We start from the raw sequence: 225,739 nt of genomic DNA on the forward strand, positions 1-225,739 counted from the left end.
CGGCGCCTCCTCCACCCAGAAGGAATCACAGACACACCTGCTAAGCCAAACTTATGGGTCCAGAGCCTAAGCCAAACTTATGGGTCCGGAGCCTAGGCTACCGGCCACCTGCGCCTGTCACCTTCCCAGATCTGGCCTTTCGGCTGCCCATGGCCGCTGGCATGCAGTAGCCTTCCAATTGGCTCGGTTCAAAATACCGGTTAGGTTAGCTTCGTGTTCCCGAACACAAAATCAGCAAAAATTTAGTAGGCTAGCATTTTGATTCCTCGATTACATTTATATAAACCTTTTGACATACTAAATTAGAATTTATGATATTAAATGGCGTGAATTGCCATCTTCCGCAATTTTTTGCCGCGAAGCTCGCCCCGGAACGGGGGAGTCGTCGCCGGTTCTCCCACAGCAACTTGTAATGACTCTTCTTGCGTTTCTTGGGTGCCAATGCCGCGGACGCTTTCAGTCGTCCTGCATGTCCCAGTCGAAGGAGCGCTTCACCGCCCGGCCCCAGGCGGCGGTGATGCGCTGGCGCTGCGTCGCATCCATGTTGGGTTCCCAGCGTCGGTCGACGCGCCAGTTACGCCGGAGATCGTCAGTGCTCTTCCAGTAGCCGGTCGCGAGGCCGGCCGCGTAGGCGGCTCCGAGGGCAGTGGTCTCCGTCACCTTCGGCTGCACGACAGGCACGTCGAGGATATCGGCCTGGAATTGCATGAGGGTCACGTTGGCGACCATGCCGCCATCCGAGCGTAGTTCGCGCACCGGAATGCCGGAATCCTTCTCCATTGCCTCCAGCACCTCGTGGGTCTGAAACGCTGTGGCTTCCAGGCAAGCGCGGGCGATGTGACCGCGATTGGCATAGCGGGTGAGGCCGATGATCAGGCCGCGGGCGCCCTCGTTCCAGTGCGGCGCGTAGAGCCCCGAAAAGGCGGGTACGAAGTAGACGCCGCCATTGTCCTCCACCGTGGTGGCGAGGCGCTCGACCTCGGCGCTGTCCTGGATCATGTGCAGGTTGTCGCGCAGCCACTGTACCAGCGCGCCCGTGATCGCGATGGACCCTTCCAACGCGTAGACCGCCGGCCTGCCATCGAGCTTGTAGCCCAGCGTCGTCACCAGGCCGCAGGTTGAGGGCACCGGCGTCTCGCCGGTGTTCATCAACGCGAAGCAACCCGTGCCGTAGGTGTTCTTCGCCTCGCCGGGCTGAAAGCAGGTCTGGCCGAACAGGGCGGCTTGCTGATCTCCGAGGATTCCGGCGATCGGCACCCCGGCGAAGGGTACGCGGGTCTCGGCGTACACCTGGGACGACGGGACGATCTCCGGCAGCATTGCGCGGGGGATCCCGAACGTGGCGAGCATGCCGTTGTCCCAGGCCAGGGTCACCAGGGACATGAGCTGGGTGCGACTGGCATTGGTCACATCGGTGACGTGGAGGCCGCCATCCGGGCCGCCGGTGAGATTCCAGACGAGCCAGGTATCGATGTTGCCGAAGAGAACGTCGCCGGCTTCCGCCTTCTCACGCGCGCCGTCGACGTGGTCGAGGAGCCAGCGCAGCTTCAAGCCCGAGAAGTAGCTCGCCAATGGAAGGCCGGTGAGTGCCCGGAACCGATCGCGGCCACCGTCGCGCGCGAACTCGGTCACCAGGCGGTCGTTCCGCGTGTCCTGCCAGACCAGCGCATTGTGAAGCGGGACACCCGTGCGGCGATCCCAGATCAGCGTGGTCTCACGCTGGTTCGTGATGCCGATCGAGATCAGGTCCTTCGGGGTCAAGCCGGCGCTTTGAAGGGCATCCTGCATGACGGCCTGCGTGTTGCGCCAGATCTCCATCGGATCGTGCTCGACGTGACCGGGCCGCGGATAGACCTGTGCATGTTCCCGCTGCTTGCAGGAAACGATGTGTCCTGCGCGATCGAAGACGATGAAGCGGCTGCTGGTGGTACCTTGGTCGATGGCGCCAACATACTGAGACATGGCTGTCGTCCTCCCTTGGACGGTTCGTCGAAGATGCCCGGGCCGGTCATCACGCCAGGTTCGGTGCAGAGGAATTCCCTGGCGTCACGCGGCTTCGGCCTTCGGCGCGACGGAGGGGGCGCGGCGGACAGCGCCTTCCGGGGTCGTGCGCAGGACGAGCTTCGAGCGCCGCCAGAGGACGTCCTCAGCGGTCCGCGCCCATTCGGCGCGATCGAGACAGTCGACCTCGGCCGCCGTCAAGCCGCCGTTGAAGGCTTCGCCGAGACCCGCGAGAGCGCTGGAGCCACCAACGAGGGCGCGTGCTTCGGTCCCAGAGGCCTGCGCCAGGCGCCGCACGGTCTCGGCCGGGAGGAACGGAGCCTGACGGAGGAACTGCCCTGGGAAGGCCCCGAGCTCTGCCTCTGGGACCGCGTCGCCGGGTCGGACCGCATGGCCGGTCCAGGCCTTCCTCAGACCCGGGAAGTGATGCATGATGTTCTCGATCGCGTGCTCGGCAAGGCGACTGTAGGTCCTGATTTTGCCGCCGAAAACCGAGAACGCCGGGGCCTGACCGCCGGCATCATCAAAGCCGGGCACACAGTCTCGGGTGAAGGCCGAGGCGTGAGCTATCGCATCGTCGTAGAGCGGGCGCACGCCGGAGGAGCCCCAGACCATGTCCAGCAACCTGCTCGACCGCGTCATCGTCGGCACCTGCGTGCCCCAGGCGGGTTTCGTCGGCTGCAACGACGGCGAGGGCCGGCGCATCACCGGCACCGTGAGCTACCGCTGGTAAGGCGTTCCCGGGCGTAGGCCGTGCGGGCCCGATCGGAGACGCGTACGGTCGAGCGGTGCGTTGGAGCGTGTGGGGACAATGCGCTGTGGCGACCCCGGTTGGGCTCGAACCAACGACCTGCCGCTTAGAAGGCGGCTGCTCTATCCAGCTGAGCTACGGAGTCGGGGGTGCCAAGGCCCGTAAAAGGCATGGGTCCCGCCCGGGGTCAAGCCTTTCGGTCCTGGTGGCGAGGCCCCGGTATTCGGCGCCCGAGGCGGGTCGCCGCGCGGCGTGCGACGACGGGCCGGGCCGGCCGTTCCAACGCTCTGCGCGCAGGACCGCTTCAAAAAAGTCCCTCCGGCCCTGTGGGATGCCGAACCATCGTCGCCGACCTGACGCAGGCAGGGGGGATGAAGGCGGCAGCGTTCTCCGTCGAGGCGTTCGGGGCGGAGATCGCCACTGCGATGTCCGTCGACGACCAGGGCCGAACGATGCACGTGCATTTCTACCGCAACGGGGCGTCTCCGATTTTAAGCGACGCGTTTCCCGAGCACGGCCATGTGCTGCAGCCGCCGCAGGCCTTTGCCCTGATGCCGATGGTGGACGACCTCGACGCGCGCGACGCCCAGGCCGTCGCGGCCGGCGCGACCACCGTCATGCCACCGGCCGACATGTTCTGGGGCGATCGCTACGACCATCTGCACGACCCCTGCGGCGTGCTCTGGACGATCAACCAGCAGAGGCGCTGACCGACCCTCCCCCGCAAACTCTGGGCGCGGATGGCTGCCATGACCGACAAGACCGGACGCGACCTCGTCCACAACCGCCTCATTCCCACTTCGGCCGCCCTCATGCGGGCGGCGACAGAGAGGGATTAAAACCGGGGTCGCCGCAAAAACGACGGATTTCTCGCAGGCCGTGGAACCACTGTCCCATGCTTACGCTTGTATAGCAAAGGTTACGGCATAGGTAAGGGATCCAACATGAAGACCTTGGCGACCGCCCTCACAGGCATACTCGGTGTCTGCGTTCTCTCCGCGAGCCCTGTTCTGGCGGCTCCCTATGATCCGTTCGGCACGAATTCCGGCGAGGATTACTACTCGTCCGATCCGGCCTACGGCTACGGCCGCACGACCGATGATCCGTACGGCTACCCGGCCACCGCCGGACAGGGCTACCAGGCCGCGCCCCAGGCGCAGGTCGCCCCGATCCCGCGCGAGATCGTGGCCTTCGAGGGAAACTATAAGCCGGGTACGATCGTGGTCTCCACGGCCGAGCGGCGCCTCTACTTCGTGATGCCGAATGGCGAAGCTCTTCGCTACGGCGTCGGCGTCGGTCGCCCGGGCTTTACCTGGTCCGGCGTGAAGACGGTGACCGCGAAGAAGGAGTGGCCGTCGTGGACGCCCCCCGCCGCGATGATCGCCCGTCGTCCCGACCTGCCGCGCTACATGGCCGGCGGCGTGGAGAACCCGCTCGGTGCCCGCGCCATGTACATCGGCAGCACCGAATACCGCATCCACGGCTCCAACGAGCCGGATACGATCGGTCAGGCCGTCTCGTCGGGCTGCATCCGGATGACCAACGAGGACGTCACCGATCTCTACGAGCGGGTGAAGGTCGGCGCCAAGGTCGTCGTCCTGAACTGAAACCTCCCGACGGGATCATTAATTGGAAAGCCGCGCCATCCGGGAGGATGACGCGGCTTTCTGCGTTCGGCGCGTCGGTTTTTCGAACGCTCAGGAGACTTCGAACGCTCAGGGGGCCACGCGCCCGACCGCGGTCTGCGGCGGGCTGAACGGTGCGATCGGCATGTTGCAGAAGCAGCGCGCACCGAGCGGCCGCGGACCCGGGAGCGGGCAGGAATAGGGCTGGAAGCCGGTCAGGCCCGACTGGACCGCGTCGCAGTTCAAGCCGACCTCGCGGCGGGGCAGCAGGCGGCGCTCCTCATAGGCCCGGCGCGGCGGCGGCCGATCGTAGCCGTCATCGTAATACTGTGCGCTGGCACTCTGTGCCGCGAACTGCCCGACGAGAACCGTGAGGATCAGACTGCCTCGGGAGATACGTCGCATGGTCTTACGCCCTCGTTGACCGCGCCGCTCCGGGACACCCGGGCACGGCGCGGCGTCAGGGTTAGGAGACACGCCCGTGGTGGGCAAGTCTCGTTCTCGACACAGGGCCTCGCGGCCGGTTTCGGCCGGTACGCGCGGCCTTGAACGCAAACAGCCCGCTCGGCCGGGGGCGAAGCGGGCTGCGAGGCGTGGAGCCGCGAGGGCTCCGCGGACAGGCGATCAGGAGTTGGTTGCGTTCCGCATGGCCTGCTCGGCATCGCTGCCGGCCTTGCGAGCGGCCTCGGAGCCCTGCTCCATGGCCTTGCGGGCATGCTCGGCGCCTTCCTGCATGGCGCCCTTGGCCTTTTCGGCGCTCTGCTGGATCGCCGACTGGGCGAGACCACCGAACTCCTTGGCCTGGGCCTGGATCGCCGCGAACTGGCTGCGCACGAACTCGGCCTGATGCTGCATGGCTTCCTGCAGGTCGCGCGAGCGGACAAGCTTCTGGGCGAGGTCGAAGGCCGCCGTCACGTTCTGCTCGGCGAACTCGAAGCCGCGGGCGGACACGTCGTGCGCATTGGTGCGTGCCATCTCGGCGGAACCCTGCACGGTGTCTGCGGTGCGGCGGGCTGCGCTGATGAAGGTGTCGAAGGCCTTGCGGGCCTGATCGACGCTCTTCTCGGCGAAATCGCGCATCTCGGCGGGAACCTCGTAATTCGGGGTGCTGCTCATTATCCTCTCCTCGTTCTGAATTGTTGATGGCTTGTTGTGCGCTGCACAATAGCACAGCCCCAGCCCTATGCCACCCTGCTCGGGAGCATTAAGGTTGACAACAGGTAAACGTGCGGCGGCCCCTCTCGTGGCTTATGGAGAGGCGGTGACGCGGTAAAAAGGACGTCACGTTCCAAGATTCGTCACGCGAAACAGGTGCGGATGTTCGAGAGTGGAGCCTCAGGGCCGGGTTGGAAGGACGATGGGGCGATCCAGGCGGCTCTGGGTCGATGCGCGGATGATTCGCGCCTCGGCGCCCGCATGAGCGATCCCGGAACGGCGATTCTGCTCCTTGATGCGGACGGGACGCGGATTCTGCACGCCTCGCCTCGGGCCGAGAGCCTCCGAGACGGCATTGGCGGAGCGGACGGCCGCGTCGACGCGGCACTGCGGCTCGGCGAGCAGATCGGGCGCGCCCCCCTGCGGACGAATCAGCCGCTGCTGATGCGGTTGCATCTCGACGCCCGTCGCCTTGCACCGCCGGTGTTGTTCAGCGTGATGCGCGTCGCCCTCACCGAGTCGCATGATGCCGTCGTGCTCGTCGCAAACACGCCGCTGCCGATTCGGCTGCCCCCTCGTCGCCCGCGCAGCGAACACGACGCATCGGCGGTCGATAGCGACCCGAGCGTTGCGCCGGACGCGCCGGACGACGTGAACGCGCCGGTCGCGCAAGACGCGGTCGCGCAAGAACCGGTCTCGCACGAGTCGGTCGTCGAGACGGAAGTGCCGATCGTCGCCCGGCAGCGCTTCACCTGGGAGAGCGACGCGACGGGGACGATCCTCCAGGTTTCGTCGGCAGCCGGGCCGGCCCTGCGCCGACGCCTCGAGGGGCGGAGCTGGCAGGCCTTGGCTGACGCGGACGTCCTGCGCGATGCCGGCGGCCTGCTCGCCGCCCTCGACCTGGGGCGGACCTTTCGGGCGATCCCGCTGACGCTGCTCGCGGCGGATGGCGGCCTCTGCGACCTCGACGTGTCCGGCGCGCCGAAGAATCGGGCCGGTTCGGGCTTTCGCGGCTTCGGGCAGATCCGGTCGATCATGGCTCCCGTGGCGACCTCCTCGGTACCCGAGATCGAACCGGCGCCCGCATCGCCGACACCTGCGGAGGTGGCCGCTCCCCATCCGCACGCGGCCTCGCACGCTGAAGCCGAGGTAACTGCCGATGCTCCGGTCGAGGCCGTGGCGGGTGCGCCGGACGAGGCCGCTGTCGAGTCTGCTGTCGAATCCTCCGATCCGCATCTCTCGAGCCACGAGCACGCCGCGTTCCGCGAGATCGCGCGCGCCCTCGGTGCCCGGTTCGCGGGCGACGAGCGTTCGGACAAGGAAGCCGAGCCCAGCTTACCCTGCGCGGTGATGCCGTTTCCGGTCCCGTTCGTGCGGTCGTCCGAGGAGCCATTGCCCGATGGTGCCATGGTGGCGACCCTGGAGCGCATTCCCGCCGGCGTGCTGGTCTACCGCGACGACACCGTGCTGTTCGCCAACCAGCCCCTCCTGCGCCTCGTCGGGTACGCGACGCGGGAGGAGCTGACGGCGGCCGGTGGGATCGTCCACCTGTTCGGTGGCCTCGATCCGCAGGACCGTCCGGCGGGTGAGGCACCCCTGGTCCTCGCGACCCGCGGCGGCGGGCGGGTCAGCGTCCTGATCGAGCAATCCGCCCTGGAATGGGCTGGTCGACCCGCACAGCTTCTGCTCGCCCGCGACGCCGAGCCGAGCGAGGATGCCCGCGCCGCAAAGGCGACGGCGATCGCCCAGGATTTCGCCGCCCGCCACAGCCTCGATGCCCGCGCGGTGCTCGATGCGCTGGAGGACGGCATCGTGCTGCTCGATCATCAGGCCCGCATCCTCTCCCTGAACCGACGCACCGCCGAGACCTTCGGGCTCGAGCCCCGCGAGGTGGTGGGCGCGAGTTTCCTCGGCCTGTTCGCCTCCGAGCATGCCGTCGACCTGCTGGCACGCCTGCACGCCGAGCCGGGCGCTCCGGTGCGGGACGAGATGCCGGTGGCCGCACGCGGCACGGGTCGTCGCCTTCGGGTGAAGCTGCTGCCGCTCTCCGGCGACGCGGAGGAGCGCGTCTGCGCGGTGATCCGCGACACGCCCGCAATGCCTGACCGGGTCGGGGCCGACCTGCGTCATGCGGCCGACCTCAGTACCGCGCCGGCGGAGCGGGACACGATTTCGCAGCAGGCCGAGCTCCTGACCCAGGTCGGTCAGGCGATCCAGGCGCCGCTGAAGGCGATGCTCGATTCGCTCGACGGTCTCATCGACCGGACCGGTCATTCGACGGGGTCGCAGCACGACCGGGCGTCCCTCCAGGGCGTGCACGATTCGGGCACGCGCCTGCTCGATCTCGTCACGGATCTGCTGGACCTGGCGCGGATTGAATCCGGGAAGGTCGACCGGGTCATCGCGGACATGTCCCTGAACGACGTGGTCTCGCGCTGCGTCGCCCTCCTTCACCCCGAGGCCGTCCGGCGGCGCATCGTCCTGCGCACGAGCTTCTCCACCGACCTGCCGGTTCTCTCGGCCGACGAGCGCTTCGTGCGGCAGGCGACCCTGAACGTCATCGCGAACGCCATCGCGCTGACGGAGGCCGGCGGACAGGTCATCGTCTCGACCTCGCTCGCCGACCGCGGGGAGATCGCCCTGCGCATCCGCGACACCGGGGTCGGGATGTCGGCGGCCGAGATGGAGGGGGCCCTGCATCCCTTCCGGTCGGGCCTCCCGGTCGAACCCTCCCGCGGAACCGGCCTGGGGCTGCCGCTGACCAAGGCCCTCACCGAGGCCAACCACGGGCGCTTCCACATCTCGAGCCGGAAGGACGAGGGCACCCTGGTGGAGATGCTGTTCCCCGTGCCCGGGGCGACGAAGCGGGCCTGAGAGCGGGCCGGTGTCGCTGCAACCGGCCTACGCAGCGTGCGTTGGATCCAGAGCGGAGGGGAGCCCTCCCCTGCCATGGAGACAATGATGCGTGCGTTGACGTTGATCGCCGTCCTGGGGATCGGTTTGCCGGGGGTTGCCCTGGCCCAGCAGAGTGGCACCGAGCCGAATATGGGATCGGCCGGTCAGTTCCGGAACATCACTTCGACCGGCGTGACCAAGCCGCCGGGCCGCGGGGCCGCACCGGACGAGGACCGCACGTCCGACGCCACCCGCAAGCAGCGCGCCATCGATAAAAAGGTCGAGACCGGCATCTGCATTGGCTGCAACTGACATTCGTTCCAACAAAACCACGGTCCTGTCCCGCACTTAGCCATGAGGGTGCTTGCGGGGAATATGTCGTTGAGCCTATGACGGTATTTGGAAGACCCGGCTGCGTGAACAGTCGCGATACGATCGGGCACCGATAGGGACAACGCGATGGACGAGAAGGTGGTCGAAGTGCGTTCGACGTGGAGCGAAGGCGCCCACGTCGACAACGCTCAGTACCTAGCCATGTATCAGGCCTCCGTCGCCGATCCAGAGACGTTCTGGAGCGAGCACGGCAAGCGCATCGACTGGATGACGCCTTTCACACGGGTGAAGAACACCAGCTTCCAGCCTGGGCAGATCTCGATCAAGTGGTTCGAGGACGGGCAAACGAACGTCGCCTACAACTGCATCGACCGCCATCTCGCGTCGCGGGGCGATCAGGTCGCGATCATCTGGGAAGGCGACGACCCGAGCGAATCCAAGCACATCACCTACCGTCAGCTTCATTCCGAAGTCGGCAAGATGGCCAATGTGCTGCGCAACCGCGGCGTGTCGAAGGGGGACCGGGTCACCATCTACCTGCCGATGATCCCCGAGGCGGCCTACGCGATGCTCGCCTGCGCCCGCCTCGGCGCGATCCACTCCATAGTCTTCGGCGGGTTCTCACCGGATTCCCTGGCCGGCCGCATCGAGGGCTGCGCCTCCAAGATGGTCATCACGGCCGACGAGGGGCTGCGCGGCGGCCGCAAGGTGCCGCTGAAGGCCAATGTCGACGCGGCGATCGCCCGCCTGCCCAAGGACAGCGTCGACCACGTCGTCGTGGTGCGCCGCACCGGGTCGTCGATCGCGATGGAAGCCGGCCGCGACGTCTATTACGACGAGGCCGCCGCCCAGGTGACCGATGAGTGCCCGGCCGAGCCGGTGGAGGCCGAGCACCCGCTCTTCATCCTCTACACCTCCGGCTCGACGGGCCAGCCGAAGGGCGTGGTCCACACCACCGGCGGCTATCTCGTCTACGCGTCGATGACGCATCAGTACGTCTTCGATTACCGCGAGGGCGAGGTCTACTGGTGCACCGCCGATGTCGGCTGGGTCACGGGTCACTCCTACATCGTCTACGGGCCCCTCGCGAACGGCGCGACGACCCTGATGTTCGAGGGCATTCCAACCTACCCGTCGAATTCCCGCTTCTGGGACGTGGTCGACAAGCACAAGGTCAACATCTTCTACACCGCGCCCACCGCGATCCGCTCGCTGATGGGTGGCGGCGAGGGCCCGGTGAAGAAGACCTCCCGCGCCTCCCTGCGCGTCCTCGGTTCGGTCGGCGAGCCGATCAACCCGGAGGCTTGGGACTGGTACTACAAGGTCGTGGGCGATTCCCGCTGCCCCATCGTCGACACCTGGTGGCAGACCGAGACCGGCGGCATCCTGATCACCCCGCTCCCGGGCGCCACCAAGCTGAAGCCCGGCTCGGCGACGCGGCCGTTCTTCGGCGTCCAGCCCATCGTGGTCGATGCCGAGGGCAAGACCCTGGACGGTCCCTGCGAGGGCAACCTCTGCATCAAGGATTCCTGGCCGGGCCAGATGCGCACCGTCTACGGCGATCACGAGCGCTTCGAGCAGACCTACTTCTCGACCTACCCGGGCAACTACTTCACCGGTGACGGCTGCCGCCGCGACGCGGACGGCTATTACTGGATCACCGGCCGGGTCGACGACGTCATCAACGTCTCGGGTCACCGGATGGGCACGGCTGAGGTGGAATCCTCCCTCGTCGCCCACCCGAAGGTCTCGGAGGCCGCGGTCGTCGGGTATCCCCACAACGTCAAGGGCCAGGGCATCTACGCCTACGTCACCCTGATGGAGGGCGAGGAGGGCTCGGACGAACTGCGCAAGGAGCTCGTGACCTGGGTCCGCAAGGATATCGGGCCGATCGCCTCGCCGGATCTGATCCAGTTCGCACCGGGCCTGCCCAAGACCCGCTCGGGCAAGATCATGCGCCGCATCCTGCGCAAGATCGCCGAGGACGAGTTCTCTTCGCTGGGTGACACCTCGACCCTCGCCGAGCCGGCGGTGGTCGACGACCTGATCGAGAATCGCCAGAACCGGACGCACTGAGCGAGTCCGGCGCTCCGATCGCGCGGAGGGGGTGACCCCCACTCCGCGCGGACCCCTGCCCCCTACAATCCAAACGCCTTCAATCCTGAAGCCGCCCTGGCAAGAGGCGGATCCCTGGGAGAAAACCGTCATGGCCGACCTGGAGACTGCGCGCATTGCGCAGAGCCCGCATTTCAAGGAACTCGTCCACGAGCGCACGCGCTTCGGCTGGACGCTCACCATCATCATGCTGCTGATTTATTTCGGCTTCATCGGGCTGATCGCCTTCGACAAGGCGCTGCTGGCCGTGAAGATCGGCGGGGGCACCGCCTCTCTCGGTCTCGTCCTCGGCGTCACCGTGATCGTGCTCGCCTTCATCCTCACCGGCATCTACGTCCAGCGCGCCAACGGCCGCTTCGACGAGCTGACCGCCGCCCTCAAGCGAGACGTCGGCCGATGATCCGCCTCAAGCATCCCCTCGTCCTCGGCACAGCCCTGGCGGCCCTCGCCGTAACGGCCGCCTACGCCGCCGGTCCTGACCTCGGCGCGGTCAAGCAATCGGCGACGAACTGGCCGGCCATCGGCATGTTCGCGTTCTTCGTGCTGTTCACCCTCGGCATCACCTACAAGGCCGCCAAGGGCACCAAGTCGGCCGCGGACTTCTACGCGGCCGGCGGCGGTATCTCGGCGGGCACCAACTCGCTGGCCATCGCGGGCGACTACATGTCCGCCGCCTCGTTCCTCGGCATCTCGGGCCTCGTCTACACCTCCGGCTTCGACGGCCTGATCTACTCCACCGGCTTCCTCGTCGGCTGGCCGATCGTGCTGTTCCTCATCGCGGAGCGCCTGCGCAACCTCGGCAAGTTCACCTTCGCCGATGTCGCCTCGTTCCGCCTCGACCAGACCTCGATCCGCATCATCTCGGCCACCGGCACGCTGGTGGTGGTGGCGTTCTACCTGATCGCCCAGATGGTCGGCGCCGGAAAGCTGATCCAGCTCCTGTTCGGCCTGCCCTATCTCTACGCCGTCATCATCGTCGGCGTGCTGATGATCGTCTACGTGGCCTTCGGCGGCATGAAGGCGACCACCTGGGTGCAGGTGATCAAGGCCTGCCTGCTGCTCGGCGGTGCGACCTTCATGGCCGGCGCCGTCCTGTACAAGTACGGCTTCAACCCCGAGGCCCTCTTCGCCGCCGCCGTCGCCACTCACCCCAAGGGTGACGCGATCATGGCGCCGGGCGGCCTCGTCAACAATCCGGTCGAGGCGATCTCGCTCGGCGTCGGCCTGATGTTCGGAACGGCTGGCCTGCCGCATATTCTGATGCGCTTCTTCACGGTGTCAGACGCCCAGGCGGCCCGCAAGTCGGTGTTCTACGCCACCGGCCTGATCGGCTACTTCTACATCCTGACCTTCATCATCGGCTTCGGCGGCATCGCCCTGCTGATGTCCGACCCGGCCTACTTCTCCCTCGATGCGGCCGGCGCCTTCGACAAGCTCAAGGGCATGATCGGCGGCACCAACATGGTGGCGGTGAACCTCGCCAACGCGGTGGGCGGCCCGTACTTCCTGGGCTTCATCTCGGCCGTGGCTTTCGCGACCATCCTGGCAGTGGTGGCGGGCCTGACCCTCGCGGGTGCCTCCGCTGTGAGCCACGACCTCTACGCCCAGGTGATCGCCCGCGGGCGCACCAACGAGGCCGCCGAGGTCCGGCTCTCCAAGATCGCCGCCGTCGTCATCGGCATCGTGGCGATCTATCTCGGCTACGTCTTCGAGAACCAGAACGTCGCCTTCATGGTTGGTCTCGCCTTCTCGGTCGCGGCGAGCTGCAACTTCCCGGTCCTGACCATGTCGATCCTGTGGAAGGGCACCACCACCTGGGGCGCCCTCATCGGCGGCCTCGTCGGCCTCGTCGCGGCGGTCGGCATGGTGGTTCTGTCGAAGGCCGTCTGGGTCACCACCTTCGGGAACCCGGTGGCGATCTTCCCCTACGACAATCCGGCCCTGTTCTCGATGCCGCTGGCCTTCCTGACGATCATCGTCGTCTCGAAGCTCGACAACACCAAGCGGGCCCAGCGCGAGCGCGCACTCTTCGATGCGCAATTCGTTCGCTCGGAGACCGGGATCGGCGCCGATGGAGCCCACGCACACTGAGCCACTGACCCCATCAGTGTTGGCGAGATGAGAGGGCGCGACACAAGTCGCGCCCTTTCACGTTGCGACCCTGAATTCTAATCCCTCCCAAATGCAAAAAAATTTCGGGAAGACTTGAAAAATATCCGAATTCAGGACTGTGCGGCAGTGTTTGGGACTTGGGCGAAAACGTGGCGTGGCCTAGCATCCGGCCACGGGTCCCAGGCATAGGCTCGCGCAATCGATGCGCCTGAACAGTCCGGGCAGGCTGAGCGGCAAGGCTTGGCGACCTGCAGGGTCAAACACGTCACGGGTGGACTACGCCTGGGCAGAACAAGACTTGGAGAAACGTCCCATGGTTGCGTCCAGCGCAATTCCCATCAGCGATTCGGCCACACGGCCGATGAGCGCCGGCGAGAAGAAAGTCATTCTCGCCTCGTCCCTCGGCACCGTCTTCGAGTGGTACGATTTCTACCTTTATGGATCGCTCGCGACGATCATCGGGGCGCAGTTCTTCTCGGCGTATCCGGAAGCCACGCGCAACATCTTCGCCCTGCTCGCCTTCGCGGCCGGGTTCCTCGTCCGCCCCTTCGGCGCCCTGGTGTTCGGCCGGCTCGGCGACATGGTGGGGCGCAAGCACACCTTCCTCATCACCATCCTGATCATGGGCATCTCGACCTTCTGCGTGGGCTTGCTGCCCTCCTACGATACCCTGAACGGCTACGGCATCGGCTGGGTCGCTCCGGTGACGCTGCTGGCGCTGCGCATGCTCCAGGGCCTCGCTCTGGGGGGCGAGTACGGCGGCGCGGCCGTCTACGTGGCCGAGCATGCCCCACGAGGTCGCCGCGGCTTCTACACCGCCTTCATTCAGACGACCGCCACCCTCGGACTGCTGCTCTCGCTGATCATCATCCTGTCGACGCAGGGCTACGTGAACGGTGCCTACGCGCCGACGGTCACGACGGCCGCTGACGGCACCCAGACCACCCTGACGGCCTTCCAGGCCTGGGGCTGGCGCATCCCGTTCCTCGTCTCCTGCGTGCTGCTGCTCATCTCCGTCTGGATTCGCCTGCAGATGAACGAGAGCCCGGCCTTCAAGAAGATGAAGGAGGAAGGCACCCACTCCAAGGCGCCGCTCTCGGAGGCTTTCGGCCAGTGGCGCAATGCCAAGTGGGCGCTCCTCGCCCTGCTCGGCCTCACCGCCGGCCAGGCGGTGGTCTGGTACGCCGGGCAGTTCTACGCCCTGTTCTTCCTCCAGAGCATCCTCAAGGTCGACCAGTTCACCGCCAACGTGCTGATCGCCTGGTCGCTGCTGCTCGCCACCGGCGGCTTCCTGTTCTTCGGCGCGCTCTCCGACAAGATCGGGCGCAAGCCGGTGATCCTCGGCGGCTGCCTGATCGCGGCGCTGACCTACTTCCCGCTGTTCGAGCAACTCACCGCCAACGCGAACCCGGCGCTCTACCAGGCGCAGTCCACGGTGCCGGTGGTGGTCAAGACCAACCCGGACGATTGCTCGTTCCAGTTCAATCCGGTCGGTACGGCCAAGTTCACCAAGGAATGCGACGTCGCCAAGGCGCTGCTCGCCCGCTCCGCCGTGAACTACACCACCGAGCCGGTCGCCGCCGGCGCACCGACTATCGTGACCATCGCCGGCAAGGACTTCCCCGTCGCCGACCCGGCCTTCGCCAAGGCGGTGCCGGCGGCGCTCACCGCGGCGGGCTACCCGGCGCCGGCCGGCAATGCCAGCATCGTCAAGGCCGCCAATCCGATCGACATCTTCACGGGCCAGAAGCTCGTGGTCATCGGCATCCTGACGATCCTCGTCCTCTACGTGACGATGGTCTACGGCCCGATCGCGGCGGCCCTGGTGGAGCTGTTCCCGACCCGCATCCGCTACACCTCGATGTCGCTGCCCTATCACATCGGCAACGGCTGGTTCGGCGGCCTGCTGCCGGCGACCTCCTTCGCCATCGTCGCCCAGACCGGCAACATCTACAACGGCCTGTGGTACCCGATCGCGATCGCGGCGATGACCTTCGTCATCGGTCTCCTCTTCATCCCGGAGACCAAGGATCGCGATATCTTCACCTACGACGAGAACCCGGTCCGCTGAGGCCTGGCTCTCCCCCGAGGGGCCCCGCCGCGAGGCGGGGCCCTTTCTCGTATCAGCGGGCCTGGGGCTCCGGCGTGGTCAGGAAGTCGGTGACCAGCAGGGCGTGGTCCGCGATGCTCTGACGGGCATAGGCCATGGCGAAGTCGGCGACCGCCTCGTCGAAGGCGGAACCCTTGCCGAGATAGCCGGCGATCATCGCCGCGTCGCCCGAGCGGGCATGGGCACGGGCGAGGGTCGTGCCGCAGAGCCTGGCGTAGGGCTTGGCGCCGCTCTCGGCCAGGATCTCCGACACCGCCGACAGCTTCCGGTTCTTGAGCTGGCGCACGTAGTAGCAGCGGCCGCTCGCGTCGGAGAACGCGGTGCCGAGGAAGAGGTCGCTGGCCGCCTGCATGATGCGCTGGCCGTCGATGACCCGCTGGCCTTCGGAGGCGATGCTGAAGGGGCTGAGCGCGAGCTGGCCGATCACCGACGGACGGGCCTCCTTGATCTGCAGGAACAGCGGGGCGCCGTCCGCGTCGGTGTAGATCCCGACGGCGCAGACCAGTCCCACCGAGCCGATGCCGACGACCTTGAAAGCGACGTCGCGCTGGGCGTAGCGCGAGAGCAGGGTCCAGCGGTCGGCGCTGAGGCTGTGCGGATAGGCGAGCAGCGCCGCCGCCGCGTCGCGCACCGCCTCGGTGAGGCCGCCCGGCCCCTGGTGGAAGATGGTCGGTGCCTTGTCGGCGATGCGCCAGTCCGCGGGGTCGGTCTCGTGCGGGACTACCGCGAGGGTCGGCACGTCGCCGCGGCTGAGGCCGTCGGCATGCTCGGTCCGGGCCTCGGACAGGAGACGCCGGCAGAGGTCCCCGTCACCGAGGCGCCCGACCTCGTGATCGAGGTCGATCCGGCTGTGCCAGATCGCCAGGGGGGAGAGAGCGGCGAGCTCCCGCATATGCTCGCGATAGGCCCGGACGCCGGCCCGCGCCGCGCGGCGCGCCTTGTCCGCGCCCCGCGGCAGGGCGGCCAGGGCGATGCTGGCGGCGAGTCGCTTCACGTCGACGGTGAAGTCGACGTTCCACAGGGTCTCGTCGAAGTCGTTGATGTCGAACAGCGTCTGCCCCTCGGGACTGCGGTAGACGCCGAAATTGCCGATGTGGCAGTCGCCGCAGGCCTGAACCGGGATGCCCGGCACCGGTACGCCTTCCAGGTCGGCCGCCATCACGGCGGCGGCTCCCCGCAGGAAGGCGAACGGGTCGGCCCGCATCCGCTCCCGGCGCAGGGGCACGAGTTCGGCGAGTCGGCCGGCATCCCCCGCCTGCAGGACCGCGAGGGGATCGCGCTGCGGCGTCGGCCGCCACTCGGCGTGGGATTCCCGCGAGACCTGTTCGCGCAGGCGCTTACCCGCCGCGCGGCGCTCCTCGCGGCGGCTGGAATGTTGTGTGTGGGTCATGGGGTCGGGCCTCGTGGACTCGGAAAGCGCGGCCGTTCCCAGCCGCCCGGGGGAGGCGTCAGTGCCGGAAATGGCGGTGGCCGGTGAACACCATGGCGAGACCGGCCTCGTCGGCCGCCTTGATCACGTCGGCATCGCGCATGGAGCCGCCGGGCTGGATCACCGCCGTGGCGCCGGCCTCCGCCGCCGCGATCAGTCCGTCGGCGAAGGGGAAGAAGGCGTCGGAGGCGACCACCGAGCCCTTGGCGAGGCTCTCGGCTGCGCCGAGGCGCTTGGCGCCCTCGGCCGCCTTCCAGGCGGCGATGCGCGAGGAATCCACCCGCGACATCTGACCGGCCCCGATGCCGACCGTGGCGCCGTCGCGCACATACACGATGGCGTTCGACTTGACGTGCTTGGCGACCCGGTAAGCGAAGCGCAGGTCGGCGTATTCTCGCTCCGACGGTGCGCGCTGGGTGACCACCGTCAGCGGCATGTCGTCGACCACCGCCGCGTCCCGGGCCTGGACTAGGAGGCCGCCTGCGAGGGTCTTCACGGTCTCGCCGGCCCCGCGCGGGTCGGGCAGGCCGTCGGCGAGGAGGAGACGCAGGTTCTTCTTGCTCGCGACAATCGCGATCGCCTCCGCGGTGGCCTCCGGCGCGATGATCACCTCGGTGAAGATCTCGACGATCCGGCGCGCGGCCTCGGCATCCAGGGGACGGTTTAGGGCGACGATGCCACCGAAGGCCGAGGTCGGATCGCAGCTCAGGGCGCGCTCGTAGGCTTCGCGGAGACTCGCGCCCTCGGCCACGCCGCAGGGATTGGCGTGCTTGATGATCGCCACCGCCGCCGAGCGCGCCGGGTCGAACTCGGCCACGCACTCGTAGGCCGCGTCGGTGTCGTTGAGGTTGTTGTAGGACAGCTCCTTGCCCTGGAGCTGGCGCACGGTGGCGACGCCCGGGCGCGGCAGGCCGGGAGACCGGTAGAACGCCGCGCTCTGGTGGGGATTCTCGCCGTAGCGCAGGGGCTGGGCGAGGCTGCCGCCGAAGGCCCGGTAGGCCGGCGTTGCCGGACTCTCGATCTGGCCGGCGAGCCAGTTGGCGATGGCGGCGTCGTAGGTCGCCGTGCGCGCATAGGCTTTCTGGGCAAGGCGGCGCCGGGTGCGCTCATGCAGGCTGCCGGCATTCGCCTCTAGTTCGGCGAGGAGATCGGCGTAGTCCGCGACATCCACCACGACCGCGACGTCGGCGTGGTTCTTCGAGGCAGCGCGAATCATCGCCGGGCCGCCGATGTCGATGTTCTCGACGCAATCGTCGTAGGAGGCGCCCTTCGCCACCGTCGCCTCGAACGGGTAGAGGTTGACCACCAGCAGATCGATGGCGCGGATCCCGTGCGCCGCCAGGGCGGCCTGATGCTCGGGGTTGTCGCGCACCGCGAGCAGGCCCCCGTGAACGCCGGGATGCAGGGTCTTCACCCGACCGTCCATCATCTCGGGAAAGCCCGTCAGCTCGGCGACCTCGGTCACCGGAAGTCCGGCCGCGCTCAGGGCCTTGTGGGTGCCGCCCGTGGAGACGAGCTCGATGCCGAGGCGATCGAGGGCGGTGGCGAACGCGACGAGGCCTTCCTTGTCCGACACGGAGAGGAGTGCGCGGGTGACCCGCACCTGGTCATGCGACATGGCGTTGCGTCCGGAGGCAAGCGACGAGAAACTGCGCGGCGCGTACCACGAAATTGTGCGCTGCGGCCAGTCGTCCCCTCAGCCTTGCCGCGCCGGAGCCCGGGCGAAGCCCCAGCGGATGCGGGTGTCCTCGGCGACCGACAGGTAGAGCACGATCTGGTCGGTGCGGCGGGCGCCGGTGATTCCGGCGAAGTAGACGCTCTCCTCCAGGGCCACGGGCACGCCCTCGGCCCCGAAATGCCAGATCTCGCCGATCGGCGAAGTCAGTTCGAGACGGCCGTCGTCGAGGCCGCGCGCCGCGATCGCCGGATGGAGGTGGAAGCGCACCGCCACTTCCTGCGGCCGGTGCCGTGCCTTGCCGCGCTTGGCGTCCGGCGGGCGGACGAAGGCATCCTCGCCCTCAAGGAGGTTGCCGTTGCGCGTCAGGCGCCAGCGCCGTTCATGGACGAGGCCGAGATCACCCAGATAGCCGTCGTGACGCGCCGCCAGGATAGTGGCGCCCTCCTCGGTGGTCCGCTCCGCCTTCACGTCGCGAGGGCCGCGCAGGATCACGGGTCCGATCCGGTGCGAGAGCCAGGTCACGGCCCAGCGCTCGTACCAGGCCCCGCCGCCGACGAGGAAGCGGCAGGACGAGGTGTCGCCGACCGTCGCGGTGGAATGGGCGGCGGTGCTGCGGGCTAGGCGGCGCAGCTCGGGGCCACTCGCCGGCAGGCCACAATTGACGACGATGCGCTGCGGGCCGCTCGACATCTCGAAGGACAGGCACCCGGCCCCCGCGTTGATGGAATCGGGCAGGGGCGGCGGCGCGCCGACATCGGCGACGACGAGGACCCGTCCGCCCTCCAGGCGCTCGTAGCCGGAATTCGGTGCATGCATCATCGGCTGCGCCAGGGCGCCGTCGTAGACCAGCAGGGTGGCGAGGTGGTCCGCCGCCGTGGCGCCCATGCCGTTGAAATGGCTCAGCGACGCGTCGGGATGCCGGAGCAGGCGCAGGAGCGGCAGCATGCGGTCGATGGCGTGCAGGAGTGCTTCCGGCGGGTCGATGCTGCGCGACAGGAAGCTCTGGCGCAACGGCAGCAGGTCGAGGAGGAGTTCCATGGCGAAGCGCGGATCGCGGCTGCGATGGCCGCCGTCGCGCAGGATCTGTCGTTCGAGCTCCCGCACCAGGATGCGGGACGAGCGGCGCAGGATCGGCTGGATGCCGTCGCAGCACAGGCCGGCGTAGCAGAGCGCCACCGCCGCCAACAGGCGGCTCTGCGGGGAGATGCTCCGGCGCAGGTCGCTCTCGAGGTCGCGGGCCGTCTTGCCGAGAGCCTTCAGGAAGGCCTGGTAGAAGGCGTGGTCGGCGCCCTCCAGGACGAGGGGCGACTGGCACAGGAAGGAGATCAGCCGGCGAGCGGCGACCGGCGTCGGGCGGGCGAGGGCCGCGTCGCCCCGGCCGGCGATGAAATCGGCCACGAACGCGCGGGCGTTGGCGCGAGCGAGGGCCGTATCGGCCGCGCGCAGGTGGCGAAGCCAGCCGAAGCCATAGAGGATGTCGGCCCATTCCGGAGAGGGTGGGGCATAGTCGAAGGGCGAGCGGCCGCTGACCGACAGGGATCGCCCGGCGAAGACGAACAGGCCGGCATAGATGTCGTCGGCGAAGGTCGCGTCGCTGGTCCGCAGGTCATGCGGCGCGATGACCAGGGCCGTGACGCGGGCGCGGGCAAGAATATCCGGTCGGCCGCTCACCCGGGCATAGGTGTCGCGCACCGAGCGCGCGACTTCGCGTCCGATCAACCGATAGAAGCGCCAGCGATCAGTCCCCCAACGCACGCACTCTCCTCTTCCGGGGGCACGGCCGCAGGCCGGCGTCGCACCGCGACCTGTCCATAATGTAACTAGGCCGTGGCCCTTAACCTGCGGTTAACCTCAAGTCACCCGCCCCATCGGTGGCAGAGAGCCTCACTCCACCGGGCCGGAGGCGACTTGCCGAACCGGCCGGGCGCTGCGGGCATCGGCGGCCTTCAGGGCCTTCCAGCTGTTCGGCTGCGCCACGAAGGCCCGCAGAGCCGCCGTGTTGGCCGCCGCTTCTTCGGGCGACAGATCCTGGCGGGAGACGGCTTCCGCTTCGGCGAACTTGCCCTGCAGGCCGAGCACGAGGGCGAGGTTCTGGCGCACCCGGGCATCGGCGCGGGGCTGCTCCGAGGCCCGCCGCAGGGTCGCCTCGGCCTGCGCCAGCTGGCGGCCGAGGGCGTAGGAGAGCCCGAGGTTCGACAGGATGACGGGATCGTCCGGCTGGATCTTCAGCGCCGCCTCGTAGAAGCCCTGCGCTCGGGTATGGTCGTTGAGCTGGTCCGCCACCGCGCCCTGGGCCGACAGGACACGCCAGTCGGGACGCGCCGGGGTGTGGGCGTTCTGGAGAACGTCGGCCGCCTCCTGGAACCGGCCGACCTCGGACAGGCTCTTGCCGTAGGCCGCCAGAACGGTGTTGTTCTTCGGGTTGCGCAGGGCTGCCTGCTGCAGGACCGCGACGGCCTGGCTCTTCTGGTCCGTGGCGCGCAGGGCCTGGGCGTAGCGAAGGGCCAGGGACAGGTCGTTCGAGTCGGCGGCGTACTTCTCGCCCAGGGCCTCGACCTCCCGCCGGGTGATGATCGCGGGGTTCTGGGAGCGGCCGAAGCCCGGAAGGGAGATCCCCCCGATGGAGCCGGTCGTTTCCGGGGATCGGGACTGGCAGCCGGCGGCAAGCGCCGCCACCAGCGCTGCCGCCAGGACGGGCATCGGGCGCACCCGAGAGAACTTGACCAGCGGCCCGACCATGACGCGCTCCACGACGGCCCGCAGGGGCCCAGAATTTGCTCAGGCGAACGCTTCGCGCTCCCGATGCCCAGGTGATAGAGCGTTAACCCTAACCCGCCGTTAATCTCCCGGCCCTGCCCTCGCGAGTTCCATGACCCAGACCCTGTCCCGCCTCGTCGCCGATCCCGGCGACGCGATCCCGATCCTCAGCGTCACCCCGGAGACCTGGCCCCGGGTCGAGGCGTCGCTGCCGGGCCCGCAGGCGGCCTATGCCCGGGCGACGGAGTTCGCGCCGAAGGCCGGGCGGATCGCCCTTCTCCCGGCGGCCGACGGTCGTCTGGGCCGGATCCTGTTCGGCCTGGGCGATGGCAGTGATCCGCTGATCGCCGGCAAGCTTCCCGGCGCCCTTCCGCCCGGCACCTACCGCTTCGTTGCCGCCGACGGGTTCGATGACGGCGCCGCCGCCCTCGCGTGGCTCCTCGGAAGCTATCGTTTCGCGCGGTATCGCGAGGCCGGCGCCGAGCGCCCGGCCCTGGTCGTGCCGGAGGGGGCCGACGGGCCAGCCATCGCCCGCATCGCCGAGGCCGTGGCGCGGGGCCGCGACCTCGTGAACACGCCGGCCAACGATCTCGGTCCTGCGGAGATCGAGGCCGCGGTGCGCGCGGTTGCCGAGCGCCACGGCGCCACCGTCTCGGTCGTGACGGGGGACGATCTCGCCGCGGGGTTTCCCCTCGTCCACACGGTCGGTGCGGCCTCGCCGCGGGCCGCGCGCCTCATCGACCTGTCCTGGGGACCGACGGACGCACCGCGGGTGACCCTTGTCGGCAAGGGCGTCGCCTTCGACACGGGCGGGCTCGACATCAAGCCGTCCAGCGGCATGCTTCTGATGAAGAAGGACATGGGCGGTGCCGCCGCTGCCCTGGCGGTCGCCGACATGGTGATGGGCTCGGGCCTGAACCTGCGGCTGCGCCTGATCGTGCCGGCCGTGGAGAATGCCATCTCGGGCAGCGCCTTCCGGCCGGGCGACGTGATCCGCAGCCGGGCCGGGCTGACCGTCGAGATCGGCAACACCGATGCGGAGGGGCGGCTGATCCTCGCCGATGCCCTCGCGCTGGCGGAGGCCGACCGGCCGGATCTGCTCCTCGACTTCGCCACCCTGACGGGGGCAGCCCGCGTCGCGCTGGGTCCCGACCTTCCGGCCTTCTTCACCGAGGACGAGGCGCTGGCCGCGGCGGTGTCCGAGGCGGGGATCGCCGTCGCCGATCCGGTCTGGCGCCTGCCCCTGCACAAGCCCTACGCGAGCCTGCTCGAGTCGAAGGTCGCCGACCTGAACAACGTCTCGGGCGGTCCCTTCGCCGGGGCGATCACGGCGGCCCTCTTCCTGCGGCGGTTCGCGCCCGGCACGCGGGCGCACGTCCATTTCGACCTCTACGGCTGGAACCCGTCCACCAAGCCCGGCCGGCCGGAGGGGGGCGAGGTGCAGACCGCCCGCCTCGTCCATGCCCTCCTCGCGCAGCGCTATCCGAAAGCCTGATCGCGGCCGCGTCCGCTGCCCGTCACGTCGCGCGTCGGCGTGCGGGTTCGCTCAGGCGCCGCGCTTCAAGCGCCGAGCATCGCCTTCTCGGATTCGTAGGCGGCCCGTACGGGCGCTTCGCCGTAGATCCGCTCCAGCCGCCGCACGGTGAAGTGCGCCCGGGCGGTGGACTGGAAGTGGTCCATGAAGGCGGCGTTGACCGCGGCGCCACCGACGGCGCCGAGAATCGGCACGGCCTGCGCCGCCACCTTCTGGGAGACCACGAGGCCGAAGCGGGCCGCGATCTGCGTCGAAAAGCGGATCAACGCCGGGGCGGCCTCGTCGAGGAGCGCCCGATTGCCGGCGTAGCGCGCCGCCTCGACCATCGTCTTGGCGAGGGCCGCGCGTACGGCGAAGTAGCCGCTCTCGGTCAGGGCGCTGCCGGCCGCTTCGCGCCCACCCAGGGCAAAGACCTGGACGCAGGCCAGGGCATTCTCCGGATCGCTCAGATCCTCGCCCTCCTCCCGGGCGATCTGCGCGATCGAGCGCAGCATCAGGGTGGTGGAGACCGGCAGTTCGATCGCCAGGGTCGCCAAGCCGAAGGCGCCCCCGAGGGCACCGGAGACGGCGGCCATCGCCTTGTGGCCGAAGGCGCTGGAGGGCAGGTACTTCGCTAGGCGCGTCGCCGTGCGCACCGTCGCGGACTCCGCCTCGGCCGGACCGGCGAGCAGCGGGTCGGCCGGAACCGGGATCGCGCGTCCCTCCGGCAGCGTCGCCAGGGCCACCTTGAGCGAGGCGCGCATGGCGCTCTCCGTCGCCTGAGACACCGCGTCGGTGACCGGCGCGGGCAAGGCCCGACCGATCATATCCAAGGGTGCGCCGGCCACGGCCGAGAGCCGCGCCGCGAGCCCAGGCTTCTCCAGGGCTTCGACGGCGCGCCGCAGCGCTGCGCGATCGGTCTCGCTGAGGCCGGGAAGGCCCGGGCTCACGGCCGGGGTGTTGCTGATGTCGTCGACGAGTTTGATGTTGCTCACGTCTGCAATCTCATCCGTGTGCCGGGTGGGGTTTCGCGGGCCGGCCTGCGCCAGGGTGGTCCTGGCCGGTGGAAGCAAGGCCGGGGCCCCGCGGATGGTTCCCGCCGATCTCGTCGCCCGCGGCCGCTTCGGGGCGGACCGGGTCCGTTGCGGTCGCTTCGGCGGCGGACGCCGTTCGGTCACCCGCCCGGCCGACCAGCAGGCAGAGGACCACCACCGGGATGCCGACCGCCGCCGTGAAGGCGAAGAAGATCGGATAGCCGTAGGCCGACACGACGAAGCCGGAGGTTCCGGCCACGAGCTTGCCCGGGAGCGCGTAGAGTGAGGAGAAGAGCGCGTACTGCGTCGCCGCGAAGCCCGGCGCGGTCAGGCTCGACATGTAGGCGATCAGCGCCATCCCGGCGAAGGAGCCGCAGAAGTTGTCGATCGAGATCGCCGCCGTGAGACGCCAGACCTCCGGTCCGCCGAAGGAGAGCCACGAGAAGGCGAGGTTCGAGGCCGCGCCCAGGAAGGCGCCCACCACCAGGGTAGGGAACAGGCCGAACCGCGTCATGGCCCAGCCGCCCACGAAGGCGCCCGCGATGCCCACCCAGATGCCGTAGAGCTTCGAGACGGCGCCGATCTCCACAAGGGTGAACCCCACCTCTCGGTAGAGCGGGCTCGCCATCACGCCGGAGATGAAGTCCGGCAAGCGATAGAGGGCGACGAGGAGCAGGATCGCCCAGAGACCGGCACCCAGCCGGGTGTGCAGCTCGGTCAGGGGCTCGAGCACTGCGCCCCGGAAGGTCCAGGTCCGCGCCGGGGCAGCCGGCGTCGCTTCGGTGATCGCGCGGTCATAGGCCGGGGCGAGCAGTGCCGCCACCATGCCGACGCCCATCAGGGCCGCCATCGACAGGTAGGCGACGCTCCAGCCATAGGCGCTGGCGACGAAGAGGGCTCCGGCGCCGGCCGACATCAGGGCGAGGCGGTAGCCGAGGTTCGAGGTGGCGGCCATCACCCCCTGCAGGTCCGTGCCGGCCGCGTCGATCCGCCAGCCGTCGATCACCACGTCCTGCGTCGCCGCGCAGAATGCCACGAGGAAGGCGCCGAGGCCGAGGAGCGCCAGGCTGGTGCCGGGATCGGCGAAGGCCATGAGAGTCAGTGACAGGGCGACCGCGCACTGGGTCGCGATCATCCAGGCCCGGCGGCGGCCCAGCGCCCGGCTGAGCACCGGCACATCGAACCTGTCGATGATCGGGGCCCAGAAGAACTTCAGGCTGTAGGGGAGCGCCAGGTAGCTGAAGAGCCCGATCGATTTGACGTCGACGTCCGAGTAGGCGAGGCGCGTCGAGAAGGTGCCGAGCACGAGCAGCAGCGGCAAACCCGACGAGAATCCCAGCGCAAGCATCAGCAGGATGCGGGGATCCTCGACGATGTCCCGCAGTCGGAGGCGGCGGCTCGGGATCTCCAGGGCGTCGCTTTGGGCCATGGCATGGAACTCCTGGGGGCCGAAAGGCTTGATGCCCGCGAACCATAGCAGGCCTCGTCGCCGGCCCGACACGGGGCTGTCGCCGGGCCCGCGTGCCGTGGTGCATCGCTTACCATCGGCAGCATGCCTTCCGAAATCTTAACGCGAGGTCTCGCATCTTCCTGTTAGCGGCCCGACCGCCCTCAAGTGGTTCCACGATCCAGGAGTTGACGGCGGGGTATCCCGGCAGTTCAAGTCTGTGTTCGCGCCCGAGTGGACAGGCGACGGGCCAACGTCCAGACCAACAGTTCGGGTGTCTCGTCTTGGCTGAAGCCGATCATGACGCATAGGGAAACGCCGGCCACCAGGGCACGCGGCCTCGGGATCAACGCAGGCGCATTCGTGGCGGCGTTCATCGCGAGTCCGACGCCCATGGTCCTGACCGACCCGCGCCAGCGCGACAACCCGATCGTCTGGGCGAACGATGCCTTCCTGAGCCTCACCGGCTACGCCTGGGAGGAGGTCTCCGGTCGGAACTGCCGCATGCTTCAGGGGCCCGAGACCGATGCGCGCGCCGTGCGCCGGCTGCGCGACGCGGTGAGCGCCGGGCGCCCGATCGAGATCGAGTTGGTCAATTACCGGAAGGACGGAACCTCGTTCTGGAACGGCATGACCGTGGCCCCCGTGCACGACGAGACGGGGCAGATCGTGCATTTCTATTCGGCCCAGGCCGACATGACCGGTAAGTACCGGAACGAAGTCGCGATGAGGGATGCGCACGACGAGCTCGAGAGGCGGGTCGGGGAGCAGACCGCCGACCTTCGCGCCGCCCTTGAGCAGAAGACCGCGCTCCTCCACGAGGTCGACCATCGGGTCAAGAACAACCTCCAGGTCATCTCTTCGCTGATGCTGCTGAAGGCCCGGCGCACCCCGCGCGGCGAGGCCCGGGATGCCCTGCAGGGGATGGCGGAGCGCATCGGCGCCCTCTCGACCGTGCACCGGATGCTCTACTCCACCGGCGACGTCACACGATTCGACCTGCGCGAGTTCGCCGAGGACTTCGTCTCGGAGCTGGTGGCGGGGCTCGACACGGACCGCACGGCCGTCAGTGCGGAGATCGACTCGATCGCCGTCTCGGCCGCGATGGCCGCACCCCTGGCGCTGATGATGCACGAACTGGCGACCAACGCCGTCCGGCACGCGTTCCCGGACAGCCGGCCGGGGCGGATCACGATCACCGCGCAGCGCAGCGAGGACGGCCTGCGCATGCTGATCGAGGATGACGGCGTCGGCTTGGCCGGCGGCACGCCGAACCCTGCGGGATTCGGTCGCTCCCTGGTGGAGATGGTGGTGCGCCAGCTGCGCGGCGTGATCGCCTGGAGCGACGTCGCACCGGGCACCCGCGTCGAGATCGTCGTTCCCCTGGACGCGATCTCGCTTCAGAGTGCCATTACGGATCGGGCGCCGGGCCCGGAATGGGCATCCCCATGACCGAGACGCCCCTGCGGATTCTCGTGGTCGAGGATGAGGTCCTCATCGCCCTCGAGCTGGAATGCCTGCTGGATGACCTCGGCCACATCACGGTGGGCGTTGCCGGCAGTTCAGCGGAAGCGATCGCCCTGGGGCGGGCGACCTCCCCCGACGTGGCCTTCGTGGACATCCACCTGATCGACGGCCCCACCGGCGTCGAGGTCGCCCGCGCCCTCAGCGCCGATCCTCACACCACCGTCGTGTTCATGACGGCGAACGCCAAGCGCATTCCCGATGATTTCGCCGGCGCGGTCGGAGTCATCGCGAAACCCTACTCCGAGCGCGTGGTCGCCGGTGCGCTGCGCTACGTCGCGGACCGGCGTGCGGGCCTTGCGGCCACGGTCGAGGGCCTTGACGGGTTCCGCCTGGCATCCGCCACCGAGAGCGCCGAGCGGCATCTTCCCGTGCGGTGAGATCTTCCCGTGCCTTGAGATCCGCGGCGCAGTCTTCGCCGCGTTAGCGGTTCGCAGGTCCGGCGCCGGCGGTGGCCAGGGCGCGACGGTTCTCGGCTTGGCTGCTGACTTCGCCGTAGAATTTCGTCGCATCGCCGAGCTGGATCGAGGGCTGGCAATTCGGCGTGCAGGAGTAGGATTCGCGTTCGAGGCCGCGCTGGACCGTGATCACGGCCGCCTGCGGCGCCTGCACGCTGATCGTGGATTCCGCCAGCATCTGCCCGGCGGCATCGAGGGCGATCAGGTTGGTGCTGCCGAAGCTCTTCCCGGTGAGGATCAGGACGCCGTTTCGCTGAAGGGCGACGTCGGCGATCATCGGATTTCCAACGATGACGGTCGAGGTCTTCTCCGGCAGGCGCATGACCTTGGCGTTGTCGACGGTGACCGCCACGATGGTGGGCGGCGCGTCCGGGGCCTGAGCACGCACCGGCCCGCAACCGAAGATGGCATACCCTGACAGGAGAAGCGCCGTCAGGATCCTAAGAGGGATGTGGGGCGGAAGGGTTGGGGAGTGCATCGGACGCTCACTGGACCGCACGGCGCGACGCAGATCATGATTGATCTCGGTGCATCGGGACGCACCCACCGGCCGAAGCTCGGCATCCAAGAGACATCAGTAGGGTAAACAAACCGACAACCTCGTTGTCCCCACCGAGGATACAACGCTGCCATGTAGTCGCTGAGTGAATGCAGTTTGACTGAAGTAGGCCTAGCTGTTCGCGGGAAGTCATCAAGCGGGGCGGTGAACCCGGTTGTCGATGGCGGAATGTTGCGTTTACCAAAAGCTCACCAAACCCCGACGCGATTTCCTCCGGCTGGGTTTCGGCGAACGATTTAACCCAATGGCAAGGGCACCTGGGCACACTGAACCTGTCGCCGATTGAGACGCCTACAGCGTGAACGGCACATTCACTTCCAGGGGAATTTTGCCATGACCACCATGTTCAAGCGTTTCGTGGCCGACGAGTCCGGCGCCACCGCGATCGAGTACGGCCTGATCGCTTCGCTCATCGCCGTCGCCGTCGTCACCGTCCTGGGCACGGTCGGAACGAACCTGAAAGCGACCCTGACCACCGTGGCGAACAACCTGAAGAGCTCGTAATCACGGTCCGCGCAGCCGGAAAGGTCTCGCGGCTCCGGCCCCGGTGGCCGCGCGGCGCGCTGTCGATCTTCCGATTTTGCCGGTTTCGAGGAGTATTGCGGATTGTCCGCGATGCTCCTCGCTCCGTTTTGGATCCAGAAAAACGTTTGCGCGCGAGGTCTCGAACCCCTCTCGGGTCTCGCGGCACGGACTTTTAATCCGGGTCCGGGATGGTGTGGAGAGACCGGGCCGCCCAAGGGCCTCGCACTTCCCAGAGACACAGGCCCGCACGGGGCAGGACCGAAAGCGACATGGCCAGCGTCAGTCTCCTCGTCGTGTTCCCATTCCTGATGGCCTACGCCGCCGTCAGGGACCTCCTGACGATGCTCATTCCCAACACCATCTCGGTCGCCCTGGTCGTCGGCTTCGCGGTCTTCGCCGTCGCCACCGGACTCGGCTGGGACGACCTCGCCGGCCATCTCGGTGCTGGCGCGGCGACCCTGGTCGTCACCTTCACGCTCTTTGCCTTCGGCGTCATCGGCGGCGGCGATGCGAAGCTCGCGGCCGCGACGGCGCTGTGGATCGGCTTCGACCAACTGGCCGGCTACCTCATCGTCGCCTCTCTTGCCGGCGGCGTGCTGACCCTGCTGCTCCTCGCCCTGCGCCAGCAGCCGCTCCCGTCTTCCCTCGCCCGCCTCCCCTTCGTGCTTCATCTGCACGACGCGAAGACCGGCGTCCCCTACGGCATCGCCCTGGCGCTCTCGGCGCTCCTGGTACTGCCCGACACGGCGATCTGGCTCCGATTGGTCGCAGTCTGATCGGCGCTGCTTATCGGTTCGGCACTGCCTCGGACCGATTACACCTTGTTAACCGTAATTTGAGGAATGCCTGGGCACTCTGGACCGACACGGCGATGTGCCGTCGCAGGTTCGAGTTCGGCGATGAAACCAGCCAGACTGGCCGTCCTTGCCATAGCCCTCGTGGCAGGTGGTGGCGCGGCGTTGTTGATCAGTGGGGAGGACAAGCCGGTCGTGCAGCCGGCTGCCATCGTCCCGCCCCCCGTCGTGCCGATGACGGACGTGCTCGTCGCCGCCGCCGAATTGCCGATGGGCCAGAACATCCAGGCCCCGGACCTGCGCTGGCAGCCCTGGCCGAACGACGCCGTCACCACCGGCTACATCACCCGCACCAATTCGCCCCGCGGCATGGAGGAGATCGTCGGGTCGATCGCCCGGTCGAGCTTCCTCGCCGGTGAACCGATCCGGCCGCAGAAGCTCGCCCGCTCCGACGGCGGCTTCATGGCCGCGATCCTGCCCGCAGGCATGCGGGCCATCGCCGTCACGATCGATGCGATCGGTAGCAACACCGCGGGCGGCTTCATCCTCCCCAACGACCACGTGGACGTGATCCGGACCTATCGCGACGAGGAATCCTCGCGCGGGAGCGCGGAGGTGCAGGTCTCCGAGACGTTGCTCCAGGACGTGCGCGTCCTGGCGATCGGACAGATCCTCCAGGAGAAGAACGGCAACAGTGTCGCCACGGGCCAGACGGCGACGTTGGCCCTGACGCCGGCGCAGGCCGAAACCGTCACGCTGGCCCAGAAAGTCGGCCAGCTCTCGCTCTCGCTGAGGAGCCTGATGGATAGCGGGCGCGCGGCCGAGTCCCTTCTCGAGAACCGTCCGGAGACGGCCCTGACCGTGGTGCGGTTCGGCGTCGCGAAGCAGCAATCGCGACGCTGAGGGACGCACACGCACCATGACTGAGGATATGTCGATGACCCCCTCCCCCCGGCTGGCGGCGCGCCGCACCCCGCTGCTGGCCTGCCTTCTCGCGGGCCTCCTGCCCGGTGCGATGGTCGGTCCGAGCTACGGTCAGCCCTCCGGTGGACTGACGGCGGCCCCGATCCTCGCGGTCGGGACCAACGAAACGGCGACCTCGCGCCGGGTCGATCTCACCATGGGACGCTCCCTGGTGATCGATCTGCCGCGCGACGCCAAGGAGGTCTTCGTCGCCAATCCGAAGGTCGCCAACGCGGTCGTCCGCTCGACCCGGAAGGTGTTCATCATCGGTATGGAGAACGGGGCCACCTCGATCTTCATCATGGATGCCGAGGGCCGGCAGATCACCGCCCTCGACGTCACGGTGGCGCGCGACCTCAACGTGCTGCGCCAGACCCTCAACCAGAGCATCACGGGTGGGCGCTTCGACGTGCGCGCCGCCGGGGACTCGGTCGTGCTGACCGGGACCGTTAATTCGGCGTCCGAGGCGGCCCAGGCCCTCGACATCGCCAATGCCTTCGTGGGGATCTCGGGTTCCGGCCCGGCGGCGCGCGGCGCCGTCATCAACAACCTGACGATCCGCGGCAAGGATCAGGTCATGCTGCGCGTCACCGTGGTGGAGGTGTCGCGCACGGTCCTGAAGCAGTTCGGCGTCAATCTCAGCGGCGGCTGGTCCGGGCTGAACCTCGTGAACACGGCGCCGCTCGCCCTGAACGGCGGCTCGTTCCCGACCGGCAACCTCCTGTCCGGAACGATCAACGGACCGGGCGGAGCGAACCTCACGGCGACGCTGCGGGCGTTCGAGCAGGCGGGCGTCTCCCGCGTCCTGGCCGAGCCGACCCTCACGGCGATCTCAGGCGAGTCCGCCACCTTCACGGCCGGTGGGCAGATCCCGGTTCCGTCGAACCTGAGCTGTACCTCGGTCGGCACCAGCACGATCCAGACCTGCGTTCCGAGCGTGAGCTACAAGGATTACGGTGTCAGCCTCAACTTCACGCCCGTGGTTCTGGCGGAGAACAAGATCTCGGTGCGCGTGGGCACGCAGGTCACCGAGATCGACCAGCAGAACGCCCTGAACCTGAACTTCACCGGCACCACCACGGCCGTGCCGGGCTTCACCGTCCGCAAGTCGGAGACCACGATCGAACTCGCCTCGGGCGCGACGATGATGACCGCCGGTCTGATCCAGCAGCGCAACAAGGCGGCGATCACCGGTCTGCCGGGGCTGATCAACCTGCCGATCATCGGCGCACTCTTCCGGTCGCGCGATTACCAGCGGCAGGAAACCGAACTGATGATCATGGTCACGCCCTACATCGCCAAGCCGATGGAGCCGCGCCAAGTCTCCCGCCCGGACGACGGTTTCGTCGATGCGCAGGATGCGCAGGCCATCCTGCTCGGGCGCTTCAACCGCCTCTACGGCGTCGCCGGCGCCAGTCCCCTGGGCACCACCTATCGCGGCCGCGTCGGCTTCATCACCGATTAGTTCGGCGCACTCCCCACCGATCCAGACGCTCCGGCCCCGGCATCAGCAGGACCCTCCCCCGATGTCCACCTCTTCCCTCCGCAGCCCGCTGGCCCTCGTGGCCGTGGCCGGCGTCGCCGCCCTCCTCGGGGCTTGTCGCGCCGATCCCGTCGTGACCACCGGCTCGCTCTATCCGGCCGATTACCGCGCGCGGCATCCCCTGGCTCTTGCCGAGGGCGTGCGCACCCTCGACGTGTTCGTCACCGGCACGGGTCATATCGATCCGCGCCAGGCCGCCGACGTCGACGCGTTCCTCTTGGAATACCGGCGCTATGGACGCGGGACTCTGGCCCTCGACGTTCCTGCCGGCGGCACGCCCGTCACGGCCGCCGCCGTGGAGCGCACGGCCGCGGCCCTGCGTCGGATGAGCCTGGACGGCGGCGTTTCCGATCGTCAGGTCGTGTTCGCCCGCTATGCAGTGGCCAATCCCAACCTCGCGGCGCCCCTCCGCCTCAGCTTCCAGCGCATGGAAGCCAAGGTCGGGAGCCAGTGCGGAACCTGGCCGCAGGATCTCGGCGTCGGTGATCCCGGCTTCAGCGGTCGCAACGAGGCGTACTGGAACTTCGGCTGCGCGACGCAGTCGAACGTCGCCGCCCAGATCGCGGATCCCGTCGATCTCGTCCGGGCCCGCCCGGAGGGTCGGATCGATACGATCCGGCGCACGAACGACATCGGCAAGATCCGCGACGGCAAGGATCCGTCAATCGAATGGCGTCAGGATGGGAAGACCTCGATCAAGGCGCAGGTCTCTCAATAACCGCGCTCAGCGGGCGCTCCGCCTCGCCCGCGACCTGACCCGTCTTCGCTCCCGCATCGGCGGCAACCTGAACCGGAATTTCCTTCATGACGGATCTGAACGAGACGTCCGAGCGCATCATCGCTCCCGTACCGCGGATCACGATTCAGGCGTTCTGCGAGACGCAGGAAAGTGCGGCGCTGATCGAATCGGCCGGCTCGGACCGACGCCTGCAGAAGGCGCACATCAAGGTTCAGATGGGCGGCGGCGCCGCGGCGGTCGAAGCGTATCGGCATGCCCCGACGCCGAACGTCATCGTCATCGAGACCCAGGGCGCGAAGTCGCGCCCGCTGGAATGCCTCGATTCGCTGGCCGAGGTCTGCGACGAGGGAACGAAGGTCGTGGTCATCGGGCACGTCAACGACGTCGCACTCTACCGGCAGTTCATCCAGCGCGGCGTCAGCGAGTACCTGATGGCGCCGGTGCGTCCCATCGATCTCATCCAGGCGATCTCGGACCTGTTCACGGCACCGGGTGCCAAGCCGGTCGGCCGCACCGTCGCCGTCGTGGGCGCGAAGGGCGGTGTCGGCGTCTCAACCCTCGCGCACAACCTGGCCTGGACGATCGGTCGCGAGCAGGACACCGCGACGGTCATCGCCGACCTCGATATCGCCTTCGGGACCGCGAGCCTGAACTTCAACCAGGATCCGCCCCAGGGCATCGCGGAAGCCGTGTTCGCGCCGGATCGCCTGGATTCGAACCTTCTCGACCGGCTCCTGTCGAAGTGCAGCGACAACCTTTCGCTGCTCGCGGCCCCCGCCACCCTGGACCGCACCACCGATCTTGCCGAGCCGGCCTTCGACCACCTGCTCGACTTGTTGCGGGCCGCGGTGCCGTGCGTCGTCCTCGACGTGCCGCATCAGTGGACCGCCTGGTCGCGCCGGCTGATGATCAGCGCCGACGAGATCCTGATCGTCGCAAGCCCCGAGCTTGCCGCCCTGCGCAACACCAAGAACCTGCTGGCGCTCCTGCAGCAGCACCGCCCGAATGACCGCAAACCCCGGATCATCCTCAACGGTGTCGGTGTGCCCAAGCGTCCCGAGATCGCCGCGGCCGAGTTCGCGAAATCGCTCGACACCACGATCACCGCCTCGATTCCCTTCGACGCCGCGCTGTTCGGGACCGCCGCCAATAACGGGCAGATGATCGGCGAGGTGCAGGCCAACGCGAAGGCGGCCGAGATCTACTCGTCGCTCGCCGCCTCGATCACCGGCCGCGCCGAACTGCGCCGTGCGCGCCCGAACCTGTTCGAGCCCCTGCTCTCCAAGCTCGCCCGTCGCAAGGCGTCGTGATGCCCCGGCCTGCTCATCGTGACCTGACCGCCAGGAGGCTGCACCATGTTCGGTAGACGATCCGGCAGCGCGGCGGTGCTGGCGCCGCGTCCGGCGGCCGTGGTCGACAAACCGCAAGTCTCGCTCCCGGTCCACGACGATTCCGCCCTGCGTCCCCGCGCGGAGGCACCCCGCCGGCCCGAACCCGTGCCCATCATGGAGTCGGTGAAGTCGGAGGATTACTTCCGCACCAAGAGCATGATCTTCGGGGCGTTGATCGAGGCGATCGATCTGTCCCAGCTCTCCCGTCTTGATGCGGAGTCGGCGCGCGAGGAAATCCGCGACATCGTCTCGGAGATCATCGGGCTCAAGAACATCGTCCTGTCGATTGCCGAGCAGGAAGAGCTGCTTGACGACATCTGCAACGACGTGCTCGGCTACGGCCCGCTCGAACCGCTGCTGGCCCGCGACGACATCGCCGACATCATGGTCAATGGCGCCAGCCGGGCCTTCATCGAGGTCGGTGGCAAGATCCAGCTGACCAACGTCCGCTTCCGCGACAACCAGCAATTGATGAACATCTGCCAGCGGATCGTGAGTCAGGTCGGCCGGCGCGTCGACGAAGCCTCGCCGATCTGTGACGCCCGTCTGCCGGACGGGTCGCGCGTCAACATCATCGCGCCCCCGCTGGCCATCGATGGGCCGGTGCTGACGATTCGTAAGTTCAAGAAGGACAAGCTGACCCTCGACCAGCTCGTGAGCTTCGGCGCGATCTCGCCGGAAGGTGCCCGCATCCTCCAGATCATCGGCCGCGTCCGCTGCAACGTCGTCATCTCGGGCGGCACCGGATCCGGCAAGACCACGCTGCTGAACTGCCTGACCCGCTACATCGACGCCGACGAGCGCATCATCACTTGTGAGGATGCGGCGGAGTTGCAGCTGCAGCAGGCGCACGTGGTACGTCTCGAAACCCGGCCTCCCAACATGGAGGGCTCCGGGCAGGTCACCATGCGCGACCTCGTCAAGAACTGCCTGCGCATGCGGCCCGAGCGGATCATCGTCGGCGAGGTCCGCGGCCCGGAGGCGTTCGATCTCCTGCAGGCCATGAACACCGGTCACGACGGCTCGATGGGTACGTTACACGCGAACTCCCCGCGCGAAGCCCTGGCGCGTATCGAATCGATGATCACCATGGGCGGCTTCAGCCTGCCGTCGCGGACGCTGCGCGAGATGATCTGCGGCTCCATCGACATCATCGTGCAGGCCACCCGCCTGCGCGACGGTTCGCGCCGGATCACTCACATCACCGAAGTGATGGGCCTTGAGGGTGACGTCATCATCACCCAGGATCTCTTCCTGTACGACGTGCTCGGCGAGGACGCGAACGGCAAGCTCATCGGGCGCCATCGCTCCACGGGGATCGGCCGTCCCCGCTTCTGGGAGCGCGCCCGCTACTACGGCGAGGACGAAGCGCTGGCCGCGGCCCTCGATGCGGCCAGCGCCGGCGGGAGCGGGCTGTGAACGCCGGCGGTCTGGCCCTCGCCTCCGGTCTCCTCGCGCTCACGGCCGGGGGGCTCGCCTACGTCTTCGTCTTTCCCTACCTCTCCGGCGAGAAGCGCTCCGCCGAGCGGCGCAGGACCGTTAGCGTCGTGGCAACGCCCGGAAACCGGGTCGCGACGGTCAATCGCCGCGAGCAGGTCGCGAAGAGCCTCAAGGAAGTCGAGGCCAAGCGCGAAGGCACCAAGGTCACGCTGGAGCTGAAGCTGGCCCGCGCCGGCCTGTCCTGGTCGCGCAATCAGTATTTCACTGTCTCCGCGGTGATGGCGGTGGTGTTCGGTCTGGTGATCCTGATCGCGACCGGAAATCCCCTCGCGGGTCTTGGCGCCGTCTTCGCCGGCGGCTTCGGCATGCCCCTCTGGCTCATCACCTATCTGCGCAAGCGGCGGATCAAGGCCTTCATCAACGAACTGCCGACGGCGATCGACATCATCACCCGCGGCGTGCGCGCCGGTATCCCGGTGGGCGACTGCTTCCGGATCATCTCGCGGGAAGCCGAGGAGCCGATCCGCAGCGAATTCCGTCAGGTGGTCGAATCGCAGACCCTTGGCTTGTCCCTCGGCGACGCCCTGATGAAGATGCACGAGCGCGTTCCCGTATCGGACGTCAACTTCTTCGCCATCGTGATCAGCATCCAGGCAAAATCCGGCGGCAATCTGTCGGAGGCCCTCGCGAATCTGTCTCGGGTGCTGCGGGAGCGCAAGAAGATGGCCGGGAAGATCCAGGCGATGAGCATGGAGGCGAAGGCCTCCGGCGGCATCATCGCGGCGCTTCCCTTCATCGTCGCTCTCCTGACCTACCTGTCGAGCCCGGACTACATCTCTCTGCTCTGGCGGACGGATATTGGTAAGCTCGCCCTGGTCGGCTCGGCGATCTGGATGTCGCTCGGAGTCTTCACGATGAAGAAGATGATCAGCTTCGACGTCTGACACTTCGATGCCCACCAAGTCCTGAATTCGAATCCTCGTCCGGTCGGATCGCACGGAGACACCGCATGCTGGATCTCATCGCCGCCAAGGTCACCGAGCCGCGCTTCCTGGGCACGGCCCTCGCCGCCATCGCGGCGGCTGCGACCGCCTTTGCGCTGCTCCAGCCGATGCTGGAGCCCGACCGCCTCGGCAAGCGGATCAAGCTGATCGGTGAGGAGCGGGAGGAGATCCGCCGGCGGGAGCGTGAGCGCATGAGCTCCAAGGCGACTCTTCGGGTCGCTCCCAAGGCCTACATGAGACGGGTGGTGGAGCAGTTCAATCTCAGCCGTTGGCTCGGGACGGAGACCGCCCGCAAGCAGCTGATGATGGCGGGCTATCGGTCGCCCGGGGCCGAGACGGGCTTCCTGTTCTTCCGCATGGTGACGCCCATCGTGCTCGCGTTGGTGGCGATCTTCTACCTCTTCGTTCTCGGTGTCCTCGACCAGCCGTTTGCCATCCGCACGATGATCGTGATCGGGGTGCTGCTGTTCGGCATCAAAGCCCCGGAATTGTACCTGCACAATCGCGCAAACAAGCGGCAGACCGAGATTCGGGCCGCCTGGCCGGACGCCCTCGACCTGACGCTGATCTGCGTCGAATCCGGCATGTCGGTCGAGCACGCGTTCCGGCGCGTCAGCACCGAGGTGGTCGGGCAGTCCATCGTGCTTGCCGAGGAACTCGCGGTCCTGACCGCCGAGCTGTCTTATCTACCGGACCGGCGACTCGCCTTCGAGAACCTCGCCAACCGTATCGGTCTCGATCAGATCAAGGCGGTGACGACGGCGCTGATCCAGGCCGAGCGCTACGGAACGCCCGTGGGCCAAGCCCTGCGCGTGCTGTCGCAGGAGAGCCGGGACATGCGGATGAACGAGGCCGAGAAGAAGGCTGCCGCCCTCCCGCCGAAGCTGACGGTGCCGATGATCCTGTTCTTCCTGCCGGTGCTGTTCGTCGTCATCCTGACCCCGGCGATGATCCAGATTTTTCGCTAGGACCGGGCCATCAAATTCGCGTGGCCGGTGACCCGCGCGCGAAGCGCCGACCCCGGCGCCGATCCGAGGCGGGGATGTTCAGCGCATCCGTTTCCTGCCATGCGACGGGCATGCCCCTGACCCTGTCACCGGACTTCGCATGAACGTCCTCACCTACGCGATCGGCGACATCCACGGGTGCGCCGATGCGTTGCTCCGGCTGCTGGAGCAGATCAACCTGCACCGGGCCGGGAGACCGGCTCGCATCGTCTGCCTGGGCGACTACGTGGATCGTGGTCCCGAGAGCGCCCGGGTGATCGAGATCCTCAGGCATCTTCAGCGCGATGCCCCCAGTGCCCTCACCTGCCTCATGGGGAACCACGAGCAGATGATGCTGGAGGCCTATCGCGACGCGCACGGGGCCTCCACGTGGCTGAGCAACGGCGGCCGCCAGACCCTCCGCGCCTTCGGCATCACCGCCCCGGAGGCGTTTCCGCGGGACGTGCTGACCTGGCTCTCGTCCCTGCCCACCGTCCACGAGGACGCCTTGCGCTACTTCGTTCATGCGGGCTTTCGCCCCGGGCGCACCGGGGTCGATCCCGACATGTGGAACCACCTCTGGATCCGAGAGCCGTTTCTCGGCATGGCCTTCGACTTCGGGAAGCACGTGGTGCACGGACACACGCCGCAGCTGGAGGGGGTACCCGACCGGCAGCCCTACCGCACCAATCTGGACACGGGATGCGTCTACGGCAGAAGCCTCACCGCCGGCGTCTTCGATGAGACGCGCGGGCCGCCGATCGACTTTCTGCAGGTCGATCGTGACAGGTAGGTCAACGCCTGTTCAATGCTGATGAGGCTGGCACAGAGATCTGCATAAATTCTTGTGCGCTGGCGCGAGCCTGAGCGACGTTTATCTGGATCCAATTTCTCTCAAACGCGTGGAGGTCGTCCGGTGGACGAGCCTCGCTCACCGATTTCTTTGAGCCGACGCGTGTTCATCTGCGAAAGATATTGCCGATCACGGCTGTCAGCCTCTAGCATCCTGAAGATCGGAGCCGATCAACGAGCGCCGAAGTCAGGGAGTCGAAGCGATGTCGTGGTGCCAAGCCCCGTTCGCCCCGCGTGATCGCCATTGGCTGTCCCGTCCTGCCCTCGCCCGGCCCTGCGACCTTATCCGCGGAATGACGACGTGGACGCGGTAACCCGTCGCGCCTGGCTCGCTGGTACGGCCGCGACGAGTTTCGCCGCCACGACCGGGGCCTGGGCGGAGCCGGACCCGAGCGGCCCCTTCGACCTCCTCATACGGGGCGGTGAGGTGATCGATCCGAGCCAGTCCCTGCGCGGGAAGCGCGACGTCGGCATTCGTCATGGACGGATCGCTGCCCTCGCGGCGGGTCTGCCGATGGATCGGGCCAAGCAGACGATCGACGCATCCGGTAAACTCGTGCTGCCAGGCCTCGTCGACCTGCACGCCCATACCTTTCCCTACGGCTCGGCGATCGGCATCCCGGCCGATGAAACGGTGCCGTTCTCAGGGGTGACGACGGTGGTCTCCGCTGGCGATGCCGGCGCGAACACCATCGCGGCGCTGCGCCGGCACATTGCCGCGCAGACCCGGACGCGGATGTTCGCCTTCGTGCACATCGCCAATCACGGATTGTCCGCTTTCCCGGTCGCGGAACTCTACAACATCGACCATGCCCAGGTGGAAGCCTGCGCGCTCGCCATCGCGGAGAATCCGGACTTCGTCCTTGGGGCGAAGGTCCGGATGTCCGAGAACGTCATCTTCAAGCATGGCGCCGAGCCCCTGCGCCGGGCGATCCAGGCCTGCGAATTGTCAGGACGCCCCGCCAGGGTGATGGTGCATATCGGTGGCGTCGAGACCGCCGACCTGATGAGCCGCATTCTCGATCTGCTTCGGCCGGGCGACATCCTCACGCACTGCTACTCGGGCGCGCCGAACATGGCCGGGCAGTTCACGAATATCGTTCAGGACGGCAGGCTTCTGCCGGCGGCCCTTGCCGCCAAGCAGCGTGGCGTCGTCTTCGACATCGGCCATGGCGGCGGCTCCTTCGATTTCACCGTGGCGGAAGCGGCCATCGCGCAAGGAGCCCCGCCCGATACGATTTCGTCGGATTTGCACGTCGTCTCCGGCAACACGCCGGGCATGCCGTTCCTGCCCCTGGTGATGAGCAAGTTCCTGCCCCTGGGCTTCAGCCTGGAGCAGGTCATCGCGATGGCGACCGCGGCCCCCGCCCGCATCATCGACCGGGACGCCAAGCTCGGAACCCTGCAGGTGGGTGCGCCCGGCGACGTCTCGGTGATGGAATGGGTCGAGCGGCCACTCTCCCTGGTCGACACCCGCAACAACCGCCGCAACGGGACGGGCTTCCTCTCGCCCGTCCAGACGGTGAACAATGGCGTCCCGTTCGGCCGCCCGTATCAGCTCCCCTTCTCCGTCCGGTGAGGTCGTGATGATCGCAGCCTCCGACGCCGCGCTCCCTGCGGCCTGTGCCTGCTGCCTACCGCGGCGCGGCTTCATGCGGGCGGTGGCGGCCCTCGGGGCTGCAGCGGCGACGGGAACGCCGCCGGCCTCGGCGCAGACCGCGGGGCGTATGCCCTATCGCGGCCCGGTGATCGATTGCCACGGCCACTACACCACCGAGCCGCCGGCCATGCTGGCATGGCGCAAGCGCCAGATCGATGCCATCAACGATCCTGCGCAGTCACCCTCGGTTTTCGCGCTGACGGTCAGCGACGACGAGGTCCGCGCGAGCGTTGCCGAGCGCCAGATCAAACTCCAGACGGAGCGCGGCATTTCCCTCGCGTTATTCTCGCCGCGTGCGGGAGGCATGGGGCACCACATCGGCAATGCCCGGACCAGTCTCGACTGGTCGATCGTCTCCAACGACATGATCCACCGCGTCGTCACCCTGATGCCGCGCAACTTTGTCGGTGTCTGCCAGCTGCCGCAGACACCGGGCGTCTCGCCGCAGAACTGCACGGCGGAACTCGAGCGCTGCGTGACCCAGCTGGGATTCGTCGGTTGCAACGTGAACCCCGATCCGTCCGGTGGCCACTGGAGCGATCCGCCCCTCTCGGATCGCTTCTGGTATCCACTCTGGGAAAAGATGGTCGAGCTCGACGTTCCCGGCATGGTGCACGTGAGCGCGTCGGCCAACCGCAACTTCCATGCGACCGGCGCGCATTACATGAACGGCGATACCACGGCCTTCATGCAGTTCGTCACCTCGGACCTGTTCAAGGATTTCCCAACCCTGCGCCTCGTCATTCCGCACGGGGGTGGTGCGGTTCCGTATCACTGGGGGCGCTATCGTGGGCTGGCGCAGGACCTGAAGCGTCCGCCACTCACGGAACTGCTGCGCAACGTCTATTTCGACACCTGCGTCTATCATCAACCCGGAATCGACCTTCTGCTAAAGGTCGTGCCCCCGGACAACATTCTCTTCGCGTCGGAGATGGTCGGCGCGGTGAACGGGATCGATCCCGAGACCGGCCACGCCTTCGACGACACCAAGCGCTACGTCGAGGCGGCCGCGCTCTCCGACACGGACCGCGCGAAGGTCTATGCCGGCAACGCCCTGCGGGTCTATCCGCGCCTCGCGGCCAAGCTCGACTTGGCGCCTTCGGCGCCCTGAAGGCTCAGATCCTCATACCATCCTTATAAGATCGCGCCGAGCGCTCCCTCGAACCCTAACGCGGTTCCCGTCCATGATCCGGGCGAGCGTGATCGGTCGCAACGACCCCAGCCGATCCGCCGCACAGGATCGGACGCAGAATGCTGGACATCGCCTTCCTCGCCGCAGGGCTCGCCTTTTTCGGCCTAGCAGCCGGATACGCGCTGCTGTGCGAACGCCTCTGAGCGCGCCGCCAGGAGCATCCCCCGCCATGACCCTCGACCTCACCTTCGGCGCCCTCGTGACCCTCGGGCTGCTCGGCTACCTCACCTACGCCCTCGTGCGCCCTGAGCGGTTCTGACGCGCTCTCCGGACGGATTTCCAAGGACCCCCTCCATGACCATCAACGGATGGATTCAGGTCGCGCTGTTCTGCGCGACCGTGCTGGCGCTCGTCAGGCCGCTCGGCGGGTACATGACCCGCGTCTTCAAGGGCGAGCGCACGCTGCTCTCGCCCATGCTCGGGCCCATCGAGACCGGGCTCTATCGCCTCGCCGGCATCGATACCCGGAGCGAACAGAGCTGGCTCGGCTACGGGCTCGCCATGCTGACGTTCCACGCCCTCGGCTTCGCGGCGCTCTACGGCCTTCTGCGTCTGCAGGATGTCCTGCCTCTGAACCCGGCCGGGCAAGCCGCAGTGGCGCCGGATCTCGCCTTCAACACCGCGGCGAGCTTCGTGACGAATACCAATTGGCAGAACTACGGCGGCGAGAGCACCCTCTCCTACCTGTCGCAGATGCTCGGCCTCACGCACCAGAATTTCCTCTCGGCGGCCACCGGCATCGCCCTCGCCCTCGCCCTCGTTCGGGGCTTCTCGCGGGCCTCGGCCCGGACGGTAGGCTCGTTCTGGGTCGATCTGACCCGCTGCACGCTCTACGTGCTGCTGCCGATCTGCGTGCTCTACACCCTGGTTCTGGTCTCGCAGGGCATCCCGCAGACCCTGGGCGCCTCCATCCAGGCCACGACCCTCGAAGGCACCACCCAGACGATCGCGGTCGGACCCGTGGCGAGCCAAGTCGCCATCAAGATGCTCGGTACCAACGGCGGCGGGTTCTTCAACGCCAACGCGGCCCATCCCTTCGAAAATCCGACCGCTCTGTCCAACTTCTTCCAGATGGTTTCGATCTTCGTCCTCGGCGCGGCGATGACCAACGTCTTCGGCCGAATGGTCGGCGACGAGCGGCAGGGCTGGGCCATCCTCGGCGCCATGGGCGTGCTGTTTCTCGCCGGCGTCCTCGTCACCTATGCCAGCGAGGCCGCGGGCAGCTCCGTTCTGAATGGGATGGGGTTCACGGGCGGCAACATGGAGGGCAAGGAGCTTCGCTTCGGCATCGTCGCCTCGGCGTTGTTCGCGGTGGTGACCACTGCCGCCTCCTGCGGCGCGGTCAACGCGATGCACGACAGCTTTACCGCTCTCGGCGGCCTGATCCCGATGATCAACATGCAGCTCGGCGAGATCATCGTCGGCGGCGTCGGGGCGGGTCTCTACGGCATGCTGGTCTTCGTCATCGTGGCGATCTTCGTCGCCGGACTCATGGTCGGCCGGACGCCTGAGTATCTTGGCAAGAAGATCGAGTCGCGGGAGGTGAAGATGGCCATGCTTGCCATCTTGTGCCTGCCGCTGATGATGCTGGGCTTCACCGCCCTCGCCACCGTGGTGGCCGCCGGTCTCGCCGGTCCCGCCAATGCCGGGCCGCACGGGTTTTCGGAGATCCTCTACGCCTTCACCTCAGCCGCAGCCAACAACGGCTCAGCCTTCGGCGGCCTCAGCGGCAACACACCCTTCTACAACACGACGCTGGCGATCGGCATGCTGGTGGGACGGTTCTTCGTCATCATCCCCGCGCTGGCGATCGCGGGCGCCCTCGCGGCCAAGAAGACCGTGCCGGCGTCCGCCGGGACGCTGCCGACCCATGGCGTGCTGTTCATCGGCATGCTGGTCGGCGTGATCCTGATCGTTGGCGGCCTGACCTTCTTCCCGTCCCTCGCCCTCGGCCCGATCGTCGAGCACCTCGCGGGCACGGCAGGCCAGACCTTCGCCACGGGCGGCTGAACGATGCGACCCGCCTTTCCACCGCGCCGTGGCCGGCGGCACCACCTGCACGGACTCCGAGCGGGCGCCCGCCCGCCTCGCCCGCTGTCCGGGACCCCGCCGGCCCGACTCTCGGACCTGATCCTGGCGGTGCTGGGGGTCACCCTCCTGGGTGCCCTCGCCCTGGTGCTCGCCGCCGAGTTCGCGAGCCGCGCTCTCGCGCCCTGACCAACCTCATGGACCCGGCGCACCGCGCCCGGCCTTCCCGCGACCTTCCGTGGAACTTCGCATCATGTCTCGCCCCACCACGTCCCTCTTCAGCGCCGCCCTCGTCGGCCCGGCCCTCATCGGTTCGATCCGCAAGCTCGATCCCCGGTTCATGATTCGCAATCCCGTCATGTTCGTGGTGGAGGTCGTCGCCGTCCTCACCACCGTGCTGTTCGCCCGTGATCTCGCGACCGGCGCGTCGGGACTCGGCTTCTCCGGTCAGATCATCCTGTGGCTGTGGTTCACGCTGATCTTCGCCAACTTCGCAGAGGCCCTCGCCGAGGGCCGCGGCAAGGCGCAGGCCGACAGCCTGCGCCGAACCCGCACCGAGATGACCGCCAGGCGGCTGACCGGTTCGGGTGACACCTGGGACTCGGTTCCCGGTACCTCCCTGAAGGTCGGCGACGTCGTCCTGGTGGAGGCCGGCGAACTGATCCCCTCCGACGGCGAGGTCATCGCGGGCGTCGCCTCCGTCAACGAGGCGGCCATCACCGGAGAGTCCGCGCCGGTGATCCGGGAGTCGGGCGGGGACCGGTCGGCGGTGACGGGCGGAACCCAGGTCCTGTCCGATGTGATCCGCGTGCGCATCACGGCGGCGGCCGGCTCGACCTTCGTCGACCGCATGATCGCCCTGGTCGAGGGGGCCTCCCGGCAGAAGACTCCGAACGAGATCGCCCTCAACATCCTGCTCGCCGGCCTGACCCTCGTCTTCGTCTTCGCGGTCGCGAGCATCCCGAGCTTTGCGAGCTACGCCGGCGGCGCGATCCCCCTCGTCGTACTGGTCGCCCTGTTCGTCACCCTCATCCCGACCACCATCGGCGCGCTCCTCTCGGCGATCGGCATCGCCGGCATGGATCGTCTCGTGCGCTTCAACGTGCTCGCGATGTCGGGGCGCGCGGTCGAGGCGGCGGGCGACGTCGACACCCTCCTCCTCGACAAGACCGGAACCATCACCCTCGGCAACCGTCAGGCGACCGAATTCCGGCCGGTCGGCGGGGTCGACGAGCAGGATCTCGCGGATGCGGCGCAACTCGCCTCCCTCGTCGACGAGACGCCCGAGGGCCGCTCGATCGTGGTGCTGGCCAAGGATCGCTACGGTATCCGGGCCCGCGACATGGCCAGCCTGAACGCCACCTTCGTGCCCTTCACGGCGCAGTCGCGAATGTCGGGGGTCGACCTCGATGGACGGTCCATTCGCAAGGGCGCGGTCGAGGCGGTGATCGCTTCCCTTGGTGGCCAGCCGATCGCGTCCCGCGCCACGAATGCGGCGCTCGCCTATCGACCGGCCGAGGATTTGCAGGCGGTGACGGAGATCAGGGCCATTGCCGAGACGATCGCGAAGGCCGGCGGTACGCCCTTGGCGGTGGCCCGCGATGGGCAACTCCTCGGCGTCGTGTCCCTCAAGGACATCGTCAAGGGCGGCATCCGCGAGCGCTTCGTCGAACTCCGCCGCATGGGCATCCGCACAGTGATGATCACCGGCGACAACCCCATGACGGCGGCCGCCATCGCGGCCGAGGCTGGCGTCGACGATTTCCTGGCGCAGGCCACGCCCGAGGACAAGCTCGCCCTGATCCGCCGGGAGCAGGCGGAGGGCAAGCTCGTGGCCATGTGCGGTGACGGCACCAACGACGCGCCCGCCCTGGCGCAGGCCGACGTCGGCGTCGCCATGAACACCGGAACGGTGGCGGCCCGCGAGGCCGGCAACATGGTCGACCTCGACTCCGATCCGACCAAGCTCATCGAGATCGTCGGCATCGGCAAGCAGTTGCTCATGACCCGCGGGGCCCTGACCACGTTCTCCATTGCCAATGATGTGGCCAAGTACTTTGCCATCATCCCGGCGATGTTCCTGACGCTCTACCCGCAGCTTCAGGCCCTGAACGTCATGAATCTCGCCTCGCCCCAGAGCGCGATCCTGTCGGCGATCATCTTCAATGCCCTGATTATCGTGACGCTGATCCCGCTCGCCCTGCGGGGCGTCTCATACCGGGCGGTGGGGGCCGCGGCACTCCTGCGGCGCAACCTTCTGATCTACGGCCTCGGCGGCATCCTGGTGCCCTTCGTCGGCATCAAGGCGATCGACCTCGCCGTGAACGCCCTGCACCTCGCCTGAACCCCCTCCCCGGTCCAAACAAGAGTTGCCTCCAATGCTCGCGTCCCTGCGTCCCGCCCTCGTCCTCTTCGTCGCGCTGACGGCCATCACCGGCCTTGCCTATCCGCTGGCCATGACCGGCCTCGCCGCCGCGATCTTTCCCGCCAAGGCCGCCGGCAGTCTGGTCCGCCGCGACGGCACGATCGTCGGCTCCAGCCTGGTCGGCCAGTCCTTCGCCAGCCCGGGCTACTTCCACGGGCGCCCCTCGGCGACGGTGGCCGCCGATCCCGCCGATGCCTCAAAAACCGTGCCGGCGCCCTACAACGCCTCCAACTCGGCCGGTTCCAATCTCGGACCGACCAGCGCCGCTCTCGCGGAGCGGGTAAAGGGCGATCTCGACGCCCTGAGGGCCGAGAACCCCGGCGCGATGGTGCCGGTCGACCTCGTCACCGCCAGCGGATCCGGGCTTGATCCCGACTTGTCGCCCGAGGCCGCCCTGTTCCAGGTGCCGCGCGTAGCCCGTGCGCGGGGCGTCAGCGCGGACCGGGTACGCGATCTCGTCGCCGCACAGGTCGAAGGTCGGACTTTCGGGCTTCTTGGTGAGCCGCGCGTGAATGTCTTGGCGCTGAACCTCGCTTTGGACGCGCGCCTCCGGCAATAATCTGCTGCGAAGGACATCGGTCATGAAGGACTATCGATGAGCGAGGACGGCCGCGAGCGTCAGCGCCCCTCGCCAGACGCGTTGCTCGACCGCGCGCGCCGGGACGAGGCGGGACGGGGCCGTCTCAAGGTCTTCCTCGGTGCCGCGCCCGGTGTCGGCAAGACCTACGAGATGCTCACGATCGGTCGGGCTCGGCTCAAGGCCGGCACCGACGTGGTGATCGGCGTCGTGGAAAGCCACGGCCGCAGCGAGACCGAGGCCCTGGTCGAGGGCTTCGAGGTCGTTCCGCGCCGCCGGGTTCCCTACCATGACAGCGTCATCGAAGAGATGGACCTGGACGCCCTGCTGGCACGGCGCCCGGCCCTGGCGCTGGTCGACGAACTCGCTCACACCAATGCGCCGGGCTCGCGCCATCCCAAGCGCTACCAGGATGTCGAGGAGCTGCTCGCTGCCGGCATCGACGTGCACGCTACCCTCAACATCCAGCACGTCGAGAGCCTGAACGATGTGGTCGCGCAGATCACCCGCATCCGGGTGCGCGAGACGGTGCCGGACGGCATCCTCGATCGGGCCGACGATATCGAGGTCGTGGACCTCAGCCCCGACGACCTGATCGAGCGCCTGAAGGCCGGCAAGGTCTATGTGCCCGCCAATGCGGAGCGCGCCCTGCGCCACTACTTCTCCCGCGGCAACCTGACGGCCCTGCGCGAACTCGCCCTGCGGCGCACAGCCGATCGGGTCGACGACGAACTCCTCAGCCACATGCAGGCCCATGCCATCGCGGGGCCCTGGAGCGCCGGCGAGCGGGTGATGGTCTGCGTGAGCGAGGATCCGCGCTCGGCCGGCCTCGTCCGCTCGGCCAAGCGCCTGGCCGACCGCCTGCATGCGCCGTGGACCGCCGTGACGGTGGAGGGCACGCGCAGCCTGGGGCTCAGCGAAGCGGACCGCGATCGCATTGCCGACGCGCTGCGCCTCGCCGACCGGCTCGGTGGCGACGCCGTGACCCTGCCGGGCAGCCGGCGCGTGGCGGACGACCTCCTGGCGTATGCCCGCGGCGCCAACGTCAACCATATCGTCGTCGGCAAGGCGACGCGGTCCTGGCTGTTCGAGCTGTTCAACGGTTCGGTGGTCCACGACCTCGTGCGCCGGAGCGGCGCCATCACCATCCACGTCGTGCCCGGCGAAACGCTGCCGTTGCCGGCCTCTCCCAAGACCGTCGCGACGGCCCCGGGCCGCCCCGCCGTCGATGGTGCCGGCTACGGCTTCGCCGCCCTCGCCATCCTCGCGGGCCTCGGCTTAGCCCTCGGACTCCAGCCCTATCTCGGGATCGAGAACGCGGATCTGTTCCTGTTGACCGCGGTGGTGGCGGTTGCGGCACGCTTCGGCCTGGGGCCGGCACTGTCCGCCGTGGTCGCCGCCTCGCTGGCCTACAATTTCTTCTTCCTGCCGCCAGTCTACACGCTGACCATCGCCGACCCGACCAACGTCGCCGCGTTCCTGCTGTTCACCCTGGTAGCCGTGCTGGTCTCGAACCTCGCCGCCCGGGCTCGGGCCGTGGCCGTGGTCAGCCAGCGCCGGGCGAGGGCGACGGAGCGTCTCTACGGCTTCAGCCGCAAGCTCTCCGCCTGCGGTACCCTCGACGACGTCCTGTGGGCGACCTCGGCGCAGATCGCCGCGATGCTGCGCGTACGGGTCGTCCTGCTGCTGCCCGAGGGCGACGTGGTGGCGGTCCGGGCCGGATATCCTCCGGAAGACCGCCTGGACGCGGCGGATCTGGCCGCGGCCCAGTGGGCCTTCGCGAACGATCGGCCGGCGGGACGCGGCGCCGACACGCTTCCCGGCGCGCGTCGTATTTTCATACCGACGCGAACAGGTCGCGGCCCCATCGGGGTGATCGGCCTCGACGCGGACGGCACCGGACCGATCCTCACCCCCGAGGATCGACGGCTGTTCGATGCCCTCGCCGACATGGGGGCCCTCGCCATCGAACGGGTCCGGCTCGTGGAGGATCTGGCGCGCGCGGAACGCGATGCCGAGACCGACCGGTTGCGCCAGGCCCTGCTGACGTCGATCTCCCATGACCTGCGGACACCCCTGTCCGCGGTCCTCGGAGCCGCCACGACCCTGCGCGACCTCGAGGCCGACCTGGGCCGGGAGGCGAAGGGTGACCTCCTGGCGACGATCATCGCCGAATCCGAGCGGCTGAACCGCTTCATCGTCAACCTCCTCGACATGACCCGGCTCGAGGCCGGCGCGGTCGCGGCGAACCTGACGGCGCAGGACGTGGCGGAGATCGTCGACACCGCCCTGCGGCGCCTGGGCGCGATCCTGGCCGAGCACCGGGTCGTGCTGGCGCTCGCGCCGGACCTTCCGGCCCTGCGCCTCGACCCGGTCCTGTTCGAGCAGGTCCTCGTCAACCTCCTCGACAATGCCGCCAAGTACGCCCCGGCCGGCTCGACCGTCACGGTGACGGCGCAGGTTGTCTCGGGTCAGGCCGGCGGACCGTCCCAGGTCCGCCTCCAGGTGATCGACGCGGGTGACGGCCTGCCGGAGGCGGAGCGCGAGCGGGTGTTCGACAAATTCTATCGCGTCCGGAAGGGCGACTCCGTGCGGGCCGGGACCGGGCTGGGCCTCGCCATCGCCCGCGGCTTCGTCGAGGCGATGGGCGGGACGCTCACCGCGGGCAACCGGCAGGACCGCAGTGGCGCCGTCTTCACCCTCCTGTTGCCGGTGCCCGCCGCGAGCGGCACCGCTTCGGACCTCGCTGCATGAGCTTCACCGCATGAGCTTCACCGCATGAGCTTCACCGCATGAGCCTCGCCATCCTCGTGGTCGATGACGAGCCCCCCATCCGCAAGCTCCTGCGCATGGGGTTGGCGACCCAGGGCTACACGATCTTCGAGGCGCCGAACGCGCGCGCCGCCCTCGAGATCCTGAACCGCGAGACGATCGACCTGATCATCCTCGACCTCGGCCTGCCGGACATGCGCGGGCACGACCTCCTGCGTCGCATCCGGGACGATCATCGCGACCTGCCGGTGGTGGTCCTGTCGAGTCGCGACGACGAGCCGGGCAAGGTCGAGGCCCTCGACCTCGGGGCGGACGACTACGTCACCAAGCCGTTCGGCATGGGCGAGCTCCTGGCGCGTCTGCGTACGGCCCTGCGTCACCAGTTGGCGGTTCAAGGCGAGCGCCCCCTGTTCGAGGTCGACGGTCTCAGCGTGGATCTCGTGCGCCGCATCGTCCGCGTCCGCGGCGCGGAGGTGAAGCTCACGCCACGGGAATACGACTTCCTCCGGGTCCTGGTGCAGCATGCCGGCAAGGCCTTGACCCACGCCCAGCTCATGAACGCCGTCTCGACCTCGTCCGACCCGCAATATCTCCGGGTCTACATGCGCCAGCTCCGTCAGAAGCTCGAGGCCGATCCCGAGCGCCCCCGCATCCTCCTCACCGAGACCGGGGTGGGCTACCGCCTGCGCGCGCCGGACGACGGGGGCGGCCCGATCCGATGACGTTCGACGATCCGATGCCTCTCGACGATCTGACCACCCTCAACGCTCTCCTGCCGGCGGAGCGGGCCGTCTGCGGCCTGCGCGTGGCCGGCAAGGCGGCGCTTCTCGAAGACCTGGCGCGCCGGGCGGCTCGCGGGCTCGGGCGGGAGACGGCGCCGATCCGCGCAGCCCTGGCAGCGCGCGAGAGCCTCGGATCCACCGGGATCGGGTACGGCATCGCCCTGCCCCATGCCCGTCTCGACGGCCTGGAACGACCCTACGGGCTGCTGGCCCGCCTGCGCGATCCCCTCGACTTCGACGCCATCGATGAGCGTCCCGTGGATCTCGTCGCGCTCCTGCTCCTACCGGTCGACCCGCGTGACGCCTCGGTGACGGCGCTGGCCTGCATCGCCCGGCGGCTGCGCGATCCGGGCGTGGCCTCGGCCCTGCGGGCCGCCCGCGACGCACCGGGCCTGCACGCTGCCCTGTGCGGGAACGGGTTCGGGGCCGGCGGCTGAGGCCCGGCTCCGAACGCCGTTCGCTCCCCTTAGATCCGAAGTTCGATGCGATCCGCCGCGATCCTCACGCTGTCCGGCCGATGCGCCGTCGCCTCGACGGCGTAGTGCAGGGCCGCCTGGCAGGTGCGGAAGAGGCCGCCGGCCCGGCCATGGACCTCGAGGGCCACCCAGCAGCCCCGCCCGTCCCGGCCGATGACGAAGCGTGATGTGTCCGGGCCGGAGATCGGGCTGTCGGGCGTGACCGGTAGGGGACGGGACATGGAGGGCTCGGGGGTTCGCGCGATCCAGGTGTCGGACCGCCCGATGAATCTGCGCCGCGGCGCGTGAGGGTTCGAGCGGCAAGGCGGCGCCGTTTCATGAGGGTCGCATCAGGATCGCATGCGCGCGCTTCGCCGCCTCGCAAGGATCGCGTGCGATCCCCTGGCCACCTCGCAAGGATCGCGTGCGATCCCCTGGCCACCTCGCAAGGATCGCGTGCGATCCCTTGGCCACCTTCGAAACATCGCGCGCGATCCCCTTTGCCACCTCGCAAGGATCGCGCGCGATCCCCTGGGCAGCCGGCAGGGACCCCGGACTCCGATAACCTATGTGGTTTGCAGGCCGCGCCGGCTTTCGCACCATGCGGGGGCGGGACAGGGCTTCGGATGTGCCGCCGGCCCCGCGGCGACAGGATTCCCGACCCATGCATCGACTTTGCCGCGCGAACCGTCCTCCCGCTCTGGTGGGCGGCGCGCCGAACGCGGCTTCGTGAAGGGCGCCTCGCAGCACGCATCCGAACTGACCTGGCGCGGGCTGCTGCTCGGCGCGCTGATCACCGTCGTGTTCATGACGGCGAACCTCTACATGGGCCTGAAGACCGGGGTGACGTTCTCCACCTCGATCCCGGCGGCGATGCTGTCGATGGGCGTTCTGCGGTTGGTCGGCGGCAGCAACATCTACGAGAACAACATCGTCCAGACCCAGGCCTCGGCGGCCGGAACGCTCTGCAACGTCATCCTGGTCCTGCCGGGCCTCGTGCTCATCGGTCACTGGGCGGATTTTCCGTACTGGCAGACCACCGGACTGTGCCTGATCGGCGGGCTCCTCGGCATCGCCTATTCGATTCCGCTGCGTCGCGCCCTGGTGATGGGGGCGGGCCTGCCCTACCCGGAAGGCACGGCAGCGGCCGAGGTGCTCCGGGCGGGCGACACCTCCGGCGATGAGAGCCAGCGCGGTGGCCTGCGCCCGCTCATCGGTGCGGCTGCCCTGGCCGGCCTCGTTGGGCTCTCCACCACCGGCTTCCGGGTATTGGCGGATGGCATGCACACGACCCTGGCGGCGGGCTCGGCCCTGTTTCGCCTCGGCACCGGCTTTTCCCTCGCCCTCGTCGGCGTCGGCTACCTGGTCGGGATCGGTGCCTGCCTCGCCCTCCTCACCGGCGTCGCCATCGCCTGGGGCATCGCCGTGCCGGTGCTCACCGCGATGGGTTCGGCGGCCGCCCGGGCCGGGGACGGTGCCGCGCAGGCCGTCTGGTCGGAGAAGGTCCGGCTGGTCGGCGCCGGCATCATCGCGGTGGGTGCGCTCTGGACCGTGGCCCAGCTGAGCCGCCAGATCGCCGGCAGCCTGCGCTCCGCCCTCGCCAGTGCGCGCAAGGGCGGCACCGGGGCGGACATTCCGCGCCAGGAACGGGATCTTCCCATCACCTGGGTCGCCGCCGGAACGCTGCTCCTCGCCCTGCTCCTCGCCGGCCTGTTCTGGATCTTCGCCGCGGGCGCCGAGCTCGGTCGCCTGCACGGCGTCGTGGTGGTGGTTGCCACGCTGTTCGCGGTGCTGTTCGGCTTCCTGATGGCGGCCGCCTGCGGCTACCTCGCGGGTCTCCTCGGTTCGTCGAGCAGCCCGATCTCCGGCATCGGGATCCTCACCACCCTCGTGACCGCGGTGATGATCCCGTTGCTGATCGGCCGCGAGGCGGGGCCGGAGGGCGACCGCTTCGTCATCGGGCTGGCACTGCTCCTCGCCGCCGTCGTGGTCACGACCGCCTCGATCGCCAACGACAACTTGCAGGACCTGAAGACCGGTCAGCTCGTCGATGCCACGCCCTGGCGGCAGCAGGTGGCGCTGATCGCCGGCGTCACCGTGGGCGCCCTCGTGATCGCGCCGCTGCTGTCCCTGCTCTACCAGGCCTACGGATTCGCCGGTGCCCTGCCCCGGCCCGACATGGAGGCGGGCAACGCCCTCCCGGCCCCGCAGGCCGCGCTGATGACCCAGATCGCCAGCGGCATCATCCACGGCGCGTTGCCCTGGACGATGGTGGCGATCGGCGCCGGACTCGGCGTCGCGTTCGTGGCCCTGGAGGCGATCCTGCGACGGCGGGACCTGTCCTTCCCGGCCCTGACGGTGGGCATCGGCATCTACCTGCCCCTCGAGGTCGTCGTGACGATCGCCATCGGCGGCGTCATCGGTTGGCTCGCCCGGCGCCGCCTGCGCGCACGGCCCGCCAGGGATGGCGAGACCCTGGCGCGGCGACGGGGGGTCCTGATCGCCTCAGGCTTTCTCGTGGGCGAGAGCATCGTCGGCGTGCTGCTGGCGGCGGCCGATACGCTCGCCGGGCGGGGCTCGTCGCTCGTTCTGGTCGGGCCGGGTTTCGCGCCCGTGGCGACGGGCCTCGGGGCGGTCGTCTTCACCGCGATCGCGCTCGGCTTCCTCCGCCTCGTGTCCCGTGCACCGCCGGCCTGACACTGTCACGCCCGCTCCGTCTCATCGGTTGTCTGCGCCCGAGCGGTGTCCGATGCCCTCCTGCAACCGGGGGGGCGCCGTCTCCCCGCCCCCACTTCCCCCCTCCTTCGACGGCGTGTTTGGGCTGTGTCGTTGTCGGCGCCGGGCCGAGCGGCGGCATCGACTCGGGTCGCAGCGATTGGTGGCCGGAGCACGCCCGGCGCGCGGGGGCTTGACCCGGTACGCGAGCGACTGATCACCCGGACGCCCCGGGGGCTCACCCCGTCGACGAACAGGTGGTGCCGGCTTCGTGCTTCGCGCGGGATCCCGCTTTCCTGTCCTGCAGGGTTGCCGTGCCGACGCTCCGCCTCGCGCCGCTGGAGCGGTGTCGGGCATCGTCAGATTCTGTGTTTGGCCGACGCCGGTGCCTTGGCGGTTCCTGGCCGTCGGTTGATCCGCGCGATCGCGTCCGTGTTTTGATGCGATGAACGTCTCAGCTTGGCGTGGCCGTCCCGTGGACCTTGACCCGGCGTCGCCGGCGCGGGAAGGCAGCCCGACGGACCCGGATGAAGGATTGCCGCGATGGCCACGCCCCGCGACCTGAAGGTGCAGATGGCGGGTGAGACCCGTGCCCGCGAACGGGCTCAGGCCCTGGCTGCGACCCAGGCGGCGCGCGCGCAGCGAGCCGAGACCGCGGCGCGGGCCGCCGAGGCCGACCGCGACGCGTGGAAGGCTCGGGCGCTGGCCGCCGAGGCGGAACTGGAACAGGTGAAGCGACGCTGAGCCCGGCCGTTCTCGGCTTCCCCTGAGGTCAGTAACTCGCAGAAGCGGCGTGCCTCGGTGCTGCTATGTCGCGGCCGTAGCACCCAGAGATGTCGCAGGCTGCACCGGAACATGACCCGGCACGGAGACCTTCTCGTGACGACAGCGAACCCCTTCGCTACCGATCAGGAGAGAAGAAACGTGGCTATTGAGACTCGTGAAATCTATGTGACGGCTCTGAAGAACACGCATGCACTCGAGATGCAGGCGCTTCAGATCATGGAGCGGCAGGTCGAGCGCCTGCAGCGCTACCCCGAGATGGAAGCGGCCCTGCGCCGTCACATCGAGGAGACGCACGGGCAGAGGACCCGCCTGGAGGAAGCCCTGCACAGCCTCTCGGAGAGCCCCTCGACCCTCAAGGAAGGTGTGCTCGGCTTCGTCGGAAACATGATGGCGCTCGGGCATACGCCCGCCCAGGACGAGATTCTAAAGAACGCCTACGCCAACCACGCTTTCGAGAACTTCGAGATCGCGGCCTACGAGTCGCTTCTCGCCATCGCGGAGGCGGCCGGTCAGCAGACGGCGCTCACGGGATTCCAGCAATCCCTGCGCGAGGAAGAGGCGATGGCGCGCAAGGTGCGTGAACTCGTGCGTCCGACCACCCTGCGCTACGTCGAACTGACCACCGCCGGCGACAAGGCCGATCGCTGATCCGGATCTGCCGGGTCGCTCGTCTGAGCGTACCGATCGCCCGGCACGGTCGCTGATCTGGTGGCGCGGGGCGCGTCCGGAGGAGGACATCCGCGTCATCCCGTCGATGATTCGGTCGATTGTCGGCTCTCGCGATACGGGAAACGCCGCGATCCCACACCCTCGAAAGTGCCTACGGTATCTGGATACCGTAGGCACGAAACGGTTCAAAGGATTGCGTTTTCTGGCGTCCGCGCAGCGCCGAACTGTGCCTTTCCGGCTTGACGAAACACACCCGTCGGCCTAATGGAGCCGGCAACGCCGTCGCGTCCTGCACGCGGCGGCGCATCGTTTTGTCCAGACACCATACGGAACGCCACGGGATGAAGACCTTTTCTCTGAAGCCCGCCGACGTCGACAAGAAGTGGATCATCGTCGATGCGGAGGGCCTGGTCGTCGGCCGGCTCGCCTCCATCGTCGCCATGCGCCTGCGCGGCAAGCACAAGGCCGCGTACACGCCCCACGTCGATTGCGGCGACAACGTCATCGTCATCAACGCCGAGAAGGTGAAGTTCACCGGCCGCAAGCGCGAGCAGAAGGTGTACTACCACCACACCGGCTACCCGGGCGGCATCAAGGAGCGCACGGCCAAGTTCATCCTCGACGGTCGCTTCCCCGAGCGCGTCGTGGAGAAGGCCGTGGAGCGCATGCTCCCGCGCGGCCCGCTCTTCCGCCAGATCATGGGCAATCTCCGGGTCTACAAGGGCTCCGAGCATCCCCACACCGCCCAGCAGCCGCAGGCGCTCGACGTCGGCAGCCTCAACCGCAAGAACGTGAGCGCTTGATCATGGCGACCCTTCAGTCCCTCTCCGACCTGAACCGCGCGAACGTGGAGTCGCCGGAGAACGCCGCCCCGGTCCACGTGCAGAAGCTCGACGCCCAGGGTCGCGCCTATGCCACCGGCAAGCGCAAGGACGCGGTGGCCCGCGTCTGGATCAAGCCGGGCACCGGCAAGGTCGTCGTCAACGGTCGCGCCGTCGAGACGTACTTCGCCCGCCCGGTCCTGCGCATGATCCTGCGCCAGCCCCTGCAGATCGCAAACCGCGTCGACCAGTACGACATCACCGTCACGGTGCATGGCGGTGGTCTCTCGGGTCAGGCGGGCGCCGTGCGCCACGGCCTGTCGAAGGCGCTGACCTACTACGAGCCGGAGCTGCGTTCGCCGCTGAAGCGTGAGGGCTTCCTCACCCGCGACAGCCGCGTCGTCGAGCGCAAGAAGTACGGCCGCAAGAAGGCCCGCCGCAGCTTCCAGTTCTCGAAGCGCTGAGCGCCTCCTTCGATCTATGTCTGGACAGGGCGGCTTCGGCCGCCCTTTCCTTTTTCGGCTGCAGAGAGACGAGTTCCCATGGCGAAGCCCTTCCGACGCGTCACCGAACCCGACGCTTCCGCAGTGACTCTCTGTCTCGCGCAAGCGGACGGCGCGACGACGGGGGAAGTGAAGCTCGCCGATGGTCGCCTCTTCAGCACCACCGGCGCGCTTCCCATCGCCCAGGCCTTCGGCATCGCGGTCCATCTCGCCAACGAGAGCGACCGCGAGATCGTGGTGATCGACCCGCAGGACCTGTGGAAGCCCTCCTGGGGTATGCTGACCGCCTGACCGGTCAGGCGTGAAGGGCGCGCTCGAGTTCGCCCTTCGACATCTTGGAGCGTCCCGGGATGTCTTTCGCGCGCGCCGCCTTCAGCAGGTCGGCCTTCGTCGTCCCGGAGCCGGATTTGCGCGCGGCGGCGGTCTTCTTCGCGACGTCGGCGGGCTGCTTCGAGAACTGCTTGCCCTTGGCCGAATCGGAGCGCTTCTTCTTCGTCGAACGATCGTATTCGGATTTTGACACCGACTCGCGGGCCTTCTTGGGCAGGTAACGCTCACCGGTCTCGCCGCTCTTCTTGCCGGACTTGGTGTCCCACTCTTCCTCGGTCCACTGCTTCAGGTGGTTGTCGTCCGTCTTCTTGCCCTCGTAGCCGCCGCCGGCATCCTTGTAGGCCTTGGTCGCCGCCTGGGCCTTGCGTGCCGACCACTGCCCCGGTTTGCCGCCCTTGTCGGAGGCCGTGACTTCCTTCTTCACCTTCTCCCAGAGCTTGGGATCAGTCTTCTCCGCGCTGGCTGACATCCGCTGTTCCTCATTTGCGGGTCTGTGCTGCAGGTCTGTGTTGCAGCTCTCTTCGGGCCATAACCGGCCAGTCAACGGCGCCGTTCCAGGCGAGCGGAAACGATACACAGGCTTGATCGAGCGTCATCAGGCCTTATTCGTGCATCGCGAAGACATTGACTTGAGGAAGCGTCCCGGCCACGTGGCGCGCACGGGTCGATGCGGGATGCGTCTTCGTCGATCCGCCGAAAAGGATGTCAGGTGTCCATGAGCGAGAACGGTGCCGGGCGGAAGCCCACGGTCTTCATCGACGGCGAGGCAGGGACCACCGGTCTCGGGATCCGCGAGCGCCTCGAGCGCGACGGTCGCGTCGCCCTGAAGAGCATTCCGCATGAGAGCCGCAAGGATATCGCAGTCAAGCGCGAGCTCCTGCAGGCGGTCGACCTCGTCGTACTGTGCCTTCCCGATGCCGCCGCCAAGGAGACCGTGGCCCTCGCCGACACCTTGCCGGGCGGCGGCCCCCGCATCCTCGACGCCAGCACGGCCCACCGGGTCGATCCGTCCTGGGTCTACGGCTTTGCTGAACTCGCACCGGCCCAGGCGCAGGCAATCCGGGAGGCCCGGCGCGTGGCCAATCCCGGCTGCTACCCGACCGGCGCCATCGCCCTGCTCCGCCCCCTGGTGGAGGCCGGTCTGATTCCGTCGGACTACCCGATCAGCATCAACGCGGTCAGCGGCTACAGTGGTGGCGGCAAGTCTATGATCGAGACTTACGAGGCAGGCCAGGGGGAGCCCTTCCTGCTGTACGGTCTCGGTCTCGGCCACAAGCACCTGCCCGAGACCCAGACTTATTCCGCCCTGACGCGTCGCCCGATCTTCATCCCGTCGGTCGGAAACTTCCGGCAGGGCATGCTGGTGAGCGTGCCGCTCCACCTCGATACCTTGCCGGGCTCACCGACCGTCGCGGATCTCGAGAACGTTCTGCGTGCCTATTACGAGGGACAGGATCTCGTCCGAGTGATCCCCGCCGCTGAAGAGGAGCGGATCGAGCCGGAAGCCCTCAACGACACCGACCGGCTCGAATTACGGGTCTTTGGCAAAGACGCGTCTCGTCAAGCGGTCCTCGTCGCGCGCCTCGACAATCTTGGGAAGGGCGCATCGGGGGCTGCCGTACAAAATATCACCCTGATGCTTGGGCTCGACTGATCACCCGCGCCTGCGCCCCCGCCCTGTTCGGTGGGGGTGCTCTCCGATATGGGACGGTCCGTCGAGGGGGCCCTGCCCAACACGTGATGCGTGCGTGTGTCGACACCGCGATCGAGCACTGACAGACGTCCCTGCACTGAGCGGCGCGACGCTGTACCGAAGCCTTGATCGACGAAACGTCTCACAAATCATAGCTCGGTTCTCCTCCCATCGCGATCGCAGAGGCGTTCGCAAAGATGAGCTATGGGCAAACCAGAAAATGGCGACCCAGCTTCCTCGCCAATGACCTCCGGTCAGAGCGCTCGTGCCGCCTTCCCCAAGCATTTCTCACTGATGCTGTACGAACTCTCGTCCATTCATTGCGAACACCATAAAATTGTTCTATCGAACGCAATGTTATGTCCGATGATCGGCCCGAATCTAGTCGGAGGCGATCGAGGCAGCATTTGATGCTCATGAAGAGGCGCGACGTTCCTTCGGTCCGTTTGGGTGAAGCCTCCGATGGCGGTCGCGCCAGGCATGACGGTCGATTGGAAGAGCGGATTTGGTTCAGGGCTGATCTCGCTGCGCTAACGAGGTGGTTTTTCCAGCATCGTTCTCTGAATCACCCATAAATTTCCACACCTGCACGATCGGTGACGGTCTTGTTGGGCAACTGGAACGCGACTGTTTCAAACTCTGCAGGCGATACGCGAAAAATTGATAAGTGATCCACACAGACAGGATGAAAAATCGCTGATCCTGTGATGTATCATCTTGCTTGCAAAAAGATCTCAGCCTACGCTTCAAGACAACATCGGCACTTATGCAGATTGGCCACCAAACATGACCGAAACAGACAACGACGCAGCTCGACTCATCACCCTGGCCGCCGACATCGTCTCGGCCTACGTTAGCAACAATCATGTACAGAGCGCGGAGCTTCCTAAGCTGCTCAGTGATGTGCATGAGGCGATCCGTGGCGTCACTGCCAGCGGCACGCCGGCGGCCGAGGCCGGGCCGCCCAAGGCGACGCCCCAGGAGATCCGCCGCTCGATCACGCCGGACTATCTGATCAGCTTCGAGGACGGAAAGCAGTACAAGACGCTGCGCCGCCACCTGACCCTGCGTGGCCTGACGCCGGAGCAGTATCGCGCCAAGTGGGGCCTGGCGCCCGACTATCCGATGACCTCGGCAAGCTACTCGGAGCAGCGTTCCGAGTTGGCGCGCGCCCTCGGCCTTGGTCAGCAGCGCCGGAAGGGCGTGGCCAAGACCGCACCGGAGGAGACCGTGTCCGCTGCGCCGCCCGAGGAGGCGGCCACCGAGGCTCCGCAGGCAGAGAAGAAGCGTCGCGGCCCGCGCAAGAAGGCCGACGCCTAAGTTTCTACCAGGTCTGCACGTATCCAGGTGCGTGCAGGCCACTTTCAAGATTGCTTTCGATGCAGGGTGTACGTCGTTCGGGGTGACACCCGTTCGGCAACACTTGCGTCGACGCTTACGTTGTCAGCCGTTCCGATGCGGGTGTGTCTTGAGTGAGTGATCGCTCGTCCACCCATCTCAGGCATGGTGCTGCAGCCGCATTGCCGCGGCACGGGTCTGTCTGGTTTCCAGAAGCTGATCATTGGCACTTGGTCGGTTGGCGTGTGCTGCGCCGTCATCGGCCCGCTGCAGCTTTGCTGTGGCGTCATGCAGGAAGCACTCCGCTCCGCCCCGACAAAACCACCGACAATCCTGCTGTCACGCCGCTTCTGCGCGCTCACCCGCGTGCGCCTTCGTCTATCGTCCGCAGGGCTCATCCGCATGGGTCGCGGAGCGCTGAGGGCGCCGTAGTCTCGCGATGGCGAGGTACGCGTTCTGTCCTTCAGCCATCTCGTTCGCCTGGAGTCGGGTTCTGAACGGGCGCTCTCCCGGTTTCGTTTCGCGGGTCGGGCGGAGAGTCCACCGGTGTCCTGCTCGCGCCGGTGTGGGGCTCAGCGTGGCGGTTTAGCTCCCCCAACGCTGCTCGGGTCTTGTCGTCGTCGATCGGCCTTCGGTCCGAGCGCTGCCTGCGCACCGAGCCTGGGTCTTCTCGATCTGAGCGGGAGACCGCGCACGATCCGCGTTTCGTTCGGACGCCTCGGGCGGGCGCCTGACGGTCGCTCACGCGAGCGGCAAATCCACCGGGGCCTTCTCGGAAAGGCGGCACTCGGACGTCACTGCGGCTTGCTGGGTGTCCGGCGGTCCGCTCCCGGATCCACGGATATCCGTCGACCGTGCGCGGCGGCCGCCTGAGCCACCCGATCCTTAGGACAGGGGGGTCGCCAGAACCTTGTCGATGCGGCGCCCGTCCATATCGACCACCTCGAAACGCCAGCCGTGGGATTCGAAGTGGTCGCCCGTCCCGGGGATTCGTCCGAGGCGGAAGATCACGAAGCCGGCCAGCGTCGTGAAATCATCTGAATCGGGGTGTTCGGCGAAGGCGAGTCGATCGAAGGCCTGGGAGGCCGGCATCATGCCATCGATGAGGAGCGATCCATCCTCTCGCTCAATGACGCTCGGTTCGTCGCCGACCTCGGGGATGTTTCCAGCGATCGCTTCCAGGAGATCGGTCTGGGTCACGATTCCCTCGAGGCTGCCGTACTCGTCGACCACCACCGCCATCCGCACGGGCTTGGCCTGGAAGGTCTCCAACACGGCGAGGATCGACATGCTCTCGTGCACGACGATCGGCGGCTGGGTCACGGCCAGGACGTTGACCGGTTTGCCGTCAAGCAACTGGTTGAGCAGGTCCTGCTTGCGGACGACGCCGACGATCTCGTCGACTTCGCTGCGGCTCACCACCAGCTGAGCGTGATCGCATTCGCGCACGGATTTCAGGATCGCCTCCGGCTCCTCGTCGGCATCGACCCACTCGACTTCGTGGCGCGGGGTCATGATGTCCCGCACGCGACGCTCGCCGATGGAGAAGATGCGTTGTACCGCCTCCTGTTGCGCCTCCCGGATCAGACCCGCTTCCTGGCTCGCCTGGACGAGGAGATTCAGCTCGGCGGTGGAGTGCAGTGAGCCCTCGCCGTGGCCCGTCTGCAGGCCGAACATCCGGACGACGCCGTTTCCGAGGCCGTTGAGGAAGAGGATCGCCGGGCGGAACACGAAGAGGAAGACGCCCAGGGGCCGGACCACCGCGAGGGACGTTCGTTCACTGCGCTGAAGCGCGAGGCTCTTCGGGGCGAGCTCGCCCAGGACGATGTGCATCGCCGTAATGATGACGAACGAGATGACGACCGCGATGGTGTGGGCTGCCGTGGTCCCGACGGGATCCGGCAGGAAGCTGAGCGCCGGCACGATGATGTGCGCGAGGGCCGGTTCACCGACCCAACCGAGGGCCAGGGATGAGATCGTGATGCCGAGCTGCGTCGCGGCCAGATAGGCGTCGAGCTGATCCGTTGCGCGCTGGAGAGATCGGGCATTGGTCCGTCGCTCGGAAACCAGTTCGGCGACCCGGCTCTTGCGCACGGAGACGAGGGCAAATTCGGCCGCCACGAAGAACCCATTGGCGAGCACGAGGGCAAAAACGGCGAGGAGGCCCAGGCCGGTCACCCATACATCGTCGGAAATCGTCGTCTCCCCTGGTCAGCGCCGGATCTCTACCAGCAACGCGCGTACCGGGCCACACTGAACCCGTCTTGGAAATCGTGCGGCCAGCCGACGGATGTGAGCCGACGGCCGTGCCTGCCAGTCACATCGGGAGACCTTCGTTTTTCGAGGAACAAAGCTGAGAACTTACGGTTCTCGGGTCGAATAGGCTCTCGATCTGACCACCGGGACATAATCTCAGCCGTCGACACCAACAACCTATGTTATTCAGCCTAATTAACGCAAGTTAATGCTTGAATTCCTAGATTGGAGCCAGGTAGCTTAGTGACGGAAACCATTCTGATTACCGGCGGAGCCGGATTCATCGGTCGCCATCTTGCGCAAACACTCCTGCACAGGGGTTACCGTGTACGGGTGCTCGACAGTCTGATCGAGCAGGTACACGGAGCCGGTGCGAAGCCGGATCAGCTGCCCCGCGACGTCGAGGTGATCATCGGCGATGTCCGCGATGCCAAGGCGGTTGCCATGGCCGTGAAGGGCGTCGATCGCGTCGTCCACCTCGCTGCCGAGGTGGGGGTCGGCCAGAGCATGTATGCGGTCGAGCGCTACGTCTCGGTCAACGATTGCGGGACGGCCGTGCTCTTCGAGGCGCTGATCAACCACCCGGTGAAACGGGTTGTCGTCGCGTCCTCCATGAGCGTCTACGGCGAAGGCCTCTATCGAACCGCCGACGGCGACCTCGTCGAGAACGCCGAGCGGCGTCCTCGCCGCGCCGACGAGCCCTGGGATCCCCTTGATACCACAGGGCGAGCCCTGGAACCGGTTCCCACGCCGGAAACCAAGCTTCCGTCGCTCGCCTCGGTCTACGCGCTGACGAAGTACATGCAGGAGCGACTGACCCTCACGCTCGCGCCCGCCTACGGGATGGAGGGGGTGGCTCTGCGGCTGTGGAACGTCTACGGGCCTGGGCAGGCGCTCTCGAATCCCTATACGGGCGTCTTGGCGATCTTCGCGGCACGAATCCACAACGGGCAGCCGCCGTTGATCTTCGAGGACGGCGAGCAGCGTCGCGACTTCGTGCACGTGGAGGACGTCGCCCGCGCCTTCGTGCTGGCCCTCGAACATCCCGCCGCGGCCGGCCGGGTCTACAATGTCGGCAGCGGAGCCGACCGCTCGGTGCGTGAGGTCGCCCGGCTTCTCGCCGAGGCCATGGGGCGGTCGGATATCGCGCCGGAGGTTTCCGGCAGGGCGCGCGCAGGCGATATCCGGCACTGCATCGCCGACATCACGCGCATCGAACGCGAACTCGGCTACCGGCCTCAGCGCGACTTCTCCGAAGGATTGGCGGAACTCGCCGGCTGGGTCGCCCAGCAGCAAGCGGTCGATCGCGTGGCGGAGGCGCGGCGTGAACTCGAAGCGCGAGGTCTCGTGGCGTGACGAACCGTCCCGTACTCATCACCGGCGGTGCCGGGTTCGTTGGTGCCAACCTCGCCGATGCTCTGGCTCGGGACGGGCAACACGTCATCGTCTACGACGCCCTAGTCCGGCCCGGCGTCGCCCGGAACCTCGCTTGGCTGGAAGGCCGCCATCCCGATCGGATCACCACGGTTGTGGCCGACATCCGTGATACCGGGAGCCTCGACCTGGCGGTCGCGGAGGCGGGCGCGGTGTTCCATTTCGCCGCCCAGGTGGCTGTCACCACCAGCCTCGAGGCGCCCCGGACGGATTCGGAGATCAACCTCGTCGGAACGATCAACCTTCTCGAGGCGGTGCGGGCGCAGGGCCGGCCCATCCCTCTTCTCTTTGCCTCGACCAACAAGGTCTACGGCGACTTGCCCGACATCGCCCTGGACCGTGCGGGGGACGCCTACCGCCCCGCCGACGCGACCCTTCGCGAACGGGGCATCGGTGAGGACCGGCCGCTCGACTTTCACACGCCCTATGGCTGCTCCAAGGGAGCGGCGGACCAGTACGTCCTCGACTACGCCCGAAGCTTCGGCATGCCGACGGCGGTGTTCCGCATGAGCTGCATCTACGGGCCGCGGCAGATGGGAACCGAGGATCAGGGCTGGGTCGCCCATTTCCTCATCCGGGCCCTCGAGGGCCAGCCGATCACGCTCTACGGCGACGGAGCTCAGGTCCGCGACATCCTCCACGTGCGCGACGCGGTGGCAGCCTATCGCGCCGCGCTGGCCCGCATGGATACGATCCGCGGTCGCGCCTTCAATCTCGGGGGCGGACCAGACAATGCCGTCAGCCTGCTCCAGGTCCTCGACCACATTGCCACGCTGACCGGCCGCCCCGTCGAACGCGTCTTTCGCGCGTGGCGACCGGGTGATCAGCGCTACTATGTCTCCGATACCCGGGTGGCGGGCGCCGCCCTCGGCCTCAGCCCCGCCACGGACTGGCGCCAGGGTGTAGCGAACCTCGCCACCTGGCTCGCCAGTGAGCGAGGGCTGACGTTGGGAGCCGCCCCCTGGGCCGGCGCGGCGGAATGAGAGTCGCCCTCGTCAACCCGCCCTGGGACTACCGCAACAGCATCTATTTCGGGTGCCGCTCCCCGCACCTTCCACTAGAACTCGCCTTCAGCGCGGCACTTCTTGAAGCGGCCGGCCACGCGACGCTGATCGTCGACGCGCATCTCGACGCCATGAGTATGGCTCAGGCGGCCGAGACGGTCGCCGCCTTCGCACCCAGTATGACGGTCGTGGCGACGGCGCCGACCTACCTGTTCTGGCGCTGCGCCCCGCCGGAGCTGCGCATCCCGCGCGGGTTTCTCGACGCCCTCGCGGGGCGTGGCGGCCGCACCGTCGCGGTCGGCCCGCACGGCTCGACGACACCCGGCCCGACCCTCGACAAGCTCGCCTGCGACGTGGTCGTGCGCGGCGAGTGCGAGGAGATCGTGGCGCGCCTCGCCGAGAGCGACGACCTGAAGGCCGTGCCGGCCCTCGCCTTCCGGCGGGACGGGGCTCTCGTCGTCACCGGCCCGCCCCATGCCAGCCGGTTCACCGATCTGCCTGCCCTGCGCTGGCCGGAGCGGTGGATCGCGCGACACTCACACCACCATCATCGCTTCGATGCCGCCCCCGACGGACCCGGAGCCGAGGTCGAAGCCTCGCGCGGCTGTCCGTACCATTGCAGCTTCTGCGCGAAGATCGACTTCCGCGATGCCTACCGCCGCCGCGACCTCGGAATCGTCCTCGACGAGATCGACGGGCTGATCGCCCAGGGGGCCACCTACCTGTACTTCATCGACGAGATCTTCCTGCCGCAGAAGCCTCTCCTCGAAGCGCTGGTGACCCGGGACGTCCGTTTCGGAGTTCAGACCCGCATCGACCTGTGGAAGCCCGAGATGCTCGATCTCCTCGGCGCCGCGGGCTGCGTCTCCATCGAAGCCGGTATCGAGAGCTTGACGGAAGCCGGGCGGGCTGCCCTCGACAAGAAATGCCGTGCGTCCACCGACGATCTCGCCGAGCGTCTCGTCTATGCGCGGCGGAGCGTGCCCTTCGTCCAAGCCAACCTTATCGCCATGGCGGGTGACGACCCCGCACTGGTCGCCGAATGGCGCGACCGCCTGCGTCGGAAAGGGGTCTGGGCCAACGATCCGGTCCCACTCTACCCATACCCCAGTTCACCGGATTATCGCCGCCTTTGGGGTGAGCCGGACGATCAGGCCTGGGAACGCGCCCATGCCCATTACCTCGGACAATTCGAGCGCCTCAGCGACATCCAGGAAGAGGTTCCGCTACCACTCCGGGAACTGGAGGCCGCATGCGGCTGCCGGTGAAGACCCATCCGCATGTTTTAATGACGGCCGATGCGCTCGGTGGGGTGTGGCAGTACAGCCTCGATCTCGCGCAGGGCTTGGTGCGACGCGGGCTGACCGTGACCATCGCCGTGCTCGGGCCGGCGCCGAGCCCCGCGCAGATCGCCGCCGCCGAGAGCGCCAGCGGCGCCCGCATCCAAGCCACCGACCTGGCCCTCGAATGGCTGGCGAAGGACCCGGCGGAGGTGCGGGCCGCCGCGGAGGCCCTGGTACGCCTCGCCGCGAGCCTGAAGGCCGACATCATCCATCTCCACTCCCCGGCCTTCGCCTCCGCGCATTTTCCGGTGCCCGTCGTGGCCGTCTGCCATTCCTGCGTCGGCACATGGTGGGACGCGGTCGAGACCGGTCCGTTGCCGCGAGACCTTGTCTGGCGTCGCGATTGCGTGGCCGAGGGCTGCACCCACGTCGATACCCTGCTGGCGCCGACGGAGGCGTTCGCCGTAGCGACACAGCGGGTCTACGGCTTGGCCGAGCCGCCCCGGGTGGTGCGCAACGGGCGTCGGACCCCGGCGGCGCCGACACAGACGACGTCGCCGGCATCCTACGTCTTTACCGCCGGGCGCCTCTGGGACCGGGCCAAGAACGCAGCGACCCTCGATCAGGTCGGTGCACGCATCGACTGGCCCTTGCGGGCGGCGGGTCCGCTTGAGGGCCCGGCGGGAGAGCGAGTGCTGGCGCCGCATCTCGACTGCCTCGGGCGCCTCGACGATGCGGGGGTCGCCGCCCAACTCGGCGCGCGCCCGGTCTTCCTCTCGCTGGCCCGCTACGAGCCCTTTGGCCTCGCCGTGCTGGAAGCAGCCAGCGCCGGCTGCGCCCTCGTTCTCTCCGACCTCGCGAGCTTTCGCGAACTCTGGGAGGGCGTGGCGCTCTTCGTCGATCCCTCCGATGCTGCGGGCGCCGCGGCGGCGATCCGTCAATTGGCCGACGATCCCGCCGAGCGGGGCCGCCGAGGCCGGGCGGCGCGGACCCGTGCCGAGCTCTACGGCGTCGACGCGATGACCGACGGCGTCCTCGCGGTCTTTCGCGCATGCTGGACCGACACGCCTGTCCGCGCCCTGGCCGGGGCGGCCGCATGAGGATCGCCTATTTCACCCACTCCCTGGCCTCGTGCTGGAACCACGGCAACGCGCATTTCCTGCGTGGCGTCCTCCGCGAGATGATCGCCCTCGGCCACACCGTCGAGGCCTACGAGCCGGAGGGGACCTGGAGCCTGGAGAATCTGCTTCGTGACCATGGACCTGCGGGCCTGGATCGCTTTCGCGAGGCCTATCCGGACCTGACTTCGGAGCCTTACAGCGCGATCGATGCCGTGGTCGAGCGTACCGCGGACGCGGACGTCGTCATCTTACACGAATGGAATGACCCCGCCCTCGCCGCGGCCCTCGGTGCGAGACGGAAGGCCGGCGCGCGCTACACGTTGCTGTTTCATGACACGCATCACCGGGCCGTCAGCGCGCCGGACGAGATGCGTCGCTTCGATCTCTCCGGCTTCGACGGCATCCTGGCGTTCGGCGAGACCCTGGCGGCGGTTTACCGCGATTGGGGCTGGGGTCGGCGCGCCTTCGTCTGGCACGAAGCCGCCGACACCCGCCTGTTCCGTCCGCCTGCCACCGAAGGCGTTCGCACGGGACTGATCTGGATCGGCAATTGGGGCGACGACGAGCGCAGCGAGGAGCTGGAGACATACCTGTTCGCGCCCGCGCGCGCCTCAGGGCTCGATCTCGACATCTTCGGCGTCCGCTATCCCGAGGCGGCGATCCGAACCCTGGCGCGCTACGGTGCGCGTTATCGAGGCTGGGCGCCGAACGCCGCTGCACCCACCCTGTTCGCGCAGCATCTCGCCACCGTCCACGTGCCGCGCCGGTTCTACGTCCGCCACCTGCCCGGCATCCCGACGATCCGGGTGTTCGAGGCGCTGGCCTGTGGCATCCCACTGGCCTCTGCGCCGTGGGAGGATGCGGAGGGACTTTTCCGGCCAGGGATCGACTACCTCATCGCCCGCGACGGAGCCGAGATGGAGCGTCACCTGCGGGCGCTGCGGGAGGACGATGCCCTGCGCACAAACCTGCGTACGCAGGGGCTTGCGACCATCGCGGCCCGTCACACCTGCGCGCACCGGGCGAACGAACTGCTCGGCATCGTCGCAGCCCTTCGGACCCCCGAACGCCGCACCGAATCCCTGGAGAGATCCGCATGAAGATCGCCTTCTACGGCTCCAGCCTGCTGTCCTCCTATTGGAACGGGGCGGCGACCTACTATCGCGGCCTCCTCAGCGATCTGGCCGCCCGCGGGCACCAGGTGACCTTCTACGAGCCGGACGCCTTCGACCGGCAGCAGCATCGTGACATCGACCCACCCGCTTATGCCGAGGTGAAGGTCTATCCGGCCACCGTGGAGGCCATGCGCGCCGTCGTGGCCGAGGCCGCCGGAGCCGACGTCGTCGTCAAGGCGAGCGGCGTCGGCGTATTCGACGACGAACTCCTCGACGGCGTCCTGGCTGCGGCGCGCCCGGAGGCGATCCGCATCTTCTGGGACGTCGATGCGCCCGCGACCCTGGCGGAGATGCGCGCGGATCCACAGCACGGCCTGCACCGGGCGATGCCGGCTCTCGACCTCGTTCTCACCTACGGTGGCGGCCCCCCGGTGATCACCGCCTACGAGGGGTTCGGCGCCCGCCGCTGCATCCCGATCTACAATGCCCTCGATCCGGCGACGCATCACCCGGTGCCGCCGGAACCGCGCTTCGCCGCCGACCTCGCCTTCCTGGGCAACCGCCTGCCGGACCGTGAGGCACGCGTGGAGGCGTTCTTCCTCGATGCCGCGGCGCGCCTGCCGGAGCGTCGGTTCCTCATCGGCGGCAGCGGCTGGGAGAGCCGGAGCCTGCCAGGCAACGTACACCATCTCGGGCACGTCTATACGCGCGAGCACAACGCCTTCAACACCTCGCCGCTGGCGGTGCTGAACATCGCGCGCGACAGCATGGCGGCCGTTGGGTTCTCGCCGGCGACGCGCGTGTTCGAGGCGGCGGGGGCCGGAGCCTGCCTCATCACGGATGCCTGGGAGGGGATCGAACTGTTCCTTGCGCCCAATGCGGAGGTGCTGGTCGCCCGGGACGGCCGCGAGGTCGCCGAGCACCTCGCGAGTTTGACGCCGGAGCGGGCCCGGCGGATCGGCGAGGCGGCACGCGCGCGCATCACCTCCGACCACACCTATGCCCGCCGAGGGGCCGAGGTCGATTTGATCCTGAAGGAGGAGGCCGCTCGCAAGGGGACCCTTGCCCCGGTCCGGAGCGTCGCATGAACCGCCCCCTACGCCTCGTCGTACTCGGCCTCAGCCTGTCCTCGTCCTGGGGCAATGGGCACGCCACCACCTATCGGGCCCTGCTCAAGGCCTTCGCTGCCCGTGGCCACGACGTCCTGTTCCTCGAGCGCGATGTGCCCTGGTACGCGGAGCATCGGGATCTGCCGGAGCCCGGCTTCTGCCGCTTCGCGCTCTATCCCGATCTCGCGGCCCTCGACGCTTGGCGCGGAGAGATCGCAGGAGCCGACGCCGTCATCGTCGGGTCCTACGTGCCCGACGGCATCGCGGTGGGAGATCGCGTGCTGGCTTGGGCCGAGGGCCGCGCCGTCTTCTACGACATCGATACGCCCGTCACCCTGGCGCGCCTCGAAGCGGAGGATTGCGCCTACCTGGCACGGCGGCAGATCGCGGACTACGGCCTCTACCTGTCCTTCACGGGTGGTCCGACCCTGCGCCTACTGGAGGAGGCCTACGGCTCGCCGGCGGCCCGCGCCCTCTACTGCTCCGTCGACCCGCAGGCCTACCCGCCGCTGGAGCGCGCCCCGGCCTACGACCTCTCGTATCTCGGCACCTACAGTCCCGACCGACAGCCGACCTTGGAGCGCCTGCTGCTGGAGCCGGCGCGGCGCGCGCCCGAGCTGCGCTTCTGCGTCGCCGGCCCACAATACCCAGACACCATCGCTTGGCCGGCTAACGTCAGCCGGATCGCCCATTGTCCACCGGACCAGCATCCAGAATTCTATGCGGCGAGCCGCTACACCCTGAACGTCACCCGTGCCGACATGATCCGCGCCGGCTACAGTCCGAGCGTGCGCCTGTTCGAGGCCGCCTGCGTCGGCACGCCGATCATCAGCGACAGCTGGGATGGCCTCGCGACGATCCTGACGCCGGGCTCCGAGATCATCACCGCCGAGGCGCCCGACGAGGTTCTGTCGATCCTGCGACGGCAGCCGGAGGTGTCGCGCCGGCGCATCGGCGCGGCTGCGCGCGCGCGGGTGCTGGACCGGCACAGCGCCGCGCACCGCGCGCTGGAGTTGGAGGAGATCCTGCGTGCCGCCATCGCCATGCAAGGCGCGGCGGGTGAGCTGCATCCCTTGGCGGAGGCTCGCGCATGAGCACAGGCCCGATCCGCGTCGGCCTCGTCGGGGTCGGCAACTGCGCCTCCTCCCTCGTGCAAGGTCTGGATTACTACCGCGACGCCGACCCCTCGGAGACGGTGCCGGGGCTGATGAACGTGTCGCTGGGCGGCTACCACGTCCGCGACATCGCGGTGGTCTCGGCCTTCGACGTGAACGCCGAGAAAGTCGGGCGCGACCTCGCCGACGCGATTGCGGCCCCGCCCAACAACACCATCCGCTTCGCTGAGGTGCCCCGCACCGGCATCACCGTGCAGCGGGGGCCGACCCTCGACGGTCTCGGGCGCTACCTGAGCGCCGAGATCCGCGAGGCGGACGGCCCGGCGGTCGACGTGGCGGCGGAACTGGAGCGTACGCAAACGCAGGTCCTGGTCTCATACCTGCCGGTGGGATCCCAGGCGGCCACCGAGCACTATGCCCGCTGCGCCCTCGAAGCCGGCTGCGCTTTCGTCAATTGCATCCCGGTCTTCATCGCCTCCGATCCCGCCTGGCGGGCACGGTTCGAGCAGCGCGGCCTTCCGCTCCTCGGCGACGACATCAAGAGCCAAGTCGGTGCCACCATCGTGCACCGGATGCTGGCCAACCTCATGCGCGAGCGCGGGGTGCGCCTCGATCGAACCTACCAGCTGAATTTCGGCGGCAACGCCGATTTCAAGAACATGCTCGAGCGTGAGCGCCTGGAATCGAAGAAGATTTCCAAGACCCGCGCGGTGACGAGCCAGCTCGACGTACCCCTCGATCCCGACGACATCCATGTGGGCCCGAGCGACCACGTTCCCTGGCTGACCGACCGGAAATGGGCGCAGATCCGCCTGGAGGGCACGGCCTTCGGTGGGGTTCCCCTGTCGATGGAGCTCAAGCTGGAGGTGTGGGATTCGCCGAATTCCGCCGGCATCGTCATCGATGCGGTACGCTGCGCCCGCCTCGCCCTCGACCGTGGGATCGGCGGCGCGCTGGTCGGGCCTTCGAGCTACTTCATGAAGGCGCCGCCCCAGCAGTTCACCGACGCGGAGGCGCGGACGCGCACGCGGGCCTTCATCACCGGCGAGCCCGAAGCCTCGGCCGTGGGCGCCCCGTGACCCGGGTCATCCTGGTCCGCCACGGCAGCCACGACCGGCTGAACCGCATCCTGTGCGGGCGCATGCCCGGGGTCAGCCTCGGTGCGCAGGGTCGTAACGAGGCGGATCGGCTCGCCGAAGCCCTGCGGGGCCGTGGCGCCGGCGCGCTATTGTCGAGCCCCCGGGCGCGGACGCGGGAGACCGCCGCGCCGATCGCCGCGGCGCTCGGGCTGGCAGTGAGCGAGGAGCCGGGCCTCGACGAGCTCGACTTCGGTGACTGGACCGGGCGGGCCCTGCCCGACCTCGCCGGCGACCCGGCCTGGCGGGCCTGGAATACGCACCGGGCGGACCATCGCCCCCCCGGGGGCGAAAGCATGGGCGAGGCGCAGGCCCGCGCCCTGGCGACCCTCCTGGCGCGACCGGAGGAGTGCCTGATCGCGGTGAGCCACGGCGATGTCATCCGGGCCGTCCTCCTCGGCATCCTGGGCCTCTCCGTCTCCGCCTACGATCGCCTCGTGGTCGAGCCGGCCTCGATCAGCGTCGTCGAGTTCTGGCCGGGAGGCGGCCGGGTCTGCAGCGTCAACGGCACGGCTCACCTGCGATGAAGGGTTCGCCATGATGAGACCCGAGGAACACCCGCGCGGCGGGGCGGATGCCCTGCGCCGCGAGATCGAGGCGCTCGGTCCCTGGTTCCACAACATGAACCTCGACGGCGTCTGGACCGCGCCGGAGCACTTTCTCGGCGACTACCCGGCCGTGAAGTGGCGGGGTTTCGCCGACGCGATTCCGGCCGACCTGACGGGTCGGAGCGTCCTCGACATCGGCTGCAACGGCGGATTCTACGCCATCGAGATGAAGCGCCGGGGCGCCGCACGGGTGCTCGGCCTCGATTCCGATGAGCGCTATCTCGCCCAGGCGCGCTTCGCCGCGCAGGTGACGGGGCAGGACATCGCGTTCGTGCAGGGCTCCGTCTACGATGTCGGGTCGCTCGGCGAGCGCTTCGACATCGTGCTGTTCATGGGCGTGCTCTACCACCTGCGCCATCCGCTGCTGGCGCTGGACCTCATTCGCGAGACGGTGGCGGGGGACCTGCTGGTCTTCCAGTCGATGCAGCGCGGGGCGTCCACGGTCGCCCCGGTGGCGGAGGACTACGATTTCTTCGCCACGGCGCCCTTCGCCGAGCCGGGCTACCCGAAGCTGCACTTCATCGAGCACCGGTATTCCGGCGACCCGACCAACTGGTGGGTGCCCAACCGCGCCTGCACCGAGGCGATGCTGCGAGCCAGCGGCTTCGCCATCGTCGGCCACCCCGAGGAGGAGGTCTATCTCTGCCGCTGTGCCGAGAAGCCCGAGCCCGGGGCTGTCTATCCGGCGCCGCCGCGCGCCCAGGAGATGCCCGCGTGATCGAAGCCGTGATGCTCTGGAACGAGCCCAACAACAAATCCCACTGGGACCCGGAGCTCGACCCCGATTGGCACCGCTTCGCCGCGATGGTGACGGCCGCGGGCCGCGCCATCCGGGCGGAGAACCCGACCCTGCCGCGGGTGCTCGGCGGCATCTCGCCGATCGACCCCGGTTTCATCCAGCGCATGGAGCGGGCGGGCGCCCTCGACGCCGTCGACGCGGTGGCGGTGCACGGCTTTCCCCTCGATTGGAACCTCTGGCAGATCCACGAATGGCCGGCCAAGATCGCGGAGATCCGCGCGGTCACGAACCTGCCGGTCTGGGTCTCGGAGGTCGGCATCTCGACCTTCGGCGCCGAGGAGGTGCAACTCTGGGGCGTCGACCGGACGGCGGAGCTCCTGATCGGACAGGCGCCGCGCATCCACTGGTACAGCCTCTACGACCTGCCCCGGGAATGGGAGGCGACCACCCGGCACCGGGAGGCGGAGGGCTCCTCCTACTACCGCCACTTCCACATGGGGCTGCTGAACCAGGACGGCACGCCCAAGCGCGCCCTGGAGGCGTTCGCGCGGCATACGCCGGCCCTGGGCCTGTGCCAGTGGTTCCACTACGAGGACCATCGCCTGGAGGAGGCGGTGGCCTGGATGAAGCGCCTGGGCGTCACCTACCTGCGCACCGGCCTGTCCTGGGCCGACAGCTTCCGGCCCAACGCGCTGGACTGGTTCGACCGGCAGATGCGGGCGCTGGAGGAGTTCGACGTCACCGTGACGTTCTGCTTCACGCCGGAGCATCGCGGGCTGTCTCCGCACCACACCAGCCCGCCGATCGATCCTGCGGAATACGCGGCCTTCTGCGCCGCGATGGTGCGCCGCTACGCCCCCGGCGGGAGCCTCCCCGGCGCGTGATCGTCTTCGGCAAGCGGGACCGCCCGACGGACCCGCGCGATCTCCTGGGCGACGTCGCCGCCCGGTTGCGGGCGGCCGCGGCGGGCCGGGACCGGACCCGGCACGAGGCGCTGGTGGCGGCCCTGATCGCGGCCGGCATGCTGCTGCAAGGCCTTGCGGATGCGGCGTTTTCCGAAGCCGGCGCCGATGCCTCGGCGCCGGACCAGGACGCCGCGACGGCGCTGATGCTCGCCCTGGCGGAGGCGGTCGATGCCTCCTGGGTGAGCGGGTTTCGCGGGCCGGTGCCGGATGGCGAGCCGGCAATGTCCACCCTCGCCGCCCTGGCGCTGCCGGCGCGGATCACCGCGCGCTGGTGCGAGGGCTTCGCGTTTTACGCAACCTACCCGGAGACTTACGCGATGGCGGCCCGGCGCTCAGGCCTCGGGCCCGAGACCCTGGTGATCGGCATCCGCAGCATCGGCGCGCCCCTGGCCGCGGTGGTGGCAGCGGGGTTGGGGAGCCGGCGCATCATCACCGTCCGGCCGGTGGGGCACCCGTTCGGGCGGGAACTCGCCCTGTCGGAGGCCCTGGCGGCCGAGATCCGGGCGTGGACGGGGCCGGTGGCGGTGGTGGACGAGGGGCCGGGCCTGTCGGGGAGTTCGTTCGGGGCGGTGCTGGACGCGCTGGATCGGCTCGGGGTGGCGGAGGAGCGCATCACCCTGTTCCCGAGCCATGACGGGGCGCCGGGGGCGCAGGCGGGAGCGGCGCAGAGGCGGCGCTGGGACCGGATGCGGCGGGACATCGTGAGCGCCGACGCGGTGATCGGCGCACCGGAGCAGGGGCTCGCGGCCTGGGTCTCGGAGGGGGCCGGGGCGGCGCTGGAGGAGGTCTCCGGCGGCGCGTGGCGCCGGCACCTCTATGCCGACACGGCGGACTGGCCGCCGGTGAACGCCTGGCAGGAGCGGCGCAAGTTCCTGTGGCGGCAGGACAATCGCACCTGGTATCTGAAATTCGCCGGGCTCGGGGCCCCCGCCGAGGCCAAGCTGGCGCGGGCCCGGACGCTGTCGGCGGCGGGGTTCATCCCCGCGGTGGTGGGCCTGCGGCACGGCTTCCTGGTGGAGCGCTGGCACGGGGCGGCGATGCCCCTGCAGGCGGCGGACGGGTCGGCCTGGCTCGAGCGGATCGGGGACTATCTCGGGTACCGGGCCCGCACCCTTCCGGCAGGGGCTGAGGATGGGGCGGATCTTCCGGCCCTGATGGCGATGGCCCGGCACAACGTGCTGACCGCATTGGGAAAACCCGCGGCGGCCACCCTCGACCGCTGGACCCCGGGGCGGCTCGCCGCCCTGGAGCGGAGCGTCCGCCGGGTCGAGACCGACAACCGGATGCAGCCCTGGAAATGGCTGGCTTTGCCCGATGGGCGGCTCCTCAAGGCCGATGCCCTCGACCATGCGGCGGGGCACGACCTCGTGGGCTGCCAGGACATCGCCTGGGATGTGGTCGGCGCCGCGGAGGAGTTCGGACTGTCCGAGAACGCCCGTGTATACCTCGCGGGTCGTGTCGAGGTCGCGGGGGATCGGGCCATCGACCCCGAGCTCATCGCCTGCCTCACCCCGTGCTACCTCGCGTTCCAGGTCGGGGCCCTGACCCTGGCCCTCGGGGCCACCGGGGACCCGGCCGAGACCGCCCGGTTGCGGCGCCGGCTCGACGCCATGACCGAGCGCCTGTGCCGGGTCCTGGCGCAGCCGTGAGGCGGCGCGTGTCGCCGGATGGGGGCTCCGGCGAAATCCGGCCCGACGCGACGGGCGCCCGCTCCGGCCGGGACGGGGGAGCCGCGCTGCCCGCGAAGGTCCGTGCGCCGAGCCGGCAACGAAGTCATGCGCCGGGCGGAATCGCGTAGGTGCCGGTGGCGTGGCAGACCAGGGGCTCGCCGTCCGGGCCGGTGATGTGGACTTCGCCGACGGCGAGGCGCCGGCCGAGCTTGAGCAGGCGGGCGCTGCCGAGGAGCCCGTGGGGGCCCGGTTTGCGCAGGAAGTTGAAGCTGAGGCTGGTGGTGACGGCGAGCGCCACCGGGCCGAGGCTGGCGAGGATCGCCGCGTAGAGGGCGTAGTCGGCCAACGCCATCATGGAAGGGCCGGAGACCGTGCCGCCGGGGCGCAGGTGGCGCTCGTGGTGGTCCATCCGCATCCGGGCGAGGCCGGGGCCGACCTCGACGAGGTGGTAGGTCCGGCCCCCGGCATCCATCTGCGGGAAGGCCGTTTCGAGGAAAGCCACGGTCTCTTGCAGGGAGAGCGTCTGCGGCAGGGTCTCGGACATGGACGGACACTCCGGTTCACCGGGCCGCCACCGCCCCGATGCGGCGGGACGACCGCGCGACGACTTGCGGACACTCAGCGCATCTTGGCCGGAAATCTGATCGACGACCCGCGAAGCCTTGCAGCACGCCGCCGCTTGCCCGACAAGATCCAGGATGCGCCAGTCCCACGATGCCTACGACCCCGCCCTGATCCGCCGGGTCCTCACCGAGACCCGGACCATCGCGCTGGTGGGCGCCTCACCCAATCCGGCCCGGGCGAGCCACCACGTCATGGCCTTCCTGCTGGCGCGCGGCTACCGCGTGATCCCGGTCAATCCCGGGCTCGCCGGACAGACGCTCCAGGGCCAGCCCGTCTATGCCCGCCTCGCCGACCTGCCCGAGCCCGTCGACATGGTCGAGATCTTTCGCAGTTCCGACGCGGCCGGTGGGGTGGTGGACGAGGCCCTCGCCCTCCCCCAGCCGCCGCGCTTCATCTGGATGCAGATCGGGGTGCGGGATGATGCAGCGGCGGAACGGGCTGAGGATCAGGGATGCGTGGTGGTGATGGATCGGTGTCCGAAGATTGAGATTTTTCGGTAGCCCCAGCTCTGAAAGATTTACAAGTCTAAATCATCATGAACGGAGCGCGAATTTCCGGAAATTTTTGGACCGTCTTCTTTCATTCTATCTGACATCGGAACAACTTTATTTGTACCAGACATATGCTCCCATTCTATTGAGTGATCCTCTTCTTCTTGTTCTTTGGCAGTCTTTTTATCTGTTATAATTTCGATGGACACTTCAATAGAGTCTCGCGCTTCTTTGATTAAAGCAATAGTATCTTCATCAAGATTTATAAACTGGTCAAGTACATTTAGACTCTGAGTGATTATTTCAAAATGACTATCGGGGTCTTCAATTAGATCTGCTTCTTCTTCAATTGATGTGATGCGATTTGCCAACTCAGTGATAGCCTGAGATCGAATTTGCACCCCTAAAGAAAATAATCGTTGTGGAGGAATTAGCCCCAATATGCTTGCATCTTCTGTGAATGAAAGATCAAAATCGTCTATTGCGGAGTTTTCAAGTTGTTCCGCGATTTGATCTCTCACAGCATCGGGCAATAAACCGAGCGTATGGGCTTTTCCGCACACGATTGTTTTTGCATCTAGAATTGCCTTATAGAAGCTCCATGAACTACGCTCTAAAATGCTTGGATTAAGTTGAAGAGTTTTTGAGACAAGATCCATGCTTGATCGAGATGCTAAAAAATTAAAAAGATGACGATTACTGCTTAAGTCATCTTCAGTTTCGATCAAACGCTTTGCTAGTACGTCATTTAAATGTGATGGGATTGTTGGGGCATCAGCGAACCCGTAGATTCCCTCGCATACAAAGCTTGATAGGATGGTTTTTACTGGAGCGCCGTGTAGTAGCGCTTCCATCATGAACGATTGCCCTTTCAATATCTCTGTCAAAGCATCTGAAATAGTTGGATGCGAAAAAACCCATTTTTGCTTAGATTCGTGTTTTGCTTCGGTTATAAATGACCCTTTTAATTCTTTAAAGCGTTCCATGACCTTTGGAAGAGGTACAGCAAGCAGTTTTGCAACGGCCTTGCTTGCATCGCTATCAGATTGGTCGAACGAAAAACTTCCTTGATGAACATAGATCATTATCAAACCTGCCCGGAGCGTGTCGTCCAAGGCGTTTATTGTATCAATGAGATGTCCACGAGGTTCTTGCATGAAACGCATAAGCTCATGCTCGGTCGTTCCAAGACTTTTCGTGAAATTCGGATCGCCGAGACGTTCCGCAATACCAGGAAGAAATTCGGTTACATTTGTAAGAGCGTGAAGATACGGTTTGACCGATCTTTTCCAGGTTTGAGTTTGATTGCCAAAGTTGATATGGTTGTAGAGAATTTGCTGCTTCTCGCTTGTCGATAAATCTCCAACATCAACAACTGCGGAGCGATCTGAAAATACTGGAAGGTTTTTTTGGCCTAATTTACTTTTTGCAGCTTCATAAATGTGACGACGAGAGGTAAAAACGAATCTATTTCCTTGCAAAATTGCGGCTACGACTTTGCTGAAAGTGGATGTCCAATCCTGTACAAACTCATCTCTCAGAACATTTGAGCCGAACGCGTCATCAATCCAAAAGAATCGTTTCTTGTCATGCGGATTCCAACTGGTTTCAAAATCACGTGGGCTCGTTAAATAGTAGATGCCGTGATCACTGCCACCAGTGGCAATAGTAGAAAGTATTGCGCCAATAGTTGATTTTCCAGACGATGGATTGCCGACCAGCAAGACAATGCCATTTTTCGTAAGTGATTGGACTGCAGAGCGATTAGATTTCGTTGGAACGTATAGTTTCAACTTTGGTACCCATGTTTCAATTAGGGCTCGCGTCTGATCGAAAAGCCTTTTGTCAAGTATGGTGCTTAAATCTCCAAGTCCATAAACTTGGGGTACTAGCGCTCTAAGCTTTGAGTTATAGCGAATTGCTCTAACAATGAATTCTTTTCCAAAAACTCTTGGCTTGATCACTCCGGCTTTTCGTAATTTATCACGAAGCGCTGCCGCTACCGGAGCATCGACGCTCATGCTAGTCAAAATTATATAATTGTCAGCCTGTTGTTTAGAGACAAGCTCTTTGACTGTTATTAGTTCTTTAGTTAGGTCGCCAACTTTGAGCCGTCGATGTTGATCGGAGGAATGTTTGCACTGTATAGTCGCGTCTTTAGGTCCAGACGGTGTAGCCGCGATAAAAACAGCATCTTGACCACCGTCTTGAGCTTCCCTGTAAATTTGGACAGGTTGTTTGAATACTTCATCGCAAATCTGCGAGCAAAGATCTTGAAACGCCCTCCAACCGATACTATAAAGTGCTAGATCCGCCCAGGGTCCGGTTGCCTGGGGTTCATTGATCTGCCGCTTTCTGATTGGCAAAGGAATGTCTCTACATCTTCTAATTGCTCAGCTTAAAGTTGGTAGATGAAATATTTCAGCTTTTCAATTGGTCATCTGCGGTCTCCGCCATCAGCGCCACAGCCACAAAGCTGATCCCCGCCGCCACGGCCAGGTACAGCCCCACCCAACCCACACCACCCCATTCCGACAGCCGCTGCGCCAGGTACGGCGCGGCGGAGGCGCCCAGGATGCCGGCGAGGTTGTAGGTCACGCTGGCGCCGGTGTAGCGCACGCGGGTCGGGAAGAGTTCGGGCAGCAGCGCCCCCATGGGGCCGAAGAGCCAGCCCATGGCGAACAGGCCGAGGCACAGGAAGCCGAGGACGAGGCCGCCCTGGCCGCTGCCGAGCATCGGGCCCATCAGCAGGCCGAGGCTGGCGGTGAAGACGAGGCCGGAGAGCAGGACGGGGCGGCGTCCGAAGCGGTCGGCGGCCCAGCCCGAGAGCGGGATGCCGAGGCCCATGAACAGCACGGCCACGCACTCGAAGAGCAGGAAGGTCGGCCGGGTGAAGCCGAGCGTCGAGACGCCGTAGCTCAGGGCGAAGACGGTGGAGAGGTAGAACACCGCGTAGCAGGCCACCATCGCGAAGGTGCCGAGCAGGGTCGCACGGAGGTACTTGGTGAAGATCACCGCCAGCGGCACCTTCTCGGGGGCGGCCTTCGCCAGGGCGGCCTTGAAGACCGGGGTCTCGGTGAGCTTGAGGCGGACATAGAGCCCGACGCCCACGAGCACGGCCGAGGCCAGGAACGGGATGCGCCAGCCCCAGGCCTGGAAGTCGGCGGGGCTCAGGGCCAGGGCGAGGCCGAGGAAGCCCAGATTGGCGGTGATGAAGCCCACGGGGGCGCCGAGCTGCGGGAAGATGCCGTAGAGGGCGCGCCGGCCCGGCGGCGCGTTCTCCACCGCCAGCAGGGCCGCCCCGCCCCACTCGCCGCCGAAGCCGACGCCCTGGCCGAAGCGCAGGACGCACAAGGCCAGCGGCGCCCACCAGCCCGCGGTGGCGTAGGAGGGCAGGCAGCCGATCAGCACCGTCGACAGGCCCATGATCATCAGCGAGGCCACGAGGGTCGCCTTGCGCCCGACCCGGTCGCCGAAATGGCCGAAGAAGGCCGCGCCCAGGGGCCGGGCGATGAAGGCGATGGAGAAGGTGGCGAAGGCGGCCAGCGTCTGCACCGCCGGATCGCCGGGCGGGAAGAAGATCGGCCCGATCACCAGGGCGGCCGCGGTGGCGTAGACGTAGAAGTCGTAGAACTCGATCGCGGTGCCGACGAAGCTGGCGATGAGAATTCGCGCCGCCGGCACGGTTTCGGGCGCCGCGGTCGGGCTGGCGAGGGTCGGGCGGGTCGCGGTCTGGCTCATGGCGTGGGGCCATAGCTCAGCTTCGACCGGCAGGATAGCGCCGAATGCTGGGGATCGGGCGCGGAACACTTGCCTTCCGGGGGGCGAGCGGGCCCGGACGGGTCCGCCCGCCGGATCGGCGCTCAGGCGTGCAGCTCGCTCAGGGGCGCGTGGACCGTGAAGGCCTGGCCCTCGTCGACCCAGTTCGCCCCGGCCTGGCCGCCGCGGATCGCGGCGATCTCGCCCGGGTCCGCCGTGAAGGTGTGGGCGCCCGAGCCGGTGTTGTAGAAGCGCTCGACGGTCTCGGCCCCGGTGCCGGCCACGGCCGGGTCGGCATAGGCCTGGAAGGCGACGCCCTCCAGGTGGAAGCTCGGCGCGCTGGCGAGGAGCTGGTCCCGCTCCGTGGTGCTCGCCGTGTAGAAGTGCGTGCCGTTCTGCGTGTCGTAGAAGCGGAACACGTCCACCGTGCCGAGGCCGTCGGCGGGCGTCTCCCAGGCAACCCCCTCGTAGCGGTAGCCCGAGGCGCCGAGGAGGAGCTGGTCGCGCTCGGCCGCGCTGTTGGTGAAGAAGTGGTCCTGGCTGGTGGCGTTGTAGAACCGGTAGGTCTCGCTGAGGTCGGCGACGGATTGCTCCACCGCCGCCAGCGGCAGGAAGATGCCGTTGGCCACCGGCAGGGCGATCTTGTAGCCGTCGCTGCCGTCGACCTCGTTGCCGGTGCCGGCGCCCTCCCCGGCCGCCACGGCGAGGCCGTGGATCTGGAACTCGCGCCCGGCGAGGCGCTGCTCCAGGTTCTCGAAGATCGCCGCCTGGTTCGGGTCGGCGAGGTTGAACTGGTAGTCCTGGTGGAAGCGCAGGTTGCCGTTGGCGTCGGCGCTGGGGAAGTCGGTGGAGATCTCCACGTCGGTCACCGCCCCGGAGACGGTGCCGCTGAGGAGCGCGGGCGCCACCACCGGCGCGCCCTCCGGGTCCTCCACGAAGCCGTCGCGGTCGGCATCGAGGGTGATGTTGGGCAGGAGCGACGGCGCGTCGTTGTCGAAGCCGTGGATGTGCTGCGGGTGGATCTGGCCCGGGGTCAGGCCGCTGGCGATGACGTCGAGGCTGACGCGGCCGGCCGCCCTGTCGAGGTGGAGGATCGCCTCGCCGCTGACCCCCGAATTGTTCGACGGCACCAGCTGGGCGACCACCGTCCCGGTGGCCTCCGCCAGGGCGTTGATCGCCGGGTTCTCCGGGGCGAGCGGCCCGGTGCCGGTGGGCGCGAGGGTGTAGGGGGCGAGCAGGGAGAGCAGGTTCTGCTCGTCGATCAGGGCGGCGCTTATGGCAGAGCTTGTGTTGTTCTGAGTATTCGTTGCCATGGGCTTTCCTCCATGCGGGAGGAGGCACTAGATTTGCCCACCCCGTGGCCCGCATTAACCTATGGCTATTTTTGCGTGGTTTCTATTACGGCGCGATGTTTTGTACCTTTTTCCGAGGCGGTTATTAAAACAGATCAATGCATAACTGTATTCGTTCTGCGGCAAAGCTTTTGCATTGCAGCACGAAGACGGTGTGAAAGTGGACGCTTCCGCGGCCGGGGCGCGGCGTCGCGCCGGCCCGTCGCGCCTTGACCCTCCGGCACGTCCGGCATAAAGAACCATCGTTCGTTTCAGCGGATGCTGTCCTCTTCCGCCGCCGTCCGGCGGGGCGTAGAGGACGGGCACGAGACCACAGGCGTGTGCGGGCCGGCGGGCCCGGGAGGTTTTTCTCGATGACCGATCGTCTGCCCGGCTTCAACACGCGGGCCATCCATGCCGGCGCGGTGCCCGACCCGACCACGGGCGCCCGCGCCACGCCGATCTACCAGACCGCCTCGTTCGTGTTCGACGATGCCGAGCACGCCGCCTCGCTGTTCGGGCTCGAGGCCTTCGGCAACATCTACTCGCGCATCACCAACCCCACCAACGCGGTGCTGGAGGAGCGGGTCGCGGCCCTGGAGGGCGGCACCGCCGCCGTGGCGGTGGCCTCGGGCCACGCTGCCGAGTTCCTGGTGATGCACGCCCTGATGCAGCCGGGCGACGAGTTCATCGCGGCCGACCGGCTCTACGGCGGCTCGATCAACCAGTTCAACCACTCCTACAAGAACTTCGGCTGGAACGTGGTCTGGGCCCAGACCGACGACCCGTCCTCGTTCGAGCGGGCGATCACGCCGCGCACCAAGGCGATCTTCTGCGAGTCGATCGCCAATCCGGGCGGGGTCATCACCGACATCGCGGCGCTCGCCGAGATCGCCAAGCGCCACAACCTGCCGCTCATCGTCGACAACACGATGGCCAGCCCCTACCTGATCCGCCCCTTCGAGCACGGGGCCGACATCGTCGTGCACTCGGCGACGAAGTTCCTCGGCGGCCACGGCAACTCCATCGGCGGCCTCGTGGTCGACGGCGGCACCTTCCCGTGGGCGGGCGACGCGCGCTTCCCGATGCTGTCGGCGCCCAGGCCCGAATATGCCGGCAAGGTGCTGGCCGAGACCTTCGGCAACTTCGCCTTCGCCATCGCCGTGCGGGTGCTGGGCCTGCGCGACCTCGGGCCGGCGCTGGCGCCCTTCAACGCCTTCCTGCTCCTGTCGGGCATCGAGACCCTGCCGCTGCGGATGCAGCGCCACTGCGACAACGCCCTGGCGGTGGCGACCTTCCTGCAGAGCCACCCGTCGGTGGCCTGGGTAAGCTATCCGGGGCTGGAGACCGACAGGTATCATCAGCTCGCCCGGCGCTACACGCCGCACGGCGCCGGCGCGGTGTTCACCCTCGGGCTGAAGGGCGGCTACGCGGCGGGCGTCAAGCTGGTCTCGAACCTGACCCTGTTCTCGCACCTGGCGAATATCGGCGACACCCGCTCGCTCATCATCCACCCGGCCTCGACCACCCACCGCCAGCTCACCGATCCGCAGCGGATCGCCGCCGGCGCCGGGCCCGAGGTGGTGCGCCTCTCGGTCGGCCTGGAGGATCCACAGGATCTGATCGCCGACCTCGACGCCGCGCTCAACGCCTGAGCGGGGCCGTGTTAACCTTCCCTTTACCACGTTGGGCCGAGGCTCGGGTCGCGATCACCGGAGGTGGCGATGTCGGCCTTGGCTTCGATGGACTGGGCGTACGTGGAACAGATCAGCGACGGACTGGCGTTCCTGGCCATCCTGGCGGCCCTGGTCGGGCTCGCGGTGGCCTTCGCCCCCGGGATGCCGGAGCGGCGCCTGGCCGCCCCGGTGAAACGGACGCGCGACACCGGCCGTTATTGACGACACCGTCGGCGGGGCATAGGCCCCCGTCTCACCCCTGTCGCGAGATCGTCCGGCCGCCGATGACGCAGAACCCGCCAGAGAGGCAAGATTCCCCGGAGCCGCAGGCGTCGACAGACCTGCCCGTCGTGCTCCTCGTCGAAGATGACGGCCTGCTTCTGATGGAAGCCGCCGACACCCTCGTGGATGCCGGGTTCGAGGTGCTGGAGGCGAGCCACGCCGACAACGCCCTCTCGGTGCTGGAGAGCCGCGGCGACGTCGACGTGCTGATGACCGACGTGGACATGCCACGCGGCTCCATGGACGGCTTCGCCCTCGCCCGCCTCGTGGCGCATCGCTGGCCCGGCATCCCGGTCCTCGTCGTCTCCGGCATGGGCACGCCCGGCCCGCACGACATGCCCGACGGGGCGCGCTTCATCCCGAAGCCCTACGAGCCCTCGACCCTGGTCCGGACCCTGCGCGCCTTCGCCCGCCGCGCCGCCTGACCACTCCCCCGACCTTCACAGACGGGAGGCCCCGATGGCCACCGAGACCCAGACCCATCGCTTCGCGACCCAGGCGATCCATGCCGGCGCCGCCCCCGACCCCGCCACCGGCGCCCGGGCCCAGCCGATCTACTTCACCAACGGCTTCGTCTTCGAGGACACCCAGCAGGCGGCGGACATCTTCGCCATGCGCCGCACCGGGTTCTCCTACTCGCGCGGCTCCAACCCGACGGTGGCCGCCCTCGAGCGCCGCGTCGCCGCCCTGGAAGGCGCCAAGGCCGCCGTGGCGGTGGCCTCGGGCCAGTCGGCCGTGCTCATGGTGCTGATGACCCTGATGAAGAGCGGCGAGGCCTACGTCGCCTCCTCGCGGCTCTTCGGCGGCTCGCTCGGCCTGATGAACCGCCTTGACGGGCGCTACGACCTCAAGCCGCAATTCACCAAGGGCCTGACCCCGGCCGATTTCGAGGCCGAGATCACCCCGGAGACCCGGGCGATCATCTGCGAATCCATCGTCAATCCCTGCGCCACCGTGATGGACCTGGCCGGGATTGCCGAGGTCGCGCGCCGCCACGGGCTGCCGCTTGTCGTCGACAACACCCTCGCCTCCCCGGCCCTGATCCGGCCGATCGAGCACGGGGCCGACATCGTCATCCACTCGACCTCGAAGTTCCTCGGCGGCTCCGGCCAGACCATCGGCGGCGTGATCTGCGATGCGGGCCGCTTCGACTGGGCCGCGATCCCCGGTCGCTACAACCTGATGAGCGAGCCCTGGGCCGACTATGACGGCCTCGTGCTCACCGAGCGCTTCCCGGACTTCGCCTTCGCCTCGGCCTGCCGCGTCTTCGGCATGCGCGAGCTCGGCCCTGGCCTGTCGCCGATGAACGCCTTCCTGACGCTCACCGGCATCGAGACCCTGCCGCTGCGCATGGAGCGGCACTGTTCGAACGCGCGCGCCGTCGCGGCCTTCCTGAAGGACCACCCGGCGGTGGCCTGGGTCAGCTACCCCGCCCTTCCGGGCCAGGAGGGCGAAGCCATGGCCGCCCGCTACGTGCCGCAGGGTCCGGGCTCGATCTTCACGGTCGCGCTCAAGGGCGGCGAGGCGGCGGCGGTCCAGTTCATCATGGGGCTGAAGCTGATCTCGCACCTGGTGAACATCGGCGAGATCAAGTCCCTGGCGATTCACCCGGCCACCACGACCCACCGCCAGCTCGCCCCCGCCGACAAGGCGGCGGCCAAGGTCGGCCCCGAGACGGTGCGCCTCTCGATCGGCCTGGAGAGCGTCGAGGATCTCATCGCCGACGTCGAGCAGGCCCTGGCACCACTCGGCTGAGGCCCGCCCCTCCCCTCCGGAGGGCCTTGCGCCTCAGGACACGTCGACGCCGATGATGCCGCCCTCCATCGGGGCAGACGCGGATGCCGCACCGGCGCGGGGCGTCCACCACGGCGAAGTCGGTCATCGACCAGACCAGCGCGTGCGCGGCGCGCAGGGGGCGGCCGTCGATCGCCTGTTCGCGGCCCTGGCGAAACGGGTCGCTGACCGGCGCCGCGGCTCGGCCAGGCGTGCCTGCTGCGGCTGCGAGCGGTCCCGCTCCCGCGTCCCGGCACAGGAATCGGCCGCCGGCCGAGCCCTGGCGGTGTCACGGACGACGGACGAGGGCGGCGGTTTTGGCGCTGGAGCCGGGTCTCAGGCCGCGGCGGAGAGCGCCTGCGGGGCCGCCGCCTCGATCCGGTTGCGGCCGAGACCCTTGGCCCGGTACAAGGCCGCATCGGCGCTGGCCAGCATCGCGCTCAGGTCGCTGCGGTCCGGCGCCGCGAGACCGATGCTGACCGTCGCGGGAATGCCGGGGCCCTCGGCCCGCCCGGCCGCCGCGGTGAAGCGGCTGGCGATCAGGGCGCCGCGGCTCAGCGCCTGGTGCCGGTCGCAGTCGGGCAGCAGCGCCGCGAATTCCTCGCCGCCCAGGCGGACCAGCAGCGCGTCGGGGCCCGCGCCCGCACGGGCGGTCTCGGCGAACAGCTTCAGGATCTCGTCCCCTGCCGGATGGCCGTGGCGGTCGTTGATCGCCTTGAAGTGGTCGAGGTCGAAGGCGAGGAGCGCGACGGGGCGGCCCTGCCGCTCCCGCAGGATCCGACTCCCCTGGTCGAAGAAGGCGTGGCGGTTCGCCAGGCCCGTGAGCTGGTCCGTGTGCGACAGGCGCAGGAGGTGCTGCTTCTCCTCCTCGCGCACGAGGGCGAGGAACGACATTGGCATCGCCACCGAATACAGCACGGCCTCGAACATCGTCGCCTTGGCCACGATGGCGAGCATCTCCGGCCCGGACCACTGGACCACGAGCGGCACGACGAAGGCGCGCCCGAGATAGAACGCGGCGTGGAAGGCCAGGATCGAGACCGCCACCGGCCGGGATCGCAAGCCCCGAGCCGTGCGGCTGCGCAGGAGAAGCCACGCGGTCAGGCCGGAGGCCAGCGCGATCGGCAGGGCCGAGACGTGGTTCCAGAAGGCGGTGGGAAAGTGCGCTCCGGCCACCGCCCACAGGACCGCGAGGGCGGCCAGGGCGATGAGGGAGGCGCGGAGGTATCGCCGACCGTCGAGGCTCGCCGCCGCGTTGAGGACCAGGAGGTAGCCCGACATCATCAGGAGGTTGGTCGCTCCCATGCCGACGGCGACGGGCACGTGCCGGCGGTTCATGGCGACGACGCAGCCCAGGACGAAGGCCACGAGCCCGGCGGCCAGGATCGCGAGGCCGCGCGCGCGCGCCGGGTGGGCCTGCCGTTCCCAGAGCAGGAGGGACGTCGACACCAGTAGCGTCCCGACCGTCAGGTACCAGAGGGTTTGGAGATCGATCTGCATCGCTTCGCCTGTCTGGGGCCAAGCTTAACGGCTGCGATCTGTCAGGTCCCTTATGGTTCCATGCCGATTGTCGACATGGTTCGCGCAAGGTTAAGCGCCGCCCGGCGCGCCGGGGCCCCTTGGCCGTGTCGGCGGCGCCCGGGCACCGTCAGGAGGGCGCGGATTCCCGCAGCCCGATGCCGATCACGCCGCCATCCAGGCGGGAGAACCGGATCCCGGCCTTGCGCAGGGTCTCGACCGCCTTCTGCCGGGACTGCTGGGCCGTGGCGTCGAGCTGTTCCTCCATGCGCTTCACCGTCGACAGGGACAGGCCGGACGCCTGGGCGAGATCGGACATGGACCAGTCCAGCAGGGCGCGGGCGGCGCGCAGGTGGCGCCCGTCGATCGGCGGGTCGAGGCCCTCGTCGAACGGCATGCCGGGCGCCGGCGTGGTCGCCTCCAGCGGCGGGGTGAATCCGGCCCAATCCGGCTCTGCAAGGCTCGAATCCAACGACGCGGTGAACTGACGTGCGGTCTCGCCGAACTGGTTCTGCGCGCCCCCCTCCCCGAACAGGACCCGGCTGCGGCGCTGGTCGGCCAGGCGCGCCTGCCGCAGGCTCTCGTGGTCCGTCACGTCCAGGACGACGCCGGCGGCCCCGCGCGGGTGCCCGTCCGGGTCGAAGTAGATCTCGTTTCGCACCGACAACACCCGCATCGCGCCGTCGGGCCGGCGAAACCGCACCGTCTGGCTGCCGAGGGAGGTGCCCTGCATCAGGTCGGTGCCGCTCTCCAGCTTCCCCCGATCCTCCGGCAGGACGAGCCCGACCAGCAGATCGTAGCTCGGCCGCGTGGTCCGGGGATCGACGCCGAGGAGATGGTACAGGCCCGACGACCAGACGTGCTGGTTCTCGGCGAAATGCCACCCCCAGGTGCCCGTCAGACCGTGGCTCTCGATGAGGTTTAAAAACTGGGCTGGAGAGAACTTGAGATTGTCGACGTGCAGATCCTCATGGCCCGCTAAAACTTTCAAATGATAATGTCATCAATCGAGCGGGTCCGCAAATCAGATGAGGCACGAATACATGCAACCACAAGTGAACGAATTTGGCTCTTCCTGATCTCAAACAGCCTTTCTACTTCTGTAATCTCCGTTGTCGCCTCACAAGCACCCTTATCGCGGGACGATTTTTAGTCACTGCGACTGGCATCGGCACGGAAAACCGCGGGCTCGCGTGCATTCGGGTGCGAACGCGCGACGCGTTTCGAGTGTCCGCGGCCTCGAGGCGGGCGGAGAGGCCCGTGAAGTCTCGACCCCCGGCCGCGACGTCTGGACGATGCATCGCCAAGTCCGCCCGCTCCAGGGCGACGGGCGTCGCGGTCGTATTCGATTGTGCAGGAACCTGCCGCCGCGCAGGCGCTGCCCGTGGCAGGCGCGCGCGGGCGCGCAAACCGTCCGTGGGGCGATGGCCCGACTCAGGCCGTCTGCAGGGCGGGCTCCGCATCCGCATCCCCGAGCAGGTCCGGACGGTTGCGCAGGAACCAGGCGACGCGGCTCGCCGGCATCGGCTTTCCGTAGAGATAGCCCTGGGCGTTGGTGCAGCCCCCGTCCCGGAGGAAGGCGGCCTGCTCCGCCGTCTCGACGCCCTCGGCGGTCACGTCGAGGGCGAGGCTGCGGCCGAGCTGCAGCACGGCGGTGACGATGGCGGCGTCGTTGGCGTCGCGCTCCAGGTCGCGGATGAAGCTGCGGTCGATCTTGATCTCGTCCACCGGGAACTGCTTCAGGTGGGTGAGCGAGGCGTAGCCGGTGCCGAAATCGTCCAGGGCGACCCGGATGCCGGAGCCGTGCAGCGCGGCCAGCACGTCGCTGACCCTGTCGCCGTGGCTGCCAAGGAGGACGGTCTCCGTCACCTCGACGCCGATCCGGCTGCGCGCCAGGCCGGCCTCGTCGACGTCGTCCAGGAAGGTCCCGGCCAGGTCGCCCTGGGCGAACTGCGCCGAGGAGAGATTGAGGCAGACGCGGCCGGGATCGAGCCCGAGGCTGGTCCAATGCAGGAGGTCGGCGATGATCCGCCGTCGCAGGACGTCGCCCACCGCGACGCCGATCTCCGGATCGTCGAAGATGGCCGAGAAGGCACCGGGCGCGAGCAGGCCTCGGGTGGGGTGCTGCCAGCGCGCCAGGGCCTCGAACCCGATCACAGCCCCCGAGACCAGGTTGATCTTCGGCTGGTAGTGCGGCTCGAGCCCGCCGCCGCCGTCGAGGGCCGCGCGCATCTCGCGCGTCATCGCCACCCGCTCCTCGATATCCGCCCGCAGGGCCGGCACGAACAGGGTCGCGCGGTTCCGCCCGGAGGCCTTGGCGGCGTAGAGGGCGAGGTCCGCGTTGGTGAACAGGTCGGCCGAGTTCCCGGCATGGTCGGGATAGAGGGCGAGGCCGAGGCTCGCCCGCGGCGCCACGATCCGCCCGCTGATCGGCATCGGCGGGTGCAGCACGTCGAGGATGCGCCGGGCGAGGTCGTGGATGCGGGAGTGCCCCGCCGCATCGCGACCGGGACAGATCACCACGAACTCGTCGCCCCCGAGGCGGGCCACCAGGTCGGTCGGCTCGATCACGCCGCAGAGGCGCAGGGCGACCTCCTTCAGCAGGGCGTCCCCGGAATCGTGCCCGAGGGTGTCGTTGATCTCCTTGAAGGCATCGAGGTCGAGCAGGATCAGGCCGACCTGCGTGGCCTGGCTCTCCGCCTTCGACAGGGCGGTTTCCAAGGTGGCCTGGAACAGCGCGCGGTTGGGCAGGCCCGTGAGCACGTCGTGATGGGCGGCCGAGCGGATCTGGGCCTCGGCGGCCTTGCGGCTGGTGATGTCCACCAGGCTGGAGACGTGGCAGGCGGTGCCGTCGATCTGAACGCTCTCGATCGAGAGGAGCACGTCCCGGCGCTCGCCCGACAGGACGACGATGCTCGTCTCCCAGTCGCGGATCGCCTGGCGCCGCTCCAGCACCGCCTGCATCCGGCGGCGGTCGGCGGCGCCGATGAAGTTCCGGTTCTGGTAGTTCGCCAGGGTATCGCCGGGGGCGAGGCCGAAGAACCGGACGCCGGCATCGTTGGTGCTGACGATCTGCCCGTTGGCGGCCAGGGAGACGACGATCGGCACCGGCACGGCCCGGAACATCGTCTCGAACAGCTCGCGACTCTCGGCGAGCTCCAGGCTCGCCCGGCGCTCCACGTCGGCCGCCGACCATTCGAGGCGGCGCAGGCGGTTCGTCCGGGCGATGTAGAGCAGGACCGTCAGGTGGCCGAGGGCGAGTTCGCTCGCGAGGCCGAGGCTGACCTCGCCGGGGGACCGCAGGGCAAGGATGCCCGCCACGAGGATCAGGGCCGAACCGGTACCGGTGAGCGCCGTCCGGACGAAGCTGAGGGGCACGACGAGCATGAACACGGTCGGCACCAACAGGGCCGCCAGGACCGGGATTTCGGGGCGCGCGGCGCAGAGGGCGCCGAGGCCCACGCCGACGACGACCTGCCACGGCAGGAGCCATCGCTGCAGCGACGCGAAGGCCTTGACCGACCGCAGGGCCACGAGACCGCCGAGCGTCGCCGCGAGGATGGCGAGGTGCGCGACCAGCAGCGTCCGGATCGCGCCGAGGGTCTCGATCAGGCTGAGGTCGTTGACGAGAAGCAGGAGGTCGATCGCGAGGCAGGCGCAGAGGACGGCCCGGGTGTGGCGCAGCGTTCGCGGCAGCCGCTCCGTCCGGAATGCCGCCTCGTGGGCACGGGTGGCGAATTCGCCTGCAGGCGTGATGAGCCGATCGGTCGTCATGGCGAACGACCGTGACACGCAATTCTCGCGCAGGGGTTAAGACCGCCTGTGCTTGGCTCTATTTCACCGGGCGTGGCCGACCGGCCGTCAGGGCTCGCAGCGCGCCGCGCATGGTGCGCACGTCCTGCTCGGTCATGGCCATGCGATGAAGCATGTCGCGCATGTTGCGGGCGATGATGTCCCGCTTCTCCGGCGGATAGAAGTTGGCGGCGGCGAGATTGTCCTCCAGCGTCGCGAACAGCGAGGCCATCGCCTCCCGGGTCGCCGGCGGCGACAGCATCTCGCCGGTGAAGGGCAGCACCGAGAGACCGGCCGCCCGGCGCCACTCGTAGCTCATGAGCAGCACCCCCTGGGCGAGGTTCAGGGAGGAGAAGCGGGCATCCACCGGAAAGGTCACGATGGCGTCCGCACGGGAAACCTCGTCGTTGTCGAGGCCGGAGCGCTCCCGCCCGAACAGGATGCCGACCCGCTGGCCGTCCCGGCCCACGACGTCGCGCATGGCTTCGTCGGGCGCGAAGACCCGCTTCATCTGCCCCCGCTCGCGCGCCGTCGTCGCCAGCACGTAGTGCAGGTCGGCGATCGCCTCGCCGAGGGTGGCGTAGACCACCGCGCCGTCGAGGATATGGGTGGCGCCCGAGGCCGCCTCGCGCACGCCCTTCTTCGGCCAGCCGTTCTTCGGCGCCACCAGGCGGAGCTCCGACAGCCCGAAATTCGCCATGGCGCGGGCGGTCATGCCGATGTTCTCGGCCAGCTGCGGCTGGACCAGGATGATCACGGGCCCGGCCGGGGATCGGGTCGGGTCCATCGGGTCTGCCGGGGTGGGATCGGACGAAAGCGGGCTCATCGGCGCCCTCTTGCATGACCGGGGCGCCTCCGCAAAGGGGGCGTCCCGTCGGGCCGATGCCCCGCCCCCCGGAACGGCCCGCATGCGCCGCGTGCGCACGCCCGACGTCCTCGCCCCCCCGCCCGATCAGGCGGGGCGCCCCGCGAGAGATCCGGTCGCGACAGCCGCCCCGACAGCCCGATCGGAGGCCGGAGCGCTGTCGTCGATGTCTTCCGCGGCGACCGGAGCCCCCGGACTGATCGGCTCGGATGGTGTCGCGCCGAACTTCGAGGCTGTGCGGTCGTGCCGATCCGCCGGAGCCGGGGTTCGGACCGATCAGATCTTTCCGTCGAGACCCATCTGGTAATATTTGTGGATGATCTTGTCCTGGTTCTCCAGGAGCCAGTCGATCGAGGGCTCGTTGGTCATGGCCTTGCGGATCGCCTCGGTCATGCCCCGGCGCTGGATGTCGAACAGCGCCTTGTGGTCGACGGTCTCGGCCTCGATCACGCCCGGGCTGAGCCAGACCGAGCAGATGATGCCGAGGTCGTTGGCCTTCTCCTTCGGGATGTAGCCGGCACGCACCGCGTCGAGCACGCCGTTGGCGATGGCGAACTGCACCGTGCCCATCAGGATCGAGGTGTACTTGCTCTCGGTGACGCTCACTTTCGAGACGCAGAGCGTCACCGGGCGCACCATGATGTCGGTGTTGAGCAGCGCGAAGACGCGGCTGTGGCCGACGACCTGATCACCCGTGAGGGTGGCGAGGGCCGTACCGACCGGACCGTCGAGTTCGCCGATGATGACCTCGGGCTCGGAGGCCGTATTCGGCGGTCCGCCGGCGACCAGGGCCTCGCCGGCGCGAAGGATGATGCGTTCACTCATGGGACTCTCGGGACTCTCTCGCGACGGCGAAGGACGGGACGGCGAAGGCATGGGCCGCGTGGCGGGCAGAATCCGTGTGTCGGCGCCAATGTCCAGCCCCGTGGCCGCATGAGGCCCCGCCCTGCCCCCTGGATCGGAATCCTCCCATCCCGGTCGGTCGAGGCCGGCGGCCGGGACACAGGGCAGCGGGGATGCGGGCGCGCTTCGTGGAATGCAGTAATCCGGCTTTAAGGCTTGGCGTGCATCGCTGGGTGATACGGGATCTCGGCACCGACTGTTCGAAACGACATCAGAGGAACCTTCCCGTCGGACCGTGATGGCAAGGCCAAGCGACCCGCGTCATCAGAACTCGATCGGTTTCGGCACGCCCATGTCCTGCCCCACGTCCTGCGGCGCCCAGAAAACCGGCTGTCTCAGCCGCTTTCGCCGATCTTCGGGCGGGGCGACGGCAGTCGAGTTCGCCCTCGTCATGCCGCTCTTCATTCTGGTGTTCATCGAAATTCTTCAGGGCGGCCTGTACGTCTTCTGCTACGCGGCCCTGGAGAAGGCGACCGCCGATTCCAGCCGGACGATCATGATCGGCGCGCTGACCGATACGGCCTCCACCGCCAACGGATTCCGCAGCGCCGTGGTCTGCCGGAACCTGATCGCGGGCCTGTCCTGCGGCAACATCGTCACCAGCCTGCAGACCACCACCCTGGCCGGGTCGGGCGGCGGCTACTCGGTCTTCGTCAGCCCGGACGAGAAGAGCCTCGTGCCGGTGCCGATGGACAACGCGCAGACGGCGTACTGCACCGGCGCCCCCGGCACCTACGGCTACATCCAGGTCTTCTACGCCGTGCCGGTGTTCAGCCCAGTCTGGATCGCCCTGAAGCTGAACACGACCTGGAACGGGACCTCGGTCGTATTCGCGCGGGCCGCGGTGGCGTTCCGGAACGAGCCGTTCACCACCGCCAGCGTCTCGACCGGGTGCTGACGCCGCCATGACCTGCCAGACCCTCACGCGCTTCGGACGGGATCGACGCGGCATCGCCATCGTCGAGTTCGCGCTGATCCTGCCGCTGCTGATCACGCTCTCGGCGGTGACCTTCGATCTCGTTCGTTACGTCATCTACATGCGCAAGATCGAGCTTGCGGCCAGCACCCTGGCGGATCTCGTGGCGCGCAACGACACCGGCAAGATCACCCAGACCGACATCCTCGCGATCTCCCGCTCCCAGCTGGTCATGTTCCCGGAGGCCATGCAGGCCGCCAGGGACGCCAACGTCTCGGTCTGGACCCTGCTGAAATGGTCGCTGTCGGGGATCCAGTTCACCCCCACCGTCGCCACCTGCACCGCCAACTGCACCTATGCGCCGAAGGTGACCTGGACCTCGGGCCAGAAGCGATCCTGCTCGACGCCGCCGGTCGCCGCGCCCAACACGGCGGGACCGAGCCCCACGACCTTGCCTAGCGACACCTTCGGCCCGGGCTTCCTCGTCGTGGCCGACGTGGTCTTCAGCTACAAGCCCCTCATCCTGCAATCCGTCGTCGGCACGATCGACATCGCGAAGTCCTTCTACTTCGCGCCGCGCTACGTCACGACCATCACCTTCGATTCGAGCGGCGGGATCACCTCCGCCAATGCCTGCCCCTGATCCCCGAGGCATGTCCCATGCGCGCCGACCCCACGCACCGTATCCCTCCGGCCGGGCGCCTGCTGCGGCGCCTGCGCGATGAGCGCGGCGGCAACGTGCTCATGGTCTTCGCCCTGGCGCTGATCCCGCTGATCGGCCTGACCGGGCTCGGCGTCGATTACGTCCGCGGCATCAACTATCGCACCCACTTCGACCGCGCATCCGACGCGGCCACGATCACCGCGATCGCGACCGCCCGCGACTACATCTCCACCAATCCCAAGAACGAGGCGGACCCCACCGCCTCCGCCCTGGCGCTGGCCAGGACCCGCGGGTTGGCCGCCTTCCGGGTCAATGCCGGGCCGATGCTGAACAGCCTGCCCCTGACGCCGAACCTGACGGTGACCCGGACCGGCAACGTGGTGTCGGCGTCCGCCAGCTATGCCTCGAGCTATGAGTCGCCCTTCAGCCGGGCCATGGGCAACCTGACCTCGATCGCGGTGTCGGGCGTCTCGACCTCGAGCCTGACCCTCGGCAATTACACGGATTTCTACCTCCTCCTCGATACCTCGGGTTCGATGGGCTTCCCGACCTCGAGCACGGCGCAGGTGCAGTTCGCCAGGCTGAACCCTGACATGGCCGACGCGAAGGGCAACAACTGCGCCTTCGCCTGCCACTTCACCGGCTCGAAGGGCTTCAACATCGCCAAGAGCAACAACATCGAGCTGCGCATCGCCACGGTGAGCAACGCGGTCCAGCAGCTGATCGCCAAGGCCCAGACCAACCAGACCCTGGTCAATCAGTACCGGATCGGCCTGTACCCGTTCGTGAGCTACCTCGAGACGGCGGCCGACATCACCACCAACCTGGGTTCACTCTCCTCGGTGAACCTGGAGAACTACATGGATATCGGCGACTCGACGGTTCCGCGCGGCAGCGGCGGGACCCACTACGAGAACGTGTTCGCGACCATCAACACCAAGATCAAGGTCGTCGGCGACGGCTCCAGCGCCGCCAAGGCGGTGCCGTTCGTGTTCTTCATCACCGATGGGGTCGGCAACAACCAGTACTGGGACAACAAGAGTGGCTGGACCGGATCGCAGGCCAAGCTGCTCGATCCCTCCCTGTGCAAGACCCTCAAGGACAAGGGCGTCACCGTCTCGGTGCTCTATATCCCCTACGTGCCCCTCGCGACCCCGTTCAACAGCAATGTCGGCTACGAGAACGTCGTGGTGAACGGGCTCATCCCCAGCGTGCCCGGGACGCTGCAGAACTGCGCCTCGTCGGGCTACTTCCGGACCGCGAGTTCGGCCAGCGAGATCCAGGAGGCGCTGAACGCCATGTTCGATCAGGCGACCCGGAAGGCGCGCCTCGTGGCCGGTCCCTGACAGGCCAAACCATTTGTCATGCCCCCGGGGGGAGCCGCCAGCTTCCGCCCCGGGACCACCCGGGCTAAGGACGGCGCCAGACCGGCATCCGGCTTGCGTTCCGCAGGCGTGCGACGTCGGTGAACGCCCCGGTCCAGGAAGGTGTGCTGCAGATGGATAAGATCAAGGTTGCGAACCCGGTCGTCGAGCTCGACGGCGACGAGATGACCCGGATCATCTGGAGCGAGATCAAGAACAAGCTGATCCACCCCTACCTCGATCTGAACCTGGAATATTACGACCTCGGCGTCGAGCACCGCGACGCCACCAACGATCAGGTCACCGTCCAGGCCGCCGAGGCGATCAAGCGCCACGGCGTCGGCGTGAAATGCGCCACCATCACCCCGGATGAGGCCCGGGTGAAGGAGTTCAACCTGAAGGACATGTGGAAGTCGCCCAACGGCACCATCCGCAACATCCTCGGCGGCGTCATCTTCCGCGAGCCGATCATCTGCCAAAACGTGCCCCGCCTCGTGCCGGGCTGGACCCAGCCGATCGTCGTCGGCCGCCACGCCTACGGCGACCAGTACAAGGCCACCGACTTCAAGGTGCCGGGCAAGGGCCGCCTGACGATCAAGTTCGAGGGCGAGGACGGCACCGTCATCGAGCGGGAGGTCTTCAAGTTCCCGAGCGCCGGCGTCGCCCAGGCGATGTACAACCTCGACGACTCGATCCGCGACTTCGCCCGCGCCTCGATGAACTACGGCCTGAACCGCAAGTACCCGGTCTATCTCTCGACCAAGAACACCATCCTCAAGGCCTATGACGGCCGCTTCAAGGATCTGTTCGAGGAGGTCTTCCAGAACGAGTTCAAGGCGAAGTTCGACGCGGCCGGCATCACCTACGAGCACCGCCTGATCGACGACATGGTGGCCTCGGCCCTCAAGTGGTCGGGCGGCTACGTCTGGGCCTGCAAGAACTACGACGGCGACGTGCAGTCCGACACCGTGGCGCAGGGCTTCGGCTCCCTCGGCCTCATGACCTCCGTGCTGCTCACCCCCGACGGCCGGACCGTCGAGGCCGAGGCGGCCCACGGCACGGTGACCCGCCACTACCGCGAGCACCAGAAGGGCAAGGAGACCTCCACCAACTCCATCGCGTCGATCTTCGCCTGGAGCCGTGGCCTCGCCCACCGCGCCAAGCTCGACGACAACGCGGCGCTCGCCAAGTTCGCCACGACGCTGGAGACCGTCTGCGTCGACACCGTCGAGGCCGGCTTCATGACCAAGGACCTCGCCCTGCTCGTCGGCCCCAACCAGCGCTGGCTGTCGACCACGGGCTTCCTCGACAAGGTCGACCAGCACCTCAAGACCGCGATGGCCTAATACGGCTCACCGAAGCCCTAGGGTTCGAGGGAGCCCGGGCGTGCACGGTCTTCGAAGGGCGCGGGATCGAGCGTTCCAGGGTCCTTTGGCGGCCGCACCCGCCCACGCTTCGATCGGGTCGGCACCGGTGGCCAGCTCTCGCTTGTCGGAGCGGCTGCCCGCACGCGTCATCCGGTGAAGACCGACGCAGAGCACCGCGTCATCCCGGGGCCGCAGCGCGGAGCCCGGGATGACGGAGCGGTGGCCTCGGTGAATGACCCAGCGGACTGACACCGGAGATCGCTCGGATCGGGCGGTCGTCGGCAGCTCGTCCGCCGCGACCTGGCGAACCGTCACGATGCGGGCCGCGCCGCCTCGGCGTTGCGCTTGCGGGTGGCGGCGGCCTTCTTGGCGGAGGCCGAGCGCTCTTCCGGCGTCCGGGCAGCCGAGGCTTTCCCCCCGACCCGTCCGCCGCGATGCGACGCCGGATGGCTGCTGGCCTTGCCGCGCCCGGAGCCGCCGGGCTTCTTGCCGCCGCCATCGTCCTTGTTGACGGTCGCCCAGGCCCGCGCCTCGGCCTCCTTCTCGGGCACGCCACGCCCCTCGTAGGATTCGGCGATGTGCTCCGCCTTGCGGATCTGCTTGTCGGTGTATTTCGACTTGTCGCCCTGGCTCATCGCGAACCCTCTCCGCTGGACGGCCCGGGCGAGGCATCAGCCGAGCGCGGCGGGCCCGTCGAGAATCGCCCGAACCCGGCGGACCAGGTCCGTCCGGCGGTAGGGCTTGTTCAGCAGATCGAACTCCGAACCCCCGGCATCGGTTCGCTCCAGGCTCGCCTCGGCGTAGCCCGTGGTGAGCAGGACCTTGAGCTCCGGCCGCCGGCGCGTGGCTTCGCGCCCCAACGCGATGCCGTTCATCCCGCCGGGCATGATCAGGTCGGTGAACAGGAGGTCGATGGGGTTCCCGCTCTCGAGCACCTCGAGGGCCTCGCGCCCGTTCTGCGCCATCAGGGTGCTGTAGCCGAAATCCCGCAGGATGGTGCGGGCGAGCTCGGCCACGTCCTCCCGGTCATCGACGATGAGGATCGTCTCGGTGCCGGACCCCTCCTGGGGTCCGACCGTGGACGGCGCCGCTTCGAGCACCGCGGTCTCGGTGGCCGGGAAGGACAGGCGCACCACGGTCCCCTCCCCCAGCATCGATTCGATGCGGGCGGCGCCGCCCGACTGCTTGGCGAAGCCGTAGACCATCGACAGGCCGAGGCCGGTGCCCTTGCCCTCCTCCTTGGTGGTGAAGAACGGGTCCATGACCCGGGCGAGGACGTGGGCCGGGATGCCGCTGCCGGTATCGGTCACGCTGATGGTGACGTAGCGGCCGGGTGCCAGGGGACCGGCCACCTCGCCGGTGATGACGTGGTTCTCGGTCTTGACCGTGAGGCGGCCGCCCTCCGGCATCGCGTCGCGGGCGTTGATGAAGACGTTGAGCAGGGCGACCTCGGCCTGGTTCGGGTCGACCCGGCAGTTCCACAGGTCCGGGCTGAGGTCGAACCCGAGGCTCACCGTCTCGCCCAGCGTCCGGCCGGCCATGTCGGCCATGCCCTGGACCAGGGCATTCAGGTTCACGGAGCGGCCCTCGAGGCGCTGCTTGCGGGCGAAGGCGAGGAGCTGCTGCGTCAGGGTGGTGGCGCGCTCGGCGGCGGTGCGGATGTTGTCGGTGGCCCGGCGCAGGCGGTTGCGGTCGGCCGACGGATCGTCGAGGCCGGCGCCCAGGATGTCGACGTAGCCGACGATGACCTGGAGCAGGTTGTTGAAGTCGTGGGCGATGCCGCCGGTGAGCTGGCCCAGCGCCTCCATCTTCTGGGCCTGGCCCAGGGCCTCCTCGGCGTCCCGCCGGCGGGAGACGTCGAGCTGCGAGGCGAAGAAGTACACCAGCGTTCCGCCCGCGTCGTAGATCGGCGAGACGAACAGCGCGTTCCAGAACGGGGTGCCGTCCTTGCGGTAGTTGACGATCTCGGTGGCGACGTTCTCGCGGGCCGCGATCGCCCGGGCGAGCTCACGCACCGCGCCGCGATCGGTGTCCGGCCCCTGCAGGAAGCGGCAGTTGCGGTCCAGCACCTCGTCGCGGCCGTAGCCGGTCATCTCCAGGAAGGCGTCGTTGGTGAAGATGATCGGATTGTCGGGCAGGCGCGGGTCGCTGACCACCATCGGCATGCGCGAGGCCGCCACCGCGTTGAAGAAGAAGGCCGCTTCCGGCGAGATCGGGGTTTCGGCCGAGGATCGGATCGGGTCCTGCGCGAGCGCCCCGTTCGGCGGCATCTTGGGCGTGTCGATCATCGTCGCGCAATCACATCGGCGGGGCTTCGCAGGCGAAACCTGACAGGCCGCCCCTAACACGGGTCAAACACCCGGCGCCATCATCGTTCCCTGTACCCATCCCCGCATCCGCGGCGCACCATGACGATTTGGCGAGGTGCGCCGCGCGCTGGGATGCGCGCGGCGACACGGGGGGTCAGCGCTGCTCGGTCTCGAAGCGGACGCTGTTGACGTTGGCCCGCTCGAAGGCCTGCATTACGTGCTGGTAGGAGCGCTCCATCTCGGTGGCCTCGACGCCGTCGATCTCCTCGGGCTTCAGCACGAACATTAGCATCGAGCGTCCGGTGACCTCGTAGGTCGCGCCGATCGGCTTGCTCACCACGTCCTGGCTGTCGGGCAGGTTCGTGTCGAGGAGCCGGGTCCAGCCGACGCCGCCCACCGATTCCGGCAGGGTGAACGACACGAGGTCGTGATAGGCGTTGTAGAGCAGCAGCAGGGTGGCGTCGCCGCCGCGCTGGTGGATACCCGAGGCCTGGGCCCGTCCGTCGAGAAGCACCGCGAGGGAGCGGGCGTCACCCTGCGTCCAGTTCTCTGGCGACATCTCGGTGCCGTCCGGCTTCAGCCACGTCACGTCCTTGATGCCGAACTCCTCGTCGTAGGCGCCCGTCAGGAAGCGGCCGCGGGTGAGGATCGGCAGCGCCTCGCGCAGCAGGGTCAGGCGCTGCGTGAACTCGGCGAGATCCCGCTCCTCCGGACCGACGGCCTCCCAGTCGAGCCAGGAGATCTCGTTGTCCTGGCAATAGGCGTTGTTGTTGCCGTTCTGGGTCCGGGCGAACTCGTCGCCCGCCAGCAGCATCGGGGTGCCGCGGGAGAGGAACAGCGTCGCCAGCATGTTGCGCATCTGGCGCAGCCGCACCGCGCGGATCTCCGGATCGTCCGTCGGCCCCTCGGCGCCGTAGTTGTTCGAGAGGTTGTGCGAATGGCCGTCGCGGTTGTCCTCGCCGTTCGCGATGTTGTGCTTCTCGTTGTACGACACGGTGTCGTTCAGCGTGAAGCCGTCATGGGCGGTGAGGAAGTTCACCGAAGCCCAGGGCTTGCGCCCGCGCTTGTTGAACTTGTCGGCCGAGCCGGTGAGCCGGGCCGCGAGATCCGGCAGCATGCCCTCGTCGCCGCGCCAGTAGCCGCGCACGTCGTCGCGGAAGCGGTCGTTCCACTCGGCCCAGCCGGGCGGGAAGCCGCCGACCTGGTAGCCGCCCGGACCGCAATCCCACGGCTCGGCGATCAGCTTGACGCTGTTCAGCACCGGGTCCTGCCGGCAGGTGTCGAGGAAGCCGCCGCCCTCGTCGAAGCCGTGCGGCTCGCGGCCCAGGATGGTGGCGAGGTCGAAGCGGAAGCCGTCGACCCGCATCTCGGTGGCCCAGTAGCGCAGGGAGTCGGTCACCAGCTGCAGCACGCGCGGGTGCGACAGGTTGAAGGTGTTCCCCGTGCCGGTGTCGTTGATGTAGTAGCGCGGCTCCTTGGGCATCAGCCGGTAGTACGAGGCGTTGTCGACGCCCTTGAACGAGAGGGTCGGGCCCTTCTCGTTGCCCTCGGCGGTGTGGTTGTAGACCACGTCGAGGATGACCTCGAGGCCGGCGCCGTGCATGCGCGCTACCATCTCCTTGAACTCGGAGAAGGCGAAGTCCGGCACGGCCGAGTAGCGCCGCGCGGGGGTGAAGAACGAGATGGTGTTGTAGCCCCAGTAGTTCACCAGCCCCTTCTCCTGCAGGTAGTCGTCCTGCACGAAGGCGTGGACCGGCAGGAGCTCCACCGAGGTGACGCCGAGGCTCTTGATGTAGTCGAGCACCGCCGGTGTGCCGAGGCCCGCATAGGTGCCGCGCAGCTTCTCCGGCACGGCCGGATGCAGCTTGGTGAAACCCTTCACGTGGGTCTCGTAGAAGATGGTCTTCTCCCACGGCACGTGCGGCTTGCGGTCCCGACCCCAGGTGAAGGCCGGGTCGATGACGCGGGAGCGGCGGGTGAAGGGCGCGGAATCGCGCTCGTCGTAGGTCAGGTCGTCGCCGCTCTCCATCTGGTAGCCGAACAGGGCCGGGTTCCAGGTGATGGAGCCGACCAGGCCCTTGGCGTAGGGGTCGATCAGCAGCTTGTTGGGGTTGAAGCGGTGGCCCGCCTTCGGCTCGTAGGGGCCGTGGACGCGGTAGCCGTAGATGGTGCCGGGGCGCGCGTCGGGCAGGTAGCCGTGCCAGATCTCGTCGGTGTACTCGGGCAGCTCGATTCGCTCGATCTCGTTCACGCCGTCATCGTCGAACAGGCAGAGCTCGACCTTGGTGGCGTGGGCCGAGAACAGGGCGAAGTTCACGCCCAGGCCGTCCCAGTTCGCGCCGAGGGGATAGGGCGAGCCTTCCTTGATGCGCGAACGTTTGGCGCGGCCCTGCGGGGTCGAGCGGTCCGCGGGATTCGTCGTGTCGGCCATGTTCGCTCCGGGCGGTATCGATGGGTGCGTCGAGACAGGGCGATGCGCGTCGCCCCGTCTTGGAAACCTGGACAGGAACGCTCACGCTTCGCCGGAAGGTCCGCCACGGGGCAAATCTTTTTGCATCGCACGGCGCAACGCCGCGCAACCGCTTCCACGCCGCGTGCGCTTGCGGCAGAACCGGTGTGGCAAGCGTGCGAATGACGGGCGGCGGGGGCCGCCCGGGGCGAGGAGAGCGGCGCATGATGGATCAGCCCAACGGCCTGCAGGGAATCGCCGATCGCTACCGGGTCAGCCTCGATGCCGTGCGCCATCTCGCCCAGGCGCTCGAGTCCGGCCATGGCCGGATGGCGCAGTTCAACCATCCCGAGCTCGGCGGCTTCGGCCAATGGTCCGGCGCCGGCATGACCATGATCGGCGACATGTTCAACGCCGACCTGAAGGCCCGGGTGGACGCCCTCTGCACCACCCTGGCCGCGGCGCTGCCGGCCGGGGCCTGGTCGGAGGTGCCGCGCGGCGCCGGGGCGCCCTGGCCCCTGGAATGGGGTGCGCCGGCCACCGCCGGATCGCAGAACGGGATGCGCTACGCCTACTTTCCGGGCCAGAGGCGCCTGGTGGTCGAATCCGAGGGGCGGGCCGCGATCTACGATACCGGCGACCACACGATCAGCGGCGTCTCCCAGCAGCAGGGCAGCGCGACCGGCCTGCGCTTCTCGGGCCCCGGCGGGCCCGTCGACCTCGCCAGCCTGAAGCGCCTCGACGAGGCCGAGCGCGGCGAGGCCCGCCCCTTCGCGCCCGAACCGTTCGAGGCCGGTCCTCCGCAGGGCGAGGCGTCGCCGCAGGGCAGCGCCGCGCCGGTGGCCGGCAGCGACGTCCTGTCGACGATCGAGCGCCTGTCGGAGATGCGCCGCAAGGGCATCCTCACCGAGGGCGAGTTCACCGCCAAGAAGGCCGAGCTGCTCGCACGCCTCTGATCGCCCGATTCTGACTCACCCCGGTTCCGAACCACCCCGGTTCCGAACGACGCGGGGTGGATCGCCCGGGGGACGCGCGCGTTGGCCCCGGGCCGACGCCGCGCACGGGACGCGGATCGCGGCTGAGCTCCCGCAAGGCTGATGGCCCGACCCCGCGACCTCCTCGACGTCTCGACGATCTACCACGAGCCCGCCGTGCCGGATTACCCGCGCGGTCAGGCGATCCTCGACCGCTTCCCGCAGGCCGAGCGCATCGTCGTGCCCTCGCACTGGAACATCCCCAGCCTGCACGGCAATGCCGGCTCGGTGGAGGATTGGGTTCGGATCAAGCGCTCGACCCTGGTGCTCGGGGTGAAGAAGGGTCTTGCCATGCGGCCCAACGGGCGCAGCGCCCACTTCATCGCGCCCTCGACCTCGAACGGCTGCGCCATGGCCTGCGCCTACTGCTACGTGCCCCGGCGCAAGGGCTTCGCCAACCCGATCTCGCTCTTCGTCAACGTCGAGGCCGTGGCCGCCGCCATCGCCCGCCACGCCGCCCGCCAGGGCCCGCTGCCCGAGCCCGATACGATCGATCCCGCCCTCTGGGTCTACGACCTCGGCGAGAACGGCGACCTCTCGGTGGACGCCATGGTGAGCGACACGGTGCGGGACCTCGTGGCGCTGTTCCGGGACATCCCCAACGCCAAGGCGTCCTTCGCCACCAAGGCGGTGAACCGCGATCTCCTCGCCTACGATCCCCAGGGCAAGACCCGGATCCGCTTCTCGCTCATGCCCGAGCGCATCGCCCGCATCGTCGACGTCCGGACGGCCCCGATTCCCGAGCGCATCGCCGCCATCGACGACTTCGTCGCCGCCGGCTACGAGGTCCACGTCAACTTCTCGCCGGTGATCCTCTACGAGGGCTGGGAGGCCGACTGGACGGCCCTGTTCGCCGCCATCGACGATGCGATCGGACCGGCGGCCCGGGCGCAGCTCAAGGCGGAGATCATCCTGCTGACCCACAACGCCGACCTGCACGCGGTCAATCTCGGCTGGCACCCCAAGGCCGAGGACCTGCTCTGGCGGCCGGACATCCAGGAGGCGAAGGTCTCGGAGGGCGGCGGCGCCAACCTGCGCTACCGCACCGGCTGGAAGGGGAAGTGGCTCGCCCGCTTCAAGGCGCTGCTCGCCGAGCGCATGCCGTACTGCACGGTGCGGTACGCGTTCTGAACCGGCCCGCGCCCGGCCTTCGTCGGGCGCCGGTCCGACCGGTCAGGCTGCCCCCGTCTCAGCCCCAGACCATCTCGCCCGTGGCGACCTTGGCGCCGATGTCGAGGGCGATGTCCATGCCGAGGCCCGGGAAGCGCGCCTGCATCGTCGCCTTCAGCGCGGCGGCATCCCCGCCCGCCGCGAGGGCCTCCTCGAAGGCAAACAGGTAATCGCGGGTGAAAGCGAGGGCCGAGCCGTCGGTGGCGGCCTTCACGGCGAGATGGCCCGGCACGACGACGGAGGGCCTGCGCATGGCGAGCCGGCCGAGTTCGGCGATCCAGGCCGCGCGGGCGTCCGGGCTCGGCGTATCGGCGGTCCAGACGTGAACGCCGGAGAAGACGAGCACCCCGCCGAACATCGCGTCCAGCGCCGGGACGTAGAGGGTGCGGCGGTTGGGCAGGCCCGCCGCGGTCAGGATCTCGACCGTCTCGCCGTCGACCGCCAGCGCGGCGCCGTCGAAGGCCGTGGGCATGACCACGTCGGCCCGCGTCCGGGGACCCTCGCCTCCCGGCCGCGGAGCCCAGGCGGCGATCTTCGCGTCGACCGAGCGGGCGATGGCCGACACGGTCTCGGACGCGGCGAGCACCCGGGCCTCCGGGAAGGCCTCGCAGAGGGGCTTCAGGCTGAAATAATAGTCGGGATCCGACTGGCTCACATAGATCGTCGTCAATCGCTTGCCCGTTGCGGCGATCGCCGCCGCGACGTCCCGGCCGTCGGCGAAGGTGAAGCCGCCGTCGATCAGGATCGCTTCGGTCGGCCCTTCGAGCAGCACCGGAGCGCGGAAGAAGCCGTTCGGGCCGGCCGGAAAATGCGTCAAGGCCAGCCCGGGCGCGGGCATCCCGACCGGCGGCAGCGCGCTGGTCGCGTCGAGGCTGATCTGCGTCATGGTGTTTCCCCCGATCCGGCCCGAAGCTCGGCCGCAAGTCTGTCCCGGTCGCCGAAGAGGATGCCGCCCGGCAGGCGTCGGGCGCCCCGCTCGTCCGCGAGGACGAGGGTGGGGACGCCCCGGGCACCGAACCGGGCCATCATCCGGGTCGCGTCCTCGATCCGAGCGCGGTTCGCCGCCCGCAGCGCCGCGTCGGGCTCCGCCAGCGGGGCGGCGGCCTCCGCGAAGCCCGCGCGGGCGAGCACATCCGCCACGACGGCGCGATCCGCGGTGTCCCGGCCCTCGACGTAGCGGGCGTGCTGGAGCGCGCTCAGGCCTTCGACCTCCCGGCCGGCCTGGGTCGATCCGATGGCGACGAGGCCGAGGGTGGCCGCGGCCGAATCGAAGGCGACGCCGGGCGTCCCGAAGATTAGGGCGTGATAGGCGTCGCTGAACGGTTGCCCGGTCTGCAGCCTGATGCGCTGGTCGTTCTGCCAGACATATTCCGCGAAGGCGGCGTCCATCGGCTGCCCGCCATCGCCCGCGAACAGGCCCGTGGGCGCGAGCTGCAGGCTGACCGTCTCCGACCGGGCGATCCAGGCCAGCGCCGGGGCGGCGCCGTAGCACCAGCCGCACAGGGGATCGAACAGATAGGTCAGCTGCATGGGCCAGGACCTGACGCGTGCATGCGTAAGCGCCGGAAGAACTGAATTAGCGGCGCTAATTCAGACGAGCGCAGCTTTAGCGACCGACTTTGCGCAAGACGAGTCCAATTTTGGAATGGGAGCCCCGCCCCGAACGCGGCAGCCGGCATCGGCCGCGCGCTGCGGGCTCACGCGGCCCGGGGTACCGACGCACCCGCCTTCGACGAGGATGAGCAGGCCCCCCAAGGCGCGCATGGCGAGGATGCGCGGCGCTGACGCGCTGGCATGACAGATGGCAGGGTGTCCGAGCTCGCCCGCATCTCATGTGTGGACGCGGCCACGATTCGACGCTGGATCCACCGTGGTGCGCTAAAGGTGCCGCCGATCGGCCGCGGGCGGAATCGCGCTTACACGCCCTGGCAGGCCATCCACGTGGCCATCATCGCTGACATGAGCCGCATGGGCCTGCCGATCACCGGCAAAGGGGCCGACCTGTCCCTGGCGCTTCTCGGCTACGTGCGCAACCGCGTCGCGCGTGACGGGGACGTGAGCGAGATGGGGCCGGTCTCGCTTACCATCGTGCCGGACGCAGATGACTGGGGCATCCGGCCGGACGAATGGATGCTGACCGGAGAGTCGTGCATCACGATCGGTGTCGGTTTGATCGTCGGAAGAGTGGCGGAGCGATTCGAGCCGGCGTAAGCTCTTCATCGAGACCACAGACTATCGGGCGCGCTCTTCGGGGCGCGCCTATTTTCGTTTTTACCCTATGTCAGGGCGATAGACTGACCTGGGAGCAGATCGCTGAACCGGAGCGCTTGATCCTTGTGGAAGTTTAAGGTGCACTGCAAATTTCACTCTGCTAGTGTTTTCAGAGGATGTTTCCTTGTCCTTCGGCGCTTCAATTGAGCCGACCCGGATTGATCCCGCTCCATCCTTTTCCGACACAGTTACTGCAACATCGAAATCAACAACGGTAAACATACCCGCTCTACCGCCGTTGTGCAGATTAGATCCTACTGGACTCCCAAAGGTCTCAGCAGCAACGTTTCCGCCGAGATCCACGGTTTGTGCACCACTTACCCCCTTCAAAATTTCGGAAAAAGTGTTCTGGATAAATTCGCTAAGTTCCATAGTGTCTCCTCAGAGCATTGACGTCAACGCAGGTATAAATGGGGAAACAATGGTCATATAAGCAGCGGCTTGCTGGATAAAATTTTGGTATTCCTGCTTGAACTCTGATTTTCCGCGTGCTGACTCCATATTTCCGACGCAGTTTTGCAGGTTTTCTATAGCTTGGGTGTCGATACCGGAGTTTTGTATGGCGATCTTGAGGTCACGAAATACTGTATCATCTCCGATTTTGTTGACCGAATTGTCTGTAGATTGAAAATTTACGCGGGCATTTGGTCCGCTAACATTGAAGATGTAGTTTCCTCCCATTCCCTTGGGAAAAGCACCCTTGCGTTTGTACTTAACCGAATAATGGGCTGGGATGGAGTGGAACTTTTGATTGAAAACAGGGTCGATGACTTCGAAAGCCTCTTCAGTACCATTCGGTATCAACCGTCTGATTTCATCACCGGCAAAAATGTGTGTTTGTACATCTGCGATTGTTATCGCTTTGGGTGTCACAATTGCTTTGGTAGAACTTCTGACTGTTCCATCCGGCGCCACAATATCTATTTCGGACTGCGGAAAGCTGTCGAAATTCATTTCACGGCCTTTCTGGGTTAGTTCGACGTCGTAGAAGCAGGGTTCGCCGCAGGTTCCAGTGGTGAGTTCTCGGAAGCGTATGAGCCCTTCTCGCTGAGTCCACAGCACTACCTCGCTCCACTGGTCCCACAGATCGGCGACGCCCTTCCCGTCATCCTCTTCAGGGAAGCCAAAATCCGCAGGATTGAGCGAAAGAGGTTTCGGCCAACGCTCGGCCAAACGACTGATCAGCTGCGAGCTAATTTTTTCGAAAGTCTCGCGCTCTGTCACCGCGGCCGACGCACCCAGGCGTTTTCACAACTCGGCCTCATGCATAATCATTTAGTGACTCAACCCCTAACAGGGGCCGAGGCTAGGGCCAGACTAGGCCCTGCTCTAAAACCGAAATGAAAACAACAGTTTAGAGGCAAAACTGGCGGAGGGAGCGGGATTCGAACCCGCGATACCGTTTCCGGTATACACACTTTCCAGGCGTGCGCCTTCAACCACTCGGCCACCCCTCCGGTCCCGTCGCCGCGTCTCGCAGCCGCCGGGGCGGCCGGGCTTCGCGATTGCGCCGGGAGGCGTCGTGTACAAGCGGCCTGGGCCGGGTGCAAGCCTCAGAACGGCAAAGCTGGCGATTCGCATGAGATTTCGGCACGGGGCCCACCCGCGCCGCCGCGGACGCGGGCCGTCGTTCTCAGATTCGCCGCTTTTGCAGCCGATGCGCGAGGGGTTCGCCTTCGGGCCCCGGGAGCTGTTCTCCGCCGTGATCCGCTTCGACAACGTGACCAAGGTCTACCGGACGGACGGGCATCGCCGGACGATCCTCGAGCGCGTCTCCTTCACGCTGAAGCCGGGCACCAGCTACGGCATCCTGGGGATCAACGGCGCCGGCAAGTCGACCTCCCTGCGCCTCCTGGCCGGCACCGAGATGCCCACGAAGGGCCGCGTGGTCCGCACCACGCGCGTGTCCTGGCCCCTGGGCTTCGCCGGAGGCTTCCACCCGGCCATGACGGGGCGCGACAACATCATCTTCGTGGCGCGCATCTACGGCGAGGATCCGCGCAAGGTGCTGGAATTCGTAGAGGATTTCTCCGAGCTCGGCAGCTACCTCGACGTCCCGATCCGGACCTACTCGTCCGGCATGGGCTCGCGCCTGGCCTTCGGCATGAGCATGGCCATCCCGTTCGACTGCTACCTCATCGACGAGGTCACGGCGGTGGGCGATGCCCGCTTTCAGAAGCGCTGCGAGGAGGCCTTCGCAGCGCGCCGGGAGAATGCCGACGTAATCATGGTCTCCCACGGCATGGACACCCTGCGCACCTGGTGCCAGCAGGGCATCGTCATCATCAACGGGCGGGCGATCGTCTACGAGAGCATCGACGACGCCATCGAGGTTTATCGCCGCCTGAACGCGTGAGATGCGCCGGCCTGGCGGCGGCCACGGTTTTGCCGCGGCGGCGGTGCAAAGGGTCTGATGGGGCGGCCTGGTGGCCGGACGACATGGAATACCGGGGCGCATGAGCATCGAAATCCGCAACCCGCAGGGACAGCCGCTGACCACGGCCGATCGCTCGAATGCGGTCGCCGAATCCCTCAAGCAGATCGCCCGCGTCTCGCGCTTCGCCGACCGCAATAAGGGCATCCGCTCCTACCAGAGCCACGTGAAGACGGATCCGCTGATCCCGGTCCTGTTCGTGGTCTGCTTCCTGCTCCCGACCCTGGCGGCCGTCGCCTATTACGGCCTGATCGCCTCGGACCGCTTCGTGATCGAGTCGCGCTTCGCCTTGCGGCCGGCCCTCGGCAACGTCGACAAGGCCTCGCCCGACCAGGTCGGCACCAATTCGGGCTCGCCGCTGAAGCAGATGGTGGCGCAGGACAGCCTGATCGCGACCAACTACATCCTCAGCCGGCCGATGATCGAGGCCATCGAGAAGACCTATCCCCTGCGGGAGATGTTCTCCCGGCCCGGGATCGACTTTTTCTCACGCTTCAATCCCGAGAAGCCGATCGAGAAGCTGGTCAAGTACTGGCATGACCGGGTCCATACCAAGATCGAGTCCGGATCGGGCATCATCCTCCTGACGGTGAACGCCTTCGACCCGCAGGATGCCCTCAACCTCTCGAACGCGATCCTGGCCGAGAGCGAGCGCATGGTGAACGCGCTGAGCGGCCGGGCCCGTGAGGATGCCGTGCTGGAGAGCCAGCGCGAGCTCAAGCGGGCCGAGGAGCGGATGCTGAAGATCCGCACCGAGGTGGCGGCCCTGCGCAACCGCGACGGCGTCCTCGATGCGCAGAAGACCAACGAGAGCAACCTGAAGGTGCTCTCCGAGCTGCGGACGGCCCGCATCAACCTGGCGGTCCAGCTCATCCAGGGCCAGCGCGATCTCTCGCCGGAGACCCGCCGGATCCAGGACATGAAGGCCCAGATCAAGGACCTCGACGACAACATCGCCCGGATCGAGCGGCAATCCGCCAGCGAGGACCCGGAGCAGCGCCGCATCCTCGCGAACGCGCTCACCCGGTTCGAGGCCTACGACGCCGACCGGGCGGACGCGGAGAAGTACTTCACCAAGGTGCTGGCCGCGAACGAGCGCGCGCGCATCATCGCGGAGCGCCAGATCGAGTTCTTCAGCATGATCGTGGAGCCGGTGAAGCCCGAATCTTCCCAGGAGCCCCGTCGGCTCCTGATGATCAGTCTCATCGCCGGCGGCGCCGGACTGGCGTTCGCGCTCGCGGTGGTCACCCGCAAATACTTCGCCTGAGGCGGTTTGGCCGCCCGCGGCGGCGGCGGGCGGCCCGGTGTTAACCCTTCGCTAACCCTGCACTCGGCAAAACTTGCCGGGCCCCCGCACCTCGGGGGCATTGAGGGTGACGATGAGCGAGACGGCTGCCGCCGCGCCGGCTCCGGCGGGGGGTTCCGGGGGGAGCCTCGCACAGTTCGCGAGCTTCGCGATCCCGAACCGGGCGAACCTGAACGCGCTGTCCAAGCGCACGGACCTGTTCTTCGCCACCGCCGTGATGGGCATCCTCACGGTGCTCATCTTCCCGCTGCCGGCCTTCCTGCTCGACCTGCTGCTCGCGGTCTCGATCATCATCTCGGTGCTGATCATGATGACCGGGCTGTTCATCGACAATCCGCTCGAGTTCACGGTCTTCCCGACCCTGCTCCTGGTGGCGACGCTGCTGCGCCTCGCCCTGAACCTCGCCTCCACGCGCCTGATCCTCGGCCACGGCCACGAGGGCACGGCGGCCGCCGGCCACGTCATCGAGGCCTTCGGCAACTTCGTGATGGGCGGCAACTTCGTCATCGGGATCATCGTGTTCGCGATCCTGATCATCGTGAACTTCGTCGTCATCACCAAGGGTTCGGGCCGCATCGCCGAGGTCGCCGCCCGCTTCACCCTCGACGCGATGCCGGGCAAGCAGATGGCCATCGACGCCGACCTCTCGGCGGGGCTCATCGACGAGAAGGTGGCGAAGTCCCGCCGCGCCGCCCTGGAGGAGGAATCCTCGTTCTTCGGCGCCATGGACGGTGCCTCCAAGTTCGTCCGCGGCGACGCGATCGCGGCGCTGCTGATCACCTTCATCAACGTGATCGGCGGCATCATCATCGGCGTCGCCCAGCAGGGCATGCCGTTCCTGGGGGCGGCGAAGTCCTACACCCTGCTGACCATCGGCGACGGCCTCGCCTCGCAGGTCCCCGCCCTCATCGTCTCGACGGCGGCCGGCATCCTGGTCTCGAAGGCGGGCGTGAAGGGCTCGGCCGACAAGGCGCTGGGCAAGCAGCTCGCGAACTACCCCAAGGCGCTCGGCATGTCCTCGGGCGTCATGGTGCTGATCGCCCTCCTGCCCGGCATGCCGATGCTGCCGTTCCTCGCCCTGGCCGGGGCCTCCGGCTACGCCGCTTGGCACTTCGCCAAGGTCGCCCGCGAGGCGCCGCCGCTGGATGCCGACGGTGCGCCGATGGATGCCTCCGCGGTGGCCGCCGCCGCGGCCGCCAAGGAGGAGACGGTCACCGACCTGCTGAAGCTCGACGACCTCAAGCTTGAGATGGGCTACGCCCTGCTCGCCCTGGTCAACGGCCCCGAGGGACAGGACCGTCTCACGGACCAGATCAAGGCCCTGCGCCGCCAGCTCGCCGCGGAACTCGGCTTCGTCATGCCGTCGGTCCGGATCCTCGACAACGTCCAGCTCGACGCGAACGCCTACGTGGTCCGCGTCAAGGAGATCGAGGCCGGTACGGGCCAGATCTTCCCCGGCCAGTTCATGGCCATGGACCCGATGGGCGGACAGGTGCAGCTGCCCGGCCAGCACATGCTGGAACCGACCTTCGGCCTGCCCGCCACCTGGATCGACGCCTCCCTGCGCGACCAGGCCCAGCTCAAGGGCTACACCGTGGTGGACGCCGCCACGGTGGTCTCCACCCACCTCACCGAGATCATCAAGGCGCACGTCTCCGAGCTCCTGAACCATGTCGAGGTCCAGAAGCTCCTGCGCGAGGTCTCGAAGGACCATGCCGACCTCCTCAAGGAGGTGATGCCGAGCCAGATCGGCACCACGGGCATCCAGCGCGTGCTGCAGTTCCTGCTGGCCGAGCGGGTCTCGATCCGCGACCTCGGGGCGATCATCGAGGGCATCGCCGAGGTCGCCGGCCACGTGAAGAACCCGCGGGATATCGTCGAGCACGTCCGCGCCCGCCTCGGCCGCCAGATCTGTGCCCAGTACCAGGGGCCGGATGGCATGCTGCCGATCATCACCCTGTCGCCGGCCTGGGAGCAGGCCTTCCTCGAGTCGATCGCCGGCGAGCGCGACGAGCGCTACCTGGCGATGCAGCCCTCGAAGCTCTCCGAATTCGTCAACACCGTGCGCGACCGCTTCGAGACGGCCGCCCGCATGGGCGAGATGCCCGTGCTGGTGACCTCGGTCCAGGCCCGGCCGTTCGTGCGCTCGATCATCGAGCGCTTCCGGCGCGAGACGCCGGTGATGAGCCAGGCGGAGATCCATCCCCGCGCCCGGCTTCGCACCGTCGGTTCGGTCTGAGAGGCGATCCGGCGCTCGAGAGAAAGGCCGGTCCCGCGAACGAACCGCAGGGCCGCGGGCCGGCCCGGCAAGCTCGCGGGCACGCGCGGCCGCGCTCTTGTTCATGGCCAAGCTCATAACCAAGCCGTGGACGCGGCGCTCGTCGCCCCTGTCGGCCGAAGGAATCGGGGAAGCGATCGGGATCGCGTTGCGCTCGGGCCGTTTTCAACCGCGCCGGGCCCGACGTGCGATCTGCACGGAAGCCGAGGATTTCGCCTCGGGTCCCCTCATGGGACGCCGGCCGCTCCGAACCGGTGACGCGGCTCCGATCCTCCCCGGAGAACGGCTCAGACCGGCTTCTTCTCCATGCGGCGCTCGAGGGCATGGGCGTCGAGGCCGGGCGCGGTCAACGGCGCCTCCGGGGAGGCCGGGTCATGGGGCTTGTCCCGCAGGGCTGAGGCGAGGCGGTTGCGCTCGTAGAGGAGCACGACCACCACCGAGATCAGGAACGGGAGCCAGAAATAGAACAGCCGGAAGACCAGCAGCGCGGCAATCACCGACGGCCGGGCGATGTCGGGCATCGCCACCACGAAGACCAGCTCGAACACCCCGAGGCCGCCGGGGGCATTCGACACCAGGGCCGCCGAGAACGAGGCGAGGAAGACCGCGAGCACGACGAGGAAGCCGGGGTTCCCGGCCTCGGGCAGGGCGAAGTAGATGATGCCGGCGGCGCCCAGCAACTCGAGCGGGGCCGCGATGAGCTGGCGGCCCATGATGCGCGGGCGGGGATATTCGAGCTTGAACTTGCGGATCGTCAGCGGCTTCAGGTGCAGCAGCGAGCCGGCCACGTAGAGGGCGACGAAGGCCAGGAGACCGGCGCCGAGGATGCGGGCGGTGGCGGGGTCCGTCAGGACCGCCGGCAGGTAGCCGTTGAGTCGCGTCAGCGTGTCGGGCAGGACGGTGAGCACGAAGCCGCCGAGCAGGATCGTGCCGAGGCCGAAGGTGAACGAGCAGAGGGCGACCAGGACCGCGACCTGGGCCGCGGAGAGGCCCTTGGCGGTGTAGGCCCGGTAGCGCACCACGGCGCCGGAGAACACCGAGGCGCCGATGTTGTGGGAGAGCGCGTAGGTGGTGAAGGAGCAGACCGAGACGAAGAACAGCGAGATGTGGTTCACGCCGAGGTGCAGCAGGGCGATCCGGTCGTACCAGGCCAGGGCCGCGTAGGCGACGAGGGTCGAGAGGCCGGCGAGCAGGAAACGGTGCACCGGGATCGCGGCGAAGCTGCCCTTGATCTCCGCCATGGAGATGCCGGCCAGCTCCTTGTAGAGCAGGTAACCCGAACCGATCACGGCGGCGAGGCCGATGATCGGCCAGATAAAATCGCTGATCTTCTTCATGGTGGTTCGGCGCGCCCCTGTTCGGGCCCTCCCTGCACGACGATGCGCTGCATCGCAAGCAAGGTTCCGCGCGGCCCCGGCAGGGACGGCTCTTCCCACGGGATCATGACGGTTTCGTGCCGGTCGCCGCGGGGGCGCCGGCACGTTCCCCGGGTCAGGCGCGGATGCGCGAGAGGCCGATTCCGTCCATGGCGGCCTGGTCGCGGGCCGCTTCGGCGACGCGCTCGGCGGTGCGCTCGCGGTCGTCGAGGATCTCGATCTTCTTCAGGTCCTCGAAGGCTTCGCCGAGCTCGGCCTTGGCCTCGGCGAGCTGCCCCTCGAGGGCGGCGGCCGACTGGCGCATGTTGTCCCGGCGGGTGGCGGCGGCCCGGGCATAGGTCGGGTAGGCGAAGTGGGCCGGATCGGTGATGCCGGCGCGGCTCTCCTCATGGGCGACCTCGCGGTCGAGCTCCAACGCCATGCGGGTGAAGTCCGCCTTCATCATCTCGATCTGCGTCACGCGGCGACGCTTCTCGTCGACCTGGAAGCGTCGCAGCCGGATCAACGTGTCACGGGATTTCATGGGCGGGTTCACTCCACGCAACGCACGGCTCGCCGGTGCGCGACTGGCCGCGCCCCGGGCCCGGCATCGGGAGAGGAAGCCGGGGCGTCCCCTCAGGGAGCGCCGACGATCTCTGCCAGGCGACGGTAACCCTCGCCGATCGAAGTTGCTTCTTCCTTACCCTGACCCAGAAAAGCCTCCATTTCGGGCATCAGCGCGATCGCCTCGTCCACTTCCGGCGAGGCGCCGGCCCGGTAGGCGCCCAGACGGATGAGCTCCTCCATGTCGGCGTAGGTGGAGAGCAGGCGCCGGGCCCGCCGCACCGTCGGCAGGTGCGCGGGGTCGCAGGCGCGGGGCATGGTGCGGGAGACCGAGCGCAGGACGTTGATCGCCGGGTAGCGCCCGCGCTCGGCGATGCCGCGCTCCATCACGATGTGTCCGTCGAGGATGCCCCGGACCGCGTCGGCCACGGGCTCGTTGTGGTCGTCGCCCTCGACGAGGACGGTGAACAGGCCGGAGATCGCCCCCTGCCCCGTCCCGGGCCCCGCCCGCTCGAGGAGCCGCGGCAATTCGCTGAAGACGGTGGGGGTGTAGCCCTTGGCGGTGGGCGGCTCGCCGGCCGCGAGGCCGATGTCGCGCTGGGCCATGGCGAAGCGGGTGATCGAATCGATCATGCACAGGACCTGCGCGCCCTGGTCGCGAAAATACTCCGCCATCGCCAGGGTGACGTAGGCGGCATTGCGGCGCATCAGGGCGGGCTCGTCGGAGGTGGCCACCACCACCACCGACCGGGCGAGGCCAGCGGCGCCGAGGTCGTCCTGGAGGAACTCCTGCACCTCGCGTCCGCGCTCGCCCACGAGGCCGATGACCGCCACGTCGGCGGCGGTGTAGCGGGCGAGCATCGACAGCAGAACCGACTTGCCAACGCCGGAGCCGGCGAAGATGCCCATGCGCTGGCCGGCGCACATCGTCAGGAAGGTGTTGATGCAGCGGATGCCGAGGTCGAGGGGGGGGCCGACCCGCTGCCGGGCATGGGCCGGGGGCGGATCGGCCCGCAGGGGATAGATCGCCGGCCCGGGGGGCAGCGGCCCCAGGCCGTCGATGGGCCGGCCGAGGGCATCGATCGTCCGGCCGAGCCAGGCCGCGGAGGGACGCACCGCGCCCGCGGCCTCGTCCCGCACCAGGGCCGGACAGCCGCGCCGCACCCCCTCGAGGGAGCCGAAGGGCATGGCCAGGGCGCGGTCGCCCTGGAAGCCGATGATCTCGCAGGGCACGGCGCCGAGGCCGTTCTCGACCGCGATGTCGAGCCGTCCGCCGAGGCGCATGGCCGCCACCGGACCCGCCACCTCGATCAGCAGGCCGCGAATCGCCACGACCCGTCCGTAGGTCTCCAGGACCTGGATTCCCGCGAGGGCACTGCGCGCGTCAGCCAGGCGCAAGCGTCCGACGCTAGGACTGCGATCGGTCATCGATGCGTCTCTCAACCATTCGTTTACCTCCCTCCTTAACACTGTGTGCATCGGGGTTGTAGCGCGCCGCCGGTTCGGTCCGGGTCGTAAAAAATTTCCGTCCGGTCGATGACATTCCGGTGTCGTTGTTCGGAAGAGACAGCGCGCAACAAGTCCAAGCGGGCAAGGCACTTAGGGAACCCTGAGAAAGTTTCGCATTGCGCCTGGAGGCGGTCGAACGAGAACAGACCGTCAACGGTTCGAAGCGTGGCCGGACCGGAGATCCAATTGGGTGCTTGCGTCCGTGAAACAGGGTTTGTTAACGATTAACGAATAGCGTTTCACGTCATTGACGAATGAGCGTTCGCCACGGGCCGGTGGCGAGCGGACGGCGGGGGCTTGCCCATACGCTGCACACGGCCGGCTGGGCTGGGGACCGACGATGCGGGTACTTCTGATCGAGGACGACAGCGCGACCGCGCAGAGCATCGAACTGATGCTCAAGTCCGAGAGCTTCAACACCTACACCACCGATCTCGGTGAGGAGGGGATCGATCTCGGCAAACTCTACGACTACGACATCATCCTGCTCGACCTGAACCTGCCCGACATGTCGGGCTACGAGGTGCTGCGGAATCTCCGCGTCGCCAAGGTGAAGACCCCGATCCTGATCCTGTCCGGCATGGCCGGCATCGAGGACAAGGTGAAGGGTCTCGGCTTCGGCGCCGACGACTACCTCACCAAGCCCTTCCACAAGGACGAGCTCGTCGCCCGCATCCACGCGATCGTCCGCCGCTCGAAGGGTCACGCCCAGTCGGTGATCACCACCGGCGACCTGATCGTGAACCTCGACCAGAAGACGGTCGAGGTCTCCGGCAGCCGCGTGCACCTGACCGGCAAGGAGTACCAGATGCTGGAACTCCTCTCGCTGCGGAAGGGCACGACACTGACCAAGGAGATGTTCCTGAACCATCTCTACGGCGGCATGGACGAGCCCGAGCTGAAGATCATCGACGTCTTCATCTGCAAGCTGCGCAAGAAGCTCGCCAACGCCTCCTCGGGCAAGAACTACATCGAGACCGTCTGGGGCCGCGGCTACGTGCTGCGCGAGCCCAACGAGGGCGAAGAGCGGATCGCCGTCTGAACCTCCGGTCGGACGACGAAACGGCCCCGCGCGAGCGGGGCCTTTTTTGTTTGTGCGGGATACCGCGGTCCTGTGATCCCGGCGCCCCCTCCCCCGCGCGGCGTCGACCGCCCAAAGACAAGGGCGCGGACTTTCGCCCGCGCCACGCGCCGTCATCGAGATCCGCGGAGGCCGGTCAGAGGCCGACCACCCGGCGCATCGCCGGGGCGACGGCTGCTGCCGGCGCGATCGCCACGGCGGCCGGGGTGAGCACCGGCAGCGGCCGGGCTTGCGGTGCGAGGGCTGCGCCGGCCTGGTTGTACAGGCCCCGGTGCTTGGTGTTCGGCACGAGTTTCTCGGTCAGGCCGATCACCGTCTCGGCGGCCCCCAGGAGCAGCGCGCCGTCGGCCGCCAGGCTGTTGCTGAGGCGGGCCAGCACGTCGCCCTTGGTCGGCGCATCGAAATAGATCAGCACGTTGCGGCAGTAGATGATGTCGAACGTGCCCAGCGAATCGAACGGCTGCAGCAGGTTGAGCGGGCGGTAATCCACCATCTGCCGCAGGCTGGCGGAGATGCGCCACTGCTCGCCGACCTGCTCGAAGTGCTTGATCAGCGACTGCACGGGCAAGCCGCGCTGGACCTCAAAGTGGCTGTAGAGCCCCGCCTTGGCCTTTTCCAGCACCTCGGTCGACAGGTCGGTGCCGATGATGTCGACGGTCCAGCCGGAGAGTCGCGGGGCGGCGTCCTGCAGCATCATCGCCAGGGAATAGGGTTCCTGGCCGGTGGAGGCGGCAGCGCACCAGATCCGCAGGCGGCGCTGCGCCGCCCGGCGGGCCATGGCTTCCGGGAGCAGCACGTCGCGGAATAGGTCGAACGGCGTGCGGTCGCGGAAGAAGAAGGTCTCGTTGGTGGTCATCGCCTCGACCACCGCCCGCTCCATGGCGAGGTCGCGGCCGCCCTTCAGGGCCGTCACCAGCGCCCCGAGATCGGCGAGGTTGAAGCGCCGGCAGATCGGTCCGAGGCGGCTCTCCACCAGGTACCGCTTCTCGCCGCTGAGCGCGAGACCGGAGCGGGTCTTCAGGTAGGCGCGCAGGAAATCGAATTCGACGTCGGTCATGCGCCCTGCCCCGTCAGAAGATTGCGCAACGCCGGTCCGATCTCGCCGAGGGGCAGGATCGCCTGGGCGAGTCCCGCCTTCGCGATGCTGCCGGGCATGCCCCAGACGGTGCTGGTGGCCTCGTCCTGGGCGAGTACCGCCGCCCCGGCCTCCGTGAGCGCCCGGGCCCCGCCGGTTCCGTCCGAGCCCATGCCGGTGAGGACGACGGCCAGGGCTGCGGCACCGAAGATCGCGGCGGCATCCTGGAACAGCACGTCGACGGCGGGACGGCAGAAATTCACCACCGGTCCGTCATGCAGGCGGATGGTCACGTCCTGGCGGCTTCCGCCGAGGCCCATGTGGCGCCCACCCGGCGCCACGTAGATCCGGCCGGGCTGCAGGCGCTCGTCGGCCTTGCCCTCGGCGGCCGGCAGGCCGGTGCGGACGCCGAGATGCTCGGCGAAGACCGCGGTGAAGACCGGCGGCATGTGCTGCACGATGAGGACCGGAAACTGCCGCAGCGTGGCGCTGCCGATCTTCTCCAGGACCTCGCCCACGGCGCGGGGGCCGCCGGTAGAGGCGCCGATGAGCAGGACGCGGGGCGCGACGCCGGTGCGGGCCTTCGGCCGCAGCACCAGGGGCGCGGTTGGGCGCAGGGCCGAGACCGGCGCGGGCGCCGGCATTCCGGGCGAGACGGGGATCGGGGCGCCGGAGGCGCCGCGCTTGCGGGCGCGGGCGGAGCCGAAGATGCGCACCCGCTCGATCAGGTCGGTCCGGAAGGCGTCCGAGGTGGTCACGCCCCGGTTGCTCTCGGGCTTGGGGATGTAGTCGACGGCCCCGAGGGCTAGGCAGCGCAGGGAGATGTCGGCGTTGCGGGTGGTCAGGGTCGACATCATGATGACCTGGACGCCGGGGCTCTTGGCGAGCAGCAGCGGCAGGGCCTGGGTGCCGTCGAGTTCCGGCATGTCGATGTCGAGGAGGATGACGTCGGGGTCGTGGCGCGACATCGCCTCAAGGGCGATCCGGCCGTTGGCCGCCGTGGCGACGACCTCGTAACCGGCCTCGCCGATCCAGCGGGCGACCAGCCCGCGCACCACCGCCGAATCGTCTGCGATCAGGACCCGGACCCGCTGCCCCGCGAGCGGCGGCGGCGCGGCATGGGTCGACGCGAAGGTCGGTGCGGTGGCGGCCATCATGGGTTTCACGCTGTGAGCGACGCGGAGGAACGGTCGGGGGAGGAACTGGCCCCGGACGGGGCGGTGATGCCCGGTCCAGGTCCGCGTCAGGCCGCGTCGGCTTCGGTGGCGAAGCCGACTTGCGCGAGCTTCGCCGTGACGATGTCGCGGTCGAAGGGTTTCATGATGTACTCGTCGGCGCCCGCATGGAGGGCGCGGGCGATGGCGCCGACGTCGTTCTCCGTGGTGCAGAACAGGACCTTGGGCTTCTCGCCGCCCGGGGACTTCCGCAGGGCGCGCAGGAAGTCGTAGCCGTCCATGGTCGGCATGTTCCAGTCCAGCAGGATCGCGTCCGGCATGGTCTTGCCGCAGGCGCTGAGGGCCTTCTCGCCGTCCTCGGCCTCGCCGACCTCGAAGTTCATGGTCTCGAAGATGCGGCGCGCCACCTTTCGGATGACGGCGGAGTCGTCGACGATGAGGCAGGTTTTCATCGGACCCTTCTCCTTGCGATGGGGCTCAGGCCGCGCCGGCGGTGCGGGCGTTCGTCCCGAAGGCGAGGAGCGCATCGACGTCGAGGATGACGAGGAGGCGGCCGTCGAGGCGATGGACACCGAGGGTGAGGTCGCGCCAGCGGGCATCGAGGTTGATCGGCACCGGCTCGTGGGTCTCGGTCCCGAGCTTGAGCACCTCGCCGACGCCGTCGACGATGAGGGCGAAGGTCTCGCCACCCTGTTCCAGGCCGATCGCCATCTGGGCGCTGTCCCCGGTGCGGGGCGCCATGCTGAGGCGGCGGCGCAGGCACAGGGCGGTGACGACGCGACCGCGCAGGTTGAGCAGCCCGACGATCTCCGGCGGGGCGAGCGGCACCGGCGTCACGCCGGCGGGGATGAAGACATCGTGGACCCGGTCGATGGCGAGACCGAACATGGTCTCACCGACGAACACGGTGACGAAGTCGTGGGTGCCGACGGTTTCCGCGGCGTTGGTGTTGGCGGCCTGCATCATGGGCGTGGACTCCGAAGGGGGCGGGCCGGTCAGGCGGCGACGGCGAGGCTGGCGACGTCGAGCTCGGCCAGGGCCGAGATCAGGCCGCTGCGGTCGAACTTCGCCACGAGGTCGGCGATCCCGAGCGTCCGCGCCCGCTCGATGGCCTCGGCCCCGATGGTGCCGGAGAGGCCGATGACGGGAAGCCCGGCGACGCGGCCTTCCACCTTGCGCATGGCGCCCACGAGGTCGAAGCCGTTGCGGCCGGGCATCTCGAGGTCGCACACCACCACGTCGATCCGGCCGTTGGAGAGCAGGGTCGCCACCGCCTCATCGGCGCTGGCCGCGGTGATCACGCTGTAGCCGGCGGCCTTCAGGACCGGGCTCAGCATCTCGCGGAAGAAGGCCGAGTCGTCGACCAGGAGGAGCGTCGAGCTGCGCTTGACCGTCTTCTTGGGGCCCCGCGCCCAGTCGTCGTAGGCGAGCGGCAGGAAGTGGGCGATGTTGATGATCTCGGTGGCGCGGCCACGCAGGACGGCGGAGCCGATGAGGTCCGAACGGTCGGCGGAGATCTCGACGTCGAGGCGCTCCTCGACGATGTCGACGATCTCGTCGACCACGAGGCCCATGGCGCGCTCGCCGTCGGAGAACACCACCAGGGCCTGGGTGCCGGAAGTGCGGATCTTGATCGACGGATCGGCGGGGACCAGCGGCATCAGGCGGCCGCGGTACTGGATCAGCGGACGGCCGCCGACCCACTCGACCTTGGCCGATTCGATCTCCTCCAGGCGGGTGACCAGGGAGAGTGGCACCGCCTTGTAGCTGCCGGCACCGCCCTTGAAGACGAGGAGCGTCGCCTTGGCGTCAGCCGCCTCGACCTCCTCGACCTCGGCCTCGACCGGGATGGCGCCGGACTGCGAGCCCTGGCTGACCTGCTGGGCGATGCCGTTCGGATCGACGATCAGCACCACGGCGCCGTCGCCCAGGATGGTGTTGCCGGCGAAGAGCGGCAGGTGGCGCAGCTTGGAGGACATCGGTTTCACGACGATCTCCTCCGTGTGGAAGACCTCGTCGACGAGGATGCCGAAGCGCTGGCGGCCGACCTGGGCGACCACCACGAAGCCGGAATCGACGGCATCGGCGGCCTGGTCCTGGCCGAGCACGCCCGTGAGGGTGACGATCGGCAGGAGGCGCTCGCGCAGGCGCAGCACCGGGGAGCCGTTGATGCGCTCCACCTTCTGCGCCGTCGCCTTGTCGACCCGCACCAGTTCGAGCACCGCCACCTGCGGCACCGCGAAGCGCTGCTCGCCGGCCTTGACGATGAGGGCGGCGATGATCGCCAGGGTGAGCGGGATCTTGATGGTGAAGGTGGTGCCGCGGCCGAGCTGCGTGTTGATGTCGATGACACCGCCGATGAGCTCGATGTTGGTCTTGACCACGTCCATGCCGACGCCGCGGCCGGAGACCGAGGTGATGGCGGCGGCGGTCGAGAAGCCCGGATGGAAGATGAACTTCGCCACCTGGGCGTCGGTCATCCGCTCGACCTCGGCCTGGCTCGCGATCTTGCGCTCGACGGCCTTGCGGCGGATGGCGGCCAGATCGAGGCCCTTGCCGTCATCGGCGATCTCGATCGTGATCGTGCCGCCCTCGTGGTAGGCGGAGAGGCGGATCGTGCCGCGCAGCGGCTTGCCGGAGGCCTTGCGGTCGGCGGCCGACTCGATGCCGTGATCGGCCGAGTTGCGCACCATGTGGGTGAGCGGGTCCTTGATGACCTCGAGGACCTGGCGGTCGAGCTCGGTCTCGGCGCCGCTCATCACGAGCTCGATCTGCTTGCCGAGTTCCGACGACAGGTCGCGCACCACGCGCGGCAGCTTCTGCCAGGCGTTGCCGATGGGCTGCATGCGCGTCTTCATGACGCCTTCCTGCAGCTCGGCCGTCACGTGGCTGAGGCGCTGGAGCGGAACCTTGTAGGTCGAGTCGTCGTGCCGGCGGGCGATCTCGAGGAGCTGGTTGCGGGTCAGCACCAGCTCGGACACCATCGTCATCAGGTGTTCGAGGGTGTCGACGTTGACGCGAATGGTCTGGACCTTCGCGATGCCGCCCTCGCCCTCGGGGGCGGCAGGCGCATCGGCGGATTTCGCGGGTGCCTCGTGGGCCTTCACGGGCATCGGGGCGGGCGCCTCGCGCACCGGCTCGGGTGCCGCGGCGGCGACCGGCTCCGACGCGGGAGCGGGAGCGACGTCGAACGGATCGGGACCCTCGGCTTCCATGAAGGCGCGCTCGAGATCCTCAAGGGTGACTTCGCCGGGCTTCAGTTCGCGCACGACCGGATCGGGCAGCTTGATGTCCGCGACGGGCGCGGGGGCGGGGGCGATCGGGGCGGAGGCCATCTCCTCCAGGGCGCCGATGAGATCATCGTCGCTGCCGGCCGGCTCGGAGCCGGTGGCCTCGAGGTCGCCCAGGATCGCCTTGAGGCGGTCCAGGGTGACGAGGATGAGGCTGACCGCGGGGCCGGTGACCGGCATGCCGTCGCGGAACTGACCCATCAGGGTCTCAGCGGCGTGCGCCAGGGCTTCCAGGCGCGGAAGGCCGAGGAACCCGCAGGTGCCCTTGATGGTGTGGACGAGGCGGAAGATGTTCCGCAGGATCGTCTGATTGTTCGGATCCTGTTCGAACCGGACGAGCTCGGCATCGACCGTGTCGAGGTGCTCGGCACTCTCGGTCAGGAACTCACGCAACAAGTCGTCCATGACGGGTACTCAGTCCATACGCGCACTACAGTCTGTGCAGGACGGACTTTGCCCCCTCACCGGTTAGGGAAGGGTTTCACCGCGGACGATAAAGCGGGAGATCGCGACAATATTCGTCGATCTCCCGTCGATGAGCCGAAACGTGGCTCGGTTCAGGCCAGCGCCGTCTCCGGCGGCTCCGAATCCGACGGACGATCGGCCTCCGGCTCCGCGGGCGCCTGGGCCGGCGCCTCCGGGATCGCGGCGGCCGTCGGGGTCGCCGTGATGGTGACGGTGTCGCCCTCGATCGCGAAGCGCACGTCCATCGCCGCCGCGCGGGCGACGAGGCCGGCATAGAACGGCAGGATGCCGTGCGCGTCCACGGTGCCGTTCTCGGGCGTCCCGGCGATCATATCTTCCACGTGGGCCGGGATGCGGGCGTGCGAGCCCTTGCTCTTGAGCACGAGGCTCGGCGCCTCGCCGTCGCCCTGCACCACCACGTCGATGAGACCGCCGCGCGGGATCGCGCTCTGGGCGATCATCACGAGGTTGAGCAGGAGCTTGACCTTGTTCTTCGGGTAGAGCGCCTGCGGTGCGCTCCAGGCGAGCTGCGTCTTGTCGTCGACGAACATCCCGCGCGACACCTTCTCGGCGTCGGCGAGGTCGATGGACGCACCCGCCGAGCCGGCGGCGCCGAAGGCGATGCGGGCGAATTGCAGGCGGGCCGAGGCCTGGCGCGCGCTCTTGGCGATCAGCTCCAGGGCGAATTCGCGCATGGAGGTGTCGCTCTCATCCTCCAGGACCTCCAGTCCGTTCACGATGGCGCCGACGGGGCTGATCACGTCGTGGCAGACCCGTGAGCACAGGAGGGCGGACAGATCGAGGGCGTCGAGATTGAGGGGGGTCATGGTGCGCTCCGCGCAGGCGTTTCGGGGCCGCGTCCGGTCGTGAACGGCACCGATAGACGGCGCCGGAAGCTTTGAAAAGCACCCGGGCCGTTCGCGATCCGGGTCGACAAGGGCCGGTGGCGCGGGCATCATAGTGCCCATCATGTCGATCGATGCGCCGACGCGCGACCGTATTGCGGCTACCTTGATGGAAATTGCCTGCCGGGCGGGCGAGATCCTGAAGCGGCATCACGGGGGCGACTGTCCGCACGTGCTCAAGCCCGACGGCTCGCCGGCAAGTCAGGCGGATGCCGAATCCGAGGACTTCATCCTGGCGGAACTGGCCCGATACTGGCCGGGCATTCCCGTGATCGCCGAGGAATCGTCCTACGACCAGCCGCCGGCGCCACTCTTCTTCCTGGTCGATCCCCTCGACGGTACCCGGGACTTCCTTGCCGGCAACGCGGAATACAGCGTCAATATCGGCCTGATCGCGGGTGACCGCCCGATCGCAGCGGCCCTGGCCGCCCCCGGCCTCAACCGGGTCTGGGGTGCGGGCGGGCAGGCTTACGAGGCGGAGATCCGGGACGGACATCTCGGCGAGCGCCTGCCGATCGCGGTGCGCCCGAGGCCGGACCAGGGGCTGGTGGCCCTGCGCAGCAACCGGCACGGCGACACCGAGACCGAGGCCTGTCTCGGCGCGCTCCGGGTCGGAGCGACCCGCTCGGCGGCCTCGGCCCTGAAGTTTTGCCTCATCGCCGCCGGCGAGGCCGACATCTACGTGCGCTGCGGCCCGACCATGGAATGGGATACGGCCGCCGGCGACCACATCCTCACCGTGGCGGGCGGCTGCGTCGTGGCGCCCGCCGGCCGGCCGATGACCTACGGCCATTACACCCGGAACTACCGCAACGGCCCCTTCGCCGCCCTCGGTGACGCGAGCTATGCGGCCAACCTCGTCCTGCCCGAGCGCAGTCCCTCCACGCGCCCCGCCGAGCGGCACGCGCCGCAGGACGAGCGCCGGATCTGACCGCCGGGCGCGGTCAGTCGGGGAAATTCCGCTCGATCTGATCCTTCAGCGTCGGCCAAATCAGTTCCGCCTCCGCGGCGAGGTGCGGCTCGGCGACGAGGCGCAGCCGGTGCGCGTCGCTGCGGCAGAGGTAGAGCCGGTCCGTCCCGTCCGGGCCCGGCAGGCGGGCATAGACCAGGGGATCGCTGTCTACGAGGCGGCCCGCGAGGACGCCGACCGGATCGAAGCCGCCGAGGCGGGGCGCGTAGGCGGCCGGGTCTTCGCGAAAGGCTTCCCGGTTCGCGGCGCGCGCGAAGCGCCACGTCCGCCTGTCCCAGAGGAACTCGTAGGCCGGTCGGCCCGCCTCGGGACCGTCGAGGAAGTAGCTGACGGCGTCGAACCCCGCGAGGGCGATCCGGCCCCCGGGCAGCCGCGGCAGGGTCGCGGCGCCCGCGCAGGTGGCGTGCAGCCCGCCGGCCGCGGCGACGCGAAGCAGGTGACGGCGCGTTAACCACATGTTGCTTTGTTTCGCATCATGATCGCCGCGTATCGAGACGCACCGGCCCCGGCCGGAACGGTCTCTAGGATGACAGCCCGGTCCATAGCGCGGTCTCGGTTAGCAAGATGATAGCGCCCTCGGGTGGGTGTCGGCAGACAGGAGGGACGAGGCATGACGTCGAACCATCGGGCCCTCCGCGCCCGTCCATTGCATGAGCCCGCGACCCGGCGCAGCGTCGTCGGCGCGTTGGCAGGCGCCCTCCTCCTCGGCGTCTCGTCCCGCGCCCTCGCGGTGAGCGACGGGGCGCCCGGCAAGTTCCGTCCCGAGGAGCTGGTCGACAACGGCCACCGCTTCTTCGGCTCGATGTCCCGCGGCCTCGCCCAGCTGGTGGAGGAAGCGACCCGGCGCTGGGGTGAGCCCAACGGCTACATTCTCGGCCAGGAAGCGTCCGGCGCCATCGTGGGCGGCGTTCGCTACGGCGAGGGGACGCTCTACACCCGCAATGCCGGGCAGCGCCGGGTCTATTGGCAGGGCCCCTCCATCGGCTTCGACGTCGGCGGCGACGGCGACCGCACGATGATGCTGGTCTACAACCTGCCCGCCGTGTCGGGCCTCTATCGCCGCTTCGGCGGCGTCGACGGTTCGGCCTACCTGGTCGGCGGCTTCGGGATGACGGCGGTGACCGCCGACGACATCGTCGTGGTACCGATCCGTACCGGGGTCGGCGCGCGCCTCGGCATCAATATCGGCTATCTCAAGTTCACGGCGAAGCCGACCTGGAATCCCTTCTGATTCGCGAGGCGGCCGGGGTGTGTCCCCGGGCGTCTTGCCCATCCCGGGGGGACATGGGCTAAACAAGCCGACGAGGGTCGACGGCCAGGTCCGTCGTCATTGTCGTCCACGGCGTGTTGAGCGAGCGTTTCCGCGTGATCGAAACCGTGATGATCTTCGCGCTCGGCTTCCTGGCCGCGAGCCTGTGCGCCCTGTTGCTTCTGCCGGCCGTGAACGCCCGGGCCGCCCGCTTGTCGGAGCGCCGCATCGCGGCCCGCCTGCCCCTCTCGATCTCGGAAGTCGCCGCCGAGAAGGATTACCTGCGCGCGCAGTTCGCCGTGGCCCAGCGGCGTCTGGAGCGGAAGGTCGAGGCGGTTCAGGCCCATCGCCACGCCGATCTCTCCGCCATCGGCACCCGGACCATGGAGGCCGCCGCCCTCACGCGCACGATCGAGGCGCGCGACGCCACGCTGAGCGAGCGCGAAGCGGTCCTGGCCGCGACCCGCGCCACCCTCAGCGACGTGGAGCGCGACCTGGAAGCGGCCCGACAGGACACCGCGCTGGGCCTCGCCACGCTGCAGGTGCTCGAGCAGGCGCATCAGGAGGTGCTCGACGACCTGATCGCGGCCCGGTCCGCCCCTGCCCCGGCGGATGCCGCCAGCCTTCCCGCCGCGCCCCATTCCGAGGTCCCCGACCTGACCGCGACCCTGGTCGCCGAGCGCGAGACCCTGCGGGCCAGCCTCACGGCGGCCGAGGACGCCCTGGCCGAGGTGATGGCGCGCCGCGAGGGCGAGGCCGCCGATCTGCGCCGCCGGATCTCCGATGTGGCCGACAGCCTGATGCAGCGCGACCGGCTTCCGCCCGCCGCGGCATTCACGATTCCGGCCCGCTCCAATTGAACGCGGTGCGGGGGTCGAACCCGGCGCGTCATGTGCGCCGGAAAACGCCGCGGACGTTGCACGGACGGGAAAACGCGGCGTAGAAAGCGGCCTGACCACGCGGCGACCATCCGCGCGCCATGTTTCGACCATCTCGGCGCTTCATCGGATCGCCCATTCCCCTGTTTCTTGAGACGGACCGCGCCCCCTATGGCCCTTAAGCTCACGTCGCTTGCCTTCCTCCTCGCTGCCACGGCCTCGATCGCCCCGGCGATCGCCCAGCCGGCGGCCCAGCCGCAAGGGGCCGCGACCGCCCCTCAGACGAAGCGCGGGAACGAGACCCTGAAGAAGTACTGCACCGGCGACTACCTGACCTATTGCGGCAATCTCGCCACCGATGATCCGGCCCTCGACAAGTGCTTCCAGACCAACTGGACCAAGCTCTCGGAGAACTGCCGTCGCGCCATCGACGTCTACCAGAAGACGGACGGCAAGAAGAAGGGCTGAGGCCCAACCCGACGCCGCGCGGGACAGCGTAGCCGTTTCGCTCGCATCGCCGAGCCGCAACGGCTATGCTGCCCGCCATCGCGTTCCGGATCGCAAGCGTTGATGTTCTTCCCTGCCCGCCCCCTGTCGACGATCGCCGCGATCGGCCTGATCGCGCTGTCCGCTTCGGCCTGTGGCCGGCGTGGCGCCCTCGAGCCGCCGCCCGGCACGGCCGCGGCGCGCTCGGTGGCGCGCCCCGGTCTGCCCGGCGTCGCGAGTCCGCGTGCGCTGCCCCAGAGCGTCGGCCTCGGCGGCGGCGCGGCGACCCCTGAGCCGGACGCGGTCCGGGCCGGGGACGAACTCGACACCCTGGCGGTGCCGGGCTCGGGTGCCGAGGCGCCGGTGAAGACCACCCGCGGCGCCAAGCGCGGCTACGTCGTGCCCAAGGAGCCTTTCCTGCTCGATCCGCTGCTATAGAAGCGGGTCATCACAGCCCTCTCCCCGGCCTCGTGCAGGAAGGTGCGCCCGCCCGGACGCGCCGCGCGCAGGCCCGAAATCCCCGGGCGGGATGCCCGCAGGCAGACCGATGCATCACTTCCACTATCGCGACGGTCGTCTCCGGGCCGAGGATGTCGACCTGACCGCGCTCGCCGAGACGGTGGGAACGCCGTTCTACTGCTACGCGACCGCCACGCTGGAACGCCACTACGAGGTCTTTGCCAAGGCTTTCGGCGAGGACGACGCCCTCGTGTGCTTTGCCATGAAGGCGAACTCGAACCAAGCGGTGCTGGCGACCCTGGCCCGCCTCGGCGCCGGCATGGATATCGTCTCCGAGGGTGAGTTGCGCCGGGCGCTAGCGGCGGGCGTCGATCCGCAGCGCATCGTCTTCTCGGGCGTCGGCAAGACGCAGGCGGAGATGGCGGCGGCCCTGAAGGCCGGCATCTTCTGCTTCAACGTCGAGAGCGAGCCGGAGCTGGCCCAACTCTCCGCCGTAGCGACCAGCCTCGGGCTGACGGCGCCGATCTCCATCCGGGTCAATCCGGACGTCGATGCCGGCACGCACGCCAAGATCTCGACCGGCAAGTCCGAGAACAAGTTCGGGATCCCGATCGGCCGGGCCCGGGCCGTCTACGCCCAGGCGGCAACGCTGCCGGGCCTCGCGATCTCCGGCGTCGACATGCATATCGGCAGCCAGATCACCGATCTGGCCCCCTTCGACCACGCCGCCGGCCTCCTAGCCGGGTTGGCCCGCGAGCTCATGGCGGAGGGGCATCCGCTCCACCACATCGATTTCGGCGGGGGCCTCGGCATCCCCTACCGCGACGACAACGCGCCGCCGCCGGAGCCGGCGGCCCTGTCGGCGATCCTGCGCCCGCACTTCGCGCCGCTCGGCCTGCGTCCGGTCTTCGAGATCGGCCGGATGATCGCCGGCAACGCCGGCATCCTGGTGACCCGCGTGATCTACGTGAAGCGCACCGAGGGCCGGACCTTCGTCATCGTCGATGCGGCGATGAACGACCTGATCCGCCCGACCCTGTACGACGCCTACCATGGCCTGCGGCCCGTGAAGGAACCCACGACCGAGACGCCGCGCCTCGTCGCCGACGTGGTTGGACCGGTCTGCGAGAGCGGCGACTACATCGCGCTCGCCCGGGAGATGCCGGAGGTCGCCCCGGGCGACCTCATCGCGGTGATGAGCGCCGGCGCCTACGGCGCTGTCCAGGCGGGGACCTACAATTCCCGCCTCCTCGTGCCGGAGGTGCTGGTGCGCGGCGGCGAGGCCGCCATCGTACGTCCGCGCCAGAGCTACGAGGACCTGATCGCCCTCGACCGGATGCCCGACTGGCTCAGCCCGCAGGGCTGACCCTCAGGCGGCGAGTTCGCCCTCGATGCGCGCGACCGCCTCGCCCGGAACGTCCAGGGCCTCGGCGAGACGCTTGAGGAACTCGCGCTCCTGCAGCGTGTCCGCCAGGACGGAGAGCCGCACCGCGGAGTAGATCCGCGTCGCCTGCTCGGGCGTGTTCACCGCATCCGTGATGGTGTCGAGATCGACCGGATCGGCGATCTCCGCCTCCAGCCAGGCCGCGCCGTCCTTGGCGAGGCCGGAGGCCTGAACCGCAGCGTCGAGACGTTGGCGCTCGTCCTTGTCGATCATCCCGTCGGCCAGGGTCGCGGCCACCATGGCGCGCAGCATGAGCCTGGCTTCGTCCTCGTTCACGACGGGCGCGGTGGGCGCCGGGGCGCTCTCGGGCGTGATGGGCCCGCGCAGGGCCCGGGCGGCGAGGCCCGCCACCAGGGCGAGGCCGCCGAGGGCTGCACCGGCGGCGAGCGGGCCGCGGCGCGTGCGCACGAGGGCATCGACGAGGGGCTTCACATCGACCATGGCGGACTTCCTTCCAACGCGCTGAACGTGAGGCTGCAACACGCGAGGGACGCGGCGGGTTCAGATCATGGACCGGACGTCGCCGGACCGGAGAGGGATTCGGGCCTGGGATGATTTGACCCCGTCGCCTGGCGCCCCCACCATGCTAGCCTTGCGGGGAGGCGCGACGCCGATGCGACGCGCGAGGAGCCAGACACGATGGGCGAGGCCGACCCGGCGACCTCCACGAGCAACGGGCCAGAGCGGGGCACCGGCGGTGCTGTGCTGAGCCGGCGGCTCGACCGACTGGTCGCCCGCTCGCAGGCGGCCGGCCTCTGGGAGCGCGCCTGGCCGATCCTGTGGCGCGGCCTCGGGCTGATCCTGGCGTTCCTCGCCCTGTCCTGGCTTGGGCTCTGGCTCGACCTGCCGCCGCTCGGCCGCGTCGCCGGCCTCCTGCTCTTCGCCTTGGCGCTGGTCGCCGCGCTCCTGCCGCTGGCCCGCCTGCGGCGCGACACCCGGCGCGAGGCCCTGGCGCGGATCGATCGCGCGGCCGCCGCCAAGGGCGGGACGCTGTCCCACAATCCCGCCTCCTCCATCGAGGATACCCTCGCGGTCGGCACCGCCGACCCTGCGACGCGGGCGCTCTGGGCGCTGCATCAGGCCCGCGCGGCCGAGGCCGTGGCCGGGCTGAAGCCCCCGCCGCCCCGGCCCGCCATGGCGCGGCGCGATCCCTTCGCGCTGCGGGCCGGGCTGATCGTCGCGGCCGTGGCCAGCCTGTTCGTGGCCGGCGCGGAATGGCGTTCCCGCATCCTCGGCGCCTTCGACTGGCAGGCGCCGCCCCCGCCCGGCCCGACCTTCCGCGTCGACGGCTGGATCGATCCGCCCCTCTACACCCGGCTGCCGCCCCTGGTCGTCACGATGAACGGCGAGCAGCAGCGCCTGCGCGCGCCCGTCAACGCAACCCTGATCGTTCGGATCGCCGGCCAGGGCGACGCCGTCCTGACGCCGAATGCCGGCTTGAAAGCCCTGCCCGGCAAGCCGCCCCATGCGGACCTGCGCGAGGACCGGTTCCAGCTGACCGGCGGCGTCGCCGACCTGACCGTGACGGCGGGTGGCACGACGCAGCATCTCCTGGTCGAGACCATCCCCGACACGGCGCCCGAGGTGGAGCGTATCGACGCCCTCGAGGTGAATGCCCGCGGGACCTTCAACCTGACCTACCGCGCCAAGGACGATTACGGCATCGCGTCGGCCGAGGGTGTGGTGGAGCCCCTGGCCCATGCCCGCGCGCTGGTGCCGCCCCCGCGGATCTCCCTGGCCCTGCCGGCGGATGCCACCGGCGAGCACGACACCAAGACCCTGGTCGACCTCACCGACAATCCGTGGTCCGGCGCCCGGGTGCGCCTGACCCTGGTGGTGAAGGACGACGCCGGGCAGGAGGGACGTACCGCCACCGCCGAGGTGACGCTGCCGGCGCGGGTCTTCACCCAGCCGCTGGCGCGCGCGCTGGCCGAGGAACGCCGGCGCCTGATCACCGCGCCCGACGACAGCCGCGGCCGGGTCCAGACCGCCCTCGACGCGCTCCTCATCGCGCCCGACACCTTCACGCCGCAGGCCAGCATCTTCCTCGGGCTCAAGGCCGCCTCGCGGCGCCTGAAGGCCGCGCGGAGCGACGCGGCGCTGATGGAGGTCGCCGACCTCCTCTGGGAGATGGCCCTGAAGATCGAGGACGGCGACCTCTCGGATGCCGAGAAGAGCCTTCGCTCCGCCCAGGACAACCTCAAGCAGGCCATCGAGCGCAATGCGCCGGACGAGGAGATCAAGAAGCTGACGGAGGACCTGAAACAGGCCCTCGACAAGTTCATGAAGGGCATGGCCGAGCGCCAGCGCAAGGACGGGAAGCCCCAGGCCGAGAAGAGCCCGCCGAACGCGAACGCCAAGACGGTGACGCCGGACGACCTCAACAAGATGCTGAACGACATGGCCGAGGCCATGAAGCGCGGTGACACGGCCGAGGCCCAGCGCCTCCTCGACCAGCTCCGCGAGATCCTCGAGAATCTCCAGACCGCGGAGCCCGGCGGCAAGTCCGATCCCAACAGTCGCGAGATGAGCAAGCAGGCCGATGAGCTCGACAAGCTCTCCCGCGAGCAGCAGGACCTGCGCGACGAGACCTTCAAGGACGGGCAGGACAAGCGCGGCCAGCAGGGCCAGGGTCCGCGCGGCCAGCGCCCGCAGCGCGGTCAGCCCGGCCAGCAGGGCGAAGGCCAGAGAGGCCAGCCGGGACAAGGGCAGCAGGGCAAGGGTGAGCAGGGTCAGAAGGGCGAGGGCCAGAAGGGCGGCGCCGGCCAGCGCCAGCAGGCCCTCCGCGAGCGCCTGGAGAACCTGCAGCGCGGCATGAAGGACCTCGGCATGCAGGGCGAGGAAGGCCTGTCGGACGCCGAGGAGGCGATGCGCGAGGCCGAGGGGGCCCTCGGCCAGGGCAAGGACGGCGAGGCGGTCGACGCCCAGGGTCGGGCCCTGGACGGCCTCAAGCGGGGCGCCGAAGGCATGCAGAAGCAGATGCAGGAAATGGCCGAGGGCGAGGGTGAGGGCGAAGGAAAAGGCGAGGGCGAGGGAGGCGAGAAGCCGAGCCAGCAGGGCCAGGCCGGCAACCGCGACGACGATCCCCTGGGCCGCCCGACCAAGGGCCGCGACATGACCAACGGCAATGCCCGGGTGCCGACGGCCGACGAATCCGCCGTGCAGCGCACCCGACGCATCATGGAGGAGCTGCGGCGCAAGCTCGGCGACCCGAGCCGCCCGCGCGAGGAGCTCGACTACTTCGAGCGCCTCCTGCGCCGCAACTGACGCACCGACCTGCCCCCCTGGGCTCCTCCACCGGAGGAGCCCATATGAGGGGTGACGATTTCCGACCCGACAGCCACGAGACCTGACGCCGTGATCTCCTCCAACTCTCTCGTGCTCCTCGCCTGCGTCGCGGTGGCGGTGGTCCTGTTCCTGGGCCTGTTCAACATGATGCGCGGGGGCAGCGCCAACCTCTCGCAGAAGCTCATGCGCCTGCGCGTGCTGCTGCAGTTCGTGGCGATCATCTTCATCATGGGCGTGGTCTGGTGGCGCTCGGCCTGATCCCGGGTCGATGGGCGCCGCTGCGTTCCTGAGGTCGGTCCTCGACCGGCGCATCGCCGCGATGCTGGGGCTCGGCTTCAGCTCCGGGATTCCCTTCCTCCTCGTCTACGTCACGCAATCGGCGTGGCTGTCGGAGGCCAAGGTGCCGATCGGCATCCTTGGACTGATGAGCGAGCTGACCCTCGCGTATAAATTCAAGTTTCTCTGGGCCCCCTTCCTCGACCGCTACGACGCGCCCCTGATCAGCCGCCTGGTCGGCCGGCGCCGGGGCTGGATCATCGTTTCGCAGCTCGGTGTGATGCTGGCGCTCGCCGGCGTCGCCTTCGGCGATCCCGGGCACTGGCTCGCCTGGACCATCGCGTTCTCCCTCGCGCTCGGATTCGCCGGGGCGACCCAGGACGTGGTCATCGACGGCTGGCGCATCACCGTGGCGCCGGCGGAGCGCCAGGCGCTGATGTCGTCCTGGGCCGAGATCGGCTGGCGCATCGGGACGCTCGTGGCCGGCGCCGGCGCGCTCTACCTCGCCGATGCCTATGGCTGGCGGGCGGCCTACCTCTGCATGGTGGTCGCGATGGCGCCGGGGGTGATCGCCGCCCTCCTCGCGCCGGAGCCGGATTCAGACCGGACCGCGTCCCACGACCATCCCGGCTTCGTCGAGACCATCGTGGCACCGATCCGGGACCTGGTCCGCCGCCTCGGGCCCCTGGCGATCCCGATCCTTCTGCTGGTGGCCGGCTTCCGCATGCCCGGCTACGTCGCCAGCGCCATGGCGATGCCGCTGTTCAAGAGCCTGCACTACTCGAACACCGACATCGCCACGGTGACGAAGCTGTTCGGCTTCGGCGTCGCCCTCGCGGGCACCGTCCTGGCCGGTTACGTGGTCCCGCGGATCGGCATGATGGCGAGCCTGCTCGCCGGCACGGTGTTCGGTTCGGCCTCGCATCTCAGCCTCGCCTACCTGGCGCTGCACGGCGGAGACGGCGGAAACGCCTTCTGGACCTTCGCCATCGCGGTGAGCATCGACAGCTTCGCCTACGCGATCGCCTCGATCGTGCTGATCACCTTCATGTCCACCCTCGTGGCCACCGAGCACGCGGCGAGCCAGTACGCCCTCCTGACCTCCCTCTGCGCCCTCCCCGGCAGCCTGCTGGCGGGGGCGTCCGGATTCGTGATCGAGTCGACCGGCTTCGCCTGGTTCTTCGTGGCGACCTCGCTCATCGGCGTGCCGGTCGCGCTCCTGGCTTGGTATGTCTGGCATCGGCAGGGCGACACCGGTGCGACGGCGCCCGCGCCGGCAGCCTGAGCAGCGCCAACGGGGCAGGTGCGGCCGGCGAGTGTGGCCAGGAGGTCTCACCGCACAGCTATCGCTGTCGCGAGGCCTCCGACGCCTGCCGATGCCGCGAGCGGCCTGCTAGACATGCCCGGTCAAACCGGAACCATCTCGATGCAGTCCACCTCGCTTCGCCTTGCTGCCGCCGCCGTCGTGCTCGCCACGGCCATGCCGGTCCAGGCCGCCGACTTCCCGTCCGCGCCGCCGGCCGCCTATGTCAGCCCGGTGAAGCCCCTGAGCATCGTCTCGGAGGTCCGCATCGGCGGCGCCGTGCAGGATCCCGGCAGCGCCGAGCACAACACCAGCAACATCAACGGCGAAATTCTCTTCTCCAAGCCGCTGGTGAGCGTCGATCCCTTCTGGCAGGCCTTCGTGCCCCGGGCCACCGTCGGCGGCAGCTACAACTTTGGGGGCCGCACCAGCTACGCCTATATCGGCGCGACCTGGACCGTGGACCTCTTCCCGCAGACCCTGAACAACATCGTCTTCCTCGAGGGCTTCTTCGGCGCCGGCGCCCATAACGGCTACACCGGGCCGAAGCCGACGGCGCCGGCCGGGTTCAACACGCTGGGCTGCAATCCGCTGTTCCGCGAGGCGGCCGCCCTCGGCTTCCGGCTCACCGAGCACTGGAGCGTCATGGCCACCGTCGAGCACATGTCGAATGCGGGCCTCTGCGCGAACAACCGCGGCCTGACCAATTTCGGCGGCAAGCTCGGCTACACCTTCTGAGTTCGCTGCGCTCGCCTTTCGTGTGAGCTTCGAGGGCCGGTTCCGCCGATGCGGGGCCGGCCCTTCGCGTTCCGATTCCGCGACTCCCAGCGGCGGCAAACTGCGCTAGGTTCCCGCTCCTGCCGGCGTTTCTTGCCGGCCCCGCTCAGGATCGGACGCCATCGTGGTTACCCTCAACCGCATCTACACCCGCACCGGCGACAAGGGATCGACCGCCCTGGCGAGCGGCGAACGGCGCTCCAAGGCGGATCTGCGGATCGAGACCTACGGCACCGTCGACGAGACCAATGCGTGCATCGGGCTCGTGCGGCTGCATGCGGACTCGCGCCTCGACGCGATGCTGGGCGCGATTCAGAACGACCTGTTCGACCTCGGCGCCGACCTCGCGACCCCGGAAAGCGCCGAGCCGCCGAAATACGAGCCGCTGCGGATCGTGGCCGCCCAGGTGCAGCGGGTCGAGCGCGACATCGACGCGCTGAACGCCCACCTCTCGCCCTTGAAGTCCTTCGTGCTGCCCGGGGGCTCGCCGGCCTCGGCCGCCCTCCACCTCGCCCGCACGATCTGCCGGCGGGCCGAGCGGCTGGCGGTGGCCCTGGCCGCCACCGAGGGCGAGATCGTCTCGCCCGAGGCACTCCAATACCTCAACCGGCTGTCCGATTTCCTGTTCGTGGCGAGCCGGACCGCCAATGCGAACGGCGCCGACGACGTGCTCTGGGTACCGGGTCAAAACCGCTGAGGCGCAGGCATTCGGAATACCACCGGGCTGCGAACCCGAACCCACGCGGCCGGTCGTCGGTCTGCGAAGACCCCCGCCCGGACAGGCGGCTGCGGGGCGCGTTGACAAGGCGGAAATGAGGCCGTTACGGTCCGCCGCCTCAATGACCAGGGTTCTGGACCTCCGGGTGTCCCGGAGTTCCTTTGCGCGCCGCGCCGGCCTGGTCGAAAAATATTATCCGCGCGGAGGATTGTGAACGCCATGAAGGTTCTGGTGCCCGTCAAGCGGGTCGTCGACTACAACGTCAAGATCCGGGTCAAGGCCGACGGTTCGGGCGTGGACCTCGCCAACGTCAAGATGTCGATGAATCCCTTCGACGAGATTGCCGTCGAAGAAGCGATTCGCCTGAAGGAGAAGGGCAAGGTCAGCGAGATCGTCGCCGTCTCCATCGGTCCGCAGCAGGCGCAGGAGACCCTTCGCACCGCCCTCGCCATGGGCGCCGACCGGGCGATCCTGGTGAAGACCGACGGCGTGGTCGAGCCGCTGGCGGTGGCCAAGATCCTGAAGGCCCTGGTCGAGAAGGAGGCCCCCGGCCTCGTCATCCTCGGCAAGCAGGCCATCGACGACGATTCGAATCAGACCGGCCAGATGCTGGCGGCCCTGCTCGACTGGCCCCAGGGCACCTTCGCCTTCAAGCTGGAGTTCGGCGAAGGCTCGATCGACGTCACGCGCGAGATCGACGGCGGCCTCCAGACCGTGAGCCTGACCCTGCCGGCCATCGTCACCACGGACCTGCGTCTCAACGAGCCGCGCTACGCCTCGCTGCCCAACATCATGAAGGCCAAGAAGAAGCCTCTCGAGGAGCTGGCCCCCGATGCGCTCGGCGTCGACGTGACCCCGCGGGTCACCGTGCTCAAGACCGTCGAGCCCGCCGGGCGCAAGGCCGGCATCAAGGTCGGATCCCCGGCCGAACTCGTGCAGAAGCTGAAGGGCGAGGCCGGGGTCCTCTGAGACGCCGCCCAGCCGATGGCTTCAAGAGCCCGCCGCGTCGACGCGGCGGGTGAGACGGGGTCCGGGACCCTCCTGCTGATCGATTTCGAGGTTCGCACACCATGGCCACCCTACTCCTCATCGAGCACGACAACGGCGCGGTCCGCGACGCGAGCCTGAAGGCGCTGACGGCCGCCGTCGCCCTGGGCGGATCCGTGCACGCCCTCGTGGCAGGTGCCGGCAGCCGCCCCGCCGCCGAGGCCGCGGCCAAGCTCGACGGCGTCGAGAAGGTACTGCTGGCCGAGGACGCGGCCTACGATCACCTCCTCGCCGAGCCGACTGCCGCGCTCGTCGTCTCCCTGGCAGAGCCCTACGACAACCTCGTCGCAGCGGCCTCCACCACCGGCAAGAACGTGCTGCCGCGGGTGGCCGCCCTCCTCGACGTCGCTCAGATCTCCGACATCATCAGCGTGGTCTCGCCCGACACCTTCGAGCGCCCGATCTACGCCGGCAACGCGATCCAAACCGTGCAGGCGGGTGCGGGCAAGAAGGTGATCACCGTCCGCATGGCGGCCTTCAAGCCCGCCGGCGAGGGTGGCGCGGCCGCGGCGATCGAGTCGGTGCAGACGGCTGCCTCTTCGGGCAAATCGAGCTTCAAGGGCGAGGAGATCGCCAAGTCCGACCGTCCCGAGCTGGCCGCCGCCAAGATCATCGTCTCCGGCGGCCGGTCGCTCGGCTCCTCGGACAAGTTCAAGGAGCTGATCGAGCCCCTGGCCGATACGCTCGGCGCTGCCGTGGGCGCCTCACGCGCCGCCGTCGATGCGGGCTATGCCCCCAATGACTGGCAGGTCGGCCAGACCGGCAAGGTCGTGGCACCGGACCTCTACGTCGCCGTCGGCATCTCGGGCGCGATCCAGCATCTCGCCGGCATGAAGGACTCGAAGGTCATCGTCGCCATCAACAAGGACGAGGACGCGCCGATCTTCCAGGTGGCGGATTACGGCCTCGTGGGCGATCTGTTCCAGATCGTTCCCGAGCTGCAGTCCGAGATCGCCAAAGCGAAGGGCTGAGACCGAGCGGTCACGGACGGCCGGTGCGCGAGGCGCGGATCGGCCGACCGGGACGGATGGCCTCCCAGCGTGGAAATGCTCTAGGACGCTGCGACCGCGAAACGTTATAAGCGAGGCGGGCGCCCCCGGCGGCCGGGCGGGGCCCGGATCGTCACGGCGGGACGCTCCAGGGGTGCGAGTGCAGACGATGGGCATCGATATCAGGACGGTCGGCATCATCGGCGCCGGGCAGATGGGCAGCGGCATCGCACATGTCTGCGCGATGGCGGGGCTCGACGTCCGCCTGAACGACCGCGACCCAACCCGCATTCACAACGGCCTCGCCACCGTCGACGGCAATCTCGCGCGGCAGGTGGCCAAGGGCACCATCGCGGACGATCAGCGCCGCAGCGCAGTGTCCCGGATCGTGGCGGCGGAGAGCTTCGACGACCTCGCGCCCTGCGATCTCGTCATCGAGGCGGCCACCGAGGACGAATCGACCAAGCGCCAGATCTTCAGCACGCTGTGCGCCTCGCTGAAGCCCGACGCGCTGATCGCCACCAACACCTCGTCGATCTCGATCACGCGCCTCGCCGCCTCGACGGACCGACCGGAGCGCTTCATCGGCATCCACTTCATGAATCCCGTGCCGGTGATGCAGCTCGTCGAGCTCATCCGCGGCATCGCCACGGAAGATCCGACCTACGAATCGGCCAAGGCCTTCATCGCCAAGCTCGGCAAGACATCGACGATGTCGGAGGATTTTCCGGCCTTCATCGTCAACCGTATCCTGTTGCCGATGATCAACGAGGCGATCTACACGCTCTATGAGGGCGTCGGTTCGGTGGAGTCGATCGATACGGCGATGCGTCTCGGCGCGAACCACCCCATGGGTCCGCTGCAGCTCGCCGACTTCATCGGCCTCGATACCTGCCTGTCGGTGATGCAGGTGCTCTACGAGGGGCTGGCCGATTCGAAGTACCGGCCCTGTCCGCTGCTCGTGAAATACGTCGAGGCCGGCTGGCTCGGACGCAAGTCCAAGCGCGGGTTCTACGATTATCGCGGCGAGACGCCCGTGCCGACCCGCTGAAGCGGACCGGCACGGGCAATTCGCTGTTACTGCTTGTTGCCGTTCGCGGCCGGCTGGGCCGGGCTCGGATAAGCCGGGTTCGCGGCCGGCACCGAACCGGTGTTCGACGACGAGGTGGCGTTGGACGACCCCTTCACGGAGCCCGTCACCTCCTGGCGGGAGGCGTCCTGGCTCTGGCTGGCATAGTCTTTGGGCGAATTCGCGCCCTGCCAGGTCATCAGGCCGGTGATGGCGATCGCGAGCAGCACGAGGCTGGCCACGAGCACGTAGAGCACCGGCTTGCCGCGATTGCCCTGCCGGGCTTCCTGACCGTGTAGTTTCTCTGCCATGCGATCCTCGCTTGAACGGTCCTGAAGACCGATGTTTCGACCCGAGCACCGATTCCCATGAATTCGGCTCGTGCTTCCTGCTCGGGTCTGAAACGCGAGGGTCGAGAGCGGAGTTCCCGCAGAGGTTCGGCCTAGCGGCCGGTGACCAGCATGATCTTGCCGAGATGGGCGCTCGATTCCATCAATTCGTGCGCCTGACGGGCCTCTTCCAGCGGGAAGGTGGCGTGGATGATCGGGCGGATCGTCCCGGCCTCCAGCAGCGGCCAGACATCCCGGGCCAGGCCTTCGGCGATCGCCGCCTTCTCGGCCTTCGGACGCGCCCGAAGCGTCGCGCCGGTAAAGGTGAGGCGCTTCATCATGATCGGGGTCATGCTGAAGGCATCGACCTTGTAGCCCTGCATGAAGGCGATCTGCACGAGGCGCCCCTCGATCGCCAGGGCCGAAAGGTTCTTGGCGAGGTAAGGCGCCCCGACCATGTCGAGGATGACGTCGACGCCGTTGCCGTCGGTGAGCCGCTTCACCTCCTCGGCGAAGTCGGCTTCGCGGTAGTTGATTGCCGCCTCGGCGCCGAGGTCGCGGCAGAAGGCGCACTTCTCGGCCGAACCGGCGGTGGCGAAGACCCGCGCGCCGTGATGCTTGGCGATCTGGATCGCGGTCGAGCCGATGCCGCTCGATCCGCCATGGACGAGGAACGACTCGCCGGGCTTGAGGCGCCCACGCTCGATCACCGTGCTGTAGACGGTGAAGTAGTTCTCCGGCAGGCCGCCGGCCTCGATCAGAGAAAGCGACGACGGCTTCGGCAGGCACTGGCCGATCTCGGCCACGGCGAACTCGGCATAGCCGCCGCTGATCACCAGGGCACAGACCGCGTCGCCGATCGCGACGCCGGAGACGCCCTCACCCAGGGCGACGATGCGGCCGGCGACCTCGAGGCCGGGGATCTCGGTGGCCCCCTTCGGCGGCGGGTACTTACCCTCGCGCTGCTGGATGTCCGGCCGGTTGATCCCGGCGGCGACCACTTCGATGAGCACCTGACCGGGCCCGGGCTGCGGCAGGGGCACCGTCTCCAGGGCCAGCACGTCCGGCCCGCCGGCGCCCTTGAAGCGGATCTGTCGCATGGTCTCGGGCAGGCTGGCTGTCATCGGGGTCTCCTCCTGGAAGCCCCGTCATGTGCCGCCCGGACGGTGCTTGGCAAGGTCGCGCCGCCCGGGCGCTGCCTCAGCGGGTGCCGTACATTCGGTCGCCGGCATCGCCGAGGCCCGGGACGATATAGCCGTGGTCGTTGAGATGGCTGTCGATGGCCGCGGTCCAGACCGGCACGTCCGGGTGGGCGGCCTGGAGCCGGGCGATGCCCTCCGGCGCGGCGAGCAGGCAGACGAAGCGCAGGTCCTGCGCGCCGCGCTGCTTCAGCAGGTTGATCGCCGCCACCGCCGAGTTCGCGGTCGCCAGCATCGGATCGAGTACCAGGACCGTGCGGTCGACCAGGTCCGAGGGCGCCTTGAAGTAGTATTCCACCGCTTCCAGGGTCTCGGGATCACGGTAGAGCCCGACATGCGCCACGCGGGCGGACGGCACCAGGGACAGCATGCCGTCGAGGAAGCCGACACCGGCGCGCAGGATCGGTGCCAGGACCAGCTTCTTGCCGGCGATCTGCGGCGCCTCCATCGACTGGATCGGCGTCTCGATCGTCACGGTTTCCAGGGGCAGGTCGCGGGTGACCTCGTAGGCCAGCAGCATGCCGATCTCGTTGAGGATCTGGCGGAAGCCCTTGGTCGAGCGCTCGCGCTGGCGCAGCAGGGTCAGCTTGTGCTGGACGAGGGGGTGGTCGACCACCCGGACGGTCGCGGCGGCTGCCTGCATCGCTGGAACTCCATGGGCCGGGGTCTGCTGCCAAATTCCTGGGCCGAGGTCTGATCGACGGCGCGGGGGAGACCCAGGCAAGACCGAGACCGGTTTTCTAGAGCATCGCAGCAGTCCGAGCGAGGGCCATGGCGGGGGCCGCTTCCACGAAAAAGGGGCTCCCGGCCTGCGCCGGAAGCCCCGATGGTCAGGTGAAGACCGCCGCTCAGACCGAGCGGGTCGTGTCCGCGCTGCGGCGCTTCTGCATGAAAGCGTCGAACTGCTCGCGGTCCTTGGCCCGCTTCAGCTCCTCGACGAACTCGGCGAAGGCGCGGCTCTCCTCCTGGAGGGCACGGCGCTGGGCGTCGAGCCGCTCGATCTCGCTGCGACGGTAGGCGTCGAAGGCGAGGTTGCCGGTGTTGCCGCCATTGGCCGCCTCGAACGCCGCGGCGAAGCGCGAGCGGGTGGCTCCCGCGTTCCACGAGAGGCCGCGGCCGGCGAGGCCCCGCAACTCGCTGAGCGCAGGATAGCCCGCGACCTTCCAGGCGATGTAAGCGGCGGCCAGGGGCCACCAATAGACGAAGGCGACGACGATGGCGCCGATTTCCAGGGATCGCTTGGGGAAGGGGCCGCTACGGCAGACCTTCCCGGTGGTGAAGGGAGAGGAAGAGAAGCTCACGGCTCACGGCTCCAATGTAAATGTGAACGACATTCACTTGCGGATGGACGTGCACGCTTTCAAGGGGCGCCCATCCGGTCAGGGCTGTTCGCGCGTCCGCCCGCCCGACGCGGCGCCGTGGACGAGAGCCAGCACGCCGGCGCGCAGCAGCTCGTACTTGTCCGGCATGCCGGCGGATTTCGGCAGGTGCCCGGACGCGGACAGGGTCGCGAGGCCGTGCGCCAGCGCCCAGACCTCGAGCGCGATAAACCGGGGCGCGACACCGCCGAACCCCTCCGGGAAGGTCGCCTGGAGGGCTTCCACGAGCAGGTCGAACGGGCTCGGGCGCGCGCTCGGCACCGCGTTCGGCACGGCGGCGGCGAGGCCGCGGGTCTCGAAGATCGCCGCGTAGTAGCCGGGCTCCTCCTCGGCGAAGGCCAGGTAGGCCTCGCCCATCCGGGTGAACCGCTCCAGCGGCGTGCCCTTCGCGGTCAGGGCGCGGGCGAGCCGCTCGGCCAAGTCCGCAAACCCTCGTCCCGCCACCTCTTCGAGCAGCGCCTCCCGCCCGCGGAAATGGCGGTAGAGCGCCGCCGGCGTGACGCCGACGAGGCGGGCCGCATCCACCAGCGTGAAGCCGCCGATGCCGCGCTCGGCGATGAAGCGGCGCGCAGCCTCGATCAGCGCCTCCTTGAGGTTGCCGTGGTGGTAGCTTCGCCGGTCACCCGGTCCTTCGCGCCAATGCCGCACGCCACACTCCCCGCCCCCGCTCCGACTCGACATGACTGGTCGTGTCGGCTGAAGGTTCCCCGTCTCCTATTCCCCTAACACGAAGGGATCGGCTGACGAGACTTCCCCAACGCCACACCGACGAAATCACGTCGGGTGCCCCGTATCCAGCGGGCAGATCACGGGAATTTGCCACAAATACCCGTGGCGAACGGGAAACTTTGGCTGTATGGTCTTTACGAAATAGACACCCTGGGATGTGGGTCACTGGCCGTGCGGGAGTCCTCGGGACAGGGTGAATTCGAAACCCTGACGGACCTCATCTACGAGGCTGCGATCCTCCCCGAACTCTGGCCGGCGGTCCTGGATCAGCTCGCCGACATCGCCGGAGCCCAGGGAACGGTCCTGATCGCGGCCGACCTCGAATCCCATCGCTGGATCAACAGCGAGTCCCTCGATCAGGTCATGGCCGATTTCGCCGCCGGGGGCTGGAGCAGCGCCGGCCAGCGCACGGCGAAGCTCCTCGGCGCCCGGCATGCGGGCTTCGTCCGCGAGAAGGACGTCTACACCCAGGCCGAACTGGAGCAGGACGTCCTGATCCAGCAATTCCTGCGTCCGCGCGGTCTGGGCTGGGGTGCGGCCACGGCCTGCCCGCTCACCACCGGCGATACGCTGATCTTCAGCATCGAGCGTCGCTACAAGGATGGCCCGGTCCCGCAGTCCGCGACGGCGATCCTCGACTCCCTGCGGCCGCATCTCGGTCGCGCGGCCCTGGTCTCGGCCCGCTTGAAGCTGGAGCGGGCGCGCGCTGCGGTGGGGGCCCTGGAGGTCATGGGCCTCCCGGCGGCCGTGGTTTCGCCCGATGGGCGCCTGCAGGAACGCAATGCGGGCTTCGCCGGCCTGGTGCCGCGCGTGGTGCGCGATCAGCGTGAGCGGGTCACCCTTGCCCATCCGGGCGCGGATGCCCTGATGGCGGACGTGCTCGCCGGACAGCGGGCCCAGGCGGCGCGCTCGATCCCGATCCCGGCCGACGACGACCATCCCGCCATGGTGCTCCACCTGCTGCCCATGCGCGGTCAGGCCCAGGACGTCTTCGGTGGCGGTACCATGCTGATGGTGGCGGCCCCCGTCCTGCCGCGTCCCGTGCCGGGCACCGAACTGCTGTCGGGACTGTTCGACCTCACGGCCGCCGAGGCACGGATCGCGCGGGGCATCGCGGACGGCGCGACCATCTCGATCCTCGCCGTTCAGCAGAGCGTGCGGCCGGAAACTATTCGCAGTCAGGTCAAGGCGATCTTCGCCAAGACAGGCGTCACCCGTCAGGTCGATCTGGCCCGGCTGATCTCGGGCTTCAGCCTGATCCGCTGACCGCGGCGTCAGCGGGCGTCCCGGCCCGCGCCCGCCCGGTTCGCCGCGAGCGCGCGGAACAGGATGACGTTCGAAAGATCGTACTCGACGGTGATTTCAGCTCTCTGCGCGGGCGGCGCGACACTCTCGGACACGGAGCCGGGCGCCGGATTGATGAGGCACGCGATCATGCGATCACTCGTACCCCGACGCACGTGCCGGGCAAGTCGCCGGCGCATCCATGGCGCCATCGTCCATCTATCAAGCATGACCGCCCTCGCTTTTTTGTGTTGCGACATTCAAGCGCGGGGTTGGAAGACCTTCATCCCCCATTTGGGGGAGAGCGGAAATTCCTTCGTTGAAAATGTAACTTCGGAGCAATTCCTTCGCGCGAGGCCCAAGTGTTTCTGAGGCTCATCTTGCGCCAGAGAGCGCCTTGATTCCCCGCACCACAGTCGGCTTCTCGGGATGACCGGTTCCCACCCATCCCCGACAAACTCTAGAGCCGGAAGAGGGAGTCCGCACGCTCCAGCGCCGCCTTCTTGGCATGGCGCGCGGCTTCCAGGCGCTCCATCTCGGACCGCAGCAACTGGATCCGCTCGTCGAGATCCTCGACCGACAGCGTGTCCAACGGCTCCCCGACCCGGTGAGCGATGGCCTGTCGGATGGCTCGGTCGTCCTCGTCCCGCATGGTGATCCCCCTTGTCCGTCAGTTCCAGCCCGTTCCCGCATCGAGGCGTGCGACTCCGAGATGCCGTGCGAGGGTCGCGCCCAGATCGGCGAAGGTTTCGCGTCGACCGATCGATCCCGGCGTGACGCCGGGGCCGAAGGCCAGCACGGGAACCTGTTCCCGGGTGTGCTCGGTTCCGCCCCAGGTCGGATCGTTGCCGTGGTCCGCGGTGATGATGCAGAGGTCGCCGGGACGCAGGACGGCGTGGACCTCGGGCAGCCGGGCGTCGAAGCGCTCGAGTTCGGCGGCGTAACCGGGCACGTCCCGGCGGTGGCCGTACTCGGTGTCGAAATCGACGAGGTTGAGGAAGACGAGGCCGCCCTCCGGCAACGCCGAGAAGGCTGTCAGCGCGGCGTCAAGGCAGGCGGCGTTGCTGCCGGGCTTGATCTCCTGCCCGGTCGCCCGATGGGCGAAGATGTCGCCGATCTTGCCGACGCTGACGACGCTCCGTCCCGAGGCCTGGAGCACGTCCAGGAGCGTCCGGCCGGGCGGTTCGACCGCGTAGTCCTTGCGGTTGGCGGTGCGCCGGAATCCCCCCTGCGCGCCGCCGACGAAGGGGCGGGCGATGACGCGGCCGACCCGATAGGCGTCGCAGAGGTCGCGGGCGATCCGGCAGGTGGCGTAGAGCCGCTCCAACCCGAAACTTTCCTCGTGTGCCGCGATCTGGAACACGCTGTCGGCGGAGGTGTAGCAGATGGGCATGCCGGTCCGGACGTGCTCGGCGCCGAGGCCGTCGATGATCGCCACCCCGGCGGCATGGCAGTTGCCGAGGATGCCGGGCAGGCCGGCTTGCGCGATCAGCGCCTCCGTCAACGCGGCCGGGAAGGTCGGGACCGCGACGGGGAAGTAGCCCCAGGGCTCGCGGACCGGCACGCCGGTAATCTCCCAATGACCCGAGGGCGTGTCCTTGCCGGCGGCCACCTCCACCGCGTGGCCGTAGGCGCCCGTCGGGTCGCTCACCGCCTCGAGGCCCGGCGGCACCGCGCCGGTGGCGCCCTGCGCTGCCAGGCCGAGGCCGAGGCGGGTCAGGTTCGGGAGCGCCAGGGGGCCGTGCCGCAGGCCCGCCCGGTCGCCGCGCCCCTCGGCGCAGGCGCGGGCGATGTGACCGAGCGTGTCGGACCCGGCATCGCCGTAGCGATCGGCATCCGGCGCGCCGCCGATGCCGACGGAATCCAGGACGATGAGGAAGGCGCGCGGCATGCCCGTCCCCTTCAGGCCGGAATCGGATCGGCGACGGTGTCGCTCTGGAGATCGAAGGCGGCGGCGAACAGCGCCTGGGTGTAGGCGGTCTTCGGCGCGGCGAAGATGTCCTCGGCCGGCCCCTCCTCGACGACCTGGCCGTTCTGCATCACCAGCACGTAGTTCGCCAGAGCCCGCACCACCTTCAGGTCGTGGCTGATGAACAGGTAGGCGAGCCCACGCTCGCGCTGGAGGTCGCGCAGGAGGGTGACGATCTGGGCCTGGACAGAGCGGTCGAGGGCCGAGGTCGGCTCGTCCAGCACGACGAATTTCGGCTTGAGCACGATGGCGCGCGCGATCGCGATGCGCTGCCGCTGCCCGCCGGAGAATTCGTGCGGGTACCGGTTCATGGTCGCCGGATCGAGCCCGACGTCGCCGAGCGCCTTGGCGACCACCGCCTGCCGCTCGGCCCGCGTCCTCACCGCCCCCTGGACCACCAAACCCTCGGCGACGATGTCCGCCACCGTCATTCGCGGCGAGAGCGAGCCGTAGGGGTCCTGGAAGACCACCTGCATGTCACGCCGGATCGGACGCATGGCGGCGGGCGGCAGGCCGGCGATGGAGCGACCGAGGAACACGATCGGGCCCTCGCAGCCGGTGAGGCGCAGGAGCGCCAGGCCGAGCGTGGTCTTGCCCGAACCGGATTCGCCGACGACCCCGACGGTTTCCCCGGCCCGGACCCGAAGCGACACCCCGTCCACCGCCTTCACGTGGCTGGTGGTCCGGCGCAGCAGGCCTTCGCGGATCGGAAACCAGACCTTGAGCGGGCCGGCCTCCAGCAGGGGGGCGGCGTCGGCCGGCACCGGGTTGGCCCGGCCCTTCGGCTCCGAGGCGAGGAGGCGGCGGGTGTAGTCGTGCTGCGGCCGGGCGAAGATCTCGGCGACCGGGCCGGCCTCGACCACGCGACCGGCAAGCATCACGCAGACGTTGTCGGCGATGCGCTGCACGATGCCGAGGTCGTGGGTGATGAACAGCATCGCCATGCCCAGGCGCTTCTGCAGGTCGGCCAGCAAGGTGAGGATCTGGGCCTGGACCGTGACGTCGAGGGCGGTGGTCGGCTCGTCGGCCACCAGCAGGTCCGGCTCGCAGGCGAGCGCCATGGCGATCATCACGCGCTGGCGCTGTCCGCCCGAGAGCTCGTGCGGATAGGCGTTGAGGCGCCGTTCGGCGTCGCGCAGCCCGACGAGTTCGAGCAGTTCGAGGATGCGGGCGCGCGCCTTGCGGCCGGAGAGGCCGCGATGCACCTCCAGCACCTCGCCGATCTGCCGCTGGATCGCGTGGAGCGGGTTCAGGGAGGTCATCGGCTCCTGAAACACCATGGTGATGTCGGCGCCGCGGATGCCGCGGAGCCGCTTCTCCGGCAGGGTCAGCAGGTCCTCGCCCTTGAACAGGATGCGGCCGCCCGGATGGGTGGCACTGCCGTCGAGGAGTCGCAGGATCGAGAGGGCGGTCACCGACTTGCCCGAGCCGGATTCCCCGACGAGGGCCAGCGTCTCGCCGGCCGTGATGGTGAAGCTCACCCGGTCCACGGCGCGGGTCTCGCGCTCCCGCGAGCGGAAGGCGACCGACAGGTCCTGAACGTCGAGGAGCGTTTCGGGCATCGAAGCCTGTTCTGCAGCGGGGCGGAGGTCGCAACCCTGAGCGTTATAGCGTGAGCCTGCGGGATCGGCGAACGCGGATGCGACGCGGTCGGGGGCGTTTGTAATTGATCGTCGGCCCACACGCTCTACAACCCGACCGTGACCTCGCTCCTTTGCCGTTTCTCCGCCGCCCTGCTCGCGCTCCTCCTCGTCGGCGCTGTCACCCCAGGATCGGCCCGTGCGGCCGCCGAGGGCGCGACCGAGACGGTCGAGCAGGCCCTCTGCCGTCTGATCGAGGGCTCGGCGAAGGCCCGCGGCCTGCCGGTGCCGTTCCTGACGCGCCTGATCTGGCGGGAGAGCGCCTTTCGCGTCACCGCCGTGAGCCCCGTGGGCGCACAGGGCGTCGCGCAGTTCATGCCGGGTACGGCGCGGGAGCGCGGCCTGACCGATCCGTTCGACCCCGAGCAGGCGATCCCGCACGCGGCCCACCTGCTCGCCGACCTCAACCGGCAATTCGGCAATCTCGGGCTGGCAGCGGCGGCCTACAATGGCGGGCCGGGCCGGGTCTCCGCCTGGCTCGCCGGCACCGGGGGTCTGCCGACCGAGACCCGGAACTACGTCCTGGCGATCACCGGCTCGCCCGCGGAGGCCTGGCGCCCCGGCGCGGCGATCGAGATGCCGGAGGGCGACGCGCCGCCGGCCAAGGCGGGTTCGACCAAGGCGGTTTCGACCAAGAACCCGGAGTCCAAGGACGCCGAAGCGAAGACTCCCGAGGGCCAGGCAGCGGAGCCAAAGGTGGGATCCGAGTCGAGCTGCCTCCAGGTGACGGCGGCCCTGCGCATTCCGTCGCGCGGCGACCGGTTCGCCCTCGGCGGAAACGAGGGACCGGCAGCGCCCTGGGGTATCCAGCTCGCCGGAAACTTCTCGAAATCCTTGGCGCTGCAGAGCTTCGCGCGGACACGGAAGCTCTACACAAGCGTGATCGGCGATGTTCGTCCGATGATCATCGGCACACGCCTGCGCAGCCGCGGCACCCGCGCCTTCTACCGCATCCGCATCCCGGCCCAGAGCCGCGAGGCCGCCGATGGCCTGTGCGGGCGTATCCGCCAGGTCGGCGGCGCCTGCCTCGTCCTCAGAACCTGACCGGGACGCGGTCGGACTTGCGACTCCGCATCGCGCCGAGAATCGAATGCGCGCCATGAATCCGCCGCGCCAGCCCTGTCACAGGGGGTTCGCCCCCCAACAGAGAGATGCATGACCCGGGTTCTCGCCGTCCTTGCCAGCCTCGCCGGACTCGCGCTCGTTGCGCTCGGCATCACGGCCTGCTCCCCCCTCGCCTTCTTCGACGCGATCGGTCCCCGCGACCAGGGCGGGCGACTCAGCCTCAAGGACGCCGCGTTCGGCAGCCATCCGCGTCAGCGCCTCGACGTCTTCACGCCCGTGGCCGGCTCGGCCGGCGCCCCCGTGCTGGTGTTCTTCTATGGCGGTTCCTGGAAGAACGGCGCGAAGGAGGATTACGCCTTCGTCGGACAGGCCCTCGCGGCGCAGGGATTCGTGACGGTGCTGCCGGATTACCGGCTCTACCCGGAGGTCCGCTTCCCGGACTTCCTCGACGACGGAGCGCAGGCCCTGGCCTGGGTCGAGCAGAACATCGCAGCCTATGGTGGCGACCCGAGCCGGGTCGTCCTCGCCGGGCACTCGGCCGGCGCCTACAATGCCGTGATGCTCGGGCTCAACCCGACCTACCTGCGTCGGGCCGGCGTCGATCCGCGGGTGATCCGGGCGGTGGCCGGCCTGTCCGGCCCCTACGACTTCCTGCCCCTCGATGCCGGCACCGCCACGGAACTGTTCGGGGAGGCCCCCGACAAGGCGGCGACCCAGCCCATCACCTTCGCGGGCACGCACTCACCGCCGGCCTTCCTCGCCTCGGGCGACGGCGACACCACCGTGCGCCCCTCCAACACCCGCAACCTCGCCGCGCGCCTGCGCACCGCCCGCGTGCCGGTGCAGGAGCGGATCTATGCCGGCCTCGACCATGCCGACACCCTGCTGGCGCTCTCCGTGACCTTCCGCTCCAAGGCTCCCGTGCTTGCCGAGATGGCGGCCTTCCTGCGCCAGCAGGCCGGCGAGCGTCCGCAGCAGGCGCGGATGGTTCCCCGCTAGGGGCTCACGCGGCGCGCAGGGCGTCCCGCGCCTTGCGATGGTCCGGCGCATCGACGAAGGCCCGGTGCATCGCCGACCACAGCGGTGTGCGCGCCAAGTGCTCGTCCAGCGGCAGGGCGCGCTGAACCAAACCGTCGGCGCGCCGGCGCTCGGGATTGGTGTTGAGCCAGGTGTTCCGGTTGGTGATGTCCCAGGTGAGGACGTTGAGCACGGCCGGCTCGTCCAGCACCACGTCGAGGAAGCGGCGCGCGAGGTCGGACACCGCCCGGTCGCGGGCGCCGAGGTCGGCGGGATAGGTCCGGTCGTTGACGTCGAGTTCCGTGACCTCGATGGCGAGCCCGAGGGCGGCGACCTCCGTCAGGAAGCGGCGGAGCTTGTCCTGGTTCAGCGGGTGCTTGGCGTAGAGGTGCCCCTGCAGGCCGAGCCGGCGGATCGGCACGCCCCGGCGGCGCATTCCCTCCAGGGTCCGCAGCACCATCGTACGGCGCTGATCGATCCAGTCCGCGTCGAGCTCGAGGTCGTTCTCGTTCCAGACCCCGGCCGCGTCCGGCGCGACCGCGTGCTGGATGCGGAAGGCGAGGTCGACGTAGCCGGGGCCCAGGCCTGCGAGCCACGGGGTGGTGCGCCGCAGCCCGTCCGGACGACCGTCCTGCGGTCCGCAGATCTCGTTCACGACGTCCCAGGCCTCGATCCGGTCACGGTACCGCCCCGCCATAGCGCCGATCCAGCGGCGCAGGAAGGCTTCGCCTTCCCCGGCGGCGAGCCGGGCCTCGATCCAGGCGGGCAGGCCCTCGTGCCAGACCAGGGTGTGGCCGCGCAGGCGCTGGCGGTTTCCCTCCGCGAAGGCCACGACCTCGTCCGCGTAGGTGAAATCGAGGGAATCCGGTGCCCGCCAGGCATAGGTCAGCTTCATCGCGTTCTCGGACACGAGGAGGCCGGCCTCCCGCGCCAGGGCCCGCCCGTAGGCGGGGTCATGGCGCAGGGTCACGCCGTTCACCGCCGAGCCATAGGCGACACCCTTGCGCGCGGCCGCGGCCTGGAGGCTGTCGGCCGACCAAGACGGCGCCGCCGCGAAGCCCGGCGCTGCACCGAGGCCATGATCCCCGGCGAGGCAGAGAGCACCGCCGAGCATGGCCCGGCGTGAGGGACCCGGACGGATCACTCCCCGGCGGTCTCGATCTCCGCCGGGATCACCCGGGGCCGGCGGTCCGGTCCGATCGCCACGAAGGTGAAGAGCCCCTCGGTGACCTTCATGGTCTCCTCGCCCTCGCGCTCCCGGCGCCAGACCTCGACCTGGATGCCCATGGAGGTGCGCCCGACGCGCACGATCCAGGCGTAGATGCTCACCTCGTCTCCGACGATGACGGGCCGGTGGAAGGTCATGGCCTCCACCGAGATCGTGGCGCAGCGCCCCCGGGAGCGCCGGGCGGCGATGTTGCCGGCCGCGAGGTCCATCTGGCCCATCAGCCATCCGCCGAAGATGTCGCCGGCCGGGTTGGTGTCGGCGGGCATCGCGATGGTGCGGACCACGGGTGGGCCGCGGTCATCGGGCTGGCGCGGTGCCGGGGTGTCGGTCGTCATGAGGAGCACGGTCTCTGGTTGCACGGGACGAACACACGCAAGCCGTGCGCCGACCGCGCCCTCATGTCACATCGGCCATGGGGCGGCCAGATCCTCAATCGGGTAGCGCGAAGACCACCAGGGCGTCGCCGGTGCCGAAGCCGGAACCCTTCGTGAAGGAGGCGCCGCCAGCCGCCACCGCGACGTATTGCTTGCCGTCGAGGGCGTAGGTGATCGGCGGGCCGCCGATGCCGGCGCCGCACTGGAAGCGCCAGAGGATCGCGCCCGTCTCGGCATCGTGGGCATCGAGGTGGCCATCCTCCTCCCCGGAGAACACGAGGTTCGAGGCGGTGGCCAACGTCCCGCCGGAGAGCCGGCTGCCGCCCTTCACGGTCCACTTGATCGCGCCGCCCTTGGCAAGGTCCACCGCCGTCAAGGTGCTAAAGCTCGGCTCACCCCTGGCCTCCGTGGTTTCGGTGTAGCGGATCGCCGGGCGGTCGCCGGAGGCCGGCACCGTTCGAACCACGTAGGTCGTCGCCCCGTGCCGGACCTGGGCGAAGGCGGTTCCCCGGTGCGCATCATAGGCCACCGGATGCCAGGAGATCGCCCCGAGCGGACCGGGGCTGACGACCGTGCCGGCCTCGGTCGGCGGCGCGTAGAGGTTCTTCTGCGTGATCAGCGGCTCGGACTTCGCCAGGAGCTTCCCCGTGGTGCGATCGTGGACGTAGAGCCAGCCGGTCTTCGAGCCCTGCGCCACGGCCTTGACCGGGCCCTGCGGCGTCGGCTGGTCGAGAAGGAAGGGCGGGCTCGCCACGTCGTAGCCCCACTCGTCGTGCGGGACCTGCTGATAGTACCAGCGCAGCTGTCCGGTGCGGACATCGAGGGCGACGAGGCTCATGGTGTAGAGGTTGTCGCCCGGGCGCGAGAGGCCGAAATTCTGCGGGGCCGGATTGCCGGTGCCGACGTAGATCAGCCCGAGATCGCGGTCGTAGGCCGGCGTCATCCAAAGCGAGCCACCCCCGACCCGCCAGGCCTCGGGATGCGCCGGGGCCGCGGCTTTCTCGGCGGCGATGTCCCGGTGCAGCGGCACGCCGTCCGACGTGGTCGCCGCGAAGTCCCCCTCCCAGCCGTCGGCCTTGGTCACGTACCAGCGCCAGCGCTCGGCTCCCGTGGCGGCGTCGTAGGCCGCGAGCCAGCCGCGGCGGCCATAGCCGCCCTCGATCCCCACCACCGCGCCTCCGTCGAGGCCGCCCTTGGCGTCCTCCACGTGCAGGCCGTAGCCGGCGCCGGCGACGCCCACGATGACGAGGCCGTCGGCGACCAGGGGCGGCATCTTGAAGCCGAGACGGCTCGACCCCTGGACCGTGCCGGCCCCGAGCCTGTCCGCCAGGGCCGAGGCGGTCTCGGATTCCCCCTCCTCGGGGCGCACCGCCTCATGGTCCCACAGGACTTTTCCGGTGGCGGCGTCGAGGGCGATGATCCGACCGTCCATGGTCGCCTCGAAGACCTTACCGCCGGAGACGGCCACGCCCCGGTTCGAGGGCGGCCCGAAGATCTTCTCCGTTCGCGCCTTGTGGGTGTAGGTCCACAGGACCCGTCCGCTGCGGGCATCGAGGGCGGCGACGTGATTCTGGGTGGTCGAGACGTAGAGCGTCCCGTCCACCATCACGGGCTCCGCCTGGAAATAGCCGGTGATGCCGGTCTGGAAGATCCAGGCCGGACGCAGCGCCTTCACGTTGGCCCGGTCGATCGTCGTGAGGGGCGAGAAGTGCTGGTTGGTGTGGTCGCGCCCGAACATCGGCCAGTCGTCGGCCGCCAGGGCCGCGCCGGGCAGGCTCGCGAGGAGGAGCGCGGCGAGGCCGCGGCGAAACACGTTCGGCATGAGCTTTCCTCGTCGCGGTCGCCCCGTAGCCGGGCGATCCGCCGCAGATCGTGGGACGGGAACGTTCCGGCTCAGCCGGTGGTGCCCGGGCGCTTCGCCCCGGCGAGCTGCGCGGGCGTGTCGGCCGCCCCCATGGATTCCGCCAGGGCGGCGGCGGTCTGGCCGGCGCCATCCCGCATGTCCGGGTCGGCCCCGTGAGCGAGCAGCAGCGCGACCATCTCGGTGCGGTTGAACATCGCCGCGGTCATCAGGGCCGTGCGGCTGCCCGTTCCCGTACCGTCGACCCGCGCGCCGTGGGCGAGGAGCAGGCTGGCAATGTCCCTGTCGCCCTTGAACGCGGCGCCGGCCAGCGGTGTCTGGCCCCGGTCGTTGGCGAGCTCGGGGTCGCCGCCGGCCTCCAGGATCACCCGCGTCGCCTCGGCCTGTCCGTTATAGGCCGCCAGCATCAGCAGGCTGTCGCCCTTGTCGTTGCGCAGGTTCGCCGGCAGGCCCTGCCCGAACAGCTCCGCGAGCTCCTCCGCGTGGCCCATGCGGGCGTACTGGAAGACCCGGGCGGCGAAGGCCAAGGTGTCGGCGTCGAGCTCGGGTTTCGGCGTGGTCTCAGATTTCGGTGACGTGTCGGGGTCCATCGATCTGTCCGGTCTGGAATACGTTACGGCGTCGGTCCTGCGCGAAACCTAGCTTCACGGGCGCCAGTGTCGAGGAAGCCGGGCGTTGAATCTTGCAGCAGGGGAAAGCCGGCCCCTGAGGCCGTCGATGATTTCGGGAGGGCGTGCGATCCGAAGCGGGCTGCCACGTCGCGCACCGAACGCGACTCCCGACTTGGCGCGCGAGGCGCGATAAATCGCCCCGTGCGGCGTTTCCCGCCTCGGCGGATCGCCAGGGGCGTAACATCCGGTGGCGGCGTACCCTTTTCCAAGCGGCCGGTAGAAACCATACTTGCAGCATGCCGACTCCGAAGAAGCCACGCGCCGTGTCCGACCCCGCTGCCGAGACGGAGGTTCTGACGACGAATGTCGGGAATTCCCAAGGTTCTGACGACGCGGGCTCAGTGGGCACGGGCTCAGACGGCGCGGGCTCGGATAGCAAGCGCGCGAGCGGCAAAGTTGTCGGGGCTAAGGCGCCCGGACCGAAGGCCTCGGCGCCGAGGACGCCGAACTCCAAGGCATCGAAGCCGGAGCTTCAGCCCCTCGACGAGCACTTGGCGGCCCTCCTCAGCCCCGCGTTGAACCGGAATCGCCTTCCGCCGATCGCGCCGCCCGCCCCCGCCCGTCCGGGGCAGCTGAAACCGGCGCGTGGGCGTACCAAGGCGTCGGCGGCTGCCAGCAAGCCTTCGGCGACCGTCCCCGACAAGGCGTCCGGCATGGGCTTCGGCGAGGCCGCACAGGCGACCTTCGCCCATGGCGAGGCGGCCGATGTCGATCCGCGCCTCGCGCAGGCCCTGGGGCTGCGTGCACCGGAAGACGGACCGGTCCCGGAAGGTTTGGGGGCGGTCGAACCGGCGGACGACGACGAGACCTCGCTGGCGACGGACGGCGTCTCGGCCACCGTCGACGCGCTGTCGCGCCTGCTCACCGAGGGCAATCCGCTCTTCCGGGACGGCCAGACCTGGGTGCCGCACCGGCCCGATCGACCGAAGAAGTCCGAGGGCGGCCTCGCCTTCACACTAAAATCCGAGTTCGAGCCGGCCGGTGACCAGCCGCGCGCCATTGCCGAGCTGGTCGACGGCGTGCGCAAGGCCGAGCGCGACCAGGTGCTCCTGGGCGTCACCGGCTCCGGCAAGACCTTCACCATGGCCAAGATCATCGCCGAGACCCAGCGTCCGGCCCTGATCCTGGCGCCGAACAAGACCCTGGCGGCACAGCTCTACGGGGAGTTCAAGAGTTTCTTCCCCGACAACGCGGTCGAGTATTTCGTCTCGTACTACGATTACTACCAGCCCGAGGCCTACGTGCCGCGCTCGGATACCTTCATCGAGAAGGAATCGTCGATCAACGAGCAGATCGACCGCATGCGCCACGCCGCCACCCGCGCCCTGCTCGAGCGCGACGACGTCATCATCGTCGCCTCGGTCTCGTGCATCTACGGCATCGGCTCGGTGGAGACCTACACCGCGATGTCGTTCACGGTGTCTCTCGAAGAGAAGATCGAGCAGCGGCAGCTCATCGCCGACCTCGTGGCGCTTCAGTACAAGCGCATCCAGTCGGACTTCGCCCGCGGCACCTTCCGGGTGCGCGGCGACGTGATCGAACTCTGGCCTGCCCACTTGGAGGATCGCGGCTGGCGGATCGGCCTGTTCGGCGACGAGATCGAATCGATCACCGAGTTCGATCCCCTCACGGGCAAGAAGATCAACGACCTCAAGTTCGTGAAGGTCTACGCCAACTCACACTACGTGACGCCGCGCCCGACCCTCCAGCAGGCGATCAAGGGGATCAAGACCGAGCTGAAACAGCGGGTCGACGAGCTGACGAAGATGGGCCGCCTGATCGAGGCACAGCGCATCGAGCAGCGCTGTACCTTCGATATCGAGATGATCGAGGCCACCGGGGCCTGCAACGGCATCGAGAACTATTCGCGGTACCTGACGGGGCGTAAGCCCGGCGAACCGCCGCCGACCCTGTTCGAGTACCTGCCCGACAACGCGCTGGTCTTCACCGACGAGAGCCACGTCACGGTTCCGCAGATCGGCGGCATGTACAAGGGCGATTTCCGCCGCAAGGCGACGCTGGCGGAATACGGCTTCCGCCTGCCCTCCTGCCTCGACAACCGCCCCTTGCGCTTCGAGGAATGGGACGCGATGCGCCCGCAATCGATCCACGTCTCGGCCACGCCGGCCAAGTGGGAGATGGAGCAGACCGGCGGCGTCTTCGCCGAGCAGGTCATCCGCCCCACCGGCCTCGTCGACCCGGTGATCGAGATCCGGCCGGCGCGCTCGCAGGTCGACGACCTGCTCGGCGAGGTGCGGGAGGTGGCCCAGGCCGGTTACCGCACCCTGGTCACGACCCTGACCAAGCGCATGGCCGAGGACCTGACCGAATACCTGCACGAGAACAGCGTGCGGGTGCGCTACATGCACTCCGACATCGACACCCTGGAGCGCATCGAGATCATCCGCGACCTGCGTCTCGGCGCATTCGACGTGCTGATCGGCATCAACCTCCTGCGCGAGGGACTCGACATTCCGGAATGCGCGCTCGTGGCCATCCTGGATGCCGACAAGGAGGGCTTTCTCCGCTCGGAAACCTCGCTGGTGCAGACCATCGGCCGCGCGGCCCGAAACGCGGATGCCCGCTGCATCCTCTACGCAGACCAAATCACCGGCTCGATGGAGCGGGCGATGGCCGAGACCGAGCGCCGCCGCCTCAAGCAGCTGGCCTACAACGAAGAGCACGGCATCACGCCGCAGAGCGTGAAGCGCGGCATCGCCGACATCCTCGACAGCGTCTACGAGCGCGACCACGTCCAGGTGGATACGGGGCTGGCGAAGAACGCCGTCACCATCGGGCACAACCTGAAGGCGGTCATGGCGGACCTCGAGAAGCGGATGCGCACCGCCGCCGCCGATCTCGACTTCGAGGAGGCCGCGCGCCTGCGCGACGAGCTCAAGCGCCTGCAAGCCACCGAGCTGCTCGTCTCCGACGACCCGATGGCCCGCCAGGGCGACGTGGAGCGGGAGGCGGGGCGCTTCGGCGCCAAGCAAAGCCGCATCTCGAAGCCGACCCTCGACAATATGGGGCCGGGCACCGACCGCGAGCTGCCGCTCGGCGCGCCGGTCTGGCAGGAACGCCCGAAGGCCCGCTCGACGCAGGGGCTCGGGGGACAGAAGCCGAAATACAAGGGCGGGGGCGGACGCAAGCGCGGCTGATCGCGAGGGACCCCTCCCGTTTGCGCGTCCGCGGGCCGGAACCCATCGGCGGCGGCGGGGCTTGGTTCGGCAACAGACGTCCCCTCTCGTCCGGAGCCTGTCCCGTGATCCAGACCTCCTCGCCCCACGCCGGCGCCTGCCGCCCGGTCTTCCGGCCCCGCGCCGGCGGTGCGGTCACCGCCCTGTTCCTGTCGGGCCTCGCCCTCTCGGGCGCCGCCGGCCTGCTCGTCGGGCCCGTGAGCCTGCGTCCGGCCTCGGCGCAGACGGCCGCGAATCCTAACGATCAGCCGACGCCCGGCACCCTGCCCGGCCGTGACGCCGCCACCGGCGCCGCCGAGCGGCCCACCGGTCAGGTCGCGCCGCCGAAGGCGATCTCCGCCACCACCGCCGTCACCGCATCGGACGCGAAGTCCGGTGCGCGCACGAACCCGCTGGATCACCTTCCGGCGAAGGATCGTGCGGGCACGGGTGGAACGCGCCGCGACTAAGGTTTCGGTGCGCCGTCGCGACCGTTCATCGACACAGGGGAGAAGCGCATATGGGTCTGCTCGATCAAGTCATCGGCGGCGTTCTCGGACAGGTGCTCGGGGGCGGCCGCGACCCCGAACGGGGCGGCCCGAGTGGCGGCCAGGGTGGTGGCCAAGGCGGAGGCATGCTCGGCGGCGCGATGTCGCCGATCGTCCAGGCGCTCCTGATGCTGCTGATGTCGAAGGGCGCCGGCGGCCTCGGTGACCTCCTGGGCGGCGGCCAACAGGGTGGAACCCGTGCACCCCGCGGCGATGAAGACGGCGATCTCGGTGGATTCGGCCAGGACCGCGGTCCGGAGCCGGGCTACGGTCGCGATCGGGGTGAGGACGCCCCGCCGCTGCCCGGACGCGAGGGCGACTTCAGTGATCTCTCCGGGATGCTCGACGGCCCGGGCGATCGCGCCTCGACGCCGGGAGATCGGAGTGCCGGTGCGGGTCCCTACGCGCATCTCGATCACGAGGCGCAGGACGGCCACGGCGGGCTCGATGGGCTGATCGACCGCTTTCAGCGCGGCGGCCTCGGCGACGTCATGGAATCCTGGATCGGGCATGGCGAGAACCGCCCGGTGGCGCCCGCCCGTCTGGCCGATGCCCTCGGCTCCGACACGGTGAACGCCCTTCAGCAGCGCACCGGCCTGAACCGCGACGACCTGCTGTCGCAGCTGGCTCAGGCCCTGCCGCAGGTCGTCAACGGGCTGACCCCGCAGGGCCGTCGGCCGACCGGGGACGACTTCCGCGGCTGGTGACCCGGGGTCAGGCCGCGCCGAAGCACATCCCGGGTTCGTAGAGCCGGAAGGTGTTGCGTCCGGCATCCTTGGCGCGGAACAGGGCGAGGTCGGCGTTCCGGCACAGCAGGTCGGGCTCGGTCCCGTCCTGGGGCGCCATGGCGACGCCGACGCTCACGCCGACGGTGACGCTGCTGCCGTCGAGGTCGATCGGCTGGGACACGACCTCGATGAGGCGCTGGGCCAGGGTCCGGATGCTGCTTCCCACCACGGGCCCGGTCTGGATGATCATGAACTCGTCCCCGCCGATCCGCGCGACGGTGTCCTCGGACCGGACCAGGGCGCGAAGGCGGGCGGCGACCGTTCGGAGCAGGATGTCGCCGGCGTGATGGCCGAGGGTGTCGTTCACGAACTTGAAGCGATCGAGATCGAGGCAGAGGACGGCAAAGCTGGCGCCGCGCCGTTGGCTCATGGCGAGTTCCTGGACGAGGCGCTCGCGAAACAGCGTCCGGTTCGCCAGATCCGTCAGGGCGTCGTGCCGGGCCATGTGGGCGATCTGGAACTCGGCCTCCTTGCGCGCGCTGATATCGCGCGCCGCCGCCACGTAGCCCGTCGCACGCTCACTGTCGGCATCGTAGGTCAGGTTGAAGTTGACCTCGACCCAGATCCAGTTGCCGTCCTTGCGGCGGTAGCGCTGGGTCGACACCGCCCGGGTGATGCGCTCTGCGCAGAGATCGGCCAGGAGGCGTTCGAACGCCTCGGCGTCGCCGGGATGGACCTGGTCCATCGGCCGGGTGCCGATCAGTTCCTCGGCCTCGTAGCCCAGGAGGGTGCGCGAGGCGGGCGAGACGTAGCGGCGCACGGTGTCGAGGGTCGCCCAGATCACCATGTCGGAGCTGTTCTCGGCTAGGAGCCGATAATGCGCCTCCCGCTCCCTCAGCTTGGCCTTCGCCCGGTGCAGGCTGAGCTGCGCCGCCACGACCGAGGCGAGATCCTGCAGCCGAGCGCGATCCTCCGCCGCGAACTGGCGCGGCACCTGGTCGAGGACGCAGAGGATGCCGACCCGCAACCCCGCTTCGGCGAGGAGGGGCGCGCCGGCATAGAAGCGGACATGCGGCGGATTGATCACCAGGGGGCTCTCGCGGAAGCGCGGATCCGCCCAGGCATCCTCCACCACGAACACGTCGTCCGACAGGATGGCGTAGTTGCAGAACGCGCCCTCGCGGCCGGTCTCGTCGAGGTCGAGGCCACACTTGGCCATGAACTGCTGGTGGTTCGCCGCGATCAGCGAGACGTAGGAGATCGGCATGCCGAACAGGGCCGCCGCCGTACGACAGATGGCGTCGAAGTGCGGTTCGGGCTCGGCCTGCAGGATATCGAGATCCTGCAGCGCCCTCAGGCGCTCGGCTTCGTTGCTCGCTTTGGGGTACATGCGTGCCCTGGATTCCAGCGGACCGGCGAACCCGAACGGTCAGGCTCGGCACCTCCGAGGGGGGCCGTGCCCAGCCGATTGTATCGGGCTGAAAGCGCTCATCGTGTAGTTGGACGGATAGTCTTCCGAAGAACCGAAGACCCATTCGCCGAACATCATCTTCGCAGCGATTTATCAAATGAGCTTTAACGAGCCAGAGCCGGGATTTCCCGAATGACGCTGTGGCACGATCTCATCCCCCGTTATTTTGTCGGGCGGATCTGGCAAGTCGCGCAAAAGAATGTCGATCGTCCGGATTGGACGATCCGCTCGATCGTGCCAGTACATCCCCGTGTTCCACAGCGATGGCCGACCCGGTCATAGACCCGGAATGCGTGTTGAAACGCGCCGCTGCCACCATCGGTATGGGCGTAATCGCGCAGGGTCGATCCTCCGGCCGCCACGGCCTCGGTCAGAACTTCACCGATGACCTTGGCCAGCCGCCGGGCCTTCGGCGTCGGCGTCCCATCCGGTTTCGCCAGTTGTCCCGCCCGCATCTCAGGGTGAAGCCCCGCGCGGTGCAGCGCCTCGCAGACGTAGATGTTACCCAAACCGGCGATCAGGCGCTGATCCAGGAGAGCGGCCTTCAGCGGCGTGATCTTGTTGCGGAACAGCCGGGCGACGGCGTCGGCGGTCAGGGCCTCGCTCAGGGGCTCGATCCCCATGCCGGCGAAATGCCGGCTCGCGGCCAGGGCGGGCGTCGGAACGAGATCCATGAAGCCGAAGCGCCGGACGTCGTTGTAGGTCACGGTGCACCCGTTCGACATCGCCATCACGACGTGATCGTGCTTGGCGTTTCCGAGGGCCCCCTCGAGGTAGAAGTCCCCCGGCGACAGGTTGCGTCCGTCGGGCAGGGCCACGTCGAAGCGCCCGCTCATGCCGAGATGCATGATGAGGGTCTCGCCGGAATCGAGGCCGGCGGTGAGGTACTTCGCCCGCCGCGCCAGATCCGTCACGGTGCGGCCCTCCAGGCGCTCCGCGAAGCGATCCGGAAACGGGAAGCGCAGGTTCGCGCGCCGGAGAATGACCCGGCTGAAGCACGCGCCGACCAGGGCGGGCAGCAAGCCCTGACGGACGGTCTCGACTTCGGGAAGCTCCGGCATGACGTCCTTTCTCATTCTCGGCGACGCTGTCCCTCCAGATGGGCATGTCCGCGGCTGCCAGCCATGGGGACATGCAGCGATCGACCAAGGCGCCGCACCCGTGCAGACCCACGGATGCAACCCAGAGTTTAACGAAATATCAGTGGGTGCGTGCTCTCTGTGCTCACCGATCGCCGAACCCGGTTCCGGCGGCGGTCCTGATGTCGGGAGCAGCGAAGTGATCTTATCCACGCGTCCTGGGGTGACGGCTCTGACCCTGCTGCGGCAATCGTCCGCACCGATGTCGGCCGGAACGCCGGACCTCATTCGAACCCGCCTGCCGTCGCCCTCCGAAGAACCCGGAATGCGGCGCACCGAGGCGGAGGCCAGCGCCGCCCTCTTCGGCGTGAACCAGCCGAACCCGTTGAAAGAGATGGTCGCGTTCCTGAACCGCGTTGGGCTGGTGTTCGGCATCGAACGCAGTGCCTACGCCACGCAATCGAGCTTCATGGCAGCGGTCGAGAATGCCTTCACCGCGCTGAAGGCCGATCCGGACGATCCGAACAGGGTCGACGACTTCGCCCGGCGCCTGCATCTCGACGCCGACACCGTCGCGGTGCTGAAGCAGGAGAAGACCGTGGACATGCTGGTCGGCCGCATCGAGAAGGCGCTTGGCCTCGATCGGCTCGGGCTGTCGCTGGCCACGGTGATCAAGGCGGGCAACAATCTCGACTCGGCCGAGGCGGATGCGATGCGCACGGTCCTGTTCCGCCAGGCGCAGGAGGCGCAGGGCCGGAACACCTGGGACGATCTGGGTCTGTATCAGCCGGCCGATCCCGTCCGCCGAGCGGCCGCGTAGTCCGGGAGAACGCGACCTGCGCGATCGAGCCAGATGGCACTCTCGGCACGGCTTCGCTATGGAGACGGCCATGGAGACGCCCATGGCCACCGACGAGACCACTGATTTCGGCTTCGAGAGCGTCGCGCTCGACGAGAAGCAGGGCCGCGTCGACGACGTGTTCCGTTCGGTCGCCAAGCGCTACGACCTCATGAACGACCTGATGTCGGGCGGGCTGCACCGGGCCTGGAAGTCGCACCTGATCTCGATGCTGCGGCCCCCGCGCAACCGGCCCTTCCGGCACCTCGACGTGGCCGGCGGCACCGCCGACATCGCGTTTCGCGCCCTGGAGGCCGGCGGCCCCGCGACGCACACCACCGTGCTCGACATCAACGAGGCGATGCTCCGGGTGGGTGCCGAGCGGGCGGGCGACCGCTTCACCGGGCGCATCGACTTCGTCACGGCCAATGCCGAGGCCCTGCCGCTCCCGGCGGAGCAGTTCGACGCCTACACCATCGCCTTCGGCATCCGGAACGTGCCCCGGATCGACAAGGCGCTCGCGGAGGCGCACCGGGTGCTGAAGCCCGGCGGACGGTTCCTGTGCCTCGAATTCTCGAAGGTCGATCTCCCGGTGCTCGACCGGATCTACGACGCCTACTCGTTCCACGTGATCCCGCGCCTCGGCGCACGCGTGGCCGGCGACGCCGATTCCTACCGCTACCTCGTGGAGTCGATCCGCAAGTTCCCCTCCCCCGGGCGCTTCGCCGGGATGATCGAGGCGGCGGGCTTCCGCCACGTCAGCCACCGCGCCCTCACGGGCGGCATCGTCGCGATCCATTCGGGCTGGAAGGTCTCGTGACCGTGGGTCTCGTCACGACGCGGGCCGCCTGATGCTCGGCGCCGTCGTTCACCTGATCCGGGGCGCGCATGTCGGCTTCGTGCTCGCCCGCGAAGGCGCGCTTGCGCTGGTAAATTCCGCCGATCTGCCACCGCACCTCCGATTCGTGCTGCGGATCGGCCGGATGCTGGAGCGTCCCGGCCTGGGAGTCGGCGCCGGCCCGCTCCAGCGCGCGCTGACGCGCCTCGGGCCGAGCTACGTCAAGTTCGGCCAGTTCCTCGCCACCCGGCCCGATATCGTCGGCATGGCGGCGGCGCGCGACCTCGAGACCCTGCAGGACCGCGTCCCGCCCTTCCCGCAGGAGACCGCGATCCGCCTCGTCGAGGCGGCGCTGGGCAAGCCGGTGGCGCATCTGTTCGTCTCGTTCAGCCCGCCGATCGCGGCGGCCTCGATCGCGCAGGTGCACAAGGCCCATCTCCTCGACCTCGACGGCACCGAGCGCGTCCTGGCGATCAAGATCATGCGCCCGGGCGTGCGCGAGCGCTTCCAGCGCGACCTCCAGGTCATGCGCTTCATGGCCCGCGTGGTCCACGCGCTCTCGCCCCAGGCGGAGCGCCTGCGCCCCCGCGAGGTGGTGGAAATCCTCGCCCGCTCGGTGATGATGGAGATGGATTTCCGGCTCGAAGCGGCCGCGATGTCCGAACTCGCCCAGAACACGAAGAACGACGCGGATTTTCGCGTGCCGAAGCCCGACTGGGAACTGACCGCCCGCGACGTGCTCGCCAGCGAATGGATCGAGGGCATCCGCCTCAACGACCGCGCCGCCATCGTGGCAGCCGGGCACGACCCGAAGGCCCTCGGCCGGGCGGTGATCCAGTCCTTCCTGCGCCACGCCATCCGGGACGGCTTCTTCCACGCCGACATGCATCCCGGGAACCTGTTCGTCGATCCGACCGGGACCCTGGTGGCGGTCGATTTCGGCATCATGGGCCGCCTCGGGCACATGGAGCGGCGCTTCCTCGCCGAGATCCTGCTGGGCTTCATCCTGCGCGACTACAAGCGCGTGGCCCAGGTGCATTTCGAGGCCGGCTACGTGCCGGCGCACCATTCGGTCGAGGATTTCGCCCAGGCGATCCGGGCGATCGGGGAGCCGATCCACCAGCGCAAGGCCGACGAGATCTCGATGGCCAAGGTGCTCACCCTGCTGTTCGACATCACCGCCCTGTTCGACATGAGCACCCGCACCGAACTGGTGATGCTGCAGAAGACCATGGTGGTGGTCGAGGGCGTCGCCCGCTCCCTGGATCCGCAGCTCGACATGTGGACCGGCGCCGAGCCCGTGGTGCGCTCGTGGATCGCCCGAAACCTCGGGCCGGTGGGTCGGGTCGAGAGCCTCGGCCGCGCGGCCCTCACCATCACGGACGTCGTCTCGGACCTTCCCGACCTCGCCCAGCGCCTGCGTCGCATCCTGGTGCGCCTCGACGAGACGGGCTCCAGCGAAGCCGGCCGTCTCGACGTCTTCGCCCGGGCCGAGCGCAAGCGCGCGATCTGGTCGACGGTCGCCCTCTGGGGCATCGCCATCGGTGCGCTGGTGATGGCGTTCCGTTAGCCTGCCCCGCAACGATCCGTCAGGCTCGCCTCCCGAGGGGTTCGACCATGACCCGCCCGCTTCAGAACCGCCGTATCCTCCTCGTCATCGGGGGCGGCATCGCCGCCTACAAGGCGCTCGACCTGATCCGGCGCCTGCGGGAGCGGGGGGCGCAAGTGCGCCCGCTCCTGACCAAGGGCGCCCAGGAATTCGTGACGCCCCTGGCGGCGGCGGCGCTCGCCGGCGAACGCGCCCATACGGACTTGTTCGACCGGGCCGAGGAGGCCGATATCGGTCACATCAAGCTCGCGCGCGATGCCGACGCCATCGTGGTCGCACCCGCGACGGCGAGCCTGATGGCCCGCATGGCTACGGGCGATTCGTCCGACCTCGCCGCCACGGTGCTGCTGGCCACGACCCTGCCGATCCTGATCGCGCCCGCCATGAACGTGCGGATGTGGCAGCACCCAGCGACGCAGCGCAATCTCGCCACCCTGCGCGGCGACGGCGTCCACGTCGTCGGTCCCAATGACGGCGCCATGGCCGAGGCCGAGTTCGGGCCCGGCCGCCTGGCCGAGCCCACCGAGATTGCCGACGCGGTGGAGGCGATGCTGGAACAGGCCCGTCCGGCCTCCGGCTTCGGCTTCCTGGCCGGACGCGACCAGACCGCCGAGGCGGCGTCCGGTCCCTCGACCGGCTTTTTGGCCGGTCGGCGCGTGCTCGTAACCTCCGGACCGACCCACGAGCCGATCGACCCGGTGCGCTACCTCGCCAACCGCTCGTCCGGGCGCCAGGGCCACGCCATCGCGGCCGCGGCCGCCGCTGCCGGCGCGACGGTCACCCTGGTGTCCGGGCCGGTGGCGATCCCTGATCCGCCCGGCGTTCAGGTGGTGCCGGTGGAGACGGCGCGCGCGATGCTGGCGGCGGTCGAAGCCGCCCTCCCCGCCGACCTCGCCATCTTCGCCGCCGCCGTCGGCGACTGGCGACCGGCCGAGACGCGCGGCTCCAAGATCAAGAAGGACGGTACCGCGCCGGCGCCCCTGGCCCTGGTCGAGAACCCCGACATCCTCGCCACCATCGCGGGACGTTCGGTTGGGCGGCCCCGCCTCGTCGTCGGCTTCGCGGCGGAGACCGACACGGTCCTCGACAACGCCCGCGCCAAGATCGCCCGGAAGGGTTGCGACCTCATCGTCGCCAACGACGTGTCGCCGGCCGGTGGCGTGATGGGCGGCACCGCCAATACCGTCCATCTGGTCCGGCGCGACGGCACCGTCGAGACCTGGCCGACCCTCGACAAGGACGAGGTCGGACGGCGGCTGATCCGGCATTTCGCGGACCTGCTCGACGCCTGATCCACAGGCCCTGAAAAAGCGCGCGGAGCCGATCGCGGCCTGGCGCGTTAAGGCTTGACTAACGTCTCCCGCCGCATCATTTCGGCGTCGTTCGCACGTGCAGCAGATCCGCTGGCCCGCGCGGCCCCACAGGAACTCCCGACCCTAATGCCCAGCGACAGTAGTCGATGGACCGCGCCGCCGATGGCCCTCCGCGAGACCCGCGCCTGATCGCTTGATCGGGCTCGCCCGCGACCGGCCCCGATGGCCCGGTCGAACGAGGTGAGCCGATGACCTTTTCGAATGCCCTTCCACGCCTGCGCGTCGCCGTGGCGCCCGTGCGAACCCTGAATTTCCGCCGCGCGGACGGCTCCAAGCTCGTGCGCGTCAAGGCGCGCCGCCCCAAAGCGCGAAAGGCGGCGACCGGCGATGCCAACGTCGCGCTGATCATGGCCGTGATGATGACCCTGGTCTTCGGACCGGTGATCGGCGTCCACCTGATCGCGGCCTATGCCCCCACCGCGTCCGCCTCCGACGTGGCCGTCCAGAGCATTGGAACGCCGTTGCCGCCGGGCTGAGCGCCCGGCCGCTTCGATTCTCAGGAAGGCGGTCGGCCGCAAGCGGCCGGTGCCGCGCTCAGGCCCGCGCCGCCGCGAGTTCGGCCGAGAGGGCGGCCTCCTCCGCCATGATTTTGCGGACCGCCGGACGGGCATTGACGCGAGCGAGGTAGGCCATGATCGCCGGCTCTTCCGGGACGAGCTTGAACCCCGTGGTCCAGCCGAGCGCGGCGCCCCAGAGCACATCGGCGGCGGAGTGCCGTTCCCCGAGAAGGTAAGGGCCCGGCGTGAGAGCCTCGACCACCGTCCTCAGCACCGCGTCGAAATCGCCGTAGGGCGATATCGCCTTGGGGCCGGGCTCTCGCTGAAGCGCCCGATCCACCACCGCCGGCTCGAAGCTCGACCCGTAGAAGACCATCCAGCGCAGGTACGGCCCACGCAGGGGATCGCCGATGGGCGGGGCGAGGCCGCGCTCCGGAAACTGGTCGGCGAGGTAGAGGTAGATCGCCGCTTGCTCGGTGATCAGCGCATCGCCGTGGCGCAGGGCCGGGACCTTCCCCAGGGGATTGATCCGGAGGTACGCGGGCTCCCGGCCCCGTCCCGACTGCAGATCGAGGACGTCCAGCGTATGCGGCGCGCCGAGCTCCTCGAGCAGGATGCGCACGCCGGAGGAGCGCGTCTGAGGGGCGTGGTAGAGCGTGAGAGCGGGTTCCAAGCGGCAGACCTTTCGGGTGAATCGGCCGGCGCAGGCTCTGCGCCGGCGCCGCTCAGGTCAACCGATCGATCCGAGGTCCGGCCGAACGCGAGGTACCCGCCAAGGCCGGCCCATGCTCACCATTGATAGCGCAGGCCTGCGGTCAGGCCATGACTCAGGCCTGCCCGGGTCCCGATCGCGGCCTGATAGTCGAGCCGCCAGCCGAGCTGATCGGTGAGGTTGCCCTGGAGGCCGGCCCCCGCCGTGACGAAGTCGCTGCGCAGGAACGGGACCGCCACAGACGCGCTCGCCATGGCATTCTCGACGCTGGCGAGGCGGACCGCAGCGCTGCTGCCTGCCGGACCTGTGGCGAGATTGTAGGCGACGCGGAGCGCCGGAATGAGGTCGCCCCAACCCGAGAAGGCGAGTTCGAGACCGAAGCGCGCGGTGTCCTGCGCGACGGCGAGCCCGCGGTAGGCCAGGTTGTTGCCGGCCGCGCCGCTCTCGGTGAAGCCCTCGACCTGCCCCGACAGATGGGTGAAGCCCGCGAAGGGCGTCAGGCGGACATCGGCGATGGCGAACGGCACGCCGAGTTCGGCATCCAGGGCGAGGGCGCGACCGGAGGTCCTTCCGGTGCCCGTCAGTCCGTAGGCGGCAGGGCGGTGGATCCGATCGAAGTTCACCACCGGCGCGCCGCCGACGATGCCCTGGGCGTAGAAGCCCGGGCCATAGTAGCCTGCATAGGCCGCGGCGGTGAACGCGCTCTGATCCTGGCGGACACCGCCGGCGCGGCGCAGCGACCCGCCCCCACCGCCGATCGCGATCCCGGCGCGCCAGGGGCCATCGATGGGCAGGTCGATGCCGGCGCTGCCCTGCGCCACCGTTCGGTCGAGCTCCGCACCGCCGCTGCGGGGCTGATCAGCAAAGACCACATCACCGCCGATCCAGGCGCCCCCGGCCCGTCCCCACGGGCCGGCCGAGCCGGTGCCGCGGCGCAGGGCCGAGAGGTGGTCCTGCACGCTGCGGGTCGCGGAGGCCGCGACGCCCAGCAGACCGCCGCCGAGGCTCTGCAGGACGACCGGCGCGGTCTGCTTCATCACGGCGAGCGCGTAGGGATCGACGTAGGTCGGAAGCGTCAGCCGGTAGGCGAGCAGCAGGTTGTCGTTGTTGAGGCCCGCATCGTAGCTCCGGCCGTTGATCACCCCCTTGCGGCTGAGGAAGTCGTTGTCGTTGCCCACCAGCAGGAAGTAGTCGTTCGGAGCCTTCTCGCTGAGCGCCGGGACGAGGCCCATCGCCTCCAGCTTCTCCGGCATCGTCGTCTGCGTGGCCGGATCGGTGTTCAGGTTCATCCCGAATCGGCCGAGCTGCACCGGATTGAGCAGGTTGACGGCCTCCGTGGTCTGGACCGGCGTGATGCCCGCGCGCAGGACGCCGCCCGGCGCGATCGGCGTGACCCCGTCATAGGCCGTACCGGCGATGTTGGTGGCCCCGGCCGTATCGACGAGCAGCACGCTCTTGTAGACGATCGGGGTCGTCGAGCCGGTCCCGAGGCCGTTGGAATCCCGCGCCAGGACGAGGAACTGGGTGTCGTTCAGGGCCAGCATCTCGCTCTGGGCCGCCGTGCGGTTGGGGGCGCCCCCGTTGCCGTTCTGCTTGTAGGTGGGCAGTTGCAGCACGTACTCGCGCGTCGGTGCACCGGGCGTCGGCGTACGCGAGACGTCGTAGTAGAGGATGCGCGTATTGGCGCGCTGCTCCTGGCCGGCGCCCGAATCCTGCATCGTCGCACTCTGCAGGATGGTGACGAGGCCGCGCCCGTCCGGCGTCAGTGCGATCCCCTCGAGCCCCTGATTGTTGCGGCGACCGGACTCGGTGGGCGGCGTGGTCGAGTTGAAGTTCAGGCGTCCGTCGGTGCGGGGTTGGAGGGCGGCCGGGATGCCGATGACCCCCTGCAATTGCCCCGCCGCGGAGAAGTAATAGACGTTGGGGCCGTACTCGTCGCTGACGTAGAAGGATCCGTCGAGCTTGCGGACGAGACCCTCGGCATCGAGGCTGATGCGGCCGGCGCTCGGCCCCGTGGTGGCCGACGGCAGCACGGCGCCCAGCTGCGTCGTGGAGCCGGCGCCCGGGTCGAGGCCGCTGAAGCGCTGGCCCCGCGCGTCGGTCAGGACGATCCCGCCGGTTTGGGTCAGGGTGATCTGACGCTGCGATGCCGTGGATTGGGGCAGGTTCGCACCCGGGTCCGGCGTGAAGGACAGGGTGAAGCGGTTGAGGCGCCCGGCGTAGTCGGAGAACAGTCCGCCGTCCGGATTGTTGTAGCCGCGATCCGGCAGCGTGTAGAGCGTACCCTGATAGCTGCCGCCCGTGCGGCGCCAGGTGCTCAGGTCCATCGCCAGGGACGAGAACGAGCCCAGCGAATCACCCAGGAAGTCGCGGGTGTCGGCCGAGAGGCGGCCCACACCCTGCAGCCCCTGGTTGACATTGGTGCTCCCATTGAAGGGGACCGACACGGCCCCGGCCACCCGGCTGATGTTCGGGGTTCGGATCTCCTGCGCCGAAGCGGCGCCGACCACCGCGAACGCGGCGATCATGGATCCGGCGGCGCCTGCCGCCCGGCTTCGATGGTGCAACACGGCCGTTCCCTACGGTTAAGCTTCCGTGGGCTCTTGGCCTGTCTGCATGACGCGCGTGTGTCAGCTGCGCTCGATACACGCTCTGGTTGCGACGAACGCCTCGGCCAGGAGGCAGAGAAGCTCGAAGGCGAGCGTGGCGCCCGCGAGGGCCGTCACCCCGGAGGGATCGAGGGGCGGCGCGACCTCGACCACGTCGGCGCCGATCAGGTCGAGGCCGCGGAGCCCGCGGACGATCTGCAGCGCCTCGCGGGCGGTGAAGCCGCCCATCTCGGGCGTGCCGGTGCCGGGAGCGTAGGCGGGGTCGAGGGCGTCGATGTCGAAGCTCAGGTAGGTCGGCGCGGTGCCGACCACGGCGCGGGCCTCAGCCAGCACCGCCGACAGGCCGCGCTCGATCACCGCCTCCATCGGCAGGATGTGGACGCCCTGGGCCAGGGCCCAATCGAGCTCGTCCGCCGAATCGACGCTGCCGCGCAAGCCGATCTGCACCATGCGGCGGGGATCGAGGACGCCGTCCTCGATGGCGCGGCGGAACGGGGTGCCGTGGGTGAGGCGCGTACCGTCGTACTGCTCGTCATCGGTGTCGCTATGGGCGTCGATGTGGATCAGGCCGACGGGGCGCGCCGCACCGAGGGCCCGCAGCACCGGGTAGGTGACGAAGTGGTCGCCTCCGACCGAGAGGGGCACGATCCCGGCGTCCGCCAGGGGCCGATAGAAGGCCTCGATGGCCCGGGCCGTGGCGGCCACGTCGACGGGATTGACGGGGACGTCGCCGAGATCGGCGCAGGCCGCGAGGTCGTAGGGCGCGACGCCGGTGGCGGCGTTTCGGGCCCGGGTGCCCGTGGAGGCCTCGCGGACCCCGCGCGGACCGAGTCGTGCGCCGGGCCGGTTGGTGGTCGCGCCATCGAAGGGAATGCCGACGAGGCCGAGATCGATTCGCCCGGGCGCCTCGGACGGGTCGATCACGGGCAGGCGCATGAAGCTGGCGACCCCGGAGAATCGTGGTGTCGCCATGCCCGACGCGGGTCGATGCCGCGCGATCCGCGCCCGTTCCGCCTCGCTCAGCATCCGCGCTCCTCTCCCGCTCGGGCGTGTCCCGTCGACTGTCGGGTCCACGGCGGCGAACCGACGACGGCACGATGACGTTCCGTTGACGGATCGGCAACGCGTGGCTATAGAGCCCCCATCGCCGACGGACGCGCACCCTGCGATCGTCGGCTTCGCCATTGCCCGAACAACCTGCACGCGATCCACCGACACTCAAGCCCGCGGGCTCGTCGCGATCGCCTCAAACGTGACGAGGATGCCCCATGGCCAACACCGTGTCGGCCAAGAAAATGACCCGCAAGATTGCGAAGCGCACCGCGGTCAACCGCTCGCGTCGCAGCCGTATGCGCACCTTCGTCCGCAAGGTCGAGGAGGCCATCGCCGCCGGTGATCAGTCCAACGCACTGACCGCCCTCCGCGCCGCCGAGCCCGAGATCATGCGGGCCGCTCAGCACGGCATCGTGCACAAGAACAACGCCTCTCGGAAGGTCTCGCGCCTCGCCGCGCGGGTGAAGGCGCTCGCCGCCTAAATCCCTCTTCCCGAAGAGACGCGAAAAAGCCCGGCAGCGATGCCGGGCTTTTTTCGTTTCGGCCCGCCGATCCGCGAAGCCAGGTCGTGCTCAACCACGGTCACCTGCAGCCGATGCGCGGATGTTGAGCTGAGCGCGACAGAGACTTCGCCAATGGCGCGTCGAACTCCCGAATCAGGACAGTTCTGGTGACGAGGCGTTAACGCTAATCGAAATCTGTTTGGTTGCGACCCGTCGAGGGCGAGTGTAGCTTAACGATGTGTCACGATGAACCAACAAATACTCCAGACTGCCGAGTCCAAGGCGAATCATCCACAAGGTGGGAGCGTCGCCTGGACTCGGGACCGGAAGCCCGCGTCGGAATTGCTGCAATTTTTGCTGTCCCCATAAGTCCCGTTGTTAGGAGAACCGTAGCTTATTGTTGATAGGCTTGCTTCATCGACAAAAGCCACCCCAGAGGCAGTTGACTCTGGCCCGGCATTATGGGTCTCGCGAATGCCTCGCGGGGCGCAACGTCAGTCAAGTGTGCGTACGTACCGGTGGCGGCCCTCCGCTCTCGGCACGAGGAGAGCGATGATGCATGTCGACGGAAGCGTGTCCGGCAATGCCGAGATGGGCATGAGCGGCGTGAGCGGTCCCGATACGGTGGCCGCCTGGGCCCGGGTGAAGCGCCGCCTGCGGGCGGAGCTGGGCGAGGACGTGTTCGCAAGCTGGTTCGCCCGCCTCGAACTGGTGGAGGTCCTGGACGGAACCGCCCGCCTCACGGTGCCCACCCGATTCCTGAAGAGTTGGATCGAGTCCCACTACCTCGACCGGGTGCTGACCACGTTCCGCAGTGAGGTCGAGACGGTGTCGCGCCTCGACGTCTCGGTGCGCGGTCCCTCCGCCGCGGCCCGCCCCGTCCCGAGCGCTCCGAAGACGGCGAGCAGCGCCGCGAGCCCCCTCGCCCGCCTCCAGGCCGCCGGCTCGGCAATGCCGTCCCACGGGGACGCCATGAGCCTCTCCGACGGCGAGTCGGCTCAGGCCCCGCGCGGCGAGGCCGGCGGTGACCTGAACGGCGCCCCCCTCGACAACCGCCTGACCTTCGCGAGCTTCGTTGTCGGTCGCTCCAATGCCCTCGCCCACGCCGCGGCCGAGCGCGTCGCCCGCCACGACGGCCAGGGCGCTCTCTACAACCCGCTCTACTTCCATGCCGGCGTTGGCCTGGGGAAGACCCACCTCCTCCACGGCATCGGCCACGCCGCCCGGGAATCCGGCCGCCGGGTGATCTATCTCACCGCCGACCGCTTCATGTACGGCTTCGTCAACGCCCTGAAGACCCAGAACGCGCTCGCCTTCAAGGAGCGTCTGCGCGCGATCGACCTCCTCATCCTCGACGACGTCCAGTTCATCCAGGGCAAGTCGATCCAGGCGGAATTCGGCCACACCATCAACGCGCTGATCGATGCCGGCCGCCAGGTGGTGGTCGCTTCGGACCGTCCGCCCACCGAGCTCGAAGCCCTGGAGGAGCGCGTGCGCTCGCGCCTGGCCGGCGGCCTCGTGGTGGAGATCGGCAGCCTCGACGAGCAGCTGCGCGCCTCGATCCTGTCGGCGCGCTTGGCGGCCGTCCAGGTCTCGCATCCGAACTTCGAAGTCTCGCCCACGGTGGCCACCTACGTCGCCCGGGCGATCACGGCCAATGGCCGCGACCTCGAGGGCGCTGTGAACCGGCTCCTGGCCCACGCCACCCTCACGGGCACGGCGGTGACCATGGAGACCGCCGAGACCGCGATCCGCGATCTCGTCAAGAACCGCGAGCCCAAGCGCATCAAGATCGAGGACATCCAGAAGCTGGTGGCCTCGCGCTACAACGTCTCGCGCTCCGACATCCTGTCCGAGCGGCGCACCGCCGCGGTGGTCAAGCCGCGCCAGATCGCGATGTACCTCTCGAAGGTGCTCACCCTGCGCTCGTTGCCCGAGATCGGCCGCCGCTTCGGCGGGCGCGATCACACCACGGTGCTGCACGCCGTGCGCAAGATCGACAAGCTGATCGGCGAGGACAACGTGCTGAACGACGAGGTCGAGCTCCTGAAGCGCATGCTCCAGGATTGATGGTCCCCGGGGCGTCGCGGCGTGCCGCGACGCCCCGAATCCTCTACGGGATAGCCGGCCTCTCGCACTTGCGTTCCCCGGGAGGCTTCGCCAAGTTCAGCGGCCACGGTGCCAGGGTGCCCGCAGGGCCGGAGCGCGTCGAACGCGCACCTCCCGGCGGCGCCCGATGAGAGACCACGAGTTCAGACCATGAGAGTCACTGTCGAGCGTGCGGCCCTTCTTCGGTCGCTCGGCCACGTGCACCGCGTGGTGGAGCGGCGGAATACGATCCCGATCCTCTCCAACGTGCTCCTGCGCTGCCATGCCGACGGCCTTGAGCTGAAGGCGACCGACCTCGACATCGAGGTGACGGAGACGATCCCGGCCGAGGTGGTCGATGCCGGCGCCACCACGGTGCCCGCGCACGTCATCTACGACATCGTCCGCAAGCTGCCCGACGGCGCCCAGGTCTCCCTGGAGACCAGCGGCGAGACCGGGCAGATGACGATCCGCTCCGGCCGCTCGCGCTTCTCCCTCGGTGCCTTGCCCGAGGGCGATTTCCCCGACCTCGCGGCCGGCGAACTGCCGACCCACTTCGTGATCGCGGCCTCCGACCTCAAGCGCCTGATCGAGAAGACGCAGTTCGCGATCTCGACCGAAGAGACGCGCTACTACCTCAACGGCATCTACCTCCACACCATCGAGGTGGAGGGCGCGCTGCGCATGCGCGGCGTCGCCACCGATGGCCACCGCCTGGCGCGGGTCGAGATCGAGGCGCCCGAGGGCAGCCGCGACATGCCGGGCATCATCGTACCCCGCAAGGCGGTCTCCGAGATCATCAAGCTCGTAGAGGATGGCGGCGAGAGCGTCGAGATCGACCTGTCGCCGGCCAAGATCCGCTTCAAGTTCGCCAGCGGCGTGGTGCTGATCTCGAAGCTGATCGACGGCACCTTCCCGGATTACCAGCGCGTCATCCCCTCCGGGAACGACAAGTTCCTCACGGTCGAGCGCGACGTCTTCGCCAAGGCCGTCGACCGCGTCTCGACGATCTCCTCGGAGCGCGGACGGGCCGTGAAGCTCGCCGTGCAGGAGGGCCGCCTCGCCCTCTCGGTCAACAACCCGGATTCCGGCAGCGCGACCGAGGAGCTCGACGTCGATTACGACGCGCCGGCCCTCGATATCGGCTTCAACGCCCGCTACCTTCTCGACATCACGAGCCAGCTCGAGGGCGACACCGCCCTGTTCAAGCTCGCCGATCCGGGTTCGCCGACCCTGATCCAGGATCGTGAGGGCGCGGCCGCCCTCTACGTCCTGATGCCGATGCGGGTCTGATCGGTGCATCGCGCCCTCGCGGCGCGAGACAGGCCCGGGCCGATCGGCTAAAGCCTGACGGGTGCGCCTCACCCGTCTGATCTGTCGCGATTTCCGCAATCACGCCGACCTCGACCTCGCGGTCGACCGCCGCTTCGTCGCCCTGGTCGGTGAGAACGGGGCCGGCAAGACCAACCTCCTCGAAGCGATCTCGCTGTTCTCGCCGGGCCGCGGCCTGCGTCGGGCCGATCTCGCCGCGATGCCGCGCAGCGGCGGCCCTGGCGGTTTTGCCGTCTCGATGACCCTGGCGGGGGACGAGACCGAGCACCGGATCGGCACCGGCTACGAGCCGCCCGGCTTCGACGGACGCGCCGCCCGCCTCTGCCGGATCGACGGCGCCACCGCGCCCTCCCCCGTGGCCTTCTCGGAATTCCTGCGGGTGGTCTGGCTGACCCCGGACCTCGACGGCCTGTTCCGCGGTCCCGCCGGCGAGCGACGCCGCTTCCTCGACCGCCTCGTTCTCGCGGTGGATGCGAGCCACGGCGCCCGCGTCAACGCGATGGAGCGCGCCCTGCGCTCGCGCAACCGGCTGCTCGACGAGCGGCCCAACGATGGCCAGTGGCTCGACGCGATCGAGCGCGAGGTGGCCGAACTCGGCGTCGCCGTCGCGCTGGCCCGGCGCGAGACCGCGGAGCGCCTGGATCGGTTGATCGCCGAGACCCGCGACGATACCCAGCCCTTTCCCTGGGCCGGACTGCGCCTGGAGGGCGACCTCGACGACCTCGTGGCGGTCTGGCCCGCGATCGAGGCCGAGGACCGCTTCCGCATGGCCCTGCGCCAGGGCCGCAGCCGCGACCGCGCCGCCGGGCGCACCCTCAGCGGGCCGCAGACTAGCGACCTCGTGGTCCGCCACGGGCCGAAGGACGTTCCCGCCGCCACCGCCTCCACCGGCGAGCAGAAGGCGCTTCTCATCGGCCTCGTGCTCGCCCATGCCCGCCTGGTTCAAGCCATGAGCGGCCTGGCGCCCGTGATCCTGCTGGACGAGGTCGCGGCCCATCTCGATCCGCGCCGGCGCGCCGGACTCTTCGATGCCCTCGAAGCCCTTCAGGGACAGGTCTGGATGACGGGGGCCGACCCGGCCCTGTTCGGCGAGCTGGACGGGCGGGCAGATATGGTCAAGGTCGCGGACGGGCGGATCGTGTCGCGCTGATGGCCCAATGACGTCTGCGCGTCAGGCGAGCGCTCGCGGGATGTCGTCTGCTCGACGTCGTTGCCGATGAAGACAGGGGAAGCGGCAGACCTCGGCGCCTGCCGCTTCGACCGGGCCTTGTTTCCTGCTGCAGATCGCATCCGCTCCGCGAGCGACGGCCGGCGCGCCCGATCCCGTGCACCAGCGCCCGCCGCACCGTCTCGGACGTGCCGACCTAGGCCCGCGCCGCCAGCTTGATCGCAAGGTGATTGACCTCCTCGCTTCGGATGGCCAGAGGCGTTAAGCCGATCCCCGGAAAGGCCCGCCGGCCGGTTCGGCGCGGCGAGCGTATTGCCGACACACCGGGGCCCTAAGCCGCCCGCCCGTCCGTTCACCGCTAGGCCAGGATGCCCATGACAAGCCGCCTCGACGAGGCTCGCGCCGCGTTGAAGACCACCTTCGGCTATGACGATTTCCGGCCCGGCCAGGATGAGGTGATCGGCGCCGTCCTCGACGGGACCGACGTCTTCGCCGTGATGCCCACCGGCTCCGGCAAGTCGATGACCTACCAGCTGCCGGCCCTGGTGGAATCCTCGCTGACGGTGGTGGTCTCGCCCCTCATCGCGCTGATGCACGATCAGGTGCAGCAGATGCTCGGCTTCGGCGTCGCCGCCGCGACCCTGAACTCCTCGGTGGCGGAGGCGACCTCCCGCGAGACCTGGCGGCAGATCCGGTCCGGCGACCTGCGCCTGCTCTTCGTCTCGCCCGAGCGCCTGATGATGGAGGGCCTGATGGATGCCCTGCGGGGCGCCGGCGTGCGGCGGCTTGCCGTGGACGAGGCCCACTGCGTCTCGCAGTGGGGTCACGACTTCCGGCCGGAATACCGGGATCTCGCCCGGGCCCGCGAAGCCCTCGGCAACGTCCAGACCGTGGCGCTCACCGCCACCGCCGACAAGGCGACCCGGGCCGACATCACCGAGCGGCTGTTCCCGGCGGGCCGCGAGCTCAAGGCCTTCGTCCATTCCTTCGACAGGCCGAACATCCGCCTGACCTTCACGCCGAAGGACAACCCGACCCGCCAGATCGAGCGGTTCCTGCGCCACCGCCGCTCCGAGAGCGGGATCATCTACTGCTCGTCGCGCAAGCGCACCGAGCAACTGGCCGAGACCCTGGCCAAGGACGGCTTCAACGCCCTGCCCTACCATGCCGGTCTCGACCAGGGCACGCGGATGCGGAACCAGGACACCTTCCTGCAGGAGGACGGTGTCGTGATGACCGCCACCGTCGCCTTCGGCATGGGCATCAACAAGCCCGACGTGCGCTTCGTCTGCCACGCCGACATGCCCTCCAACGTCGAGGGCTACTACCAGGAGATCGGCCGCGCCGGCCGCGACGGCCTGCCCGCCGACACCCTGACCATCTACGGTCTCGACGACATGGCCCTGCGCCGTCGCCAGATCGACGAGAGGGAGGTGCCGGACGAGCGCCGGCGCGTGGAACGGCGTAAGCTGGAAGCCATGATCGCCCTCTGCGAGGGCGCGACCTGCCGGCGTCAGTCCCTGCTCGGATATTTCGGCGAGGCGAGCGAGCCCTGCGGCCGCTGCGATCTCTGCCGCAGCGGCGTCTCGCTCATCGACGCGACGGTGCCGGCCCAGAAGCTGCTCTCGGCCATCGTGCGCACCGGCCAGCGCTTCGGCGCGGCCTATGTCTGCGACGTGGTGCACGGGAAGGAATCCGACCCGATCCGGCGCAACGGACACACGGCACTGAAGACCTTCGGAGTCGGCGCCGACAAGCCCATCGCGGCCTGGCGCGCGATGCTGCGCCAGCTCTTCGCCGCCGGGGCCGTGACCGAGAATGGCGACGGGTTCGGGGGGCTCTCGCTCACGGACAAGGGTGAGGCGATCCTGTTCGGCCGCGAGGCCATCCAGATGCGTCCCGACCCCGAGCCGAAGGTGGCCGAGTCGCGCGATCGGAAGCGCGGAGCCGCCCGCGAGGACGCGAGCCTCGACCTCGATCCCGCCACCGAGGCCCTGTTCCAGCACCTGCGCGGCCTGCGGGCCACCATCGCCCGGGCCGAGGGCATCGCCGCCTTCATGGTGTTCCCCGACCGGACCTTGATCGAGATGGCACGCACCAAGCCCGTCGACCTCTACGCCCTGCGCACCGTCCACGGCGTCGGCGAGCGCAAGCGCGAGGCCTACGGCGAACGCTTCGTCGCGGCGGTGGCCGATTTCCTGTCCCACGCGCCGGCCGTCCGGTAGGACGTCGCGTGACGGCCGCGCCGTCGCCGCCCTGATGCGCTTTCGCACTCGTCTATCCGGATCGCCATCGTGTAGGGACGGGCGCGGCTAGCGGCCGCCAGCTTCGAATTGGACGGGTCCCCATCATCACGCCCTCAGATCCGCCCGCTCCGGCCGCCCGTCAGGTCTTCTACATGCCGGGCTTCGATCCCCGCGAACCCGAGACCTATTGGGGTCTGTTCCGGCGGGAAGCCCGGCTGACGGCCGTCCGGCGCGGAATGGCGATCACGGTCGGCGATCCGAAGCGGAGCGCGGACGGGCTCGCCGTCGACTGGCGCGTCGACCTCGACGGACACACGACGCACTTCACGCTGCTGCGCTGGGACGACATCGTCGCGGCCCGGTTCCCCCGCGCCAACGGCCGCCGCCTGCTCGAGGTGCCGGCCCTGTGGTGGCGCCTGATCCGCTCCGGCTATCTCCGTCCCTTCCGGCGTGAGGCCCGGCGCTTCGCCCGGGTCATCCTCGGGGTCCACCTGATCTACCTGTTCCTGGTCGTGCTGAGCCTCGGCGTCGCGGCGGCGGCCGTCGACCTGGTGCCCGGCCTGTCCGGGTTCTGGAAGATCCTGGCGGTGCCCGTGCTGGCCTACGGAATCCTGGCGCTGCTCATGCGGGCGACCCGCGGCAAGCCGTTCTACGTGGCGCACCTCGTCGACGACACCGCCTTCACCCACGATCACGCCAGCGGCGCCGACACCCGGATGCGCGCCCGTCTCGACGCCTTCGCGTCGATCATCCGGGGCGCCGAGGGCCAGGCGTCCGAGATCGTGGTGATCGGCCATTCCTCGTCGAGCTTCCTCGGGCTCGAGGCCCTCGACCGGGTGCTCGTAGCCGATCCCGAATTCGGCCGGCGCGGCACGCCGGTCTCCTTCGTGAGCATCGGCAGCGTCATCCCGTGGATCACCCTCGATCCCCGCGCCACGGAGACCCGCGGCGCCCTGGCCCGCGTGGCGGCGAGCGACGCGATCCGCTGGCTCGACGTCCGGGCCAAGTGGGACTGGCTCTCGGTGCACCAGCGCAATCCGCTCAGCGCCTCGAAGCTGCCGGCGCCCCTCGTCCATCGCCCCGTCGCGATTCACGTCCGGATCGAGGACCTGATCGAGAAGCGCATCATCGCCCGGCGCAAATGGAACCTGTTCCGGATGCACTTCCAGCTGCTGATGTCGAGCCGCGACCCGGAGGCCTTCGACTACGTCGCCTTCGTGGCCGGTGCCGAACCCGTCCACGCCCTGATCCGGCGCTGGCGGGACGTGACGGAGCAGCCCAAAGGGCGTTTCATCGCCGAAAGCCCGGAGGATTAGGGCTTCGGATCGGGCTCGATCCACGATCGCGTGTTGCCAGGGCGCGGCGTTCCGCTTTAGAGCCGTCACGCACGGCCGGACCCGGACGGGGGCCGTGCCGAGAGGGTCGCATGTTCCGCAACGATGTTCCGATCACCCCCGAACTGGTCCGCCAGCACGGCCTGACGCCGGACGAGTTCGAGCGCTTCCGTGGCTTGATCGGGCGCGACCCGACCCTGACCGAGCTCGGCATTGTCTCGGCGATGTGGAACGAGCACTGCTCCTACAAGTCCTCCCGCAAGCACCTGCGCGGCCTGCCGACCTCGGCACCCTGGGTGATCCAGGGACCCGGCGAGAATGCCGGCGTCATCGATATCGGTGACGGGCTCGCCTGCGTCTTCAAGATGGAAAGCCACAACCACCCGAGCTTCATCGAGCCCTACCAGGGCGCGACGACCGGCGTCGGCGGCATCCTGCGCGACGTCTTCACGATGGGCGCGCGTCCGATCGCGGCCCTGAACGCGCTTCGCTTCGGCTCACCGGACCATCCGCGCACCCACCACCTCGTCTCCGGGGTGGTCGCGGGCATCGGCGGTTACGGCAATTCCTTCGGCGTGCCGACGGTGGGCGGCGCCATGGGCTTCCACCCGCGCTACGACGGCAACATCCTCGTCAACGCCATGGCGGTGGGCCTCGCCCGCACCGACGGGATCTTCTACGCGGCCGCCACGGGCGTGGGCAATCCGATCGTCTATCTCGGCTCCAAGACCGGCCGCGACGGCATCCACGGTGCCACCATGGCGTCGGCCGAGTTCGACGACGCCTCCGAGTCGAAGCGCCCCACCGTGCAGGTCGGCGACCCCTTCGCCGAGAAGCTGCTGCTGGAGGCCTGCCTCGAGCTGATGGCCTCGGGTGCCGTGATCGCGATCCAGGACATGGGCGCCGCCGGCCTCACCTGCTCGGCCGTCGAGATGGGCGCCAAGGGCGACCTCGGCGTCGAGCTCCACATCGAGAAGGTGCCCGCCCGCGAAGCCGGCATGACCGCCTACGAGATGATGCTGTCCGAGAGCCAGGAGCGCATGCTCATGGTGCTCAAGCCCGGCATGGAGGCCGAGGCCGAGGCGATCTTCGTGAAGTGGGGCCTCGACTTCGCGATCATCGGGCACACCACCGACACGCTCCGCTTCGTCGTGAAGCATGACGGCGTCGTCATGGCCGACCTGCCGATCAAGGAGCTCGGCGACGAGGCGCCCCTCTACGACCGGCCTCACATCGCCAACACGCACCAGCCGGTGCTCGCCGCCGCCGACGTGCCCGAGACCGTGGGCAGCGCCGAGGCGCTGAAGCGCCTCGTGGGCTCGCCCGACCTCTCGTCGAAGCGCTGGGTCTACGAGCAGTACGACCACTTCATCGGCGGCAACACCGTGCAGAAGCCAGGCGGCGACGCCGCCATCGTGCGGGTCGAGGACGGCCCGCGCGGGCTCGCGATGACGGCCGACGTCACCCCGCGCTACTGCGAGGCCGATCCGGTGGAGGGCGGCAAGCAGGCCGTGGCCGAGGCCTGGCGCAACATCACCGCGGTCGGTGGACGGCCCCTCGCCATCACCGACAACCTCAACTTCGGCAACCCGGAGAAGCCCGAGGTGATGGGCCAGCTCGTCGGCTGCCTAAAGGGCATCGGCGAGGCCTGCAAGGCCCTCGACTTTCCCGTCGTCTCGGGGAACGTCTCGCTCTACAACGAGACCAACGGCGTCGGCATCCTGCCCACCCCCACCATCGGCGGCGTCGGCGTGCTCGACGACGTGACGCGCCACGCCACGCTGAACTTCAAGCGCGCCGGCGATGTCCTCGTCCTGATCGGCGAGACCGCCGGCTGGCTCGGGCAGTCGGTCTACCTGTCGGTGATCGCCGGGCGCGAGGACGGGGCTCCGCCCCCGGTGGATCTGGCCGTCGAGCGCCGCAACGGCGACTTCGTGCGCGGGCTCATCACCTCAGGCCTCGTCGACACCGTCCACGACCTGTCCGACGGCGGCCTCGCCGTGGCGCTGGCCGAGATGGCGATGGCGGGTGGGATCGGCGCGGCCCTTCCCGAGGTGCCCCAGGGGGTGCCGACCCACGCCTACCTCTTCGGCGAGGATCAGGCCCGCTACCTGCTGGCGGTCGACCCCGAGACCGCGCCGGACCTGCTCTACAGCGCCTCCGCCCAGGGCATCCCGGCAGCGGTGATCGGCGTGACGGGCAACGACCATTTGACCCTGCCGCAGGGCGAGACCATATCGGTGGCCGAATTGCGCGAGACGCATGAGGGCTGGCTGCCGGCCTACATGGCGAGCCAGCCGGCCGGCGTCCCGGCCTGAAGCCCCCCTACCCGATCGTCAGGAGCCAACCCGATGCCGATGGATGCGCGCGAGATCGAGGCGATGATCCGAGAGGCGCTGCCCGACGCCCGGATCGAGATCAAGGATCTGGCCGGGGACGGCGATCATTACGCCGCCACGGTCCTGTCCTGGGCGTTCAAGGGAAAGACCCGGGTCGCCCAGCACCAGATGGTCTACGGCGCGCTCCAGGGTCGGATGGGGGGCGTGCTGCACGCGCTTGCGCTCACCACCGGCGTCCCGCAGGATTGAGGCCTCCGCGGAGGCGGATCGCATGGACCAGCCGAGCCTCTACGACGACGACATCGTGACCTGGGCCGAGCAGCAGGCCTCGACCCTGCGCGCCCTCGCCCGCAGGCCAGACCTCTCGAACATCCTCGATTGGGAGAACGTCGCCGAGGAGATCGAGAGCGTGGGCCGGTCCCAGATCAGCGCCGTGGAGCAGCAACTCCTTCAAACCCTCATCCATGTCCTGAAATACATGTCCGCGCCGCGTGCGCAGTCGACCCGATCGTGGCGGGTCGAGGTGATCGCATTCCATGCCGCCGCACGCCGGGCCTACGCGCCGGGCATGCGGCGACGGATCGACTGGGATTGGATCTGGAAGACCGCCCGCCTTCAGGCGGAGGCGTCGCTCCAGATGTACGACGATCATCTGGTTGCGGGCTTGCCCGACAGGATGCCGTTCACCCCGGACGAACTCGTCGCCGAGAGCTTCACGATGGATTGGGCGCTCGAACGCTTGGCCGCGACCTTGAACAGGCCGACCGACCATCATTAGATCAGCATCACATCTCAGAGGACCGACACCATGAGCGACGTCAACACCGCGATCGAGAACGAGATCAAGTCCCAGGACGTGGTCGTCTTCATGAAGGGCACGCCGCAATTCCCGATGTGCGGCTTCTCGGGCCAGGTCGTGCAGATCCTCAACTACCTGGAAGTGCCGTTCAAGGGCGTGAACGTCCTCGACGACATGGCGATCCGCGACGGCATCAAGGCCTTCTCCAACTGGCCGACTATTCCGCAGATCTACGTGAAGGGCGAGTTCGTCGGCGGCTGCGACATCACCCGCGAGATGTTCCAGTCGGGCGAGCTGCACCAGTTCCTGTCCGAGAAGGGCATTCCCGTCAAGGCGCCGACCGCCGCCTGAGGCGCGTCACGCCTGCGGGACGGAATCAGGGCGCGCAAGCGCCCTTTTTCCTGTCCGAAGGGGCGAAGAACCGAACATCCCCCCGGGTCCGGCCGTTGAGTTTCGGACACGTCAGACCGGGGAGCGGCACGACATGCGCGACGTCATCATCGTCGGCGGCGGCCCGGCAGGCCTCAACGCGGCACTCATCCTCGGCCGCTGCCGCCGCGACGTTCTCCTCTGCGATGCCGGCCACCCGCGCAACGCGGTCACGCCGCGGAGCTGGGGCGTCTTCACCCGGGACGGCACGCCGCCCCTGGAGCTGCGCGCGCAGGCCGAGGCCGATCTGGCGCGCTACCCGACGGTGGAGCGCCGGGCAATCAAGGTCACCGAGGCCCGGGGCCAGGACGACGGCTTCTCCGTCATCCTCGCCGACGGAACCCACGAGACGACGCGCAAGCTGGTCCTGGCGACGGGCCTGCACCAGGCCCTGCCCTCGGTGGAGGGCTTCGACCACTACTGGGGCCACGGCGTCCATTCCTGCCCCTATTGCGACGGCTACGAGAATCGGGACCGGCCCCTCGTGGTCTACGCCCATGGCGACGCGGCCAAGGGCATGGCCCTCGAGGTGACCGTCTGGAGCGACGACGTCACCCTCTGTACCGATGCTCAGCCGACCACGCTCTCCGACCGCGATCGCGCGCGCCTGACCCGCCACGGCGTCCGCATCGTCGAGACACCGATCCGGCGCCTGGAGGGGGACGGGCGCCAGCCGCAGCGCCTCACCTTCGCAGACGGGACGAGCTTGCCCTGCCACGCCGTGTTCCTGATGCCGATGCCGTGCGAGCCGTCCGAGCTCATCACGCAGCTCGGCTGCGACCTCACCCGAAAGGGCGTGGTGCCGACCGGCGAGTACGAGAGCACGAACGTGCCCGGCCTGTTCGTCGCCGGGGACGCCTCCCGCCGGGTGCAATTCGCCGTCGTGGCCGCCGCCGAGGGCGCCATGGCGGCCTTCGCGGTGAACACCGAACTCCTGCGCGAGGACGTCGCCTGACCGACGGCGCCGGAGTGACGTACCGCCCCCGACCTCTACAAGCCCCCCTGCCGAGCCCGGAGCCCGACACGATGACCCTGCGCGTCCACCCGCATACGCCCCGCGTCGCCGTTCCCTGCCGCTGCGAACTCGGCGAGGAGGCGACCTGGGATGCGCGCTCGGAAACGCTCACCTGGGTGGATGTCGAGACCCCGACGATCTGGCGCCACCATCCCGCGAGCGGGACGACTCAGCATTTTCCGCAGGACGAGAAGCTGGGCTTCGCTCTCCTCACCGAAGATCCCGACACCGTGCTCGCCGGTTTCGAATCCGGGGTCGTGCTGCTCCATCTGGAGAGCGGCCGGCGGACGCCGCTGGTGACGCCCGACGATCATCACGCGGGCAACCGGCTCAACAGCGGCCATGTCGGGCCGGACGGCGCCCTCTACTTCAGCACCATGGACGATGCGGAGGCGGAGCCCACCGGGACTTTCCACCGCTGGCACGGTGGGCGCCTCGATGCCTTCGGCGGCCGCGTCGCGGTGTCGAATGGTCCGGTGGTCACGGCCGACGGCAGCCGGATCTACACCGCGGACACCGCCGAGGGGGTCATCCGGGTCCATTCCATCGCGGAAGACCGCATCGGACCGGCACAGCCCTTCGCGGTCTTCGAATCCGATTGGGGCAAGCCGGACGGCCTGACGGTGGATGCCGCGGGGTATCTCTGGGTCTGCCACTACGGCGGTTCGCGCATCACCCGCTTCGACCCGGCGGGGGCGATCGAGCGCGTCGTGCCGGTGCCCACCGAACTGGTCACCAAGTGCGCCTTCGGCGGACCGGACCTGACCACCCTGTTCGTGACGACCGCCCTGCGCGGGCGTGACCCCGTCGCGGACCCGATGGCCGGGCATCTCCTGGCCGTCGAGACCGACATCGCGGGCCTGCCGGCGGCGATCTATCGGGATGCGCGAACACTGTAATCAGGTGCGCTTCCGCACCGAGTTAACCTTCGACGGGGGGCAGAGGTGAATTAACGGTAAATAATCGCGCCCTTTTGGAACTTATTGCCGTTGTCCACATTATCTGCCAATGACGGGTCCTGCGGCTCCCTCCGGGGGCCATTCAGGACCTCGGGTCCGGTGACCGCCATGCCAGTGTTCGAAGCCAAGAACCTTGATTCCGACTTCGAAGGCTTCGCCTTCCTGACGTCGATCCTGCACCCGTCGGCGGAGGCGCAGACGCGCGCCCTGACACACGGTCGCAATCGCGCCGCGCGCGGTTCGATGATGGCGGACCCGCTGACGGTCGAGCCGCGCTTCCCGGTTCGGCATCCCGAGACCGAGATCGAAGCCCAGGCGTCCTGAACGGGACGCCCCAGAGGCATCGCAGTCGTTCGGGCATCACCACGTCTGCGGCGTGATGGTTCCCTGCTTGGTGACGACGACCCAGGTCTTGCCGCGCCGCTCGATACTCTCGATGCGTCCGACACCCGGAACGGTGTCACCGGGACCGACCTCGACGAGCCGTCGCTTGCGATCCTCCAGAACCGCCACGCCATCATAGACCTCGCGCACGGCCCAGCCTTCGGCCGGTGACGGCTTCGGCTTGTCCGGAATCGCACCCGTCTCGGTGGGCTCGGGGGCGGCCGGCTTGGCGGCCTGGGGCGCGACGACGGGGGACGGAGCCGGGGCCGCGGCGCGCTTCTCGATCTGCGCGGTCAGTGCCGCGAGGCGGGCGCTCTGGTCCTTCTCAGCCTGCTCGAGACGATCGCCGGTGGCAGCGAGCTTCGTGGCCAGGGTCTGCTCGGTGCGTCCGAGACGCTCCGCGAGAGTCGTATGACGCGCCTTGGCCTCCGTGCGGGCGGCCTCGGCGGTGTCCTGGAGTTGCGCGAGGCCCTTGGCCAGGCGCTCGACCTGACGGTCGGATTCGGTGCGGCCGATTTCGATCTGATGACGGATCTGCGCCAGGGTCTCGCGACCGTCCGTCGCGCGCGGGGCCGCCAGGCTCATCGCTCCGGCGCCCACGAGTGCACCGAGGCCCAAACTTGCAGCGGCAAGCGCCAGGATGCGTGGCTCGGCACGGAGCCTCGCGGTCCAGGACGCGCTTTCGGCGACCGACGGCGCCGTGGCCTTCCCGGCCGAGGCGCGGGCCCCGAGAATCGCCTGCTTGAGCAGGGTTTCGGGCGAGGCATCCGCCGACGCCGCGAGGACCTTATCCGTCATGACCAATGCTTCCTGATGGGGCAGGAAGCATTGGTTAAGCCTGTTTCTTTACGAAACCGTTACCCTGTTTTCAGTCAGTCCCGTGCTCAGGCCGCCAGCCCCCGCTGGCGCAGCAGCGGATCGATGCTGGGCAGCCGTCCCCGGAAGGCGGTGTAGGCCTCGCTCGGGTCGCGCAGGTTGCCGGCGCCATAGACGAACTGGCGCAGGCGGGCCGCCGTCTCGGGGTGAAAGATGTCTCCGGCCTCGCGGAAGGCGTCGAACGCGTCCGCATCGAGCACTTCCGACCAGAGATAGCTGTAGTAGCCGGCCGCATAGCCGTCGCCCGAGAAGATATGCGCGAAATGCGGCGTCCGGTGCCGCATCGCGATCTCGGCCGGCATGGCGATGCGCTTGAGGGCGTCCGCCTCGAAAGCCGCGACGTCGAGGCCCTCCTCACCGCCGCTCGACAGGTGCAGCGTCATGTCGACGATGGCCGACGCGGTGTACTCGATGGTGGCGAAGCCCTGGTTGAAGGTCCGGGCGGCCAGCAGGCGCTTGAGCAGGTCTTCGGGCATCGGCTCGCCGGTGCGGTAATGCCGCGCATGCTTGCGCAGCACTTCCGGCTGTTCGAGCCAGTGCTCGTAGAGCTGCGACGGCAACTCGACAAAGTCGCCCGGAACCGCGGTGCCGGCCAGCAGCGGATAGGTCACGTCCGAGAGAAGGCCGTGCAGGGCATGGCCGAACTCGTGGAACAGCGTCCGGGCATCGTCGAAGGAGAGCAGGGTCGCCTCGCCCGCCGGTGCCTTGGCGAAGTTCATCACGTTGACGATGATCGGCTTGATGTCGCCGTTGAGCCGCTCCTGCGTGCGGAAGGCGCTCATCCAGGCGCCGCTGCGCTTCGAGGCCCGGGCGAAGTAATCGCCGAGGAACAGTCCGACCTCGGAACCATCCGCGTTGCGCACGGCCCAGGCGCGCACGTCCGGATGGTAGCGCGGCACGTCGGCCAGTTCCTCGAAGCGCAGGCCGAAGAGGCGCTCCGCCGTATCGAAGGCCGCCGCGATGACGCCGTCGAGGGGCAGGTACGGCTTGATCTCGCTCTCGTCGAGGTCGTGCTCGGCCCGGCGCAGCTTCTCGGCGTAGTGGCGCCAGTCGTGCTTGGCGAGATCGAAGTTGTGGCCCTCTGCCTGGACCAGCGCCTGCAGCCGGTCCCGCTCGGTGGCGGCCTGGTGGTGCGCCGGGGTCCAGACGTTGCGCAGGAGATCCATCGCCCGGTCGGGCGAGCCCGCCATCGTGTCCGAGAGCTTGAAATGGGCGAAGCTGTCGTAGCCCAGCAGGCGGGCTCGCTCCGCCCGCAGCGCGACGATCTCCGCGATGATGCCGCGGTTGTCGGTGGCGCCGCCGCTCTCGCCGCGACGGGTCCAGGCCTCGTAGGCCTTCTCACGCAGGTCCCGGCGGGTGGAGAAGACGAGGAACGGCTCGATCAGCGAGCGGGACAGGGTGATGACGTGGCCGTGTGCGCTGCCCCGCTCCCGGGCCGCCGCGGCCGCGGCTGCGCGGAGGAAGGGCGGCAGCCCGGCAAGGTCGTCCTCGGTCTCGAGGGGCAGGGCGAAACTGCTCTCGTCGGCGAGCAGGTTTTGGCTGAACGTCGTGCCGAGCTCGGCCATCCGGGCGGCGATCTCCGCCATCCGATCCTTGGCCTCGGGTGCGAGGTCGGCGCCCGAGCGGCGGAAGCGGGTCCGGTAGCGGTCGAGGACGCGGCGTTCCTCCGGTCCGAGCTGCTCAGCCTCGGGATCCACCGCGGAGATGCGGGCCCAGAGGGCGGCATTGAGATAGATCGCGCTGCCGTGGCGGGCGAGGCGGGGGGTGATGGCCCGCTCGACGGCCTGCAGCTCGGGATTGGTGTGGCTTCCGCTGAGGTTGAAGAACACCGAGGCGACGCGGTCGAGGTCGTGTCCGGCCCGCTCGAGGGCGCCGACCGTGTTGGCGAAGGTCGGCGGCGCAGTGTCCGCCGCGATCGCGTCGATTTCGGCACGATGATGCGCCAGCGCCGCTTCGAAGGCCGGGAGGTAATGGGCGGGCGCGATCTGCTCGAACGGCGGCAGGCCGTGGGGCGTCGACCAGGCCGGGTCGGCGAAGGGGCCGATCTCCACGGGAGCGGCAGCGGTCTCGGGAGCCATCGCCTGGGAAGCGTCGGGCGTGCCAGTGGTCATTCGCGTTCCTTCGTGCGGTTCATCGCGCGTCGCGCCGCAACGTAAGCACGCTGGCGCGAAGCGCAAAGGCGCGCCTGCGCTGGCGGGCGACACGGTGCCGGTTTCGTCTCCGGGTGACCCGGCGGTTGCTCCTTGTGAACTCGCAGAGCCTCTCGACCGTTACAGGCCGTCCGAACGCTCGGATCAGATGGGATTCGGACCAGATGGAAAACGCGATGCGCCACCGCCCCACCTCTCGTCTCGTCGGGGCCGCGACCCTGGTGCTCGCCGGCGCGCTTGGCCCGACGGGTGCCTGCTGGGCGCAGGAGAAGGGCGTGCCCTCGGATGCGACGGCGATCCCGATGCCGCCGCCGGCGCCCCCGCCCCGCCCGGCGGAACTCGCGACGCCGGCCCAGGCCGAAGCGCCGCGCCCGCCCGAACGACCGGCCGAGCTGTCTCCCCCCACCGAGACGGCCAGGACGCGCGAAGCCGAGCCGGTGAAGCCGGCGGACGGCGCGGAGATCCCGGCGCCGCCCCCACGGCCCGCCGAACTCTCGACCCCTGCCCTGGCCATCACCGTGGCACCCGTGGACGACAGCGCCTGCCGACGCCGCCTGGAGCACCTCGGCGCCCGCTTCGAGCCGCTGCCGGCCCTGGCGAACGGCCAATGCGGGGCGGCCAAGCCCCTCAAGGTCACGGCGCTGGCCGACGACCTCGCCCTGGTGCCGCCGGTGACCCTCGTCTGCGAGGCCGCCGAATCCCTCGCCCGCTGGGCGACGGAGGCGCAGGTGGCCGCCGAGCGCGACCTCGGCCAGCCGCTGAAGGGGTTGACGATCGGGACCTCCTACGAATGCCGGGGCCAGAACCACGATCCCGATGCCAAGCTCAGCGAGCACAGTTTCGCCAACGGCGTCGACGTGATGGGCTTCACCTTCGCCAACCGCCCGGCGGTTTCGGTGCTGGCCGCGCCGGAGGGAACGCCGGAGGCGACCTTCCTCACCGCGGTGCGTGGCCGGGCCTGTGCCTTCTTCCGGACGGTCCTCGGCCCGGGCTCGGATGCGGCGCACGCCAACCACCTCCACCTCGACGAGCGGCAGCGGAATGCCGGGCACCGCCTGTGTCAGTGAGGGGCGGAACGCCATCCGGTCCAGCGCGCTTACTTGTGCGACATCAAGCAGATAGCCCGGGAGATCTTCGGTGATCAGGTATCCTTCGACACGGATTGGCGGCGGTCTGGCCGCCCTCGCCCTGGTCGCCCTGTCGGGCGGCGCCCAGGCCGAGACGAAGGACAAGGCGGAGTCCCCCGCCCTGACGCGCGAGGCCGTCGAATCCGCAGCCTTGGCGCCGACGGGGGATGCCGCCAAGACGGACGCCAGGGGCGGTGAGAAGACCGACGCCAAGGGCGGAGCCGCGAAGAAGGGGGCCGCGAAGACGTCGGACGAGGCCGAGTCGAAGGGCGAGGCCGCCAAGCGCAGCGGCACCAAGCGGCCGGAGGCGGCGCTCGTGAAGGCGCAGGTCCTCCTGGACCGGGCTCATTTCTCGCCCGGCGCCATCGACGGTCGGGACGGCGACAACCTGCGCGGCGCCCTGGCGGCCTTCGCCACCGCCAACGGCCTGAAGGCCGAGACGGAAATCGAGCCGGACCTCGCCGACAAGCTCCAGGCGACGAGCCACGATCCGGTGCTGACCGAGTACACCGTGACGGAGGCCGACGCGGCCGGCCCCTTCGTGGAGAAAATGCCGGCGAAGATGGAGGACCAGGCCGATCTCGACGCCCTCGGCTATACCAGCCCGCGCGAGATGCTGGCCGAGCGCTTCCACATGGCCCCGGATCTCCTGAGCGCGCTCAATCCCGATGCGGATTTCGGCAAGGCCGGTACGATGATCCTGGTGGCGGCGGTGAAGCCGCTGGAGACCGGCAAGCCGACGGCGGAGGAGAAGGCCGCGAAGAAGCAGGCCCAGAACGCCACCAAGCAGGACTCCACCAAGCGGGAAGCGGACAAGCCGGAAACCGGCAAGGACGCGGGTACCAAAGCGGCCGGAAAGGAGGCCCGGCGCGACGAAGGCAAGCCCGCGGAGGCGAAGGAGTCCGGCGGCGAGGCCAGCGATCCGACGGAGCGCGACACGAAGACCGTGACCCGCATCGAGGTCGACAAGGAGAGTCGCAACGTGCGGGCCTTCGACACGGACGGCAAGCTCGTCGCGTTCTATCCCGCCTCGATCGGCAGCGAGGAGAAGCCGGCGCCGTCCGGCGAGGCGAAGGTCGAGGGCGTCGCCTACGCGCCGACCTACACCTACAATCCGAAGTATCAATTCGCCGGCGTGAAGGCGAAGACCAAGTTCACCATTCCCCCCGGCCCCAACAACCCGGTCGGCGTGGTCTGGATCGATCTCTCGATCCCCTCCTACGGCATCCATGGGACACCGGAGCCGGAGAAGGTCGGCAAGACCGAATCCCACGGCTGCATCCGCCTGACGAACTGGGATGCGCGCGATCTCGCCAATCGTGTCAGCCGCGGCGCTCAGGTGGTATTCAAGGACGAATAGCGCGCCACCCGGCGACGGCGGCCAGCAGGGCGGCGTCGGCCAGGAAGGCCAGGGCGGCGGTGGCGGCGGTGCCCTGGAGCATCGCCACGGTGTTCTGGTTCTGCAGGCCGGCCACGATGGGCGTGCCGAGGGTCGAGGCGCCCGCCAGGGCGCCGACCGCGGCGGTGGCGATGGCGAGCACCACGGCGGTGCGCAGGGTCTCGACGATAGCGGGGGCGGCCAGGGGCAGTTCGATCCGGGCCAGGATCTGGAGCCTGGTCAGGCCGATCGCCCGTCCGGCCTCGCGGACCTCCGGCGGCACCCCCGTGATGGCGCCCGCCGTCCCCCGCAGGACCGGCATGATCCCGTAGGCGACGAGGGCGAGCAGCGTCGGGGGACCGCCGAAACCGAGGACCGGCAGGGCGAGCGCGACCACGACCACGGGCGGTACCGCCTGGGCGGCGGCCGCAAGTCCGTCGATCGCCGGCCGCCAGGGTTCGGCGAAGCGGCGCGTGACCAGGATGCCGAGGCCGATTCCGAGGACGGCCACGAGGGCGAGTCCGATCCCGGCCAGGGCGAGGTGGGCCCGCGTCAGGTCAAGGAGACGCTCCACCGACAGGGGACGCCGTGCGGGATCTCCCAGGGACTCAGTGATCCAGCGGGCGACCGTGGGATGGCTGGCTCCGGCGAGGGCGAGGCCCGTGAGCGCGAAGCCGAGGGGCGCGGACATCCGCGATCGTCTCATGCGTGCCACCGCCGCCGCGCGGCAGCCTCCAACCGGCTCAGTCCGCGCTCGGTCAGCAGCGAGAGCACCACGACGGGAATCGCCCCGAGGAGGATCAGGTCGGGCGCGAACTGAGCCATCCCGTCGAAGACGATGCGGCCGAGGCCGCCGGCCCCCACCAACGCGCCGAGGGTGGCGAGGCCGAGGCCCTGGACGGCCGCGACCCGCACGGCCCCGACGAGGATCGGCGCTCCGATCGGCAGGCGGACCCGCACCAGGACCTGTCCGGGCGAGAGGCCAAGGGCCTCGGCGGCCTGGAGGGTGTCGTCGTCGGGCGCCCGCAGGGCCAAGCTCAGCCCGCGCCAGAGCGGCAGGGCCAAGTAGGCGGCGATGGCGACGATGGCCGGTACGGGGCCCAGCGCCGAGAGACCGAGTTCCCGCAGGGCCGGGACGGCGCGGAGGAGGCCCGACATCACGGCGACCATCGCACCGAGCAGCGCGACCGCGGGCACGACCTGGAGCCCGCCGAGGATCAGGGCCACCAGTCCCTGCCCCCGCCGGAACAGCGCGAGCCCGACCGCGAGGAGCCCCGCGAGGACCAGGGCCGCACCCGCGAGGGCGATGTGCTCTCCGATCGCTGCGTTCACCGTCGCGCGCCGCGCCGCGTACTCGACCGCGAGCGACAGGGCATCGAGGGCGCCGGCCCACCCGAGGCCGACGAGTGCGAGGATCAGGCCGAGACCCGTCGCGAGGCCGAGCCCCGGTTGCCGAGAGCGCCGAACGGCAAGGCCCAGGGCGCCGGCGAGGAGGGTCAGGCCGAGCCAGGACCCCGAACCGAGACCGGCCCGCGCGGCCGACGGGAGTTCGGCGAGCGACCGGGCGGCGCCCGTACCGAGGCCGTGGAGGAAGGCCAGGATCGCCGGGAGCAGCAGGAATAGGGCGATCACCGAAGCCGTGCGCCTGCGCGAGACCAGGAGGCCGATCGCGAGAGCGCTCATCCCGAGCACGAGGACGGCGGTTCCGCCGAGTGCTGCGAAGCCGGTCAGGGAATCCCCGAGCGCCAGCCGGTTCCGGGCGATGGTGAGAACCGGCAGCCGGGTCAGCGCGAGGGCCAGCGCACCGAGCCATGCGGTGGCCACGAGTGCCGGCAGGAGACGCCCAATCGAGAGCCCTTGCGGCGTGATGTCCGTCGTCCCCACAATCATGGCAGCAGCCCGTTCTCGGACAGGTATCGGGCCGCCACGGCTTCGGCGACCGCGCCGTCCACGGTGATGCGCGCGTTCAGCCGCCTCAGAGTCTCGGCGTCGAGATGGGTGAAGACGCGCGCCAGGGCGGGTGCGATCTCGGGGTGGCGGGCGAGATCGGCCTCGCGGATCACGGGGGCCACCTCGTAGACGATCTGCGCAGCCAGGGGATCGCTCATCACGGTGAGGTCGAGGGCCGAGAGCGCGCCGTCGGTGCCGTAGACCATGCCGGCATTCACGCCGCTGATCCCCTGCGCGGCCGCCCGCGCCGTGACGGAGGTGTCGCCGCCGGGCAGGCTGATGATGCGATCGAGGGGCAGGGAGAAGCCGTAGGCCGCCTCGAAGGCCGGCAGGGCCGCGGCACTCTCCACGAACTCGGTGGAGGCGGCGAGCCGGATGAGGCCGCGGCGCACGGCTCCGGCGAAGTCGGTCATCGTGGTCAGGTGCTCGCGCCGGGCGAGCGCCCCGTTGACGGCGATCAGCCACGTGTTGTTGGCCGGCGCCCGCGTCAGCCAAGTCAGGCCGCGGGCGGCGTCGAGCCGCCGAATGGTGTCGTAGGCGCCCTGCGGCGACTTCCAGATCGGATCGTTCTCGGTGCCGGAGAAGAAGGCGCCGTTGCCGGTGTATTCGGGATAGATCGAGATCTCGCCGGACAGGAGGCTGTTGCGAACGATCAGGGTCGGCCCGAGCCCGAGCCTGCGCAGGACGGGGAGGTTCAGCCTTTCCAGGACCAGGGCGATCATGGCGCCCGTCAGGGCGCCCTCGGTGTCGCTCTTGGAGGCCACCACGAGCGGGGTCGCGGCTGCGGCCGCGCCGCCGGCCCGCGCGCCGAGGAGGGCGAGCCCAGCGATGGCCGAGCGTCGTGTCCAGTCTCGCGGCCCGTCCGGTTTCGTTAACATAGGTTGTTGGCGTTTCAGGGGCGTCTGCCTACCGGTGGAGCTCGGTGGCACAGAAATGTTTCAGACCGTAACATTGCTGGCCTGCCGACGGCCTTTGACGACGGCCAGGTGCTTGACACGCCCCGCGGAACGGGCGACGGCTCGCTCTATGCCGGGCCGTTCAGCGGGCCTTGCGGTCTCGCTCAGGCCCTGCATCATTCGCATCACGCGAGGCCGGTTGCACACAGTGGGAGCGAACCCCTCAACACCTTCCGCGGAAGGCGTTTTGGAATTCCAAGTCGATCGAAGGGAAGAAGCCCCGGCGTGAGTGCTCAAGTGGACGAAGACCTTCTCAACGGGGCTCGCGTGCTTGTCGTCGAGGACGAGGCTGCGATCTCGATGCTGCTCGAAGACATGCTACTCGATTTCGGTTGCACCGTCGTCGGACCTGCCGCGCGTCTGTCGACCGCCCTCGAGATGGCGCAGAACGAGAGTTTCGAGGTCGCCATCCTCGACGTCAACGTCGCGGGCGAACCGATCTATCCGGTGGCCGAGGCCATCGTGAAGCGCAACCTGCCCATCGTGTTCTCGACGGGCTATGGCGGGGCCGGGATTCGCGAGCCCTTTCGCGAGCGTCCGGTCGTGCAGAAGCCGTTCAGCCAGGCCGATCTCAAGCGGACGCTGATCGCCGCGGTGGCCGCCGCCCGCGCCTGATCTCACCGGATCGGAAAGGCGTCGGCCACGTGCCGGGGCCAGGTCCAGGGTGCGACGAACACCGCGTCCGCCCGGAAGGTCGCCGCGTCCGTGTTCGGATGCCGGCTGATCCAGGCCCGGGCCGCCCGCGAGAAGCGCGCGACCTTGTGCCCGTCGATGGCGCCTTGAGCGGCCGCCAGCGTGCTTCGCGCCTTCACCTCCACGAACGCGATCGTCGCCCCGCGCCGGACGATCAGGTCGATCTCGCCCCCCGCCGCGCGGAAGCGCGCGCCGAGGGGACGGTAGCCCTTGAGCAGCAAGGCGAGGAGCGCGAGGCTCTCGGCGCTGCGGCCCCGGAGCTCGGTGGCGCGTCGGCGCGCGACCGCGCGGACCTCAGGCCTCATCGTCGCGCCGCGCTAGGGCCAACGCGCGGGCATAGACGACCCGCCGGGGCTGGCCGGTCTCCTCCGCCACCAGGGTCGCGGCGTCCTTGATCGAGTGCCGGGCGAGCGCCGCCGTCAGGGCCGCGTCGAGACCCGCATCGGTCTCGGCCGCATCGGGGGCCTCCTCCTGCGTGCCGATGATCACCACCACCTCGCCCTTGGGCGCGCCCTCCTCCGCGTAGAGCGCGGCGAGATCCCCGAGGCTGCCGCGCCGGATGGTCTCGTAGAGCTTGGTCAGCTCGCGGGCGACGGCGGCCGGGCGCGTCGGCCCGAGAACCTCCACGGCGTCGACCAGCATCTCGGGCAGACGATGGGGGGACTCGAACAGCACCACGGTACCGGGGATCCGTCCGAGCGCCTCCAGGCGGTTGCGCCGGGCGCCGGACTTGGCCGGCAGGAAGCCCTCGAAGAAGAACCGGTCGGTGGGCAGGCCCGCGGCCACGATGGCGGTCATCACCGCCGACGGCCCCGGAATGGGCGTGACGCTGAGGCCGGCCTCGATCGCGGCCTGCACCAGCTTGAAGCCGGGATCCGAGACGAGGGGCGTGCCCGCGTCCGAGACCAGGGCCAGGGCCTCGCCGGCCTGCATCCGGGCGATCATCCGCTCGCGCACCGCCGCGTTGGAGTGCTCGTGATAGGCCACCAAGGGCGTGGTGATCCCGTAATGCATCAGCAGCGTGCGGGTGACGCGGGTGTCCTCCGCCAGCACCGCATCGGCGGCGGCGAGCGTCGCCAGGGCGCGGAACGAGACGTCCTTGAGGTTTCCGATCGGAGTCGCCACCACGTGGAGGCCGGGTTCGATCGCCTCGGCTTCGGCGGCGAGGCCGAAGGCCGTGAAGGTGGCGGGCGGGCGGGCGCCGGCCCCCGTCGAGGCCGGGTCGCGCCGCCGCCGGGTCCGCGTGTCGATCTTCTGGGTCATGGCCGGGACCTTGCCACGATCGGGGCCTCGGGCGGAATGCATGGGGCACGTCGGCTCACATTTACTTTTCGCCCTTAGACTGCAAGCGTGGGTCGTCAGCCGGCGACAGGGGGGCCACCGATGACGCGCGCGAACGGGCTGAAATCCGGGCTGGTCGGAATGGCGACCCTGCTCCTGCTCGCCGCCTGCGTCGGGGGACCCGATGGCGGCGGCCGCGTCTCGAACCGGGCCCCCGCGCCCCAGGCCGAAGGGCCGGCAACCGACGCGCCGGTGCCCGCGGCGGGCGGTCGGATCGGCACCGGGTCGGTGAAGGTCGCCCTGGTGGTGCCGCTCTCCGGACCTGGGTCGGCGGTGGGCGCGGCGATGCGCAACGCGGCTGAACTCGCCATCGAGGACTTTCAGAAGCCCGACCTGCAGATCCTGGTCAAGGACGACCGCGGCGCGCCGGACGGCGCGCGCGAGGCGGCCCAGGCCGCCGTGGCGGACGGGGCCGAACTCGTCCTCGGCCCGCTCTTCGCCGCCAACGTCCAGGCCGCGGCTGGTGTGGTGCGCGCGGCGGGCAAGCCCCTCATCGCGTTCTCGACCGATGCCGGCGTCGCGGCCCGCGGCACCTACCTCCTGAGCTTCCTGCCCCAGGCCGAGGTCGATCGGGTCGTCGACGAATCCGTCGCGTCCGGCCGCAAGTCCTTCGCGGCGATGATCCCGGATTCGAGCTACGGCAATGCCGTCGAGGCCCAGTTCCGCGAGGCGGTGGCCCGCAAGGGCGCGCGCCTCGTGGCGATCGAGCGCTATCCCGTCGGCAATCCGGCCCCCGCCATCGGGCGCCTCGGCGGCCTGATCACCGGGCCGGCCGCCCAGGCCGACGCGCTGTTCCTGCCGGACACGCCGGATGGCCTCGCCACCGTCGCGCCGGCCCTGACCAAGGCGGGGTTCGCCCCCGGCCGGGTCCGGCCGATCGGCACCGCCGTCTGGAACGATCCCCGCGTCTTCGCCCTGCCCGCCCTCCAGGGCGGCTGGTTCGCGGCGCCGGACGCCGCCGGCTTCAACGGCTTCTCGCAGCGCTACCAGGCGCGCTTCGGCGCGGTGCCGCCGCGGGTCGCGACCCTCGCCTACGACGCGGTCTCGCTGATGGCGGCCCTGTCGCGCCAGTTCGGCTCGCAGCGCTTCGCCGACACGACGCTCACCAACCCGTCCGGCTTCTCCGGCGTCGACGGGACCTTCCGGTTCCGGCCGGACGGGCCGAGCGACCGGGCCCTGGCGGTCTACGAGATCCGCTCGGGCGCGCCCACCATCGTCAGCCCCGCGCCGCGGACCCTCGGTCCCTCCGGGACCTGATCGTCCGAAACCCGATCAGGCGGCGAGCGCGGCCACCACCGCGTTGAGCACCGGCGCGCCGGCGGGCGTCGCGGCGATGCGGCCGTCCGAACGGCGGGCGATCAGCCCCGCGGCGACGAGGTCGTCGATCCGGACCGCCTCGAGGCTGCGGCCCTTCAGGGCGGCGTAGCGCCGGGGGTCGATGCCCTCGCGCAGGCGCAGGCCCATCATCAGGAACTCGTCGCCCTGGTCGGCGGCGGCCAGCGCCTCGGTCTCGACGATGCCGTGGCCCTGTGCCTCGACCCGGGCGAGCCAGGATTCGGGCGTTCGCTCGGTGACGGTGCCGATCCGACCGGACTCGCCGACGAGGCGACCGTGGGCGCCCGGGCCGATGCCGGCATATTCGCCGTAGCGCCAGTAGAGCAGGTTATGCCGGGATTCCGCGCCCGGGCGGGCGTGGTTGGAGATCTCGTAGGCCGGGAGCCCGGCCCGGTCGCAGACCTCCTGGGTCACGTCGTAGAGGGCACGCGCGGAATCGTCGTCGGGGGGGACCAGCTTGCCGGCGGCGGCCAGGCCGTAGAACGGCGTGCCCGGCTCGATGGTGAGCTGATAGAGCGACAGGTGCTCGGCCGCGCGGGCGATGGCCCCCTCCAGCTCGGCCCGCCAGGCGGCGGGGCTCTGGTCCGGGCGCGCGTAGATGAGGTCGAAGGAATAGCGCTCGAAATGCGCTGCCGCGACCCGCACGGCCGCCATGGCCTCGGCCGCGCTGTGCAGGCGCCCGAGCTGCTTCAGGGCGGTGTCGTCCATGGCCTGGACGCCGAGGGAGACGCGGTTCACGCCCGCGGCCCGGTAGCCGCGGAAGCGCTCGGCCTCCACGCTCGTCGGGTTGGCCTCCAGGGTGATCTCGACGCCGGGCGCCACGCTCCAGGCCTGCCCGATCGCGTCCAGCAGGCCCGCCACGGTGGCGGGCTGCATCAGGGAGGGCGTGCCGCCGCCGAGGAAGACGCTCGACACGATGCGGCCGGGCGTACGCACGGCCACGTGGGCGATCTCGGTGCGGAAGGCCTGCAGGAAGCGGCCCTCGTCCACGGGCGCGTGGCGCACGTGGCTGTTGAAGTCGCAATAGGGGCACTTCGAGGCGCAGAAGGGCCAGTGCACGTAGACCCCGAACCCCGCGTCGCGGGTCGGGTGGTCCGGGCCTGTCGGTTCGGTCATGACGCGGATGTGCGCGCGGGACCGCCATTTGGCAATCCCGCGGCCGGTCTCAGGGACGCCGCAGGCAGGTCTGGGCCAGGAGCACGAAGGCCTGCGCGCGATGCGACAGGGCGTTGCCCGTCTGCCAGTCGACCCCGTGCTTCTCCTCCGATGAGATCTCGCCGAAGGTGCGGTCGTAGCCGTCGGGCTGGAACATCGGATCGTAGCCGAACCCGCTCGCGCCCCGCGGCGGGACGAGTTCGCCGAAGACCCGGCCCTCGAAGGTTTCGGTGTGGCCGTCCGGCCAGGCGATCACCAGGGCGGAGACGAAGTGCGCCCGCCGGGTGGCCGCCCCGCGCTTGTCGAGTTCGGCGGCGATGCGCGCCATGGCGCCGGTGAAATCCTTGGACGGCCCGGCCCAGCGGGCCGAGAACAGCCCCGGCGCCCCGTCCAGCGCATTGACGCAGAGCCCGGAATCGTCGGCGAAGGCGGGCAGGCCGGACGCGGTTGCAGCGGCCAGCGCCTTGATCGCCGCGTTCTCGGCAAACATCGTCCCGGTCTCGTCGGGCTCGGGCAGGCCGAGTTCCCCGGCCGAGACGGCATCGACGCCGAAGGGCGCCAGGAGCTCGCGCATCTCCACGAGCTTGCCCGCATTGTGGGTCGCGATGACGACGCGACCGGTGAGGATGCGGTGCGCGTTCATGCGGAGGCGCCCTGTACCACGGCCTGCTTCTGTAGGGCGACGAGGGATTGGATGCCGCCCTTGGCGAGGCGCATCAGCTCGAACAGCTCCTCCTCCGAGAACGGCTTGCCCTCGGCGGTCCCCTGGACCTCGACGAGCCCCCCGGTGCCCGTGATGACGAAGTTGGCGTCGGTCTCGGCCGCGGAATCCTCGGCATAGTCGAGGTCGAGGACGGGCTTGCCCTTGTAGATGCCGCAGGAGACCGCCGCCACGTGCTCGCGCAAGGGGTCGACCGAGATGATCGAGCGGCCGCGCATCCAGGTGAAGCAGTCGTGCAGCGCGACCCAGGCGCCGGTGATCGCCGCGGTGCGGGTGCCGCCGTCGGCCTGGATCACGTCGCAATCGACGGTGATCTGGCGCTCGCCCATGGCCGGCAGGTTGGTCACGGCGCGCAGGGAGCGTCCGATCAGGCGCTGGATCTCCTGGGTCCGGCCCGACGGCTTGCTGGAATTCACCTCGCGGCGGGTGCGCTCGTGCGTGGCGCGCGGCAGCATGGCGTATTCCGCGGTGACCCAGCCCTTGCCGGAGCCGCGCAACCACCCGGGACCGCGCTCTTCCAGGGTGGCCGTGCACAGCACCTTGGTGTCGCCGAAGCTGACGAGGCAGGAGCCCTCGGCATGGCGGGAGACGGCGCGCTCCAGGGTGACCATGCGCAGTTCGTCGTTCGCGCGCTTCGAGGGCCGCATGCCGCTCTCCTTTCGGTGGTGATGGGAGTGCGGCTTTACGGTTCCGGCCCTCGCCCGGCAAGCGAGGCCGGGCGGATTGTCGGCCTCGCCGGTGCCCCGGAGCGGGTGGAATCCGCCGCGGGTCGCGCGCGCGGAACGCCTTCCGCGGCCAAGCTGTTTCTCGTAGTCCCTCGCGTTGCCCGCCGGGAGCGACGGTGGGGAGCATTGTGTAAAACTCGGGAGACCGTCACACTCTCCGCCTCAGGAATGGACCGTGACAGAGCCCGCCCGCCCCTTTTCGACATCGCAGCAGATGCAGGTGCTCAGCGCGTTGAACGAACGCTCGCGTGAGATCTTTCGGCAGATCGTCGAGAGCTATCTCACGACCGGCGAACCGGTCGGCTCGCGCAACCTTGCGCGCATCCTGCCCATGGCCCTGTCGCCGGCCTCGATCCGGAACGTCATGGCGGATCTCGAGCATTCCGGGCTGATCTTTGCGCCCCACGCCTCGGCCGGTCGTCTGCCCACGGAGCAGGGCCTGCGCTTCTTCGTCGATGCGATGCTGGAGCTCGGCGATGTCGGGCGCGAGGAGCAGGAGCGGATCGAGGCGCAGATGCGCGCGGCCGCCTCCGGCCACACCTTCGATTCCGCCTTGGCCGAGGCCTCGATGCTGCTCTCGGGAATCTCCCGCGGCGCCGGCGTGGTCCTGACCACCAAGACCAACGTCCACCTGAAGCACATCGAATTCGTCCGCCTCGACCCGACCCGGGCGCTGGTCGTGCTGGTCTCGGACGACGGCTCCGTCGAGAATCGCCTCCTCGACCTGCCGCCGGGCCTGCCGGCGAGCGCCCTGCAGGAGGCCTCGAACTACCTGAACGCCCGACTCCAGGGCCGGACCCTCGGGACGCTCCGCGCCGAGATCGAGTCGGGCCGGCAGGCGATGAAGCGCGAACTCGACGCCATCACCGAGCGCCTCGTGGATGCCGGCCTCGCCGTCAGCGTCGGCCCCTCCGATGCCCGACAGCTCATCGTGCGCGGTCAGGCCAATCTGCTCGACGACCTGCGGGCGGCCGAGGATCTCGACCGCATCCGCCTGCTGTTCAACGATCTCGAGACGCAGAAGGACGTGATCGAGCTCCTGTCCCGGGCCGAGGGTGGCGAGGGCGTGCGGATCTTCATCGGCTCCGAGAACAAGCTCTTCTCGCTCTCGGGCTCCTCGATGATCGCGGCCCCGTTCCGCGACGGTTCCCAGAAGATCGTCGGCGTGGTCGGCGTCATCGGGCCGACGCGCCTGAACTATGCCCGCATCGTGCCGATGGTCGACTACACCGCACGGGTGGTCTCCGGCCTCCTCGACCGCAAGCGCTGAGCGCAAACGCGAAGGGGCGGAGCCTGAAGCCCCGCCCCCACCGTGATTCCGACCGCTCGGATCAGCCGCGGATCACGTCGACGATCTCGTAGGTGTCGGGATCGACGATGACGATGTCGTCGTCCACCAGCACGTAGCGGTAATCCTCGTATTCCGGCGCGATCCGGACGATGTCCGGCGGCAGGTCGTAGAGGGTGTAGCTACGGGCGATCGCCGTGCCGACGGTGAGCGCGAAGGCGCCGGCGGCCAGGCGCGGGATGCCGCGGCGGAAGACGCTCTGGCGGAACTCGGTGCGCTGCGGCGCGCCGAGGCGGCCATAGGCACCCCGGACGGCGCCACGATCGCCTCGGCCACCCCGGCCCTCGCGCTCGACGCCGCCGTCACGACCCCCGCGCCCATCGCGCTCGGCCCGTCCGCCGCGCTCGTCGCGATCGGCCTTACCGCCACGATCGGCCTTGCCGTCCCGATCGCCCTTGCCGTCCCGGTCGGTCTTGCCGTCCCGGTCGGTCTTGCCGTCCCGATCGGCCTTGCCGTCTCGGTCACCCCGGCCGTCGCGGGCCGCGGCTCCGCCGTCCTCGCGACCACCGCGCTCCCCGGCGGCCTGACCCGGACGCCCGTCCTGGCGTGCCGCGCCGCCCTCGGCCCCACGGCCGCCGGCCTCGCCGCGCTGGGCTCCCCCGGCCGGACCGGCCCCGGTCTCCGCGCCCCCGGCACCGCCGCGCATTCCGGCCCCACCGGCGCCGCCGCCCGCTTCACCACCATGCATGCCGGCGCCACCGCCCGCACCGCCACCAGCGCCGCCGCCGCGCATTCCGCCGGCGCCGCCACCGCCGCCAGCCCCGGCGCCGCCGCCCGCACCCATGCCGGCGCCGCCGCCCCCGGCACCCCCTGCCCCGCCACCAGCGCCGCCGCCAGCACCGCCACCCGGCCCGCCCTGCGCGAACGCGCTCGTTGCGCCGATCACCAGGGCCGCCGCCGTCACCGTGCTCCGAAAGAGCTTGTTCATGGGTTCGATTCCACTTTCATTGCTGCCTGACGCCGCAGGACGTCGATGTCGTCCGCAACGAGGATCTTCGAGAAACCGTTCCCGTTTTTCTTGCGCTGATCTTCCCGCTGGTTGCGCCAATCGTATTGTAACGTTGCAGCTAAGCTCAGACTCGCGTCTTCCACAGCGTGGTTTCAGAAACATCTTGGCTGTTTCGGACAACCCGCTGATCGCCCTTGGGAAATCTCGTTCGAGGCGGTAACGTCGCCGCAAAGCAAGCCGCGGAACGGCATTGCCCAGAGCACAGGGACGAGACGTATGACAGGTGGGGCCGGGGCCATCCCAACCAAGGCGGAAGACGCCGCCGACAGCCGACGCCGGATCAAGGCGATCGTCGCCTCCTCGTCGGGCAATCTCGTCGAATGGTTCGATTTCTACTGCTACGCGTTCTTCGCGCTCTACTTCGCGCCGGTCTTCTTTCCCGCCGGCGACAGCACCAGTCAGCTCCTGCAATCCGCCGCGGTGTTCGCGGTGGGCTTCTTCATGCGCCCGATCGGCGGCTGGCTGTTCGGCCGCATCGCCGACCGCCTGGGCCGCAAGACCTCGATGCTGATCTCGGTGCTGATGATGTGCGCCGGGTCGCTGATGATCGCGGTGCTGCCGACCTACGCCACGGTCGGGCAGCTCGCGCCGGCCCTGCTGCTGCTGGCCCGGATGATCCAGGGCCTGTCGGTGGGCGGCGAGTACGGCACCAGCGCCACCTACATGAGCGAGATCGCCGTGAAGGGCCGTCGCGGTTTCTTCGCCTCGTTCCAGTACGTCACCCTGATCGGCGGCCAGCTCCTCGCCTCGCTGGTGCTGATCATCCTGCAGAGCTTCCTCACCGCCCAGGAACTGACCGCCTGGGGCTGGCGCATCCCGTTCGTCATCGGCGCGGTCGCGGCGGTGGTGGCGCTCTACCTGCGTTCGTCCCTCGACGAGACGGCGACCAAGGAAGACATGGCCAAGAAGGATTCCGGCACCTTCGCGGCCCTGTTCAAGCATTGGCGCGCCTTCTGCGTGGTGCTGGCCTACACCGCCGGCGGCTCGCTGAGTTTCTACACCTTCACCACCTACATGCCGAAATACCTCTTCAACACGGCGCATATCGACAAGGTCACGGCCTCGCAGATCTCCACCGCGGCCCTGTTCGTCTACATGATCATCCAGCCCTTCTTCGGCTGGCTGTCGGACCGGATCGGGCGCAAGGCCAACATGCTGCTCTATAGCGGCCTCGGCACCCTGATGGTGGTGCCGCTGATGACCGCCATCGGATCCACGCAGAACCCGATCCTGTCCTTCGCGCTCATCATGGTCGGCCTGATCGTGATCAGCTTCTACACCGGCATCAGCGGCATCGTGAAAGCCGAGCTGTTCCCGACCCAGGTGCGCGCCCTCGGCGTCGGCCTGTCCTACGCGATCGCCAACTCGCTGTTCGGCGGCACCGCCGAGGCGGTGGCGCTGTACCTGAAGCAGGTCGGCTCCGAGAGCACGTTCTTCTGGTACGTGACGATCATGCTCGGCATCGCCTTCATCGGCTCGCTGATCATGCCGAACCCGAAGCGTCACGGGTACCTCGACGGCGACGGCACCGTCGAGGAAGCCTTGACCCGCAAGACACGCCTCTCGGCCGCTTGAGCCGCTCGACCCTCGGAGGCATGACCGGCACGCGGTGAGCGATCACCGCGTGCTTTTTTGTGCCGCCACGGTCCGACTCGGAGAAGACTTGCTCCGCCCCTTCGACGGGGCCTATGTCAACGAATATTTGATGAACCGAACCATACCAATCTTTAAGATGACATCGCGATCGCTCGGGACCACATTCGCTTCAGAAGAGATCGCCAGCGCAGGTAGATCAACAAGATCAGTGATCCGGGCGCGGCTTTTCTTCGGAGGTAGTGTGATGAAGAAGACAAGAACAGTTGCCGCTTTCCTTGCCGCAACCTCGCTCCTCAGCGGTGTGGCATTGGCCAACGATGCAGTGAAGCCGGCGACGGCTCCGCCGGTGACGGCCGCGCAACAGGCGGCGGACAAGGATGTGGGCAAGCTGTCGAAGGACGGCGCCCAGGCGTTCCGCGATCTGCACCTGGCCCGCATCGCCATCTTCGACGCCGATCCCACCCTCGCCAAATCCCTGATCGGCAAGGCGCAGGCGGCCCTCGCAAAGGCTAAGACGGACGAGGCCGTCTACACCAAGGCGGAAGCGGACCTTCGGAGCCCTGACAAGCACGCCGCGATGGCGAAGGCGGCCGATGCGAAAACCGCGGATGCGAAGACGGCCGACGCGAAGACTGCGGATGCGAAGGCATCCGCGCAGCCCACGGCTTGGCTGCCCGTCGACGGCCAGCTGACGCTCGGCGAAGACTTCGTCGCGACGCCCACCAAGGCGGCTGCCGTGGCGACCGCGAACAAGAGCCTGGAGAAGGGCGACCGCAAGTCGGCCATCGACCAGCTCAAGCTCGCCGGGGTGGACATGAACTTCGTCCTGGCCGTCGTCCCGCTGAACCAGACGACCACCGATGTCGATCAGGCGGCGAGCCTCATCGGACAGGGCAAGTACTACGAGGGCAACGCCCTCCTCAAGAAAGTGGAGGACGGGGTGCGCTTCGACATGGTGAACGTGCTCGGAACACCGCAGAAGGCCGCGGCACCCGCGGCGACGACCGGTTCGACCGCCGCGCCCAAGTGATCCTCTGAGACGAGGTGATCTTCTAAGCCGACCCTGCCGGCGCCGCGTTCCTCCGGGGACCCGGCGTCGGCCCTTGCGCGCCCGCTCCGCGGCGCCCGGACGTCATTCGTAGAAAGGGGTTCATCCATGAGTATCGGGATCAACCTCGGGCTACTGCTCTCCGCCATCGTCTTCGGTTTCGGCATCGTGCTGGCCGCGGGCCTCGCCGGTCATCCGGTCGATGGGCAGCTGCCGAGCGACTGGGGCTGGAGTCTCCTCATGATAGGCGGCGCGAGCCTCTTCGCCTTCGGCTATGTCGGCTGGCGCCGCGCCACCGGTCGTCCGTGATCGGACGGAGCGTCTCGACCCGGCCCTCAACTCGTCTCCCCCAGCACCGCGCGGCGCTGCCGGTCCAGTTCCTCGCTGTAGCGCTTGAGCGTGTGGCTCTCGGTGAGGAGGCCGATCACCTTGCGGCTCTTCAGGTCCTCCACCACCGCCAGGGCCTCGCTCTCCGTGCGGTCGAAGATCGCCGTGGCGATCTTGGCGTTCATGTCGGCGGTGAGGACGTCGTCGGTGTGGCGCAGGAGCCCGGTGAGACCGGGCGCCTCGACATCCGCTTCCTGCAGGGCCGCGTGGGCCTCCGGCACCAGGACGATGCCGGCGTAGCGTCCCTGCCCGTCCACCACCACCACGCGGGAGGGCGAGCCCAGCGGGTGCTTGCGCAGGAAGTTGGCGAGGCTCTGGTCGAGGGCGGCCGTCGGCACCTCGCGGCGCATCAGCTTGCCGACCGTGAGGGTGCGAATCCAACCGACATCGTGCGCGCTGCGGATGCTCTCGCCGCGCAGGTGGAAGCGCCAGGTCGCGAACGAGTACCCGAAGGTTTTCCGCACGGTCAGCGACGAGGCGATCACCGCCACCAGCACCAGGCCGGTGATCGGGAAGCTGCCGGTGAGCTCGAGGGCGAGGAACGTCATGGTCAACGGTCCGCCGATCACCGCCACCGCGAGCGCGCTCATGCCGATCACCGCGTAGGCGAGCGGGGTCAACCCGAAGGCGGCGAGGCCGGGCAGGATCATCGGCATGCCGGCGGCGAAGATCTCGCCCGCGATCGCGCCGAGGAAGAGCGAGGCGAAGAACAGGCCGCCGCGGAACCCCGAGCCGATGGAGATCGCCGAGGCCGTGGCCTTGGCGACGAAGAGGATGACCAGAGCCGAGAGGCCGAGGGTCGTCCCGTGGGCGTCGAGGTGCAGGTGCAGCGCCCCGTGCCCGCCGGAGAGGACCTGGGTCGAGGCGAGGAGCGCCAGCCCTCCGACGCACAGGCCGCCGAGGATCGGCACGCAGAGGGTCGGAAGCCGGGTGGCGCGAAAGCCGGCCTCCACCAGGGTGACGCCGCGCATGATCAGGATGCCGAGTCCGGCGCAGATCAGGCCGAGGGCGAGGCTCGGCACCGTATCGAGGGTGGTCAGCACCGTCGTGGTGACGGCATCCGCCCGCTCGACCGTGACGAGGGAAGTCTGCGCCACCAGGGCGCGGGCGACGACGCTGCCGCAGAGGGCAGCGACCACGACCGGGGTCAGCGTGGCGATGGAATAGGTGCCGATGATGAGTTCGAAGGCGTAGAACGCCCCTGTCAGCGGCGCGCCGAAGGCCGCCGCGATGGCCGCCGCGGCGCCGCAGCCGACGAGGGTCCGCTGATCGGCCCGCCGCAGCTCGAAGGACAGCCCGAGGCGCGAGGCCAGTCCGGCGCAGAACTGCGTGTAGGCCGCCTCCATCCCCACGGAGATGCCGCTGCCGTTGGAGATCGTGTTCTGGATCACCACGATGGTGGAATCGCGGACCGACATCCGGCCGCCATGCAGCGCGTTCGCCTCGATCGGATCGATCACCGGGCGCCGTGGACGCCGTTGCCAGCGCAGGGCCAGGGTGAAGAGCGCCAGGAGAACACCGCCGAAGGCCGGTGCCAGGAGAACCACGAGGGGTGGGAGATCGGTGGCCGCGCTGAGGCGCAGGCCCGGCGGGAGACCGTAGAGCAGTTCCCGCATGGCCTGCGTCGCGCGGTTCATCCCGGCCACCGCGACGCCGCCGCCGCACCCGATCAGCGCGGCCAGCACGATCAGGCCGATCTCGCTGCCGCGCACGAGGGCGCGCAGTTGCCCGGGGGCTTGCACGAGCACCTGCCGGGCGCGCGGCGGACGGGTGGGACTGGATGGCGGTGGCATCGACCGATGGACGCGAGCGTGCGCCGGGGAGAACGCGCGCAGGGAGACGGACCCGCGTCCTGCTTAGCCTGTCGGTGGCCCCGGCGTCGACCGCACAGCGCGCGCGCGCGCGGCGCCGAGGGATCGCCCGCAGAATGGTCCACACTTTTGCCGGCGATCGGCCGAAGGCGGCTTGAAATGCGCCGCGGCTCGGGATAGATCGCCCGCAGTGCCGCTGTAGCTCAGTTGGTTAGAGCGCTTGATTGTGGATCAAGAGGTCCCCCGTTCGAGCCGGGGCAGTGGTACCATTCCTTCTCGATGATTGATCTTTGGCGGTCGTGCTCCGGCATGGCCGCATTCGGCGTTTCGCGTCCCGCGCGCTTGGGCGGCGATGTGCCAAAACGCTCTGGACACCGTGCCAAACTTGCCACGGGATTGCCCCAAACCGGGCCGTGTTGTCGCCACATCTGTCAAGCTAATCTCAATCCGTCGCCAGGGAACGGGGTTGGGTCGCGCAGATGCAGGGTCGAAACGTCGGATCGTCACGGACCGTCTTCGCCAAGGGCCCCATCGCTAAGGGCTCGCTTGCGAAAGGCGCGCTCGCAGCGCGCTCCGGCCTCGGCGCCGCTCCGTCCTCCTCGGATGCCCTGACCCTCGGAGGCCGCGTCGGCCGCGATCACGGCAGCCGCCCCGCCCTCACCCGGTCCGTGCTCTCCATGCTGCTCCTGGCGGGCGGACTGGGCGGAGCCCTGGTCTACGGCGTCGGTCCGGACGCCGGCGTGGTGCAGTCGGCCCAGGCGATGACCGAGATCACCATGCCGCGGCCGCGCATCCAGCCGGCCCCGGTCATCCTTCAGACCTCTGCCCAGGCGACCGCGTCCGCGCCTCGCGCGGTGATCACCGCCGCTTCCGCCTTCGCTCCGGTCCACGACCTCGACACCGAGCTCGGGTCCAACGCGGTGGACCGCGTCTCCTACGACTACCTCCTGACGGAGAGCTCGGTCGGCGACCCGAACGAGGTCATCGAGTTCGGGCCAATGAAGATCCGGCGCCACCTCGTGCAGAAGATCGTGCGCGCGGCCCAGGCGGTGCAAACCGACCCGGTCCTGCTGATGGCGGTGGCCGACAAGGAGTCGAGCTTCAAGACCGAGGTCCAGGCCCAGACGTCCTCCGCGACCGGCCTGTTCCAGTTCATCGAACGGACCTGGTTCGGCGTGGTGCGCGACTTCGGGCCGAAATACGGCCTCGCGGCGGACGCCGCCCTCGTGGTGGCGGGCGACAACGGTCGTCCCACCGTCCTCGATCCCGCCGAGCGGACCCGCATTCTCGAAATGCGCCGCGACCCCTACCTCTCCGCGCTCCTGGCCGGCGAGATGCTGAAGCGCGACGCCGCCCGCATCGCCCTCCGCATCGGCCGCGAGCTCACCCTCGGCGAGGTCTACCTCGCGCACTTCCTCGGCCCGGACGACGCCGAGGACTTCCTCGCCAGCGTGGTCGACAAGCCGAAGGCCGCCGCGGCCCAGATGCTGCCCGGCCCGGCCCGCGCCAACAAGACGATCTTCTTCGCCGCTCAGCGCGGGCGCCGGAAGGCGGTCAGCCTGTCGGTGGCGCAGGTCCACGAGAAGTTCGAGGCGATGATGAGCACCCGCGGCGAGCGCTACCGCGACGTGCGTTCCATGGCCGGCATCCTCGCCTATGCCGACGCGACGGTCGACTGACGAAACGCACAGGTCGGACAGCCCGAGGGATGATTTCCCGCAACTGACCGTGACCTCCCGGCTTTAATGTCCGCGAGCCTCTTCCCGGTTCGCCCCGAGACACACACCGCGGAGGCCCTGCTTGCCGGACCCGAAAGGCACGAACGCGGATCTGCCGACCGCCGTCAGCCGGCCCTTGCTCGCGGACACGCTGAGTCCGGGCATGTCGCTGGACCGGATCGGCCAGGCCCTCGCCGCCTTCTACGACGACCTGATCGCCGAGGGCGTGCCGGAACACCTCGCGATCCTCGTCCGCAAGGTCGAGTCCGAACCGGTGCCCAAGCCCCGCCCGGGCAAGCTCGCCCTCGTGGTCGAGGACGACGCCGCCACCCGCGCCCTGGCCGAGGCCCTGCTCAGCGACACGGAACTCACGGCCATCGGCTGCGACAGCGCGGAAGCCGCCCTCAACATCATGCGCGAGCGCGGCGGCGACGTCGCCCTGGTCTTCGCCGATGTCAGCCTGGCCGGCGCGATGGACGGGGTCCAGCTCGCCTCGGCGATCGCCCTGCTCTGGCCGGCGGCCCGCATGGTGGTCACCTCGGGCAGGCGGGCCGAGCGACCCGGGACCCTTCCGGAGCAGGCGGTCTTCATCCCGAAGCCGTGGCGCCCGTTCGATCTCCTGAGCGAGGCCGAGATCGCCACCACCGCGCCCCAGCCGATCGTGCCCTGACGCGGCCGGATCGCCCCACCGGGCGGTTTCCCGCCGATCCCGTGAGGGGTTACCCCCGGCGCGCGACTTGCATTCCCAAACATCGCGTCCGCGCCGACCAGACCACGCCGATCCGGCGTGGTGGAGCCCCCCCCGTGCCGATCCTGTCCGTCCGCCACCTCACCACCTACCGTTACCGGCAGCCGGTGGGCTTCGGTGAGCACCGCATCCTGTTCCGGCCGCGCGACAGCTACGACCAGCGCCTGATTTCGGCGACCCTCAAGATCACGCCGGAGCCGAGCGGCCTGCGCTGGCTCCACGACGTCTTCGGCAACTGCGTGGCCGTGGCGACCTTCACGGGACGGGCCGCGCAGCTCACCTTCGAATGCGCGATCACCCTCGACCACACGCCGGAATCGGTTCCGGTCTTCCCGATCGCCGCCCACGCGGCGTTCTACCCGTTCGGCTACGGGGCCGACGACATCCCGGATCTCAGCCGCTCGATGGAGCGGCAATACGCCGATCCGCGCAACGAGGTCGATGCCTGGGCCCGCAGCTTCGTCCCCCCCGCCGGACGGATCGGGACCCAAGATCTCCTGGCCGAGATGACCCGCAGCGTCCGGCGCAACTTCGCCTACCTCGCCCGCTCGGAGAAGGGCGTACAGGATCCGGCGACGACGCTGCGCCTCAAGCGCGGGAGCTGCCGCGATTTCGCGGTGTTGATGATCGAGGCCGTCCGTGCCCTCGGCATGGCGGCCCGCTTCGTCTCGGGCTACCTCCACAACCCACGCGGGGATCGCGACCGGCACGTGGGCGGTGGCTCGACTCATGCTTGGGTGCAGGTCTACCTGCCCGGCGCGGGCTGGATCGAGTTCGATCCGACGAACGGCATCGTCGGCAATCGGGACCTCATCCGGGTCGCGGTGGCGCGAGACCCGCGCCAGGCAGTCCCGCTGCACGGCTCGTTCTTCGGATTTCCGGCGGACGATCTGGGCATGACGGTGAGCGTCGATGTCGAGGAAGTCGAGCCGGGGGCCGGGGGGCCTCGGGTGACTGATCCGGATCTGGCGCGTTGACGCACCGGTGCGGCGTCCGCTGCCCGGCCGCAAGCAACGAGCGTGTGTTTCTCGACAGGATCAGGTGGTGGACATGAAGATCAGGACTGGGTTCGACATCGCCTTCGAATCGGTTCAGCCAACGCCGATGATCCTCGCGTTGAGCGTGCATCCCTCGCGCATGCCGGACGTTCTGACCCCCCACGTCATCAGTTTCGATCCGCCGATCCCGTCGCAGAACTATCGCGACGTGTTCGACAACATCTGCACACGCATCGTCACGCCCCCCGGCCGCCTGACGATCTCGGCCGATTTCGTGGTCCAGGATTCCGGTTTTCCGGACGTCTACGCGCCCAACGCGCAGCAGATCGAGGTCCAGAACCTGCCCAACGACGTGCTGGTCTATCTCCTGGGCAGCCGCTACTGCGACACCGACAAGCTGTCCGAGACGGCCTGGTCCCTGTTCGGCGGCACGCCCACGGGCTGGGGCCGCGTGCAGGCGATCTGCGATTACGTCCACGACCGCATCCGCTTCGACTACATGTGCGCCGATGCCACCCGGACGGCCTGGGACGGCTTCATGCAGCGTCAGGGCGTCTGCCGCGATTTCGCGCATCTCGCCGTCGCGTTCTGCCGCTGCATGAATATCCCGGCGCGCTACTGCACCGGCTACCTGGGCGATATCGGCATTCCGCCGGTGCCCGACCCGATGGATTTCTCGGCCTGGTTCGAGGCCTATCTTGACGGGACCTGGTACACCTTCGATGCGCGCCACAACACGCCGCGCATCGGCCGGATCGTCATGGCCCGTGGGCGCGACGCCACCGACGTGGCGATCACCACGAACTTCGGCTACGCGCACCTTGCCCGCTTCGACGTCCACACGGACGAGGTCTTCTGAGCCCGCGGCAGGTCGGGGCGGGTCTCAACGACGCCGCCCCTCCGGACTACCGGACCTACTTGTCGAGATCCTGCGCCATCTTGAGGTGGTGCTCGAGGGCCGGCTGGGTCTTGGCGGCCCAGGCCTTCAGCTCCGGGTTGTCGCCGCCCTTGGCGTAGCGCTGGAACAGGTCGACGGCGTCCTTGTGCGCCTTCACCTGATCGCTGTGGTACTGCTTCGTGAAGGCGTCGCCCTGCAGGCCCTTCAGGGTGTCGAGCTTGCCCTGATGCGTGCTGTCGAGGGCCGTCGGCAGGGTGGCCTGCAGCTTTCCACCCTGGACCATCGACTTCATCTCGCCGGTGGTCTTCTCGTGATCGGCGATCATCTGCTGGGCGTAGGTCTTGGTGGGAGCGTCGCTGCGCTCGGCCGCGAGCCGGCTGGTCTGGATCTCGAAGAGGTCGCTGATGCCGGCCTGGGTGACGAAGTCGGCGGTGGAGGGGCTCACGCCGATCAGCGCGTTCACCCCCGTCTTCTCGCCCACCGATTGCGCGGCGGCCGGTCCCGCGAGCAGCACCGCGACGGCGATCATGGCCCTACGTGTCATCGAACCCTCCTCAGGCGATTGCATTCGCGTGAACCTCGGCGTCGCCCCCGTGTTCCGGATGCGCGGCGGCGCGGACCGCCCTCCCCTCCGGTGAGCCGGCACACGCCGCTTCACCACGAATCCCGATTGCAGGGACGAAAAGGCCCGCGCTGCGCGTTGCACCTCTGGAAGCAGGAGAGACCAAGATGGATGCACGCCTCATCGCGATGAACAACGAGGCCAACCGGATTGCCTCCGAGCGCCTGCTGGAGCAGCTCCGGGACGAGGGCCTGCGCTACCGCCTGTGGGTCACCGGCACGCCGCAGGGCGACACCCTGCATCTGCGCGTGAACCACCTCTGCCCGGAAATGCATCAGCGCCTCGACAAGGTGCTGCGCGGACGCGGCCTCACCCTGGAGATCGCCGAGGCCTGAGTCGCCGGCTCACGCCGGGACCGCGGCCTGCCCCCCTGCGCCGTGCCCCTCGGCGCCATGCCCCACTGCGCCGTGCCCCTCGGCCCAGGGCGCGGCCGAGAGGGTGCGGGCCAGATACGCGATCAGGGCGGTCACCCGGGCGGGGCGCGGATCGCCCGGTGGGGTGACGAGGTGGAGATCGATCCGCGGCGGCGTCCAGCCCGGCAGAGCCCGGACCAGGCGCCCGTCGCGCAGGTCCTCCCACACCATGAAGTCCGGCTGAACCGCGAGGCCGAGACCGGCACGCAGGGCCGGCGCCAGGGCATCGGCGTTGTTCGCCCTCAGAGGGCCATCCGGCACCACCGTGGCCTCCTCGCCGTCGGCGCCGAGGAACCGCCAGCGATCCGGGCTCGGCAGGTAGGCGTAGCCGAGGCAGGCATGGCCCGCGAGGTCGTGCGGATGGTCCGGCCAGCCGTGCCGGGCGAGATAATCGGGCGTGGCGACGAGCGAGCGGTGAACCGCGCAGAGGCGGCGGGCCCGGAGCGAGGAATCCGTCAGCGCGGCGATGCGCAGGCCGAGGTCGAAGCCCCCGCCCACGAGGTCGATCAGGTCGTCGCCGAGATGCAGGTCGATGCTCAGGCCCGGATGGGCCGCGAGGAAATCCGGCAGGAGGGGCGCCACGTGCAGCACCCCGAACGACATGGGCGCGGCGAGCCGGACCTTGCCGCGCGGCTGCGCCGCCGCGTCCCGTGCCAGGGCCTCGGCCGCTTCGCCCTCCGCCAGGATCCGCGCGGCGGCTTCCCGGGCCGAGGCGCCGGCCTCCGTCAGGGCGAGCTTGCGTGAGGTGCGGTGGAACAGGCGCGCGCCGATGCGGGCTTCGAGGCGGGTCACGGCCTTGGAGACCGTGCCCTTGGTGATGCCCAGCTCCGTTGCGGTGCGGCCGAAGGATCCGGTCTCCACCACCTTGGCGAAGATGGCCCAGGCCTCGAAATCGGGGAGCTTCATCGGTGACCTTCGAGAAACGATGCGTTTCCATCGTTTCCATTTTCGAACGCGGAGGCAAGGCGCATCTTCCGGTCATCGCAGCACGGCCGGTCCCCGGCGCGGTGCGGCCCCGAAGGAGTTCGTCCCATGGCCCAGAACGGCATTCACCACGTCACCGCGTTTTCCGGCGCCGCCGAGCGCAACGTCGAGTTCTACACCCGGGTCCTCGGCCTTCGGCTGGTGAAGAAGACCGTCAACTTCGACGATCCGGGCACCTACCATCTGTATTACGGCGACGAGACGGGCCGCCCCGGCACGATCCTGACCTTCTTCCCGATCGCGCACGCGGCCCCCGGCCGGGTCGGGATCGGCGAGACCCAGGAGACCGCGTTCCGGGTCCCGCACGCCGCGATCGGCTGGTGGAGCCATCGCTTCATCGAGAAGGGCGTCACGCACGAGGCTCTGGTGCAGGTCTTGGGCGAACCGACCCTGCGCTTCCGCGACCCCGATGGCCTGATGCTGGCCCTGGTCGGCACCGACACGACGGAAACGGATGTGCCCTGGACCGGCGCCGAGATTCCGGCGGAGCACGCGATCCGCGGGTTCCACGGCGTCACCCTGCTGCTCAAGGAGGCGGAGGGCACCGCGGCGATCCTGACCGAGGTGTTCGGCTTCCGGGAGGCTGGACGCGAGGGCGCAGCGATCCGCTACGCCAGCGGCGCGCCGGAGGGGGGCTTCGTCACCCTGCGGGCGGTGGGCGAGTTCCTCCGCGGCCGCCAGGGCGCGGGCTCCGTCCACCACATCGCCTTCCGGGCAGCGGATGACGGGGAACAGGCGCGGATGGTGGAGACGCTGACCCGCACCTACGGGCTCGGCGTCACCGAGCAGCGGGACCGGCAGTACTTCCGGTCCGTCTACTTCCGCGAGCCGGGCGGGGTGCTGTTCGAGATCGCCACCGACGTCCCGGGCTTCGCCGTCGACGAGCCGGTAGAGACCCTGGGCCGCGAGCTCAAGCTGCCGGTCTTCCTGGAGCCCCACCGGGCCCAGATCGAGGGGCACCTGCCCACCATCGCCTGAACGCGAGCCGCCCAAAGACGAAAGCCCGCTCCGGACGGAGCGGGCGCCCTCACCCTCACCGCCGCGAGGTTGCCATGACCGAACTCTCCCTGGGGCTCACCCATCGCTTCGTGCCCGCCACCGCGCCGGGGCTGCCGCCGCTCCTGCTCCTGCACGGCACCGGCGGCGACGAGACCGACCTCCTGCCGCTGGGCCGGACCCTGCTGCCCGGCGCCGCGCTGCTCTCCCCCCGCGGCGCGGTGCTGGAGAACGGCATGCCCCGCTTCTTCCGCCGTCTCGCGGAGGGCGTGTTCGACGAGGCCGATCTCCGCCGCCGCGCCGCGGACCTCGCCGGCTTCATCGCCGAGGCGCGGACGGCCTACGGGCTCGCCGCTCCGGTGGCGGTCGGGTTCTCGAACGGAGCCAACATCGCGGCGGCGCTGCTCCTGCTGCACCCCAGGGTCTTGGCCGGCGCGGTCCTGCTGCGCCCGATGGTGCCGCTGCGCGAGTCGCCGCCGGTGGATCTCGCCGGCCGACCGGTGCTGATGCTCTCGGGCGCGGCCGACCCGATCGTGCCTGCGGCCAATGTGGGGTCGCTCGCCGAACGCCTGCGGGCCGCCGGCGCCACCGTCAGCCACGAGACCCTGCCGGTCGGGCACGGGCTCTCGCAGGCCGACGTCGCACAAGCCGGCGTCTGGCTGACGCGTCTCGCCGCGGCCTGACCTCAGGCGGATGTCCGTCGCGCGCCGCGGCGGGCATCGACCAGGGTGTAGCCGACCGCCCCCAGGACCATCAGGGCGAGGACGTACCAGGTGATGGCGTAGACCAGGTGGTTGTCCGGAAAATGCACGATCGTCAGCCCGCCCACCGGCCAGCCGCCGGGGTTCGGTGTGGCGTCGGCGTCGATGAAGTACGGGGCGACGGGGCCGAGCCCCCGCGCCGCCGCGATTCCGGCGACGTCGCGCGAGTACCAGCGCCCGGCCTCGGGCGCGTTGCTGCGCAGGAAGGCGCCGCCCGGTTCGGTCAGGCGCAGGAGACCGGTGACGCCGGCTTCCCCATCGACCTGCCCGTCCGCCCGCGCGGTCGGGTCGCGCCGGTCCCCGGGGACGAAGCCACGATTGACCAGGATCGTGGTGCCGTCGGCGCGCTCCAGGGGCGTCAGCACCCAGAACCCGGCGCCGAGGTCGGTGACGGCCTGGACGAGGGTCTCGCGATCGTTGCGGAAATGCCCGCGCGTCCGCACCCGGCGATAGGCGTCTGCATCCGCGGTGAGGCCATCCCAGGCGCCGGGGCCGGGCGGCTCGACCGGCGCGGCCTGGACCCGGGCCTCGACCCTGGCGATCAGCGCGTGCTTCCAGGTCCGGCGATGGACCTGCCAGGTCCCCAGGGTCGCGAGGGCCGCCACGAGGATCAGCCCCGTGACGGTGATGGCAGCGAGGGCGAATCGGGAGCGCCGCGCCGCCGGCCGTGGGCTGGCCATCAGCCCATATGCATGTGCTGCGGCATCATGTTGGTGTTGAGGTGGTACATCACCCAGAGGGAGCCCGCGAGCGTGATGATCACCAGCGTCAGGGTGAAGATCAGCGCCAGGATGGTCCAACCGCCCTCGGACTTCGTGTTCATGTGGAGGAAGTAGATCATGTGCACCACGATCTGCGCCACCGCGAAGCCCATGATGACGATGCCGGTGATGCGGTCGTTGCCAAGGATGTTGCCCATCACCAGGATGAACGGAATCGCCGTCAGGATGACCGACAGCACGAAGCCGGTCATGTAGTCCCGGAAGCTCCCGTGGCTGCCGGCGTCGGCATGCCCATGCCCGTGTCCATGCCCGTGATCGACGTGTCCGTGATCGACGTGTCCTGCCTTCGACGCGGCGCTCATTGCAGGACTCCCATCAGGTACACGAAGGTGAAGACGCCGATCCAGATCACGTCGAGGAAGTGCCAGAACATGCTGAGGCAGAGCAGCCGGCGCTTGTTCTCGGGCACCAGGCCGCGCTTGTGCACCTGCGCCATCAGGGTCACCAGCCAGACGATGCCGAGGCTGACGTGCAGGCCGTGGGTGCCGACCAGGGTGAAGAAGGCCGACAGGAAGGCGCTGCGCTGGGGCGTCGCGCCCTCGTGGATCAGGTGGTGGAACTCGTAGAGTTCGAGGCCCACGAAGGCGAGACCGAACAGGCCGGTCACCGCCAGCCAGATCTGCACCCGGCTGAGGTCGCCCTTCTCCATCTCCAGCATGGCGAAGCCGTAGGTGATGGAGGAGAACAGCAGCATCGAGGTGTTCAACGCCACCAGCGGCAGGTCGAACAGATCCTTCGGCGACGGGCCCGCGGCGTAGTTCCGGCCCACCACCGCGTAGGTGGCGAACAGCGCCGCGAAGATGAGGCAGTCGCTCATCAGGTAGAGCCAGAAGCCGAGCATCGTGCTCCCTTCCGGGTGATGCTCGCCCTTGGCGTCGTAGAAGGTCGTCGGATCGACCTGGGGAATGGTGACCCCGGGGTTCCGCCCGGGTTCGAAGTTCATGGCCGGGGTCGCGTGGGTTGCCATGATCTCAGACGCGCTCCGCCAGAAGGGCCGTCCGCTGGCCTTCCGTCCGGACGACCTCGTCGGCCGGGATGTAGAAGTCGCGGTTGTAGTTGAAGGTGTGGCCGATCGCGACGACCGCGATCGCGGCGAAGCTGAAGGCCGCGAGCCACCAGATGTACCAGATCATCGCGAAGGCGAAGACGATGCTGAGGACGCCGAGGATGATGCCGGCCGCGGTGCTCTTCGGCATGTGGATCGCCTGGAACCCCTGCATCGGGCGGGCATAGCCGCGCTTCTTCATGTCCCACCACGCGTCGTGATCGTGGATCACGGGCGTGAAGGCGAAGTTGTAGTCCGGCGGCGGCGACGAGGTCGCCCATTCCAGGGTCCGGCCGCCCCACGGGTCGCCGGTCGTGTCGCGCAGCTGCTCGCGGCGCAGGACGCTGACGACCAGGGTGATCGCGAAGGAGGCGATGCCGCAGAGGATCAGCACGGCGCCGAAGGCGGCGATGATGAACCAGATCTGCAGGGACGGATCGTCGAAGTGCTGCACGCGGCGGGTGACGCCCATCAGGCCGAGGACGTAGAGCGGCATGAAGGCGACCCAGAACCCGGTCAGCCAGAACCAGAACGACACCTTGCCCCAGAAGTCGTCGAGCTTGAAGCCGAAGGCCTTCGGGAACCAGTAGGTGATGCCGGCCAGCATGCCGAACAGCACGCCGCCGATGATGACGTTGTGGAAGTGGGCGATCAGGAACAGCGAGTTGTGCAGCACGAAGTCGGCCGGGGGCACGGCGAGCAGCACGCCGGTCATGCCGCCGATGACGAAGGTCACCATGAAGCCGACCGTCCAGAGCATCGGCACCTCGAACCGGATGCGGCCCTTGTACATGGTGAACAGCCAGTTGAAGATCTTCGCACCCGTCGGGATCGAGATGATCATCGTCGTGATGCCGAAGAACGAGTTCACGCTGGCGCCGGAGCCCATCGTGAAGAAGTGGTGCAGCCACACCAGGTAGGACAGGATCGTGATCACGACGGTGGCGTAGACCATCGAGGCGTAGCCGAAGAGGCGCTTGCTCGAGAAGGTCGAGACGATCTCCGAAAACACGCCGAAGGCCGGCAGGATGAGGATGTACACCTCCGGGTGACCCCAGATCCAAACCAGGTTCACGTACATCATCGGGTTGCCGCCGAGGTCGTTCGAGAAGAAGTGCGTGCCGACGTAGCGGTCGAGCGACAGCAGCGCGAGAACGGCCGTGAGGATGGGGAAGGCGGCGACGATGAGGATATTGGTGCAGAGCGCGGTCCAGGTGAAGACCGGCATCTTCATCATGGTCATGCCGGGGGCGCGCATCTTCACGATGGTGGCGATTAGGTTGATGCCTGAGAGCAGGGTCCCGATGCCGGCGATCTGCAGCGCCCAGATGTAGTAGTCGACGCCGACCCCCGGGCTCATGGCGGGCCCCGAGAGCGGCGGATAGGCGAGCCAGCCGGTGCGGGCGAACTCGCCGACGAACAGCGAGGCCATCACGGTCACGGCGCCGCTCACCGTCATCCAGAAGCTGAAGTTGTTGAGGAACGGAAAGGCCACGTCGCGGGCGCCGATCTGCAGCGGCACGACGAAGTTCATCAGGCCCGTGACCAGCGGCATCGCCACGAAGAAGATCATGATCACGCCGTGGGCGGTGAAGATCTGGTCGTAGTGATGCGGCGGCAGGTAGCCCTCGTTCGGCCCGAAGGCCATCGCCTGCTGCGCGCGCATCATCAGCGCATCGGCGAAGCCGCGCAGCAGCATGACCAGCGCGAGCACGATGTACATGATGCCGATCTTCTTGTGATCGACGGAGGTGAACCAGTCGCGCCAGAGGGGACCCCAGAGGCGGAAATAGGTGAGTGCGCCGAGGACCGCGACACCGCCGAGGCCGACCATCGCGAAGGTGATGAGGAGGATCGGCTCATGAAGCGGCACGGCATCGAGCGTCAGGCGCCCGAACAGGAGCTTCTGGAGATCCGGATTGGAGAACATGGAACCTGCTCGTGAGAGAAGCGTGCCGAATGGGGGTCGCGGGCGTCCGAGGCGTCCGCGCTATCGATTGAGTTGGCCGGGTGCAATCGGGTCGGACCCCTTCGAGTCCTTGCCGTCGCCGGCCGGGCCGCCATGGCCCGCATGGTCGTGTCCCGAATGGTCGTGGCCGGAATGTTCGGGCGCCGAGTCGGGCTTGACGTCGGGGGCGATCGACTTCGGCTTCATGCCCTCGGGCTGCTCGCGGCTGTGGGATTCGCGGCCCGACCCCCCGACCGTGGCGGCCGGGGCCTCGACGCCCTGCTCGGCGTAGCGGTTGTCGTATTCCAGCCGCTCGCGGTTGCCGTGGCTCTCCTTGCCCGCCCCGCCCATGGCGTCGATGTGCATCATCTCGTTCATGCACATCTTGCCGGGCACGGCGCACATGTTGAGCACTGCGCCGTAGAGTCCGTTCTCCACGGTGGAGAAGTAGCGCACCGGCTCGCGCTCGCTCGGCTTCTCGAGGGCGAGGTAGCTCTGGCGGTCGAGGGGCTTGCCCTCGGCCTTCACCTTGGCGACCCACTGGTCGAACCCAGCCTGGTCGAGGCCGTGGAACTTGAAGTTCATCCGCGAGAAGCCGGAGCCGCTGTAATTGGCCGAGAGGCCCTCATAGGTGCCGGCCTTGTTGATCACCGCGTGGAGCTTCGTCTCCATGCCGGCCATGGCGTAGATCTGCCCGGCGAGCGCGGGGATGAAGAATGAGTTCATGACGGTGGCGGAGGTGATCTTGAAGGAGATCGGCACATCGACCGGCGCCACCAGTTCGTTGACGGTGGCGATGCCCTGATCTGGGTAGAAGAACAGCCATTTCCAATCGAGTGCGACGACCTCGACCGACAGGGGCTTCACCCCCGCCGGCAGCGGCCGGTCCGCGTCGAGACGGCTCAGGGGCCGGTAGGGATCGAGGGTGTGGGTGCTGATCCAGGTCAGCGCCCCGAGGGCGATCACGATGACCAGCGGCGCCGACCAGATCAGCACCTCGAGCTGCGTCGAGTGGTGCCAGTCGGGATCGTACTCGGCCTTGGTGTTCGAAACCCGGTAGCGCCACGCGAACAGGAGGGTGAAGGCGATCACCGGGATGATGATGAGGAGCATCAGGCCGGTGGAGGCCAGGATCAGGTCGCGCTGGCGGGTCGCGATGTCGCCGGAGGGCTGCATCAGGACCATGTTGCAGCCCGAGAGCAGGCCGAACAGCGGGAGGAGCGCGAGCGTACGGAGCGTTTTGACCGGCATGGACTCGTTTGGCACCATCTCGGAAGAGCGACGTCCGTCGGCCGCGATTGGCCCACGGAGGAATCGTCGGACGTCACTTCGCTGCATTGCATCAATCTAGCAAGTCGCAGCCAGCGCGTCTGATCAGCGCTAGGCTCATAGCGCTGTTCAGACAAACCGCGCTATGGACCTTCTCCACACCGAGATGCATTGCGCCAAGATACCGCGCTGTTTGCCGGAGGCCGCGTCACGCTGCGCTTTGACGCAGACAAAGGGCGAGGCGTACAGGTGTCCCATCCTCCGGGTGTCGCGCACCGCGCTGCACCCGATTCGGCCACGAACGCATGAAGCGAGCACGGTTTCCTCGATGAGCGCAGACTATGCAGTGCCCTCCACCACGTCGCTGGAGCGCGACGCGCACGAGGCGTCGAGCGATCACACGGTCGCGCCGGGCGAGATCGCCATCGGCGTGGTGATCGGGCGCGCCGCGGAGTATTTCGACTTCTTCGTCTACGGCATCGCCTCGGTGCTAATCTTCCCCGGCGTGTTCTTCCCCTTCGCCGACCCGCTGACCGGCACGCTCTACGCCTTCGCGCTGTTCGCCCTGGCGTTCATCGCCCGCCCGATCGGCTCGGTGATCTTCATGGAGATCGATCGCCGGCACGGCCGGGCCGCGAAGCTGACCATCGCGCTGTTCCTGCTCGGCGGCTCGACCATGGCGATCGGCTTCCTGCCGAACTATCATCAGATCGGCGCGCTCTCGATCTGGATCCTGGCGGCCCTGCGCTTCGGCCAGGGTCTGGCCCTCGGGGGCGCCTGGGACGGCCTCGCCTCGCTGCTGGCGCTCAATGCCCCCGAGAAGCAGCGCGGCTGGTACGCGATGATCCCGCAGCTCGGCGCCCCGGTGGGCTTCATGCTGGCGAGCGCCCTGTTCGCGTTCTTCCTCGGCAACGTCTCCAACGCCGACTTCCTCGATTGGGGCTGGCGCTACCCGTTCTTCGTGGCCTTCGCGATCAACGTCGTGGCGCTGTTCGCCCGCCTGCGGTTGGTGGCCACCGAGGAATTCTCGCGGATGCTGCAGATGCAGGAGCTGGAGCCGACCCCGGTGCTGGAGCTCCTGCGCACGCATGGCCGCTTCGTCCTCATCGGCGCCGTGGTGCCGCTGGCGAGCTTCGCCCTGTTCCACCTCGTGACCGTCTTCCCGATCAGCTGGATCCACCTGTTCACCGGCCGCTCGGCGGGCGAGTTCCTGCTGGTCCAGTGCTCGGGCGCCTTCCTGGCCGCCGGCACCATCGTGCTGTCCGGCGTGCTCGCCGACCGCATCGGGCGGCGCACCCTGGTGGGCGTGGCGGCCGGCCTGATCGGTCTGTTCGCCCTGGCCAGCATCGCCGCACCGATCGTCTTCGGCGACAGCGAGCTCGGCCAGACCATCTACGTCCTGATCGGGTTCGGCCTGCTCGGGCTCTCTTACGGCCAGACCTCGGGCTCGGTGACCGCCAATCTGGGCACGCGCTTCCGCTATACCGGTGCCGCCCTGACCTCCGATCTCGCCTGGCTGATCGGCGCGGGCTTCGCGCCCCTGGTGGCGCTCAGCGTTTCCAGCCGCTTCGGCCTCTCCTGGGTCGGCGTCTACCTCCTCTCCGGCGCGGTCGCGACGCTCTGCGCCCTCGCCTTCAACCGCCGCGAGACCGCCCGCCTCTGAAGGACACGCTCACGGCGCGATGATCGAGCCCCGGACGGCCCCGTGCCGCCGGGGCTTTTTCGTTGCGGCCCGGCCGCGACGTCCCCGCATCGCCCATTGGGACGCAGGATCGCCGGGTTCGCGCACGCGATCCCTGAGGTAGGATGCCGGGGGCGGACCGGACGCGGGGCGACGGTTCAGAGGGACAGGGGCACAGGGCATCGTGGCGAAGCTGATCTACACCCGCCTCGAGGACCACCCGCGCGAGACCTACGTCATCACGAGCGGCGCGCTGATTGTCGGGCGGGTGGATTGCATCCGCGACGATCCCGCGCCCGACGCGCAATGGACCTGGGGCTTGCACCTCGACATCGGGGCGGCCCCGTTCCGGCGGGGAGCGACCGTATCGACCCGGGACGAGGCCGTGGCGGCCCTGGAGCAGGCCTGGACCGAGTGGAAGCTCTGGGCCGGCCTGTGCGATGCGGACGGACCTGACGCATCGGGCGGAGCGCCGCCCCGGGTCCTGCGCTGACGCGGACGGGGCGCGTCCTGCCCTCCCGTACGGCTCGGAAGAGCCGTCAACGCCGACTTGGGGATCCGGGCACGGGCCCGCTCAGCGGGCCGGGTCCCGCGACACCTCCATCACCAGGCCGGTCGCGAGGTCGAGCCGCGGCGTGATGCTGGCGAGCCCCGCGAATTCGTCGGCGCTGTGATCATGGCCGCCGACGATGCTCAGGGACTCGAGACGAGCGGGCTTGGCGGGGCTGCCGGGCTGGAAGGCGTAACCCGCATCGGTACCGCCGCCGATCTCCGCATGGGCGAGGTCGGCGCTGAGTTTCGAAGTCGGTGAGGCGGGCTGACGCCGATGGCGCCCGGTCCCAGCGCCGAAACCGCGCCCCGGGGCGTCCGACCTGCGGGCGGCCTCGGGGACGAGGGCGGGCGCTCAGACCATCCCGAGGGCCTGCATGTAGAGCTCGAGGATGGCTTCCTCCTCCTGGCGCTCGGCATGGTCCTTCTTGCGCAGGGAGATGATCCTGCGCAGGGCCTTGGTGTCGAAGCCGGTGCCCTTGGCCTCGGCGTAGACATCCTTGATGTCGGAGGCGAGGCCGGCCTTCTCCTCCTCGAGGCGCTCGATGCGCTCGATGAAGCTCTTCAGCTGGTCGGCGGCGACGGAGGAAGCGTCGACGGCGGGTGCGGCGGATGCGGCCATGGTCGTCTCAAGTCCCTGATCTGCGAGGCGCGGGGGGCTGCGCCGGAACCGCCTCACTAAGCCGTCAAGCTTACCGGGACCTTAGTACGGCCCGGCCATTCCCCCGGCCCCGGCCTCAGTGTGGCTCCGCGGCCGCCTTGGCGAACGCCGCCTGCTGCTCGGGCGTCGCCTCGGACTGGTGCAGGCGCTTCCACTCGGCGAAGGGCATGCCGTAGACGCGCTCGCGGCTCTCGTCCTTGTCCATGGGCAGGCCGCGCTCATCGGCGGCGTCCTTGAGCCAGTTCGACAGGCAGTTGCGGCAGAAGCCGGCCATGTTCATCAGGTCGATGTTCTGCACGTCCGTGCGGGTCTGCAGGTGAGCGACGAGGCGCCGGAACACGGCGGCCTCGAGCTCGGTGCGGGTGGCGTCGTCGATCTCGGTCATGATGCGTCTCTCCCAATCTGAGCCTGAGGTCGGCGCGCCGGGGCGTCCCGTCAAGCGTGGATCGGCAGCATCGGCCGCAGGAGGCGTGCGAATCGCTCCGCCCAGGCGAGCTGTCCCGCCTCCGCGGCGATCAGGTCCTGGCGGATCTCCACCAGCGCGTTCGGCAGGCCCCGCGCCATGGCGTGGCGGTCGATCGTGTCGCCGGGCAGCCCGCCGCCATAGGGCTCGTTGTCGCCGACCGTCAGTCCGGCCGGGTCGGCCCGGAGCCCCGCGATCAGCGGCGCGCTCATCCGGTCGTCCCGGTCCCAGAGGATGCCGACCTCCCAGGGGCGCGGCACGCCGCGCCAATACGGCGTGAAGCTGTGGATGGTGACGATGGCCGGGCGGGTGCCGCCGGCCTCGGCCCGCGCGATCCCGGCCTCGATCGCTTCGTCGAAGGGTTCGTAGAAGCGCCGGATGCGCTCGGCCTTGCCCGCCGCGTCGATGCGGGCATTGCCCGGGACCACCGCCCCGTCGGAGAGGCGCATCACCAGGGTCGGGTCGGCGCGGCCCCGGTTCGGGTCGATGATCAGGCGCGAGAACCGGGTCAGGATCGCGGGGGCGTTCAGGGCCTCGGCGAGCCGGCGCGTCACCGCGGCGGCGCCGATGTCGTAGGCGATGTGGCGGGCGAACTCATGCTCCGGCACCCCGAGCTGGGCGAGGTCCTCCGGTACATGGTTCGAGGCGTGGTCGCAGATCAGGAGCAGGCCCCCGGCGGGATCGCCCGGGATGGTCTCGACGGGATGCGGTGGCTGCATGGGGAGACACGGTCCGGTTTGGCGCGGGCGCTGATCCCGCGAACGCGCGGCTTGCCGAGGCGGCGAGCGTCGGGCACAGCACGTATCGCGGATCGCGCCGCGACGGCAACAATCCGGCACCATGCCGGGGGCACAACAATCCGGAGGAGAACCGCCGGGCCGCCTTTGCGATCGACCACCGGAATACGGAAACGCCATGACCGCACCCGCCATGACCGCACCCGCCTCGACCGATAACCGCCGCGCCCTCCTGCTCCACTGCCTCGACGAGGCCATCGCCGCCGCCCACCCGGCGCGCTGCCTCGTGCCGCACCTGCCCGCCCCGGGCCGGGGCCGCCTCATCATCCTGGGGGCCGGCAAGGCCGGCGGCAGCATGGCGGCGGTGGCCAGCCGGTTCTACCGGGAGGAGCATGGCGTCGATCCGAGCCGCATCGTCGGCCTGGCGGTCGCCCGTCACGGCTACGGCGAGGAAGCGCCGATGATCCGCATGGTCGAGGCCGGGCATCCGGTGCCGGACCAGGCCGGCATCGACGCCACCATCGACGCCCTGAAGATCGCCGCCGATGCCGGGCCGGAGGACGACGTGCTGGTGCTGCTCTCCGGCGGCGGCTCGGCCAACTGGATCGCCCCGGCCGGGGAGCTCACCCTCACGGAGAAGCAGGCCATCACCAAGGCCCTGCTGCGCTCCGGCGCGCCGATCAACGAGATCAACGCCGTGCGCAAGCACCTGTCGCGGATCAAGGGCGGCCGCCTCGCCATGATGGCGCGCAACGCCCGCTCGATCCTGACGCTGGCCGTCTCCGATGTGCCCCACGACGACCCGGCCGTGATCGCCTCCGGACCCACCGTGCCGGATCCGACGACCCTGGCCGACGCCCGCGAGATCTGCGAGCGCCGCGGCATCCCCCTGCCCGAGACCGCCAAGGCCCTCCTCAACGATCCCGCCAACGAGACCCCCAAGGCCGGCGACCCCGCCTTCGCCCGGGCCGAGTACCGCATCATCGCCCGGCCCATCGACGCCCTGGAAGCGGCGGCCGCCGCCGCGTCCGCGGCCGGCTACGAGCCGGTGATGCTCGGCCCCGACGTCGAGGGCGAGGCCCGCGAGGTCGCCGCCGAGCATGCCCGCATGGCTCGGGAGATGGCCGCGGCCGGCCGCAAGGTCGCGATCATCTCGGGCGGCGAGCTGACCGTGACGATCCGCGGCGAGGGCCATGGCGGCCCGAACCAGGAATACGCCCTGGCGCTCGCCATCGCGCTCGACGGCGCCGACGACATCCTCGGCATCGCGGCCGACACCGACGGCACCGATGGCGGCCGGGGCGAGGCCACCGACCCGGCCGGCGGCCTCGTCGACCCGACGACGCTGGCCCGCGCCCGCGAAGCCGGGCTCGATCCCGCCGCGATGCTGGCCGACAACGATTCGACGAAGTTCTTCGCCACCATCGGCGATCTCGTTCAGCCGGGCCCGACACGCACCAATGTCAACGATTGCCGCATCATCCTCGTCGGCTAGGGACGCCGCCGGGCGGGTCCAGGTCTTCGGGGGTTCCATGGTCGCCGCGGGTCTCTCCTCCTGGGAGGAGAGAGACGGAGGCGCATGTCCGGATTCCCCGGACGCGGCCCTGACCGCGCTCCGGAGAGCGCCGCTCGGCCGTGAGAACGGGACCGCGGAACCGTCAGCCTCGCGCGGCCCCCTTGCCCCGCCGTCATCCCAGGGCCGTGCAGCGGAGCCCGGAATGCGGATAGGCCGGTGGCCTTCGAGGTCGATGTCTCGGCGGCTCTGGCGTGCACGCCTCCGGCGCGCCCCTTCGGGTCCGGGCGCGCCTGCGGCGCCCCGAAACGACGGGGTGGCGCCCTGGGGAACGCTGGCGCGGGTCGGTCGTGGCAGGTCCCTGGTCCTCGCGGGCGCGGCCCTCCTGGCCGTCATGCTCCTCCCGGCACCCGCCCGCGCCGACCTGCGCATGTGCAACCAGACCGCCAGCAAGGTCGGCATCGCCCTGGGCTACCGCGACCCGCAGGGCTGGGTCACGGAGGGCTGGTGGGACGTGGCCCCGAAGGTCTGCGAGACGCTCCTGAAGGGCTCCCTCGCGGCGCGATTCTACTACGTCTACGCGGTGGACTACACGCGCGGCGGCGAGTGGAGCGGCCGCTCGCTGATGTGCACCAAGGACCGCGAATTCACGATCCGCGGCGTCGAGGATTGCCTCGCCCGCGGGCTCGACCGCAACGGCTTCTACGAGGTCGATACCGGCGAGCAGAAGAGCTGGACGATCCAGCTCAACGACCCGAACCAGCCGGTGGCGCCGACGCCCTGAGCTGGCGCGCCTCCGGGACCGCGTCCCGGTCGAGCGACGCCGCCGGATCGTCCGCAGTCCACGCACGCCCCGGGCAACGGCGCCGTCGCCTCGAATCCGTCAGGCCGGCGGCCCCAGCTCGGCCGCGGCCCGGACCTCGCTCCCGCCGAAGATCACCTGTGTGCGCAGGGGCGGCCGGGCGAGGTCGTAGAGGAGGCGCGGCGTGTCGGGCGCGCTCGCCGCGTCGAGGGCGGCGCGGTGCTCGGGCGCGAGCGCGAGGTCGAGGGCGGCCACGTTGTCGCCGACCTGCCCCGCCCGACTGACGCCCATCAGGGTGGCGGCGACGCCCGGCCGGCCGATCACCCATGCCAGGGCGACGCGCGCCGCCGGTTGCCCGATCGCGTCCGCCACCCGTCGTACCGCGTCGACGATCCCCCAGTTGCGCGGTGTGAACAGGCTGTCGCCGAACGGGTTCGCCCCGTCGAGGCGCCGATCCGCTGCGGCGGGCTCGGCCTCCTCGTTCCGCGCCTCGCTCGGCAGGCCGGACCCGCGGGCCGGGGACGCCTCGACGGTGGCGCGGTCGTACTTGCCCGTGAGCAGGCCGTAGGCGAGCGGCGACCAGGGCACCAGGCCGAGGCCGAACTCCGCCGCCAGCGGGACGTGCTCGTCCTCCACCTCCCGGCTCACGAGGGAGTAGAAGTATTGCAGCCCGATCGGGCCCGGCAGCCCGCGCACGGAGGCCAGGGTCGCGAGCTTGGCCGCGTACCAGGCGGGCACGTTCGACAGGCCCCAATAGCGGGTCTTTCCCGCCCGGACGAGACCCGCCATGGTGTCGAGCAACTCCTCCGCCGGCGTGACGCCGTCCCAGACGTGGAGCCAGTACAGGTCGACGTAGTCCGTCCCGAGGCGGCGCAGCGAACCCTCGATCGCCGCGTAGAGATGCTTGGCCCCGCATCCGCCCGCATGCGGCCCGGCTCCGGCGGCAAAACCCGCCTTGGTGGCCAGGACGAGGCGGTCGCGCAGGCCACGCTCGGTCACGAAGCGGCCGACCATGGCCTCGCTGGCGCCCCCCGCATACACGTCCGCCGTGTCGATGAAGTTGCCGCCGCGCTCGACATAGGCGTCGAACACCGCGCGGCTGCCCGCCGCGTCGAGCCCCCAGCGCGCGGTTCCGAAGGTCATGGTGCCCAGGGCGAGCGGGCTCACCGCCAGACCCGAACGGCCGAGGGTCCGATACTGCGTCAGATCCATTGCTGTGCCTCGCTAATCACTGATCGCAGCGTAGCGCGGATGCCAAGGGTCCATTAGCGTCCCGGCGCAAGATGGGTTTGTGAGCGAGGCACAGCAATGAGGCGCGGAGACCTCGATGATCTCGCGGCGTTCGCGGCCGTGGCGCGAAGCCTGAGCTTCACCCGCGCGGCCGCGGAACTCGGCCTGTCGCCCTCGGCCCTGAGCCACGCGATGCGCGGGCTGGAGACCCGTCTCGGCGTGCGCCTCCTCGCTCGCACGACCCGGAGCGTCGCCCCGACCCCGGCCGGTGAACGCCTGCTCCGGTCGCTGAATCCGGCCCTGGACGAGGTGAACCGCGGGCTGGCGGCTTTGGCCGACTGGCGGAGCGAGCCGTCCGGGACCATCCGGCTGACCACCTTCGCCTACGCCGCGCGCACGATCCTCGAGCCGTCGCTGCCGCGCTTCCTGCTCGATCATCCCGCCGTCTCGGTCGAAGTCGT

General features: G+C 68.9%; 208 protein-coding genes and 3 tRNA genes (1 of these 211 cut by a window edge). 127 read left to right on the forward strand and 84 right to left on the reverse strand.

Annotation, left to right across the window (positions count from 1 at the left end; all coding sequences use genetic code 11):
* Positions 1-456 precede the first annotated feature (456 nt).
* From glpK to CRT23_RS04555, 3 genes are all read right to left on the reverse strand, one after another.
* The gene (gene glpK, locus CRT23_RS04545; RefSeq protein WP_103708784.1) at positions 457-1,962 is read right to left on the reverse strand and encodes a glycerol kinase GlpK; all 1,506 of its coding nucleotides are present in this window, start codon (positions 1,960-1,962) and stop codon (positions 457-459) included.
* Positions 1,963-2,046: 84 nt separating this feature from the next.
* Entirely contained in the window at positions 2,047-2,616 is a 570-nt protein-coding gene (locus CRT23_RS04550) for a hypothetical protein (RefSeq protein ID WP_103708785.1), read from the reverse strand.
* A gap of 204 nt (positions 2,617-2,820) precedes the next feature.
* Positions 2,821-2,897 (reverse strand) — tRNA-Arg (locus CRT23_RS04555).
* 226 nt (positions 2,898-3,123) lie between these two features.
* On the opposite strand from CRT23_RS04555, the gene CRT23_RS04560 reads away from it, so the two are divergent.
* A complete protein-coding gene (locus CRT23_RS04560) occupies positions 3,124-3,462 on the forward strand; it encodes a VOC family protein (protein ID WP_348628835.1) in 339 nt (112 codons plus the stop codon).
* 234 nt (positions 3,463-3,696) lie between these two features.
* The gene (locus CRT23_RS04565) at positions 3,697-4,359 is read left to right on the forward strand and encodes a L,D-transpeptidase (protein ID WP_103708787.1); all 663 of its coding nucleotides are present in this window, start codon (positions 3,697-3,699) and stop codon (positions 4,357-4,359) included.
* A gap of 108 nt (positions 4,360-4,467) precedes the next feature.
* On the opposite strand, the gene CRT23_RS04570 is transcribed toward CRT23_RS04565, so the two are convergent.
* Together CRT23_RS04570 and CRT23_RS04575 are read right to left on the reverse strand one after the other, a co-directional pair.
* Positions 4,468-4,782, reverse strand: coding sequence for a hypothetical protein (locus CRT23_RS04570; RefSeq protein WP_146056320.1), 315 nt, complete (start codon positions 4,780-4,782; stop codon positions 4,468-4,470).
* Between the two features lie 219 nt (positions 4,783-5,001).
* Complete coding sequence (locus tag CRT23_RS04575; RefSeq protein ID WP_055952300.1) at positions 5,002-5,493, reverse strand: phasin; 492 nt, start codon at positions 5,491-5,493, stop codon at positions 5,002-5,004.
* 300 nt (positions 5,494-5,793) lie between these two features.
* On the opposite strand from CRT23_RS04575, the gene CRT23_RS04580 reads away from it, so the two are divergent.
* The 6 genes from CRT23_RS04580 (at position 5,794) to CRT23_RS04605 (ending at position 15,058) form a co-directional block, all read left to right on the forward strand.
* Positions 5,794-8,406 (forward strand): ATP-binding protein, encoded by a 2,613-nt coding sequence (locus CRT23_RS04580; protein WP_146056321.1) that lies wholly within the window; start codon positions 5,794-5,796, stop codon positions 8,404-8,406.
* Between the two features lie 87 nt (positions 8,407-8,493).
* Positions 8,494-8,739 (forward strand): hypothetical protein, encoded by a 246-nt coding sequence (locus CRT23_RS04585; RefSeq protein ID WP_156375644.1) that lies wholly within the window; start codon positions 8,494-8,496, stop codon positions 8,737-8,739.
* A 147-nt stretch (positions 8,740-8,886) separates the two neighbouring features.
* Positions 8,887-10,836: an acetate--CoA ligase gene (acs, locus tag CRT23_RS04590; protein ID WP_103708790.1), complete on the forward strand. Its 1,950-nt coding sequence runs from the start codon at positions 8,887-8,889 to the stop codon at positions 10,834-10,836.
* Between the two features lie 130 nt (positions 10,837-10,966).
* The gene (locus CRT23_RS04595; protein ID WP_055952280.1) at positions 10,967-11,275 is read left to right on the forward strand and encodes a DUF485 domain-containing protein; all 309 of its coding nucleotides are present in this window, start codon (positions 10,967-10,969) and stop codon (positions 11,273-11,275) included.
* Complete coding sequence (locus CRT23_RS04600) at positions 11,272-12,966, forward strand: cation acetate symporter (RefSeq protein WP_055952278.1); 1,695 nt, start codon at positions 11,272-11,274, stop codon at positions 12,964-12,966. Before CRT23_RS04595 ends, CRT23_RS04600 begins: the two co-directional genes overlap by 4 nt.
* A 334-nt stretch (positions 12,967-13,300) precedes the next feature.
* Positions 13,301-15,058, forward strand: coding sequence for an MFS transporter (locus CRT23_RS04605; protein WP_103708791.1), 1,758 nt, complete (start codon positions 13,301-13,303; stop codon positions 15,056-15,058).
* Positions 15,059-15,110: 52 nt separating this feature from the next.
* On the opposite strand, the gene CRT23_RS04610 is transcribed toward CRT23_RS04605, so the two are convergent.
* The 4 genes from CRT23_RS04610 to CRT23_RS04625 all read right to left on the reverse strand — a co-directional run bounded on the left by CRT23_RS04610 (position 15,111) and on the right by CRT23_RS04625 (position 20,943).
* On the reverse strand, positions 15,111-16,487 hold the full coding sequence (locus tag CRT23_RS04610; RefSeq protein ID WP_103708792.1) for a DUF2252 domain-containing protein: 1,377 nt from the start codon (positions 16,485-16,487) through the stop codon (positions 15,111-15,113).
* Positions 16,488-16,545: 58 nt separating this feature from the next.
* On the reverse strand, positions 16,546-18,144 hold the full coding sequence (gene purH, locus CRT23_RS04615; protein WP_103708793.1) for a bifunctional phosphoribosylaminoimidazolecarboxamide formyltransferase/IMP cyclohydrolase: 1,599 nt from the start codon (positions 18,142-18,144) through the stop codon (positions 16,546-16,548).
* A gap of 78 nt (positions 18,145-18,222) precedes the next feature.
* The gene (locus tag CRT23_RS04620) at positions 18,223-19,959 is read right to left on the reverse strand and encodes a heparinase II/III family protein (protein WP_103708794.1); all 1,737 of its coding nucleotides are present in this window, start codon (positions 19,957-19,959) and stop codon (positions 18,223-18,225) included.
* A gap of 129 nt (positions 19,960-20,088) precedes the next feature.
* Entirely contained in the window at positions 20,089-20,943 is an 855-nt protein-coding gene (locus tag CRT23_RS04625; RefSeq protein WP_103708795.1) for a tetratricopeptide repeat protein, read from the reverse strand.
* Between the two features lie 130 nt (positions 20,944-21,073).
* Between CRT23_RS04625 and CRT23_RS04630 the strand changes: the two genes are divergently transcribed.
* Positions 21,074-22,456 (forward strand): leucyl aminopeptidase family protein, encoded by a 1,383-nt coding sequence (locus CRT23_RS04630; protein ID WP_103708796.1) that lies wholly within the window; start codon positions 21,074-21,076, stop codon positions 22,454-22,456.
* Positions 22,457-22,521: 65 nt separating this feature from the next.
* Here CRT23_RS04630 and CRT23_RS04635 read toward each other — a convergent pair whose 3' ends face one another.
* Both CRT23_RS04635 and CRT23_RS04640 read right to left on the reverse strand, forming a co-directional pair.
* Positions 22,522-23,460, reverse strand: a complete 939-nt coding sequence (locus CRT23_RS04635; RefSeq protein ID WP_245435981.1) for an EcsC family protein — start codon at positions 23,458-23,460, stop codon at positions 22,522-22,524.
* A 19-nt stretch (positions 23,461-23,479) separates the two neighbouring features.
* A complete protein-coding gene (locus CRT23_RS04640; protein WP_103708918.1) occupies positions 23,480-24,937 on the reverse strand; it encodes an AmpG family muropeptide MFS transporter in 1,458 nt (485 codons plus the stop codon).
* A 318-nt stretch (positions 24,938-25,255) separates the two neighbouring features.
* Between CRT23_RS04640 and CRT23_RS04645 the strand changes: the two genes are divergently transcribed.
* Positions 25,256-26,407: a histidine kinase dimerization/phosphoacceptor domain -containing protein gene (locus CRT23_RS04645; protein WP_103708798.1), complete on the forward strand. Its 1,152-nt coding sequence runs from the start codon at positions 25,256-25,258 to the stop codon at positions 26,405-26,407.
* On the forward strand, positions 26,404-26,859 hold the full coding sequence (locus CRT23_RS04650; RefSeq protein ID WP_244477298.1) for a response regulator: 456 nt from the start codon (positions 26,404-26,406) through the stop codon (positions 26,857-26,859). The genes CRT23_RS04645 and CRT23_RS04650 overlap by 4 nt, the downstream gene beginning before the upstream one ends.
* A gap of 43 nt (positions 26,860-26,902) precedes the next feature.
* Here CRT23_RS04650 and CRT23_RS04655 read toward each other — a convergent pair whose 3' ends face one another.
* Positions 26,903-27,415 (reverse strand): pilus assembly protein N-terminal domain-containing protein, encoded by a 513-nt coding sequence (locus tag CRT23_RS04655; protein ID WP_103708799.1) that lies wholly within the window; start codon positions 27,413-27,415, stop codon positions 26,903-26,905.
* A 414-nt stretch (positions 27,416-27,829) separates the two neighbouring features.
* Here CRT23_RS04655 and CRT23_RS04660 point away from each other — a divergent pair, with 414 nt between their 5' ends.
* The 20 genes from CRT23_RS04660 to CRT23_RS04755 all read left to right on the forward strand — a co-directional run bounded on the left by CRT23_RS04660 (position 27,830) and on the right by CRT23_RS04755 (position 49,606).
* Positions 27,830-28,000, forward strand: a complete 171-nt coding sequence (locus CRT23_RS04660; protein WP_103708800.1) for a Flp family type IVb pilin — start codon at positions 27,830-27,832, stop codon at positions 27,998-28,000.
* Between the two features lie 290 nt (positions 28,001-28,290).
* Positions 28,291-28,797 carry a prepilin peptidase gene (locus CRT23_RS04665; protein ID WP_103708801.1) on the forward strand — a complete coding sequence of 169 codons (507 nt, stop codon included), beginning with the start codon at positions 28,291-28,293 and terminating at the stop codon, positions 28,795-28,797.
* 123 nt (positions 28,798-28,920) lie between these two features.
* Positions 28,921-29,718, forward strand: coding sequence for a Flp pilus assembly protein CpaB (gene cpaB, locus CRT23_RS04670; RefSeq protein WP_103708802.1), 798 nt, complete (start codon positions 28,921-28,923; stop codon positions 29,716-29,718).
* Between the two features lie 112 nt (positions 29,719-29,830).
* A complete protein-coding gene (locus CRT23_RS04675; RefSeq protein ID WP_245435982.1) occupies positions 29,831-31,243 on the forward strand; it encodes a type II and III secretion system protein family protein in 1,413 nt (470 codons plus the stop codon).
* 61 nt (positions 31,244-31,304) lie between these two features.
* Positions 31,305-32,039 carry a CpaD family pilus assembly protein gene (locus CRT23_RS04680; protein ID WP_103708804.1) on the forward strand — a complete coding sequence of 245 codons (735 nt, stop codon included), beginning with the start codon at positions 31,305-31,307 and terminating at the stop codon, positions 32,037-32,039.
* 86 nt (positions 32,040-32,125) lie between these two features.
* Positions 32,126-33,370: an AAA family ATPase gene (locus tag CRT23_RS04685; RefSeq protein WP_103708805.1), complete on the forward strand. Its 1,245-nt coding sequence runs from the start codon at positions 32,126-32,128 to the stop codon at positions 33,368-33,370.
* A gap of 45 nt (positions 33,371-33,415) precedes the next feature.
* Positions 33,416-34,870, forward strand: coding sequence for a CpaF family protein (locus CRT23_RS04690; protein ID WP_055952226.1), 1,455 nt, complete (start codon positions 33,416-33,418; stop codon positions 34,868-34,870).
* Positions 34,867-35,835: a type II secretion system F family protein gene (locus CRT23_RS04695; RefSeq protein ID WP_055952223.1), complete on the forward strand. Its 969-nt coding sequence runs from the start codon at positions 34,867-34,869 to the stop codon at positions 35,833-35,835. Before CRT23_RS04690 ends, CRT23_RS04695 begins: the two co-directional genes overlap by 4 nt.
* Before the next feature lie 65 nt (positions 35,836-35,900).
* Positions 35,901-36,863, forward strand: a complete 963-nt coding sequence (locus tag CRT23_RS04700) for a type II secretion system F family protein (protein ID WP_055952220.1) — start codon at positions 35,901-35,903, stop codon at positions 36,861-36,863.
* 139 nt (positions 36,864-37,002) lie between these two features.
* Positions 37,003-37,674 carry a metallophosphoesterase family protein gene (locus CRT23_RS04705; RefSeq protein WP_103708806.1) on the forward strand — a complete coding sequence of 224 codons (672 nt, stop codon included), beginning with the start codon at positions 37,003-37,005 and terminating at the stop codon, positions 37,672-37,674.
* A 360-nt stretch (positions 37,675-38,034) separates the two neighbouring features.
* On the forward strand, positions 38,035-39,312 hold the full coding sequence (locus tag CRT23_RS04710; RefSeq protein ID WP_103708807.1) for an amidohydrolase/deacetylase family metallohydrolase: 1,278 nt from the start codon (positions 38,035-38,037) through the stop codon (positions 39,310-39,312).
* A 148-nt stretch (positions 39,313-39,460) separates the two neighbouring features.
* On the forward strand, positions 39,461-40,504 hold the full coding sequence (locus CRT23_RS04715; RefSeq protein WP_103708919.1) for an amidohydrolase family protein: 1,044 nt from the start codon (positions 39,461-39,463) through the stop codon (positions 40,502-40,504).
* A 250-nt stretch (positions 40,505-40,754) separates the two neighbouring features.
* Positions 40,755-40,844, forward strand: coding sequence for a K(+)-transporting ATPase subunit F (locus CRT23_RS04720; protein ID WP_056473541.1), 90 nt, complete (start codon positions 40,755-40,757; stop codon positions 40,842-40,844).
* 35 nt (positions 40,845-40,879) lie between these two features.
* Positions 40,880-42,595, forward strand: coding sequence for a potassium-transporting ATPase subunit KdpA (gene kdpA, locus CRT23_RS04725; RefSeq protein WP_103708808.1), 1,716 nt, complete (start codon positions 40,880-40,882; stop codon positions 42,593-42,595).
* A gap of 3 nt (positions 42,596-42,598) precedes the next feature.
* Positions 42,599-42,802, forward strand: a complete 204-nt coding sequence (locus tag CRT23_RS04730) for a hypothetical protein (RefSeq protein WP_103708809.1) — start codon at positions 42,599-42,601, stop codon at positions 42,800-42,802.
* Between the two features lie 64 nt (positions 42,803-42,866).
* Positions 42,867-44,957 carry a potassium-transporting ATPase subunit KdpB gene (gene kdpB, locus CRT23_RS04735; protein ID WP_103708810.1) on the forward strand — a complete coding sequence of 697 codons (2,091 nt, stop codon included), beginning with the start codon at positions 42,867-42,869 and terminating at the stop codon, positions 44,955-44,957.
* Positions 44,958-44,991: 34 nt separating this feature from the next.
* Positions 44,992-45,597 carry a K(+)-transporting ATPase subunit C gene (locus CRT23_RS04740; RefSeq protein ID WP_103708811.1) on the forward strand — a complete coding sequence of 202 codons (606 nt, stop codon included), beginning with the start codon at positions 44,992-44,994 and terminating at the stop codon, positions 45,595-45,597.
* 36 nt (positions 45,598-45,633) lie between these two features.
* Positions 45,634-48,369, forward strand: a complete 2,736-nt coding sequence (locus CRT23_RS04745; RefSeq protein WP_103708812.1) for a sensor histidine kinase KdpD — start codon at positions 45,634-45,636, stop codon at positions 48,367-48,369.
* Positions 48,370-48,407: 38 nt separating this feature from the next.
* Positions 48,408-49,109 (forward strand): response regulator transcription factor, encoded by a 702-nt coding sequence (locus CRT23_RS04750; protein ID WP_103708813.1) that lies wholly within the window; start codon positions 48,408-48,410, stop codon positions 49,107-49,109.
* Positions 49,110-49,123: 14 nt separating this feature from the next.
* The gene (locus tag CRT23_RS04755; RefSeq protein ID WP_103708920.1) at positions 49,124-49,606 is read left to right on the forward strand and encodes a PTS sugar transporter subunit IIA; all 483 of its coding nucleotides are present in this window, start codon (positions 49,124-49,126) and stop codon (positions 49,604-49,606) included.
* Positions 49,607-49,635: 29 nt separating this feature from the next.
* Here the strand turns inward: CRT23_RS04755 and CRT23_RS04760 are convergent, their stop codons facing one another.
* A complete protein-coding gene (locus CRT23_RS04760; RefSeq protein ID WP_103708814.1) occupies positions 49,636-49,866 on the reverse strand; it encodes a hypothetical protein in 231 nt (76 codons plus the stop codon).
* 487 nt (positions 49,867-50,353) lie between these two features.
* Here CRT23_RS04760 and CRT23_RS04765 point away from each other — a divergent pair, with 487 nt between their 5' ends.
* The 6 genes from CRT23_RS04765 (at position 50,354) to CRT23_RS04790 (ending at position 55,409) form a co-directional block, all read left to right on the forward strand.
* Positions 50,354-52,321, forward strand: a complete 1,968-nt coding sequence (locus CRT23_RS04765) for an oligopeptide transporter, OPT family (RefSeq protein ID WP_245435971.1) — start codon at positions 50,354-50,356, stop codon at positions 52,319-52,321.
* 561 nt (positions 52,322-52,882) lie between these two features.
* Positions 52,883-53,083, forward strand: coding sequence for a hypothetical protein (locus CRT23_RS04770; protein ID WP_103708816.1), 201 nt, complete (start codon positions 52,883-52,885; stop codon positions 53,081-53,083).
* Between the two features lie 180 nt (positions 53,084-53,263).
* The gene (locus CRT23_RS04775; protein ID WP_055952184.1) at positions 53,264-53,773 is read left to right on the forward strand and encodes a ferritin-like domain-containing protein; all 510 of its coding nucleotides are present in this window, start codon (positions 53,264-53,266) and stop codon (positions 53,771-53,773) included.
* Between the two features lie 362 nt (positions 53,774-54,135).
* Positions 54,136-54,597, forward strand: coding sequence for a 50S ribosomal protein L13 (gene rplM / locus CRT23_RS04780; protein WP_055952181.1), 462 nt, complete (start codon positions 54,136-54,138; stop codon positions 54,595-54,597).
* 2 nt (positions 54,598-54,599) lie between these two features.
* On the forward strand, positions 54,600-55,079 hold the full coding sequence (gene rpsI, locus CRT23_RS04785) for a 30S ribosomal protein S9 (RefSeq protein ID WP_055952176.1): 480 nt from the start codon (positions 54,600-54,602) through the stop codon (positions 55,077-55,079).
* A 78-nt stretch (positions 55,080-55,157) separates the two neighbouring features.
* The gene (locus CRT23_RS04790) at positions 55,158-55,409 is read left to right on the forward strand and encodes a hypothetical protein (RefSeq protein WP_103708817.1); all 252 of its coding nucleotides are present in this window, start codon (positions 55,158-55,160) and stop codon (positions 55,407-55,409) included.
* A 4-nt stretch (positions 55,410-55,413) separates the two neighbouring features.
* On the opposite strand, the gene CRT23_RS04795 is transcribed toward CRT23_RS04790, so the two are convergent.
* Positions 55,414-55,917 (reverse strand): hypothetical protein, encoded by a 504-nt coding sequence (locus CRT23_RS04795; RefSeq protein WP_103708818.1) that lies wholly within the window; start codon positions 55,915-55,917, stop codon positions 55,414-55,416.
* 246 nt (positions 55,918-56,163) lie between these two features.
* Here CRT23_RS04795 and argC point away from each other — a divergent pair, with 246 nt between their 5' ends.
* Both argC and CRT23_RS04805 read left to right on the forward strand, forming a co-directional pair.
* Positions 56,164-57,102 (forward strand): N-acetyl-gamma-glutamyl-phosphate reductase, encoded by a 939-nt coding sequence (gene argC, locus CRT23_RS04800; RefSeq protein ID WP_103708819.1) that lies wholly within the window; start codon positions 56,164-56,166, stop codon positions 57,100-57,102.
* 825 nt (positions 57,103-57,927) lie between these two features.
* The gene (locus tag CRT23_RS04805) at positions 57,928-58,461 is read left to right on the forward strand and encodes a MucR family transcriptional regulator (RefSeq protein WP_055952162.1); all 534 of its coding nucleotides are present in this window, start codon (positions 57,928-57,930) and stop codon (positions 58,459-58,461) included.
* Positions 58,462-59,364: 903 nt separating this feature from the next.
* Here CRT23_RS04805 and CRT23_RS04810 read toward each other — a convergent pair.
* Positions 59,365-60,657, reverse strand: a complete 1,293-nt coding sequence (locus CRT23_RS04810; RefSeq protein ID WP_244477295.1) for a hemolysin family protein — start codon at positions 60,655-60,657, stop codon at positions 59,365-59,367.
* Between the two features lie 321 nt (positions 60,658-60,978).
* On the opposite strand from CRT23_RS04810, the gene CRT23_RS04815 reads away from it, so the two are divergent.
* The 12 genes from CRT23_RS04815 to CRT23_RS04870 are packed head-to-tail and all read left to right on the forward strand — an operon-like array spanning position 60,979 to position 74,013.
* Complete coding sequence (locus CRT23_RS04815; protein ID WP_103708820.1) at positions 60,979-62,091, forward strand: SDR family NAD(P)-dependent oxidoreductase; 1,113 nt, start codon at positions 60,979-60,981, stop codon at positions 62,089-62,091.
* A complete protein-coding gene (locus CRT23_RS04820; protein WP_103708821.1) occupies positions 62,088-63,152 on the forward strand; it encodes an NAD-dependent epimerase/dehydratase family protein in 1,065 nt (354 codons plus the stop codon). Before CRT23_RS04815 ends, CRT23_RS04820 begins: the two co-directional genes overlap by 4 nt.
* Positions 63,149-64,441: a TIGR04295 family B12-binding domain-containing radical SAM protein gene (locus CRT23_RS04825; protein ID WP_103708822.1), complete on the forward strand. Its 1,293-nt coding sequence runs from the start codon at positions 63,149-63,151 to the stop codon at positions 64,439-64,441. Before CRT23_RS04820 ends, CRT23_RS04825 begins: the two co-directional genes overlap by 4 nt.
* Complete coding sequence (locus CRT23_RS04830) at positions 64,426-65,556, forward strand: glycosyltransferase family 4 protein (protein ID WP_103708823.1); 1,131 nt, start codon at positions 64,426-64,428, stop codon at positions 65,554-65,556. Before CRT23_RS04825 ends, CRT23_RS04830 begins: the two co-directional genes overlap by 16 nt.
* Entirely contained in the window at positions 65,553-66,677 is a 1,125-nt protein-coding gene (locus tag CRT23_RS04835; protein WP_103708921.1) for a glycosyltransferase, read from the forward strand. Before CRT23_RS04830 ends, CRT23_RS04835 begins: the two co-directional genes overlap by 4 nt.
* On the forward strand, positions 66,674-67,780 hold the full coding sequence (locus CRT23_RS04840; RefSeq protein WP_103708824.1) for a glycosyltransferase: 1,107 nt from the start codon (positions 66,674-66,676) through the stop codon (positions 67,778-67,780). Before CRT23_RS04835 ends, CRT23_RS04840 begins: the two co-directional genes overlap by 4 nt.
* On the forward strand, positions 67,777-68,895 hold the full coding sequence (locus CRT23_RS04845; protein ID WP_103708825.1) for a glycosyltransferase: 1,119 nt from the start codon (positions 67,777-67,779) through the stop codon (positions 68,893-68,895). Before CRT23_RS04840 ends, CRT23_RS04845 begins: the two co-directional genes overlap by 4 nt.
* On the forward strand, positions 68,892-69,995 hold the full coding sequence (locus CRT23_RS04850) for an inositol-3-phosphate synthase (protein WP_103708826.1): 1,104 nt from the start codon (positions 68,892-68,894) through the stop codon (positions 69,993-69,995). The genes CRT23_RS04845 and CRT23_RS04850 overlap by 4 nt, the downstream gene beginning before the upstream one ends.
* On the forward strand, positions 69,992-70,579 hold the full coding sequence (locus CRT23_RS04855; RefSeq protein WP_103708827.1) for a histidine phosphatase family protein: 588 nt from the start codon (positions 69,992-69,994) through the stop codon (positions 70,577-70,579). Before CRT23_RS04850 ends, CRT23_RS04855 begins: the two co-directional genes overlap by 4 nt.
* A gap of 13 nt (positions 70,580-70,592) precedes the next feature.
* On the forward strand, positions 70,593-71,378 hold the full coding sequence (locus tag CRT23_RS04860) for a TIGR04290 family methyltransferase (protein ID WP_103708922.1): 786 nt from the start codon (positions 70,593-70,595) through the stop codon (positions 71,376-71,378).
* Complete coding sequence (locus CRT23_RS04865; protein ID WP_103708828.1) at positions 71,375-72,283, forward strand: beta-xylosidase; 909 nt, start codon at positions 71,375-71,377, stop codon at positions 72,281-72,283. The genes CRT23_RS04860 and CRT23_RS04865 overlap by 4 nt, the downstream gene beginning before the upstream one ends.
* Positions 72,280-74,013, forward strand: a complete 1,734-nt coding sequence (locus tag CRT23_RS04870; protein WP_103708829.1) for a hypothetical protein — start codon at positions 72,280-72,282, stop codon at positions 74,011-74,013. Before CRT23_RS04865 ends, CRT23_RS04870 begins: the two co-directional genes overlap by 4 nt.
* A 124-nt stretch (positions 74,014-74,137) precedes the next feature.
* On the opposite strand, the gene CRT23_RS04875 is transcribed toward CRT23_RS04870, so the two are convergent.
* Positions 74,138-74,578 (reverse strand): PaaI family thioesterase, encoded by a 441-nt coding sequence (locus tag CRT23_RS04875; RefSeq protein ID WP_103708830.1) that lies wholly within the window; start codon positions 74,576-74,578, stop codon positions 74,138-74,140.
* A gap of 154 nt (positions 74,579-74,732) precedes the next feature.
* Here CRT23_RS04875 and CRT23_RS04880 point away from each other — a divergent pair, with 154 nt between their 5' ends.
* Positions 74,733-75,158, forward strand: a complete 426-nt coding sequence (locus tag CRT23_RS04880) for a CoA-binding protein (RefSeq protein ID WP_103708831.1) — start codon at positions 74,733-74,735, stop codon at positions 75,156-75,158.
* Positions 75,159-75,175: 17 nt separating this feature from the next.
* Here CRT23_RS04880 and CRT23_RS27690 read toward each other — a convergent pair whose 3' ends face one another.
* From CRT23_RS27690 to CRT23_RS04890, 3 genes are all read right to left on the reverse strand, one after another.
* The gene (locus tag CRT23_RS27690; RefSeq protein WP_146056324.1) at positions 75,176-77,515 is read right to left on the reverse strand and encodes a restriction endonuclease; all 2,340 of its coding nucleotides are present in this window, start codon (positions 77,513-77,515) and stop codon (positions 75,176-75,178) included.
* Positions 77,516-77,570: 55 nt separating this feature from the next.
* Entirely contained in the window at positions 77,571-78,890 is a 1,320-nt protein-coding gene (locus tag CRT23_RS04885; protein WP_181017254.1) for an MFS transporter, read from the reverse strand.
* A gap of 122 nt (positions 78,891-79,012) precedes the next feature.
* Complete coding sequence (locus tag CRT23_RS04890; RefSeq protein ID WP_103708832.1) at positions 79,013-80,221, reverse strand: CHRD domain-containing protein; 1,209 nt, start codon at positions 80,219-80,221, stop codon at positions 79,013-79,015.
* A 392-nt stretch (positions 80,222-80,613) separates the two neighbouring features.
* On the opposite strand from CRT23_RS04890, the gene CRT23_RS04895 reads away from it, so the two are divergent.
* The 4 genes from CRT23_RS04895 (at position 80,614) to CRT23_RS04905 (ending at position 83,952) form a co-directional block, all read left to right on the forward strand.
* A complete protein-coding gene (locus CRT23_RS04895; protein WP_103708833.1) occupies positions 80,614-81,894 on the forward strand; it encodes an O-acetylhomoserine aminocarboxypropyltransferase in 1,281 nt (426 codons plus the stop codon).
* 69 nt (positions 81,895-81,963) lie between these two features.
* Complete coding sequence (locus CRT23_RS28360; protein WP_181017255.1) at positions 81,964-82,137, forward strand: hypothetical protein; 174 nt, start codon at positions 81,964-81,966, stop codon at positions 82,135-82,137.
* A 62-nt stretch (positions 82,138-82,199) separates the two neighbouring features.
* The gene (locus CRT23_RS04900; protein ID WP_055952112.1) at positions 82,200-82,622 is read left to right on the forward strand and encodes a response regulator; all 423 of its coding nucleotides are present in this window, start codon (positions 82,200-82,202) and stop codon (positions 82,620-82,622) included.
* Between the two features lie 34 nt (positions 82,623-82,656).
* Entirely contained in the window at positions 82,657-83,952 is a 1,296-nt protein-coding gene (locus CRT23_RS04905) for an aminotransferase class I/II-fold pyridoxal phosphate-dependent enzyme (protein ID WP_055952109.1), read from the forward strand.
* Positions 83,953-84,306: 354 nt separating this feature from the next.
* Here the strand turns inward: CRT23_RS04905 and CRT23_RS04910 are convergent, their stop codons facing one another.
* From CRT23_RS04910 to CRT23_RS04930, 5 genes are all read right to left on the reverse strand, one after another.
* The gene (locus CRT23_RS04910) at positions 84,307-85,470 is read right to left on the reverse strand and encodes a GGDEF domain-containing protein (protein WP_103708834.1); all 1,164 of its coding nucleotides are present in this window, start codon (positions 85,468-85,470) and stop codon (positions 84,307-84,309) included.
* Positions 85,471-85,618: 148 nt separating this feature from the next.
* Entirely contained in the window at positions 85,619-86,479 is an 861-nt protein-coding gene (locus CRT23_RS04915; protein WP_103708835.1) for a PAS domain-containing protein, read from the reverse strand.
* Between the two features lie 443 nt (positions 86,480-86,922).
* On the reverse strand, positions 86,923-89,280 hold the full coding sequence (locus CRT23_RS04920) for an EAL domain-containing protein (RefSeq protein WP_181017256.1): 2,358 nt from the start codon (positions 89,278-89,280) through the stop codon (positions 86,923-86,925).
* A gap of 40 nt (positions 89,281-89,320) precedes the next feature.
* Entirely contained in the window at positions 89,321-90,067 is a 747-nt protein-coding gene (locus CRT23_RS04925) for an RNA methyltransferase (RefSeq protein ID WP_103708837.1), read from the reverse strand.
* A 354-nt stretch (positions 90,068-90,421) separates the two neighbouring features.
* Positions 90,422-90,970 carry a formaldehyde-activating enzyme gene (locus CRT23_RS04930; RefSeq protein WP_055952093.1) on the reverse strand — a complete coding sequence of 183 codons (549 nt, stop codon included), beginning with the start codon at positions 90,968-90,970 and terminating at the stop codon, positions 90,422-90,424.
* 370 nt (positions 90,971-91,340) lie between these two features.
* Here CRT23_RS04930 and CRT23_RS04935 point away from each other — a divergent pair, with 370 nt between their 5' ends.
* From CRT23_RS04935 to CRT23_RS04950, 4 genes are all read left to right on the forward strand, one after another.
* On the forward strand, positions 91,341-91,946 hold the full coding sequence (locus CRT23_RS04935) for a TadE/TadG family type IV pilus assembly protein (protein WP_280137541.1): 606 nt from the start codon (positions 91,341-91,343) through the stop codon (positions 91,944-91,946).
* 7 nt (positions 91,947-91,953) lie between these two features.
* Positions 91,954-92,607 (forward strand): TadE/TadG family type IV pilus assembly protein, encoded by a 654-nt coding sequence (locus CRT23_RS04940; RefSeq protein WP_103708838.1) that lies wholly within the window; start codon positions 91,954-91,956, stop codon positions 92,605-92,607.
* Positions 92,608-92,624: 17 nt separating this feature from the next.
* Positions 92,625-93,974, forward strand: a complete 1,350-nt coding sequence (locus CRT23_RS04945) for a pilus assembly protein TadG-related protein (protein WP_103708839.1) — start codon at positions 92,625-92,627, stop codon at positions 93,972-93,974.
* A 152-nt stretch (positions 93,975-94,126) separates the two neighbouring features.
* Positions 94,127-95,338, forward strand: coding sequence for an NADP-dependent isocitrate dehydrogenase (locus CRT23_RS04950; protein ID WP_055952081.1), 1,212 nt, complete (start codon positions 94,127-94,129; stop codon positions 95,336-95,338).
* A 332-nt stretch (positions 95,339-95,670) separates the two neighbouring features.
* Here CRT23_RS04950 and CRT23_RS04955 read toward each other — a convergent pair whose 3' ends face one another.
* The 3 genes from CRT23_RS04955 to glgX all read right to left on the reverse strand — a co-directional run bounded on the left by CRT23_RS04955 (position 95,671) and on the right by glgX (position 100,099).
* Complete coding sequence (locus CRT23_RS04955; RefSeq protein ID WP_103708840.1) at positions 95,671-95,994, reverse strand: plasmid stabilization protein; 324 nt, start codon at positions 95,992-95,994, stop codon at positions 95,671-95,673.
* 36 nt (positions 95,995-96,030) lie between these two features.
* On the reverse strand, positions 96,031-97,647 hold the full coding sequence (locus CRT23_RS04960) for a histidine kinase famiy protein (protein ID WP_103708841.1): 1,617 nt from the start codon (positions 97,645-97,647) through the stop codon (positions 96,031-96,033).
* Positions 97,648-97,822: 175 nt separating this feature from the next.
* A complete protein-coding gene (gene glgX / locus CRT23_RS04965; RefSeq protein WP_103708842.1) occupies positions 97,823-100,099 on the reverse strand; it encodes a glycogen debranching protein GlgX in 2,277 nt (758 codons plus the stop codon).
* 242 nt (positions 100,100-100,341) lie between these two features.
* On the opposite strand from glgX, the gene CRT23_RS04970 reads away from it, so the two are divergent.
* Both CRT23_RS04970 and CRT23_RS04975 read left to right on the forward strand, forming a co-directional pair.
* Positions 100,342-101,073, forward strand: coding sequence for an SHOCT domain-containing protein (locus tag CRT23_RS04970; RefSeq protein WP_103708843.1), 732 nt, complete (start codon positions 100,342-100,344; stop codon positions 101,071-101,073).
* Positions 101,074-101,214: 141 nt separating this feature from the next.
* Positions 101,215-102,282 carry a spore photoproduct lyase family protein gene (locus tag CRT23_RS04975; RefSeq protein ID WP_103708844.1) on the forward strand — a complete coding sequence of 356 codons (1,068 nt, stop codon included), beginning with the start codon at positions 101,215-101,217 and terminating at the stop codon, positions 102,280-102,282.
* Positions 102,283-102,340: 58 nt separating this feature from the next.
* Here CRT23_RS04975 and CRT23_RS04980 read toward each other — a convergent pair whose 3' ends face one another.
* Together CRT23_RS04980 and CRT23_RS04985 are read right to left on the reverse strand one after the other, a co-directional pair.
* Positions 102,341-103,159 carry an MBL fold metallo-hydrolase gene (locus tag CRT23_RS04980; protein ID WP_245435983.1) on the reverse strand — a complete coding sequence of 273 codons (819 nt, stop codon included), beginning with the start codon at positions 103,157-103,159 and terminating at the stop codon, positions 102,341-102,343.
* 44 nt (positions 103,160-103,203) lie between these two features.
* Positions 103,204-103,851, reverse strand: a complete 648-nt coding sequence (locus tag CRT23_RS04985) for a DsbA family protein (RefSeq protein ID WP_103708846.1) — start codon at positions 103,849-103,851, stop codon at positions 103,204-103,206.
* 279 nt (positions 103,852-104,130) lie between these two features.
* Here CRT23_RS04985 and CRT23_RS04990 point away from each other — a divergent pair, with 279 nt between their 5' ends.
* A complete protein-coding gene (locus CRT23_RS04990; RefSeq protein WP_181017257.1) occupies positions 104,131-104,532 on the forward strand; it encodes a MerR family transcriptional regulator in 402 nt (133 codons plus the stop codon).
* A 60-nt stretch (positions 104,533-104,592) separates the two neighbouring features.
* Here the strand turns inward: CRT23_RS04990 and CRT23_RS27695 are convergent, their stop codons facing one another.
* From CRT23_RS27695 to CRT23_RS04995, 3 genes are all read right to left on the reverse strand, one after another.
* Entirely contained in the window at positions 104,593-104,964 is a 372-nt protein-coding gene (locus CRT23_RS27695) for a hypothetical protein (protein ID WP_146056325.1), read from the reverse strand.
* A gap of 9 nt (positions 104,965-104,973) precedes the next feature.
* A complete protein-coding gene (locus CRT23_RS27700; RefSeq protein WP_146056326.1) occupies positions 104,974-105,816 on the reverse strand; it encodes a hypothetical protein in 843 nt (280 codons plus the stop codon).
* A gap of 143 nt (positions 105,817-105,959) precedes the next feature.
* Positions 105,960-106,049 (reverse strand) — tRNA-Ser (locus CRT23_RS04995).
* A 245-nt stretch (positions 106,050-106,294) separates the two neighbouring features.
* On the opposite strand from CRT23_RS04995, the gene CRT23_RS05000 reads away from it, so the two are divergent.
* From CRT23_RS05000 to flhA, 3 genes are all read left to right on the forward strand, one after another.
* Positions 106,295-106,948, forward strand: coding sequence for an ABC transporter ATP-binding protein (locus CRT23_RS05000; protein WP_055953674.1), 654 nt, complete (start codon positions 106,295-106,297; stop codon positions 106,946-106,948).
* Positions 106,949-107,048: 100 nt separating this feature from the next.
* Complete coding sequence (locus tag CRT23_RS05005) at positions 107,049-108,293, forward strand: capsule biosynthesis protein (RefSeq protein WP_103708848.1); 1,245 nt, start codon at positions 107,049-107,051, stop codon at positions 108,291-108,293.
* A 112-nt stretch (positions 108,294-108,405) separates the two neighbouring features.
* The gene (flhA, locus tag CRT23_RS05010) at positions 108,406-110,571 is read left to right on the forward strand and encodes a flagellar biosynthesis protein FlhA (protein WP_055952053.1); all 2,166 of its coding nucleotides are present in this window, start codon (positions 108,406-108,408) and stop codon (positions 110,569-110,571) included.
* A gap of 326 nt (positions 110,572-110,897) precedes the next feature.
* On the opposite strand, the gene CRT23_RS05015 is transcribed toward flhA, so the two are convergent.
* From CRT23_RS05015 to fliI, 3 genes are all read right to left on the reverse strand, one after another.
* The gene (locus CRT23_RS05015; RefSeq protein WP_055952051.1) at positions 110,898-111,947 is read right to left on the reverse strand and encodes a lysylphosphatidylglycerol synthase domain-containing protein; all 1,050 of its coding nucleotides are present in this window, start codon (positions 111,945-111,947) and stop codon (positions 110,898-110,900) included.
* Positions 111,948-112,101: 154 nt separating this feature from the next.
* Positions 112,102-112,509, reverse strand: a complete 408-nt coding sequence (gene fliJ / locus CRT23_RS05020) for a flagellar export protein FliJ (protein ID WP_103708849.1) — start codon at positions 112,507-112,509, stop codon at positions 112,102-112,104.
* Between the two features lie 92 nt (positions 112,510-112,601).
* A complete protein-coding gene (fliI, locus tag CRT23_RS05025) occupies positions 112,602-113,957 on the reverse strand; it encodes a flagellar protein export ATPase FliI (protein ID WP_103708850.1) in 1,356 nt (451 codons plus the stop codon).
* A gap of 421 nt (positions 113,958-114,378) precedes the next feature.
* On the opposite strand from fliI, the gene CRT23_RS05030 reads away from it, so the two are divergent.
* Positions 114,379-115,080 (forward strand): response regulator transcription factor CtrA, encoded by a 702-nt coding sequence (locus CRT23_RS05030; RefSeq protein WP_019903129.1) that lies wholly within the window; start codon positions 114,379-114,381, stop codon positions 115,078-115,080.
* Positions 115,081-115,255: 175 nt separating this feature from the next.
* Here CRT23_RS05030 and CRT23_RS05035 read toward each other — a convergent pair whose 3' ends face one another.
* From CRT23_RS05035 to CRT23_RS05060, 6 genes are all read right to left on the reverse strand, one after another.
* Positions 115,256-116,176, reverse strand: coding sequence for a protein-glutamate O-methyltransferase CheR (locus CRT23_RS05035; protein WP_103708851.1), 921 nt, complete (start codon positions 116,174-116,176; stop codon positions 115,256-115,258).
* Positions 116,173-117,351: a chemotaxis response regulator protein-glutamate methylesterase gene (locus tag CRT23_RS05040; protein ID WP_055952039.1), complete on the reverse strand. Its 1,179-nt coding sequence runs from the start codon at positions 117,349-117,351 to the stop codon at positions 116,173-116,175. The genes CRT23_RS05035 and CRT23_RS05040 overlap by 4 nt, the downstream gene beginning before the upstream one ends.
* A gap of 86 nt (positions 117,352-117,437) precedes the next feature.
* The gene (locus CRT23_RS05045) at positions 117,438-117,821 is read right to left on the reverse strand and encodes a response regulator (RefSeq protein WP_055952036.1); all 384 of its coding nucleotides are present in this window, start codon (positions 117,819-117,821) and stop codon (positions 117,438-117,440) included.
* A 25-nt stretch (positions 117,822-117,846) separates the two neighbouring features.
* Positions 117,847-118,332 carry a chemotaxis protein CheW gene (locus CRT23_RS05050; RefSeq protein WP_103708924.1) on the reverse strand — a complete coding sequence of 162 codons (486 nt, stop codon included), beginning with the start codon at positions 118,330-118,332 and terminating at the stop codon, positions 117,847-117,849.
* A gap of 32 nt (positions 118,333-118,364) precedes the next feature.
* The gene (locus CRT23_RS05055) at positions 118,365-121,064 is read right to left on the reverse strand and encodes a hybrid sensor histidine kinase/response regulator (RefSeq protein ID WP_103708852.1); all 2,700 of its coding nucleotides are present in this window, start codon (positions 121,062-121,064) and stop codon (positions 118,365-118,367) included.
* Positions 121,065-121,216: 152 nt separating this feature from the next.
* On the reverse strand, positions 121,217-121,951 hold the full coding sequence (locus CRT23_RS05060) for a histidine phosphotransferase family protein (protein WP_055952030.1): 735 nt from the start codon (positions 121,949-121,951) through the stop codon (positions 121,217-121,219).
* 142 nt (positions 121,952-122,093) lie between these two features.
* Between CRT23_RS05060 and CRT23_RS05065 the strand changes: the two genes are divergently transcribed.
* Positions 122,094-122,960: a 3'(2'),5'-bisphosphate nucleotidase CysQ gene (locus CRT23_RS05065; protein ID WP_103708853.1), complete on the forward strand. Its 867-nt coding sequence runs from the start codon at positions 122,094-122,096 to the stop codon at positions 122,958-122,960.
* A gap of 13 nt (positions 122,961-122,973) precedes the next feature.
* Here CRT23_RS05065 and CRT23_RS05070 read toward each other — a convergent pair whose 3' ends face one another.
* Entirely contained in the window at positions 122,974-123,456 is a 483-nt protein-coding gene (locus CRT23_RS05070; protein ID WP_245435972.1) for a hypothetical protein, read from the reverse strand.
* Positions 123,457-123,609: 153 nt separating this feature from the next.
* Between CRT23_RS05070 and CRT23_RS05075 the strand changes: the two genes are divergently transcribed.
* The 5 genes from CRT23_RS05075 (at position 123,610) to lysA (ending at position 127,437) form a co-directional block, all read left to right on the forward strand.
* On the forward strand, positions 123,610-124,230 hold the full coding sequence (locus CRT23_RS05075; RefSeq protein WP_103708854.1) for a DUF1134 domain-containing protein: 621 nt from the start codon (positions 123,610-123,612) through the stop codon (positions 124,228-124,230).
* A 134-nt stretch (positions 124,231-124,364) separates the two neighbouring features.
* Positions 124,365-125,108: a hypothetical protein gene (locus CRT23_RS05080; protein WP_103708855.1), complete on the forward strand. Its 744-nt coding sequence runs from the start codon at positions 124,365-124,367 to the stop codon at positions 125,106-125,108.
* A 189-nt stretch (positions 125,109-125,297) separates the two neighbouring features.
* A complete protein-coding gene (locus CRT23_RS05085; protein ID WP_055952021.1) occupies positions 125,298-125,594 on the forward strand; it encodes a hypothetical protein in 297 nt (98 codons plus the stop codon).
* A 102-nt stretch (positions 125,595-125,696) separates the two neighbouring features.
* Positions 125,697-126,050, forward strand: a complete 354-nt coding sequence (locus CRT23_RS05090) for a hypothetical protein (RefSeq protein ID WP_055952018.1) — start codon at positions 125,697-125,699, stop codon at positions 126,048-126,050.
* 109 nt (positions 126,051-126,159) lie between these two features.
* On the forward strand, positions 126,160-127,437 hold the full coding sequence (gene lysA, locus CRT23_RS05095; protein WP_103708856.1) for a diaminopimelate decarboxylase: 1,278 nt from the start codon (positions 126,160-126,162) through the stop codon (positions 127,435-127,437).
* Positions 127,438-127,440: 3 nt separating this feature from the next.
* Here lysA and CRT23_RS05100 read toward each other — a convergent pair whose 3' ends face one another.
* Positions 127,441-127,956 carry a DUF533 domain-containing protein gene (locus CRT23_RS05100; protein ID WP_103708857.1) on the reverse strand — a complete coding sequence of 172 codons (516 nt, stop codon included), beginning with the start codon at positions 127,954-127,956 and terminating at the stop codon, positions 127,441-127,443.
* 198 nt (positions 127,957-128,154) lie between these two features.
* Here CRT23_RS05100 and CRT23_RS05105 point away from each other — a divergent pair, with 198 nt between their 5' ends.
* The 8 genes from CRT23_RS05105 to CRT23_RS05140 all read left to right on the forward strand — a co-directional run bounded on the left by CRT23_RS05105 (position 128,155) and on the right by CRT23_RS05140 (position 136,964).
* On the forward strand, positions 128,155-130,782 hold the full coding sequence (locus CRT23_RS05105; RefSeq protein WP_103708858.1) for a TIGR02302 family protein: 2,628 nt from the start codon (positions 128,155-128,157) through the stop codon (positions 130,780-130,782).
* A 93-nt stretch (positions 130,783-130,875) separates the two neighbouring features.
* Positions 130,876-131,061 (forward strand): twin transmembrane helix small protein, encoded by a 186-nt coding sequence (locus tag CRT23_RS05110; RefSeq protein WP_055953661.1) that lies wholly within the window; start codon positions 130,876-130,878, stop codon positions 131,059-131,061.
* Between the two features lie 10 nt (positions 131,062-131,071).
* A complete protein-coding gene (locus tag CRT23_RS05115; protein ID WP_103708859.1) occupies positions 131,072-132,364 on the forward strand; it encodes an MFS transporter in 1,293 nt (430 codons plus the stop codon).
* 141 nt (positions 132,365-132,505) lie between these two features.
* A complete protein-coding gene (locus CRT23_RS05120) occupies positions 132,506-133,120 on the forward strand; it encodes an acyloxyacyl hydrolase (protein WP_055952005.1) in 615 nt (204 codons plus the stop codon).
* Positions 133,121-133,283: 163 nt separating this feature from the next.
* A complete protein-coding gene (locus CRT23_RS05125) occupies positions 133,284-133,856 on the forward strand; it encodes a cob(I)yrinic acid a,c-diamide adenosyltransferase (protein WP_103708860.1) in 573 nt (190 codons plus the stop codon).
* Positions 133,857-134,096: 240 nt separating this feature from the next.
* Entirely contained in the window at positions 134,097-134,846 is a 750-nt protein-coding gene (locus CRT23_RS05130; RefSeq protein ID WP_103708861.1) for an electron transfer flavoprotein subunit beta/FixA family protein, read from the forward strand.
* 101 nt (positions 134,847-134,947) lie between these two features.
* Positions 134,948-135,895: an FAD-binding protein gene (locus CRT23_RS05135; protein ID WP_103708862.1), complete on the forward strand. Its 948-nt coding sequence runs from the start codon at positions 134,948-134,950 to the stop codon at positions 135,893-135,895.
* Between the two features lie 187 nt (positions 135,896-136,082).
* On the forward strand, positions 136,083-136,964 hold the full coding sequence (locus CRT23_RS05140) for a 3-hydroxybutyryl-CoA dehydrogenase (RefSeq protein WP_103708926.1): 882 nt from the start codon (positions 136,083-136,085) through the stop codon (positions 136,962-136,964).
* A 26-nt stretch (positions 136,965-136,990) separates the two neighbouring features.
* Here CRT23_RS05140 and CRT23_RS05145 read toward each other — a convergent pair whose 3' ends face one another.
* From CRT23_RS05145 to CRT23_RS05165, 5 genes are all read right to left on the reverse strand, one after another.
* Complete coding sequence (locus CRT23_RS05145) at positions 136,991-137,293, reverse strand: hypothetical protein (protein WP_055951998.1); 303 nt, start codon at positions 137,291-137,293, stop codon at positions 136,991-136,993.
* A gap of 131 nt (positions 137,294-137,424) precedes the next feature.
* Complete coding sequence (locus tag CRT23_RS05150) at positions 137,425-138,435, reverse strand: NAD(P)H-quinone oxidoreductase (protein ID WP_055951995.1); 1,011 nt, start codon at positions 138,433-138,435, stop codon at positions 137,425-137,427.
* Between the two features lie 76 nt (positions 138,436-138,511).
* Complete coding sequence (gene upp, locus CRT23_RS05155; protein ID WP_055951992.1) at positions 138,512-139,153, reverse strand: uracil phosphoribosyltransferase; 642 nt, start codon at positions 139,151-139,153, stop codon at positions 138,512-138,514.
* A 205-nt stretch (positions 139,154-139,358) separates the two neighbouring features.
* Complete coding sequence (locus CRT23_RS05160; protein ID WP_055951988.1) at positions 139,359-139,811, reverse strand: DUF2852 domain-containing protein; 453 nt, start codon at positions 139,809-139,811, stop codon at positions 139,359-139,361.
* A gap of 78 nt (positions 139,812-139,889) precedes the next feature.
* A complete protein-coding gene (locus CRT23_RS05165) occupies positions 139,890-140,537 on the reverse strand; it encodes a TetR/AcrR family transcriptional regulator (RefSeq protein ID WP_055951985.1) in 648 nt (215 codons plus the stop codon).
* 252 nt (positions 140,538-140,789) lie between these two features.
* On the opposite strand from CRT23_RS05165, the gene CRT23_RS05170 reads away from it, so the two are divergent.
* Positions 140,790-141,884 carry a helix-turn-helix transcriptional regulator gene (locus CRT23_RS05170; RefSeq protein WP_103708863.1) on the forward strand — a complete coding sequence of 365 codons (1,095 nt, stop codon included), beginning with the start codon at positions 140,790-140,792 and terminating at the stop codon, positions 141,882-141,884.
* 8 nt (positions 141,885-141,892) lie between these two features.
* On the opposite strand, the gene CRT23_RS28365 is transcribed toward CRT23_RS05170, so the two are convergent.
* The 4 genes from CRT23_RS28365 to CRT23_RS05185 all read right to left on the reverse strand — a co-directional run bounded on the left by CRT23_RS28365 (position 141,893) and on the right by CRT23_RS05185 (position 145,433).
* Entirely contained in the window at positions 141,893-142,054 is a 162-nt protein-coding gene (locus CRT23_RS28365; protein ID WP_156375639.1) for a hypothetical protein, read from the reverse strand.
* Between the two features lie 308 nt (positions 142,055-142,362).
* Complete coding sequence (locus tag CRT23_RS05175; protein WP_055951982.1) at positions 142,363-142,554, reverse strand: DUF1192 domain-containing protein; 192 nt, start codon at positions 142,552-142,554, stop codon at positions 142,363-142,365.
* An 18-nt stretch (positions 142,555-142,572) separates the two neighbouring features.
* Positions 142,573-143,793: a phosphopentomutase gene (locus CRT23_RS05180; RefSeq protein ID WP_103708864.1), complete on the reverse strand. Its 1,221-nt coding sequence runs from the start codon at positions 143,791-143,793 to the stop codon at positions 142,573-142,575.
* Between the two features lie 11 nt (positions 143,794-143,804).
* Complete coding sequence (locus CRT23_RS05185; protein ID WP_103708865.1) at positions 143,805-145,433, reverse strand: ABC transporter ATP-binding protein; 1,629 nt, start codon at positions 145,431-145,433, stop codon at positions 143,805-143,807.
* A 171-nt stretch (positions 145,434-145,604) separates the two neighbouring features.
* Between CRT23_RS05185 and CRT23_RS05190 the strand changes: the two genes are divergently transcribed.
* Together CRT23_RS05190 and CRT23_RS05195 are read left to right on the forward strand one after the other, a co-directional pair.
* Complete coding sequence (locus CRT23_RS05190) at positions 145,605-146,555, forward strand: lytic transglycosylase domain-containing protein (RefSeq protein WP_103708927.1); 951 nt, start codon at positions 145,605-145,607, stop codon at positions 146,553-146,555.
* 111 nt (positions 146,556-146,666) lie between these two features.
* On the forward strand, positions 146,667-147,575 hold the full coding sequence (locus CRT23_RS05195) for an alpha/beta hydrolase (protein WP_103708866.1): 909 nt from the start codon (positions 146,667-146,669) through the stop codon (positions 147,573-147,575).
* 4 nt (positions 147,576-147,579) lie between these two features.
* Here the strand turns inward: CRT23_RS05195 and CRT23_RS05200 are convergent, their stop codons facing one another.
* The 4 genes from CRT23_RS05200 to CRT23_RS05215 form a co-directional block, all read right to left on the reverse strand.
* Positions 147,580-148,737 carry an endo-1,4-beta-xylanase gene (locus CRT23_RS05200; protein ID WP_245435973.1) on the reverse strand — a complete coding sequence of 386 codons (1,158 nt, stop codon included), beginning with the start codon at positions 148,735-148,737 and terminating at the stop codon, positions 147,580-147,582.
* Positions 148,734-149,156 (reverse strand): acyl-CoA thioesterase, encoded by a 423-nt coding sequence (locus CRT23_RS05205; RefSeq protein ID WP_103708867.1) that lies wholly within the window; start codon positions 149,154-149,156, stop codon positions 148,734-148,736. The genes CRT23_RS05200 and CRT23_RS05205 overlap by 4 nt, the downstream gene beginning before the upstream one ends.
* Before the next feature lie 94 nt (positions 149,157-149,250).
* Entirely contained in the window at positions 149,251-151,017 is a 1,767-nt protein-coding gene (locus CRT23_RS05210; RefSeq protein WP_103708868.1) for a PQQ-binding-like beta-propeller repeat protein, read from the reverse strand.
* Positions 151,018-151,088: 71 nt separating this feature from the next.
* The gene (locus tag CRT23_RS05215; RefSeq protein WP_103708869.1) at positions 151,089-151,646 is read right to left on the reverse strand and encodes an ankyrin repeat domain-containing protein; all 558 of its coding nucleotides are present in this window, start codon (positions 151,644-151,646) and stop codon (positions 151,089-151,091) included.
* Positions 151,647-151,990: 344 nt separating this feature from the next.
* Between CRT23_RS05215 and uvrB the strand changes: the two genes are divergently transcribed.
* The 3 genes from uvrB to CRT23_RS05230 all read left to right on the forward strand — a co-directional run bounded on the left by uvrB (position 151,991) and on the right by CRT23_RS05230 (position 156,158).
* Positions 151,991-154,885 carry an excinuclease ABC subunit UvrB gene (gene uvrB, locus CRT23_RS05220; protein WP_245435974.1) on the forward strand — a complete coding sequence of 965 codons (2,895 nt, stop codon included), beginning with the start codon at positions 151,991-151,993 and terminating at the stop codon, positions 154,883-154,885.
* A 104-nt stretch (positions 154,886-154,989) separates the two neighbouring features.
* On the forward strand, positions 154,990-155,373 hold the full coding sequence (locus tag CRT23_RS05225) for a hypothetical protein (RefSeq protein ID WP_348628837.1): 384 nt from the start codon (positions 154,990-154,992) through the stop codon (positions 155,371-155,373).
* Positions 155,374-155,423: 50 nt separating this feature from the next.
* Complete coding sequence (locus CRT23_RS05230; protein ID WP_103708870.1) at positions 155,424-156,158, forward strand: YidB family protein; 735 nt, start codon at positions 155,424-155,426, stop codon at positions 156,156-156,158.
* Between the two features lie 7 nt (positions 156,159-156,165).
* Here the strand turns inward: CRT23_RS05230 and CRT23_RS05235 are convergent, their stop codons facing one another.
* Entirely contained in the window at positions 156,166-157,569 is a 1,404-nt protein-coding gene (locus CRT23_RS05235) for a sensor domain-containing diguanylate cyclase (protein ID WP_245435975.1), read from the reverse strand.
* A gap of 242 nt (positions 157,570-157,811) precedes the next feature.
* Positions 157,812-158,711, reverse strand: coding sequence for a bifunctional DNA-formamidopyrimidine glycosylase/DNA-(apurinic or apyrimidinic site) lyase (mutM, locus tag CRT23_RS05240; protein ID WP_103708871.1), 900 nt, complete (start codon positions 158,709-158,711; stop codon positions 157,812-157,814).
* Between mutM and CRT23_RS27705 the strand changes: the two genes are divergently transcribed.
* The 5 genes from CRT23_RS27705 (at position 158,710) to CRT23_RS05265 (ending at position 163,863) form a co-directional block, all read left to right on the forward strand.
* Positions 158,710-159,549: a hypothetical protein gene (locus tag CRT23_RS27705; protein WP_146056327.1), complete on the forward strand. Its 840-nt coding sequence runs from the start codon at positions 158,710-158,712 to the stop codon at positions 159,547-159,549. The genes mutM and CRT23_RS27705 overlap by 2 nt on opposite strands.
* 82 nt (positions 159,550-159,631) lie before the next feature.
* Positions 159,632-160,387, forward strand: a complete 756-nt coding sequence (ubiE, locus tag CRT23_RS05250; RefSeq protein WP_055953639.1) for a bifunctional demethylmenaquinone methyltransferase/2-methoxy-6-polyprenyl-1,4-benzoquinol methylase UbiE — start codon at positions 159,632-159,634, stop codon at positions 160,385-160,387.
* Between the two features lie 31 nt (positions 160,388-160,418).
* The gene (gene ubiB, locus CRT23_RS05255; protein WP_103708873.1) at positions 160,419-161,975 is read left to right on the forward strand and encodes a 2-polyprenylphenol 6-hydroxylase; all 1,557 of its coding nucleotides are present in this window, start codon (positions 160,419-160,421) and stop codon (positions 161,973-161,975) included.
* Between the two features lie 47 nt (positions 161,976-162,022).
* Positions 162,023-163,306 carry a bifunctional phosphopantothenoylcysteine decarboxylase/phosphopantothenate--cysteine ligase CoaBC gene (gene coaBC, locus CRT23_RS05260; protein WP_103708874.1) on the forward strand — a complete coding sequence of 428 codons (1,284 nt, stop codon included), beginning with the start codon at positions 162,023-162,025 and terminating at the stop codon, positions 163,304-163,306.
* A gap of 269 nt (positions 163,307-163,575) precedes the next feature.
* Complete coding sequence (locus tag CRT23_RS05265; protein WP_245435976.1) at positions 163,576-163,863, forward strand: hypothetical protein; 288 nt, start codon at positions 163,576-163,578, stop codon at positions 163,861-163,863.
* 58 nt (positions 163,864-163,921) lie between these two features.
* Here the strand turns inward: CRT23_RS05265 and CRT23_RS05270 are convergent, their stop codons facing one another.
* The 3 genes from CRT23_RS05270 to speB all read right to left on the reverse strand — a co-directional run bounded on the left by CRT23_RS05270 (position 163,922) and on the right by speB (position 168,231).
* Positions 163,922-164,557: a glutathione S-transferase family protein gene (locus tag CRT23_RS05270; protein WP_103708875.1), complete on the reverse strand. Its 636-nt coding sequence runs from the start codon at positions 164,555-164,557 to the stop codon at positions 163,922-163,924.
* Positions 164,558-164,673: 116 nt separating this feature from the next.
* On the reverse strand, positions 164,674-167,124 hold the full coding sequence (locus CRT23_RS05275; RefSeq protein ID WP_103708876.1) for an esterase-like activity of phytase family protein: 2,451 nt from the start codon (positions 167,122-167,124) through the stop codon (positions 164,674-164,676).
* 102 nt (positions 167,125-167,226) lie between these two features.
* On the reverse strand, positions 167,227-168,231 hold the full coding sequence (gene speB / locus CRT23_RS05280) for an agmatinase (protein WP_103708877.1): 1,005 nt from the start codon (positions 168,229-168,231) through the stop codon (positions 167,227-167,229).
* A 242-nt stretch (positions 168,232-168,473) separates the two neighbouring features.
* On the opposite strand from speB, the gene rpsT reads away from it, so the two are divergent.
* From rpsT to CRT23_RS05345, 13 genes are all read left to right on the forward strand, one after another.
* The gene (gene rpsT, locus CRT23_RS05285) at positions 168,474-168,740 is read left to right on the forward strand and encodes a 30S ribosomal protein S20 (protein WP_055951936.1); all 267 of its coding nucleotides are present in this window, start codon (positions 168,474-168,476) and stop codon (positions 168,738-168,740) included.
* Positions 168,741-169,316: 576 nt separating this feature from the next.
* Positions 169,317-170,831, forward strand: a complete 1,515-nt coding sequence (gene dnaA / locus CRT23_RS05290; protein ID WP_103708931.1) for a chromosomal replication initiator protein DnaA — start codon at positions 169,317-169,319, stop codon at positions 170,829-170,831.
* Between the two features lie 189 nt (positions 170,832-171,020).
* Complete coding sequence (dnaN, locus tag CRT23_RS05295) at positions 171,021-172,142, forward strand: DNA polymerase III subunit beta (protein ID WP_055951933.1); 1,122 nt, start codon at positions 171,021-171,023, stop codon at positions 172,140-172,142.
* 61 nt (positions 172,143-172,203) lie between these two features.
* The gene (recF, locus tag CRT23_RS05300) at positions 172,204-173,331 is read left to right on the forward strand and encodes a DNA replication/repair protein RecF (protein WP_103708878.1); all 1,128 of its coding nucleotides are present in this window, start codon (positions 172,204-172,206) and stop codon (positions 173,329-173,331) included.
* A 392-nt stretch (positions 173,332-173,723) separates the two neighbouring features.
* A complete protein-coding gene (gene recQ, locus CRT23_RS05305) occupies positions 173,724-175,574 on the forward strand; it encodes a DNA helicase RecQ (protein ID WP_103708879.1) in 1,851 nt (616 codons plus the stop codon).
* Between the two features lie 173 nt (positions 175,575-175,747).
* Positions 175,748-176,911 (forward strand): hydrolase, encoded by a 1,164-nt coding sequence (locus CRT23_RS05310; protein WP_103708880.1) that lies wholly within the window; start codon positions 175,748-175,750, stop codon positions 176,909-176,911.
* 110 nt (positions 176,912-177,021) lie between these two features.
* A complete protein-coding gene (purL, locus tag CRT23_RS05315) occupies positions 177,022-179,247 on the forward strand; it encodes a phosphoribosylformylglycinamidine synthase subunit PurL (RefSeq protein WP_103708881.1) in 2,226 nt (741 codons plus the stop codon).
* 33 nt (positions 179,248-179,280) lie between these two features.
* Positions 179,281-179,517 (forward strand): BolA family transcriptional regulator, encoded by a 237-nt coding sequence (locus CRT23_RS05320; RefSeq protein WP_103708882.1) that lies wholly within the window; start codon positions 179,281-179,283, stop codon positions 179,515-179,517.
* A gap of 22 nt (positions 179,518-179,539) precedes the next feature.
* Positions 179,540-180,046, forward strand: a complete 507-nt coding sequence (locus CRT23_RS05325) for a DUF29 domain-containing protein (RefSeq protein WP_103708883.1) — start codon at positions 179,540-179,542, stop codon at positions 180,044-180,046.
* A 30-nt stretch (positions 180,047-180,076) separates the two neighbouring features.
* Entirely contained in the window at positions 180,077-180,418 is a 342-nt protein-coding gene (grxD, locus tag CRT23_RS05330; RefSeq protein ID WP_055951908.1) for a Grx4 family monothiol glutaredoxin, read from the forward strand.
* A gap of 133 nt (positions 180,419-180,551) precedes the next feature.
* Positions 180,552-181,451, forward strand: coding sequence for an NAD(P)/FAD-dependent oxidoreductase (locus tag CRT23_RS05335; RefSeq protein WP_103708884.1), 900 nt, complete (start codon positions 180,552-180,554; stop codon positions 181,449-181,451).
* A gap of 71 nt (positions 181,452-181,522) precedes the next feature.
* Complete coding sequence (locus CRT23_RS05340; protein ID WP_103708885.1) at positions 181,523-182,410, forward strand: SMP-30/gluconolactonase/LRE family protein; 888 nt, start codon at positions 181,523-181,525, stop codon at positions 182,408-182,410.
* Positions 182,411-182,578: 168 nt separating this feature from the next.
* Complete coding sequence (locus CRT23_RS05345) at positions 182,579-182,794, forward strand: hypothetical protein (protein WP_055953631.1); 216 nt, start codon at positions 182,579-182,581, stop codon at positions 182,792-182,794.
* Between the two features lie 36 nt (positions 182,795-182,830).
* Here CRT23_RS05345 and CRT23_RS05350 read toward each other — a convergent pair whose 3' ends face one another.
* On the reverse strand, positions 182,831-183,652 hold the full coding sequence (locus CRT23_RS05350) for a hypothetical protein (protein ID WP_103708886.1): 822 nt from the start codon (positions 183,650-183,652) through the stop codon (positions 182,831-182,833).
* 86 nt (positions 183,653-183,738) lie between these two features.
* Entirely contained in the window at positions 183,739-185,808 is a 2,070-nt protein-coding gene (locus CRT23_RS05355) for a M3 family metallopeptidase (protein WP_103708932.1), read from the reverse strand.
* 374 nt (positions 185,809-186,182) lie between these two features.
* On the opposite strand from CRT23_RS05355, the gene CRT23_RS05360 reads away from it, so the two are divergent.
* On the forward strand, positions 186,183-186,947 hold the full coding sequence (locus CRT23_RS05360) for an extensin family protein (RefSeq protein WP_245435984.1): 765 nt from the start codon (positions 186,183-186,185) through the stop codon (positions 186,945-186,947).
* Between the two features lie 70 nt (positions 186,948-187,017).
* Entirely contained in the window at positions 187,018-188,367 is a 1,350-nt protein-coding gene (locus CRT23_RS29045) for a L,D-transpeptidase (RefSeq protein WP_245435977.1), read from the forward strand.
* Here the strand turns inward: CRT23_RS29045 and CRT23_RS05370 are convergent.
* From CRT23_RS05370 to CRT23_RS05380, 3 genes are read right to left on the reverse strand one after another with little or no spacing between them, the layout of a single operon-like run.
* Positions 188,354-189,076, reverse strand: a complete 723-nt coding sequence (locus CRT23_RS05370) for an ABC transporter permease subunit (RefSeq protein WP_103708887.1) — start codon at positions 189,074-189,076, stop codon at positions 188,354-188,356. The two genes, CRT23_RS29045 and CRT23_RS05370, sit on opposite strands and share 14 nt — an antisense overlap.
* An 11-nt stretch (positions 189,077-189,087) precedes the next feature.
* Positions 189,088-190,275, reverse strand: a complete 1,188-nt coding sequence (locus tag CRT23_RS05375; protein ID WP_103708888.1) for an ABC transporter permease subunit — start codon at positions 190,273-190,275, stop codon at positions 189,088-189,090.
* Positions 190,272-191,213, reverse strand: a complete 942-nt coding sequence (locus CRT23_RS05380) for a glycine betaine ABC transporter substrate-binding protein (RefSeq protein WP_103708889.1) — start codon at positions 191,211-191,213, stop codon at positions 190,272-190,274. Before CRT23_RS05380 ends, CRT23_RS05375 begins: the two co-directional genes overlap by 4 nt.
* A 303-nt stretch (positions 191,214-191,516) precedes the next feature.
* Between CRT23_RS05380 and CRT23_RS05385 the strand changes: the two genes are divergently transcribed.
* The gene (locus tag CRT23_RS05385) at positions 191,517-191,906 is read left to right on the forward strand and encodes a response regulator (protein ID WP_055951890.1); all 390 of its coding nucleotides are present in this window, start codon (positions 191,517-191,519) and stop codon (positions 191,904-191,906) included.
* 2 nt (positions 191,907-191,908) lie between these two features.
* On the opposite strand, the gene CRT23_RS05390 is transcribed toward CRT23_RS05385, so the two are convergent.
* Positions 191,909-192,289 (reverse strand): YraN family protein, encoded by a 381-nt coding sequence (locus tag CRT23_RS05390; protein WP_103708890.1) that lies wholly within the window; start codon positions 192,287-192,289, stop codon positions 191,909-191,911.
* Positions 192,279-193,247, reverse strand: coding sequence for a 16S rRNA (cytidine(1402)-2'-O)-methyltransferase (gene rsmI, locus CRT23_RS05395; protein WP_103708935.1), 969 nt, complete (start codon positions 193,245-193,247; stop codon positions 192,279-192,281). The genes CRT23_RS05390 and rsmI overlap by 11 nt, the downstream gene beginning before the upstream one ends.
* Positions 193,248-193,367: 120 nt before the next feature.
* Here rsmI and CRT23_RS05400 point away from each other — a divergent pair, with 120 nt between their 5' ends.
* Positions 193,368-194,582: a penicillin-binding protein activator gene (locus tag CRT23_RS05400; RefSeq protein WP_103708891.1), complete on the forward strand. Its 1,215-nt coding sequence runs from the start codon at positions 193,368-193,370 to the stop codon at positions 194,580-194,582.
* Positions 194,583-194,597: 15 nt separating this feature from the next.
* Here the strand turns inward: CRT23_RS05400 and hemW are convergent, their stop codons facing one another.
* Genes hemW through rph form a run of 3 tightly spaced genes read right to left on the reverse strand, consistent with a single transcriptional unit; the run spans position 194,598 to position 197,183 of the window.
* Positions 194,598-195,776: a radical SAM family heme chaperone HemW gene (gene hemW, locus CRT23_RS05405; RefSeq protein ID WP_103708892.1), complete on the reverse strand. Its 1,179-nt coding sequence runs from the start codon at positions 195,774-195,776 to the stop codon at positions 194,598-194,600.
* Between the two features lie 49 nt (positions 195,777-195,825).
* On the reverse strand, positions 195,826-196,458 hold the full coding sequence (rdgB, locus tag CRT23_RS05410) for an RdgB/HAM1 family non-canonical purine NTP pyrophosphatase (RefSeq protein ID WP_103708893.1): 633 nt from the start codon (positions 196,456-196,458) through the stop codon (positions 195,826-195,828).
* Positions 196,455-197,183, reverse strand: coding sequence for a ribonuclease PH (gene rph / locus CRT23_RS05415; protein WP_103708894.1), 729 nt, complete (start codon positions 197,181-197,183; stop codon positions 196,455-196,457). Before rph ends, rdgB begins: the two co-directional genes overlap by 4 nt.
* Before the next feature lie 292 nt (positions 197,184-197,475).
* On the opposite strand from rph, the gene hrcA reads away from it, so the two are divergent.
* Positions 197,476-198,531, forward strand: coding sequence for a heat-inducible transcriptional repressor HrcA (hrcA, locus tag CRT23_RS05420; protein WP_181017260.1), 1,056 nt, complete (start codon positions 197,476-197,478; stop codon positions 198,529-198,531).
* Between the two features lie 61 nt (positions 198,532-198,592).
* Here hrcA and CRT23_RS05425 read toward each other — a convergent pair whose 3' ends face one another.
* Entirely contained in the window at positions 198,593-199,537 is a 945-nt protein-coding gene (locus tag CRT23_RS05425) for a DUF1236 domain-containing protein (RefSeq protein WP_103708895.1), read from the reverse strand.
* A 297-nt stretch (positions 199,538-199,834) separates the two neighbouring features.
* On the opposite strand from CRT23_RS05425, the gene CRT23_RS05430 reads away from it, so the two are divergent.
* From CRT23_RS05430 to CRT23_RS05440, 3 genes are all read left to right on the forward strand, one after another.
* Positions 199,835-201,193 carry an MFS family transporter gene (locus CRT23_RS05430; protein WP_055951865.1) on the forward strand — a complete coding sequence of 453 codons (1,359 nt, stop codon included), beginning with the start codon at positions 199,835-199,837 and terminating at the stop codon, positions 201,191-201,193.
* An 88-nt stretch (positions 201,194-201,281) separates the two neighbouring features.
* Positions 201,282-202,244, forward strand: a complete 963-nt coding sequence (locus CRT23_RS05435) for a YfdX family protein (RefSeq protein WP_245435978.1) — start codon at positions 201,282-201,284, stop codon at positions 202,242-202,244.
* Between the two features lie 126 nt (positions 202,245-202,370).
* Complete coding sequence (locus CRT23_RS05440; protein ID WP_245435979.1) at positions 202,371-202,571, forward strand: sporulation protein YpjB; 201 nt, start codon at positions 202,371-202,373, stop codon at positions 202,569-202,571.
* 26 nt (positions 202,572-202,597) lie between these two features.
* Here the strand turns inward: CRT23_RS05440 and CRT23_RS05445 are convergent, their stop codons facing one another.
* A complete protein-coding gene (locus CRT23_RS05445; protein WP_103708897.1) occupies positions 202,598-204,442 on the reverse strand; it encodes a chloride channel protein in 1,845 nt (614 codons plus the stop codon).
* A 210-nt stretch (positions 204,443-204,652) separates the two neighbouring features.
* Between CRT23_RS05445 and CRT23_RS05450 the strand changes: the two genes are divergently transcribed.
* The 5 genes from CRT23_RS05450 (at position 204,653) to CRT23_RS05470 (ending at position 208,783) form a co-directional block, all read left to right on the forward strand.
* Positions 204,653-204,729 (forward strand) — tRNA-His (locus CRT23_RS05450).
* 210 nt (positions 204,730-204,939) lie between these two features.
* Positions 204,940-206,139: a transglycosylase SLT domain-containing protein gene (locus CRT23_RS05455; protein ID WP_055951853.1), complete on the forward strand. Its 1,200-nt coding sequence runs from the start codon at positions 204,940-204,942 to the stop codon at positions 206,137-206,139.
* Between the two features lie 202 nt (positions 206,140-206,341).
* Positions 206,342-206,848 (forward strand): response regulator, encoded by a 507-nt coding sequence (locus tag CRT23_RS05460; RefSeq protein ID WP_055953617.1) that lies wholly within the window; start codon positions 206,342-206,344, stop codon positions 206,846-206,848.
* A 134-nt stretch (positions 206,849-206,982) separates the two neighbouring features.
* Positions 206,983-207,903, forward strand: coding sequence for a transglutaminase family protein (locus tag CRT23_RS05465; protein WP_103708898.1), 921 nt, complete (start codon positions 206,983-206,985; stop codon positions 207,901-207,903).
* Between the two features lie 73 nt (positions 207,904-207,976).
* A complete protein-coding gene (locus CRT23_RS05470) occupies positions 207,977-208,783 on the forward strand; it encodes a transglutaminase family protein (protein ID WP_103708899.1) in 807 nt (268 codons plus the stop codon).
* A 55-nt stretch (positions 208,784-208,838) separates the two neighbouring features.
* Here the strand turns inward: CRT23_RS05470 and CRT23_RS05475 are convergent, their stop codons facing one another.
* Entirely contained in the window at positions 208,839-209,366 is a 528-nt protein-coding gene (locus tag CRT23_RS05475) for a DUF4142 domain-containing protein (protein WP_055951847.1), read from the reverse strand.
* A 185-nt stretch (positions 209,367-209,551) separates the two neighbouring features.
* On the opposite strand from CRT23_RS05475, the gene CRT23_RS05480 reads away from it, so the two are divergent.
* A complete protein-coding gene (locus CRT23_RS05480; RefSeq protein ID WP_055953610.1) occupies positions 209,552-209,779 on the forward strand; it encodes a hypothetical protein in 228 nt (75 codons plus the stop codon).
* 9 nt (positions 209,780-209,788) lie between these two features.
* Here CRT23_RS05480 and CRT23_RS05485 read toward each other — a convergent pair whose 3' ends face one another.
* A complete protein-coding gene (locus tag CRT23_RS05485; RefSeq protein WP_103708900.1) occupies positions 209,789-210,763 on the reverse strand; it encodes a LysR family transcriptional regulator in 975 nt (324 codons plus the stop codon).
* 126 nt (positions 210,764-210,889) lie between these two features.
* Between CRT23_RS05485 and CRT23_RS05490 the strand changes: the two genes are divergently transcribed.
* Both CRT23_RS05490 and CRT23_RS05495 read left to right on the forward strand, forming a co-directional pair.
* The gene (locus tag CRT23_RS05490; protein WP_103708901.1) at positions 210,890-211,819 is read left to right on the forward strand and encodes a ring-cleaving dioxygenase; all 930 of its coding nucleotides are present in this window, start codon (positions 210,890-210,892) and stop codon (positions 211,817-211,819) included.
* 74 nt (positions 211,820-211,893) lie between these two features.
* Positions 211,894-212,520 (forward strand): alpha/beta hydrolase, encoded by a 627-nt coding sequence (locus CRT23_RS05495; RefSeq protein ID WP_103708902.1) that lies wholly within the window; start codon positions 211,894-211,896, stop codon positions 212,518-212,520.
* 2 nt (positions 212,521-212,522) lie between these two features.
* Here CRT23_RS05495 and CRT23_RS05500 read toward each other — a convergent pair whose 3' ends face one another.
* Genes CRT23_RS05500 through cyoA form a run of 5 tightly spaced genes read right to left on the reverse strand, consistent with a single transcriptional unit; the run spans position 212,523 to position 217,624 of the window.
* On the reverse strand, positions 212,523-213,278 hold the full coding sequence (locus CRT23_RS05500) for an SURF1 family protein (protein ID WP_103708903.1): 756 nt from the start codon (positions 213,276-213,278) through the stop codon (positions 212,523-212,525).
* Positions 213,278-213,682 carry a cytochrome o ubiquinol oxidase subunit IV gene (gene cyoD, locus CRT23_RS05505; protein ID WP_103708904.1) on the reverse strand — a complete coding sequence of 135 codons (405 nt, stop codon included), beginning with the start codon at positions 213,680-213,682 and terminating at the stop codon, positions 213,278-213,280. The genes CRT23_RS05500 and cyoD overlap by 1 nt, the downstream gene beginning before the upstream one ends.
* Positions 213,679-214,350, reverse strand: a complete 672-nt coding sequence (gene cyoC, locus CRT23_RS05510; RefSeq protein WP_244477328.1) for a cytochrome o ubiquinol oxidase subunit III — start codon at positions 214,348-214,350, stop codon at positions 213,679-213,681. Before cyoC ends, cyoD begins: the two co-directional genes overlap by 4 nt.
* A 1-nt stretch (position 214,351) precedes the next feature.
* On the reverse strand, positions 214,352-216,355 hold the full coding sequence (cyoB, locus tag CRT23_RS05515; protein WP_103708905.1) for a cytochrome o ubiquinol oxidase subunit I: 2,004 nt from the start codon (positions 216,353-216,355) through the stop codon (positions 214,352-214,354).
* Between the two features lie 60 nt (positions 216,356-216,415).
* On the reverse strand, positions 216,416-217,624 hold the full coding sequence (cyoA, locus tag CRT23_RS05520) for a ubiquinol oxidase subunit II (protein ID WP_103708906.1): 1,209 nt from the start codon (positions 217,622-217,624) through the stop codon (positions 216,416-216,418).
* A 346-nt stretch (positions 217,625-217,970) separates the two neighbouring features.
* Between cyoA and CRT23_RS05525 the strand changes: the two genes are divergently transcribed.
* The 3 genes from CRT23_RS05525 to CRT23_RS29570 all read left to right on the forward strand — a co-directional run bounded on the left by CRT23_RS05525 (position 217,971) and on the right by CRT23_RS29570 (position 220,134).
* Positions 217,971-219,305 (forward strand): MFS transporter, encoded by a 1,335-nt coding sequence (locus tag CRT23_RS05525; RefSeq protein WP_055951820.1) that lies wholly within the window; start codon positions 217,971-217,973, stop codon positions 219,303-219,305.
* Between the two features lie 202 nt (positions 219,306-219,507).
* Complete coding sequence (locus tag CRT23_RS05530) at positions 219,508-219,816, forward strand: hypothetical protein (RefSeq protein ID WP_055951817.1); 309 nt, start codon at positions 219,508-219,510, stop codon at positions 219,814-219,816.
* 183 nt (positions 219,817-219,999) lie between these two features.
* Complete coding sequence (locus CRT23_RS29570; RefSeq protein WP_280951954.1) at positions 220,000-220,134, forward strand: hypothetical protein; 135 nt, start codon at positions 220,000-220,002, stop codon at positions 220,132-220,134.
* A 93-nt stretch (positions 220,135-220,227) separates the two neighbouring features.
* Here CRT23_RS29570 and CRT23_RS05540 read toward each other — a convergent pair whose 3' ends face one another.
* From CRT23_RS05540 to CRT23_RS05550, 3 genes are all read right to left on the reverse strand, one after another.
* On the reverse strand, positions 220,228-220,494 hold the full coding sequence (locus CRT23_RS05540; protein WP_055951813.1) for a DUF2312 domain-containing protein: 267 nt from the start codon (positions 220,492-220,494) through the stop codon (positions 220,228-220,230).
* 115 nt (positions 220,495-220,609) lie between these two features.
* Positions 220,610-220,918 (reverse strand): DUF1244 domain-containing protein, encoded by a 309-nt coding sequence (locus tag CRT23_RS05545; RefSeq protein ID WP_055951810.1) that lies wholly within the window; start codon positions 220,916-220,918, stop codon positions 220,610-220,612.
* 50 nt (positions 220,919-220,968) lie between these two features.
* Entirely contained in the window at positions 220,969-221,715 is a 747-nt protein-coding gene (locus CRT23_RS05550) for an N-formylglutamate amidohydrolase (RefSeq protein ID WP_103708907.1), read from the reverse strand.
* Positions 221,716-221,911: 196 nt separating this feature from the next.
* Between CRT23_RS05550 and CRT23_RS05555 the strand changes: the two genes are divergently transcribed.
* Both CRT23_RS05555 and CRT23_RS05560 read left to right on the forward strand, forming a co-directional pair.
* Positions 221,912-223,228, forward strand: a complete 1,317-nt coding sequence (locus tag CRT23_RS05555) for a glycerate kinase (protein WP_103708908.1) — start codon at positions 221,912-221,914, stop codon at positions 223,226-223,228.
* Between the two features lie 412 nt (positions 223,229-223,640).
* Positions 223,641-224,030 (forward strand): DUF1036 domain-containing protein, encoded by a 390-nt coding sequence (locus CRT23_RS05560; protein ID WP_103708938.1) that lies wholly within the window; start codon positions 223,641-223,643, stop codon positions 224,028-224,030.
* A gap of 99 nt (positions 224,031-224,129) precedes the next feature.
* Here CRT23_RS05560 and CRT23_RS05565 read toward each other — a convergent pair whose 3' ends face one another.
* A complete protein-coding gene (locus tag CRT23_RS05565; RefSeq protein WP_103708909.1) occupies positions 224,130-225,260 on the reverse strand; it encodes an aldo/keto reductase in 1,131 nt (376 codons plus the stop codon).
* 96 nt (positions 225,261-225,356) lie between these two features.
* Here CRT23_RS05565 and CRT23_RS05570 point away from each other — a divergent pair, with 96 nt between their 5' ends.
* A protein-coding gene (locus tag CRT23_RS05570; protein ID WP_103708910.1) for a LysR family transcriptional regulator crosses the window boundary here: on the forward strand, positions 225,357-225,739 show its 5' portion. Its footprint extends 523 nt past the window's final position; the window shows 383 of its 906 coding nt (coding positions 1-383); the start codon lies at positions 225,357-225,359; the stop codon falls past the right edge of the window.

The sequence above is a fragment of the Methylobacterium sp. V23 genome (assembly GCF_002917135.1).
Classification (GTDB): domain Bacteria; phylum Pseudomonadota; class Alphaproteobacteria; order Rhizobiales; family Beijerinckiaceae; genus Methylobacterium.

Coding starts and splice junctions, on each gene's coding strand:
- CRT23_RS05500 (WP_103708903.1), bottom strand. CDS start 213,278: ATGGCCAGCCCACGGCCGGCGGCGCGGCGCTCCCGATTCGCCCTCGCT.
- cpaB (WP_103708802.1), top strand. CDS start 28,921: ATGAAACCAGCCAGACTGGCCGTCCTTGCCATAGCCCTCGTGGCAGGT.
- glgX (WP_103708842.1), bottom strand. CDS start 100,099: ATGGCCGACACGACGAATCCCGCGGACCGCTCGACCCCGCAGGGCCGC.
- CRT23_RS04980 (WP_245435983.1), bottom strand. CDS start 103,159: ATGCCCGCGCCCGGGCTGGCCTTGACGCATTTTCCGGCCGGCCCGAAC.
- CRT23_RS05350 (WP_103708886.1), bottom strand. CDS start 183,652: ATGACGGATAAGGTCCTCGCGGCGTCGGCGGATGCCTCGCCCGAAACC.
- CRT23_RS04845 (WP_103708825.1), top strand. CDS start 67,777: ATGAACCGCCCCCTACGCCTCGTCGTACTCGGCCTCAGCCTGTCCTCG.
- CRT23_RS29570 (WP_280951954.1), top strand. CDS start 220,000: ATGGCCGCCGACGATGCTCAGGGACTCGAGACGAGCGGGCTTGGCGGG.
- CRT23_RS04715 (WP_103708919.1), top strand. CDS start 39,461: ATGCCCTATCGCGGCCCGGTGATCGATTGCCACGGCCACTACACCACC.
- CRT23_RS05150 (WP_055951995.1), bottom strand. CDS start 138,435: ATGACAGCCAGCCTGCCCGAGACCATGCGACAGATCCGCTTCAAGGGC.
- CRT23_RS05185 (WP_103708865.1), bottom strand. CDS start 145,433: ATGCCCGAAACGCTCCTCGACGTTCAGGACCTGTCGGTCGCCTTCCGC.
- CRT23_RS27695 (WP_146056325.1), bottom strand. CDS start 104,964: ATGGAACTTAGCGAATTTATCCAGAACACTTTTTCCGAAATTTTGAAG.
- CRT23_RS05555 (WP_103708908.1), top strand. CDS start 221,912: ATGACCGCACCCGCCATGACCGCACCCGCCTCGACCGATAACCGCCGC.
- CRT23_RS05430 (WP_055951865.1), top strand. CDS start 199,835: ATGACAGGTGGGGCCGGGGCCATCCCAACCAAGGCGGAAGACGCCGCC.
- CRT23_RS04985 (WP_103708846.1), bottom strand. CDS start 103,851: ATGCAGCTGACCTATCTGTTCGATCCCCTGTGCGGCTGGTGCTACGGC.
- CRT23_RS04650 (WP_244477298.1), top strand. CDS start 26,404: ATGACCGAGACGCCCCTGCGGATTCTCGTGGTCGAGGATGAGGTCCTC.
- CRT23_RS04665 (WP_103708801.1), top strand. CDS start 28,291: ATGGCCAGCGTCAGTCTCCTCGTCGTGTTCCCATTCCTGATGGCCTAC.
- CRT23_RS05485 (WP_103708900.1), bottom strand. CDS start 210,763: ATGAAGCTCCCCGATTTCGAGGCCTGGGCCATCTTCGCCAAGGTGGTG.
- rsmI (WP_103708935.1), bottom strand. CDS start 193,247: ATGACCCAGAAGATCGACACGCGGACCCGGCGGCGGCGCGACCCGGCC.
- lysA (WP_103708856.1), top strand. CDS start 126,160: ATGCATCACTTCCACTATCGCGACGGTCGTCTCCGGGCCGAGGATGTC.
- CRT23_RS28365 (WP_156375639.1), bottom strand. CDS start 142,054: ATGATCGCGTGCCTCATCAATCCGGCGCCCGGCTCCGTGTCCGAGAGT.
- kdpA (WP_103708808.1), top strand. CDS start 40,880: ATGACCATCAACGGATGGATTCAGGTCGCGCTGTTCTGCGCGACCGTG.
- flhA (WP_055952053.1), top strand. CDS start 108,406: ATGAGCGAGACGGCTGCCGCCGCGCCGGCTCCGGCGGGGGGTTCCGGG.
- CRT23_RS05495 (WP_103708902.1), top strand. CDS start 211,894: ATGACCGAACTCTCCCTGGGGCTCACCCATCGCTTCGTGCCCGCCACC.
- acs (WP_103708790.1), top strand. CDS start 8,887: ATGGACGAGAAGGTGGTCGAAGTGCGTTCGACGTGGAGCGAAGGCGCC.
- CRT23_RS05015 (WP_055952051.1), bottom strand. CDS start 111,947: ATGAAGAAGATCAGCGATTTTATCTGGCCGATCATCGGCCTCGCCGCC.
- CRT23_RS04880 (WP_103708831.1), top strand. CDS start 74,733: ATGCGCCAGTCCCACGATGCCTACGACCCCGCCCTGATCCGCCGGGTC.
- CRT23_RS05230 (WP_103708870.1), top strand. CDS start 155,424: ATGGGTCTGCTCGATCAAGTCATCGGCGGCGTTCTCGGACAGGTGCTC.
- CRT23_RS04850 (WP_103708826.1), top strand. CDS start 68,892: ATGAGCACAGGCCCGATCCGCGTCGGCCTCGTCGGGGTCGGCAACTGC.
- CRT23_RS04610 (WP_103708792.1), bottom strand. CDS start 16,487: ATGACCCACACACAACATTCCAGCCGCCGCGAGGAGCGCCGCGCGGCG.
- CRT23_RS05145 (WP_055951998.1), bottom strand. CDS start 137,293: ATGGCAGAGAAACTACACGGTCAGGAAGCCCGGCAGGGCAATCGCGGC.
- CRT23_RS04770 (WP_103708816.1), top strand. CDS start 52,883: ATGGCCACGCCCCGCGACCTGAAGGTGCAGATGGCGGGTGAGACCCGT.
- CRT23_RS04860 (WP_103708922.1), top strand. CDS start 70,593: ATGAGACCCGAGGAACACCCGCGCGGCGGGGCGGATGCCCTGCGCCGC.
- CRT23_RS04675 (WP_245435982.1), top strand. CDS start 29,831: ATGGTCGGTCCGAGCTACGGTCAGCCCTCCGGTGGACTGACGGCGGCC.
- grxD (WP_055951908.1), top strand. CDS start 180,077: ATGAGCGACGTCAACACCGCGATCGAGAACGAGATCAAGTCCCAGGAC.
- CRT23_RS05205 (WP_103708867.1), bottom strand. CDS start 149,156: ATGACGACCGACACCCCGGCACCGCGCCAGCCCGATGACCGCGGCCCA.
- CRT23_RS05275 (WP_103708876.1), bottom strand. CDS start 167,124: ATGATCGCCGCGTTCGCGGTGGTCGGCGCCGCTTCGGCGCAGGAGATC.
- ubiE (WP_055953639.1), top strand. CDS start 159,632: ATGGCCACCGACGAGACCACTGATTTCGGCTTCGAGAGCGTCGCGCTC.
- CRT23_RS04595 (WP_055952280.1), top strand. CDS start 10,967: ATGGCCGACCTGGAGACTGCGCGCATTGCGCAGAGCCCGCATTTCAAG.
- CRT23_RS05175 (WP_055951982.1), bottom strand. CDS start 142,554: ATGCGGGACGAGGACGACCGAGCCATCCGACAGGCCATCGCTCACCGG.
- coaBC (WP_103708874.1), top strand. CDS start 162,023: ATGACCCGCCCGCTTCAGAACCGCCGTATCCTCCTCGTCATCGGGGGC.
- CRT23_RS04660 (WP_103708800.1), top strand. CDS start 27,830: ATGACCACCATGTTCAAGCGTTTCGTGGCCGACGAGTCCGGCGCCACC.
- cyoD (WP_103708904.1), bottom strand. CDS start 213,682: ATGAGCGCCGCGTCGAAGGCAGGACACGTCGATCACGGACACGTCGAT.
- rpsT (WP_055951936.1), top strand. CDS start 168,474: ATGGCCAACACCGTGTCGGCCAAGAAAATGACCCGCAAGATTGCGAAG.
- CRT23_RS05440 (WP_245435979.1), top strand. CDS start 202,371: ATGAGTATCGGGATCAACCTCGGGCTACTGCTCTCCGCCATCGTCTTC.
- CRT23_RS04900 (WP_055952112.1), top strand. CDS start 82,200: ATGACGCAGAACCCGCCAGAGAGGCAAGATTCCCCGGAGCCGCAGGCG.
- CRT23_RS05085 (WP_055952021.1), top strand. CDS start 125,298: ATGGCCCTTAAGCTCACGTCGCTTGCCTTCCTCCTCGCTGCCACGGCC.
- CRT23_RS04700 (WP_055952220.1), top strand. CDS start 35,901: ATGCTGGATCTCATCGCCGCCAAGGTCACCGAGCCGCGCTTCCTGGGC.
- CRT23_RS04570 (WP_146056320.1), bottom strand. CDS start 4,782: ATGCGACGTATCTCCCGAGGCAGTCTGATCCTCACGGTTCTCGTCGGG.
- CRT23_RS04585 (WP_156375644.1), top strand. CDS start 8,494: ATGCGTGCGTTGACGTTGATCGCCGTCCTGGGGATCGGTTTGCCGGGG.
- CRT23_RS04890 (WP_103708832.1), bottom strand. CDS start 80,221: ATGGCAACGAATACTCAGAACAACACAAGCTCTGCCATAAGCGCCGCC.
- CRT23_RS05060 (WP_055952030.1), bottom strand. CDS start 121,951: ATGACCCCCCTCAATCTCGACGCCCTCGATCTGTCCGCCCTCCTGTGC.
- CRT23_RS04680 (WP_103708804.1), top strand. CDS start 31,305: ATGTCCACCTCTTCCCTCCGCAGCCCGCTGGCCCTCGTGGCCGTGGCC.
- hemW (WP_103708892.1), bottom strand. CDS start 195,776: ATGACCGAACCGACAGGCCCGGACCACCCGACCCGCGACGCGGGGTTC.
- CRT23_RS04705 (WP_103708806.1), top strand. CDS start 37,003: ATGAACGTCCTCACCTACGCGATCGGCGACATCCACGGGTGCGCCGAT.
- CRT23_RS05105 (WP_103708858.1), top strand. CDS start 128,155: ATGGGCGAGGCCGACCCGGCGACCTCCACGAGCAACGGGCCAGAGCGG.
- CRT23_RS05360 (WP_245435984.1), top strand. CDS start 186,183: ATGCCGCCGCCGGCGCCCCCGCCCCGCCCGGCGGAACTCGCGACGCCG.
- CRT23_RS04945 (WP_103708839.1), top strand. CDS start 92,625: ATGCGCGCCGACCCCACGCACCGTATCCCTCCGGCCGGGCGCCTGCTG.
- CRT23_RS05030 (WP_019903129.1), top strand. CDS start 114,379: ATGCGGGTACTTCTGATCGAGGACGACAGCGCGACCGCGCAGAGCATC.
- CRT23_RS04875 (WP_103708830.1), bottom strand. CDS start 74,578: ATGTCCGAGACCCTGCCGCAGACGCTCTCCCTGCAAGAGACCGTGGCT.
- cyoB (WP_103708905.1), bottom strand. CDS start 216,355: ATGTTCTCCAATCCGGATCTCCAGAAGCTCCTGTTCGGGCGCCTGACG.
- CRT23_RS05540 (WP_055951813.1), bottom strand. CDS start 220,494: ATGGCCGCATCCGCCGCACCCGCCGTCGACGCTTCCTCCGTCGCCGCC.
- CRT23_RS04755 (WP_103708920.1), top strand. CDS start 49,124: ATGCCTCTCGACGATCTGACCACCCTCAACGCTCTCCTGCCGGCGGAG.
- CRT23_RS04835 (WP_103708921.1), top strand. CDS start 65,553: ATGAGGATCGCCTATTTCACCCACTCCCTGGCCTCGTGCTGGAACCAC.
- CRT23_RS04565 (WP_103708787.1), top strand. CDS start 3,697: ATGAAGACCTTGGCGACCGCCCTCACAGGCATACTCGGTGTCTGCGTT.
- CRT23_RS04640 (WP_103708918.1), bottom strand. CDS start 24,937: ATGGCCCAAAGCGACGCCCTGGAGATCCCGAGCCGCCGCCTCCGACTG.
- CRT23_RS04805 (WP_055952162.1), top strand. CDS start 57,928: ATGACCGAAACAGACAACGACGCAGCTCGACTCATCACCCTGGCCGCC.
- CRT23_RS04940 (WP_103708838.1), top strand. CDS start 91,954: ATGACCTGCCAGACCCTCACGCGCTTCGGACGGGATCGACGCGGCATC.
- CRT23_RS05235 (WP_245435975.1), bottom strand. CDS start 157,569: ATGTACCCCAAAGCGAGCAACGAAGCCGAGCGCCTGAGGGCGCTGCAG.
- CRT23_RS05070 (WP_245435972.1), bottom strand. CDS start 123,456: ATGTGGTTAACGCGCCGTCACCTGCTTCGCGTCGCCGCGGCCGGCGGG.
- CRT23_RS05460 (WP_055953617.1), top strand. CDS start 206,342: ATGTCGCTGGACCGGATCGGCCAGGCCCTCGCCGCCTTCTACGACGAC.
- CRT23_RS05265 (WP_245435976.1), top strand. CDS start 163,576: ATGACCTTTTCGAATGCCCTTCCACGCCTGCGCGTCGCCGTGGCGCCC.
- CRT23_RS04750 (WP_103708813.1), top strand. CDS start 48,408: ATGAGCCTCGCCATCCTCGTGGTCGATGACGAGCCCCCCATCCGCAAG.
- speB (WP_103708877.1), bottom strand. CDS start 168,231: ATGCTGAGCGAGGCGGAACGGGCGCGGATCGCGCGGCATCGACCCGCG.
- CRT23_RS05140 (WP_103708926.1), top strand. CDS start 136,083: ATGGGCATCGATATCAGGACGGTCGGCATCATCGGCGCCGGGCAGATG.
- CRT23_RS04630 (WP_103708796.1), top strand. CDS start 21,074: ATGACCCAGACCCTGTCCCGCCTCGTCGCCGATCCCGGCGACGCGATC.
- dnaN (WP_055951933.1), top strand. CDS start 171,021: ATGAGAGTCACTGTCGAGCGTGCGGCCCTTCTTCGGTCGCTCGGCCAC.
- CRT23_RS04795 (WP_103708818.1), bottom strand. CDS start 55,917: ATGTCAGCCAGCGCGGAGAAGACTGATCCCAAGCTCTGGGAGAAGGTG.
- CRT23_RS05340 (WP_103708885.1), top strand. CDS start 181,523: ATGACCCTGCGCGTCCACCCGCATACGCCCCGCGTCGCCGTTCCCTGC.
- CRT23_RS05525 (WP_055951820.1), top strand. CDS start 217,971: ATGAGCGCAGACTATGCAGTGCCCTCCACCACGTCGCTGGAGCGCGAC.
- CRT23_RS04745 (WP_103708812.1), top strand. CDS start 45,634: ATGAGCGAGGACGGCCGCGAGCGTCAGCGCCCCTCGCCAGACGCGTTG.
- CRT23_RS04625 (WP_103708795.1), bottom strand. CDS start 20,943: ATGGTCGGGCCGCTGGTCAAGTTCTCTCGGGTGCGCCCGATGCCCGTC.
- ubiB (WP_103708873.1), top strand. CDS start 160,419: ATGCTCGGCGCCGTCGTTCACCTGATCCGGGGCGCGCATGTCGGCTTC.
- CRT23_RS04720 (WP_056473541.1), top strand. CDS start 40,755: ATGACCCTCGACCTCACCTTCGGCGCCCTCGTGACCCTCGGGCTGCTC.
- rplM (WP_055952181.1), top strand. CDS start 54,136: ATGAAGACCTTTTCTCTGAAGCCCGCCGACGTCGACAAGAAGTGGATC.
- CRT23_RS05210 (WP_103708868.1), bottom strand. CDS start 151,017: ATGCCGAACGTGTTTCGCCGCGGCCTCGCCGCGCTCCTCCTCGCGAGC.
- CRT23_RS04840 (WP_103708824.1), top strand. CDS start 66,674: ATGAAGATCGCCTTCTACGGCTCCAGCCTGCTGTCCTCCTATTGGAAC.
- CRT23_RS04575 (WP_055952300.1), bottom strand. CDS start 5,493: ATGAGCAGCACCCCGAATTACGAGGTTCCCGCCGAGATGCGCGATTTC.
- CRT23_RS04605 (WP_103708791.1), top strand. CDS start 13,301: ATGGTTGCGTCCAGCGCAATTCCCATCAGCGATTCGGCCACACGGCCG.
- CRT23_RS04790 (WP_103708817.1), top strand. CDS start 55,158: ATGGCGAAGCCCTTCCGACGCGTCACCGAACCCGACGCTTCCGCAGTG.
- recQ (WP_103708879.1), top strand. CDS start 173,724: ATGACAAGCCGCCTCGACGAGGCTCGCGCCGCGTTGAAGACCACCTTC.
- CRT23_RS04580 (WP_146056321.1), top strand. CDS start 5,794: ATGAGCGATCCCGGAACGGCGATTCTGCTCCTTGATGCGGACGGGACG.
- rdgB (WP_103708893.1), bottom strand. CDS start 196,458: ATGAACGCGCACCGCATCCTCACCGGTCGCGTCGTCATCGCGACCCAC.
- CRT23_RS04925 (WP_103708837.1), bottom strand. CDS start 90,067: ATGGACCCGACCCGATCCCCGGCCGGGCCCGTGATCATCCTGGTCCAG.
- CRT23_RS05100 (WP_103708857.1), bottom strand. CDS start 127,956: ATGGTCGATGTGAAGCCCCTCGTCGATGCCCTCGTGCGCACGCGCCGC.
- CRT23_RS05425 (WP_103708895.1), bottom strand. CDS start 199,537: ATGAACAAGCTCTTTCGGAGCACGGTGACGGCGGCGGCCCTGGTGATC.
- CRT23_RS05035 (WP_103708851.1), bottom strand. CDS start 116,176: ATGACCGACGTCGAATTCGATTTCCTGCGCGCCTACCTGAAGACCCGC.
- CRT23_RS04910 (WP_103708834.1), bottom strand. CDS start 85,470: ATGCAGATCGATCTCCAAACCCTCTGGTACCTGACGGTCGGGACGCTA.
- CRT23_RS04760 (WP_103708814.1), bottom strand. CDS start 49,866: ATGTCCCGTCCCCTACCGGTCACGCCCGACAGCCCGATCTCCGGCCCG.
- argC (WP_103708819.1), top strand. CDS start 56,164: ATGAGCGAGAACGGTGCCGGGCGGAAGCCCACGGTCTTCATCGACGGC.
- CRT23_RS05115 (WP_103708859.1), top strand. CDS start 131,072: ATGGGCGCCGCTGCGTTCCTGAGGTCGGTCCTCGACCGGCGCATCGCC.
- purH (WP_103708793.1), bottom strand. CDS start 18,144: ATGTCGCATGACCAGGTGCGGGTCACCCGCGCACTCCTCTCCGTGTCG.
- CRT23_RS04825 (WP_103708822.1), top strand. CDS start 63,149: ATGAGAGTCGCCCTCGTCAACCCGCCCTGGGACTACCGCAACAGCATC.
- CRT23_RS05055 (WP_103708852.1), bottom strand. CDS start 121,064: ATGGACGACTTGTTGCGTGAGTTCCTGACCGAGAGTGCCGAGCACCTC.
- CRT23_RS04740 (WP_103708811.1), top strand. CDS start 44,992: ATGCTCGCGTCCCTGCGTCCCGCCCTCGTCCTCTTCGTCGCGCTGACG.
- upp (WP_055951992.1), bottom strand. CDS start 139,153: ATGCAGGCAGCCGCCGCGACCGTCCGGGTGGTCGACCACCCCCTCGTC.
- CRT23_RS04950 (WP_055952081.1), top strand. CDS start 94,127: ATGGATAAGATCAAGGTTGCGAACCCGGTCGTCGAGCTCGACGGCGAC.
- dnaA (WP_103708931.1), top strand. CDS start 169,317: ATGCATGTCGACGGAAGCGTGTCCGGCAATGCCGAGATGGGCATGAGC.
- CRT23_RS27705 (WP_146056327.1), top strand. CDS start 158,710: ATGACGTCCTTTCTCATTCTCGGCGACGCTGTCCCTCCAGATGGGCAT.
- CRT23_RS04560 (WP_348628835.1), top strand. CDS start 3,124: ATGAAGGCGGCAGCGTTCTCCGTCGAGGCGTTCGGGGCGGAGATCGCC.
- CRT23_RS05565 (WP_103708909.1), bottom strand. CDS start 225,260: ATGGATCTGACGCAGTATCGGACCCTCGGCCGTTCGGGTCTGGCGGTG.
- CRT23_RS05215 (WP_103708869.1), bottom strand. CDS start 151,646: ATGGACCCCGACACGTCACCGAAATCTGAGACCACGCCGAAACCCGAG.
- CRT23_RS05135 (WP_103708862.1), top strand. CDS start 134,948: ATGGCCACCCTACTCCTCATCGAGCACGACAACGGCGCGGTCCGCGAC.
- CRT23_RS04930 (WP_055952093.1), bottom strand. CDS start 90,970: ATGAGTGAACGCATCATCCTTCGCGCCGGCGAGGCCCTGGTCGCCGGC.
- CRT23_RS04550 (WP_103708785.1), bottom strand. CDS start 2,616: ATGGTCTGGGGCTCCTCCGGCGTGCGCCCGCTCTACGACGATGCGATA.
- CRT23_RS05130 (WP_103708861.1), top strand. CDS start 134,097: ATGAAGGTTCTGGTGCCCGTCAAGCGGGTCGTCGACTACAACGTCAAG.
- CRT23_RS05550 (WP_103708907.1), bottom strand. CDS start 221,715: ATGCAGCCACCGCATCCCGTCGAGACCATCCCGGGCGATCCCGCCGGG.
- CRT23_RS04730 (WP_103708809.1), top strand. CDS start 42,599: ATGCGACCCGCCTTTCCACCGCGCCGTGGCCGGCGGCACCACCTGCAC.
- CRT23_RS05065 (WP_103708853.1), top strand. CDS start 122,094: ATGTCGATCGATGCGCCGACGCGCGACCGTATTGCGGCTACCTTGATG.
- purL (WP_103708881.1), top strand. CDS start 177,022: ATGTTCCGCAACGATGTTCCGATCACCCCCGAACTGGTCCGCCAGCAC.
- CRT23_RS05090 (WP_055952018.1), top strand. CDS start 125,697: ATGTTCTTCCCTGCCCGCCCCCTGTCGACGATCGCCGCGATCGGCCTG.
- CRT23_RS05005 (WP_103708848.1), top strand. CDS start 107,049: ATGAGCATCGAAATCCGCAACCCGCAGGGACAGCCGCTGACCACGGCC.
- CRT23_RS05325 (WP_103708883.1), top strand. CDS start 179,540: ATGGACCAGCCGAGCCTCTACGACGACGACATCGTGACCTGGGCCGAG.
- CRT23_RS05050 (WP_103708924.1), bottom strand. CDS start 118,332: ATGCAGGCCGCCAACACCAACGCCGCGGAAACCGTCGGCACCCACGAC.
- CRT23_RS04935 (WP_280137541.1), top strand. CDS start 91,341: ATGTCCTGCCCCACGTCCTGCGGCGCCCAGAAAACCGGCTGTCTCAGC.
- CRT23_RS05470 (WP_103708899.1), top strand. CDS start 207,977: ATGAAGATCAGGACTGGGTTCGACATCGCCTTCGAATCGGTTCAGCCA.
- CRT23_RS05380 (WP_103708889.1), bottom strand. CDS start 191,213: ATGTTAACGAAACCGGACGGGCCGCGAGACTGGACACGACGCTCGGCC.
- CRT23_RS04885 (WP_181017254.1), bottom strand. CDS start 78,890: ATGAGCCAGACCGCGACCCGCCCGACCCTCGCCAGCCCGACCGCGGCG.
- CRT23_RS05445 (WP_103708897.1), bottom strand. CDS start 204,442: ATGCCACCGCCATCCAGTCCCACCCGTCCGCCGCGCGCCCGGCAGGTG.
- CRT23_RS05545 (WP_055951810.1), bottom strand. CDS start 220,918: ATGACCGAGATCGACGACGCCACCCGCACCGAGCTCGAGGCCGCCGTG.
- CRT23_RS05375 (WP_103708888.1), bottom strand. CDS start 190,275: ATGATTGTGGGGACGACGGACATCACGCCGCAAGGGCTCTCGATTGGG.
- CRT23_RS05475 (WP_055951847.1), bottom strand. CDS start 209,366: ATGACACGTAGGGCCATGATCGCCGTCGCGGTGCTGCTCGCGGGACCG.
- CRT23_RS05455 (WP_055951853.1), top strand. CDS start 204,940: ATGCAGGGTCGAAACGTCGGATCGTCACGGACCGTCTTCGCCAAGGGC.
- CRT23_RS28360 (WP_181017255.1), top strand. CDS start 81,964: ATGTCGGCCTTGGCTTCGATGGACTGGGCGTACGTGGAACAGATCAGC.
- CRT23_RS05120 (WP_055952005.1), top strand. CDS start 132,506: ATGCAGTCCACCTCGCTTCGCCTTGCTGCCGCCGCCGTCGTGCTCGCC.
- glpK (WP_103708784.1), bottom strand. CDS start 1,962: ATGTCTCAGTATGTTGGCGCCATCGACCAAGGTACCACCAGCAGCCGC.
- CRT23_RS05320 (WP_103708882.1), top strand. CDS start 179,281: ATGCCGATGGATGCGCGCGAGATCGAGGCGATGATCCGAGAGGCGCTG.
- CRT23_RS04895 (WP_103708833.1), top strand. CDS start 80,614: ATGACCGATCGTCTGCCCGGCTTCAACACGCGGGCCATCCATGCCGGC.
- CRT23_RS05560 (WP_103708938.1), top strand. CDS start 223,641: ATGCTCCTCCCGGCACCCGCCCGCGCCGACCTGCGCATGTGCAACCAG.
- rpsI (WP_055952176.1), top strand. CDS start 54,600: ATGGCGACCCTTCAGTCCCTCTCCGACCTGAACCGCGCGAACGTGGAG.
- CRT23_RS04960 (WP_103708841.1), bottom strand. CDS start 97,647: ATGATCGACACGCCCAAGATGCCGCCGAACGGGGCGCTCGCGCAGGAC.
- kdpB (WP_103708810.1), top strand. CDS start 42,867: ATGTCTCGCCCCACCACGTCCCTCTTCAGCGCCGCCCTCGTCGGCCCG.
- CRT23_RS05045 (WP_055952036.1), bottom strand. CDS start 117,821: ATGAAAACCTGCCTCATCGTCGACGACTCCGCCGTCATCCGAAAGGTG.
- fliI (WP_103708850.1), bottom strand. CDS start 113,957: ATGACCGATCGCAGTCCTAGCGTCGGACGCTTGCGCCTGGCTGACGCG.
- CRT23_RS05480 (WP_055953610.1), top strand. CDS start 209,552: ATGGATGCACGCCTCATCGCGATGAACAACGAGGCCAACCGGATTGCC.
- CRT23_RS05310 (WP_103708880.1), top strand. CDS start 175,748: ATGCCGGGCTTCGATCCCCGCGAACCCGAGACCTATTGGGGTCTGTTC.
- cyoA (WP_103708906.1), bottom strand. CDS start 217,624: ATGCCGGTCAAAACGCTCCGTACGCTCGCGCTCCTCCCGCTGTTCGGC.
- CRT23_RS05400 (WP_103708891.1), top strand. CDS start 193,368: ATGACGCGCGCGAACGGGCTGAAATCCGGGCTGGTCGGAATGGCGACC.
- CRT23_RS05370 (WP_103708887.1), bottom strand. CDS start 189,076: ATGTCCGCGCCCCTCGGCTTCGCGCTCACGGGCCTCGCCCTCGCCGGA.
- CRT23_RS05490 (WP_103708901.1), top strand. CDS start 210,890: ATGGCCCAGAACGGCATTCACCACGTCACCGCGTTTTCCGGCGCCGCC.
- mutM (WP_103708871.1), bottom strand. CDS start 158,711: ATGCCGGAGCTTCCCGAAGTCGAGACCGTCCGTCAGGGCTTGCTGCCC.
- CRT23_RS05335 (WP_103708884.1), top strand. CDS start 180,552: ATGCGCGACGTCATCATCGTCGGCGGCGGCCCGGCAGGCCTCAACGCG.
- CRT23_RS04975 (WP_103708844.1), top strand. CDS start 101,215: ATGGCCCGACCCCGCGACCTCCTCGACGTCTCGACGATCTACCACGAG.
- CRT23_RS04655 (WP_103708799.1), bottom strand. CDS start 27,415: ATGCACTCCCCAACCCTTCCGCCCCACATCCCTCTTAGGATCCTGACG.
- CRT23_RS04685 (WP_103708805.1), top strand. CDS start 32,126: ATGACGGATCTGAACGAGACGTCCGAGCGCATCATCGCTCCCGTACCG.
- fliJ (WP_103708849.1), bottom strand. CDS start 112,509: ATGAAATCCCGTGACACGTTGATCCGGCTGCGACGCTTCCAGGTCGAC.
- CRT23_RS04690 (WP_055952226.1), top strand. CDS start 33,416: ATGTTCGGTAGACGATCCGGCAGCGCGGCGGTGCTGGCGCCGCGTCCG.
- CRT23_RS04830 (WP_103708823.1), top strand. CDS start 64,426: ATGCGGCTGCCGGTGAAGACCCATCCGCATGTTTTAATGACGGCCGAT.
- CRT23_RS04645 (WP_103708798.1), top strand. CDS start 25,256: ATGACGCATAGGGAAACGCCGGCCACCAGGGCACGCGGCCTCGGGATC.
- CRT23_RS04905 (WP_055952109.1), top strand. CDS start 82,657: ATGGCCACCGAGACCCAGACCCATCGCTTCGCGACCCAGGCGATCCAT.
- CRT23_RS04970 (WP_103708843.1), top strand. CDS start 100,342: ATGATGGATCAGCCCAACGGCCTGCAGGGAATCGCCGATCGCTACCGG.
- CRT23_RS05345 (WP_055953631.1), top strand. CDS start 182,579: ATGCCAGTGTTCGAAGCCAAGAACCTTGATTCCGACTTCGAAGGCTTC.
- CRT23_RS05355 (WP_103708932.1), bottom strand. CDS start 185,808: ATGGCTCCCGAGACCGCTGCCGCTCCCGTGGAGATCGGCCCCTTCGCC.
- CRT23_RS05195 (WP_103708866.1), top strand. CDS start 146,667: ATGACCCGGGTTCTCGCCGTCCTTGCCAGCCTCGCCGGACTCGCGCTC.
- rph (WP_103708894.1), bottom strand. CDS start 197,183: ATGCGGCCCTCGAAGCGCGCGAACGACGAACTGCGCATGGTCACCCTG.
- CRT23_RS05075 (WP_103708854.1), top strand. CDS start 123,610: ATGACGTCGAACCATCGGGCCCTCCGCGCCCGTCCATTGCATGAGCCC.
- CRT23_RS05040 (WP_055952039.1), bottom strand. CDS start 117,351: ATGATGGCCGCCACCGCACCGACCTTCGCGTCGACCCATGCCGCGCCG.
- CRT23_RS04600 (WP_055952278.1), top strand. CDS start 11,272: ATGATCCGCCTCAAGCATCCCCTCGTCCTCGGCACAGCCCTGGCGGCC.
- CRT23_RS04955 (WP_103708840.1), bottom strand. CDS start 95,994: ATGAGCCAGGGCGACAAGTCGAAATACACCGACAAGCAGATCCGCAAG.
- hrcA (WP_181017260.1), top strand. CDS start 197,476: ATGCAGGTGCTCAGCGCGTTGAACGAACGCTCGCGTGAGATCTTTCGG.
- CRT23_RS05390 (WP_103708890.1), bottom strand. CDS start 192,289: ATGAGGCCTGAGGTCCGCGCGGTCGCGCGCCGACGCGCCACCGAGCTC.
- CRT23_RS05180 (WP_103708864.1), bottom strand. CDS start 143,793: ATGCCGCGCGCCTTCCTCATCGTCCTGGATTCCGTCGGCATCGGCGGC.